At 67.7% G+C, this 218,847-nt stretch carries 222 protein-coding genes, 2 tRNA genes and 3 pseudogenes (1 of these 227 only partly in view); 106 read left to right on the top strand and 121 right to left on the bottom strand.

Features of this window, described 5'->3' with window-relative positions; all coding sequences use genetic code 11:
- The 3 genes in view from QRT08_RS07135 to QRT08_RS07125 are tightly spaced (at most 31 nt apart) and all read right to left on the bottom strand, a layout consistent with a single transcriptional unit that may run on beyond the window.
- Positions 1 to 662, bottom strand: the 5' portion of a protein-coding gene (locus QRT08_RS07135) for a carbonic anhydrase (protein ID WP_286045243.1). The gene continues 34 nt to the left of window position 1, outside the view; only the first 662 of its 696 coding nucleotides appear in the window; it begins with the start codon at positions 660 to 662; its stop codon lies off the left edge, out of view.
- A 31-nt stretch (positions 663 to 693) separates the two neighbouring features.
- The gene (locus QRT08_RS07130) at positions 694 to 1,377 is read right to left on the bottom strand and encodes a type I 3-dehydroquinate dehydratase (protein ID WP_286045242.1); all 684 of its coding nucleotides are present in this window, start codon (positions 1,375 to 1,377) and stop codon (positions 694 to 696) included.
- Positions 1,378 to 1,408: 31 nt separating this feature from the next.
- Positions 1,409 to 2,371 (bottom strand): transcription initiation factor IIB, encoded by a 963-nt coding sequence (locus QRT08_RS07125; RefSeq protein WP_286045241.1) that lies wholly within the window; start codon positions 2,369 to 2,371, stop codon positions 1,409 to 1,411.
- A 404-nt stretch (positions 2,372 to 2,775) separates the two neighbouring features.
- Between QRT08_RS07125 and QRT08_RS07120 the strand changes: the two genes are divergently transcribed.
- The gene (locus tag QRT08_RS07120; protein ID WP_286045240.1) at positions 2,776 to 3,012 is read left to right on the top strand and encodes a DUF7123 family protein; all 237 of its coding nucleotides are present in this window, start codon (positions 2,776 to 2,778) and stop codon (positions 3,010 to 3,012) included.
- A gap of 92 nt (positions 3,013 to 3,104) precedes the next feature.
- On the opposite strand, the gene QRT08_RS07115 is transcribed toward QRT08_RS07120, so the two are convergent.
- From QRT08_RS07115 to pyk, 5 genes are read right to left on the bottom strand one after another with little or no spacing between them, the layout of a single operon-like run.
- Positions 3,105 to 3,716, bottom strand: a complete 612-nt coding sequence (locus QRT08_RS07115) for a winged helix-turn-helix transcriptional regulator (protein ID WP_286045239.1) — start codon at positions 3,714 to 3,716, stop codon at positions 3,105 to 3,107.
- A gap of 50 nt (positions 3,717 to 3,766) precedes the next feature.
- Entirely contained in the window at positions 3,767 to 4,924 is a 1,158-nt protein-coding gene (locus QRT08_RS07110) for an SPFH domain-containing protein (protein ID WP_286045238.1), read from the bottom strand.
- Between the two features lie 58 nt (positions 4,925 to 4,982).
- Positions 4,983 to 5,549 carry an NfeD family protein gene (locus QRT08_RS07105; RefSeq protein ID WP_286045237.1) on the bottom strand — a complete coding sequence of 189 codons (567 nt, stop codon included), beginning with the start codon at positions 5,547 to 5,549 and terminating at the stop codon, positions 4,983 to 4,985.
- 38 nt (positions 5,550 to 5,587) lie between these two features.
- Positions 5,588 to 5,782, bottom strand: coding sequence for a DUF7312 domain-containing protein (locus QRT08_RS07100; protein ID WP_286045236.1), 195 nt, complete (start codon positions 5,780 to 5,782; stop codon positions 5,588 to 5,590).
- Between the two features lies 1 nt (position 5,783).
- Positions 5,784 to 7,568 carry a pyruvate kinase gene (pyk, locus tag QRT08_RS07095; RefSeq protein WP_286045235.1) on the bottom strand — a complete coding sequence of 595 codons (1,785 nt, stop codon included), beginning with the start codon at positions 7,566 to 7,568 and terminating at the stop codon, positions 5,784 to 5,786.
- Between the two features lie 102 nt (positions 7,569 to 7,670).
- Between pyk and QRT08_RS07090 the strand changes: the two genes are divergently transcribed.
- A complete protein-coding gene (locus QRT08_RS07090) occupies positions 7,671 to 7,958 on the top strand; it encodes a GYD domain-containing protein (protein WP_286045234.1) in 288 nt (95 codons plus the stop codon).
- Here QRT08_RS07090 and metG read toward each other — a convergent pair.
- The 3 genes from metG to mfnA form a co-directional block, all read right to left on the bottom strand.
- A complete protein-coding gene (gene metG, locus QRT08_RS07085; protein WP_286045233.1) occupies positions 7,955 to 10,030 on the bottom strand; it encodes a methionine--tRNA ligase in 2,076 nt (691 codons plus the stop codon). The genes QRT08_RS07090 and metG overlap by 4 nt on opposite strands.
- A gap of 222 nt (positions 10,031 to 10,252) precedes the next feature.
- Complete coding sequence (locus tag QRT08_RS07080) at positions 10,253 to 10,639, bottom strand: universal stress protein (protein WP_286045232.1); 387 nt, start codon at positions 10,637 to 10,639, stop codon at positions 10,253 to 10,255.
- 27 nt (positions 10,640 to 10,666) lie between these two features.
- Positions 10,667 to 11,740 (bottom strand): tyrosine decarboxylase MfnA, encoded by a 1,074-nt coding sequence (mfnA, locus tag QRT08_RS07075; protein ID WP_286045231.1) that lies wholly within the window; start codon positions 11,738 to 11,740, stop codon positions 10,667 to 10,669.
- 129 nt (positions 11,741 to 11,869) lie between these two features.
- Between mfnA and QRT08_RS07070 the strand changes: the two genes are divergently transcribed.
- Entirely contained in the window at positions 11,870 to 12,139 is a 270-nt protein-coding gene (locus tag QRT08_RS07070; RefSeq protein WP_286045230.1) for a hypothetical protein, read from the top strand.
- 30 nt (positions 12,140 to 12,169) lie between these two features.
- On the opposite strand, the gene ppsA is transcribed toward QRT08_RS07070, so the two are convergent.
- The 3 genes from ppsA to QRT08_RS07055 all read right to left on the bottom strand — a co-directional run bounded on the left by ppsA (position 12,170) and on the right by QRT08_RS07055 (position 16,528).
- Positions 12,170 to 14,485, bottom strand: a complete 2,316-nt coding sequence (gene ppsA, locus QRT08_RS07065) for a phosphoenolpyruvate synthase (protein WP_286045229.1) — start codon at positions 14,483 to 14,485, stop codon at positions 12,170 to 12,172.
- A gap of 95 nt (positions 14,486 to 14,580) precedes the next feature.
- Complete coding sequence (locus QRT08_RS07060; RefSeq protein ID WP_286045228.1) at positions 14,581 to 15,483, bottom strand: PhzF family phenazine biosynthesis protein; 903 nt, start codon at positions 15,481 to 15,483, stop codon at positions 14,581 to 14,583.
- A gap of 22 nt (positions 15,484 to 15,505) precedes the next feature.
- The gene (locus tag QRT08_RS07055; RefSeq protein WP_286045227.1) at positions 15,506 to 16,528 is read right to left on the bottom strand and encodes a DUF7544 domain-containing protein; all 1,023 of its coding nucleotides are present in this window, start codon (positions 16,526 to 16,528) and stop codon (positions 15,506 to 15,508) included.
- 110 nt (positions 16,529 to 16,638) lie between these two features.
- On the opposite strand from QRT08_RS07055, the gene QRT08_RS07050 reads away from it, so the two are divergent.
- Complete coding sequence (locus QRT08_RS07050) at positions 16,639 to 17,337, top strand: phosphoribosyltransferase (RefSeq protein WP_286045226.1); 699 nt, start codon at positions 16,639 to 16,641, stop codon at positions 17,335 to 17,337.
- Position 17,338: 1 nt separating this feature from the next.
- Here the strand turns inward: QRT08_RS07050 and QRT08_RS07045 are convergent, their stop codons facing one another.
- Both QRT08_RS07045 and QRT08_RS07040 read right to left on the bottom strand, forming a co-directional pair.
- On the bottom strand, positions 17,339 to 18,712 hold the full coding sequence (locus QRT08_RS07045; RefSeq protein ID WP_303650259.1) for an MATE family efflux transporter: 1,374 nt from the start codon (positions 18,710 to 18,712) through the stop codon (positions 17,339 to 17,341).
- Between the two features lie 107 nt (positions 18,713 to 18,819).
- Entirely contained in the window at positions 18,820 to 19,257 is a 438-nt protein-coding gene (locus tag QRT08_RS07040) for a nucleoside deaminase (RefSeq protein WP_286045224.1), read from the bottom strand.
- 81 nt (positions 19,258 to 19,338) lie between these two features.
- On the opposite strand from QRT08_RS07040, the gene mtnP reads away from it, so the two are divergent.
- On the top strand, positions 19,339 to 20,193 hold the full coding sequence (gene mtnP / locus QRT08_RS07035; protein WP_286045223.1) for an S-methyl-5'-thioadenosine phosphorylase: 855 nt from the start codon (positions 19,339 to 19,341) through the stop codon (positions 20,191 to 20,193).
- A gap of 42 nt (positions 20,194 to 20,235) precedes the next feature.
- On the opposite strand, the gene QRT08_RS07030 is transcribed toward mtnP, so the two are convergent.
- From QRT08_RS07030 to QRT08_RS07015, 4 genes are all read right to left on the bottom strand, one after another.
- The gene (locus QRT08_RS07030; RefSeq protein ID WP_286045222.1) at positions 20,236 to 20,724 is read right to left on the bottom strand and encodes a DoxX family protein; all 489 of its coding nucleotides are present in this window, start codon (positions 20,722 to 20,724) and stop codon (positions 20,236 to 20,238) included.
- A 259-nt stretch (positions 20,725 to 20,983) separates the two neighbouring features.
- Positions 20,984 to 21,802: a segregation and condensation protein A gene (locus QRT08_RS07025; RefSeq protein ID WP_286045221.1), complete on the bottom strand. Its 819-nt coding sequence runs from the start codon at positions 21,800 to 21,802 to the stop codon at positions 20,984 to 20,986.
- On the bottom strand, positions 21,795 to 25,376 hold the full coding sequence (gene smc / locus QRT08_RS07020; RefSeq protein ID WP_286045220.1) for a chromosome segregation protein SMC: 3,582 nt from the start codon (positions 25,374 to 25,376) through the stop codon (positions 21,795 to 21,797). The genes QRT08_RS07025 and smc overlap by 8 nt, the downstream gene beginning before the upstream one ends.
- 17 nt (positions 25,377 to 25,393) lie before the next feature.
- Entirely contained in the window at positions 25,394 to 25,618 is a 225-nt protein-coding gene (locus QRT08_RS07015) for a DUF7518 family protein (protein ID WP_286045219.1), read from the bottom strand.
- 119 nt (positions 25,619 to 25,737) lie between these two features.
- On the opposite strand from QRT08_RS07015, the gene gatB reads away from it, so the two are divergent.
- The 3 genes from gatB (at position 25,738) to QRT08_RS07000 (ending at position 28,429) form a co-directional block, all read left to right on the top strand.
- Entirely contained in the window at positions 25,738 to 27,225 is a 1,488-nt protein-coding gene (gatB, locus tag QRT08_RS07010; RefSeq protein WP_286045218.1) for an Asp-tRNA(Asn)/Glu-tRNA(Gln) amidotransferase subunit GatB, read from the top strand.
- Between the two features lie 277 nt (positions 27,226 to 27,502).
- A complete protein-coding gene (locus QRT08_RS07005; RefSeq protein WP_286045217.1) occupies positions 27,503 to 27,931 on the top strand; it encodes a DUF2267 domain-containing protein in 429 nt (142 codons plus the stop codon).
- 54 nt (positions 27,932 to 27,985) lie between these two features.
- A complete protein-coding gene (locus tag QRT08_RS07000; protein WP_286045216.1) occupies positions 27,986 to 28,429 on the top strand; it encodes a universal stress protein in 444 nt (147 codons plus the stop codon).
- A gap of 76 nt (positions 28,430 to 28,505) precedes the next feature.
- On the opposite strand, the gene QRT08_RS06995 is transcribed toward QRT08_RS07000, so the two are convergent.
- Positions 28,506 to 29,396, bottom strand: coding sequence for a universal stress protein (locus tag QRT08_RS06995; RefSeq protein ID WP_286045215.1), 891 nt, complete (start codon positions 29,394 to 29,396; stop codon positions 28,506 to 28,508).
- A 202-nt stretch (positions 29,397 to 29,598) separates the two neighbouring features.
- Here QRT08_RS06995 and QRT08_RS06990 point away from each other — a divergent pair, with 202 nt between their 5' ends.
- The gene (locus QRT08_RS06990; RefSeq protein ID WP_286045214.1) at positions 29,599 to 29,847 is read left to right on the top strand and encodes an amphi-Trp domain-containing protein; all 249 of its coding nucleotides are present in this window, start codon (positions 29,599 to 29,601) and stop codon (positions 29,845 to 29,847) included.
- Here the strand turns inward: QRT08_RS06990 and QRT08_RS06985 are convergent.
- A complete protein-coding gene (locus tag QRT08_RS06985; RefSeq protein ID WP_286045213.1) occupies positions 29,813 to 30,619 on the bottom strand; it encodes a YihY/virulence factor BrkB family protein in 807 nt (268 codons plus the stop codon). The genes QRT08_RS06990 and QRT08_RS06985 overlap by 35 nt on opposite strands.
- A gap of 128 nt (positions 30,620 to 30,747) precedes the next feature.
- Here QRT08_RS06985 and QRT08_RS06980 point away from each other — a divergent pair, with 128 nt between their 5' ends.
- Positions 30,748 to 33,237 (top strand): DNA topoisomerase I, encoded by a 2,490-nt coding sequence (locus QRT08_RS06980; protein ID WP_286045212.1) that lies wholly within the window; start codon positions 30,748 to 30,750, stop codon positions 33,235 to 33,237.
- Positions 33,238 to 33,242: 5 nt separating this feature from the next.
- Here the strand turns inward: QRT08_RS06980 and QRT08_RS06975 are convergent, their stop codons facing one another.
- Positions 33,243 to 33,650, bottom strand: coding sequence for a DUF2237 family protein (locus QRT08_RS06975; protein ID WP_286045211.1), 408 nt, complete (start codon positions 33,648 to 33,650; stop codon positions 33,243 to 33,245).
- 81 nt (positions 33,651 to 33,731) lie between these two features.
- On the opposite strand from QRT08_RS06975, the gene QRT08_RS06970 reads away from it, so the two are divergent.
- Entirely contained in the window at positions 33,732 to 34,208 is a 477-nt protein-coding gene (locus QRT08_RS06970; RefSeq protein ID WP_286045210.1) for a type II toxin-antitoxin system death-on-curing family toxin, read from the top strand.
- A gap of 41 nt (positions 34,209 to 34,249) precedes the next feature.
- The gene (locus tag QRT08_RS06965) at positions 34,250 to 34,393 is read left to right on the top strand and encodes a hypothetical protein (protein WP_286045209.1); all 144 of its coding nucleotides are present in this window, start codon (positions 34,250 to 34,252) and stop codon (positions 34,391 to 34,393) included.
- Here QRT08_RS06965 and QRT08_RS06960 read toward each other — a convergent pair.
- Positions 34,369 to 35,139, bottom strand: coding sequence for a hypothetical protein (locus QRT08_RS06960; protein WP_286045208.1), 771 nt, complete (start codon positions 35,137 to 35,139; stop codon positions 34,369 to 34,371). The two genes, QRT08_RS06965 and QRT08_RS06960, sit on opposite strands and share 25 nt — an antisense overlap.
- Before the next feature lie 211 nt (positions 35,140 to 35,350).
- Between QRT08_RS06960 and QRT08_RS06955 the strand changes: the two genes are divergently transcribed.
- From QRT08_RS06955 to QRT08_RS06920, 8 genes are all read left to right on the top strand, one after another.
- On the top strand, positions 35,351 to 36,073 hold the full coding sequence (locus QRT08_RS06955; protein ID WP_286045207.1) for a phosphoglycerol geranylgeranyltransferase: 723 nt from the start codon (positions 35,351 to 35,353) through the stop codon (positions 36,071 to 36,073).
- A gap of 147 nt (positions 36,074 to 36,220) precedes the next feature.
- Positions 36,221 to 37,645 (top strand): sulfatase, encoded by a 1,425-nt coding sequence (locus QRT08_RS06950; RefSeq protein ID WP_286045206.1) that lies wholly within the window; start codon positions 36,221 to 36,223, stop codon positions 37,643 to 37,645.
- Between the two features lie 4 nt (positions 37,646 to 37,649).
- Positions 37,650 to 38,075: a GtrA family protein gene (locus tag QRT08_RS06945; protein ID WP_286045205.1), complete on the top strand. Its 426-nt coding sequence runs from the start codon at positions 37,650 to 37,652 to the stop codon at positions 38,073 to 38,075.
- 171 nt (positions 38,076 to 38,246) lie between these two features.
- Positions 38,247 to 39,545 carry an aspartate--tRNA(Asn) ligase gene (gene aspS / locus QRT08_RS06940; protein ID WP_286045204.1) on the top strand — a complete coding sequence of 433 codons (1,299 nt, stop codon included), beginning with the start codon at positions 38,247 to 38,249 and terminating at the stop codon, positions 39,543 to 39,545.
- Between the two features lie 270 nt (positions 39,546 to 39,815).
- A complete protein-coding gene (locus tag QRT08_RS06935) occupies positions 39,816 to 40,415 on the top strand; it encodes a hypothetical protein (RefSeq protein WP_286045203.1) in 600 nt (199 codons plus the stop codon).
- 174 nt (positions 40,416 to 40,589) lie between these two features.
- Positions 40,590 to 41,396 (top strand): polysaccharide deacetylase family protein, encoded by an 807-nt coding sequence (locus QRT08_RS06930; RefSeq protein ID WP_286045202.1) that lies wholly within the window; start codon positions 40,590 to 40,592, stop codon positions 41,394 to 41,396.
- Positions 41,397 to 41,427: 31 nt separating this feature from the next.
- A complete protein-coding gene (locus tag QRT08_RS06925; protein WP_286045201.1) occupies positions 41,428 to 42,318 on the top strand; it encodes a pantoate kinase in 891 nt (296 codons plus the stop codon).
- A gap of 20 nt (positions 42,319 to 42,338) precedes the next feature.
- Positions 42,339 to 43,109: a 4-phosphopantoate--beta-alanine ligase gene (locus QRT08_RS06920; protein WP_286045200.1), complete on the top strand. Its 771-nt coding sequence runs from the start codon at positions 42,339 to 42,341 to the stop codon at positions 43,107 to 43,109.
- Here the strand turns inward: QRT08_RS06920 and QRT08_RS06915 are convergent.
- Entirely contained in the window at positions 43,066 to 44,577 is a 1,512-nt protein-coding gene (locus QRT08_RS06915) for a flippase (RefSeq protein ID WP_286045199.1), read from the bottom strand. The genes QRT08_RS06920 and QRT08_RS06915 overlap by 44 nt on opposite strands.
- Positions 44,577 to 45,008, bottom strand: coding sequence for an FxLYD domain-containing protein (locus QRT08_RS06910; protein WP_286045198.1), 432 nt, complete (start codon positions 45,006 to 45,008; stop codon positions 44,577 to 44,579). Before QRT08_RS06910 ends, QRT08_RS06915 begins: the two co-directional genes overlap by 1 nt.
- A gap of 66 nt (positions 45,009 to 45,074) precedes the next feature.
- Here QRT08_RS06910 and QRT08_RS06905 point away from each other — a divergent pair, with 66 nt between their 5' ends.
- From QRT08_RS06905 to QRT08_RS06885, 5 genes are all read left to right on the top strand, one after another.
- Positions 45,075 to 45,644, top strand: coding sequence for a DUF6517 family protein (locus QRT08_RS06905; RefSeq protein WP_286045197.1), 570 nt, complete (start codon positions 45,075 to 45,077; stop codon positions 45,642 to 45,644).
- Positions 45,645 to 45,726: 82 nt separating this feature from the next.
- Positions 45,727 to 46,662, top strand: a complete 936-nt coding sequence (locus QRT08_RS06900) for a sulfide-dependent adenosine diphosphate thiazole synthase (protein ID WP_286045196.1) — start codon at positions 45,727 to 45,729, stop codon at positions 46,660 to 46,662.
- A gap of 80 nt (positions 46,663 to 46,742) precedes the next feature.
- Complete coding sequence (locus QRT08_RS06895; RefSeq protein ID WP_286045195.1) at positions 46,743 to 47,240, top strand: methyltransferase family protein; 498 nt, start codon at positions 46,743 to 46,745, stop codon at positions 47,238 to 47,240.
- Positions 47,241 to 47,301: 61 nt separating this feature from the next.
- The gene (locus QRT08_RS06890) at positions 47,302 to 48,072 is read left to right on the top strand and encodes a DUF7001 family protein (protein WP_286045194.1); all 771 of its coding nucleotides are present in this window, start codon (positions 47,302 to 47,304) and stop codon (positions 48,070 to 48,072) included.
- A gap of 55 nt (positions 48,073 to 48,127) precedes the next feature.
- On the top strand, positions 48,128 to 48,523 hold the full coding sequence (locus tag QRT08_RS06885) for an acyl-CoA thioesterase (protein WP_286045193.1): 396 nt from the start codon (positions 48,128 to 48,130) through the stop codon (positions 48,521 to 48,523).
- Here the strand turns inward: QRT08_RS06885 and QRT08_RS06880 are convergent.
- The 3 genes from QRT08_RS06880 to dcd all read right to left on the bottom strand — a co-directional run bounded on the left by QRT08_RS06880 (position 48,518) and on the right by dcd (position 50,722).
- Positions 48,518 to 49,168, bottom strand: a complete 651-nt coding sequence (locus QRT08_RS06880) for a class I SAM-dependent methyltransferase (RefSeq protein ID WP_286045192.1) — start codon at positions 49,166 to 49,168, stop codon at positions 48,518 to 48,520. The two genes, QRT08_RS06885 and QRT08_RS06880, sit on opposite strands and share 6 nt — an antisense overlap.
- Positions 49,165 to 50,067: a thiamine-phosphate synthase family protein gene (locus QRT08_RS06875; protein WP_286045664.1), complete on the bottom strand. Its 903-nt coding sequence runs from the start codon at positions 50,065 to 50,067 to the stop codon at positions 49,165 to 49,167. Before QRT08_RS06875 ends, QRT08_RS06880 begins: the two co-directional genes overlap by 4 nt.
- A gap of 67 nt (positions 50,068 to 50,134) precedes the next feature.
- Entirely contained in the window at positions 50,135 to 50,722 is a 588-nt protein-coding gene (dcd, locus tag QRT08_RS06870; protein ID WP_286045191.1) for a dCTP deaminase, read from the bottom strand.
- A gap of 83 nt (positions 50,723 to 50,805) precedes the next feature.
- Here dcd and pth2 point away from each other — a divergent pair, with 83 nt between their 5' ends.
- Both pth2 and QRT08_RS06860 read left to right on the top strand, forming a co-directional pair.
- A complete protein-coding gene (pth2, locus tag QRT08_RS06865; RefSeq protein ID WP_286045190.1) occupies positions 50,806 to 51,144 on the top strand; it encodes a peptidyl-tRNA hydrolase Pth2 in 339 nt (112 codons plus the stop codon).
- Between the two features lie 66 nt (positions 51,145 to 51,210).
- The gene (locus QRT08_RS06860; protein ID WP_286045189.1) at positions 51,211 to 51,846 is read left to right on the top strand and encodes a DsbA family oxidoreductase; all 636 of its coding nucleotides are present in this window, start codon (positions 51,211 to 51,213) and stop codon (positions 51,844 to 51,846) included.
- Between the two features lie 54 nt (positions 51,847 to 51,900).
- Here the strand turns inward: QRT08_RS06860 and QRT08_RS06855 are convergent, their stop codons facing one another.
- On the bottom strand, positions 51,901 to 52,266 hold the full coding sequence (locus QRT08_RS06855) for a thioredoxin family protein (protein ID WP_286045188.1): 366 nt from the start codon (positions 52,264 to 52,266) through the stop codon (positions 51,901 to 51,903).
- A 94-nt stretch (positions 52,267 to 52,360) separates the two neighbouring features.
- On the opposite strand from QRT08_RS06855, the gene mutS reads away from it, so the two are divergent.
- Positions 52,361 to 54,979 (top strand): DNA mismatch repair protein MutS, encoded by a 2,619-nt coding sequence (gene mutS / locus QRT08_RS06850; protein WP_286045187.1) that lies wholly within the window; start codon positions 52,361 to 52,363, stop codon positions 54,977 to 54,979.
- Here the strand turns inward: mutS and nucS are convergent.
- The 3 genes and pseudogenes from nucS to QRT08_RS06840 all read right to left on the bottom strand — a co-directional run.
- Positions 54,976 to 55,710 carry an endonuclease NucS gene (nucS, locus tag QRT08_RS06845; protein ID WP_483299934.1) on the bottom strand — a complete coding sequence of 245 codons (735 nt, stop codon included), beginning with the start codon at positions 55,708 to 55,710 and terminating at the stop codon, positions 54,976 to 54,978. The genes mutS and nucS overlap by 4 nt on opposite strands.
- A 48-nt stretch (positions 55,711 to 55,758) precedes the next feature.
- Positions 55,759 to 56,187, bottom strand: coding sequence for a DUF6735 family protein (locus tag QRT08_RS18790; RefSeq protein WP_369684821.1), 429 nt, complete (start codon positions 56,185 to 56,187; stop codon positions 55,759 to 55,761).
- A 104-nt stretch (positions 56,188 to 56,291) separates the two neighbouring features.
- Positions 56,292 to 57,290: pseudogene (locus QRT08_RS06840) on the bottom strand (NAD(P)/FAD-dependent oxidoreductase); the annotation flags it as partial.
- Positions 57,291 to 57,361: 71 nt separating this feature from the next.
- On the opposite strand from QRT08_RS06840, the gene QRT08_RS06835 reads away from it, so the two are divergent.
- The 3 genes from QRT08_RS06835 to QRT08_RS06825 are packed head-to-tail and all read left to right on the top strand — an operon-like array spanning position 57,362 to position 60,553.
- Entirely contained in the window at positions 57,362 to 58,657 is a 1,296-nt protein-coding gene (locus QRT08_RS06835; protein WP_286045185.1) for a cobyrinic acid a,c-diamide synthase, read from the top strand.
- 34 nt (positions 58,658 to 58,691) lie between these two features.
- A complete protein-coding gene (gene truD, locus QRT08_RS06830) occupies positions 58,692 to 60,020 on the top strand; it encodes a tRNA pseudouridine(13) synthase TruD (RefSeq protein WP_286045184.1) in 1,329 nt (442 codons plus the stop codon).
- A 32-nt stretch (positions 60,021 to 60,052) separates the two neighbouring features.
- Positions 60,053 to 60,553, top strand: a complete 501-nt coding sequence (locus QRT08_RS06825) for a TspO/MBR family protein (RefSeq protein WP_286045183.1) — start codon at positions 60,053 to 60,055, stop codon at positions 60,551 to 60,553.
- Here QRT08_RS06825 and QRT08_RS06820 read toward each other — a convergent pair.
- Positions 60,550 to 61,860, bottom strand: a complete 1,311-nt coding sequence (locus QRT08_RS06820; RefSeq protein ID WP_303650258.1) for an MATE family efflux transporter — start codon at positions 61,858 to 61,860, stop codon at positions 60,550 to 60,552. The two genes, QRT08_RS06825 and QRT08_RS06820, sit on opposite strands and share 4 nt — an antisense overlap.
- 121 nt (positions 61,861 to 61,981) lie before the next feature.
- Positions 61,982 to 62,740: pseudogene (locus tag QRT08_RS06815) on the bottom strand (aldo/keto reductase).
- Positions 62,741 to 62,817: 77 nt separating this feature from the next.
- Here QRT08_RS06815 and QRT08_RS06810 point away from each other — a divergent pair.
- Complete coding sequence (locus QRT08_RS06810; protein WP_286045181.1) at positions 62,818 to 63,543, top strand: DUF2103 domain-containing protein; 726 nt, start codon at positions 62,818 to 62,820, stop codon at positions 63,541 to 63,543.
- Positions 63,544 to 63,815: 272 nt separating this feature from the next.
- Here the strand turns inward: QRT08_RS06810 and QRT08_RS06805 are convergent, their stop codons facing one another.
- Positions 63,816 to 64,106: an SHOCT domain-containing protein gene (locus QRT08_RS06805; protein WP_286045180.1), complete on the bottom strand. Its 291-nt coding sequence runs from the start codon at positions 64,104 to 64,106 to the stop codon at positions 63,816 to 63,818.
- Between the two features lie 456 nt (positions 64,107 to 64,562).
- Between QRT08_RS06805 and QRT08_RS06800 the strand changes: the two genes are divergently transcribed.
- The 5 genes from QRT08_RS06800 (at position 64,563) to QRT08_RS06780 (ending at position 67,761) form a co-directional block, all read left to right on the top strand.
- Positions 64,563 to 65,375: a helix-turn-helix transcriptional regulator gene (locus tag QRT08_RS06800; RefSeq protein WP_286045179.1), complete on the top strand. Its 813-nt coding sequence runs from the start codon at positions 64,563 to 64,565 to the stop codon at positions 65,373 to 65,375.
- 160 nt (positions 65,376 to 65,535) lie between these two features.
- Entirely contained in the window at positions 65,536 to 66,777 is a 1,242-nt protein-coding gene (locus tag QRT08_RS06795) for a flavin-containing monooxygenase (RefSeq protein WP_286045178.1), read from the top strand.
- Positions 66,778 to 67,091: 314 nt separating this feature from the next.
- A complete protein-coding gene (locus QRT08_RS06790) occupies positions 67,092 to 67,373 on the top strand; it encodes a 50S ribosomal protein L37ae (protein WP_286045177.1) in 282 nt (93 codons plus the stop codon).
- Complete coding sequence (locus QRT08_RS06785) at positions 67,370 to 67,504, top strand: DNA-directed RNA polymerase subunit P (RefSeq protein WP_066378269.1); 135 nt, start codon at positions 67,370 to 67,372, stop codon at positions 67,502 to 67,504. The genes QRT08_RS06790 and QRT08_RS06785 overlap by 4 nt, the downstream gene beginning before the upstream one ends.
- A complete protein-coding gene (locus QRT08_RS06780) occupies positions 67,501 to 67,761 on the top strand; it encodes a KEOPS complex subunit Pcc1 (RefSeq protein WP_286045176.1) in 261 nt (86 codons plus the stop codon). Before QRT08_RS06785 ends, QRT08_RS06780 begins: the two co-directional genes overlap by 4 nt.
- A gap of 12 nt (positions 67,762 to 67,773) precedes the next feature.
- On the opposite strand, the gene QRT08_RS06775 is transcribed toward QRT08_RS06780, so the two are convergent.
- Positions 67,774 to 68,964, bottom strand: a complete 1,191-nt coding sequence (locus QRT08_RS06775; RefSeq protein ID WP_286045175.1) for an iron-containing alcohol dehydrogenase — start codon at positions 68,962 to 68,964, stop codon at positions 67,774 to 67,776.
- A 306-nt stretch (positions 68,965 to 69,270) separates the two neighbouring features.
- On the opposite strand from QRT08_RS06775, the gene QRT08_RS06770 reads away from it, so the two are divergent.
- Positions 69,271 to 69,672, top strand: coding sequence for a prefoldin subunit beta (locus tag QRT08_RS06770; protein ID WP_286045174.1), 402 nt, complete (start codon positions 69,271 to 69,273; stop codon positions 69,670 to 69,672).
- A complete protein-coding gene (locus tag QRT08_RS06765) occupies positions 69,673 to 69,912 on the top strand; it encodes a DUF3194 domain-containing protein (RefSeq protein WP_286045173.1) in 240 nt (79 codons plus the stop codon).
- Position 69,913: 1 nt separating this feature from the next.
- Here QRT08_RS06765 and QRT08_RS06760 read toward each other — a convergent pair whose 3' ends face one another.
- Together QRT08_RS06760 and QRT08_RS06755 are read right to left on the bottom strand one after the other, a co-directional pair.
- Positions 69,914 to 70,459 (bottom strand): GMP synthase subunit A, encoded by a 546-nt coding sequence (locus QRT08_RS06760; RefSeq protein WP_286045172.1) that lies wholly within the window; start codon positions 70,457 to 70,459, stop codon positions 69,914 to 69,916.
- A 39-nt stretch (positions 70,460 to 70,498) separates the two neighbouring features.
- The gene (locus QRT08_RS06755; RefSeq protein WP_286045171.1) at positions 70,499 to 71,014 is read right to left on the bottom strand and encodes a DUF7097 family protein; all 516 of its coding nucleotides are present in this window, start codon (positions 71,012 to 71,014) and stop codon (positions 70,499 to 70,501) included.
- Between the two features lie 161 nt (positions 71,015 to 71,175).
- Between QRT08_RS06755 and QRT08_RS06750 the strand changes: the two genes are divergently transcribed.
- On the top strand, positions 71,176 to 71,523 hold the full coding sequence (locus QRT08_RS06750) for a DUF192 domain-containing protein (protein WP_286045170.1): 348 nt from the start codon (positions 71,176 to 71,178) through the stop codon (positions 71,521 to 71,523).
- A 174-nt stretch (positions 71,524 to 71,697) separates the two neighbouring features.
- On the top strand, positions 71,698 to 73,239 hold the full coding sequence (locus QRT08_RS06745; protein WP_286045662.1) for a (R)-citramalate synthase: 1,542 nt from the start codon (positions 71,698 to 71,700) through the stop codon (positions 73,237 to 73,239).
- Here QRT08_RS06745 and QRT08_RS06740 read toward each other — a convergent pair.
- The 10 genes from QRT08_RS06740 to QRT08_RS06695 form a co-directional block, all read right to left on the bottom strand.
- The gene (locus QRT08_RS06740) at positions 73,236 to 73,556 is read right to left on the bottom strand and encodes a HalOD1 output domain-containing protein (protein WP_286045169.1); all 321 of its coding nucleotides are present in this window, start codon (positions 73,554 to 73,556) and stop codon (positions 73,236 to 73,238) included. The genes QRT08_RS06745 and QRT08_RS06740 overlap by 4 nt on opposite strands.
- Before the next feature lie 379 nt (positions 73,557 to 73,935).
- Positions 73,936 to 74,020, bottom strand: a tRNA-Ser gene (locus tag QRT08_RS06735).
- A gap of 83 nt (positions 74,021 to 74,103) precedes the next feature.
- On the bottom strand, positions 74,104 to 75,645 hold the full coding sequence (locus QRT08_RS06730) for a cobyric acid synthase (protein WP_286045168.1): 1,542 nt from the start codon (positions 75,643 to 75,645) through the stop codon (positions 74,104 to 74,106).
- Positions 75,645 to 76,316 carry a cob(I)yrinic acid a,c-diamide adenosyltransferase gene (locus tag QRT08_RS06725; protein WP_286045167.1) on the bottom strand — a complete coding sequence of 224 codons (672 nt, stop codon included), beginning with the start codon at positions 76,314 to 76,316 and terminating at the stop codon, positions 75,645 to 75,647. Before QRT08_RS06725 ends, QRT08_RS06730 begins: the two co-directional genes overlap by 1 nt.
- 9 nt (positions 76,317 to 76,325) lie before the next feature.
- A complete protein-coding gene (locus QRT08_RS06720; protein ID WP_286045166.1) occupies positions 76,326 to 77,057 on the bottom strand; it encodes an adenosylcobinamide amidohydrolase in 732 nt (243 codons plus the stop codon).
- Complete coding sequence (locus tag QRT08_RS06715; RefSeq protein WP_286045165.1) at positions 77,050 to 78,060, bottom strand: threonine-phosphate decarboxylase; 1,011 nt, start codon at positions 78,058 to 78,060, stop codon at positions 77,050 to 77,052. The genes QRT08_RS06720 and QRT08_RS06715 overlap by 8 nt, the downstream gene beginning before the upstream one ends.
- A gap of 7 nt (positions 78,061 to 78,067) precedes the next feature.
- The gene (locus QRT08_RS06710) at positions 78,068 to 78,628 is read right to left on the bottom strand and encodes an NTP transferase domain-containing protein (RefSeq protein ID WP_286045164.1); all 561 of its coding nucleotides are present in this window, start codon (positions 78,626 to 78,628) and stop codon (positions 78,068 to 78,070) included.
- On the bottom strand, positions 78,628 to 79,359 hold the full coding sequence (cobS, locus tag QRT08_RS06705; RefSeq protein WP_286045163.1) for an adenosylcobinamide-GDP ribazoletransferase: 732 nt from the start codon (positions 79,357 to 79,359) through the stop codon (positions 78,628 to 78,630). The genes QRT08_RS06710 and cobS overlap by 1 nt, the downstream gene beginning before the upstream one ends.
- Positions 79,350 to 80,249, bottom strand: a complete 900-nt coding sequence (gene cbiB / locus QRT08_RS06700) for an adenosylcobinamide-phosphate synthase CbiB (RefSeq protein ID WP_286045162.1) — start codon at positions 80,247 to 80,249, stop codon at positions 79,350 to 79,352. Before cbiB ends, cobS begins: the two co-directional genes overlap by 10 nt.
- Entirely contained in the window at positions 80,246 to 80,860 is a 615-nt protein-coding gene (locus QRT08_RS06695) for an HAD family hydrolase (RefSeq protein ID WP_286045661.1), read from the bottom strand. The genes cbiB and QRT08_RS06695 overlap by 4 nt, the downstream gene beginning before the upstream one ends.
- Before the next feature lie 264 nt (positions 80,861 to 81,124).
- Here QRT08_RS06695 and QRT08_RS06690 point away from each other — a divergent pair, with 264 nt between their 5' ends.
- Both QRT08_RS06690 and QRT08_RS06685 read left to right on the top strand, forming a co-directional pair.
- Positions 81,125 to 82,702 (top strand): ABC transporter substrate-binding protein, encoded by a 1,578-nt coding sequence (locus QRT08_RS06690; RefSeq protein ID WP_286045161.1) that lies wholly within the window; start codon positions 81,125 to 81,127, stop codon positions 82,700 to 82,702.
- Positions 82,699 to 84,027: an APC family permease gene (locus QRT08_RS06685; protein WP_286045160.1), complete on the top strand. Its 1,329-nt coding sequence runs from the start codon at positions 82,699 to 82,701 to the stop codon at positions 84,025 to 84,027. Before QRT08_RS06690 ends, QRT08_RS06685 begins: the two co-directional genes overlap by 4 nt.
- A 49-nt stretch (positions 84,028 to 84,076) precedes the next feature.
- On the opposite strand, the gene QRT08_RS06680 is transcribed toward QRT08_RS06685, so the two are convergent.
- Positions 84,077 to 85,276 (bottom strand): M24 family metallopeptidase, encoded by a 1,200-nt coding sequence (locus tag QRT08_RS06680; protein WP_286045159.1) that lies wholly within the window; start codon positions 85,274 to 85,276, stop codon positions 84,077 to 84,079.
- Positions 85,277 to 85,374: 98 nt separating this feature from the next.
- On the opposite strand from QRT08_RS06680, the gene QRT08_RS06675 reads away from it, so the two are divergent.
- Positions 85,375 to 85,686, top strand: a complete 312-nt coding sequence (locus QRT08_RS06675) for a phage repressor protein (RefSeq protein WP_286045158.1) — start codon at positions 85,375 to 85,377, stop codon at positions 85,684 to 85,686.
- Positions 85,687 to 85,765: 79 nt separating this feature from the next.
- Here QRT08_RS06675 and QRT08_RS06670 read toward each other — a convergent pair whose 3' ends face one another.
- The 3 genes from QRT08_RS06670 to QRT08_RS06660 form a co-directional block, all read right to left on the bottom strand.
- Positions 85,766 to 86,584, bottom strand: a complete 819-nt coding sequence (locus QRT08_RS06670; RefSeq protein WP_286045157.1) for an ABC transporter permease — start codon at positions 86,582 to 86,584, stop codon at positions 85,766 to 85,768.
- Positions 86,584 to 87,255 carry an ABC transporter ATP-binding protein gene (locus QRT08_RS06665; protein ID WP_286045156.1) on the bottom strand — a complete coding sequence of 224 codons (672 nt, stop codon included), beginning with the start codon at positions 87,253 to 87,255 and terminating at the stop codon, positions 86,584 to 86,586. Before QRT08_RS06665 ends, QRT08_RS06670 begins: the two co-directional genes overlap by 1 nt.
- Before the next feature lie 77 nt (positions 87,256 to 87,332).
- Positions 87,333 to 87,406: transfer RNA gene (locus tag QRT08_RS06660), tRNA-Tyr, on the bottom strand.
- Positions 87,407 to 87,545: 139 nt separating this feature from the next.
- Here QRT08_RS06660 and QRT08_RS06655 point away from each other — a divergent pair.
- The 4 genes from QRT08_RS06655 (at position 87,546) to QRT08_RS06640 (ending at position 90,347) form a co-directional block, all read left to right on the top strand.
- The gene (locus QRT08_RS06655) at positions 87,546 to 88,040 is read left to right on the top strand and encodes a double zinc ribbon domain-containing protein (RefSeq protein ID WP_286045155.1); all 495 of its coding nucleotides are present in this window, start codon (positions 87,546 to 87,548) and stop codon (positions 88,038 to 88,040) included.
- A 168-nt stretch (positions 88,041 to 88,208) separates the two neighbouring features.
- Positions 88,209 to 88,388 carry a ribbon-helix-helix domain-containing protein gene (locus tag QRT08_RS06650; protein WP_286045154.1) on the top strand — a complete coding sequence of 60 codons (180 nt, stop codon included), beginning with the start codon at positions 88,209 to 88,211 and terminating at the stop codon, positions 88,386 to 88,388.
- Positions 88,389 to 88,390: 2 nt separating this feature from the next.
- A complete protein-coding gene (gene ftsZ / locus QRT08_RS06645) occupies positions 88,391 to 89,536 on the top strand; it encodes a cell division protein FtsZ (RefSeq protein WP_286045153.1) in 1,146 nt (381 codons plus the stop codon).
- 97 nt (positions 89,537 to 89,633) lie between these two features.
- Positions 89,634 to 90,347, top strand: a complete 714-nt coding sequence (locus tag QRT08_RS06640; protein ID WP_286045152.1) for a sugar phosphate nucleotidyltransferase — start codon at positions 89,634 to 89,636, stop codon at positions 90,345 to 90,347.
- Positions 90,348 to 90,375: 28 nt separating this feature from the next.
- Here the strand turns inward: QRT08_RS06640 and ncsA are convergent, their stop codons facing one another.
- Positions 90,376 to 91,338 (bottom strand): tRNA 2-thiolation protein NcsA, encoded by a 963-nt coding sequence (gene ncsA, locus QRT08_RS06635; protein WP_286045150.1) that lies wholly within the window; start codon positions 91,336 to 91,338, stop codon positions 90,376 to 90,378.
- Between the two features lie 78 nt (positions 91,339 to 91,416).
- On the opposite strand from ncsA, the gene QRT08_RS06630 reads away from it, so the two are divergent.
- A complete protein-coding gene (locus QRT08_RS06630; protein ID WP_286045149.1) occupies positions 91,417 to 92,061 on the top strand; it encodes a DUF7095 family protein in 645 nt (214 codons plus the stop codon).
- A gap of 7 nt (positions 92,062 to 92,068) precedes the next feature.
- Here QRT08_RS06630 and QRT08_RS06625 read toward each other — a convergent pair whose 3' ends face one another.
- Genes QRT08_RS06625 through QRT08_RS06615 form a run of 3 tightly spaced genes read right to left on the bottom strand, consistent with a single transcriptional unit; the run spans position 92,069 to position 93,878 of the window.
- Entirely contained in the window at positions 92,069 to 92,860 is a 792-nt protein-coding gene (locus QRT08_RS06625) for a class I SAM-dependent methyltransferase (protein ID WP_286045148.1), read from the bottom strand.
- Positions 92,861 to 93,688, bottom strand: a complete 828-nt coding sequence (locus tag QRT08_RS06620; RefSeq protein ID WP_286045147.1) for a deoxyribonuclease IV — start codon at positions 93,686 to 93,688, stop codon at positions 92,861 to 92,863.
- Between the two features lie 40 nt (positions 93,689 to 93,728).
- Positions 93,729 to 93,878, bottom strand: a complete 150-nt coding sequence (locus QRT08_RS06615; protein WP_286045146.1) for a hypothetical protein — start codon at positions 93,876 to 93,878, stop codon at positions 93,729 to 93,731.
- A gap of 294 nt (positions 93,879 to 94,172) precedes the next feature.
- On the opposite strand from QRT08_RS06615, the gene QRT08_RS06610 reads away from it, so the two are divergent.
- From QRT08_RS06610 to QRT08_RS06595, 4 genes are all read left to right on the top strand, one after another.
- The gene (locus QRT08_RS06610) at positions 94,173 to 95,054 is read left to right on the top strand and encodes a coiled-coil protein (protein ID WP_286045145.1); all 882 of its coding nucleotides are present in this window, start codon (positions 94,173 to 94,175) and stop codon (positions 95,052 to 95,054) included.
- Positions 95,055 to 95,187: 133 nt separating this feature from the next.
- Positions 95,188 to 96,177 carry a signal peptide peptidase SppA gene (gene sppA / locus QRT08_RS06605; protein ID WP_286045144.1) on the top strand — a complete coding sequence of 330 codons (990 nt, stop codon included), beginning with the start codon at positions 95,188 to 95,190 and terminating at the stop codon, positions 96,175 to 96,177.
- A 34-nt stretch (positions 96,178 to 96,211) separates the two neighbouring features.
- On the top strand, positions 96,212 to 97,351 hold the full coding sequence (locus QRT08_RS06600) for a DUF373 family protein (protein WP_286045143.1): 1,140 nt from the start codon (positions 96,212 to 96,214) through the stop codon (positions 97,349 to 97,351).
- A gap of 29 nt (positions 97,352 to 97,380) precedes the next feature.
- Complete coding sequence (locus tag QRT08_RS06595) at positions 97,381 to 98,091, top strand: diphthine--ammonia ligase (RefSeq protein WP_286045142.1); 711 nt, start codon at positions 97,381 to 97,383, stop codon at positions 98,089 to 98,091.
- A gap of 24 nt (positions 98,092 to 98,115) precedes the next feature.
- On the opposite strand, the gene QRT08_RS06590 is transcribed toward QRT08_RS06595, so the two are convergent.
- Positions 98,116 to 99,084, bottom strand: coding sequence for a nucleotidyltransferase family protein (locus QRT08_RS06590; RefSeq protein ID WP_286045141.1), 969 nt, complete (start codon positions 99,082 to 99,084; stop codon positions 98,116 to 98,118).
- Positions 99,085 to 99,175: 91 nt separating this feature from the next.
- Between QRT08_RS06590 and QRT08_RS06585 the strand changes: the two genes are divergently transcribed.
- Positions 99,176 to 99,469: a transcriptional regulator gene (locus QRT08_RS06585; protein ID WP_286045140.1), complete on the top strand. Its 294-nt coding sequence runs from the start codon at positions 99,176 to 99,178 to the stop codon at positions 99,467 to 99,469.
- 5 nt (positions 99,470 to 99,474) lie between these two features.
- Here the strand turns inward: QRT08_RS06585 and QRT08_RS06580 are convergent, their stop codons facing one another.
- Together QRT08_RS06580 and QRT08_RS06575 are read right to left on the bottom strand one after the other, a co-directional pair.
- Positions 99,475 to 100,164, bottom strand: a complete 690-nt coding sequence (locus QRT08_RS06580; RefSeq protein ID WP_286045139.1) for a helix-hairpin-helix domain-containing protein — start codon at positions 100,162 to 100,164, stop codon at positions 99,475 to 99,477.
- A gap of 21 nt (positions 100,165 to 100,185) precedes the next feature.
- Positions 100,186 to 101,007 carry a shikimate dehydrogenase gene (locus tag QRT08_RS06575; RefSeq protein ID WP_286045138.1) on the bottom strand — a complete coding sequence of 274 codons (822 nt, stop codon included), beginning with the start codon at positions 101,005 to 101,007 and terminating at the stop codon, positions 100,186 to 100,188.
- An 82-nt stretch (positions 101,008 to 101,089) separates the two neighbouring features.
- Here QRT08_RS06575 and QRT08_RS06570 point away from each other — a divergent pair, with 82 nt between their 5' ends.
- From QRT08_RS06570 to ftsZ (QRT08_RS06560), 3 genes are all read left to right on the top strand, one after another.
- A complete protein-coding gene (locus QRT08_RS06570; protein ID WP_286045137.1) occupies positions 101,090 to 102,478 on the top strand; it encodes a sodium:calcium antiporter in 1,389 nt (462 codons plus the stop codon).
- A gap of 174 nt (positions 102,479 to 102,652) precedes the next feature.
- Complete coding sequence (locus QRT08_RS06565; protein ID WP_286045136.1) at positions 102,653 to 103,969, top strand: D-aminoacyl-tRNA deacylase; 1,317 nt, start codon at positions 102,653 to 102,655, stop codon at positions 103,967 to 103,969.
- A 68-nt stretch (positions 103,970 to 104,037) separates the two neighbouring features.
- Entirely contained in the window at positions 104,038 to 105,177 is a 1,140-nt protein-coding gene (gene ftsZ, locus QRT08_RS06560; protein WP_286045135.1) for a cell division protein FtsZ, read from the top strand.
- Here ftsZ (QRT08_RS06560) and QRT08_RS06555 read toward each other — a convergent pair whose 3' ends face one another.
- The gene (locus QRT08_RS06555; RefSeq protein ID WP_286045134.1) at positions 105,178 to 106,263 is read right to left on the bottom strand and encodes a DUF7350 domain-containing protein; all 1,086 of its coding nucleotides are present in this window, start codon (positions 106,261 to 106,263) and stop codon (positions 105,178 to 105,180) included. It abuts the gene before it with no gap.
- A gap of 37 nt (positions 106,264 to 106,300) precedes the next feature.
- Positions 106,301 to 107,692 carry a hypothetical protein gene (locus QRT08_RS06550; RefSeq protein WP_286045133.1) on the bottom strand — a complete coding sequence of 464 codons (1,392 nt, stop codon included), beginning with the start codon at positions 107,690 to 107,692 and terminating at the stop codon, positions 106,301 to 106,303.
- Between the two features lie 91 nt (positions 107,693 to 107,783).
- On the opposite strand from QRT08_RS06550, the gene QRT08_RS06545 reads away from it, so the two are divergent.
- Positions 107,784 to 107,957: a protein translocase SEC61 complex subunit gamma gene (locus tag QRT08_RS06545; protein WP_286045132.1), complete on the top strand. Its 174-nt coding sequence runs from the start codon at positions 107,784 to 107,786 to the stop codon at positions 107,955 to 107,957.
- 1 nt (position 107,958) lies between these two features.
- Positions 107,959 to 108,396 (top strand): transcription elongation factor Spt5, encoded by a 438-nt coding sequence (locus QRT08_RS06540; protein WP_286045131.1) that lies wholly within the window; start codon positions 107,959 to 107,961, stop codon positions 108,394 to 108,396.
- A gap of 69 nt (positions 108,397 to 108,465) precedes the next feature.
- Here QRT08_RS06540 and QRT08_RS06535 read toward each other — a convergent pair whose 3' ends face one another.
- On the bottom strand, positions 108,466 to 108,753 hold the full coding sequence (locus tag QRT08_RS06535) for a DUF7565 family protein (protein WP_286045130.1): 288 nt from the start codon (positions 108,751 to 108,753) through the stop codon (positions 108,466 to 108,468).
- Positions 108,754 to 108,866: 113 nt separating this feature from the next.
- Between QRT08_RS06535 and QRT08_RS06530 the strand changes: the two genes are divergently transcribed.
- The gene (locus tag QRT08_RS06530) at positions 108,867 to 109,619 is read left to right on the top strand and encodes a PHP-associated domain-containing protein (RefSeq protein ID WP_286045129.1); all 753 of its coding nucleotides are present in this window, start codon (positions 108,867 to 108,869) and stop codon (positions 109,617 to 109,619) included.
- Between the two features lie 18 nt (positions 109,620 to 109,637).
- Here QRT08_RS06530 and QRT08_RS06525 read toward each other — a convergent pair whose 3' ends face one another.
- The 3 genes from QRT08_RS06525 to QRT08_RS06515 are packed head-to-tail and all read right to left on the bottom strand — an operon-like array spanning position 109,638 to position 111,005.
- Positions 109,638 to 110,126 (bottom strand): metal-dependent hydrolase, encoded by a 489-nt coding sequence (locus QRT08_RS06525; RefSeq protein ID WP_286045128.1) that lies wholly within the window; start codon positions 110,124 to 110,126, stop codon positions 109,638 to 109,640.
- Positions 110,127 to 110,157: 31 nt separating this feature from the next.
- Positions 110,158 to 110,655 (bottom strand): CinA family protein, encoded by a 498-nt coding sequence (locus QRT08_RS06520; protein WP_286045127.1) that lies wholly within the window; start codon positions 110,653 to 110,655, stop codon positions 110,158 to 110,160.
- Positions 110,652 to 111,005, bottom strand: coding sequence for a nuclear transport factor 2 family protein (locus QRT08_RS06515; RefSeq protein ID WP_286045126.1), 354 nt, complete (start codon positions 111,003 to 111,005; stop codon positions 110,652 to 110,654). The genes QRT08_RS06520 and QRT08_RS06515 overlap by 4 nt, the downstream gene beginning before the upstream one ends.
- Before the next feature lie 127 nt (positions 111,006 to 111,132).
- Here QRT08_RS06515 and fer point away from each other — a divergent pair, with 127 nt between their 5' ends.
- From fer to QRT08_RS06490, 5 genes are all read left to right on the top strand, one after another.
- Entirely contained in the window at positions 111,133 to 111,783 is a 651-nt protein-coding gene (gene fer, locus QRT08_RS06510) for a ferredoxin Fer (RefSeq protein WP_286045125.1), read from the top strand.
- Between the two features lie 162 nt (positions 111,784 to 111,945).
- A complete protein-coding gene (locus tag QRT08_RS06505; RefSeq protein WP_286045124.1) occupies positions 111,946 to 113,046 on the top strand; it encodes a pyridoxal phosphate-dependent aminotransferase in 1,101 nt (366 codons plus the stop codon).
- 54 nt (positions 113,047 to 113,100) lie between these two features.
- A complete protein-coding gene (locus tag QRT08_RS06500) occupies positions 113,101 to 114,162 on the top strand; it encodes an ArsA family ATPase (RefSeq protein WP_286045123.1) in 1,062 nt (353 codons plus the stop codon).
- 39 nt (positions 114,163 to 114,201) lie between these two features.
- A complete protein-coding gene (locus tag QRT08_RS06495) occupies positions 114,202 to 114,711 on the top strand; it encodes a GNAT family N-acetyltransferase (RefSeq protein ID WP_286045122.1) in 510 nt (169 codons plus the stop codon).
- A 35-nt stretch (positions 114,712 to 114,746) separates the two neighbouring features.
- Positions 114,747 to 115,847: a M24 family metallopeptidase gene (locus QRT08_RS06490; protein WP_286045121.1), complete on the top strand. Its 1,101-nt coding sequence runs from the start codon at positions 114,747 to 114,749 to the stop codon at positions 115,845 to 115,847.
- Here the strand turns inward: QRT08_RS06490 and QRT08_RS06485 are convergent.
- From QRT08_RS06485 to QRT08_RS06470, 4 genes are all read right to left on the bottom strand, one after another.
- On the bottom strand, positions 115,798 to 117,141 hold the full coding sequence (locus tag QRT08_RS06485) for a glycerate kinase type-2 family protein (RefSeq protein WP_286045120.1): 1,344 nt from the start codon (positions 117,139 to 117,141) through the stop codon (positions 115,798 to 115,800). The two genes, QRT08_RS06490 and QRT08_RS06485, sit on opposite strands and share 50 nt — an antisense overlap.
- Positions 117,138 to 117,962, bottom strand: a complete 825-nt coding sequence (locus tag QRT08_RS06480; RefSeq protein WP_286045119.1) for an SDR family oxidoreductase — start codon at positions 117,960 to 117,962, stop codon at positions 117,138 to 117,140. Before QRT08_RS06480 ends, QRT08_RS06485 begins: the two co-directional genes overlap by 4 nt.
- 123 nt (positions 117,963 to 118,085) lie before the next feature.
- Positions 118,086 to 118,811, bottom strand: coding sequence for an endonuclease V (locus QRT08_RS06475; protein ID WP_286045118.1), 726 nt, complete (start codon positions 118,809 to 118,811; stop codon positions 118,086 to 118,088).
- On the bottom strand, positions 118,811 to 119,749 hold the full coding sequence (locus QRT08_RS06470) for a rhomboid family intramembrane serine protease (RefSeq protein ID WP_286045117.1): 939 nt from the start codon (positions 119,747 to 119,749) through the stop codon (positions 118,811 to 118,813). Before QRT08_RS06470 ends, QRT08_RS06475 begins: the two co-directional genes overlap by 1 nt.
- Before the next feature lie 152 nt (positions 119,750 to 119,901).
- Between QRT08_RS06470 and QRT08_RS06465 the strand changes: the two genes are divergently transcribed.
- Positions 119,902 to 120,339 carry a DUF5788 family protein gene (locus QRT08_RS06465; RefSeq protein ID WP_286045116.1) on the top strand — a complete coding sequence of 146 codons (438 nt, stop codon included), beginning with the start codon at positions 119,902 to 119,904 and terminating at the stop codon, positions 120,337 to 120,339.
- Between the two features lie 14 nt (positions 120,340 to 120,353).
- Complete coding sequence (gene polX, locus QRT08_RS06460; RefSeq protein WP_286045114.1) at positions 120,354 to 122,102, top strand: DNA polymerase/3'-5' exonuclease PolX; 1,749 nt, start codon at positions 120,354 to 120,356, stop codon at positions 122,100 to 122,102.
- Positions 122,103 to 122,421: 319 nt separating this feature from the next.
- Here polX and QRT08_RS06455 read toward each other — a convergent pair whose 3' ends face one another.
- The gene (locus tag QRT08_RS06455) at positions 122,422 to 123,174 is read right to left on the bottom strand and encodes a cell division protein CdpA domain-containing protein (protein ID WP_286045113.1); all 753 of its coding nucleotides are present in this window, start codon (positions 123,172 to 123,174) and stop codon (positions 122,422 to 122,424) included.
- 96 nt (positions 123,175 to 123,270) lie between these two features.
- Between QRT08_RS06455 and QRT08_RS06450 the strand changes: the two genes are divergently transcribed.
- Positions 123,271 to 125,283, top strand: coding sequence for an AMP-binding protein (locus tag QRT08_RS06450; protein WP_286045112.1), 2,013 nt, complete (start codon positions 123,271 to 123,273; stop codon positions 125,281 to 125,283).
- A 12-nt stretch (positions 125,284 to 125,295) separates the two neighbouring features.
- Here QRT08_RS06450 and QRT08_RS06445 read toward each other — a convergent pair whose 3' ends face one another.
- From QRT08_RS06445 to dnaJ, 3 genes are all read right to left on the bottom strand, one after another.
- A complete protein-coding gene (locus QRT08_RS06445) occupies positions 125,296 to 126,606 on the bottom strand; it encodes a dicarboxylate/amino acid:cation symporter (RefSeq protein ID WP_286045111.1) in 1,311 nt (436 codons plus the stop codon).
- A gap of 61 nt (positions 126,607 to 126,667) precedes the next feature.
- Positions 126,668 to 127,372: an acyl-CoA synthetase family protein gene (locus tag QRT08_RS06440; protein ID WP_286045110.1), complete on the bottom strand. Its 705-nt coding sequence runs from the start codon at positions 127,370 to 127,372 to the stop codon at positions 126,668 to 126,670.
- Positions 127,373 to 127,420: 48 nt separating this feature from the next.
- Positions 127,421 to 128,557, bottom strand: coding sequence for a molecular chaperone DnaJ (gene dnaJ, locus QRT08_RS06435; RefSeq protein ID WP_286045660.1), 1,137 nt, complete (start codon positions 128,555 to 128,557; stop codon positions 127,421 to 127,423).
- An 87-nt stretch (positions 128,558 to 128,644) separates the two neighbouring features.
- Here dnaJ and QRT08_RS06430 point away from each other — a divergent pair, with 87 nt between their 5' ends.
- The 4 genes from QRT08_RS06430 (at position 128,645) to QRT08_RS06415 (ending at position 132,157) form a co-directional block, all read left to right on the top strand.
- Positions 128,645 to 129,439, top strand: coding sequence for a ZIP family metal transporter (locus QRT08_RS06430; RefSeq protein WP_286045109.1), 795 nt, complete (start codon positions 128,645 to 128,647; stop codon positions 129,437 to 129,439).
- A 56-nt stretch (positions 129,440 to 129,495) separates the two neighbouring features.
- Entirely contained in the window at positions 129,496 to 131,223 is a 1,728-nt protein-coding gene (locus tag QRT08_RS06425; protein WP_286045108.1) for a Rieske 2Fe-2S domain-containing protein, read from the top strand.
- A 60-nt stretch (positions 131,224 to 131,283) separates the two neighbouring features.
- Positions 131,284 to 131,907 carry an SDR family oxidoreductase gene (locus QRT08_RS06420; RefSeq protein WP_286045107.1) on the top strand — a complete coding sequence of 208 codons (624 nt, stop codon included), beginning with the start codon at positions 131,284 to 131,286 and terminating at the stop codon, positions 131,905 to 131,907.
- 79 nt (positions 131,908 to 131,986) lie between these two features.
- Positions 131,987 to 132,157: a DUF7987 family protein gene (locus QRT08_RS06415; protein ID WP_286045106.1), complete on the top strand. Its 171-nt coding sequence runs from the start codon at positions 131,987 to 131,989 to the stop codon at positions 132,155 to 132,157.
- Between the two features lie 77 nt (positions 132,158 to 132,234).
- Here QRT08_RS06415 and dnaK read toward each other — a convergent pair whose 3' ends face one another.
- From dnaK to QRT08_RS06400, 3 genes and pseudogenes are all read right to left on the bottom strand, one after another.
- Complete coding sequence (gene dnaK / locus QRT08_RS06410; RefSeq protein ID WP_286045105.1) at positions 132,235 to 134,151, bottom strand: molecular chaperone DnaK; 1,917 nt, start codon at positions 134,149 to 134,151, stop codon at positions 132,235 to 132,237.
- A gap of 145 nt (positions 134,152 to 134,296) precedes the next feature.
- Positions 134,297 to 134,773 (bottom strand): annotated as a pseudogene (locus QRT08_RS06405) (nucleotide exchange factor GrpE); the annotation flags it as partial.
- Between the two features lie 187 nt (positions 134,774 to 134,960).
- Complete coding sequence (locus QRT08_RS06400) at positions 134,961 to 135,560, bottom strand: HdeD family acid-resistance protein (protein ID WP_286045103.1); 600 nt, start codon at positions 135,558 to 135,560, stop codon at positions 134,961 to 134,963.
- A 246-nt stretch (positions 135,561 to 135,806) separates the two neighbouring features.
- Here QRT08_RS06400 and QRT08_RS06395 point away from each other — a divergent pair, with 246 nt between their 5' ends.
- The gene (locus tag QRT08_RS06395) at positions 135,807 to 137,168 is read left to right on the top strand and encodes a DEAD/DEAH box helicase (protein ID WP_286045102.1); all 1,362 of its coding nucleotides are present in this window, start codon (positions 135,807 to 135,809) and stop codon (positions 137,166 to 137,168) included.
- Positions 137,169 to 137,174: 6 nt separating this feature from the next.
- Here the strand turns inward: QRT08_RS06395 and QRT08_RS06390 are convergent, their stop codons facing one another.
- Positions 137,175 to 137,318, bottom strand: a complete 144-nt coding sequence (locus tag QRT08_RS06390; protein WP_286045101.1) for a hypothetical protein — start codon at positions 137,316 to 137,318, stop codon at positions 137,175 to 137,177.
- 155 nt (positions 137,319 to 137,473) lie between these two features.
- On the opposite strand from QRT08_RS06390, the gene QRT08_RS06385 reads away from it, so the two are divergent.
- Positions 137,474 to 138,973 carry a DUF790 family protein gene (locus tag QRT08_RS06385; RefSeq protein ID WP_286045100.1) on the top strand — a complete coding sequence of 500 codons (1,500 nt, stop codon included), beginning with the start codon at positions 137,474 to 137,476 and terminating at the stop codon, positions 138,971 to 138,973.
- Between the two features lie 115 nt (positions 138,974 to 139,088).
- On the opposite strand, the gene QRT08_RS06380 is transcribed toward QRT08_RS06385, so the two are convergent.
- Genes QRT08_RS06380 through QRT08_RS06365 form a run of 4 tightly spaced genes read right to left on the bottom strand, consistent with a single transcriptional unit; the run spans position 139,089 to position 142,114 of the window.
- On the bottom strand, positions 139,089 to 140,261 hold the full coding sequence (locus QRT08_RS06380; protein ID WP_286045099.1) for an MFS transporter: 1,173 nt from the start codon (positions 140,259 to 140,261) through the stop codon (positions 139,089 to 139,091).
- Between the two features lie 58 nt (positions 140,262 to 140,319).
- The gene (locus QRT08_RS06375) at positions 140,320 to 140,826 is read right to left on the bottom strand and encodes a DUF7122 family protein (RefSeq protein WP_286045098.1); all 507 of its coding nucleotides are present in this window, start codon (positions 140,824 to 140,826) and stop codon (positions 140,320 to 140,322) included.
- Positions 140,823 to 141,731, bottom strand: coding sequence for an RsmB/NOP family class I SAM-dependent RNA methyltransferase (locus QRT08_RS06370; protein ID WP_286045097.1), 909 nt, complete (start codon positions 141,729 to 141,731; stop codon positions 140,823 to 140,825). The genes QRT08_RS06375 and QRT08_RS06370 overlap by 4 nt, the downstream gene beginning before the upstream one ends.
- 38 nt (positions 141,732 to 141,769) lie before the next feature.
- The gene (locus tag QRT08_RS06365) at positions 141,770 to 142,114 is read right to left on the bottom strand and encodes a DUF7344 domain-containing protein (protein WP_286045096.1); all 345 of its coding nucleotides are present in this window, start codon (positions 142,112 to 142,114) and stop codon (positions 141,770 to 141,772) included.
- Positions 142,115 to 142,460: 346 nt separating this feature from the next.
- On the opposite strand from QRT08_RS06365, the gene QRT08_RS06360 reads away from it, so the two are divergent.
- The 3 genes from QRT08_RS06360 to QRT08_RS06350 all read left to right on the top strand — a co-directional run bounded on the left by QRT08_RS06360 (position 142,461) and on the right by QRT08_RS06350 (position 146,848).
- Entirely contained in the window at positions 142,461 to 143,201 is a 741-nt protein-coding gene (locus tag QRT08_RS06360; RefSeq protein WP_286045095.1) for a proteasome assembly chaperone family protein, read from the top strand.
- 101 nt (positions 143,202 to 143,302) lie between these two features.
- Positions 143,303 to 146,668 (top strand): MMPL family transporter, encoded by a 3,366-nt coding sequence (locus tag QRT08_RS06355; protein WP_286045094.1) that lies wholly within the window; start codon positions 143,303 to 143,305, stop codon positions 146,666 to 146,668.
- Positions 146,669 to 146,698: 30 nt separating this feature from the next.
- Positions 146,699 to 146,848 carry a hypothetical protein gene (locus QRT08_RS06350; RefSeq protein WP_286045093.1) on the top strand — a complete coding sequence of 50 codons (150 nt, stop codon included), beginning with the start codon at positions 146,699 to 146,701 and terminating at the stop codon, positions 146,846 to 146,848.
- On the opposite strand, the gene QRT08_RS06345 is transcribed toward QRT08_RS06350, so the two are convergent.
- From QRT08_RS06345 to QRT08_RS06335, 3 genes are read right to left on the bottom strand one after another with little or no spacing between them, the layout of a single operon-like run.
- Positions 146,845 to 147,600 carry an ABC transporter ATP-binding protein gene (locus QRT08_RS06345; RefSeq protein ID WP_286045092.1) on the bottom strand — a complete coding sequence of 252 codons (756 nt, stop codon included), beginning with the start codon at positions 147,598 to 147,600 and terminating at the stop codon, positions 146,845 to 146,847. The two genes, QRT08_RS06350 and QRT08_RS06345, sit on opposite strands and share 4 nt — an antisense overlap.
- Complete coding sequence (locus QRT08_RS06340) at positions 147,591 to 148,385, bottom strand: ABC transporter permease (RefSeq protein ID WP_286045091.1); 795 nt, start codon at positions 148,383 to 148,385, stop codon at positions 147,591 to 147,593. The genes QRT08_RS06345 and QRT08_RS06340 overlap by 10 nt, the downstream gene beginning before the upstream one ends.
- On the bottom strand, positions 148,382 to 149,425 hold the full coding sequence (locus QRT08_RS06335; RefSeq protein WP_286045090.1) for an ABC transporter substrate-binding protein: 1,044 nt from the start codon (positions 149,423 to 149,425) through the stop codon (positions 148,382 to 148,384). Before QRT08_RS06335 ends, QRT08_RS06340 begins: the two co-directional genes overlap by 4 nt.
- A 217-nt stretch (positions 149,426 to 149,642) precedes the next feature.
- Here QRT08_RS06335 and QRT08_RS06330 point away from each other — a divergent pair, with 217 nt between their 5' ends.
- Positions 149,643 to 150,764 (top strand): pyridoxal phosphate-dependent aminotransferase, encoded by a 1,122-nt coding sequence (locus QRT08_RS06330; protein WP_286045089.1) that lies wholly within the window; start codon positions 149,643 to 149,645, stop codon positions 150,762 to 150,764.
- A gap of 7 nt (positions 150,765 to 150,771) precedes the next feature.
- Here QRT08_RS06330 and QRT08_RS06325 read toward each other — a convergent pair whose 3' ends face one another.
- From QRT08_RS06325 to QRT08_RS06300, 6 genes are all read right to left on the bottom strand, one after another.
- Positions 150,772 to 152,457 carry a thiamine pyrophosphate-binding protein gene (locus QRT08_RS06325; RefSeq protein WP_286045088.1) on the bottom strand — a complete coding sequence of 562 codons (1,686 nt, stop codon included), beginning with the start codon at positions 152,455 to 152,457 and terminating at the stop codon, positions 150,772 to 150,774.
- Between the two features lie 53 nt (positions 152,458 to 152,510).
- Positions 152,511 to 153,665, bottom strand: a complete 1,155-nt coding sequence (locus QRT08_RS06320) for a CDP-glycerol glycerophosphotransferase family protein (RefSeq protein WP_286045087.1) — start codon at positions 153,663 to 153,665, stop codon at positions 152,511 to 152,513.
- Positions 153,666 to 154,394 (bottom strand): phosphocholine cytidylyltransferase family protein, encoded by a 729-nt coding sequence (locus QRT08_RS06315; RefSeq protein WP_286045086.1) that lies wholly within the window; start codon positions 154,392 to 154,394, stop codon positions 153,666 to 153,668.
- Positions 154,395 to 154,496: 102 nt separating this feature from the next.
- Positions 154,497 to 156,479, bottom strand: a complete 1,983-nt coding sequence (locus tag QRT08_RS06310; protein WP_286045085.1) for a TRAP transporter permease — start codon at positions 156,477 to 156,479, stop codon at positions 154,497 to 154,499.
- 3 nt (positions 156,480 to 156,482) lie between these two features.
- A complete protein-coding gene (locus QRT08_RS06305; RefSeq protein WP_286045084.1) occupies positions 156,483 to 157,538 on the bottom strand; it encodes a TAXI family TRAP transporter solute-binding subunit in 1,056 nt (351 codons plus the stop codon).
- A gap of 129 nt (positions 157,539 to 157,667) precedes the next feature.
- Entirely contained in the window at positions 157,668 to 158,732 is a 1,065-nt protein-coding gene (locus QRT08_RS06300; protein WP_286045083.1) for a phosphotransferase family protein, read from the bottom strand.
- Positions 158,733 to 158,834: 102 nt separating this feature from the next.
- On the opposite strand from QRT08_RS06300, the gene QRT08_RS06295 reads away from it, so the two are divergent.
- Complete coding sequence (locus tag QRT08_RS06295) at positions 158,835 to 160,049, top strand: acyl-CoA dehydrogenase family protein (RefSeq protein WP_286045082.1); 1,215 nt, start codon at positions 158,835 to 158,837, stop codon at positions 160,047 to 160,049.
- A gap of 94 nt (positions 160,050 to 160,143) precedes the next feature.
- Positions 160,144 to 160,911 carry an SDR family NAD(P)-dependent oxidoreductase gene (locus tag QRT08_RS06290; protein WP_286045081.1) on the top strand — a complete coding sequence of 256 codons (768 nt, stop codon included), beginning with the start codon at positions 160,144 to 160,146 and terminating at the stop codon, positions 160,909 to 160,911.
- A 114-nt stretch (positions 160,912 to 161,025) separates the two neighbouring features.
- Here QRT08_RS06290 and QRT08_RS06285 read toward each other — a convergent pair whose 3' ends face one another.
- From QRT08_RS06285 to QRT08_RS06275, 3 genes are all read right to left on the bottom strand, one after another.
- Complete coding sequence (locus tag QRT08_RS06285) at positions 161,026 to 161,481, bottom strand: response regulator (RefSeq protein ID WP_286045080.1); 456 nt, start codon at positions 161,479 to 161,481, stop codon at positions 161,026 to 161,028.
- A complete protein-coding gene (locus tag QRT08_RS06280; RefSeq protein ID WP_286045079.1) occupies positions 161,474 to 162,616 on the bottom strand; it encodes an ATP-binding protein in 1,143 nt (380 codons plus the stop codon). Before QRT08_RS06280 ends, QRT08_RS06285 begins: the two co-directional genes overlap by 8 nt.
- Positions 162,617 to 162,747: 131 nt before the next feature.
- The gene (locus QRT08_RS06275; protein ID WP_286045078.1) at positions 162,748 to 163,089 is read right to left on the bottom strand and encodes a winged helix-turn-helix transcriptional regulator; all 342 of its coding nucleotides are present in this window, start codon (positions 163,087 to 163,089) and stop codon (positions 162,748 to 162,750) included.
- Between the two features lie 74 nt (positions 163,090 to 163,163).
- Here QRT08_RS06275 and QRT08_RS06270 point away from each other — a divergent pair, with 74 nt between their 5' ends.
- Entirely contained in the window at positions 163,164 to 163,613 is a 450-nt protein-coding gene (locus QRT08_RS06270) for a putative iron-sulfur cluster-binding metallochaperone (RefSeq protein WP_286045077.1), read from the top strand.
- Positions 163,613 to 164,989: a dihydrolipoyl dehydrogenase gene (gene lpdA / locus QRT08_RS06265; RefSeq protein WP_286045076.1), complete on the top strand. Its 1,377-nt coding sequence runs from the start codon at positions 163,613 to 163,615 to the stop codon at positions 164,987 to 164,989. Before QRT08_RS06270 ends, lpdA begins: the two co-directional genes overlap by 1 nt.
- Positions 164,990 to 164,994: 5 nt before the next feature.
- Here lpdA and QRT08_RS06260 read toward each other — a convergent pair whose 3' ends face one another.
- Positions 164,995 to 165,756 (bottom strand): SDR family NAD(P)-dependent oxidoreductase, encoded by a 762-nt coding sequence (locus QRT08_RS06260; RefSeq protein ID WP_286045075.1) that lies wholly within the window; start codon positions 165,754 to 165,756, stop codon positions 164,995 to 164,997.
- Between the two features lie 120 nt (positions 165,757 to 165,876).
- Between QRT08_RS06260 and QRT08_RS06255 the strand changes: the two genes are divergently transcribed.
- From QRT08_RS06255 to QRT08_RS06245, 3 genes are read left to right on the top strand one after another with little or no spacing between them, the layout of a single operon-like run.
- A complete protein-coding gene (locus tag QRT08_RS06255) occupies positions 165,877 to 167,817 on the top strand; it encodes a 3-hydroxyacyl-CoA dehydrogenase/enoyl-CoA hydratase family protein (protein WP_286045074.1) in 1,941 nt (646 codons plus the stop codon).
- A complete protein-coding gene (locus tag QRT08_RS06250) occupies positions 167,817 to 168,239 on the top strand; it encodes a PaaI family thioesterase (RefSeq protein WP_286045073.1) in 423 nt (140 codons plus the stop codon). The genes QRT08_RS06255 and QRT08_RS06250 overlap by 1 nt, the downstream gene beginning before the upstream one ends.
- Positions 168,236 to 168,670 (top strand): MaoC/PaaZ C-terminal domain-containing protein, encoded by a 435-nt coding sequence (locus QRT08_RS06245; RefSeq protein WP_286045072.1) that lies wholly within the window; start codon positions 168,236 to 168,238, stop codon positions 168,668 to 168,670. The genes QRT08_RS06250 and QRT08_RS06245 overlap by 4 nt, the downstream gene beginning before the upstream one ends.
- Here the strand turns inward: QRT08_RS06245 and QRT08_RS06240 are convergent, their stop codons facing one another.
- Both QRT08_RS06240 and QRT08_RS06235 read right to left on the bottom strand, forming a co-directional pair.
- Positions 168,671 to 169,189, bottom strand: a complete 519-nt coding sequence (locus QRT08_RS06240) for a winged helix-turn-helix domain-containing protein (protein WP_286045071.1) — start codon at positions 169,187 to 169,189, stop codon at positions 168,671 to 168,673.
- A 38-nt stretch (positions 169,190 to 169,227) separates the two neighbouring features.
- Positions 169,228 to 170,367 carry an acyl-CoA dehydrogenase family protein gene (locus QRT08_RS06235; RefSeq protein WP_286045070.1) on the bottom strand — a complete coding sequence of 380 codons (1,140 nt, stop codon included), beginning with the start codon at positions 170,365 to 170,367 and terminating at the stop codon, positions 169,228 to 169,230.
- A 112-nt stretch (positions 170,368 to 170,479) separates the two neighbouring features.
- Between QRT08_RS06235 and QRT08_RS06230 the strand changes: the two genes are divergently transcribed.
- Positions 170,480 to 171,439 (top strand): MBL fold metallo-hydrolase, encoded by a 960-nt coding sequence (locus tag QRT08_RS06230; protein ID WP_286045069.1) that lies wholly within the window; start codon positions 170,480 to 170,482, stop codon positions 171,437 to 171,439.
- A gap of 6 nt (positions 171,440 to 171,445) precedes the next feature.
- Here the strand turns inward: QRT08_RS06230 and QRT08_RS06225 are convergent, their stop codons facing one another.
- Positions 171,446 to 172,216: a sulfite exporter TauE/SafE family protein gene (locus QRT08_RS06225; RefSeq protein WP_286045068.1), complete on the bottom strand. Its 771-nt coding sequence runs from the start codon at positions 172,214 to 172,216 to the stop codon at positions 171,446 to 171,448.
- Between the two features lie 48 nt (positions 172,217 to 172,264).
- Positions 172,265 to 173,842 (bottom strand): class I adenylate-forming enzyme family protein, encoded by a 1,578-nt coding sequence (locus tag QRT08_RS06220; RefSeq protein ID WP_286045067.1) that lies wholly within the window; start codon positions 173,840 to 173,842, stop codon positions 172,265 to 172,267.
- A 183-nt stretch (positions 173,843 to 174,025) separates the two neighbouring features.
- Between QRT08_RS06220 and QRT08_RS06215 the strand changes: the two genes are divergently transcribed.
- The 3 genes from QRT08_RS06215 to QRT08_RS06205 are packed head-to-tail and all read left to right on the top strand — an operon-like array spanning position 174,026 to position 176,614.
- Positions 174,026 to 175,309 carry a DUF389 domain-containing protein gene (locus QRT08_RS06215; RefSeq protein WP_286045066.1) on the top strand — a complete coding sequence of 428 codons (1,284 nt, stop codon included), beginning with the start codon at positions 174,026 to 174,028 and terminating at the stop codon, positions 175,307 to 175,309.
- Positions 175,310 to 175,345: 36 nt separating this feature from the next.
- On the top strand, positions 175,346 to 176,194 hold the full coding sequence (locus tag QRT08_RS06210; RefSeq protein ID WP_286045065.1) for a UbiA family prenyltransferase: 849 nt from the start codon (positions 175,346 to 175,348) through the stop codon (positions 176,192 to 176,194).
- A 42-nt stretch (positions 176,195 to 176,236) separates the two neighbouring features.
- The gene (locus QRT08_RS06205) at positions 176,237 to 176,614 is read left to right on the top strand and encodes a DUF8048 family protein (RefSeq protein ID WP_286045064.1); all 378 of its coding nucleotides are present in this window, start codon (positions 176,237 to 176,239) and stop codon (positions 176,612 to 176,614) included.
- 9 nt (positions 176,615 to 176,623) lie between these two features.
- On the opposite strand, the gene QRT08_RS06200 is transcribed toward QRT08_RS06205, so the two are convergent.
- The 9 genes from QRT08_RS06200 to QRT08_RS06160 all read right to left on the bottom strand — a co-directional run bounded on the left by QRT08_RS06200 (position 176,624) and on the right by QRT08_RS06160 (position 186,648).
- Positions 176,624 to 177,241: a GAP family protein gene (locus QRT08_RS06200; protein WP_286045063.1), complete on the bottom strand. Its 618-nt coding sequence runs from the start codon at positions 177,239 to 177,241 to the stop codon at positions 176,624 to 176,626.
- Between the two features lie 177 nt (positions 177,242 to 177,418).
- A complete protein-coding gene (locus tag QRT08_RS06195; protein ID WP_286045062.1) occupies positions 177,419 to 178,117 on the bottom strand; it encodes a maleate cis-trans isomerase family protein in 699 nt (232 codons plus the stop codon).
- Positions 178,114 to 179,697: a hydantoinase B/oxoprolinase family protein gene (locus QRT08_RS06190; protein ID WP_286045061.1), complete on the bottom strand. Its 1,584-nt coding sequence runs from the start codon at positions 179,695 to 179,697 to the stop codon at positions 178,114 to 178,116. Before QRT08_RS06190 ends, QRT08_RS06195 begins: the two co-directional genes overlap by 4 nt.
- Positions 179,697 to 181,679 carry a hydantoinase/oxoprolinase family protein gene (locus QRT08_RS06185; RefSeq protein ID WP_286045060.1) on the bottom strand — a complete coding sequence of 661 codons (1,983 nt, stop codon included), beginning with the start codon at positions 181,677 to 181,679 and terminating at the stop codon, positions 179,697 to 179,699. Before QRT08_RS06185 ends, QRT08_RS06190 begins: the two co-directional genes overlap by 1 nt.
- Positions 181,676 to 182,881, bottom strand: coding sequence for an Nramp family divalent metal transporter (locus QRT08_RS06180; RefSeq protein ID WP_286045059.1), 1,206 nt, complete (start codon positions 182,879 to 182,881; stop codon positions 181,676 to 181,678). The genes QRT08_RS06185 and QRT08_RS06180 overlap by 4 nt, the downstream gene beginning before the upstream one ends.
- 96 nt (positions 182,882 to 182,977) lie before the next feature.
- Complete coding sequence (locus tag QRT08_RS06175) at positions 182,978 to 183,526, bottom strand: ribbon-helix-helix protein, CopG family (RefSeq protein WP_286045058.1); 549 nt, start codon at positions 183,524 to 183,526, stop codon at positions 182,978 to 182,980.
- A gap of 32 nt (positions 183,527 to 183,558) precedes the next feature.
- Positions 183,559 to 183,774, bottom strand: coding sequence for a hypothetical protein (locus QRT08_RS06170; protein WP_286045057.1), 216 nt, complete (start codon positions 183,772 to 183,774; stop codon positions 183,559 to 183,561).
- 37 nt (positions 183,775 to 183,811) lie between these two features.
- Positions 183,812 to 185,005 (bottom strand): redox-regulated ATPase YchF, encoded by a 1,194-nt coding sequence (locus QRT08_RS06165; protein WP_286045056.1) that lies wholly within the window; start codon positions 185,003 to 185,005, stop codon positions 183,812 to 183,814.
- Positions 185,006 to 185,049: 44 nt separating this feature from the next.
- On the bottom strand, positions 185,050 to 186,648 hold the full coding sequence (locus tag QRT08_RS06160) for a Na+/H+ antiporter NhaC family protein (RefSeq protein ID WP_286045055.1): 1,599 nt from the start codon (positions 186,646 to 186,648) through the stop codon (positions 185,050 to 185,052).
- Positions 186,649 to 186,849: 201 nt separating this feature from the next.
- Here QRT08_RS06160 and QRT08_RS06155 point away from each other — a divergent pair, with 201 nt between their 5' ends.
- Positions 186,850 to 188,109, top strand: coding sequence for a carboxylate--amine ligase (locus QRT08_RS06155; RefSeq protein WP_286045054.1), 1,260 nt, complete (start codon positions 186,850 to 186,852; stop codon positions 188,107 to 188,109).
- Positions 188,110 to 188,430: 321 nt separating this feature from the next.
- Positions 188,431 to 189,807, top strand: coding sequence for an LLM class flavin-dependent oxidoreductase (locus QRT08_RS06150; RefSeq protein WP_286045053.1), 1,377 nt, complete (start codon positions 188,431 to 188,433; stop codon positions 189,805 to 189,807).
- Here the strand turns inward: QRT08_RS06150 and QRT08_RS06145 are convergent.
- From QRT08_RS06145 to QRT08_RS06110, 8 genes are all read right to left on the bottom strand, one after another.
- Positions 189,802 to 190,542, bottom strand: coding sequence for a GNAT family N-acetyltransferase (locus QRT08_RS06145; RefSeq protein ID WP_286045052.1), 741 nt, complete (start codon positions 190,540 to 190,542; stop codon positions 189,802 to 189,804). The genes QRT08_RS06150 and QRT08_RS06145 overlap by 6 nt on opposite strands.
- Positions 190,543 to 190,585: 43 nt before the next feature.
- Positions 190,586 to 190,951: a DUF8055 family protein gene (locus tag QRT08_RS06140; RefSeq protein ID WP_286045051.1), complete on the bottom strand. Its 366-nt coding sequence runs from the start codon at positions 190,949 to 190,951 to the stop codon at positions 190,586 to 190,588.
- Positions 190,948 to 192,696, bottom strand: coding sequence for an FAD-dependent oxidoreductase (locus QRT08_RS06135; RefSeq protein WP_286045659.1), 1,749 nt, complete (start codon positions 192,694 to 192,696; stop codon positions 190,948 to 190,950). The genes QRT08_RS06140 and QRT08_RS06135 overlap by 4 nt, the downstream gene beginning before the upstream one ends.
- Entirely contained in the window at positions 192,693 to 194,360 is a 1,668-nt protein-coding gene (locus QRT08_RS06130; protein ID WP_286045050.1) for an electron transfer flavoprotein subunit alpha/FixB family protein, read from the bottom strand. Before QRT08_RS06130 ends, QRT08_RS06135 begins: the two co-directional genes overlap by 4 nt.
- Before the next feature lie 2 nt (positions 194,361 to 194,362).
- On the bottom strand, positions 194,363 to 195,241 hold the full coding sequence (locus QRT08_RS06125) for an electron transfer flavoprotein subunit beta/FixA family protein (RefSeq protein ID WP_286045049.1): 879 nt from the start codon (positions 195,239 to 195,241) through the stop codon (positions 194,363 to 194,365).
- A gap of 24 nt (positions 195,242 to 195,265) precedes the next feature.
- Positions 195,266 to 195,595: a 4Fe-4S dicluster domain-containing protein gene (locus QRT08_RS06120; protein ID WP_286045048.1), complete on the bottom strand. Its 330-nt coding sequence runs from the start codon at positions 195,593 to 195,595 to the stop codon at positions 195,266 to 195,268.
- Positions 195,596 to 195,655: 60 nt separating this feature from the next.
- A complete protein-coding gene (locus QRT08_RS06115; protein WP_286045047.1) occupies positions 195,656 to 196,513 on the bottom strand; it encodes a polymer-forming cytoskeletal protein in 858 nt (285 codons plus the stop codon).
- Positions 196,514 to 196,610: 97 nt separating this feature from the next.
- Positions 196,611 to 198,293 carry a glycoside hydrolase family 13 protein gene (locus QRT08_RS06110; protein ID WP_286045046.1) on the bottom strand — a complete coding sequence of 561 codons (1,683 nt, stop codon included), beginning with the start codon at positions 198,291 to 198,293 and terminating at the stop codon, positions 196,611 to 196,613.
- A 279-nt stretch (positions 198,294 to 198,572) separates the two neighbouring features.
- On the opposite strand from QRT08_RS06110, the gene QRT08_RS06105 reads away from it, so the two are divergent.
- The 9 genes from QRT08_RS06105 to QRT08_RS06065 all read left to right on the top strand — a co-directional run bounded on the left by QRT08_RS06105 (position 198,573) and on the right by QRT08_RS06065 (position 206,344).
- Positions 198,573 to 200,423: an ABC transporter substrate-binding protein gene (locus QRT08_RS06105; protein ID WP_286045045.1), complete on the top strand. Its 1,851-nt coding sequence runs from the start codon at positions 198,573 to 198,575 to the stop codon at positions 200,421 to 200,423.
- Positions 200,424 to 200,441: 18 nt separating this feature from the next.
- Entirely contained in the window at positions 200,442 to 201,449 is a 1,008-nt protein-coding gene (locus QRT08_RS06100) for an ABC transporter permease (RefSeq protein ID WP_286045044.1), read from the top strand.
- Entirely contained in the window at positions 201,436 to 202,422 is a 987-nt protein-coding gene (locus tag QRT08_RS18785; RefSeq protein ID WP_286045043.1) for an ABC transporter permease, read from the top strand. The genes QRT08_RS06100 and QRT08_RS18785 overlap by 14 nt, the downstream gene beginning before the upstream one ends.
- Complete coding sequence (locus QRT08_RS06090) at positions 202,422 to 203,525, top strand: ABC transporter ATP-binding protein (protein WP_286045042.1); 1,104 nt, start codon at positions 202,422 to 202,424, stop codon at positions 203,523 to 203,525. The genes QRT08_RS18785 and QRT08_RS06090 overlap by 1 nt, the downstream gene beginning before the upstream one ends.
- Entirely contained in the window at positions 203,522 to 204,616 is a 1,095-nt protein-coding gene (locus QRT08_RS06085) for an ABC transporter ATP-binding protein (RefSeq protein ID WP_286045041.1), read from the top strand. The genes QRT08_RS06090 and QRT08_RS06085 overlap by 4 nt, the downstream gene beginning before the upstream one ends.
- A 28-nt stretch (positions 204,617 to 204,644) precedes the next feature.
- On the top strand, positions 204,645 to 205,712 hold the full coding sequence (locus QRT08_RS06080; protein WP_286045040.1) for a TrmB family transcriptional regulator: 1,068 nt from the start codon (positions 204,645 to 204,647) through the stop codon (positions 205,710 to 205,712).
- Positions 205,709 to 205,897, top strand: a complete 189-nt coding sequence (locus QRT08_RS06075; RefSeq protein WP_286045039.1) for a hypothetical protein — start codon at positions 205,709 to 205,711, stop codon at positions 205,895 to 205,897. Before QRT08_RS06080 ends, QRT08_RS06075 begins: the two co-directional genes overlap by 4 nt.
- 87 nt (positions 205,898 to 205,984) lie before the next feature.
- Positions 205,985 to 206,182, top strand: a complete 198-nt coding sequence (locus QRT08_RS06070) for a DUF5800 family protein (protein ID WP_286045038.1) — start codon at positions 205,985 to 205,987, stop codon at positions 206,180 to 206,182.
- Between the two features lie 30 nt (positions 206,183 to 206,212).
- A complete protein-coding gene (locus QRT08_RS06065) occupies positions 206,213 to 206,344 on the top strand; it encodes a hypothetical protein (RefSeq protein ID WP_286045037.1) in 132 nt (43 codons plus the stop codon).
- Here the strand turns inward: QRT08_RS06065 and cysE are convergent.
- Together cysE and pan1 are read right to left on the bottom strand one after the other, a co-directional pair.
- The gene (gene cysE / locus QRT08_RS06060; RefSeq protein ID WP_286045036.1) at positions 206,341 to 206,898 is read right to left on the bottom strand and encodes a serine O-acetyltransferase; all 558 of its coding nucleotides are present in this window, start codon (positions 206,896 to 206,898) and stop codon (positions 206,341 to 206,343) included. The two genes, QRT08_RS06065 and cysE, sit on opposite strands and share 4 nt — an antisense overlap.
- A gap of 50 nt (positions 206,899 to 206,948) precedes the next feature.
- On the bottom strand, positions 206,949 to 208,160 hold the full coding sequence (gene pan1, locus QRT08_RS06055) for a proteasome-activating nucleotidase Pan1 (RefSeq protein ID WP_286045035.1): 1,212 nt from the start codon (positions 208,158 to 208,160) through the stop codon (positions 206,949 to 206,951).
- A 126-nt stretch (positions 208,161 to 208,286) separates the two neighbouring features.
- Between pan1 and QRT08_RS06050 the strand changes: the two genes are divergently transcribed.
- Genes QRT08_RS06050 through rad50 form a run of 3 tightly spaced genes read left to right on the top strand, consistent with a single transcriptional unit; the run spans position 208,287 to position 212,546 of the window.
- The gene (locus tag QRT08_RS06050; RefSeq protein ID WP_286045034.1) at positions 208,287 to 208,559 is read left to right on the top strand and encodes a MarR family transcriptional regulator; all 273 of its coding nucleotides are present in this window, start codon (positions 208,287 to 208,289) and stop codon (positions 208,557 to 208,559) included.
- 40 nt (positions 208,560 to 208,599) lie between these two features.
- The gene (gene mre11 / locus QRT08_RS06045) at positions 208,600 to 209,886 is read left to right on the top strand and encodes a DNA double-strand break repair protein Mre11 (RefSeq protein WP_286045033.1); all 1,287 of its coding nucleotides are present in this window, start codon (positions 208,600 to 208,602) and stop codon (positions 209,884 to 209,886) included.
- Positions 209,883 to 212,546: a DNA double-strand break repair ATPase Rad50 gene (rad50, locus tag QRT08_RS06040; protein ID WP_286045032.1), complete on the top strand. Its 2,664-nt coding sequence runs from the start codon at positions 209,883 to 209,885 to the stop codon at positions 212,544 to 212,546. The genes mre11 and rad50 overlap by 4 nt, the downstream gene beginning before the upstream one ends.
- Here rad50 and QRT08_RS06035 read toward each other — a convergent pair.
- Genes QRT08_RS06035 through QRT08_RS06025 form a run of 3 tightly spaced genes read right to left on the bottom strand, consistent with a single transcriptional unit; the run spans position 212,529 to position 213,577 of the window.
- Positions 212,529 to 212,954, bottom strand: a complete 426-nt coding sequence (locus QRT08_RS06035) for a DUF7346 family protein (protein ID WP_286045031.1) — start codon at positions 212,952 to 212,954, stop codon at positions 212,529 to 212,531. The two genes, rad50 and QRT08_RS06035, sit on opposite strands and share 18 nt — an antisense overlap.
- A gap of 23 nt (positions 212,955 to 212,977) precedes the next feature.
- Positions 212,978 to 213,343, bottom strand: a complete 366-nt coding sequence (locus QRT08_RS06030) for a DUF7322 domain-containing protein (RefSeq protein ID WP_286045030.1) — start codon at positions 213,341 to 213,343, stop codon at positions 212,978 to 212,980.
- Positions 213,344 to 213,403: 60 nt separating this feature from the next.
- Positions 213,404 to 213,577, bottom strand: a complete 174-nt coding sequence (locus QRT08_RS06025) for a DUF7331 family protein (RefSeq protein ID WP_483299942.1) — start codon at positions 213,575 to 213,577, stop codon at positions 213,404 to 213,406.
- Between the two features lie 448 nt (positions 213,578 to 214,025).
- On the opposite strand from QRT08_RS06025, the gene QRT08_RS06020 reads away from it, so the two are divergent.
- From QRT08_RS06020 to sufB, 3 genes are all read left to right on the top strand, one after another.
- Complete coding sequence (locus tag QRT08_RS06020) at positions 214,026 to 216,713, top strand: DNA-directed DNA polymerase (RefSeq protein WP_286045029.1); 2,688 nt, start codon at positions 214,026 to 214,028, stop codon at positions 216,711 to 216,713.
- Between the two features lie 112 nt (positions 216,714 to 216,825).
- Positions 216,826 to 217,749, top strand: a complete 924-nt coding sequence (locus QRT08_RS06015; RefSeq protein WP_286045028.1) for an ABC transporter ATP-binding protein — start codon at positions 216,826 to 216,828, stop codon at positions 217,747 to 217,749.
- Between the two features lie 31 nt (positions 217,750 to 217,780).
- Positions 217,781 to 218,847: Fe-S cluster assembly protein SufB (sufB, locus tag QRT08_RS06010; protein WP_286045027.1), on the top strand; the 1,067-nt coding region annotated here is incomplete at its 3' end.

The following is a 218,847-nucleotide window of genomic DNA, read 5'->3' as shown; positions in this document are numbered from 1 at the left end:
TTCTCGGGAACGGCCTCCCGAAGCCGATCGGTATCGGTCTCGCCGTCGGCGCTCACGAGGTAGGCCCTCCCGGGGACCGACCCGTAGACGCTCTGAAAGTCGTAGACGAACCCGTAGATCCGCTCGTCGTCCGGGACCTCCTCCGCCCCGACGAGGAACTCGACCTGTCGGCGGACGTTGTACTCGACCAGGCGGTTGATCGTCGTCGCCTCGTCCGTGTCGGGGTCGACGACGCCCTCCTCGAGGGCCTCCTCGACGACCGGAACGAGGAGTTCGATCCCGTTTCGGATCCCCGGGGGTTCCTCGCCCGTCTCGCCGCGGACGGCGTGATACGCGGCCGTGACCGCCCCACAGCCGGTGTGGCCGACGACGGCCGTCGTCCCCGTTTCGGTGTGGACGATCGGGTAGAGCACCGACCCGTCGACGACGAGGTCGCCGTCGTGGCGCTCCCAGACCTGGTTGCCGATGTTGCTCGGGGTGAAGATCCAGCCCGGTTCGTCGGCGCTCCACATCCCCTCCTGGGACACCCTGGAGTCCGAACAGCAGACCGAGACGAGCGCGGGCCGCTGGCCGTCCTGGACGGCGTCGAAGTGACCCTCGGAGAGCGATTCGACGTGCGTGTCGTTCCGTTCGAGCAGCGATTCGATCGAGACTCCCGGCATGTGGTCGACTTCGTCGACGGTCGTGAAATGGCTACCGCAACCGGTCGACCAGTTCTCGTAGCGTCGCCAGGTCGTACTGCCCCGGCGCGGTCGCCTCATCGGGATCGACCGGCGCGTAGCCGATCTTCGAGCCGTAGATCGGTGCGACCGCCCGCGAGTGGCGGCCCGCCTCGCCCATCGCCATCGTCGCGACTCGGTTCCCCTTCCTCGCCAGATCGTAGGTGATCGACAACAGGACGAGGACGTCGCCCGGTTCCTCGGCGCGAACCGCGAGCTTGCCGATATCGCCGTACTCGATCGCCCGTTCGAGCGTCTCGCGCATCTCGTCGGTCCCCGGCGTCCCCTCGAAGTCGTGAGCCGAGGCGATCACGTTCGCCCCGTGATCGCGTGCGTGGGCCGCGGTCTCCTCGGCCGCGCCGGAGTCGAACGCGGCGAGTTCGACGTCGACGGCCTCAACGCTGTCGAACTCGGCGGCGCGAGCCAGGTCGTCGAGGCGGCGTTCCTCCGAGGGTTCGTCCGCTCCGCCACCCTCCCAGTCGGCGCGGTTGGTCGCGATGATCGGGAGGTCGCCGGTGTAGGAGGCGAGTGCGGTCAGCGAATCCGCCGCGAGATCCATGCGGAACTCGACGCAGTCGGCGCGTTCGCGTGCGCGTGGCTCCTCGCCCAGATCGGCCGTCGACGCGGCGAGCGTAAAGGAATCGAAATCGAGGCCCATATTCCGATCGATGAACCGGGCGGCTATTACTCTATGCGATGCCGACGCTCTCCTCGGCTTCGAGGAGTTCGTGATACCGATTGCGGATCGTGACCTCGCTGATGTCGGCGACCTCGCTGACGGCGGCCTGGGTGGTCTTCTCGTTGGTGAGCAACGCGGCGGCGTACACCGCCGCGGCGGCCAGCCCGACGGGCGACTTGCCCGAGTGGACGCCCTTCTCCTTGGCGTTCCGCAGGAGCTGGCGCGCGCGGTGTTCGGCCTCGTCCGAGAGTTCGAGCCCCGATGCGAACCGCGGGACGTAGCTCTCGGGGTCCGCGGGCTGGACCTCCAGCCCGAGTTCCCGGACGACGTAGCGGTAGGTGCGTGCGACCTCGCTCTTCTCGACGCGCGAGACCTCGCTGATCTCGTCGAGGCTGCGGGGAACGCCGGCCTGCCGGGCGGCGGCGTAGACGCTCGCGGTGGCGACGCCCTCGATCGAGCGCCCCGGCAGGAGGTCCTCGTTGAGCGCCCGGCGGTAGATCACGCTCGCGGTCTCCCGGACGTTGTCCGGCAGGCCGAGCGCGCTGGCCATGCGGTCGATCTCGCCGAGCGCCTGCTTGAGGTTGCGTTCCTTCGAATCGCGTGTCCGGAATCGCTCGTTCCACTTTCGGAGGCGCTGCATCTTCTGGCGCTGGCGGCTCCCAAGCGAGTTGCCGTAGGCGTCCTTGTTGCGCCAGTCGATGTTGGTCGAGAGGCCCTTGTCGTGCATGGTGTTGGTCGTCGGGGCCCCCACGCGCGATTTCTGGTCCTTCTCGCGCGAGTCGAACGCGCGCCACTCCGGCCCGCGATCGACCGAATCCTCGGCGACGACGAGTCCGCAGTCCGCACAGACGGTCTCGCCGTGTTCGTCGTCGCTGATCAGCTGGCCGCCGCACTCGGGACAGCTGTACTCCTCGCGTTCTCGCTCCTGTTCGTCCTCGGTCTCGCGCGTTCGTTCTCGGATGTTCTCGCTCATTGGTGGTGAGAGGGCGGACGCTGGCCGGGCAGGGAAACCTGAAAAATCCCGGATCTTCTGATTGAGATGTGGTAAGTCCGAAACTTACTTAAGTATTCCGGTATCGAAATCGCGATCGGCATGACACCCGGTTGTACCGCCCTCCTGGGTGTTTGTAACGAATGATTTAATTAGTGACACACGTCCACGCGGCGGCCCCTCGCAGGCCCCCCTGCCGCCCACCGGCGGGGTGGGTCGGTGTCGGCCACGGGGACGAAGCGCAACCCATCGGGGTTAACCAGCCGTACCAACCCCCCGCACCAGCGGGGGAGTGTCCCCCCGACGATGCAGAAAAACCGCATGGCTGCGGCGGGTTAACCAGTCGTACCAAATCCGCTAAAGGTGATACGTGCATACGTGCTGGCATGAGCACGACCGCGACCGTGAGTAGCCTGAACGAGACCCAACAGCGCATCCTCCAGTACCTGCGCGAGCACGTCGACACCAAGACGTACTTCAAGTCCCGACTCATCGCCGAGGACCTCGGTCTCACGGCGAAGGAGGTTGGCACGAACATGGGGACGCTCCAGACGGGCGACTTCGGCCTCACGGTCGAGAAGTGGGGCTACTCCTCGTCGACGACGTGGATGGTCAGCCAGTAGGTCCCCCCGCACGGGACCGAACGCGAGTCGCTTCGATCGGGCTACTCGCCCCGGTCCATACTCGGCCCGCCGAACTGCCGAATCGGGTCGGACTACGGGTCGTAGCGGATCACCTCGTCGGCCCGATCCGCGAACGTCACCGTCCGGTCGTCGAACGAGTCCGCGTACCGGACCAGAAGCGAGATGAGCGTCTCGGGGCGCTCGACCGCGTACCCGTCCGTTCGAGTGAGAAGCCCCGCCTCCTCGAGATCGGCCGCCGTGTTGCTCACCGTCGCCGTCGAGACGTCGAGGCGCTCGGCGATCGCGCTCCCGGTCGTCGCCGGGTTCGCGAGCAGCGCGAGCACCATCCCGCGGGGCGTCTCCCGGCGGAGGTAGCCGAGCGCCCGCCGCTCGAACGCGGAGAACTTGCCTGTGGGGAAGTACCGGCGGTACTCCCCGTCCATGTGGCTCTCGATCGCGCCCGCGTCGACCAGCCGCCGGAGGTGGTGTTGGGTCTCGCCCGTGCCCAGCGAGAGGTCATCGCGGATCTTCGAGAAGTGCGCACCGGGCGTCGAGGAGACGTAGCCCGCGATCGCAGAGCGGGCGTCGCTGTCGGAACTCGACCCGACGAACGCCGCGAGCGGGCTCGCGGCTCCCAGCGCGGCGAATCGCCGCAGCGTCGTCCGCTTGTCCCGATCGACGGGCTCTCGCCCCGGCTCTGCCATACTACCGGTACATAGCGGAGCCGAGATAAAACAGCTTCGGCCCGTTTCAATCAGTTCGTCTCGGTCTCGGTTTCGAGGTCCTCTCGCTCCTCCTCGCTCTCGAACTCGTCGCTCATCCCGGTGATCACCTCGTCGGGGTCCTGGATGGTGCCCACGTCCTCGCCCTCCTTGATCGCCTGAGCCTCCTGTTCCATCTCCTCGACGTCCAGGTCGGCCTCCTCGTCGATCTGGCCGATCAGCTCGTCGATGTTGTCGAGGCCGAGCATCTGTCGGGTCTCGTCGTCGAACTCGAGGCTGTCGAGCTGTCCCTCGTCGAGCTTCACGTCGCTGCCGGTGAGGTGCTTGCCGTACCGACCCATCAGCGAGGTCAGCTCCTGGGGCAGGACGAACGTGGTCGACTCGCCCTGACCGATCGATTCGAGGGTCTCCATCCCGCGTTCGATGACCGCACGCTCGCCCATCGATTCCGCGGACTTCGCTCTCAGTACCGTGGAGACCGCATCACCCTGCGCCTCGAGGATCTGGCTCTGTTTCTCACCCTGGGCGCGGATGATGTTCGACTGTTTGTCCCCTTCCGCCTTCTCGACGGCCGAGCGGCGTTCGCCCTGCGCCTCGAGGATCATCGCGCGGCGCTTTCGCTCGGCGGAGGTCTGCTGTTCCATCGCGCGCTGGACGTCCTGGCTCGGGTTCACTTCTCGAACTTCGACGCTTTCCACTCGAATGCCCCACTCGTCGGTGGGCTCGTCGAGTTCCTTTCGGATCTTGTTGTTGATCTGCTCGCGCCGACTCAGGGTGTCGTCGAGTTCCATGTCGCCGAGCACGGCTCGAAGGGTCGTCTGGGCGAGGTTCGAGACGGCCCGCTTGTAGTCGTCGACCTCGAGGAAGGCCTTCTTCGCGTCCATCACCTTGATGTAGACGACGGCGTCGGCGGTGACGGGCGAGTTGTCCCGCGTGATGGCCTCCTGTCGGGGCACGTCGAGCGTCTGGGTCCGCATGTCGAATCGGTGTGTCGCGCTGACGAACGGGGGGATGAAGTGGATCCCCGGTTCGAGCAGTTTCCTGTACTCGCCGAAGACCGTCAGGGCGCGTTTCTCCGTCGCGTCGACGATCTCGACCATCTGCCAGACGGTGACGATGGCGAGAAACAGGAGCAACAACGCGACGAACGTGAGCGTGAGCGTCGCCTGCAGCGGTACGGCGGGGATCATATGGAACTGTTGGGATTTATATACCAAAAGGGTTCCCCTAGTCACCGATTCCCTTCCACTACTTCTCGAGGTCGTACTCGGGTTCGCGTTCGGCGTCCTCGTCGTCCGTCACCCGCCCCAGATCGAGTTCGCGGTCGATCTCGTCCTCGACGACGCCCAGCGACTCGACCGTGAGGACGTTGCCGCCGCCGGGGTCGATGACGAACACCTCCTCGCCCTCCTCGATGGTGCCGTCGATCGACCGGGCGGTGTAGTAGGGGTTGAAGCCGCCGGTGAGTTTGACCTGTCCGCCGCTGGGCGTGACCCGTTCGGTGACCCGCCCCGTGCGCCCCCTGAGCGAGTCGGAATCGCTCGTCCGCCCCGCGCCCTTCCCGCCGTAGATGTCGAGTTCGCGGTAGGCGAACAGCGCGACGCCACCCACCAGGAGGACCGTCGCCGCCAGCGCGACCGCGAGCGCCCCGCCGCCGATGAAGGGGCCGAGCGCCAGCCCGACCAGCCCGGCGACGACCAGCGCGACCCCGAGGACGATCAGGTGAGCACCCGGCGCGATCGCCTCCGCGATCGTGAGGATCACCCCGACGACCAGGAGGACGAGCGGCAACGACTCCCCGAGGATCTCTACCATACCACGTGTTGGGACGGGACCCGATTAATGTTTCCGGATCAGATAATTCCCAGCCCGTAGGCGATCGTCCCGATCGCGATGAGCACCCCGAGGACGACGAACGCGACGTTCTCGGGGTTCATCGACTCGGGTTCGATCCGTCGGCGTTCGTCCCCTTCGTCCCCGTCCCCGGCGTCCTCGCCGACCTCCTCGATCGAGTACGTCCACTCCCCGTCGTCACCGTCGCTCGCCATCTCACCGCCCCCTCGCCCAGTCGGGGGCGTCGATTTCGCGGCGTTCGGTCGGGCTCGCGAGTTCGCCCTCGTAGATCACGCCGCGCTCGGCGTCGACGGTCACCGTCGTCCCGTCGGGGACGTCGCTCAGGTCCGCGCCGCTGACCATCGGGATCCCGAGTTCGCGCGCGACCATCGCGGGGTAGCCCGTCATCCCCGAGCGGGCGTCGACGATCGCCGCGATCCCCGAGAGATCGCCCGAGAACTCGCCGTCGAACCCCGGCGGGAGGCTGAGGACCGATCCCTGCTCGACCCCCGCGAGGTCGCCGTCCGGCGTGTGGACGACCGGCCCGCTCGTCCGCCCGGAGACGACGCCGGTCCCCGTCTCGAGCGTCTCGGCGGCGACGTGGACCTTGAGCATGTTCGTCGTGCCCGCGCCCTCGATCTCGCTCATCATCCCCGAGAGCACCACCACGGTGTCGCCGCTCTCGGCGACGCCCGAGTCGAGCGCCGCGTTCACGGCGTTCTCGATGACGGCGTTGGGCCCCTCGTCGGTGAAGGGCGCGTACTGGGCGGCGACGCCCCACGACAGCGCGAGTTGCCGTCGTACGCGCTCGGTGGGCGTCGAGGCGATGACGGGCACGCCCGGCCGGTATTTCGCCATCTTCCGGGCGGTGTACCCCGACTCGCTGGCCGCGACGACCGCGCTCGCGTCGAGGTCGCGCGCGAGGTAGCGCGCCGCGCGGGCCAGCGCCTCGGTCCGCGAGTCGCTCGGCGCGGGCACGCGACTCTCGCGCACCTCGTCGTACTCGTCGCTTCGTTCGACCTGCCGGACGATGCTGCCCATCGTCTCCACGACACGAACGGGGTGGTCGCCGATCGCCGTCTCGCCCGAGAGCATCACCGCGTCGGTGCCGTCGAGGACGGCGTTCGCGACGTCGGAGGCCTCCGCGCGGGTCGGTCTCCGCGAGTGGACCATCGAGTCGAGCATCTCCGTCGCGGTGATGACGGGCGCGCCCGCATCCCGACACGCCCGGATGATGCGTTTCTGGATCATCGGGACGTCCTCCATCGGGCACTCCACTCCGAGGTCGCCCCGGGCGACCATCACGCCGTAGGAGGCCTCGACGATCTCTTGCAAGTTCTCGACGGCCCCGGCGCGCTCGATCTTCGAGACGATCGGGATCGGGTCGCCGAACTCCTCGACCGTCGCGCCGACCTCGTAGATGTCCTCGGCGTCGCGGACGAACGAGGCCGCGACGAAGTCGACCCCCTTCTCGGCGGCGAGTTCGAGGTCCCGGCGGTCCTTCTCGGTGACGACGTCGAGGTCGAGTTCCACGCCCGGGACGTTGACCCCCTTCCGACCCGGCAGGGGGCCACCGCTCTCGACGCGGGCGATCACGACCTCGCCCTCGACCGCCTCGACGGTCGTCTCGATCCGGCCGTCGTCGAGCAGGACCCGGTCGCCGGGTTCGACCCCGGTGATGGGGATCGAGAGACCGACCTCCTCGGGGGTGGCGTCCTCGCCCTCGACGAAGCGCACGCGGGAACCGGCCTCGAGTTCGATCGGCTCCTCTAAGGGGGCGGTGCGGATCTCCGGGCCCTGCGTGTCGAGCATGACCGCCAGCGGCTCCTCCGAGCCCTCGTCGACCTCCTTGACGCGGTCGATCAGTTCGGCGCGGTCCTCGCGGCTGCCGTGGCTCGCGTTGAGCCGTGCGACCGACATCCCCGCGTCGGCCAACTCGCGGATCGTGCGCCGGTCGTCCGATGCCGGCCCGAGCGTACAGACGATCTTCGCGTTTCTCATGGGGGATGTAGACGGCAACCCGGCAAAAAGCCCAACGGTTAGTTCGATCCCGAGTCAACGCTCGGCCGAACGTCTTTCCGTCCGCGCGGCGAACCGACGACCATGCCCACCTACGCCTCGCTGGTCGACGTGGAGGACAGGGAGTTCCAGAACGTCCAGGATCTGGCCTCGCTGTGGGGCGAGGTTCGAACCGAACTCGAACGCTTCGACGTGCGGATCGAGGAGTCCTACGCCGTGCTGGGCGAGTACGACTTCGTCCTGATCCTCGAGGCGCCCGACCGCGACACCGCCTTCCAGGCCGCGCTCACCATCCAGGGCTACGGGCTGGACATGCAGACGATGGAGGTCGCCCCGACCGAGCACTTCGCCGACCTCGTCGAGGACCGCTAGCGGACCTTCGTCCCCGGTTCGCTGTCGCCGAGCGTCGTCAGCAGGTCGGCGTCCTCGCCCGCCGCGAGCAACATTCCGTTACTCTCGACGCCGAACAGCTCCGCGGGTTCGAGGTTGGCGAGGATCACGACCCGGGTGCCGGGCAGCTCCTCCAGATCGTGCAGGCGCTTGATCCCGGCGACGATCTGGCGGGTCTCGACGCCGATATCCACTTCGAGGCGCGCCAGGTCGTCCGCGCCCTCGATCCCCTCCGCGACCTGCACCTCGCCGACGCGGACGTCGAGGTCCTGGAACTCCTCGAACCCGATGCGCTCCTCGGCGAGCGGTTCGAGGTCCACGGACCCGTCCGTTTCGTCCCCGCTTTCTTCGCCTTCGTCCTCGGCCTCCGTGCTCGCGGCGGCGACGCGCTCCGCGAGTTTCCCGTTGAGTTCCTCGACCCGGTCGTCCTCGACCTTCTCGAACAACGCCTCGGGCTCGCCGAACTCCTCGGTCGGGGCTTCGAGACACGCCGCCAGTCGGACGTCGTGGACCGAACCTCCCTCCTCTAGCTGCGCCCAGAGGCGCTCTGCGGCGTTCGGGAGGACGGGTTCGAGGAGGATCGCCGCCGCCTTCGCCAGTTGGACGCAGTCGCGGATGACCCGTGCGGCCTCCTCGCGGTCCTCGTCGACGAGCTTCCACGGCTCGTTGCGCTGGATGTACTCGTTGCCGAAGCGCGAGAGGCGGATCCCCGCCTGGCTGGCCTCGCGCAGCGAGTACTCGTTGATCCCCTCGCGGAACCCCTCGATCGCCCCGTCGATCTCCGCGAGGACCTCCTCGCTGACCTCCGCCTCGGGCGTGCCCTCGAAGTTCCGGTGGGCAAAGAGCAGCGACCGGTAGACGAAGTTGCCGAAGTTGCCCACCAACTCGCCGTTGACCCGCTCCTGGAAGCGCTCCCAGGAGAAGTCGACGTCCTGCTGGAACCCGCCGGTGGTGACGAGGTAGTACCGCAGCAGGTCGGGGTCGAACCCCTCGTCGAGGTAGTCGTCGGCCCATATCGCGCGATTACGCGAGGTCGAGAAGGCCTTCCCGTCGAGGTTGACGAACCCGCTCGCCATCACCGCCCGGGGCTCGTTGTACTCCGCACCTCGGAGCATCGCGGGCCAGAAGACGGTGTGGTGCTGGATGATGTCCCGGCCGATGACGTGGATCAACTCGCCCTCGCCGTCGCGCCACGGTTCGGCCCAGTCGAAGACCTCCTCGCCGGCCCGCTCCGAGTACTGTTTCGTGCTCGCGACGTACTCGATGGGGGCGTCGACCCAGACGTAGAGCACGAGGTCCTCCTTTCCCTCCCCGGGGTAGTCGATCCCCCAGTCCATGTCGCGGGTGATACAGAGGTCCTGGAGGTCGCCCTCGACCCACTCCTTTGGCTGGTTGCGGGCGTTGTCGGTCCCCTCGAGCCGCCCGAGAAAGCCCTTGAGGTACTCCTGGAAGTCAGAGAGCCGGAGGAACTCGTGTTCGCGGGTCCGGTACTCCGCGGGGTTTCCCGTCAGCGTGCTCGTGGGGTTCTCGATCTCGCCGGGCTCTAAATGACGCTGACAGCCCTCGTCGCACTCGTCGCCGCGGGCCTTCGCCCCGCAGTACGGACAGGTCCCCTCGACGTAGCGGTCGGGGAGCGGTTGGTCGACCTCGGGGTCCCACGCCACCTGGATCTCCTTCTCGTAGACGTGGTCGTTCTCGATCCACGTCCGGACGAACTCCCGGGTGAGTTCGGTGTTGGTCGCGTCGTGGGTGTGGCCGTAGTTGTCGAACTCGACGCCGAACTCCGGGAAGGTGGCCTCGTACTTCTCGTGGTACTCGAGGGCGAACTCCTCGGGGGAGATCCCCTGTTTCTCGGCGTTGACCGCGACGGGGGTCCCGTGCATGTCCGAGCCGCTGACGAACGCGGTCTGCTGGCCCAGTCGCCGCAGCGAGCGCGCGAGGGTGTCGCCGCTGACGTACGTGCGCAGGTGACCGATGTGCAGGTCGCCGTTGGCGTAGGGCAGCCCGCAGGTGACCACCGCGGGATGATCCGTCGGATACTCGTCGTGGCTCATGGTTCTCTTTGACTCGTCGCGGGTCCTAAACCCGCCGGTTTCGGCCGTTGATGGTTCCGAACGATCCACAGAACCGCCGGGTTTCGTCCCCCGCGAGAAGCCGTATGACCGGCACGATCGAGGCGTCCACCGGGCGCTATCGGCGCGTTCGTAGGCGCATCGACGGCGACCGTCGGTGAACGATCACGTCCTCCCTACCGGATCGAGGGAGATACGGATTGCTCACTCATCGGTGCTACAGACCAGCGTGGGGCGGTCGGCCCCCATGATCACGTCCTGCGTGACGCTGCCGAAGATCGCCTTGCCGGCCGGGCTTCGCTTGCGACCGGCGACGCAGACGCAGTCGGCGTCGTGGCGCGCCGCGGCGTCCAGGAGCGCGATCGCCGGCTCGCCGCCGATCCCCTCGGTCGTGATCTCGACGCCCGCCCCCTCGAGGATCGAGCGCGCCTCGTCGACGGCGTCGACCGACTCGATGTCGCCGCCCTCGCCCCCGAAGACGTGGACGAGGATCGCGTTGATCTCCTCGCTCCCCGGCAGATCCGCGATCGCCGCCCCCTGCGTGCGCGCGCGTTCGACGTCCGTGTCCACGCCGACGATGATGTCGTACATACGGGACCCTCTACTGGCTACAGCGGCTTACCGGTACCTGTCGAGATCGACGAGGAAGCGTTCGAGGATCGCGCGCGTGACGTGGGGCATACAGACCACGCGGAGCTCCCCGCGGCCGGTCCGCGAGATCCGCCAGCCCGCCCCCCGGAGCGCCTCGAAGAGTTCCTCGGAGATATCGGCGGCGACGACCGGGAGTTCGGGGTCGACCACCGGGAAGCCCCGTCGCGACAGCTCCCCGGCGAGCCACTCGGCGTCGGCCCGCGCGCGCTCGTAGGTCTCGCGATAGCCGTCGGGCCACAGCGCCTCGCAGGCCGCGACCGTGCTCGCGACGCCCGCCCCGCTTCGCGTGCCCGTCAGGCTCGCCTGACTCGCCGATTCGAGGTACGGCGTCTCGACGGCCAGCGCGTCGAGGGTCTCCCGGTCGCGGACGAGAAAGCCCCCCGCGGGGATCGCCGCCCGCCCGACCTTGTGGGGGTCGATCGTCATCGAGTCGATGTCGGCATCGGAGAAATCCCAGTCGTGGTCGGTAAAGGGGAGTAGAAACCCGCCCCACGCCGCGTCGACGTGGGTCCGGGCCCCGACCGAGCGGGCGATCCCCGCGAGTTCGGGGATCGGGTCGACCCGGCCGTACTCGGTGGTGCCGGCGATTCCGACAACGAGCGCCGTCCGTTCGTCGACCGCGGCCTCGACCGCCGCGAGGTCCGCCCGCCCGTCCTCCGTGGGGACGAGTCGCAACTCGACGTCGAGCAGTCCGGCGGCCTTCCGGAGGCTGAAGTGGGCGCTCTCGGAGGCGACGACGTTCACGCCGTCACTCCCGGCGCTCCCCTCGGCGAGGTTCCTCGCGGCGCGAACGGCTTGAATGTTGGCCTCGGTGCCGCCGCTCGCGACGTAGCCCGTGGGATCGTCGAGTCCGGTGATCTCGCCGAGATAGCCGATCGCTTCGGCTTCGAGATCCGCGACGGCGGGGTAGCTCGCGGGATCGCCGGGGTTCGTCGCGAGGAACCGCTCTGCGGCCCGGCGAGCCGCGGGGTGGGGCTCCGTACACATCGAGGAGAGCACCCGGTCGAACGACTGCGGCGTCCTGCCCCCTGCCCGTTGCATACCCTCCCTGTCCGAGCGAGGCGCTTATCCGTTCCGTTCCGTTTTCGGCGCCGATTCCCGCTGGGTTCTATACTCCTTGCTCCATACGGCAGCGCGACTAACGACGTTTCGGCGGTACTGGAAGATGCAATGACACTATTCGACGACGGCGAGACCGACTCGGATGAGATGGAAGCGGAAACGGAGATGCCCACCGGAGGGTTCGACCCGATGTCGGACCCGGTCGCGCTGGGAGCGGCCGCGTCGGTCGCGCTCTCGTGGCTCCTGTTCTACGGCAAGGGGGACAAAGAACAGGGGCTGTTCGTCGGCCTGTGGGCGCCGACGCTGCTCGGTGCCGCGAGCTACATGAAGCAGATGCGCCTCGCCGAGAAACTCGAGAAGGGCCTTCGATTCCAGTAGATCGAGCGACGATAGGTCGCGACCGTTTTCCTACCGGATCGAGTCCAACAGCAGCTTCTGCTCGACGCGTTTTGCCTCGTGTTGGACGTCCCGCACCGCGTCGATGTTCGCGCTGATCGAACTCACGCCCGTGTTGACCAGGTGCTGGACCATCCGCGGTTTCGAGCCGGCCTGCCCGCAGATGCTCGTCTTCACGCCGTGGTCCCGGCAGGTCTCGATGGTACTCTCGATCAGCTCCAGCACGGCGGGATGGAGTTCGTCGAACCGGCCGGCGACGTTCTCGTTGTTGCGATCGACGGCGAGGGTGTACTGGGTGAGGTCGTTGGTTCCGAAGGATGCGAAGTCGATGCCGGCCTCCGCCATCCCCTCGACCGAGAGCGCGCTCGCGGGCGTCTCGATCATCACGCCCCACGACCGCCGGTCGGTGTCGATCCCCGCCTCCTCCATCAGCCGGCGGGCGGCGTGGACGTCGGTCGCGTCATTTACTAACGGAAACATGACCTCGACGTTGTCGTAGCCCATCTCGTAGAGGCGCTTGAACGCCCGAAGCTCGTACGCGAAGACGTCCGGCCGGTCGAGGCTGCGGCGGATTCCCCGGTAGCCGAGCATCGGGTTGTGTTCGTGGGGCTCGTCTTCCCCGCCCTCCAGTTGGCGGAACTCGTCGGTCGGGGCGTCGAGGGTTCGGACCCTGACGGGCCGCGGGTAGAACTCGTCGGCCACCGTTCGAACGCCGCTCACGATCTCGTCGACGTAGGCCTTCTCGCCGTTCTCGGCGACGAACTTCTGGGGCGTCTTCCCCAGCGAGAGGATCATGTGCTCGATCCGCAGGAGGCCCACGCCGTCCGCGCCGGTCGCCGCGGCCCGTTCCGCGGCCTCGGGAATCGAGACGTTGACCTTCACCTCGGTGGCGGTCATCGGCTTGACCGGCGTTTCGGGCCTGACCGACTCGACGGGTTCGTGTTCGGGCTCGTCGCTCGCCTTACCGGCCTCGACGCTGCCGCGCTCGCCGTCGATGGTGATCTGCTGGCCGTCCTCGATGACCGTGGTGGCGTTGCTCGTCCCGACGACGGCGGGGACGCCGAGTTCTCTAGAAACGATCGCGGCGTGCGAGGTCATCCCGCCCTCGTCGGTGACGATCCCCGAGGCACGCTTCATCGCGGGCACCATGTCGGGGGTCGTCATCTGGGTGACGATGATGTCGCCCTTCTCGACCTTGTCGAGCTGGTCGAGCTTGGTGACGATCCGCGCGGCGCCGCTCGCCCGGCCGGGGCTCGATCCCAGCCCGTGGACGAGTTCCTCGCCGTCGTTTTCGTCGCTCCCCTCTCGCTCGTCGTACTCCATCGACCCCCCGTTGCCGTCGGCGATCCCCTTCATCAGCTCGGATTCCGCCTCCTCGTTCGCGCTGTCGCTGATCGTCGTGATCGGGCGGGACTGGAGCATGAACACCTCCCCCTCGACGATCGCCCACTCGACATCCTGTGGCGTGCCGTAGTGGTCCTCGACGCGCTCGCCGAGTTCGATCAGTTCGGCGATCTCGGCGTCTTCGAGCACGCGCGCCTCGCGCTTCCCCTCGGGGACCTCCTCTTCCACCGTTTCGCCCGTCTCCTCGTCGCGGACGCACTGGAGCTTCTTCGTGGCGATCGTCTCCTCCTCGATCTCGCCGCTCTCGCGGTCGACGACGTAGTTATCCGGAGACACGGAGCCCGAAACGACCGCCTCGCCGAGCCCCCACGCGGCCTCGAGGATGATGCGCGGGTCGCCCGTCGAGGGGTGGCTCGTGAACATCACGCCGCTTTTCTCGGCGTCGACCATCCGCTGGACGACGACCGCGATATTGACCTCCTCGCTGTCGAAGCCCTGCTGTTTGCGGTAGTAGATCGCCCGCTGGGTGAACAGCGAGGCCCAACACTCCTTGACGCGCTCTAAGAGGTCCTCGCCGGTGACGTTGAGGAAGGTCTCCTGCTGGCCGGCAAAGGAGGCGTCGGGGAGGTCCTCGGCGGTCGCGGACGACCGGACGGCGACGAACGGGTCGTCCTCGAACTCGGCGTAGGCCGCGAGGATCTCCTCGCGCAACTCGTCGGGAAACGGGGTCTCGAGGATGAGTTCGTTCGCACGCTCCTGTGCGCCCGCGAGCGCCTTCGAGTCCTCGACGTCGACGTCGACGGCCTCGTGGATCTCGTCTGCGATCCCGGCGTTCTCGATGAACTCGCGGTAGGTCCCCGCGGTGACGATGAACGCGGGCGGAACGGGCAGTCCCGCGCCCGTCAACTCGCCGAGCGAGGCGCCCTTCCCGCCGACGGTCTCGATGTCGTCCGCGCCGATCTCCGCGAGCCAGCGTACTGCCATTTACGTCCGGATCGACACCGAGGCGAGTAAAGAAGGTTGCGACCGAACCGGACGTTCGGGGAATCAACTATCCATATTCGAGTAAACGGTCGGTTCTACGGCTCGACGATCCCGTCGTCCTCGCGTTCGGGCACCGAGAGGGTCCCCGAGAGCGCCTCGACCGCACGGCCGCCGACGCGCACCGTCTCCTCGACCCGGACCCGGACCTCGCCCGGACGGTCGAGGAAGTGGCCCTGCTCGAAGCGCATCTCCTCGGGGAACTCGCTTTCGCCGAACGCGTCGACCTCGCGGAGGTACGCCCCGACCGCGCCGCTCGCCGTGCCGGTCACGGGGTCCTCCGAGATGCCCGCGGGCGGCGCGAACATCCGTCCGTGGAGGGTCGCTTCCGCCGTGAGCGTGTCGAACGTGAACGCGTACAGGCCCATCGCGCCGACGTCCTCGCAGAGGTCGGCAATCTCTCGGTCGTCGGGGGCGGCGTTCCCGAGGCCTTCGAGGAAGTTCACCGGGACCACGAGGACGGGAAAGCCGGTCGAGGATACCGCGAGCGGGAGGTCAGCACCGACGTCCGTTAGAGCTGCGCGGTCGATTCCGAGCGCGCCGGCCACCTCGTCGTAGTCGAGATCGACCCGTTCGACGCGCGGGTCGTCCTGGGTCATCCAGACCGCTCCATCCGAGCGGACCTCGATCTCGAGGACGCCGACGTTCGTTTCGAGGGTGTGTGTTCCCGCCTCGAGTTCCCCCGCCTCGAACAGGTGGGCGTGGCTCGCGATCGTCGCGTGGCCACAGAGGTCCACCTCGGTCGTGGGGGTGAAATACCGGATCCGGCGGTCCGCCCGGTCCGAATCGGTCAGAAAGGCCGTCTCGCTGACCGCGAGTTCGCGAGCGATCGCCTGCTGTTGGCGCTCGTCGAGGCCGGCGGCGTCGGGCACCACGCCGGCGGCGTTGCCCGTCAGTGGCTCCCCGGTGAAGGCGTCGACGAGGTGGATGCGTCTCTCCATGAGCGCCGTCGGGACGGCGACCCTATAGGGGTTCGGGGGCGTCGTCGCGTTCGTTCGGCTCGCGCACGGTCCGCCTCACCTCGGGGATCGGATCGAGTCCCCCGTCGGTGTCCCCGAGGACGAACAGCGCATAGTACCGGAGGTAGGTCAGGACCGGCACCTGTACGAGCAGCACCACGATCCCGAGAAAGAGGACGAACAGCGAGCCGAGGACGACCGCAACGGCCGCGACGATCGGCTCCGAGACGATCAGCGTGGTGCTCGCGGCGATGATCGCGAACGGGACGAGGAAGAACAGCGCCACGATCCCGAGCAGGAGGGCGAACAGGAACCCGACGGCGACGTTGAGCAGCAGCGCCACGAGACCGTACGCGAGGTACTGGGGCCACTGGCCGGCGAGCGTCGGCCAGAACGCCCGCCACGCGCCGAGGACGCCGGTCTCGCGCACGAGCATGACCGGCACGACGAACGCGGTGGTGGCGGCGTCGACGAGCGCGAGCAGGACGAACGCCGGGACCGAGAGCAGCGCGAGGGCGACGAGCGCGACCCCGCCGAGTTCGGTGAGGGCGCCCGTCCCGGCGGTCGCGAGGCCGAACCCGACGAGCGCGAGGGCCGGAATCAGCCCGACGGCGGTGATGGCGATGCGAAACCCGAACAGGCGGAGTCCCTCGCCCAGAAACGCCCGCGAGTAGTCCCGCAAACGGACCTCGTCGGTGCGAAGCGACTCGACGAGGACGAACTCCATGAGCGCGCCGACGAACGCGAACGCCAGCACCACGAGGAGGGCCGCCGCGCCCACCAGCCCGATCACGAGCGCGTTCTCGGCGACGACCGTCCAGAGGGCGTCGAGCGACGGCGTCACCCCCGCGTCGGTCTCCGCCGGTACGCCGGTCCCGCTCGCGCTCCCCGGGAAGCCGCTTCCCGAGCCGCCGACGAAGAAGACGATGACGGCGAGCGCGAGCAGCCGTCTCGCCGACAGCGGCGTGAGGAACTCCCGGGTCGCGACCCACGCGTCGTCGAGGTCGTCGATCGCGTACAGCGCCATGACGGGTTTTCACCGGACCCGATTAAATCCCTACCGGCGGGCGCCGGTCTCCCCCGCCCGTGGGAAGCCAGACGACTTAAACCGGGAGCGGTCCTGCAGACAGCCATAGCATGTCCGATCTCCCCGAGGAGTTCAACTGCACCATCACCAACTGGGAGTACATCTACGGACTCTGTCGGACGGTGAGCACCGAGGTCAAACGCTCGGAGTTCGAACCGGACGTGATCGTCGCGCTCGCGCGTGGGGGCTGGTTCGCCGGGCGCTGTATCTGCGACTTCCTGGGGCTCGACGACCTGACGAGCCTGAAGATGGAACATTATGTGGGTACGGCCCAGAAGAGCGGCGAGCCCCAGATCCGGTATCCGATGCCCGAGGGGTCGGTTCGGGGGAAGAACGTCCTCGTCATCGACGACATCGCCGACACGGGTGGCTCGATCGAGCGCGCCCAGGAGTACGTCACCGAGCGCGAGGCGGGCGCGGTGCGCACCGCGACCCTGCAACTGCTCCAGACCAGCGAGTTCGAGCCGGACTTCGTCGGCGAACGACTCGAGGAGTGGGCGTGGGTCGTCTACCCGTGGAACTTCATCGAGGACATGATCGACCTGATCTCGGGCGTGATGGCGAAGGCCGACGAGGAGGCGTTCTCCTCCGACGACGTCCGTCACTACCTCGCCGAGTTCCACGACGTCGAGCGCATCGAGATGGAGATCGCCCAGCCCAACAGGCTCAACGAGGTGCTCGTCGAGATGGAACGCCGCGAGGCCATCGAGCGCAGCGGCGCGAACGAGTGGCGACTCCTCGAGGAGTGAGTCAGTCCTCGCTCGCGGTGGCCGGGACGGGGCCCCGTTCGACCTCGACGTACCGCTCCTTCCAGGTTCCCCGCGCCCACCACGCGAGCGCCGCCAGACAGCCGACCACGTCGCCCATCACGACCGCGACCCAGATTCCCGTCTCGGCCCACCCCGCGAGAAACACCAGATAATACGTCAGCGGCACCCGGACGGCCCAGAGCGTGATCAGCGAGAAGACCATCGCGGTCTTGGTGCTGCCCGCGCCCCGGAAGGTGCCCAGCAGGACCTGCAGGACGCCGAGGAAGACGAACATGAACGCCGCGATTCGCAGGTACTCGACGCCGTAGGCGATGGTCGTCGACGCGCCGGGGGTGTCGGCGGTGAGGAAGACCCCGACGATGGGTTCGGGAAACAGGTAGGCGACGAGGGTGAGGGCGGCCATCACCACCGACACCAGCCCCATCGCGAGTTTCGAGGCCCGTGCGGCCCGGTCGGGCTTCTCGGCCCCGAGGTTCTGTCCGACGACGGTATCGATCGCCTGCGAGAGCCCCATCGCGGGCAGGAAGACCAGCGAGATCAGCCGGTTTCCGAGCCCGTATGCGGCGACGATCTCCGGGGGGAAGGCGACGACCATCCCCGTCAGGACGACGAACGCGAGCGACGAGGACGACTGCTCGACCGCGCTCGGGGTACCCAGTTTGACGATGTCGTTCACGTGTTCGAAGCGGGGGGCGAGATCAGCGGGCTGGATGTCCGGGCCGGCGTCGGTGTAAAAGAGGACGTAGAGTCCCAGTCCCGTGGCGACCGCGCGCGCGGTGATGGTGGCGACCGCCGCGCCCTCGATCTCCAGACGGGGGAGGGGTCCGACCCCGAAGATCAACAGGGGGTCGAGCGCGACGTTGATCGCGACGCTGACGACCATCACGCGCATGGGAGTGCGGGTGTTGCCGTAGCCACGCATGATCGATACGAAGATGAAGAAGCCGAAGAGGAAGGGCAAGCCCAGGAAGTAGATGCGCATGTAATCCGCGGCGAGCGGGACGATCCGCTGTTCCGTACCTGCGCCCGCCGGGAACAGCGAGAGCAGCCAGTCGGTCGAGAGATACCCCAAAACAGCGAGGGCACACGCCAACAGGGTGACGAACGCGAGGGTTTGGCCCGCGATCACGTCGGCGCTCCGGCCGCTTTCTGCCCCCGTATACTGGGCGACGAGGATCGCGCCGGCGGCGGTGAAGCCCCCGCCGACCGAGATCAGGAAGAAAATGAGAGGGAAGGCGAGGCTCAGCGCGCCGACGGCGTCGGCCGAGACCGCGCCCAGGAACGCCGTGTCGGCGACGTTGTACGCGACCTGCAGCAGCTGGATGACGACCATCGGCCACGCGAGGCGGACCATCGGGCGGACCAATCCGCCCTCGGTGAGCGAGCGTTCGCGGGCCGTGGACACTACTACGAACCGAAACCATCGGGACTATATCTGTCTTGTGGACCGCCTCCGGCGGACTACCAGACCGACTCGTGGAGCGCGAGGGCCTCCTCGCGATGGAGCGGGCCCTCGACCTCGGTCACTCCATCGAGGATCTCGCTTGCACGGACGCCCGGTTCGTGGCCGGTGAACGCGGCGATGTCGCGCCCGGAGGTCGCGTAGACCACGCGCTCGAAGGCCGCATAGCGCATCCCGCCGGCGCACATCGGACACGGCTCGGTGCTGGTGTACATCGTCATCTCCTCCCGTACTTCGGGATCGTACTCGCGCACGGCGAGGTGTGCGAGGTTCAACTCGGGATGGCGGCGGACGTCGTCCTCGGTGGCGACTCGATTCGAGTCCTCCATCACGATCTCGCCGTCGTGGACGAGGACGGAACCGAACGGGTTGTCGCCGCGTTCTGCGGCCTCGCGGGCGAGTTCGATGGCTCGGCGCATGAATCGTTTCTCGGACATACGGTGAGATGGCGCTACCGGGAGGTGGCCCTTCCGGTCGGATCCAGCACGGTTTTGTAGCGCCTCCCGAGAAAACAGGGTATGATCGGCTTCATCGGCGGCAGCGGCATCTACGAGGCACTCCCACTCGAGAACACCCGCGAAGAGTACGTCGAAACGCCCTACGGCGAACCGAGCGCCCCCGTCACTATTGGCGAGTTTTCCGATACCGGTCGGGAGGTCGCCTTCCTGCCCCGACACGGCCCGGACCACGGGCGCTCGCCGACGAACCTCCCGTACCGGGCGAACATTTACGCGCTCAAAACGGTCGGCGTGACCCACATTTTCGCCTCGAACGCGGTCGGATCGCTCAAAGAGGGCCTCGAACCGGGGACGCTCGTGATCCCCGACCAGATCGTCGATCGCACCCGCCACCGCGAGATGACCTTCTACGGCGAGGGTATCGTCGTCCACCAGCCCTTTACCCACCCCTACAGCCCCGAACTCGTCGATCACCTGACCGGGGCCGCAACGAAGGCGACCGACGCCGAGGTCTCGAAGGGCGGGACCTACGTCTGCATCGAGGGTCCGCAGTACTCCACCCGGGCCGAAAGCGAGTTCTATCGGAGCCAGGGCTGGGATTTAGTTGGTATGACCGCGATCTCGGAGGCGAAACTCGCCCGCGAGGCCGAGATCGCCTACGCCACCGTCGCCGGCGTCACCGACTACGACGTCTGGAAGGAGGGGGGCGAGGTCACCCTTCAGGAAGTGCTCGAAAACGCCGAGAGGAACCAGGAGGCGATCGAGGTGGTCGTTGAGGAGGCGATCCGAACCCTCCCCGAGGACCACACCTGCGAGGCACACACCTCCCTCGAAGGCACTGTCAACACGCCCACGGAAGCGATCCCCGAGGAGACCAGAGAACGGGTCGATCCGCTGGTCGGCGAGTATCTCTGAGGGCCCTCGGTGCGGGTGGCGGGCAAAAGCGGGGGGTCGTTTTCAGGCCTTCACCTCGTCGGCGGGTTCGGACCGACCGCGGTTGCCGGGCAGGAGTTCGTGGTCGAAGATCGCGTACTCCAGCGCGAGGCGGCCGGGACCGCTGAAGACGAGGGCGATCGAGACGAGCATCAACACCAGGGTGTACTCGTAGCCGCCGTTGCCGACGGCGAAGCCGCTGGGAGTGTGGACGAGCCAGGTCGCCACGAGCATGTCGATCGCCAGCAACACCGCCGCGTACCGCGTGAACAGGCCGACGAGCAACAGCAGGCCGACGACCAACTCGACCAGACCGACGATCCACGCGAACAGCGTGGGCGATGGGACGCCGAGGCTCGCGAGAAAGCCCGCAAAGCCCCCGATTCCCGTCGCCTCCGGCCCGACCGCGAACACCTTCCCGGCCCCCGAAACCAGGAAGACGAACCCGAGCGCGAACCGCAGGAACAGCGGGCTCCAGCCCCGTACCGCACCGTCCTGAACTCGTGTCCCCATGTGAATTACCTACGGCTAGTCGTGTTCTCCTTAGAAGATAAACATTTTTGAGAACGTTCTGACCGGACGGTTGCCTGACCCTTCGGTCACCGCCGTTCGTTCAGTTGCCGCGGACGTAGTCGAGCGCCGAAACGAACTCCTCGGGATCGACGCGCCCCTCGGTTTCGGTCAGCCGCTCGCGGAGTCTAGTGGGTGACATACTCTGTCATACTACGTGATCCACAATAAATGTATTGCTACTTGCTACCACGACGCAGGCTCAGTCGGCGATCGCTTCCGTTCCCTCGGCGGCCGCGGCGGGGTTCTGCACCCAGAGGTCGCCGAAGAGGTCGTCCTGCTGGAGGCGGACCTGTCCGCGGTGAGCCAGAAAGAGCAGCGCGAGGAACGTCTCGACGCGCGACCCGCCGGCCTCGCTGATCTCGGCGAAGAGGATCTCCTCGCGCCCGGCGCCGTACTGCTCGTCGAGCGCGCCGTAGACGGTCGAGATCGTCTCCTCGATGTCCTCGCCGTGGGCCGTTCCCGTCACGTCCTCGGCGGTGGGTTCGTCCTCGGCGCGGAACTCGTCGGCGGCGTGGTAATCGAGCGTCTGGACCCCCCGCTGGAAGCCCTTCGGCGACCCCGAGGTGTCGTACTCCCTCGACTCCTTCCACCACGAGTCGCGTTCGGCCTCCCGGAGCTCCCTGACTAGCTCGTCGAGCGTCTCGGGCGACCCGCGGGCGTGCTTGCGGTCGAGTCGGCGCTCCATCTCGCGTTCGAGGTCCGCGATGGGGTCCTCCGGAAACGGTTCCTCGAACTCCCCGCCCATCCGCATCTCGGCCTCCCAGTCGTCGAACTCCCCTTCCTCCTCGTCCTCGGCGAGCAGTTCGTCGCTCTTCATCCGCAACAGGACGCTCGCGTAAAAGAGCGCTCGGCCCGACGTTCGGAGGTCCGCCGCGTCGAGTTTCGCGAGGAAGGCGTCGGTCACCTCGACGATGTCGATGTCCCACGGTTCGATCTCGCCCTCCTCTGCGAGCTGGACCAACAGCTCGACGGGTTCGCTCTCCTCCGCGGACGCCGGCGGCTGGACGATCTCAGTCATCGGCGCTCGCGGCCTCCTCGGCGGTTCCTGCGAGGTCGATCCCTGTGACGCTGCTGACGTTGTTCCCCTGCATGGTGACGCCGATGGCGCGTTCGGAGCGTTCGAGCATCGCCGACCGGTGCGAGACGACGATGAACTGGGCGTCGCTCGCGAGTTCGTCGACCAACTCCCCCACCCGCTCGGCGTTCGCCGCGTCGAGGAACGCGTCGATCTCGTCGAGCGCGTAGAACGGCGCGGGGTTGTAGCGTTGGATGGCGAAGATGAACGCCAGCGCCGTCAGCGACTTCTCGCCGCCCGACATGGCGTCGAGTCGTTGAATGGGCTTATCGCCCGGCTGGGCCTTCATCGTCAGCCCGCCCTCGAAGGGCTCTGCCTCGTCCTCGAGGTGTAGTTCGCCCGTTCCCGCCGAGAGTCGGGAGAAGATGTCCCGGAACTGCTCGTCGATCGCCCGGTAGGCGTCCATGAACGTCTCGCGTTTCTGGCGTTCGTAGGAGTCGATCCGATCGGTGATCCCCTCGCGTTCCTCAACGAGCACGTCCTTTCGATCCGTGAGCGTCTCCAACTCGCCTTCGACCCGGTCATATTCGTCGATCGCGAGCATGTTCACCGGCTCTAAGGCCTCCATCTCGTCTTCGAGTTCCGCGATCCGGCCCTCGACCGTCTCGTGATCGGGAATCTCCTCGGGGTCGTACTCGCCGACCTCGCTCTTGAGGTCCGCGATGTCGGTTTCGAGCCCGCGGGCGCTCGCCTGCAGGCCTTCGAGTCGGCTCTCGACCGACCCGACGCGCTCCTTGCTCTCGTCGCGCTCGTCGATCGCCTCTCCCAGAGTGCCCCGAAGCTCGCGGCGCTCTGCTTTCTTCTCGGTGAGCTCCGCTTCGAGCTCCTCGACCGCCTCGCGTTTCTCCTCGAGAAGCCCCTCCTGCTCCTCGATCTCCGCCTCGAACCCCTCGATCCGCGCCTCCTGTTTCTCGATGCGCTCCTCGGCGCTCGACGCCTGCTCGTCGAGGTCCGAGATGGCGTTCTCCGCGTACTGTCTCTCGAGTTGGAGTTCGTTGAGTCGGGCGTCGTGCTCGTCGAGGTCGTCCTCCAGGTCGTCGATCTCGTCGTCGATCTCCTCGAGCTGGGCGGTCAGCTCGGGGATCTCCGAGTCGGCGAGTTCGCCCTCGAGCTCCGCGATCTCGCCTTCGAGCCGTTCGATCTCCTCGGTCGCCTCGGCGATCTTCGACTCGATCTCGCCCATCCGCTCGTCGACGTCGCCGCGAGCCTCGGTTAGCTCCTCGATCTCATCCGCGAGCCGCTCGGCTTTCGTCTCGCGTTCCTCGATGGCCTCGCGTTTCCTCTCGATCGCGCCCTCGATCTCTCGGACCTGGTCGGCCGCCTCCGTCTTCCGGTCGCGCGCGCTTTCGAGTCGTTCCTCTGCGTCCCGGAGCTCCGAACGCACCGACTCGCGGCGGTCCTGCAGGCCGGTGATCGCCTCGGCGACCCGCTCTAGCTGGCCCTTGCCCGACTTCGAGAAGGAGTACCGGGAACCGGAGCGACTCCCGCCGGTCATCGCGCCGCTCTTCTCGACGAGTTCGCCTTCGAGCGTCACCAGTCGGTACTGCCCCATCAGGTCGCGGGCGGTGTCGATGTCCTCGACGACGAGCGTGTCCCCGAGCACGTACGAGAAGACGCCCGAGTAGGCGTCGTCGAAGTCGACGAGGTCGTACGCGAAGTCGATCACGCCCTCCGCGCGCGGCGGCGAGGACAGCGAGCGCGTTCGCATCTCCGTCAGCGGGAGGAACGTCGCCCGGCCCGCGTTGCGCGACTTGAGGTGCTCGATACAGCGTTTGCCGACGCCGTCGTCGTCGACCACGACGTTGGCGAGCCGGCCGCCCGCCGCGGTCTCACACGCGGTGGCGTACCGCGAGTCGACACCGCCCAGCTGGCCGACGGTGCCGTGGACGCCCTCGAAGTCCGCGTTGAGGATCGTCGAGACCGCCCGCCCGTAGGAGCTATCCCCGCTCTCGCCGGCTCTGGCTTCGAGTTCGGCGTACTCCTGCTGTTTTCCCTGCAGGTCGTCCTCGATCGAGTCGAGCTTCCCCTGGAGGTCGCGTTTCTCCCCTCTGAGGTCCTCGACCACCGCGTCGATCTGCTCGCGGTTCTTCGCCGCGCGCTCGCGTTCGTTCTCCAGGTCGCCGATCTCGGCTTCGATCTCCGGGATCCCGTCGAGGGCCTCCTCGCGTTCGGCTTCCTTCTCGCTTATCGCGTTCGACCGGCGGCGCGCCTCGTCGAGCAGGCGGTCCTGCTCGCGCTGGTGTTCGTTTCGCTCGTCGCGCGCCTCCTCGAGGACGGCCTTCTTCTCCTGCAGATCGGCCTTCAACTCGTCGAACTCCGTGTCGACGTTATCGATCTCCTCCTCGATCCCCTCGCGTTCGGCCTCCCTCTCCTGGATGTCGGCCTTCACCGAGGCCTTCTCCAACTTCGTCTCGCGGATCTCCCGGTCGAGGTCAGCGATCGTCTCCTCCTTCCGGTCGATCCCGACGAACGCCTCCCTACGGTCGTTTTCGGCCTCGCTGATGGCCTCCTCGCTGTTCTCGATTCTCCCCTCCAGCCGGCTGATCTCGCCTTTGACCTCCTCGATCTCGCGTTTGATCGCCAACTGCTCGTCCTCGCCCTTGCGCTCGATCTCGGCGTTTAAGTCCTCTAGGTCCTCTTCGAGGCGGGTGACGGCCCCCTGCTTCTCGTCGAGTTCCCGCCGGAGGGCGTCCAACTCGGCGCGCTTCTCCTCGATCCGACTCTCCTTGGCGTCGAGTTCCGCGCGCTTTTCCTCGAGTTCGGCGGCCTTCAGGTACCCCTCGAACTCCTCTTTCTCCTCGCGCAGGCTCTTGTACTGCAGGGCCGTCTCGCGTTCGTCCTCGAGTTGGTCGAGGCGGTCCTGTTTCTCCTCGATGCGGAGTTCGGCCTCCTCGATGCGCTCCTTGACGGTTTCGAGCTCCTCGAAGGCCGAGTCCTTCTTCGCGTCGAACTCCGCGACGCCCGCGATCTCGTCGATGATTTCTCGACGCTGCCCGGCGGTCATGTTGATGATGCCGGTCACGTCGCCCTGCATGACGACGTTGTAGCCCTCGGGGGTGACGCCGGCCTGCGCCAGCAGGTCCTGGATGTCCGAGAGATTTACTGACCGATCGTTGAGGTAGTAGTAGGAGTAGTAGTTGTCCTCGGTCCGTTTGACCCGCCGCCGAACGGAGATGGTCTCGACGTCGCCGATGTCGTCGCTGCCGGCGGCACTGACGACCTGCTCGCGCGCGAGGGTGCCGTCGGCGTTGTCCAGCACGACCTCGACGCTGGCCTCGCGGGGGCCTTCTTGCGAGCCCTCGCCGTCGTGGCCGGGGTTGTAGATGAGGTCGGTGAGCTTCTCGGCGCGGATCCCGCGCGCTCGGGCGAGTCCCAGCGCGAACAGGACGCTGTCGATGATGTTGGACTTGCCCGAGCCGTTCGGGCCGCTGACGGTGGTGAAGTCCTCGTAGAAGGGGATTCGGGTCTTCCTGCCGAAGCTCTTGAAGTTCTCGAGGACGAGCTCTCGAATGTGCATGGTGGGGACGGACGCGGCTACGCGACGATGATGTCGTCCGCTGCGTCGTCTTTCGGTTCGTCCTCCTCGCTCCTATCGGTTTCGACTCCGATCTCGCGTCCCTCGACGGTCGTCTCCTCCTCGTGCTGGGATTCGAGGACCCGGATCCGTTCGTTCGCCTCGACGAGCTCCTCGGTGAGCCCGCGGACGGTGGCTTCGAGCTCCTGAACCCGGGACTCGAGATCCTCGACTCTGTTCGACATACCCTCATTACCTCGCTCGCCGGACATAAACCTGTGTCAGACACGTGTCCGCCGTCCAACCAGTCGGGTCCGCACGCGCTCCCGGTAGCCTTTATGCGATCCGGGCCGAAGCCCGCCCAATGAGTGCGCAGGCGACCCAGGAGCGCGATCTCGCGGTCGTGATCGGGCTCGAGGTCCACGTCCAACTCGAGACCGACACGAAGGTGTTCTGTGGCTGTTCGACCGACCTGGCCGACGCCGATCCCAACACCCACACCTGTCCGACCTGTCTCGGCCTTCCGGGGGCGCTGCCCGTGCTGAACGAGGCCGCCGTCGAGTCGGCGGTGAAGCTGGGAAAGGCCATCGACGCCGAGATCCCCGCCGAGACGCGCTTCCACCGGAAGAACTACTACTACCCCGACCTGCCGAAGAACTTCCAGATCACGCAGTACGACGCCCCGCTCTGTCGGGACGGCGAACTGGAGATCACGGTCGAGGGCGAGCGCCGAGCGATCGGGATCGAGCGCGCCCACCTGGAGGAGGACCCCGGCAGCCTCCAGCACGAGGGCGGGAACATCGAGACCGCCGATCACACCCTCGTGAACTACAACCGCGCCGGGATCCCGCTGATGGAGATCGTCACCCGGCCCGACTTCCGGAGTCCGCAGGAGACCCGCGCGTTCCTCGCGAAACTGGAGGAGGTCCTCGAGTACCTGGGGATCTTCGACAGCCAGCGCGACGGCTCCCTGCGAGTCGACGCCAACATCTCGCTGGTCCCCGAGAGCGAGGTCGAGGCCGACGGCTCGATCGGCGAGGAGGCCCTCGCCGAGGCCAACCGGACCGAGGTGAAGAACATCTCGAGCCACAAGGGCGCGGAGAAGGCGCTGGCCTACGAGGTCACTCGCCAGCGAAACGCCGTCCGACGCGGGCGCGAGGTCGAACAGGAGACGCGCCACTGGGACGAATCGAGGGGGATCACCGTCTCGATGCGCTCGAAGGAGGAGGAGAAGGACTACCGCTACTTCCGGGAGGCCGACCTCCCTGTCCTGCGGGTGGCCGACTGGAAGGAGGCGATCGCGATCCCCGAACTGCCCGACGCCCGACGCGAGCGCTTCCGCGAGGAGTACGGCCTCGGCGAGGAGGCCGCCGCGAAGCTCACCTCGACGAAACAGGTCGCGGACTTCTACGAGGACCTCGCGGGCGACTTCGACCCCGACCTGGCGGCGACGTGGGTCGCCGACGACCTGCTGGGGGAACTCAACTACCGCGACATGGCAGTGGCCGACGTCGAGGACCGACTGGCCGAGGTCCGACGGCTCGTCGAACTGGTCTCCGAGGAGGAGATCACCGCGAAGAACGCCCGCGAGGTCGTCCTCCGGGAGATGCTCGATTCGGGGGCCGACCCCGACGCCGTCGTCGAGGCGGAGGGGTTGGGCAAGACCGACGACGAGGCGGTCGCCGCCGCCGTCACGGAAGCCATCGAGGAGAACCCCGAGGCGGTCGCCGACGTCGAGTCGGGCGACGACGGCGCGATCAACTTCCTCGTCGGGCAGGTGATGGGCAAGACGGGCGGCAGCGCCGACCCCGGACAGGTCAACCGACTGCTACGCGAGCGCCTCGAAGGATAGGATCTAGAACAGCGCGGTCGCGACGTCGAAGGCGAACTGGACGCCCATCATGCAGGCTTCGCTCGTCGGTTCTACGATCTCGAGTTCCGTCGTCGTGGTGGATGCGTCGGTCGTCATCGATTCGTTCACCCGCCCGAGAACGCTAATACGTTTCGGTCGAGTCGGCCCATCGACGCCGCCGAGCGCACGGCTGGCGTCGGCCTCGGAGCCGTCGCCCGTTTTCACCGGATGAAACCCGCCGCCGCGATTGATGCCGCCTCCCGGCCAACGAGGCATCATGGATTTCGACGAGTTCACCGGACAGGTCCAGCACCGCCTCGAGTTCCCCAACACCGGCAGGACCCTTCGGGCGATCCGAGCGACGCTCATGACCCTCGGTCAGCGGATCCCCGAGGAGGCCGCCGAGGACCTCGCCGCCTCGCTTCCCATGGAGATCCGTTGGTACATGACCGGTGCCGTCCACGACCACGGCCAGCGCTTCGATTGGAGGGAGTTCGTCTCGCGGGTGGGCGAGATCGAACGCGCCGACCCGCCGGACGCGGCCTACCACGCACGGGTCATCGTCGACCTCGTGAGCACGCTGGTTCCGCCGTCCGACTTCCAGCAGCTCCGTGACCAACTCCCGGAGGGCGAGGACGACGAGAACTGGCAGAAGCTCTTCGAGGTCGTCGATTCCGGGGGGTGGAAGGACGCACGAGAGGCCTGAACGGCGGTCCGCAGTCAAGGGTGAATTCTTCACCTTCCCTCGCGTACCCTCGGTATGTACGAGCGAATCCTCCTCGCGACGGACGGGAGCGACGGCGCTACCGCGGCGGGAGCGCACGCGGTCAGCCTCGCCCGACGGTACGGGGCCGAACTCCACGCGGTCTACGTCGTGGAGACCAGAACGGGCTACGACAACGCCATCGTCGATCCCGAGGTCGTCCGTCGGAACCTCCGGGAGGAGGGCGAGGCGGCGCTGGCCGCGGTCGAAACCAGGGCCGGGTCGGACTCGGTCGTCACCTCGATCCGGGAGGGGGTTCCACACGAGGAACTCCTCGCGTACGTCGACGAGATGGACATCGACCTCGTGGTCGTGGGCTCGAAGGGCCGGTCCGCGTTCAGGACGATCCTGCTCGGGAGCACCACCGAGGCGGTCCTGCGGGCGGACGCCGTGCCCGTCCTGGTCGTCAACGACGACACGGGCGGGTCGACGCGACCGTGACGGGGTTCGTACCGTCGGGACGCCACGGGTGGCGCGCCACGAACCGGACGGTCCCACCGACGGGGCCACGGAGCCGTTACGACGCCCGTTTCACGACCAGTACCGGCACGTCGACCGTTCGAAGGACGGTCGAGGCGACGCTGCCGAGGAGCCCTCGCCCGAGGTTCGACCGGCCGCGCGATCCCATGACGACGAGGTCGACGTCGTTCTCCGCGACGTACTCGCGGACGCCGGCGGCGGCCCCCTCGAACGACGTCGTCCGTTCGACGGCCGTGTGTACCGCCAGGTCCGGGTCGGCGTCCGCTACTTCGTCCGCGACCCTCTCGACGGCCTCCCGACCCTCCGCCTCGAGGCGCTCGACGAACTCCCGCTCGAGGCCGCCCGCGCTGAACGCCCCGCCCGCCGCCTGGAGGTCCACGACGTTCAGGACGTGGACCTCGGACCCGTAGTTCCGTGCGACCGCGGCCCCGTACGGGGTGGCCGCCTCGGCGTTCTCGCTCCCGTCGGTCGGGACGAGGATCCGGGCGTAGTCGAGTTCGACCGTCGGCTCCCCGTCCGGGACGACGAACACGGGGACGTCGCTGCTGTAGAGGACCCCCTCGGTGACGCCGCCGAGTAGCCGCTTCCCGAGTCCCGTCGTCCCCTGCCTCCCGATGACGACGAGGTCGGCGTTTCGCTCGGCGGCGTACTCGCCGATCCGGACGGCGGGCTTCCCCTCGGTCAGTTCCGTCGTGACTGGATGTCCGAGTTCCGACGCGAGTTCCTCGATCCCCGCGAGCGCCTCCTCGCCGCGTTCTCGAAGTCGCTCCCGCTCGGCGGCCGTCTCCGTGAGGCGGAGCGTCCTCCGCTCGACGACGTAGAGGACGTCGACGGTCGCGTCGAACGCCCGCGCGAGTTCGAGGCCGCACCTCGCCGCGTGCGTGGCCTCGTCGCTTCCATCGACCGGGATCAAGAAGTGGTCGTACATCGTTCTAGACGGGGGTTGGGCGCACACGCCCTTTACCGTTTACCGGTGGGACGCCGCCCTCGCCGGTGTGAACCGTTCCCTGTACACCCCCCTCGACGGGTCGGTCGCCGCCCCGTCGATCGGCCGATCCGGCGACTCCGACTTCGAACACATCCCCTGCCGGGTAAACCACTATGTCGGTCGACGCCGAACGTCGAGCAGCATGTCAGACAAGACGTCCTACGAACAGGATCTCTCGCGCAACGAGGCCGCGGACAACCTGCAGGCGCTCGCCCGCGAGATCCGCGGGGAGGGGGCGGCAGACGTCACCGTCGGCAACAAGAGCGTCGCGCTCGACCCGGCCTCCGTCATCGAGTACGACATCACGGTCGAGGAGCGCTCCCCGATGCTCGGCGGCGAGCGCGAGACGATCACCGTCACCCTCGATTGGGAGGTCGAGGAGACCGACTAGTCCGCCCCGCCAACACGACGTTGACGACGACGCCGACGAGCAGGATCAGCGCGCCGAAGTAGAGCCACAGCAGGAACAACAGCGCCCCGCTTATCACGCCGAAGACGGCCGTGATCGTCGTCACCGAGGCGTAGAGCCGGAACAGCCACTGGAGGAGCGCCCAGCCGACGGCCGCGACGAGCGCGCCCGGCAGCACCTCCCGCGGGGTCACGTCGACGTTCGGGAAGACGTAGTACAGCGGGAAGAAGGCGACCAGCAGCCCGCAGACGAGCAACAGCGAGTCGACGACGCCCGAGTAGCTGAAATCCGGCAGGAGCGTGAACGCCCCCGCGGTGAGGACGGCCGCGAGAAGCGCGAGGACGATCGCGGCCAGCGCGAGCAGGCCGTCTCGCAGGCGCTGGCCCAGCGAGGTCTCCTCGCGGGGGGTGCCGTAGAGCTGTGAGAAGGCGATGTCGATCCCGAGGAACATCCGGAAGGCGGCCCACACCAGGACGAGCGACCCGACGAGCGAACTCCCGACCCAGCCCACCGCGCCCGTGATCGCCTCGGTGAGCAGGTTCTGGCCGGCCGGGCTGAGGTACAGGCGGGTCAGCGCGAGCAGGTAGCGCGCGACGGTCTCGCCGGCGAACAACGAGGCCGCGACGAGGACGAGCAACAACAGCGGCACCAGCGAGACGAACGCGTAAAACGCGAGGCTGCCGGCGAGAAACGGGAGGTCCTGTCGGCGCACCTCCCGTCCGATCTCCACGACCACCTCGTACGCCTCTCGCATTCGCTCGCCCTACTCGCCTGCCGGGGAAGGACGTTCCGATGCCGCGATTTCCCGCCGCTCGCGCCGCGATCCCGTAATCGACGCGAAACGTTTAGGCCCCGTCTCGGCGTAGCGCCGCCAACCCGCGCATGGAACTGATCATCACCGAGAAGGACAACGCCGCCCGCCGGATCGCCGACATCCTGAGCGGCGACTCGGCCGAGGTCGAACGAACCAACGGGGTGAACGTCTACCGATGGGGCGGGAGGCGCTGTATCGGCCTGTCGGGCCACGTCGTCGCGGTCGACTTCCCCGCCGAGTACAGCGACTGGCGCGACGTCGAACCCGTCGAACTGATCGACGCCGAGGTGGAGAAGACCTCCACCCAGGAGAACATCGTCCGCACCGTCCGCCTGCTCTCGCGGAACGCCGACCGCGTGACGATCGCCACCGACTACGACCGCGAGGGGGAGTTGATCGGCAAGGAGGCCTACGAGATCGTCCGCGACGTCAACGAGAGCGTCGATATCGACCGGGTGCGCTTCTCCTCGATCACCGAGGGCGAAGTCAAGAACGCCTTCGAGAACCCCGACGAGATCGACTTCGATCTGGCGGCCGCGGGCGAGGCCCGCCAGATCATCGACCTCGTGTGGGGCGCGGCGCTGACCCGGTTTCTCTCGCTTTCTGCCCGCCAACTCGGCGACGACTTCATTTCAGTCGGCAGGGTCCAGACCCCCACGCTCAAACTGATCGTGGACCGCGAGCGCGAGATCGAGGCGTTCGACCCCGAGGCCTACTGGGAGATCTTCGCCGACCTCGCGAAGGGATCGGAGAGCTTCGACGCCCAGTACTACTACCTCGACGACGAGGACAACGAGGCCGAGCGCGTCTGGGACGAGGAGCGCGCGAGGGCGGTCTACGACGCTCTGCGGGAAGCCAGCGAGGCCAGCGTCGAATCGGTCTCGCGCCGAACGCGAACCGACGCGCCGCCCGCGCCGTTCAACACGACCCAGTTCATCCGCGCGGCGAGTTCTATCGGCTACTCCGCGAAGCGCGCGATGAGCATCGCCGAGGACCTCTATACGGCGGGCTACATCACCTATCCCCGGACCGACAACACGGTGTACCCCGAGGACCTCGACCCCCGGGAACTGCTCGCGGCCCTCTCGAACGACCGCGCCTTCGGCGAGGACGCCGAGACGTTGCTGGAGCGCGATGACCTCTCGCCGACCGAGGGCGACGAGGAGACGACCGACCACCCGCCGATCCACCCGACCGAGGAGCTTCCCACCCGAAGGGAGCTTTCGGACGCCGAGTGGGAGGTCTACGAACTCGTCGTGCGGCGCTTCTTCGCGACCGTCGCCGACCCCGCGCGCTGGGAGCACCTCAGGGTCGTCCTCGAAGTGGGCGAGCACCGCCTGAAGGCCAACGGCAAGCGCCTCGTCGAGCCGGGCTATCACGCCGTCTATCCCTACTTCAGCACGAACGAGAACTTCGTCCCCGCCGTCGAGGAGGGCGAGACCCTCGCCGTCGAGGAGGTTCGCATCGAGGACAAGGAGACCCAACCCCCACGGCGCTACGGCCAGTCGCGGCTGATCGAGACGATGGAGTCGATGGGGATCGGGACGAAAAGCACGAGACACAACACCGTCGAGAAGCTCTACGACCGGGGGTACATCGAGAACGACCCGCCGCGGCCGACGAAACTGGCGATGGCCGTCGTCGAGGCCGGCGAGGAGTACGCGGATCGGGTGGTGAGCGAGGCGATGACCGCCCAGCTCGAAGAGGACATGGCCGCCATCGCCGCCGGCGAGAAGAGCCTCGACGAGGTGGCCGACGAGTCCCGGGAGATGCTCGAACGGGTGTTCGACGACCTGATGGAATCGCGCGAGGAGATCGGCGACCACCTCCAGGAGTCGCTCAAGGCGGACAAGACCCTCGGGCCGTGTCCCGAATCCGGCCACGACCTGCTCGTGCGCCGCTCGCGCCGGGGGTCGTACTTCGTGGGCTGTGACGGCTATCCCGACTGCGAGTACACGCTGCCGCTTCCGAACACCGGCAAGCCGCTCATCCTCGACGAGACCTGCGACGAGCACGGCCTGCGCCACGTGAAGATGCTCGCGGGCCGGGGCACGTTCGTCCACGGCTGTCCCCAGTGCAAGGCCGACGAGGCCGACGAGGAGGACGACCGGGTCATCGGGACCTGTCCCGAATGCCACGACGAACACGGCGGCGAACTCGCGATCAAACAGCTCAGGAACGGCTCGCGGCTGGTGGGCTGTACGCGCTATCCCGACTGCGAGTACTCGTTGCCCCTCCCGAGACGCGGCGAGATCGAGATCACCGACGAGCGCTGTGAGGAACACGCATTGCCCGAACTGCTCGTCCACTCGGGCGACGAACCCTGGGAGCTGGGCTGTCCGATCTGCAACTACCGGGAGTACCAGGCCAGAGAGAGCGGGTCGGGGACCGACCTCGAATCCATCGAGGGCGTCGGCGCGAAGACCGCGGAGAAGCTCGCGGCGGCGGGCGTCGAGAGCGTCAGCGACCTCAAGGACGCGGAGGCCGAGACGGTCGCCGCCGAGGTCGAGGGCGTCAGCGAAGAGCGCGTCCGCAAGTGGCAGGCGAAAGCGGGCTGACGCCGCTACTCACCGTTCTCGCCGCCCCCGTCTTTGGCCTGTGGATCGAACTCGTACTCGCGGAGGGTGTCGGGGTCGATCTCGTCGAGCACCCGTTCGTGGGTCGCCTCGAGCACCAGTGGTGGTGCCGTATCGGCCTCGCGGGCCTCGATCCAGCGCGGCAGACAGAGACACCAGCGGTCGCCCGGTTCGAGGCCCGGAAAGTTCAACTCGGGCTGGGGCGTCACCAGGTCGTTGCCCTGCTCCTTGCTGAACGCCAGAAACCCCTCGGTCAGCACCGCACAGACCTCGTGACGACCCGGATCGCGCCGGAGGTGCCGACAGTGGCCGTCCCGCAGGAAGCCGGTTTCTGGATCCTCGCTGCAGGGGCGGAGTTCGACGCCGTAGACGTTGCGGTCTGGCTCGTCGGTCATGCGTGTGGGTTCGGCTGCGGGGGGAAAACGGTGGCTACTCCGGTCGATAGCGTTTAGTTCGTCGCGGGACAGCGCCGGGCAATGAGGGATTCGCTGTGGACGCCGACGGTAACCGACGTGCTCGCGATCCACGAGGACATCGTCAGCGAGTATGACGCGACTGAACCAGGCGTTCGCGACGAGGGCGCGATCTCCTTTGCGATCGACCGCGTCGTAGCCGGATCCCCGACGAACGACCGCGAGACGATCGACGAGAAGGCGTTCGAACTGCTCAGACTGTTGGTCGCCAACCACCCGTTCGTGGATGCGAACAAGCGAACCGCGCTGGACACGGTCGCGACGTTCTACCTTCTCAATGGGTATCGACTCGAGTACGATTCTGAAATCCGGCGGATCCTCTCGGACCTCGCGATCGACGAATCGGCCGTCGATCGAAACGAGGTCATCGAGTATCTGCGGACCCATACGAGGTCGATCGACACGGACGAAACGCTTCGGGGGATCCGTTCCGATCTCGTCGAGTATGGGCTGACTCGCTATCGAGACGAGGAGAAATGACCACCACAACCGTTATTCAGGTTCGACCGGAACTGGTTCGTATGAGCACGGGATCGGACGAACGGGAGCCGTCGACTGCGGTCGATCGCGTCATGGCGGACGTTCGGGAGGAACTGGTGCGCCGTGTCGCACGGATGGACCGCGATCGAAACCGGGAGATCTACGACGCGCTCGAAGAAGAGTAGTACCGCCGAGGTTGGAGTTCATCCGAAAGCGCATTGGGGAGGTTCTCGGCACCGAAGTACGGGACGAATTCCGTTTCGAGATCTCGTCGTATCCTCGCACTACTCATCGAAATCGTGCTCTCGATGACGCTCAACCGATCGCTGATCGTTTGGATGGACGGCGAAAAATCATAGGTTTGAATCAATTCGGCTCCGTCGCCTCCGATGACGTCTTTTCCCCACAGTTTCCATCGAAACCCATCGGTCGCGATCGCAGCGAGGTACTGCTGATCTACCGTGTGTCGATATTTGGAGAACACGTTCTCGTCGGTGTACATTCCGACCTGTTCAGTGGCATCCCGCGGGGAACCGTCGACTCGCTCCCGATTCGCCGCTTTCGCCTCCAGCAGACAGATCGTCGTCCCTTCACCGGTGTCGAGGAGGTAGTCCGGACGTTTCGACTCGATCACGTGTTTTGCGCTCGGATCGCGGACGAAGTGCGGACCGTCTCCACCGTAGGCCTCCGAAGAGGGACTCGGATAGCCCAGCCCGTCAAGTATCGGTTCGATGAGATACTGCTGCGTGAACGACTCCGGCTTTTGATGCACCATCGGACCGCGAAGTACCGATTTCTCCGTGAGCAGACTGCGAAGTTCGCTGACAGCGTCGAGTTGCTCGAACCTCCTCGGAAACGTCCGGAGTCGCTGGCGCACGTCCTCGGCGATGTACTGATCTGGTGAATCGACGGGAGGCACGCCGTCAGTCATCCGCCCCGAGGTCGTCAACGCGCTCGTCGAGATAGTAGCCCGAAAAGAGGTTCGAGTTGCGGTAGGGAGCACTACCGGTCGTCGTCGTACTCATGCTGATATCCTGATTGCACAGCCGCTAGTTAAGAAACTATGGGGATTCGTCCGCGTCCTCCCCCGCGAGTCTCACCTCACCGAAGGGGTTTTAGCGCGTCCTTAGAATTGAGTCCGTATGAGCGCGCCGTGGACCGACTGGGATCACATCGTGAAGGTCGATCCCGACAAGGACCTCGCCCCGGGCGACAGCTTCGAGGACGTCTGTCGGACCGGGACCGACGCCCTCGAGATCGGGGGGACGCTGGACATGACCGAGGAGAAGATGCAGCGGGTGATCGACGCCTGCGCGAAGTACGACGTGCCGCTGTATCAGGAGCCGTCGAACCCCGCCGTCGTCGTCGACGACGAGGCGCTGGACGGCTATCTCGTCCCGACGGTGTTCAACGCGGGCGACGTCTCGTGGGTCGTCGGCGCGCACAAGGAGTGGGTCCGCCTCGACGACATCGACTGGGACCGCACCTTCACCGAGGCGTACATCGTCCTCAACCCCGAGGCGAGCGTCGCCGAACTCACGGGGGCGGACTGCGATCAGAGCCCGGAGGACGTCGCCGCCTACGCCGAACTCGCCGAACACATGTTCGGCCAGCCCATCGTCTACGTCGAGTACTCGGGCACGTTCGGCGACCCCGAGAAGGTCCGGGCCGCGAGCGAGGCGCTCGACGAGGCGACCCTGTTTTACGGCGGCGGCATCCACGACTACGAGTCGGCGAAGGCGATGGCCCGGCACGCCGACGTGATCGTCGTCGGCGACCTGCTGCACGAGGCGGGCTGTGGGGCCGTCGAGGAGACGGTCGAGGGCGCGCGGGACGCCCGGGCCAAAGCGACGAACCGCCGATAGGAGATCGGTATCGCAACGTTGAGTAGGTCTCCCCGTATATCCCGCGCCATCGGGTCGGTGCGTTCGACGTCTCCGGACGACGCCTCGCGTCTCGCTCGGACCGGGGAAGGGGCCGCAGCCGAGCGTCGATACCGGCCGTCATCTGGTATGACCACTGACACCAACTGCACCAACGTCGTCCTCGTCACGGTCGATTCGCTGCGTGTGGACGCCGTGGGGCCGTACAGCGACGAGTACCGGACGCCGGTGATACAGCGCCTCGCCGACCGTGGAGCCGTCTTCGAACACGCGTTCGCGACCGGCAACTGGACGCCGTTTTCGTTTCCGGGGCTGTTGGCCTCCCGCCCCGTCTTCGCCGACTCGGGGTCCATCGGCGTCACCGAAAGCGAGACGCTCGCCGAGACGCTCTCGGCCGCCGGGTTGGCCACGGGGGGGTTCAACGCCGCGAACGGCTTTCTCACCGACCATTGGGGCTACGACGCCGGCTTCGAGGAGTTCGAGTCGTTCGTCGCCGACGCCGGCTCGCTCTACGGCCGGTATCTCGCGGCCCATCCCACCGTCGAGGCGTGGCTCCAACTGGCGAGTTCGCCGGTTCGACGCCTCCTCTCGCGGGCGCGCGGCGGGGACGACGACCGCCCGTTCATGGACGCCTCGCGGATGCTCGACGTCGAGCGCCACGCGCGGGCGTTCATCGAGGACCGCGAGGAGCCCTTCTTCCTCTGGATCCACTACATGGACCCGCACACGCCCTACGCGCCCGCACCCCGGCACTTCCGCGAGGTCTCCTCTGCGACGCTCGGCACCCACCGGATGGTGCTCGCCCACGCACGGGCGGGCCTCGGAAAGGACGTCGGCGAGCGAGCCCTCGCGGACCTGCGGACGCTCTATCAGGCGACGGTGCGGCAGGTCGACGCGAGCATCGGGCGCGTCCTCGACGCCCTCTCGGCGAACGACGCGCGCGAGGAGACCGCGGTCGTCGTCGCGGGCGACCACGGCGAGGAGTTCCAGGATCACGGCCACCTCGCGCACTACCCGAAGCTCTACGACGAGCTCGTCCGCGTGCCGCTGATCGTCGACGTCCCCGGGACCGACCCGCACCGGGTCGAGGGGGCCGTCGGGCTCGACGACGTCCCGCCGACGGTCTGTGGGCTGCTCGGCGTCTCGTCCCCGCAGTCGTGGGCGGGCGACTCGCTCGCGGAGTCGGTCCGCAGCGGCGAGCGCCCCGTCGACGAGCCGGTGGTCTCGGTGACCGTCCGCGGCGAGGAGGTCACCCAACAGCCGATCCCGCGGGAGCTCGGCGACGGCGACCTCCTCGTGAGCGCCCGCACCGCCGAGTGGACCTACATCGAGAACACGGACACGGAGACCGCGGAACTGTATCACCGGCCCTCGGACCCGACCCAGCAGCGCGATCTGGCGGCCGACCCCGATCCCGAGGGGGCGACGGCGATCGAGCGGCTCCGACCGCTGGTCCGGGAGCACGCACGGTCGATCGAGGGCACGAGCGGGGCGGAACCGGCCTCGGCGGGCGACGCGGTCCAGACGCGACTCGAGGCGCTCGGCTACCGATAAACCGATGGTTCGGGCACTGCTCAGACAGGCGGTCGACGGACGCCTCGCGACCCGGGTCCGGCGCTTCGCCATCGTCGGGGCGGTCGCGGCGGGAGTCCAGACGCTGCTTCTGGGCGGGTTCGTCGAGTACGCCGGCCTGCACTACCTGCTGGCGGCGACGATCGCCATCGAGATCACGATCGTCTTCCAGTACGCCCTCAACAACGTCTGGACGTTCCAGGCCGTGAAGAACACGGGCTGGGGCGAGTATCTCTACGGGCTGTTCAAGACCAACGTCGTCCGTGGCTCGGCGATCCCGATCCAACTCGGGGTGCTCTACGGGCTCGTCACGTGGTCGGGGATCGCGTACCTGATCGCGAACGTCGTCGCCATCCTCGTAAGCGGGGTCTACCGGTACGTGCTGGACGCCCGCTGGACGTGGAACGTCTGATGGGGAGTATCGTAGCCAGCCGGAGCCACGGCGAATCCCGACTGGATACGGCGTTCGCTTCTCACCGTGGGACTCTCTGCACGTCTACGATGCTCCCTATGAGTACCCGCGAACGGAGCCGTACCGACGCGAACCGACCGCCTTTAATGCCCGCGAGCGAAACGGTCGGGCATGCAGAACCGAACCTACACCGCGGACGCCGAACCCGGCGACCACGCCACGGTCGCGGGCTGGGTTCACGAGATCCGCGACCTCGGGGGGATCGCGTTTCTCATCCTCCGCGATAAAAGTGGAAAGATCCAGATCAAGTTCGAGAAAGACGAGATGCCCGAGGACCTCGTCGAGACGGGACTCGATCTCTCCCGCGAGAGCGTAATCTCGGCGACCGGCACGATCGAGGAGGAGCCGCGTGCGCCCACGGGCGTCGAGATCGCGCCCGAGGAACTCGACGTGATCGCCGAGGCCGAACCCGAACTCCCGCTCGACCCGTCGGGAAAGGTCGACGCCGAACTCTCGACGCGGCTGGACAACCGCACGCTGGACCTGCGAAAGGACGAGACCAAGGCGATTTTCGAGATCCGCGCCGAAATCCTCCGGGCCGTGCGCGAGAGCTTCCGGGAGATCGGCTGTACGGAGATCAACACGCCGAAGATCGTCGCAACAGGAACGGAAGGCGGCACCGAACTGTTCCCCATCACCTACTTCGGCAAGGAGGCGTTCATGAACCAGTCCCCCCAGCTGTTCAAGCAGCTGATGGTCGGCAGCGGCCTCGAACGCGTCTTCGAGATCGGCCCCATCTTCCGGGCCGAGGAGCACAACACGCCACGGCACCTCAACGAGGCGACGATGATCGACTTCGAGAGCGCCTTCATCGACCACGAGGAGGCGATGGACGCCTGCGAGCGCACCCTGCTCGCGGCCCACGAGGGCGTCGCCGAGAACTGCCGTGAGCAGTTGGAGACGCTGGGCTACGACGACTTTTCCGTACCTGAGGCGGGCTTTCCCCGCCTGACCTACGAGGAGGCCATCGAACGCATCAACGCCACGGGCGAACTCGATGAGCAGTTGGTCTGGGGCGACGACCTGCCCACCGAGGCCGAGAAAGCGCTGGGACAGGACGTCGGCGGCCACTACTTCGTGACCGACTGGCCCAGCGAGATCAAGCCCTTCTACATCCAGGACCACGAGGGCGGCGAGCTCTCGAAGGGCTTCGACCTGATGCACCCGCGGATGGAACTGGTCTCGGGCGGCCAGCGCGAACACCGCTACGACTACCTCGTCGAGGGGTTTGAACAGCAGGGGCTGGATCCCTCGCAGTTCGAGTACTACACGAAGATGTTCAAGTACGGGATGCCACCGCACGCGGGCTGGGCCTACGGCGTCGAACGGCTCGTGATGACGATGCTCGATCTGGGCAACATCCGCGAGGCCGTGCTGTTTCCGAGGGACCGCCAGCGTTTGTCGCCGTAGGACGAAAACCTGGGAGCCAGCGAGACGAGTGAAGCGAGTCTCGCGCCGTTCCCACGTGGTCGCCATGGCGAAAGCGCTGCCGACCACGTGGGGGTTCGCGAGACCTTCGGTCCCACCCTGTTCCCGCGAGACCGCCAGCACCTCTCCCCATAGGGGAGGCACTCTCGCGGTTGAGCGGGGGTCAGCAAGCCCTGCAGGGGTCGTCAACGGTTCTCACTCCGAGCGTTGCTGGCAGTGGTTTTATTCGCCGTTCGCCCCCATGTGTGAGCGATGGCCGACCCGAACCAGCAAGCGCTCGAGGAGGCGCGACAGTACGGCGAGACCCTCACGGCGCGGGAGCTTCTGCGCACCGTCGAGCGGTACCACCGTCCGGAAGGGCCCGGTATCGACCGCGAGACGCTCGACGCCTACGACCGGGCGGTCGCGGCCGACGACATCCTCCCCTTCGCCGAGGGCGAGTTCCGTTCGACCGTCGATGACGGCCTCTCGACCGGCGAGGGGTGGCACGACGCCGAGGCGTACTACGCGCTCGACGACGACCGGGTGAGCCTCTTTCCCCGACGCTGGCACGAACGGCTCGGCGACAGCGGCGACGTCCGCGAGTACGTCGCCGTCATCGAGGACGACACCGCATCCGAGGCGACCGAACCCGACGCCCCGAAGGGCGGTATCGGGACCGGCGTCCCCGAATCGCTGCTCCTCGATGCGATGATCGTCATCGACGGCGTCGAGCGCGAGGAGGCCAAAGAGCGTCTCGAACGCGACCGCCGCGACGGCGAACTAGTCCAGGACGCCGACCAGCACCCCGACGCGCGGGTCTACCTCACCGAGGAGGCCGAGGCGATGCGCGACGACTGGCTCGACTACTGAACCCGACGGTCGGATCGTTAGTGATCGATTTCGGATATATAAGTATCCTCTAACTAAACGCAACGAGAGGCGGTAGAACGCCGTCTAGCTCCCCGTACCGGTAGCCGACGCCTACAGTCAGTTAGTGGACACATATATATATCCGGAGCTATGAAATTGAGATATAGAACTCGAATGAATGTCCGTGATTTCACCTTCGATCACTACGGGCGCCTGCTCGACGCGGCGCTCGACAACGGGTACACGTTCTACACCCTCCACGACTACGTTACGCGGTCGGACCACGACTCTCCCTACATAATCGTTCGCCACGACGTCGACCGGAAGGTCGGGACCGCGCGCTCGATGGCGCGCGTCGAGGCCGAACGCGACGTTTCGACCTCCTACTACTTCCGGACGTCGACGTTCAGCCCCGAAACCGTCGCCGAGGTCTCGGAACTGGGCCACGAGGTCGGCTATCACTACGAGGACCTCGCGAAGACCCGCGGGGACTTCGAGGCGGCCCACGAACGGTTCGGGCGCAACCTCGCGCGCTTCCGCGAACACGTCGACGTCACGACGATCTGTCCCCACGGCAGTCCGCTCTCGCCCCACCACAACCTCGACATGTGGCGCGGCGAGTACACCATCGAGGACTACGACCTGCTCGCCGAGGCGTACCTCTCGGTCGACACCGGCAACGACGACGACGCCATCCCCTCGTACGTATCGGATACGGGCCGGGACTGGGGCACGGATGTCGCCGGTTTCGGCCGGATCTCGACGACCGACGACCTGATCGCCGGACTCGGCTCCGGGGGCTGTGAACGGCTCTACCTGCTCGTCCACCCGGGTCGGTGGTCGCGCAACCCCGCCGAACACCTCCAGCGCGTGGCGTGGGATCTGGCCGCCGAGGCCGGCAAATCGACCGCACGGACCGTCCACTCGATCGGCCGTACGTCGAGCGACCGGATCGCTCGCGCCATGCGCGAGAGAGTATAAGGCTTAACCACGGGGCTCGCGAACCCCCGCCATGGACGACGATGGGATGACGGCGTTCGTCCCCGGACACGTCACCGGCTTCTTCAGCAGCCATCCCGACGACGACCCGGCGAAGGCGGGGTCGCGGGGCGCGGGGCTGACGCTCACCGACGGCGTGACCGTCCGCGTCGCGCCCGCCACCCATACGCGGACGACCCTCGACGGGACCGAACTGACCGTCGAACCGGTCGATCGGGTGCTCGATTCGCTCTCGGCTTCCGCGCGCGTCGAGGCGACCACGGAGCTCCCGCTCGGGGCGGGCTTTGGCGTCTCCGGGGCGCTGGCGCTCGGCACCGCGATCGCGGCCAATCAGGCGTTCGACCGACGGCTCTCGGAGAACGAACTCGTCACCGTCGCTCACGCCGCTGAGGTCCGCTCGGGGACCGGCCTCGGCGACGTCGTCGCACAGGCCCGCGGCGGCGTTCCGGTCCGTCTCGATCCCGGCGACCCCGAGCACAACCGACTCGACGGAATTCCCGCGAGCACCCGGATCGAGTACTGCACCTTCGGCGAGCTCTCGACGGAGTCGGTGCTCTCGGGCGACACCGAACGGCTGACCGACGCGGGTCTCGAATCGCTCTCGATCCTCGGCGAGGAGCCGACGCTTTCGACGCTCATGTACGCCTCGCGGCGCTTCGCCCGCGAGGCGGGCCTGCTCACCGACCGGGTTCGCGAGGCCGTCGAGGACGTCTCCGCGGCGGGCGGCGAGGCCTCGATGGCGATGCTCGGGGAGACCGTCTTCGCGCTCGATACGGGGCTCTCGGATGCGGGCTACGACCCGTCGGTCTGTCACACCCACGCCGCGGGGGCGACGATCCTCGACGACCCGGCCCCGCCGACCGCCTCAGGGCCACCACGGGCGAACAACGCAGGCGATTTGTAACCCCCTCGTCGAGAACGGGTATGACCGACATCCCGGCGGACCACCCGCGTCACGACTCGCTGGTGACCCGCCACCGAATCGAGGAGGGCGTCGAGAAAGGGATCACGAGCCGACAGGGGCTGATCGCGCAGGGTCGCGGCGAGGCGTTCGACTACCTGCTGGGCGAACGTACCATCGAGAGCGCCGACGCCGCCGCCCGCGCCGCCGCGGCGCACCTGCTGTCGGCGCGTCACCCAGTCCTCTCGGTCAACGGCAACGTCGCCGCGCTCTGTCCCGGGGAGGTGGTCGATCTCGCCGAGGCGGTCGGGGCTGACCTCGAAGTCAACCTCTTCGGCCGCACCGACGAGCGCGTGCGGGCGATCGCCGACCACCTGCGCGCCCACGGCGCGAGCGAGGTCAAGGGCCTGACCGCCGACGCGCGGATCCCGGACCTCTCGCACGAGCGCGCGAAGGTCGACGCCGACGGGATCTACGACGCCGACGTGGTGGTCGTGCCCTTAGAGGACGGCGACCGCGCGGAGGCGCTCGGGGCGATGGGAACGGTCGAGATCGTGATCGACCTCAACCCGCTGTCGCGCTCGGCGCAGGTGGCGACGGTGCCGATCATCGACAACGTCGTTCGCGCGATTCCCAACATCGCGCGCCACGCCCGCGACCTGCGCGAGTCGGGCGCGAATCTCGAGGCGATCAAACGGGGGTTCGACCCCGAGGCCGCGCTCGCGGACGCCGAGCGCGCGATCCGCTCGCCTACCGACGGCTCAGGGCGATCGCCCGACGGAGCGCGGGACTGATCTGGGCGGCGATCTCGCCGTCCTCGGCGGTGAAGGCGTTCGTCAGGTGGAGTGTCCCCACGTAGAGCGTGAAGACCACCGCCGGCAGCGCGAACGCGACGACGTACGGCGAGTCCACGGCGAGGACGACGGCGCTCGCGCCGATGGCCGCGGGAACCGCGGCGAGGAGAATCTTCCCGAGATCCCGGGTGAGCGGGTGGACGTCGTGAAACCGGTGGCCCTCGGCGACGGCCAGCAGGCCGTTCACCGTGAGCGCGCTCGCGGTCCCGATCGCCGCGCCCGTGATTCCGATACGGGGGACGAGCAGGACGCTCACGCCGACGTTGATGACGAGCAGGACCGCCGTGTTGAGGAAGACGAGCCGCGAGTAGCCAAGCCCCTGGAGCAGGCCGCCGTCGGGGCCGCCACACGCGGCGCTGATCGTGATCCCGACGGCGAGGATCACGACCGCGGCGGTCGCGACCGTGTACTGGGGGGTGAAGACGACCGAGAGGTACGCGCTCGCGCCGAAGGCCACCACGAGCGCGACCGGGAGGGTCAGCCCGGCGATCCACCGGGTGGCCGTCCGGTAGCGCGTCCTGACCGCCGCGCGATCGGCCTTGGTCTCGGCGATCAGCGGCTTGAAGATCGGGCCGAGCGAACTCGAGAAGATCATCAGGTTCGCCGCGAGCGCGTAGCCCACGCGGTAGATTCCCACCTCCTCGGAGCCGTAGAAGTAGCCGACGACGAAGTAGTCGATCTGGCCGAGGAAGATGTAGATGATGCTGGCGAACGCGAGCGGCACCGAGTACCACAGCAGGGGCCGTGACGGGACACGCGTGGTCTCTGCCCCGACGATCCGGGGGGCGTTCTCCCGAAGGAAGTAGACGCCGGCGACGATGGCGACGACCAGCCCGATCAGGTAGCCACCGACCACCCCGAGCAGGCCGTAGCCCGCGAGCAACAGCGCGGCGGTGGCGATCAGTCGGACGGTCGGGCGAATGACGTCGCGCATGTAGACGCGGAACTTCAGGCGCTTGATCGCGCTGAAACTCGCCAGCAGGGCGTTGTAGACCGCGAGGAACGGGACGGTGACGCTCAACACGAGCAGCGCCACCCCGAGAGCGGGTTCGTCGAAGGCGGCGGCGATCGTTCCGGCCCCGAGGACGATCAGCCCGGCGACGACCGCGGAGGTGGCGAGCACGAGCGCGAACACGACGAGGATGACCCCGCGGGCCTTGTCGTGTTCGCCGTCGCTGAGGTACTGGGGGACGAAGTAGTCGATCGCCTTCGGGAGCCCGAGGGTGGCGAACGCCTGGACGAACAGGATGATCGAGGTCGCGAGGATGAACAGCCCGTACACCGACGGACTCACCAGCCGGGTGATGACGGCGATGATGAGGAAGCCGAACCCCTTCTTGATGAGGTTGCCGACGAACGTGATCGAGCCCTCGCGGGCCATCGTCGCCGTCGAGTCGTTCCCGCTCATCAGAGTTCGGTGCCGACCTCGAGTTCGTAGTCCTCGACCTCGGTGGCGCGTTCCCCCACCTGCGGATAGACGACCTCGAAGTTCCAGCGGTCGCCCTCGTCGATCTCGACCTGCTCGATCGTCGTATCCAGCAGTTCTCCCTCCGCGTCGTAGAAGCTCGCGCGGATCTCGACGTAGCTGACCTCGACGCCCTCCTGCGGGACGACGACCCCCCTGACCGAGACGGTCTCCTCGTCGGTGCCGACGTGCTGGTGGACCAGCACGCTCTCGACGATCTCGACGCGCTCGCCCTCCTCGGGCCGGTCGGGTTCCTCCGAATCGTCGGGACCGTTCGGCTCCTCGGGCCGGTCGGGGACCCGTTCGTCGTCCCCGACGCAGACGGCGAGCGCACACGCGACGCCCGTCGAGACGAGTAGCTCCCGGCGGCGCATTGGCCGGGTTACGGCTTCGGGACGCATATACACACCGACTAATGGGGTCGAACCCGAACGACTACTATGGCCGGCGACCCCTTCCCGACGGTGGCCTCGGAGCGCCTCGACGCCTGGACGCTCGACGAGCGCACGAGCGAGACGGTGTTCTCGCTTTCGGCCGTCCGCGTCGAGGGCCACACCGCGCTCTACGAGCAGTCCGAGATACGCGAGGCGGTTCGGGAAGCGACCGGCGGCGCGGTCGACCAGCCGTGGCGCTTCTTCTTCGCGACGAGACTGACGTTCGACCCGTCGCTGGGAGGAATCGGTCCGACGGGCGTGTTCCCGATGGTCCTCGCCGAGTCCCGCCGGGCGTTCGTCGCCGACCTCGAGAAACGGGGGTTCGAGGCCGTCGATCGGGGTCGAACCCAGCGAATGCGGACCGACTCGGGCGATCGGGTTCGACTCACGAAGTACGCCGCCCGGTTCCGAGCGGGCGACCTCGCGGCCGGAGTCGAGGCGTGGTTCGGCGCCTGGATTCGTTCGAACGAGTTCCGGATCGCGGGCGGGGCCTACCCCACGAACGGGCTTCCGGTCGCCCTCGATCCGTCGGGCTACCGCGAGGAACTGCTCGGCCTGCTGCGAAGCGTGGAGTAGCGGGTCCCGAGGCACGCTCGTCTCAGCCGTTCGGAGAGGTACCACAACGCCTTTCAACTACTCGGTAATACGACCTAGTGGTATGAGCCAGTACGAGCGGTTCAGCGAGGTGGGCGAGGCGGACGTAACGCGCGCGATCGGTCAGGAGTGGACCGAGGAGTTCATGGACTTCTCCGATTCGGACGTCATCGTCATCGGGGGCGGCCCCTCGGGGCTGATGGCCGCGAAGGAACTCGCCGAACGCGGCGTGAAGACGATGGTCGTCGAGAAGAACAACTACCTCGGTGGGGGCTTCTGGCTCGGCGGGTTCCTGATGAACAAGGTCACGGTGCGCCAGCCCGCACAGGACGTGCTCGACGACCTCGACGTGGATTACAAGCCCGCGAAGGACGCCGCCGGCCTCTTCGTGGCGAACGGTCCCGAGGCGTGTTCGGGGCTGATCAAGGCCGCCTGCGACGCGGGCGCGAAGATGCAGAACATGACGGAGTTCACCGACATCGTGATCCGCGAGGATCATCGTGTGGGCGGGATCGTCATGAACTGGACGCCGGTCCACGCCCTGCCCCGGGAGATCACCTGTGTCGACCCCATCGCCGTGGAGGCCGACCTGGTGATCGACGCGACGGGCCACGACGCGATGGCGATCAAGAAGCTCCACGAGCGAGGCGTCCTCGACGCGCCCGGCATCGGCGACGCCGCGGCGAGCGCGACGGGCATGGACCAGACCGGCGACGATTCGTATGGCGCGCCGGGCCACGACTCGCCGGGCCACGACTCGATGTGGGTCGGGAAAAGCGAGGACGCGGTCGTCGAGCATACTGGAGTAGCGCACGAGGGTCTGATCGTGACGGGGATGGCGACCGCGACGACCTACGGCCTGCCGCGGATGGGGCCGACCTTCGGCGCGATGCTGCTCTCGGGCAAGCGCGCCGCACAGGCCGCCCTCGACGAACTCGAGGTCGACGCCGACCCCGTCGAACTGACCGACCGGCAGGCCGCGGCGTCGGGCGACGACTGAGCGTTCTATCGCCCTCGGTGGCGGGTGATACGTACCGTGCTGTCGAATCACATATGGTGGGACGATGCGAACGGACTGTCATGGCTTCGATCCGGGTCGCACTCGAAACGGCGTTGTTCACGCTGGTCGTCCCCGGGACGGTCGCCGTGGCCGTTCCCCAGTTGCTCGCCCGGCGACAGCCCCGTCCGCGGCTCCCGATTCGACCGGGGGTTGCACGCGTCCTCGGGGCCACGTCGCTGGCCTCGGGAGCGGCCCTGTACCTGCACACGACCGGCCGATTCGCGGCGGGCGGCGGGACGCCGTCGCCGACGGACGAACCGAACGAACTCGTCACGAGCGGGCTCTACGCTCAGACGCGAAACCCGATGTATCTCGCGGTGCTTCTGGTCGTCGTCGGACAGGCGCTCGTCCATCGCTCGGTCGCCGTCCTCTGGTGGGCCGCCGGCTGCTGGATCGGCTTTCACAACCGGGTGATCGGCTACGAGGAGCCTCACTTGGCCCGGAAACACGGTGTGGCGTACGAGCGGTACTGCGAGCGCGTCCCCCGGTGGCTCCCGCCGCTCGGGCGGATGGGCTGAACGGGCCGTCGAACCTCCGTGACCGCAACCGTTTCACGATGTGGTACCACTACCTACTGATATGACCGTAGATAGCCTCACGCTGTATCGCGCGCCGACGACCGCCTGCGACGTCGAGGGGATTGCCGAGTGGCTCGACAGGCGGATCGACTGCGAGGTCGGGGTCCGCGACCGGTTTCTCGACGTCTTCTCGAATCCGACCCTCCCCGAGCGGTTCGCCGAGGCGCGGGTGCTCGATCCCTACGACCGGGAGACGGGAAACTCGATGCTCGGGATCGTCCGCTACGAGGAGCGCGCCCTCGAAAACCCCGAGCGCGCGGGCGGCGTGCTCTACGACGGCCTGGCGGTCCAGCGGGCGTTGAACGACGCGCTCCCCGCCGAGGAGCGTGGGCTCTCGCATCTTCACGTCCCCGTTCTCGACCGCGCGCTCGCCACGTGGGGCGACCACGACAAACGGTGGCACAAGCGGGTGAACGTACTGGGTCAACCCGCGCCGATCTCGGTCCCGGGGCTGTACGAGGCGCCCGCCAAACCCGAGGCCTACTACGAGGAACAGCAGCGCCACGCTTTGCTCGGCGGCGACACCCCGCCGCGCGAGGTGCTCGAAAGCGAGGTCGAGGGCGAGTTCCTCGTCGCCGAGGACCCCCGGACGACCGAGGCGCTTGCGGGCTACGTCCTGAGCGCGTACCACTACCTCGAGACGGGCGAGGCGTTCTGCGAGCGTTCGGTCTGTCGGCTCTACAACGCCCATCGCCAACCCGAACTGATCGAGGCGCAGTTACGAGGGCCCGAGTTTTGCGAGCGTCACACTGCGGTTTACGCGCCGGACTGAGCGCAGGGCCAACGGATCGCGGGAGTTATCTCGCCCATCCGTTTTGAACTACGCAATGGGCGAGTTCTCCTCCGATATCCAGGTCCGCTTTCGGGACATCGACGCGATGGGCCACGTGAACAACGCGGTGTACGCGACCTACGTCGAACAGGCTCGCACCGAGTACTTCGCGGAGGTCCTCGACGAGGGACTGGACGCCGTCCCGAGCGTGCTCGCCTCGCTCGAACTCTCCTACGAACGGCCGATCCTGCTCGATCAGTCCGTGACCGTGGGGATCGACGTCCCCGAGATGGGTCGATCGAGCCTCCCCATGACCTACGAGGTCCTCGCGGACGGCGAGCGGGCAGCAACGGCGAAATCGGTACAGGTCTTTCTCGACCCCGAGACCGAGAAACCCCACCCGATCCCCGAGCGCTTCCGCGAGCGGATCGCGGCGTTCGAGGGGCTATAGGACGCGGCCGGCCGTCAACCGCACGAGCCCCAGTGCGCCCTCGTCGTGGACGGTTCGCTCGCAGCGCCGTTCGACCGCCGCGTGGGCGGCCTCGACCCGCCGGTCGAGCAGCGCCGTCGGATCGTCGAGCCGTCGCTTTCCGGGGGTCGAGACGTAGACGAACGCCCTGAACGGGCCGTTGAGAAGCGGGCCGTACGCCCGGCGACTGCGGGCGGCGTTGAGCAGCGCAACCGTCCCCCCGGAGCCCACGAGATCGCACCAGCCGTCGACCGCCCGGTCGGGTTCGGCGAACATCCCGACGACGAACGTGGCGACGACGGCGTCTGCCCCTCGAAGGGGCGGTCCGGTCGCGTCGCCCCGGACGAGGTGGACGTTCTCCCAGCCCTCCCGTTCGACGTGCTCGCGTGCGCGTCGGAGGACGCCCGTCGAGAAGTCCACGCCGACGACGGTCCCCTCGGGGCCGACCGCCTCCCGCAGATGGGCGAGGTTCGCGCCGGTTCCACAGCCCATCTCCACGACCACGTCCCCGAGGTCGAGATCGAGCGCGCGAGCGGTTCGTGCCCGGAGCGCGTCGATTCCCGGAACAGTTCGGGAGACGTGATCGTAGAGGCCGGCCCACCGGGTGTAGAACGCGGCGGCGCTCATCGCAGCAGCGGTTCGATCGCCTCGACGACTTCGGCAGCGTCCGCGCCGAGGACGTAGATCACGGGCTCGATTCCGAACCCGCCGGTCTGGGCGAGGACGGTCGCCTCCGGTTCCGAGTCGAGCGCCGCGGCGATCGCCTCTTCGAGGTCGCCCTCGCCCTCGAACTCGACGACGGTGTGGCCCGACTCCGAGAGCAGCGCGACCAGCGAGGGGTCGTAGCGGACGTTCAGCGCCGCGTTCGCCCCGCTGCCGTGTTCGCGCGCGGTCAGCAGGACGGTCGCGACGTGTTCGCTCACCCCGAACTCGGGCTCGCCGGGGATGGTCGCTCGCCCCTTCACGTCGAAGATCCGTCCCGGGACCCCCGCGACGTCGTCGATGGTCACGGCCTCCGGAACGCACTCGACGAGGTTCGACCCCACGTTGGGGATCAGCCCCGCGAAGCCGCTCGTGTTCTCGAGGGTGCGCAGCCCCCGGCGGACCGACGAGAGGACGCGCTCGGTCGTTCGCAGGTCGCTCTCGGGGTCGTGGATGCGGAACTCGCCGTCGTACTCGGCGAGTTCGGGCATCGCCCCCTCGTGGAGGGTCGCGACGAGGTCGCCGCGCGTCTCGAGTCGCCGGATCACCACCTCCGCCTCGACGAGCGCCTGGAGCCGGCTCATGTCGCCGGTCGCGAGTCCCTCGCCGATGCGGTCGACTAGCGACCGCACGCGGTCGTCCTCCAGAAACACCTCGCGGCGGGCGATCTCGCCGTGGGCGTACTTCGAGACGGCGCTCTGGCTGATCCCGAGCGCCTCGGCGACCTCGCTCTGGGTCAGCCCCCGCTCGCGGAGGTCCTCCGCGAGCATCGACCGGAAGGTGGGGAGGAACTCCTCGACGACGACCTCCTCGACGAACTTCATCGCTCGCCCCCGAACCGCTCCGAGTCCCTCGGCGAGACCCCCGCACCCTCGTGGCGCTCGGGCGCGCTCATTGGTCGCCTCCGAACTCGTGGTCACCCTGGATTCTCGACGCCTGGGGACCGCGCTGGTCCTGGTACTTCGAGCCCCGATCGCTCCCGTAGGGCCGCTCGGCAGGAGTCTTCAGCTCGGTGAAGACCAGTTGGCTGATGCGCATCCCCGGCGTGAGCGCCACCGGCGCGTTGCCGAGGTTCGAGAGTTCGAGGGTGATCTGGCCGCGATAGCCCGGATCGCACAGCCCGGCCGTGCTGTGGACCACGATCGCCAGCCGGCCCAGCGACGAGCGTCCCTCGACGTTCGCGAGCAGGTCGGGCGGGATCTCGACGCGCTCTTTCGTCGTGCCGAGCACGAAGTCGCCGGGATGGAGGACGAACTCCTCGCCCTCGTCGATGACGGTCTCGGAGACGTACTCGGAGACCTCGCGCTCGCTGGCGGGATGGATACAGGGGATGTTCGCGCGCTGGAACTCCAGAAACTCGCGTCCCAGACGGAGGTCGACGCTCGCGGGCTGGATCTGGAGGTCGGGATCGTCTATGGGTTCGATCACGAGGTCGCCCGCCTCCAGTCGACGGAGGATGTCGGCGTCCGAGAGGATCATACCCGAAGAATCGGGCGGGGCGGTGTAAACCTTCCCGATAGCGAGTAGCCACCGCTATAACCCCCGCGCCACCCACTGGGGGTATGAAACAGGCGATCGTCGCCCGCACGGACATCGGCATGGGCCAGGGAAAACTCGCCGCGCAGGTCGCCCACGCCTCGCTGTCGGCCTACGAGGACACGGACCCAGGGGCGCGAAAGGACTGGAAGGGGAGCGGCCAGAAGAAGGTGGTGCTGAAGGCCTCGGGCGAGGCGGAGATCTTCGAACTCGCGGATCGCGCCGAACGCGAGGGGATCCCCCACGCGGTGATCCGCGACGCCGGCCACACCCAACTCGAATCAGGTACAGTAACGGCGCTCGCGGTCGGGCCCGCCGCCGACGACCGGGTGGATCGCGTGACGGGCCACCTCTCGCTGTTCTGATCGCCGCCGCCATCCGTCGCTCGCCGCGACCCGCCCGCTTTACCGGCTCGACGCCGAAAGGGTGCCATGAGCGAAACCGCGGTCCAGGACGAACAACTCACGATCTACGCCGACTACGTCTGCCCGTTCTGTTATCTCGGCCGCCAGTCACTCGCACAGTACCAAGCGACCCGGGAGGACCCCATCGAACTCGACTGGCACCCCTTCGACCTGCGAAGCGACAAACGGGGGCCGGACGGCGAGATCGATCACTCGGTAGACGACGGGAAGGACGAGGAGTACTTCGAGCAGGCGAGGGAGAACGTCCGGCGTCTGCAGGAGGAGTACGGCGTCGAGATGGCCCAGGAGATCGCCCGCGAGGTCGACTCGCTTCCCGCCCAGGCCGCCTCGCTATACGTCAAGGAGGCCCGTCCCGAGCGCTGGCGCGAGTTCGACGAGGCGATCTACGACGCGCTCTGGCGGGACGGGCGGGACATCGGCGATCGGGACGTGCTCGCCGACGTCGTCGAGGGCGTGGGTCTCGATCCCGAGGGGGTCCTCGGAGCGAGCGAGGACGAGGGCCTCCGGGAGCGACTCGCCGAGGAGTTCTCGGCGGCGCGCGAGCGCGGCGTGACGGGCGTCCCGACCTTCGTCTACGACGGCTACGCCGCCCGCGGCGCGGTGCCGCCCGCACAGTTGGAGCGGCTCGTCGAGGGGACGTGAGTCAGCCACGACAGCCGCCATCGGTTCGGGTCCGGAGCGCCGCCCCTCGGGCGATCAGGTCTCGTCCGTCGGCGAGCGTATCGAACCGCCCGCGTTCTCCTCGACGAACGCGATGATCTCCTCGGCCCCCTGAAACCCCTTCGCGAGCCGTCCGACCCGCTCGCCGTCCTCGAACAGGACCAGCGTCGGAACGCTCCTGATGTCGTACTCGTCGACCAGCGAGAGGTCCGTCTCGGGGTTGATCATGACGACCGTCACGTCGGTCGAACGGGCTACGTTCCCCAGGACGGGCTCGATCGACTGACAGAGCGTGCAGCCCTTCGTGTAGAACTCCGCGAGGACGCGGTCGTGTTCCTCGACGATCCCGTCGAGGTCCTGGCAGGTCCCCGCGCGAATCGGCTTGTCGATGTTCGCGTTCATGGTCCCTGTAGGGACTCGACCCGGTTAGGCCGCTCGGCCTCCCCGCGGGGTGCGATTCCGAGGGGTATTTCCACGCTGAGAGCCACCCACAGCTATGGAACGGGCGCTCGGCGCACCCGAGAAGATGCGCGAACGCTACGAGGACCTGACGCCGATGATGCGCCAGTACTGCGACCTCTGTGGACGGTACGACGGGTCGCTCGTGCTCTTTCAGGTGGGGGACTTCTACGAGACGTTCTGTGAGGCCGCCGAGGTCTCTGCCCGGCTGCTCGAGATCACGCTGACGAAACGCGAGGATTCTACAGGTAGCTACCCGATGGCGGGCATCCCGATCGACAGCGCCGAGTCCTACATCGAGACGCTGCTCGACGCCGGGTTTCGGGTCGCGGTCGCGGATCAGGTCCAGGACCCCGAGGAGGCGAGCGGCGTCGTCGAACGTGCCGTAACGCGGATCGTCACGCCCGGCACCCTGACCGAGGACGAACTGCTCAGAAGCGAGGACAACAACTACGTCGCGGCGCTGGCCCGCGAGGAGGAGTACGGACTGGCCTTCCTCGACGTCTCGACCGGCGATTTCGTCGCCACCGGGTCGAGTTCGGAAGAAACGATCCGCGACGAGATCAGCCGCTTCGCCCCTGCGGAGGCGATCGTCGGGCCCGGGATCGAGGGGTTCGACGGATTCGACAGCGCCGAGCGAAGCTCGGCTGGCAGCCAGACGTGGTCCGGCGATTCGGACTGCATGGTCACGCCGTACGATCCCGCGAAGTTCGAGGTCGAGTCGGCACGCGCGTTGCTCGATTCGTACTTCGGCGCGCCCGAGAAACGGCTGGCGAGCGACGCCGAGATCGCCGCCTGTGGCGCGCTGCTCGCGTACGCCGAGTACACCCGCGGCGGCCAGGAGGGCCACCTCGATTACCTCAACCACCTCACTCGCTACGAACCCCGCGAGTACATGCTGCTGGATCGGGTGGCGCTCCGGAGTCTGGAGCTGTTCGAGCCCCGCGCGGTCGGCGGCGACGCCGGGAACACGCTCCTGGGCGTGCTCGACGAGACGGCCTGTGCGCTCGGGCGACGGAAGCTCACCGACTGGCTGCGCCGACCCCTGCTCGATCCCGTGCGGATCGACGCCCGACTCGACGCGGTAGAGGAGTGGACGACGCTCGTGAGCGCGCGAGAGGAGGTCCACGACCTCCTGATCGACGTCTACGACGTCGAGCGCCTGATCGCGCGCGTCTCGCGCGGTCGGGCGAACGCCCGCGACCTGCGCGCGCTGAAGGACACTCTCGACAGGGTTCCGGAGATCCGCGAGGCGATGGCGGACGTCGAGAGCGACACCCTCTGCAGCCTTCGGGAGGATCTGGACGAACTGGGGGAGGTCCGGGACCTCATCGACCGCGCGATCGCGGAGAGCCCGCCGATCGAGGTCACCGAGGGCGACGTGATCGCGCCGGGCTACGACGCCGACCTCGATTCGCTTCGCGAGACCGAGCGCGAGGGAAAGGCGTGGATCGACTCGCTCGAACGGCGTGAACGCGAGCGGACGGGGATCGACTCGCTGAAGGTGGGGTTCAACCAGGTCCACGGCTACTACATCGAGGTCACGAACCCCAACCTCGATCAGGTACCCGAGAACTACACCCGCAGACAGACGCTGAAGAACTCCGAGCGCTTCTACACGCCGGAACTCAAGGAGCGAGAGGACGAGATCATCACGGCCGAGGAACGGGCCGACGACCTCGAATACGAGATCTTCACCGACGTTCGAAGCGAGGTCGCGGGCGAATCCGAGCGGGTGCAGGCGGTCGCGGAGACGCTCGCGACCCTGGACGTCCTCGTCTCGCTCGCGACGGTCGCCGCGAAGTACGGCTACGCCCGCCCCGAAATCGCCGACGAGCCGGGAATCGAGATCGAGGGCGGTCGCCACCCGGTCGTCGAGCGCACTCAGGAGTCGTTCGTCCCCAACGGGGCCCGACTCGCGCCCGAGGAACGCCTCGCGGTGCTGACGGGCCCGAACATGAGCGGGAAATCCACCTATATGCGCCAGATCGCGCTGATCACGATCCTCGCGCAGATCGGGAGTTTCGTGCCCGCGAGCGGCGCACGCGTGGGGATCGTCGACCGCGTGTTCACCCGCGTGGGCGCGAGCGACGACATCGCGGGCGGCCGTTCCACCTTCATGGTCGAGATGGGCGAACTCGCGACCATTCTTCGAGGTGCCTCCGAGCGCTCGCTCGTCCTGCTCGACGAGGTGGGACGGGGAACGAGCACCGCCGACGGGCTGGCGATCGCGCGCGCCATCACCGAGTACGTCCACGACGAGGTGGGCGCGCTGACGCTCTTTGCGACCCACCACCACGAACTCACCGCGCTGGCCGCCGATCTCGAGAGCGCGTTCAACCTCCACTTCGCGGCCACCCAGGCCGAGGAGGGGGTCACGTTCCGACACGACGTCTCGCGCGGCGCGGCGACCGCCTCCTACGGGATCGAGGTCGCCCGCGCCGCGGGCGTACCGGAGCGCGTCGTCGAGCGCTCACGCGCGCTCGTCGCGGCCGAGGAGGCCGATACAGAGAGTGCGACGGACGGCGGCGAGCCCGCCACCGCCTCCGGAGGTGACGGGCCGCTCGCCGAACGACTCCGTTCGCTCGACGTGGCGAACATGACGCCGATCGAGGCGCTGACCACGCTGGATCGGCTGAAACGCGACCTCGATTAGGGCGACAGCGCGACGAACTCGAACCCCTTCTTCGCGAGCAGCCGACGGGCGCGGTCCGTGACCGAGGGCGCGACGAGGATCCCGCGGATCGCGACGCCGGCGTGGAGGTCGCGTTCGAGCGCCTCGACGTAGCGGCTCAACTGGCCCACGGCGTCGGGGCCGACGCGCCGGCGCTTGAGTTCGAGGATCACGACCGCCCCCTCCCGGTCCTCGCCGTAGACGTCGACCGCGCCGGCCGGCGTCTCGCGTTCGGTCGCGAGCGGCCGGAACCCGGGTTCGATCAGGTCGGGCTCCTCCAGAATGCGCCGTTTCATGTCCTCCTCGGTGCCCGTGACCGAGAGGGTCGTCCCCTCGGCGCCGTCCGTCTCGAAGATCGCGAGGTGGGCCACTCGGGTGAATCGGACCACGAGTTCCTCGTCGGGGTTCGAGCGCCGACTGTGGAGGACGAGGATTCCGTCCTCGATCCGCGCCTCCTGCGTACAACCGGGGGGCTGCCAGTTGACCGGCTTCTGTCCCTCCGCGGTATGAACGAGTACCGTCCCGTCGGGTTTGCACATGACGTGGCGCTCGCCGGGGCCCAGTTCGCTCGCCGCGCGGCCGTCGTACTCGACGGTGCACTCGCCGAAGAGCGTGGCCAGCGCGCCCCGCTCGATCCCCTCCGCCAGCCGGTTGCGGGCCTCCTCGGCGCTCGGCTCCGAGAGCACGATCGGCCCCTCCTCGCTCGCTGTCACTGCTTTCCCCTACCGGCTCCGGGAGGTAAAAACCACGCTATGGGATCGCTACGGGACGACCACCTCGGTCGTCTCGGCGAACGTTCGCACCCGACTCTCGAGGTAGACGAACGCCGCCCGCTCGTCGAGCAGTCCCGCCTCGATCGCGTCCCCGAGGGCCTCCTTCATCGCGTGGGTCCATCCCCTGAGGTACGCCTCGCTCAGGCCCGCCTCGGGCCTGAGCGCGATGCAGGCCCCGCCCGCGGGAGAGCGGGAGTCGGCGGTCGGGATCGAAAAGGGCAGGACGAAGTAGGTCGTCTCCGATTCCTCGCGGACGACGACCGCCTCGTGAGCGCCGAAGTCGACGAACTCGAAGATCGCGCGCCACGAGAGGGCGGTTGCCACCGGCGTGGGCTCCCGTCCCGACGGCTCGCGACGCTCGGCGAGCGTGTAGGCACCGTTGTCCTGCCGTTCGGCGACGAGGGTTCTGCGGGCCACGGATGGCCCCCTCTGCCCCCCTCACTACGTATAAACCCTACGCGAAGCGCGGGCGAGAGCGCTTCGAGGAGGTCCCGCTCCGCGCCGAGCAGTCGGTCGGCGAGCAGGTCCGCGACGGCGGGCGCGAGCGTGACTCCCGTCCCGCTCATGCCGGTCGCGATGAAGTAGCCCTCGACCGCCGTCTCGCCCACGAGCGGGCGGCCGTCCGGCGTGACGGTCCTGAGCCCGACCCACTCGTCGATCACCTCTCCTTTCGCGAGCGCGGGGATCGCGCCGGCGAACTCCCGTGCTTCCTCGCGGAACGACTCGGGGACCGATCGGGGCTCGTCGGGATCGAGTCGCTCGCCCGCCGCGAAGTCGGTGACCAACCGGCCGACGTACGCCCCCTCGACGTGGCTCCGACAGTACAACCCGCGCTCGAACAGCGTGAACGGCTCCGGCGGGTTCGGACTCGACACCGAGAGGATCGGCCCGCGGGTGTGGCGAAGCGGGAACTCCAGCCCGACGAGCCGGTCGATCTCGGGCGCCCACGGACCGGCGGCGTTGACGACCGCGTCGGCCGTAACCGGTCCGTCGGTGGTCTCGACGTCGACCCGCTCGCCGGGGTCGATGCCCTCGACTTCGACGCCCGTCTCGATCCGCGCGCCGCCCTCGCGTGCGCGGGCCGAGAAGCGCTCGACGAGTTCGTCGGGCTCGAAGTACCCCTCCTCGGGCGTGTACAGCCCTCCGATCCCCACTTCGACCCCGAACTCCCCGAGTTCGTCCGGGTCGACGTACTCGGTCTCGATCCCGAACCCGGTCAGCGTGCGTGCCGCCCCGGGCAACCGCTCGGCGGCCGCCTCGGTCTCGGCGACGTAGAGCGATCCGATCCGCGTGTGCGTGAGGTCGTCGAGGTGGGGCTCGTAGCGTGCCCACGACAGGTCGCGCAGGCGCCGGTCGTACTCCCGTGGAGCGGGCTGCTGGCGGTGGATCATCGCCATCGAGGCCGCGGTCGTGCCCTCTCCCAGCGTGCCCCGTTCGAGCAGCGTCACCTCCGCCCGGTCCGAAAGCGCCGCTGCCAGCGCGGTTCCGACGACGCCCCCGCCGACGATCGCGACGTGCATACGTCCCCTCGCGCCGGTCGGACGATAAGGGTTCCCGTGGCGTTGATACTCCCGGGTCGCACACGTCGGGTATGAAGGGATTCGTGCTCGCGGGAACAGCCTCGGGCGTCGGCAAGACCGTCGCCACGCTCGCGGCCGTCCGCGCGCTATCGAACGCCGGCCACGCCGTCCAACCGGCGAAGGCCGGCCCCGACTTCATCGACCCGAGCCACCACGCCGCGGTCGCGGGCCGGGCCTCGCGCACGCTCGACCCGTGGCTCTGTGGCGAGGAGGGCACGAGACGGAACTACTACCGCGGCGAGGGCGACCTGTGCGTCGTCGAGGGGATGATGGGGCTGTACGACGGCGATACGAGCACCGCCCGGATCGCCGACCTGCTCGACCTGCCCGTCGTGCTCGTCTGTGACGCCAGCGCGGGCATGGAGAGCGTCGCCGCGACCGCGCTCGGCTTTCGCGAGTACGCCGCCCACGCCGGCCACGATATCGACGTGGCCGGGATCGTCGCCCAGCGCGCCCACGGCGGCCGCCACGAGCGGGGGATCCGCGAGGCGCTCCCCGACTCGCTTTCGTATCTCGGCCGGGTTCCGCCGCTGGATGGGTTGGAGATCCCCGAGCGCCACCTCGGACTCCACATGGGCGGGGAGTCGCCGATCGACCTCGCGGCGCTCGACGAGGCCGCAGACCACCTCGACGCGGAGGGCCTCGCCGCCCTCGCGCGCGCCCCGCCGCGACCCGATCCCGAAGAACCCCTCCCTGCTATCGGCAAACGGATCGCGGTCGCGCGCGATGCGGCCTTCTGTTTCCGGTATCCCGCGACGGTCGAACGCTTGCAGGAACGCGGCGAGGTCGCCACGTTCTCGCCCGTGCGCGGCGACCCGCTCCCCGACTGCGACGGCGTCTACCTCCCCGGCGGGTATCCCGAACTGCACGCCGCCGCGCTCGCCGACAGCCCCGCACTCGACACGCTCGCAACGCGGGCCAGCGAGGGACTGCCGGTCTTCGGCGAGTGTGGCGGGATGATGGCGCTTTCGGAGTCCCTCCGGACCGTCGACGGGGACACCTACGAGATGGCCGGCGTCCTGCCCGCCCGGATCGAGATGCACGAGCGGTATCGGGCGCTCGATCACGTCACGCTCCGGGCGCGCGAGGACACCCTCTCGGCGCGCGCGGGCGAGTCGATTCGGGGCCACGAGTTTCACTACTCGAGTGCCGACGTGGGCCCGGACGCCCGGTTCGCCTTCGACGTCGAGCGCGGGGACGGCATCGACGGCGAGCACGACGGGCTGAGCGAGTACGACGTGCTCGGCACCTACGCGCACGTCCACGCCGAGAGCGGCGCGTTCGATCGCCTTCTCGAGGCGCTCTGAGAGGGTTTATCCGCACGCCGGGACGAGGACGGGTATGGACGAGCGCCTCCCTGCCCACCCGGTCGAGCGCGAGGTCGGCATGGAGTTCTACGCCAGCAGTTCGGACGGGATCGACGGGCGGATCCGCGAGCGGGACGAGGACTTCCGGGTCCGCGAGATCGAGGACTTCGATACCCAACCGGTCGACGCCGACCCCGACGACTACCCGCACCTCGTGCTCCGGGCCACCCTCCGGGGCTGGGACACCAACGACTTCGCCCGTCGGCTCTCGGACGCGATGGGGGCCAGCCGCGAGCGCGTCTCGTGGGCCGGGACGAAGGACAAGCGGGCCGTGACCACGCAACTGTTCAGCGTGATGAAGGCCGACCCCGACGCGCTTCCCGAGATCCGCGACGCGGAGATCGAGGTCGTCGGGCGGGCCGGACGGTCGATCGAGTTCGGCGATCTGGCGGGCAACGCCTTCGAGATCCGGGTTCGGGACGCCGACCCCGGCGGAGTCGAGGCGATCACGGGGGAACTTCGTGAGTTCGGCGGCGCTTCCATCGGGGTTCCGAACTACTTCGGCCAGCAGCGCTTCGGCAGTCGGCGCCCGGTCACCCATCGGGTGGGGATCGCCGTCGCCCGCGGTGACTGGCGCGGGGCCGTCGTGGAGTACCTCGGGAACCCCCGCGACGCGGAACCCGATGACACGCGGGCGGCCCGGGGCTACGTGGACGATACCGGGGACTGGCAGGGCGCGCTCGAACGCTTCCCCCGGAAACTGGGTTTCGAGCGCTCGATGCTCCATCGGCTCGTCGAGGACGGGGCGCAGGACGAGGAGGACTTCCGGGCCGCGCTCGAAGCCGTTCCAACGAACCTCCAGCGGCTGTTCGTCAACGCCGCCCAATCGTACCTGTTCAACCGGATCGTGAGCGAGCGCCTCGACCGCGGCCTGCCGTTCGACCGCGCGGTCGCGGGCGACGTGGTCTGTTTCGCCGACGCCGACGCCCCCGAGGGTTTCACTCGACCCGACATGGGTCGAACCCAGCGCGTGACCGAAAAGCGCGTCGAGACGGTGAATCGCCACGGCGAGCGCGGGCGGGCGTTCGTCACCGCGCCGCTCGTCGGGACCGCCACCGAACTGGGCGAGGGCGAACCCGGCGAGATCGAGCGCGACGTGCTCTCTCGAGAGGGGATCGAGCCGGCGGATTTCGACCTGCCCGGCGAGTTCGGCTCGACCGGCACCCGGCGTGCGATCCTCGTGACGACCGACCTCGCGATCGGACGCGACCCGCTCACGTTCGACTTCTCCCTGCCCAGCGGCTCGTACGCCACCGTGCTGCTGCGGGAGTACCTGAAGTGCGATCCGCGCGACCTCGGCTGATCTTTATCGTCGGTGCGTGCCTACCGACGCGCATGGCAGTCTCAGTCGCCGGGCGGCGAATCGGCCGCCGCGAACTCCTCGGCGCGCTCGTCGCCGCCGTCCTGATCAACCTGATCGGGGCGCTCGGCGTGCCCTTCACGACCCCCGACAGCGCGTGGTTCCAGGCGCTCGAGAAACCGTGGTTCTACCCACCGGGCGCGGCGTTCGGGATCGTCTGGCCGGTCCTCTTCTCGCTGATGGGGATCGCCGCCTACCTCGTCTACCGGCGAGGACTCGGCGAGCGGGCGGTGACGGTCGCCCTCGGCCTGTTCGCCCTCCAGATGGCCCTCAACGTCGCGTGGTCGCCGGCCTTCTTCGCCGCCCGGGAACTCCTGCTCGCGCTCGGGATCATCGTCGTGCTCTGGGTCCTGATCGTCGCGACCATCGCCGCCTTCGCGCGGGTCGACCGTCGCGCGGCCGCCCTGCTCGTGCCCTATCTCGCGTGGGTCACCTTCGCCGCCGTCCTCAACTACTCGATCTGGGCGCTCAACTAGTCGTCCTTGATGCTGCCCCGGTCCGCCATCATCCGGGTGCCCCGCTCGATCCAGTTGCGCCGGTAGTAGACCGTTCCGACGAGCAGGTTCCGCCAGACGTAGTCGGCGACGATGGCGACGTAGGCGGCGACGACGCCGTATCCCAGCCTGAGGCCGACGACGTAGGAGACCCCGAGCAGGAAGATCAGCGTCCCCGAGAGCTTCGCCAGAAAGGGCGAGACCGTCTCGCTGCCGCCGCGAAGCGAGCCCGCGATGGTCACGTACAGCGCGATGAAGACGGCCGCGACCCCGTAGGCCCGCGCGAAGCCGACGGCGTACTCGAGCGTCGCGGGATCGCGCGTGAACGCGAGGACGAACCACTCCGCGCCGGCGACCAGGACGAGTCCGAGGCCGCCGACGGTCAGCGCCGCGAGCCCCGTCGCGGCCCAGCCGTCGAAGTAGGCCCTCTCGGGTTCGCCCTCGCCCAGCGACTGGCCGGCGAGGATGTTCGCGGCGGTGGCATATCCTCGAGAAAGCGGCGAGGCGACCTGCTGTTCCATCCGCCGGCCGATGTGGTAGGCGGCGTTGACCTCGGTACCGAAGGCCAGGAGGACGGCGTTGAACGGGAACTGGGCGACCACCTCGGTGAGCCCCTCGGCGACCCGCGGGGCGCTGATGACGACGAGCTGTCTGGCGATCGTGAGGTCAACGGGTCGAACGAGCGAGAGCTCCGCCCGCGGGCGGGCGATGACCACGACGAGCGCGAGCGCGGCGAGCGTATCCGAGACGGCGGTCGAGGCGGCGATTCCTATTACCGTGAGTTCGGGAAGCGGCCCGAGGCCGAACGCCAGACCCACCGTCCCGGCGATGTTGAGGACGTTCGCCGCGCCGTTGACGTACATCGGGGTGCGCGTGTCGCCGGTGCCCTGGATCGAGCGCGAGGCGATCAGCGTGACGTGGTAGGCGGGCGCACTCAGGAGGACGATCGCGAGGTACTGCCCGCCGATCCGGACGACCTCGCGGTCGGCCCCCAGCACCTCGATCGCTGCGTAGCTAAAGAGCAGGCCGAAGGCGAGGAACGGGAGGCCGGCGAGGACCCCGATGGTGAGCGCCCACGTGACCGCCTGGTCCCTGTTGGCGTCGGCGCCGCTTCCCGTGTCCTGGCTCGACAGCGCGATCGCGCCGTCGCCGACGCCCAGCCCGAGCCACAGCGGCAGTCGGGCGTAGACGTCCGCGAGGCCGACCGCGGCCACCGCCGCCGGCGAGAAGAAGCCCGCGACCACGACGTCGGTTGTGCGCATCAGCGTGCGCAGGGTCTGTTCGGCCATCATCGGCCACGACAGGCCGAGAACGCGCCGCCAGACCGACCACACACGCTCCCGGAGTCCGCCGTCCGGATACGCCTCGTCCACTCCCCAGGCCTACTCGGGGGTCCCGTTTGAATCTTCGTTACTCGAACAGTCTCTCCTCGCGGTCGATCCCGTCGATCCGCTCGCGCTCCTCGGGGGTGAGGTCGAGGGCCGCCGCTTCGAGGTTCGATTCGAGGTGCCCGCGGCTGCTGGCTTTCGGAATCGGGACGACGCCCTCGCTCGCGAGCCACGCGAGGCTCACCTGCGCCGGGGTCGCGTCGTGGATCTCGGCGACCTCCCCGACGACGGGGTCGTCGAACACCACCCCCTGTGCGAGCGGCGAGTACGCGACGAGCGCGTGGCCGTCGTCACGGGCGTACTCGAGGAGTTCCGGGCGGCGGTAGAAGGGGTGCATCTCGACCTGGTGGGCGGCGACCGGCGCGTCGAGGACCGCGCGGGCCTCGTCGAGTTGGGGAGGGGTGAAGTTGCTCAGGCCGACGTGGTCGATCAGTCCATCCTCTCTGAGCGAATCGAACGCCGGCAGCGTCGTCTCGGGGTCGTAGGCCTCGATCGGGCGGTGGACGTAGAGCAGGTCCACGGAACCGAGGCCCAGTCAGTCGAGGCTCTCCTCCGTACTCGTCCGAACGTCCGCGGGTGCGAGGCTGTCGGCCCAGACCTTCGTCGCCACCGTGAGTTCCTCGCGGGGGACGTCCGCACGGGCGATCCCCTCGCCGACCACGCCCTCGTTCTCGTAGATCTGTGCGGTGTCGATGTGTCTGTAGGCCATCTCGATCGCGCTGGCGATGGCGTCGGGGTCGTCGATCCCCATCGTTCCGAGGCCGATCGTCGGGAGGTCCATGCTCGGCTCTCGGGACTCCGCACCGAATGGCTGTCGGAAGCGGTCGGGTTTTATTCCGCCGCGGGGTAGGGGGGACGATGCGGTGTCGTCAGTGTCACTCGGAGATCGACAAGCCGGGCGATTACTGCCTGGTCTGTCGATCCGCGAACGCCGACGGCGTGGTCTGTGAGATCGCGCGCGACCGGGTCACGCTGACGATGCTTCTTGAGGACGAAATCCTCGGCGAGACGACGATCACGACCGTGCCCGAATCGGGCGACCCCGCGGAGGTGGTCGAGCGGCGGAACTTCGCGGGTCGGGTCGCCGACGAGATCCAGCGAAAGCGCCCCGAGGCGGTCTACGCCGCCGGGAATCGCGACGTCCTCCGGGAGATCCGCGGCCAACTCCACTACGACTTCTACCGGGTGACCGACGACGATCCCGTCGCGGCGGTGATCGAGCGTCGGAACGAACCCGCGCTCGCGACCGTCGAGACGCCCCCGGAGGAGAAGATCGGCGGCAGTCATTCCACCCTCATCGGGGGGCGAACCGGCGTGAAGGTGGTCCACCTCGTCGCGGGCCATCCCCACGTCAAGAAGGTGATCCCGGGGCCGATCGACGCCGGCGGGAGCGGGTCGCGCTCGGGCCTGCGCGCGAAGGCGACCCGCGCGGGCGAGAACGGCAACGTCCGACTCCTCCTGCGGGACGGATCGAGCGTGCAGGAAAACAGGGTAGTGACGACCGCCCCCGACCGCGAGACCGGCGAGCGGGTCCGGGCGGACCTCAACGCGCTGTTGGACGAGGGAGGCTACGGGGTGGGTTGAATGGGTTGGACGGTTCCGTTGGCGTTCTGCCGCAGCGATATTCGTGGGAAAGTCCGCGGAGCAAGATACGAATTTCCTATGGGTGTTCCTATCGGGTACAAGCAATGATCATCGAGGCGTACTGAATGGAGGGCGCGTATCTCGCATGGCTAGAGAGTTGTAGTCCCGTTTCCTGTGAGATCGATTCGGCTCCTACATGTTGGACAAGTGACAATTGATCGCCAGCATAGCGCACTGGAGCACGACATTGGATACAGTGCTGGGTCCCTCGTCTAGCGTTCGCGATTTCGGAGGAACGACTCTCGACGTTCAAACTCTTCTTCGTCGATTTCGCCACGGGCATACAGTTCTCGCAGAATCTCGATAGCGTCTTGCTCATCACCAGACGCTATCCAGTCCGCCCGTTCGAGCATCGGAATGAAGAAGACGATCACGAACGCGGCTATGACGAACGCAAAGAGGAGTGCACCAAGGACCGGTCCGATGAGATCAATCCACTCCAGCCACCAGTCGCTGTCCGTTTGTATCGCCACCTTTTGTAGCGCAACTGTAAGGTGTTTCATACTTGTGCCATACCGACTAATTGATAATAAGTGTGAATCCTGATTAAGTATCAGGAAGTGGACGACCGACGTTCTGTTCGTCTTATATTGACCGATCCGCGCTCACCGAGTTGAAGGAAATTCCGTGCAACATTCGCAGGTCTCCTGAACGGCTGATTCAGTAGCTACTGAAACGGGAAACAACCGAAACTGCCGTGCTGAACCCATCCGCTGCATGCAGCACTCCGATTATAACTAGAAAAATACACATTCTCGACTCATACTGAATACAGGGACAATTGGAGCAAGTGGTGACTGCCACGTTAGCACCACAATCGAGGTACGTCGCCACCATCAGGGTGAGCTGGGGTGCGGGCGGAGGACACGCCACTCGATCCTCCCGAGGATCTCAACTGTAGAGACGCCTGTCTCCCCCCACGGTAGAAACGCTAAGCTCCTCGCCCTCCTACATAGCCTATGACTGCGGGAATCGACAACATCAAGTTCCTGGCCACGTCGGCCCACCGCGTCGGCGTTCTCGAAACGTTGCGCGACGGACCGACCGACCGTCGAGAGCTGTGCGAGGCCACCGGCGCCTCCTCACCGACCGTCGGACGGGTGCTCACCGACTTCGAGGAGCGTAAGTGGCTCGTCAGAGACGGCCCCGCGTACGGGTTGACCCCCCTCGGCGAGTACGTCGCCGACCGGTTCCTGGCTCTCCGGGACGCGATGGAGGTCGAGGAGAAGCTTCGCGACGTTTGGCAGTGGTTGCCGGTCGAGATGCCGGGGTTCTCCGTCGACCTCTTCGCTGACGCGGTGGTCTCCTATCCCGGGCCAGGGTACCCCTACGAGCCCGTCGAGCGTCTCGGCCAGCTCATCGGGTCGACCTCGTCGTTGCGCGGGTTCGACAACATCGTCTACAAGTCGAGCAACCTCGAGACGGCCTGCGGCGCAGTCCTCGAGGGAATGAGGTTCGAATACGTGTTCACGCCCGAGGCTCTGGAGGGGATGTTCGCCTGGAACCCGGACCGGATCATGGAGGTCACCGCCTGCGAGAACGCGACCGTCCTCGTCCACGATCACCTCCCCGACGGCGACCGCTGCGGCCTCGGAATCGTGGACGACCGGGCCGGCATCTGCTGCCACGACGCCGAGACCGGGGCGCTCGTGGCGGTCATCGACACGGACGCCCCGGAGGCCCTCGACTGGGCCATCTCGGTCTTCGAGCAGGTTCGCGCAGAGGCGGCCCCGGTAGACCCCACCGCCTTCGAGTCCCGCGTGCCGTCGTAACGCCACTGGCGACGACCGCCGCCATCAGGACTGGCAACCCGGTCAGTCGAGAGCGTCTGACGTAGCAGACACCCGGCCTATCCGGGATTTCAGGGCGTGAAATCCTGCACGCGCCATCATCACGTCCCTCCGGCGCGTACACTTACTGAGGAACAAATACATGATCGAACGACACGACACCGTCATTATCGGTGGCGGCCAGGCCGGACTGGCGACCGGGTACTACCTGCAGCAGCACGACCAGGACTTCGTCATCCTCGACGCGAGCGACCGCGTCGGCGACGCATGGCGGGCCCGCTGGGACTCCCTCCGGGTGTTCACACCCGCCCGTTACTCGAGCCTGCCGGGGATGGACTTTCCGGGCACACCGTACGCCTTCCCCACGAAGGACGAGGTGGCCGACTACCTGGAGACCTACGCCCAGCGGTTCGACCTGCCCGTCGAACTCGGCGTCCGCGTGGACGGGCTGGAACGGAGCGGCGACGGCTTCCTCGTCACCGCGGGCGACCGGCGGATCGAGGCGGACAACGTCGTGGTGGCGATGGCGAGCTACCAGGTCCCGAAGGTCCCGGATTTCGCGGCGGAGCTCTCCGACGACGTCGTCCAGCTGCACGCGAGCGACTACCGCAACCCCGATCAACTCCAGAACGGGGGCGTGCTCGTCGTCGGGGCGGGTAACTCGGGAGCAGAGATCGCCCTCGACGTCGCCGGCGCGAAGCGCCGGCTGCAAGCGAGACGCGGAGCGTCCCGCCCTGTTCACGGCGCCGAAGGTGCCGTGAGCCAGAGGTCCCGGAGGGACCTCGCTGTCGCCGACGGACACGAAACGTGGCTGTCGGGCCGGGACGTCGGCCACGTGCCGTTCCACATCGACTCGTGGATCGGCCGTCACCTCGGGGTCCCGTTCGTGATGCGCGTGCTCTTCCACCGGATCTTCACGACGGAGACGCCAATCGGGCGCCGTATCCGCCCGAAGGTGCTCTCACAGGGCGGCCCGCTGGTGCGCACGAAGCCGAGTGACCTGGCCGCGGCCGGCGTCGAGCGGGTGCCTCGCACGACCGGCGTCCGCGACGGTCGCCCCGTCGTCGGGAACGACGACGTTCTCGATGTCGAGAACGTCATCTGGTGCACTGGCTTCCGCCCCGACTTCTCGTGGATAGACCTCCCGATCTTCGACGGGAAGGAACAGCCCAAGGAACCCGTCCACGTGCGCGGCGTCGTCCCGGACGAGCCGGGGCTGTACTTTGTCGGCCTGTTCTTCCTGTACGCGATGACGTCGGGGCTGTTCACCGGCGTTGGCAGGGATGCAGAGTACGTCGTCGACCACCTGACGTCGACGGCGCGCCAGCAGCAGCCTCGTCCGAACTATACCGGATCAGTGGACGGACTCCCACAGCAATCGTAGTCGAGTTCGGCGTCGGCCCCGAGTCTGAGAACGGCTAGTCTCGCAAACGTCGCCATCTCACACGGTCTAACTCATCCTAACTTGGAGCCGGATCATCCGCGGTGAGCGATACACCCTCTATAATCGGTATGCCACTCTTCACAAACCCTGAATAGCTCGCAACTTGACCTCGATAGGGTACTTGTATCCGCTCACCGCGAGCGATCGAAGGGCGCGAACCGAGTTTTGGTGGCTCGCAGGGCGCTTTGCGTCCTCGCTGGTAAAAGCTCCGGTTCAACAGGCTTATGTGGGCCCTGCGGGTAGCTACTGGCACTATGGCTAAGAGAAAATCGGGACGCGTCGGCAGCGCGGGGCGCTTCGGCGCGCGCTACGGCCGCGTCGCGCGCCGACGGGTCGCGGACATCGAACACGACATGCACGATTCGCACGCCTGCCCCGAGTGCGGTGCGGACAACGTCTCCCGGGCCGGCACCGGGATCTGGCAGTGTGGGACGTGTGACTACGAGTTCGCGGGCGGCACCTACCGCCCCGCGACGCCCGCCGGACGCACCGTCTCGCGCTCGATCCGCGCCGCCCTCTCCGACAGCGACGAATGAGCTACAAGTGTTCGCGGTGCAAACGCGACGTCGAACTCGACGAGTACGGCGGCGTCCGCTGTCCGTACTGCGGCCATCGCGTGCTCCTCAAGGAGCGCAGCCGCGACGTCAAAGAAGTCGACGTCGAGTGACCGTTCACGACGCTTATATCCGCTTCGAGTACCCCGACCAGCGCCGTGCCCGCCTCGTCGAGCGCTCGATCCGGCCCGAACTCGACGACCTCGCGGACGAGCGCTCGTCCGCGGCGGTCTCGCGCGACGGGGCGACCCTCTCGGTTCGGATCGGAGCCGAGGACCTCGTCGCCCTGCGTGCGGCGACGAACACGTGGCTGACGCTCCTTGAGGTCGCAGAACGGGCCGCGGACGCCGGCGACCGGGTCGATTCGTAGGGACTATTGGGATCACCCGTGTAGCTCGCCGTCCAGCAGGAACTCCCGGAGGTCGTCGGTGACCGTCCGCGGGTTGGTCGCCAACCGGCGCTCCTGAACGAGGGTGTTCTCGACGATGGTATCGATGTCCGATCGCGACACGCCGACCTCCGCGAAGGACCCCGGCAGTCCGATCGAGTCCCGGAGGCGCTCACACTCCGCGACGAGCGCCCCGGAGGGTGTGTTCGAAGCGCCGTCGCCGCCGCCGCCGAGTTCGTGGGCGACGACGCTGTACTCGTCGTGGCGCACCGGCAGGTTGTAGGTCAGCCCCGCGCGGATGGCGGCGGCGAGACACTCGCCGTGGGGTCGGCCGGTCATGCCGCCGAGCGTGCTCGCCAACGCGTGGACCGCGCCCAGACCGGAGGCGGAGAAGGCCGTTCCGGCGAGATGCGAGCCGAGGCTCATCGCCCGCCGGGCGTCGCGGTCGTCGCCGTCGAAGACGGCCCGTTCGAGCGAGCCGTGGACGAGCACGAGCGCCCGCCGGGCGAGACACCGGGAGACGGGGTTGGCACCCTGGTAAGTGATGGGTCGCTCTTCGACCCAGCGATACTCGCGTGCGAGCAGCGACTCCATCGCGTGAACGAAGGCGTCGAACCCCGACCGGGCGGTCACGTTCCTGGGTAATCCGAAGGTGAGTTCCGGGTCGACGAGGGCCACGTCGGGGCGGAGGTGTTCGTCGCTGGCGCCGCGCTTGACGCCGTCGTGGCTGACGACCGCCGTCTGCGTCGCCTGCGATCCGGTGCCGCTCGTCGTCGGCACGGCGACGAGCGGGGCGATCGGGCCGGGAACGCGGTCGACGCCGACGTACTCCGAGGGGTGACCGCCGTGGGCGAGCAGGACCGCCGCGAGTTTCGCGGTGTCGAGACACGAGCCGCCGCCGATTGCGACGACGCCGTCGACCTCCTCGGTCGGCAGATCGTCGACGTCGTCGGTCGAGGGCTCCCTCGACGCGTAGTAGGTCGCCGGCGTCACGTCGACGGCGTCTACCGCGATGTCGAGGAGGCCGGCCTCCTCGACGCCCCGATCGGTCACGAACAGCGGATCGGAAACGCCGTATCGATCGAGGACGGCCCCCAGCTCGGTTACGACGCCGTCGCCGAAGCGAGTATCCGGCGTCGCGAACCGGAGCGGGGTCGCTCCTGGCGCGTCGCGTAGTTCGTGCATGGACGCGAATGAGTCGGGCGATCGAAAAGCGTACCGCCGTGAACCCCGCGATGGGATTCGGTACCGTCGCCATTCGGGAGACGTGCTGGAGGTGACGCGAGTCGTTTCAGGTCGGAAATCGCCGAGATCACGGCCGGGAAATCGGCGTGATCGACGGGAGCGATGGTCGTGATCGCGGAGGTAGCGGTCCGTGTAGTGAGCGCGAGAACGGAACGCGGCGTGCGGGCCCGTCCCCTCTATGGGAGTTTCTAGCACGTCCGCGGGTCAAAGCGGGGGTTTTTCAGTCCGGATCGCCTCGATCGGGGTATGCAGGGCAACCTACCGCCGGAAGCTCAGGAGAAACTCGAACAGCTACAGGACCTTCAGGAGACCGCCCAGCAGGTCGCCGTCCAGAAGAACCAGGCCGAGTCCACCCTTAACGAGACCCGAAGCGCCCTCGAAACCCTCGAAGACGTCGACGAGGACACCACGATGTACCGCGAGGCCGGCGAGCTCCTGATCGAGACCGACCACGCGACCGCCGAGGACGAACTCGGCGAGAAGGTCGACAGCCTCGAAGTCCGCCTCGAGACGCTGAAGAAACAGGAAGAACGCGTTCAGACGCAGTTCGAGGAGCTCCAAGGGGAGCTCCAGCAGATGCTCGGCGGCGCGGGCGGCGGCCCGGCCGGCCCGGGTGCGGGTCCGAGCCCCGGTCCCGGCGGCGCGTAGATGGAGCCCACGGACGAGGAGGTCGTCCAAACCGCCGCGGAAGCCGCCGAGGGACTCGTCTTCTCGCGGTACCGTCGCTCAGAAGTCGACGACCTGGACGTAACCGTCAGCTTCGAGGACGGCGTCCTGGAGGTCGACATCTACCTCAACGTCGATGACTCCGAGGCCGAGCGGGTCGCCGAGGACGCCGTCCGAGCGGCCGAGTCGGCCGTCGACGACCTGTTCGCCGAAACAGGGTGAGTCACTCGCAGATCGACCGGAAGTTCTCGAAGACCTCCTCGCCCTCCTCGGTGTGTGCGACCTCGGGGTGCCACTGGACGCCGTAGAGGTCCCTCCCCTGGTGGCTCATCGCCTCGATCCCGCAGATGTCGCTTCTCCCGGTCAGCGAAAACCCCTCGGGGAGCTCCTTCACCTCGTCGCCGTGGCTCGCCCAGACGCGGGTCTCGGGCGCGAGCGAGCCGACGAGGGGGTCCGACTCGTCGACGATCTCGACGGTGACGTCGGCGTATCCTCCATAGTCGCCGCTTCCAACGGAGCCCCCGAACTCGTCGGCGATCACCTGCATTCCCAGGCAGATCCCCAGAACGGGGATCCCCAGGTCGAGGTACTCGTCGCACCGGCCCGCGCGGTCGATGTCGGGACCGCCCGAGAGGACCAGCCCGTCGGCGTCGATCTCCCCGGGAGGCGTCTCGTTGTCGATCGTCTCGGTGTCGATGCCCATGTCGCGCAGCGCGCGCCCCTCGAGGTGGGTGAACTGGCCGTGGTTGTCGACCACGTCGATTCTCATTACCGTCCCTACCGGATCGGGGGGCAAAAGGGGCGCGGATCACCGCTCGTAGCGCTCGCTCGCGGGTTCGAATCCCAGTTCGTCGAGTTCGCGGCTCCGCCGTCCTTCCGATTCGGCGAGCGCCTCGGCGCTCGGGGACACGTCGTCGTCGATTCGCGCCCACGACTCGTGGATCTTCGCGTGACACCACCGACAGAGGACGACGGTGATCTCGTGGGACGGCTCCTCGCCGTCGCCCGGGTACGAGAGGTGGTGTTCCTCGAGCAGCGGGCGCTCGCCCGTGTGGGCCATCCGCAGCTCTTCGAGCCCGCACCGGCGACACTCCCGGTCGGTCGCCCGCGAGCGAAAGTGCGGGCAGTCGCTCCAGTCGTTACCCTCCTCGCTCACGAGACACTCGTACCCGGCGAGACGGCGCTCGCGGGCGAACGCGGGATCGCGCTCGCCGTGTTCGATGGCGTAGCGACACCGCCCGTCGTCGGTGAGGTGGTCGCAGCGCTCGACGTGCTCGTAGGGGTCGTCGACGCCGACCGGGGTGCCTCGGGGGGTGCGCTCCATCTACGTGCGGGCGATCCGGTCGTGGGTTCGTCCGCTGGCGCCGATCCACACGAACCCGGAACCCATCGGATGCCGTTCCATGTACCCGTCTTGGAACGACCGTGTCAAAAGCGTTCCGCGCGGGCCACAAGGCTCATGCCGATGGTTTTCCGATTCCAGGTGTGCGACTCGTTCATCGGGACCTCGACATCGTCATCGCGGGCGACGTCAAGGTCGCAGACTCGTTTCTCGCCCGCGCACGCGGGCTGATGTTCCGCCGGTCGGTCCCGGAGGACTACGCGCTGGTCTTCGAGTTCGGAAAGCCGGTCACCCGGTCGTTGCACATGCTGTTCGTCCCGTTCCCGATCGACGCGGTCTGGCTCGTCGGCGGCGAGGTCACCCACACCGCGCGCCTCGACGCCTGGACGGGCTTCGGACGGGGGTGGGCCGACACGATCCTCGAACTCCCGGCGGGCGCGGCCGAGGGGATCCGGGTCGGCGACCGGATCGCCCTCGATCCGGTCGGGTGAGGCGGCCCGCGGTATCTGTCGGGACCAGCAGGTTGATATACCGTCTCGCCCTCGGTGGGGACACAATGGAGAGCAACCCTCACCATTCGGTTACGGAGGATAGAGGAAGTCGGGGCGACCCGGCTGGATGCGAAATTCTCCCCCGAAACTAACCCCTTTCACTCCCTCGGATCGATCGACTCGGTCGACCTTCTCGATACGACGCTTCGCGACGGCGAGCAAGCGCCGGGTATCTCGCTCTCACCCGAAGAAAAGGCCGAGATCGCCCGCGCGCTCGACGCCGCTTCGGTCCCCTATATCGAGGCCGGCAGCGCCTGCACCGGCGAGGGCGAACGCCGGACCATTTCGCGGGTGACCGACCTCGGACTCGACGCCACGGTGACCAGCTTCGCCCGCGGCGTGCGCGGCGACGTCGACCTCGCGCTGGACTGTGGCGTCGACGGCGTCAACCTCGTCGTCCCGTCGAGCGACCGCCACATCGAGGGCAAGATCGGCACCACCCGCGAGGGGGTCCTCGAGCGAACGCTCGAGCTGGTCGACTATGCGAAAGACCACGGCCTCTGGGTCGAGGTGATCGGCGAGGACGGCTCGCGGGCCGATCTCGAGTACCTGGTCGAACTGCTCGGGAGCGCGCTCGATGCCGGTGCCGACAGGGTCTGTTACGCCGACACCGTCGGCCACGCGGGGCCGGGAGAGGCCTTCGAGGCCGCCTCGAAACTCACCCAGTTAGGCCCGACGAGCACGCACACCCACGACGACCTTGGACTGGGGATGGCGAACGCGCTGGCGAGCGTCGCGGCCGGCGCGGATCTGGTCCACGCCACCGTCAACGGCGTCGGCGAGCGCGCGGGCAACGTCGCCCTCGAGGAGGTGGCGATCGCGCTCGATCACTCCTACGGGGTCGAGACGGTCGACACCACCCGGCTGTACGATCTGGCGGGGCTCGTCTCGCGCTACACGGGCGTCCCGCTCCCCCCGAACAAGGCCGTGGTCGGCGAGAACGCCTTCGCCCACGAGAGCGGCATCCATACGGATGGGACCCTGAAGGACGAGCGGATGTACGAGTCCTACTCCCCGGAGAAGGTGGGCCGCGAGCGCAGACTCGTCCTCGGGAAGCACACGGGGCGGGCGGGTGCGCGCGCGGCGCTCGAGGAACACGACGTCGAGGTGAGCGAAGACCTCCTCCAAGAGGTCGTCTCGCGGGTCAAACGACTCGCGGATCGGGGCAAGCGCGTCACCGACGCCGACCTGCTGGCGATCGCCGAGGACGTCCGCGGGGACGAACGCGACCGGCGGGTCGAACTGCTCGACCTCACCGCGGCGAGCGGCGGCGCGACGCCGACCGCGAGCGTCCGCCTCCGGGTCGACAGTGCGGTGTTCAGCACCGCAGACGGTTCGAGCGGTCGAAGGCCGCGAGAATACGAGGAGCGCGTCGCGAGCGGGCTGGGTAGCGGCCCCGTCGACGCGGCGGTCTCGGCGGTCAGACAGGCGCTCGGGTCGGCGGCGGACGCCCAACTCGACTCCTATCACGTCGACGCGATCACCGGCGGAACCGATGCCGTGGTGACCGTCGAGGTCACGATGTCCCGCGGGGATCGCACCGTGACGGTCGCACGCAGCGACGCCGACATCACGCGCGCGAGCGTGGTCGCGATGGTCGACGCGCTGGATCGCCTGCTCGTCGGCCGGACGCCGACGCCGCCCGCGGACGACTAGTCGTCGATCCGCCGGAGTTCGATCTCGCCCGTCGCGTAGACGGTGATCCGGTGGGCGTCCAGCGGGAACTGGACGACCCCGTCGTCGCGGTCGGTGCGGTGGCGGACGGGCCTGAACAGGCCGTCGAGACAGTCCGGATCGATCACGTCCGCGAGTACCCGCGAGGAGGGGCCATCGACGTCGCCGACCTCCTCGATGGCCTCGATGACGGTCGTGCTGAGTGCGCGTCGACCGTCGAAGTCGTGCGTCGTCCGGTAGACTCGCGGCTCGTCCGCGGTCGCTACGGCGCCGTCCTCCGAACCGTCGTCGTCCGTCATACCCGCTCGGACCTCGCCGACCTGCGCATGATCTATCCGCTCATTGTCGCCCATATATAAATATATTATCTCTTTGTATCTAGGCGGGCGGGACCGTTCACGCGCGATAGACGGCCCGTACGTTGGTTTCAGGAACTATTCGGATGGATCTCATATCGTATCGTGCATATCACCGGTGAGACGTCCGGCGAGGATCCGCCGAACAGGGTGTCACGCTCGTCCCGAGCGAGTTGATCGACGACCGGGGTCGGTCCTCGGAACTGAGGGTCGGCGAATCGCCGTCCCGAATCGGGCGCGGGTTCGATCGGGTTCGCGTTCGACGCCGTCCCCGCCGCGAGCGCGATGGCGGCGGCTTCTCGGGGGTGGTTCGCGGGAGAAACGCCGAGGGAGAGATTTGAACTCTCGAGTCCGTGAGGACAGCAGATTTCGAATCTGCCGCCTTGGCCGGGCTAGGCTACCTCGGCTCGCTTCGGAATACTCCCGACAGTATTTTAGTTGTTTCGCTTTCATTAGTGCTACAGAGTGACACACCCGACGCGTGCGGAACTCATCCGACGGCCGAGACGTCCTCGACGATCCCGAGCGCGTCCAGCGCCAGGTGATCCGTCACCAGCGTCGCGGCCCGGTCGTAGGGCGAGGCCCGCTCGGCGGTGTCGGGTCGCTCGCGCCGCGCGCCCTCGAAGACCCGATCGAGGAACGCCTCCCGCGCCGTTCGGTTCTCGAAGAGTCCGTGGAGGTAGGTCCCCAGCACCCCGTCGGTCGCGGCCCCCTCGCCCTCGAACGGTCGCTCCGTGGGGCCGGTGAGTCGGCTCTCGCCCATGTGGATCTCGTAGCCCGAGACCCGACCGCGTGCGCCCGCGAGCGGGCCGACCCCGCGAAGGTCGCGCTCGACGCGCTCGACGCGTTTCTCGGGCGAGAAGCGCGTCTCGACCGGCAGGAGTCCGAACCCCTCGATCACCCCTTCGTCGCCGGTCCCCTCGATCGCGGCGTTCGTGATCCGCTCGCCGAGCATCTGATACCCCCCGCAGAGGCCGACGATCGGCCCCGAGAAGTCGTCGAGACGGTCGCCGAAATCCGCCCCGTGGAGTTCGAGCAGGTCGTCGACGGTGTTCTTCGTCCCCGGCAACACGACCGCGTCCGCGCCGTCGAGCACCGACTCGGGCGGGCCGTAGACGACGCCGACGCCGGGTTCGCGCGCCAGCGGTTCGAGGTCGGTGAAGTTCGAGATCCGCGAGAGGCGGGGGACCGCGATCCGCACTCCCTCCGAGTCGCCGTAGACGGCCGTCTCGCCCACCGCCGGGAGGGAGACGCTGTCCTCGGTGGGGAGGCCGGGGTCGTCGTAGGGGAGCACCCCGAGGACGGGAACGTCCGTTCGTTCCTCGATCTCCGCGATCCCCGGCTTCAGGAGCGATCGGTCCCCACGAAACTTCGTGATGGCGGCCCCGACCACCCGTTCGCGGCAGTCCTCGGGCATGAGTTCGAGGGTGCCGTAGAGGCTCGCGAACGCCCCGCCGCGCTCGATGTCACAGAGCAGGAGGATCTCCGCGTCTCGCGGGCCGGCCGCTCGGCCGTCCGGTCGCCCCCCCGGCGCGACCCGATCGGCGAAGCGGACGGTCTCGACGTTCGCGAGGTCGCGGTCCGCGAGGTTGATCTCCGCGATCGAGCCCGCCCCCTCGGCGACGATCACGTCGTATTCGGCGGCGAGGCGCGCGTGGGCCTCGCGGGCGGCCTCGCGGGCGCGCTCCCACCCGTCCTCGTAGTACTCGCCCGCGGCGACGTTTCCCACCGCCTCGCCGTCGATCACCAGTTGGCTCTCGCCGTCGCCGCGCGGTTTCAGGAGCACGGGGTTCACGTCCGTGGTCGCCTCGATCCGGGCGGCCCGCGCCTGGACGTACTGGGAGACGCCGATCTCGCCGGCCTCGGTGGGCTCGGTCGCCCGCGGGACCGCGCGCGCGTTGTTCGACATGTTCTGGGCCTTGAAGGGGGCGACCCGGATCCCGCGGTCGGAAAGCGCACGACACAGCCCCGCCGCGACCGTGCTCTTGCCGACGTGGCTCGCGGTGCCGGCCACGAGCAGGGTGCGGGCCATCAGTACTCGGTGCCCTTGCGGGCGCGCTGGCCCGCCTCGAACTGGTGTTTCTCCTTTCTCACGTTGGTGATCAGATCCGCGCCGTCGTAGAGGTACTCCGGTCGCTCGTGACCCCCCGTCAGGACGAGTTCGAGGGCCGCGGGCTTGTCCTCGATCAACTCCACGAGCGCCTCGCGCTCGACCAGTCCCCTGTTGGCGGCGTAGACGACCTCGTCGAGGAGCAGCATGTGCATCCCCTCCTCGGGCGGAGCGTCGAGGTCGAGCGGTTTCGAGAGGTCCGCCGCGCGCGCCGCCTCGACCAGTTCCCCGGCGCGCTCGAACCCGGCCTCGGCCTCCGCGGCGTGATCGGTATCCTCGCTGCCGTCGCGCATGCCGTGCCAGCCGTAGTGGCCCGCGTTCTCGTAGGTGAATCCGGGCATCGCGGCGATCGCGTTGTACTCGCCGCGGACGTCCTCGACGCTGGAGGCGCCGCCCTTCATGAACTGGAGCATGTGGACGCGGAATCCGTGACCCGCGGCGCGGAATCCCATCCCCATCGCCGCCGTCGTCTTCCCCTTGCCGTCGCCCCACCAGAGTTGGACGCGCCCGAACTCGTCGGGCGCGCTCGGTTCGATCTCGCGGGCGTCGGGCGTCCGTCCCTTTCCGGGCGTGTTCTCGAGGGGATCGCTCATACCCGCCCGTTATCGCGGACCCACTTCGCCGGTTCGGTCCGTGCGCTCGGGTTCGATCGCGGAGACCGATGCGCGCTCGGTCGTCTTGATCCCGTACTCGGCCTCCGAAAGGGAAGGCATCTCCCGCTCGGCGTACCGCGAGTCGAGGCTCGCACGCACCGCCTCACGGACGCAGGCGCGGGTCGCGGCCCCGACGGGGGTGGCGCTCCCGGTGAACTCGACCGGCTCGCCGTCGGGATCGCAGGCGGCGATGATCGCGTCGGTTGTCGTTCCCGGGACGCCCGCTTTCGCGAGCAGCGTCGCGGCCTTCGCCTCCGCGGCCACGGCAAGCAGGTTCGCGAGCGCGCCGTCCCCACAGGCACGGGTCGTTCCGACGACGAGGTTGACCGTGCCGACACCCCCCTCGGCGGGGACGCTCGACTCCCCCGAGGGCGCCATCGGCAGCGCCGCCGGGTTCGAGACGCCCGCGGTGGCGATCGCCTCCACGGGACCGTAGCGCGCGGCGCGTGCGTGATCGAGGTCGACGCCGGTCAGGAGCGCCGGCCCCGAGCGGTCGAACCCCGCCCGTTCGCGCCGGGCGGCGACGTAGCCCGCGAGGTCGGTCTCGTTCCAGCTCTCGGGCACCGAGACGTTGTACGCCACGGCCCCCTCGGAGGGGCCGCCGTCCCAGCCGGTGCTGAGCCAGCGAGTCCCTCCGCGTTCGACCCGCAGGACGCCCTCGCGTCGCCGCGTCTCAAACATCCAGAAGCGCGTCGAGCAGCCGGTCGTTCTCCTCGGGTCGCCGTATCGCGACCCTGACGTGCGAGTCGAGCCCCCGGAACGTCCGGGCGTCCCTGACGGTCAGGTCGTCGAGTTCGACGCGGTCGATCACCCGATCGACCGGACGCTCGCCCACGTCGAGCAGGAGGAACGGGGCCTCCGACGGGGCGATCCCGTACTCGCCTTCGAGGGCCGCGACCATCCGCTCGCGTTCGGTACGCACCCGCCGGCGGGTCTCCTCGACGAACTCGCGTTGACCCATGCAGTGGGCGCCGACCGCCGCCGCCGGCGTCCCGAGACACCACGGGATCCGGCCGCCTTCGAGGCGGTCCCTGGATTCGTCGGACGCGACCAGAAAGCCCGCCCGGAGGCCCGGAAGACCGAAGAGCTTGGTGAGCGAGCGGGCGACGATCGTCCCGCGCTGGCCCGTCATCGAGGGTCGGTCGGTGAACCCGAGAAACGCCTCGTCGACGAGCAGCACGGTCCCCGTCTCCCGACAGCGCGCGAGGAAGTCGAGCAGGTCGCCCGAGTCGTAGACCGTCCCGGTGGGGTTGTTCGGGTTGCAGACGATCGCCATCGCGTGGCCGGTCGGGTCGCTCCCGCAGATCTCGTCGTGGGGGACGAACTCGACGGTCCCGCCCTGGAGCTCGACCTCGCGGGCGTACTCGCCGAAACTCGGGGCCGGGACGAGCACCGAGTCCCCGCAGGAAACGGTCGTCTCGATCGCCAGCCGGATCCCCGCGAGGCCGCCGGGCGTGGGGACGATCTCCTCGGGCGGACAGCCGACGTAATTGCCCGCGGCGGCCCGGTACTCCGGGTAGTCGTCGTCCGGGTAGCGTTTCGACTGGGCGAGCGCCCCCTCGTAGACACCGGCGACCCCCGGCGGCGTCCGCGGGTTGACGTTCGCGCTGAAGTCCGTGATTCCCGGATCGGTACACCCCCCGTGTGGTACTCGATCGATTCCCTCTGCGGATTTCGGGTTCATGTACCCCTCATGGCCACGAGGGGTTACAATCGTTCGGAAATAACACCTCGGCTACCTGTAGGTCGCGCGAGCGATTGACGTTGACCGCGAGTCCGATCCGGTCGAGGGTGCGGATCGACTCTGGCCCCTCGCCGACCACGTTCACGCCCGTCGGCGCGACCCGCTGTCCCTCGTGCTCGAAGCTCCTATCGACGCTCACGCCCAGTTCGCGTTTGCGCTCGACCGGCACGCAGACGGTCAACGACCCCGGTCCGTGGGCGTCGAGCGCGAGTCGCACGTCCGCCGGGGTGAGCAGCGGGAGGTCGGCCGTGACCGTCAGCACCGGCCGTCCCACCCGCGCGAGCGCGTGCGAGAGGTCATCGACGTAGCCCTCGCCGGGCGTCTCGACGACCGGAACCCGCCCGTCGAGGTGGGCCCGTGTCTCGGGGGTGTGCGGTGAGGGCGCGGCGTGGACGGCGTCGGCGACCGGCGAGACGGCCGCGATCACCCGGTCGACCATCGGTTCCCCTCCCACTTCGACGAGCGGCTTCTCGCCCATCCCGAGGCGGGTGCCTCGCCCGCCACACATCACCAGAGCGTCCACGCGACCACCCCCGCGTGGAGCGCGACGACCCGCCCGGCCTCGTTCGCCGCGCCCAGCACGTCGCCGCTGATCCCGCCCAGCCGTCTGGTCGCCCACTTGCCGACGAGAACGGCCGACAGCGTCGCACCCGCGACGGCCGCGAACGTCGGAACCGAGACGGCCGCCGGAAGCGCCACGGCGAGCGGACCGGCGAGCGCACCCGGCCCCTGTCCGACGAACTGCGAGCCCATTCCCTCGTGGGCGGGGTCGCCGAGACAGCACAGCAGGGCGACCGAGAACTTCGCGCCGACCTCGGCGGCGATCACGATTCCGGCGGCCGCCGCGAGGGGCAGGGCCGCGAGCGCCAGCCCCGCGAGCGCCAGTCCCGCGAGGACGACGCCGAGCGCGAGGATCGCGCCGACGCCGGTAGTGGTATCGCGCATGACCTCACGGCGTTTCTCGCTCCCGCCGTGGACGACCGCCGCGTCGCCCAGGTCCGCGACGCCGTCGGCGTGGTTGATCCCCGTGAGGAGGTAGATCGAGAGAAGGAAGGCGAGCGCGACGGTCGGGGCCGGAATCGGGAGGAGCAGGGGCACGGCGAGTAGCGCTCCCACGAGGTAGCCCGCGAGCGGAAACGCGGCCGGCGTCCGCCGAAACGCCTCCCAGGCGCGTTCGTCGTGACCGACCGGGAGCCGGGTGAGGAAGCCGAGCGCCCCACGCAGCGCGTTCAGAACCACGCGAGCACCCCCGAGAGCAGGTACGCGAGTGCTCCGGCGAGGGCGACGATCCGAACCCCTCGTCGGGCCTCCGCGACCGTCGGCAGCTCTCTAGAGCGATTCAGGATGTAGACGTCGGGTTTCTCGAGGCGAACCCCCAGAAGGACCGCGAGCGTCGCCATCGGCCAGCCGGAGTTCGGCGAGGGCGGGGCGCGCGCCCACCGGCGCGCGCGGAGGGGTGCCATCGGTTTCCGGGCGGCCAGCGCGAGCAGGACGGCGCTCGCGCGTGCGGACAGGTACATGACGCCGTCGTCGAGGCGGGCGCTCGCGGTGCCGTGGGGCTTTTCGGGGTAGCCGAGCATGGAATCGAGCGTGTTGACCGCCTTGACCCACGCCGCGCCCCCGGCCGCGAGCGCGAGCGAGAGCGGCGCGAGCGACGCGAACGCGCCGAGGGGTGCTACCAGCCCGTCGGCGAGGTTCTCGGCGCTACTCTCGACGGTGGCGCTCCGTATCTCCCCCGCTGAGAGTTCCTCAGGGCTGCGCCCGGCGAGCGCACGGACCGACTCGCGCGCCCGCGGGAGGTCGCGCTCGCTCTCGGCGATCACCTCCCTCGCGACGTCCAGTAACATCCGCAGGCTCGTCGAGACGAACAGGACGGTTCCGGCGACGAGGATCCCGACGAACGGGTGGACGAGGGCGGCGAGCGCGACCGTTCCGGCGGCCACCCCCGCGGCCAGCGCGGGGAGCAGGAGGGCCACGCAAGCGCCGACGACCCGCGGGCGGCCCCACTCCCGATCCACCCGTTCGACGGCCCGTCCGAACCACGCGACCGGGTGAGCCCTCGCGGGTGGTTCTCCCAGCGCGAGTTCGAGGCCGACCGCGAGCGCGAGCGCCGCGAGCGCGCTGCTCATCGCCCTCCGAGGAGCGCGGGCACCTCCGAGAGCGCGACCCCGTCGAGGAGTATCGCCCGGCCGCCACACGCCTCGATCCCGCCGTCCTCCGGCGAGTCCCCGACGTGGGTGAGGTCCGCGACGGGGCGGTCGAGACCGGTGGCGACCGCCTCGAACGCCTCCGGGTGGGGTTTGCGCCAGCCACAGCCCACGCTCGTGACGACCGCGTCGAACTCCCCGCGCAGGCCCGCGCGGATCAGCGTTCGGGCGACCAGTTCGGGTACGCTGCAGTTCGAGAGCAGACCGACGGGACCGTGTTCGCGCGCCGCCGCGAGCGCTTCCGTGGCCCCCTCGCGGGTCTCGACGGTAGGGTCGAACGCCGCGATCACGGCCCGCCGGGCGACGTTCCCCGGGGCCTCGACGCCGCAGGCCGAAAGCGCGCGGGCGACGTGGGCGGGCAGGGGCACCTCCGCGCCCTCGGGCGCGTCGATCTGGGGGGTGCGATAGGCCTCCTCCCACCCGTCGGGGACCGTCACGCCCCGCGATTCGAGTTCGGCCGCGATCGCCCGCGCCGAATCGTCCGGTTTGGGCGCGCGCACGAGCGTGCCGAAGAGGTCGAACGAGACTGCCACGACGGTGTGATCGACGAACACGGACTTGAATCGCTCGGTCACCTCCGGCGGGCGACCCCAACCCGGAGGCGTGTTCGGATCGCCGATCCGCGATGCGAACGCAAGCAGAAACGTGAGGTGGCTCGCCGTTCGACCACACGCGATTATCGATGGAGAGGAGACGATCATGAGCATCGTCGCCAGTATCGCGTCCTCGAACGGATCGCGGCGGCGTCACCGAACACGTCCTCTCGCCGGACGGACTCCGGGAGGAGCCGACGACACATGACGGGAATCGGACGACCGCTGGGCCGGCGCGACCTGCTCGCGGGGATCGGGGCGGCGGCCGCCGCGTCGCTCGGGGGCTGTTCGGCGCTCGCGAAGACCCCGCCGGGGCCCCGACTTCGGCTCGCCACGCTGTACCCGCCGGTCACCCTCGACCCGATCGAGGCGAAGTACGTCGGCTCGAAGCAGGTCATCAACCGGGTCTTCGACGGACTGTACGCCTACGGCGAGGGCGGAGACGTCGTCCCGCGGATCGCGAGCGGCCAACCGACCGTCTCGGCGGACGGCCTGGAAGTCGAGGTCGCGATCGACGAGCGGGCGCGCTTCCAGAACGACAGCCCGATCACGCCCGAGGACGTCGCGTACTCTTTCGAGGCGCCCGTCGAGGAGGACGCCGCTACCGAGTGGACGGTCGACATGATCGAGTCGGTCGAGACCGTCGACGACCGGACGGTCCGGTTCCGGCTCGGAGACCCGTACCCGGCGTTTTCCCACGCGCTCACCCGGCCGATCGTCCCCAAGGAGGACCGCGAGGCCGATCCCGAACGGTTCGCCACGGCGCCGGTCGGGAGCGGCCCCTTCGAGGTCCGGAAGTTCACCGAGGAACGGAAGGCCCAACTCGCCCGCTGGGACGACTACTGGGGCGAGTCCCCGCCCGCGATCGCACAGCTCACCGTCGTGTACGTCGAATCGCCGCTCACTCAGATGATGGGTCTGCGGACCGGCCGCAGCGACGCCATCGAGCCGATCGGGCCGCAGGTGGCGAACGACATCCGGGACGTGACGAACGCGACGGTCGCGCGCCGAGACGGCTACCGGAGCCTCTATCTCGGCGTCAACCTGAACACCGGCCCGACGACGAAACCCGAGGTCCGGGAGGCGATCGACTACTGTCTCGACGTCGACGAGGCCGTCCGGGAGTTCGTCGAACCGATGGGCGAACGGGTCTACAGCCCGCTCCCGCGTCGGGTCGCCGAGGAGTGGGACCTGCCCGTCGAGCGGTGGGCCGAGATCCCGAACCCGAAGAACGTCGAGCGTGCGCGGGACCTGTTCCGGCAGGCCGACGAGACGACCGGCCAACTCAAGATCCTGACGTCGAAGGACCCCATCCACAAGGAGTTCGGCGAGGCGCTCGCCGGCGGGCTTCGCAACGCCGGCCACGGCGCGCTCGTGGCGTCGAAACCGTGGAAGAGCTACCTCGAGACGTACGTCACGGGGTCGAAGCGCGACTATTCGGTGTTCGTCGGCGAGATCACGGGCACCTCGGATCCGGACTCGTTTCTGTACCCGACGTTCCACGAGAACATGGCCGGGACGACCAACGGGGTCTTCGAGCGCGACGACGAGGTGATGGAACCCCTCTCGGAGGCCCGGGCGACGACCGACCGAGACCGCCGACGGGACCTCTACGAAACGGCGATCACGAGACTCCTCTCGGATCGGGCGGTCGTGCCGCTGTGTTCGCTCGACAACAGCTTCGCGACGACCGACCGGGTCCGGAACTTCCGGGTTCATCCGATCCCCGAGGTCAATCCGCGACTCGCGGGCACCGACCCCGTCGTGGAGGTCAGGTCGTGAGCGAGAACTTCGGCGTGGGGACGGCAGTCGCCCTCGGCGTCGGCGGGGTCGTCGGCGGGGGGATCTACGCGGCGATCGGCATCGTCGTGGCCGCCGCCGGCGTGTTGACGTGGTTCGCCTACTCGCTCGCGACCGTCGTCGTGCTCTGTTGTGCCTACTCGTACGTCAAGCTCAACGACGTCACCGACAGCAGCGGCGGCTCTGTCTCCTTCCTCGAGGAGCTGACCGACCGAACGACCGTCGCGGGCGTCATCGGCTGGACGCTCGTCGTCGGCTACATCGGCACGATGGCGATGTACGCCTACGCCTTCGGCGCCTACGGCCAGATGATGCTCGGCATCGAGTACGTCTGGGGGCTGCCGATCCGCCAGTTCCTCTCCGTGCTCGTCGTCGCCGTCTTCGTCGGCCTGAACCTCTTGGGTGCCGGCTCGACCGCGGCCGTCGAGCGGTATCTCGTGTTCGTCCAGGCGGGCATCATCGCCGTCTTCGGCCTCGTCGCGCTCTGGTTCGGCTTCTCGAACCAGATGCTTCAAGTAGGGTTCTCCGAACTCGCCCGGTCGGTCTCGAGTTTCGATTTCAACCCGATCATCGCCGCCTCGGTCGGGTTCGTCTCCTTCGAGGGGTGGCAGCTCCTCTTCTACGACCAGGAGCAGTTCGAGGACCCCGACGAGACGCTCGCGAAGGGGATCTTCATCTCGATCCCGGTCGCCGCGTTCATCTACATCCTCGTCGGGTTCGTCATCACGAGCCTCCTCCCAGAGGAGGTCGTCGCCGCCCAGCCCGAGGCGGCGCTGCTCTACGGGGGGCTCGTCATCTCGAAGTGGCTCGCGTTCGCGGTGGGGATCGCGGGGCTCATCTCGACGGCCAGCGCGATCAACTCGACGTTGTTCAGCGAGGCGATCTTCGCGAAGAACCTGATCGCCGACGGGATCCTCCCCGACCGCATGGGCGATGCCGACGAGCAGGCCGCCCCGACCCGGACGGTCCTCGTCATCGGCCTCTTCACGGCGGCGTTTACCGTCCTCGGGAGTCTCGAGGCCGTCGTGGAGTTCGCCTCGCTCGCGTTCATCGCGGTCTTCGGGGCGATGAGCGCGCTCGCGCTCGCGAACCGCGATCGGGGCGACATCAACGTGCTTCCGCCGCTCGTCGGCACCGTCGGGTCGGCCGCCTTCTTCGTCATGCTCACGTGGTATCTCTACGCACAGCTCCCGTCGGTCTTCTGGCTCGTCGTCCTCATCGCGGCCGCGGTCTTCACCGTCGAGGCGGTCTACTTCGAACGCGAGTCGATCGAGCAGGGGCTCCGCGAGGCCGAACGACAGCTCTGACCTGGCGGAGGACCCTCGGAGGGCGTCGTTCCAGGGGAAACCGACCGCCTCAGCGAACGACGTTCGCCTCCAGATCGCGCGGGAAGTAGGTGAGTGGCTCGATCCCCTCTTCGGTGATGGCGATCGTATCCGAGTGTCTGTAGCCCGCCTCCTCGGTGTAGATCCCCGGCTCGATCGTGTAGACGTGACCCGGTCGCATGGTCGCGTCCGACTCGTCGTAGCTCGTCGTTTCGCTCCCACAGTGGGCGGCCCATCCACGGTCGATGTACGGCGGTTCGTGGGCCCCGAGCCCGATGTTGTGCCCGACGTGGTGGCGCGCGAGGTCGGTGATCCCCTGCTCCTCGAAGTAGCTCCACACCGCCTCGTCCACGTCCGCGAGGGGGACGCCCGGCCCGAGCGCCTCGATGGCGATGTCCTGCGCTTCGAGCATGAGTTCGAAGTAGTGGGCCTGCTCGTCGGTGGGCTCGCCGACGAACATGGTGCGCTCCAACTCGGAGCGGTAGCCGTCGACGTTCGCGGTCGCACCTGTAATGAGAACGTCGCCCTCCCGGAGGCGCTGGTTGGGCGTGTGGCCGTGGGGCAGGGCGGTCTCGTGGGCGCTGATGTAGCCCGCCTGCACCGGGCCGCTCGCGCGCACCCGTTCGACGAACCGGTCCCCGAGGGCGTCGAGCATCGCTCTCGACGCTTCCATCGAGGCGCGCTGGCTCACGGTCGCGGGGTGGGCGCCGGGCTCGGTGAAGTCGGCGAGATAGCGGTGGCCGAGGTTCGCCCACGTCGCGGATTCTCGAATGAGATCGATCTCGGCCGCCGACTTCCGCCAGCGCATCCGCGGGACCCACGACTGGGTCTCGACCTCCACGACCTCCGAGAGCGGGGGTCCCTCGTAGCCCATGACGCCCGGCGCGCCGTCGGCGTCCGCCAGGACCGACCCGGCACCCATCCCCCGGAGCATCTCTGCCACCGTTTCGATCGGCTTCCCGCCGGGATAGTCGAAGTAGTCGTGGACGCGGTCGACCCTGGGGTTCCCCTCGCATCGCTCGACCTCCAGTCGCGGGACGGTGATCGCACACGCCTCGGGAGCGACCCCGAGGACGACGGGGCGTTCGGTCTGGACGTGGGCGAAGCCGGTCAGGTACTCGATGCTGGTCGCGTCGAACCAGACGCCGGCGTCGGCGTCGCTCGCCGCGATCCGCTCGCGGACGCTCGCGAGGCGCGCGTCGAACTCCTCGTCGAGGAGGCGTGTCGGCATACCCGCAGGGTTCGGGGAATCCTCGCTTAAGCCTCCCGACCCGCGTCCGGAGCGTCTCCGAACGGCGGGATTAAGGCCAGCCCAGCCCACTCCCCCATATGAGCGACGGGTTCCTCTCGCGGCTCCTGCGTGGTGGGTTTCGCGAACAGGCGACGCGCCTGCGGATCGACTGGATGACCCACACCGACGAGCGGGTCATGGAACTGCTCGAGGACGGACCGGCGACGCCCCCCGAACTCGCGGCGACCCTCGAGAAGAGCGAGGAGTACGTCGCCGACCGGTGTCGCCAGTTGGCGATCCGCGACCTGCTCTCCCGCGAGGACGACACGTATCGACTGACGGACCGCGGCGCGGCCTACCTCGCTGGCGAGATCGGGGCGGAGGAACTCGCCGAGGACGGCGAGGGCTGAGCGCCACCAACGCCACCCGGTGCAACGAGAACGCCGAGGTCGCGGGGCCGGTATCGTCCCGGAGGCCCGTTCGAGGCGGTCACTCGTCCTCGTCCGTCTCGATCTCCTTCAGCTGCTCGGCCTCGGTGAAGACGTAGTTCCCGATCAGCAGGCTGCTGGTCATGCTCGTCAGCCCGCCGGCACCGAAGATCATCGCCATGATGACGAACTGGTAGAGCGCGGCGTAGATCGGGTTCTCGCCGGCGAGGATCATCCCGGCCATGATCCCCGGGATCCACACCCAGCCGAGGCTCTTCAGCGAGTCGATGACGGGGATGAGCGACGCCTGCACGCCCGTCTCGACGTGCCGCGAGATCACCGCACTGGGCGGCGCGCCGAGCGAGAGGCCGACCTCGATCTCCGCGCGGTTCGACTCGATCTCGCTTTTGAACCGGTCGAGCGCGAGCGAGTTGATCTGCATCGCGTTGGCGATGATCATGCTGCCCACTGGAACGAGGTTCCTGACCGTGGCCTCGATCGCCCCCGCGAGCGTCATCGTGACGATCACCAGCCCGGAGCCGGTGACGATGGCGAAAAACGAGACGCGGGTGACCCCCGGGAGTCCCTCGCCCCGGTTCTTCGAGATCCACGTCGCGCCGACCATCATCCCGAGGAGGATGAGCGCGCTCCAGGCGAACTCGACCGTGAGCAGGAGCCCGACGATCGACCCCATCGCGACGATCTGTACCAGCCCGCGAACGAGCGCGACGCCGAGTTCGCGTTCGAGCGTCAGCCCCCGGAGGTGCGAGATCCCGACGACGAGCGCGGCGAGGACCGACGCGACGGCGACCTGTACCAGCCCTCGGACCAGTACCGGGTCGGTGAGCTGAGCGGCGAACTCGCTCGCCAGGGACGCCATCACGCGAACACCTCCTCGATCGGGCCGATCCGATCGGCGCGGCCCTCGCGCATCGAAAGCGCCCTGTTGCCGATCCGTTTCGCCTGCTCCTCGTCGTGGGTGACGAGGACGACCGTCAGATCGAGGTCGCGGATGAGGTCGGACAGCAGCGATTCGACGCGGCGTTCCGATGCGGAATCGAGGTGGGACGTCGGCTCGTCGAGGAGCAGCACGTCCGGCTCGGTCAGCAGGGTTCGAGCGATTGCGACGCGCTGTTTCTCGCCGCCCGAGAGCTCCTCGACGTCGCGGTCCCCGTAGCCACCGAGGCCGAGGCGATCGAGGAGGCCGCCGACCGCCTCCTCGTCGACCGAATCCCCACGGAGTCGCGGCCCCCGGGCCACGTTCTCGAAGACGGTGCCGGGAACGAGGGCGGGGTCCTGCGGGACGAACCCGACGCGTCGTCGAAGCTCACGCGGCGGGATCGACCGGTAGTCCTCGCCGTCCACCAGCACCGTTCCGCCGGTCGGCTCGTCGAGCCGGTTGAGCAGGCGGAGCAACGACGACTTCCCGGCCCCCGACGGGCCGACCACGACCAACACCTCGCCCTCGGCGACCGAGACGGAGAGGCCGTCGACGATGGCCTCGCCGTCGACGACCCGCGTGAGGTCCCGCGTCTCGATTTTCGGCGTCATGTCGGCGTCTCGACCGCGAGCGTGAAAATCGATTCGAACGGGAGGGCCGCTTCGCTCGCCGAGCGAGTCTACAGAAGTCCGCTCTCCCCGATTCGAACGGGGGACAAGCCGATCTACAGTCGGCTGCTCTACCAGGCTGAGCTAAGAGCGGCGACACCTACAGGTCGTGCGTTTTCGGACTTAAACGTTGTTATTCACGGGACTCCTCGCCGGACGCCCCAGCGGGAGACGAGCGTCAGACACGATCCTAAACGTTCATATATCCCGGCTCGCTATGAACACCTAGTTCGATGAGCAAGATCACCTTCCGCGCGGACGACGACCTCGTCGCACGCATCGAGGCGATGGACGCCTCGAAGAGCGAGGTCATGCGCGAGGCGCTCCGCGCGTACCTCGGGTCCGCCCCCGCGGACTCCCCCGGGGAGGACTCGCTCGATACGCTCATCACCGACCGGATCGACCGCCGGATCGCCGACCGCCTCGACGATCGCCTCGCAACCGACGTAAACGTCACCGTGACGGTCGAGGACGACCGTATACGACACGACGACGGACCGGCGCAAACGCCGCAAACGGTCGAGCAGGCCCCTTCGGATCCGCCGCCCGAGCACCACTGCGTCCAGTGTGGCGAGACCGTCGACGACGACCACGTCTACTGTCCGAACTGCGGCGAGAAGGCCGATACCCCCGCGCTCTGTGAGTGTGGCGTCGAACTGCGAACCGACTGGGCGTTCTGCCCGAGCTGTGGGCGTCGGACGCCAGCCGCCGACGTCCTCGACCGTTGAGTTGTAGCTCGGCCGGTAGTTTTAATAGTTCGCGGCAGTACGCTATGGTTATGTAAGACACGTCTTACACGCTAGCCACCCAACTCGCCACGGATGGGGCGGGTTTGGCTATCCTGTAAGACAGAATGGCCGCGATACGGTCCTCGTCTTACGCCAGGGGAAGACATCATGGAACGTGTGACACTGCGAATTCCCGAACAACAGATAGAAGAGGTCGAACGGATGGTCGAAACGGGGCAGTTCCCCAACCGCAGCGAGGCGATTCGCGCCGCGGTACGGGAGATGCTCAACGAACGGGGCGTGAGCCAGGACGCTCAAGGCACCGAACGCACGTGGGCGAAGGTGTGACGATGCAGGACATCGTCCGCGACGCGCTCGACAACGCCGAAGCAGAACAGGAACGGAAACGCGAACTCGGCGAGGCCGACGAGTTCGGCGACCCCCGTATAGTGATCGTCGGCTGTGGCGGTGCCGGCAACAACACCGTCAACCGGCTGTACAACATCGGCGTCGATGGCGCCGACACGGTCGCGATCAACACCGACAAACAGCACCTCCAGATGATCGAGGCCGACACGAAGATCCTCGTGGGCAAGTCGCTCACGCAGGGGCTCGGCGCGGGCGGCGACCCCGAGATGGGCGAGCGCGCCACCGAGATGGCCACGGGCACGATCGAGGAGGTGCTTGGCGACGCCGACCTCGTGTTCGTCACCGCGGGCATGGGCGGCGGCACCGGCACCGGCGCGGCACCCGTCGTCTCGAAGATCGCAAAGAGCCAGGGGGCGATCGTCGTCGGCATGGTCTCGACGCCCTTCAACGTCGAGCGCGCCCGAACGGTGAAGGCCGAGGAGGGCCTCGAGAAGCTGCGCAACGAGGCTGACTCGATCATCGTCCTCGACAACAACCGCCTGCTGGATTACGTCCCGAACCTCCCCATCGGCAAGGCCTTCTCGGTGATGGACCAGATCATCGCCGAAACGGTGAAAGGAATCAGCGAGACGATCACCCAGCCCTCGCTGATCAACCTCGACTACGCCGACATGACCGCGATCATGAACCAGGGCGGCGTCGCCGTCATGCTCGTCGGCGAGACCCAGGACAAGAACAAGACCGACGAGGTCGTGCGCGACGCGATGAACCACCCGCTTCTGGACGTCGACTACCGGGGTGCGTCGGGTGGCCTCGTCCACATCACCGGCGGCCCCGATCTCACGCTCAAGGAGGCCGAGGGCATCGCCGACAACATCACCGAGCGCCTCGAGGCGAGCGCGAACGTGATCTGGGGCGCGCGCATTCAGGAGGAGTACAAGGGCAAGGTGCGGGTGATGGCGATCATGACGGGCGTCCAGAGCGCCCAGATCCTCGGGCCCTCCACCCAGAAACAGGCCGACCGCTCGCGGGCGTCGATCAACGGCGAACGGGTCAGCACCGGCGCACAGAGCGACGGCGGCCAGGACGAACTCGAACGGAACAACGGGCTGGACGTCATCCGCTGACGCGACGGCCTTTCCTTTCCGCCCTCCGCTTTTCGACCCGGTAGCCGACGGCTTCTCCGATCACCAACGCTATGGGCCGTCGGACGCCTCTCCCGCCATGGACGCGCTCGTCTTCGCCGCGGGCGAGGGAACGCGGCTCCGACCGCTCACGGCTACGAAGCCGAAACCGATGCTCGAAGTCGGTGGCGAACCGATCCTTACCCGCTGCCTCCGGACGCTGACCGATCTTGGCGCCCGGCGGTTGATTGTTGTCGTCGGTTACTGCAGCGACCTCGTAACTGACTACTACGGCGACTCGTTTTCAGGGATCCCGATTGAGTATGTCCACCAGCACAAACGCGAAGGGATGGCCCATGCGCTGCTGACCGCCGCTGACCGGGTTTCCGGCGACGTGATGCTGATGGACGGCGACAGTGTCTTTGATTGTGATCTCTCGTCACTTGTCGAGTGTCACCGCAAACGTGATGTCGACGGCACCGTCCTGCTCGAACGCGTCCCCCGTGAGGCCGCGCGCTCGAAGGCGATCTGTAGCTGTGACAACGAGAGCACGATCCATCGGATCGTCAACCGTCCCGACGATCCCCCGGACCCGTCGTACGTCGCAGCCGGGTTTCAGACGGCGACGCCCGCGTTGATCGACGCCTGTCGTCGTGTCGAACGTTCGCCCCGTGGGGAGTACGAGATGGCGGCGGCGATCCAGTACGCGATAGACAACGGCGAGCGACTCCTCGGCATTGAACCGAAGGGATGGCATCTAAATGTTAATACGCCCGCTGATCTCGAACGAGCACGGGAGTATTTCGAAAACTGACGAACAGCGTTTACGGCACGCAACCCGCCTACACCGCCTCGATCGCCTCCAACAACGAGCACTTCCGGCAGACCTCCCGGGTCGTCGTCGAGCCACACCGCTCGCACTCCCCGAGGTCGGCGCTCCGGTCGTCGTACTCCTCCGAAACAATCCCCCCTAACTCCTCGTAACCGGCCATGATCGAGTGGCGCGTTCCGGGGTGATTTTCCTCCAACTCGTAGAGCAGGCGCTGGATCTCCCCCCGGTAGGCCTCGCTCGAGTGGGGACACTCGGTGATGTGGGCCGGCAGATCGAGGAGGTGGGCGTACAGCGCGACCTCCTTCTCGGGGACGTCCCGCAGGGGTTTGGCCCGGGGGACGAACTCGTCGCCTTCTTTTCGTTCACTGAATCCTCCGAGCGAGGCGTCGAAGTGTTTCGCGATCTGGGCGACGTCCCCCTCCAGAAAGTTCATCAGCGCGGTCTGGGCCTCGTCGTCGAGGTTGTGTCCCGTCAGCAGTTTGTCCGCGCCGAGTTCCTCGGCGTACGTCGAGAGGAGATCACGCCGGAAGACGCCACAGTACGCGCAGGCGGCCATGTCCTCGGGGTCGTCTTCCACTACTTCGTCCATCCGAACCCCAAATTCGTCCTCGTAGCTGACGACCTCGTGGCGGACCCCCAACCCCTCGGCGAGTTCGACGCAGGCCTCCAGGCTCCTATCGCGATAGCCCTCGATCCCCTCGTGGATCGTCAGGCCGACGAGTTCGACGCGGGGGTCCTCCTCGAACGTCTCGTGGAGGACGTGGGTGAGTACGACGCTGTCCTTGCCCCCCGAGAGGCCGATCACCCACGTTTCCGGATCCTCGGGGGTCGCGTCGCCCGAGAGCAGCGAGTCCTCGCGGACCCGCTTTCTGACCCGGCGCTCGACCGACTCGCGGAAGTGGGTCTCACAGAGATGTGCCCCGGAGTACGCCGCGTGCATGACCGCCTCGCGGTCGCACTTCGTACACTCCATCGCCCGATCCTTGCCGATCCCCGTGCATGACGGTTTCGCTCCGAGGGGGTTTTGCCCTCCCGCGCGCAAGGGCTGCCAATGGATCGCAGCGCGGCAGTCGATCGGGTCGAGCGTCTCGTCGATCGGATCGAGTCCGAGACCATGCCCGTCCCCGTCCGTGAGGTCTGGGTCTACGGCGAGGTCTCGCTGGGACTCGACCCCATCGAGCGCCTCGACGTCTACCTGACGAAGGACGTCCTGCTGGGTGGCGATAGCGATCGGAGCGACGAGTTCGAGGCGACACACGGCGTAAAGGGGGTCGGACGGACGGTGCGAGGCGAGTGGGCGACGGAGTTCCCCGAGTACATTCGCGTGAACGACAACGGCTACGCCGCCCCCGAGAAGTGCCTCGCGGCCCACCTCACGGAGCGTGACGAACCGATCCACCTCGAGGTCTGTAACGCGAGCTTCGAGGACAACGTCACCCAGCGCCTGCAGGGTGCGATCTCCTCGAACGACTACGAGCAGATCCTCGACCCGCGCGGGGTCTGTCTCTGGGTCGACGGCAGGCGTAGCGAGGAGGCGTTCGAGAAACTCCGGTCGGGCGAACTCGTCCTCCCGACGCTTCCGGAGGCACTCTCCATGCTCGGGATGGACGACGGGGAGGCCCGCGAGGCCGCAGAGACCCTGCGGGCCTACCGCGAGCGCCAGGAGGGGATGACCGTCCGGGGCGACGTGGTCTGACGGCGGTTCACGCTATTCGGCCGACGGTTACGTAGAAGGGCACCCGCTCGACGCGCTCGTACTCGCCGGCCTGCATCTGCTCGATGGCCTCCCGGCCCATCTCGCGCCATTCGGCCCTGAGCGAGTCGAACCCCTCCGAAGAGAGGGTTTCTACCAGCGTTTCGCGGTCGCTCTCGATTCCCTCCCCGGTGGCCTTTCGCTTCGCGCTCTCGAGCGCCGCCTCGTCGTAGGGCGCTTTCACCACCTTCTCGTGGTCGTACCGACGGGTCCGTACGTCCGACAATCCCGCCTCCTCGAACAGCACCTCGCTATCGGCCCCGAGGGTGACGTCCGTCCCGACGCCCTCGATGTAGTGCCGGCGGGCGCGGCGCGCGAGCGCCGCTTCGCGCTCGACCGTTGAGTCCACCTCGACCTCGCCGTTGTCGGGTTCGATCGCACAGACGAGATCCGAGGAGACCCGCGCGAACTCCTCGACCGCCCGGCGGGGATCGGGGAGGTTGATCAGCAGGGCCTGGCAGGTCACGAGGTCGGCCGCGTCCTCGCGCAGGGAGAGGCGGGTCGCGTCACCCGCGAGGACGTGGCCGTGTTCGCGGGCGGCCTCCAGGAGGTCGCGGTCGGCGTCGATCCCGATCACCTCGGCGGAACTCTCACGAGCGAGCACCCGCGTGAGTTCGCCCGTCCCACAGCCCACGTCGGCGATTCGCTCTCTACTTTCTAACTCCAGGCCCGCGAGCGTTCCGACCTCTTCCCACATCCCGCGGCGCGTCTCTTCGAGGTACGCCGCGTCGAACCGGCGCATCTACTCCCTGAGCTCCCTCACTCGGTCGATGTTCCACTCGTAGCTCTTGCCGTCCTCGGTGGGCGTCTCGAGCACCAGCGGCACGTCGGCGAGGTCGGGGTGGTTGATGACGGTCTCCATCCCCTCGATCCCGATGAGACCCTCGCCGACGTGGGCGTGTTCGTCCTTGTTGGTGCCACGGGCGTGTTTCGAGTCGTTGAGGTGGATACACCGCAGGTGTTCCAGCCCCACCACGTCGTCGAACTCCTCGATCGTCTCTCGGACTCCGTCGGGGGTAGAAAGGTCGTAGCCCGCGGCGAAGACGTGGGCGGTGTCGACACAGACGTCGAGGTCCTGTTCGCTCGCTTCGAGCACGCGCGCGAGGTGCTCGAACTCGCCGCCGAGTTTCGTCCCGCTTCCCGCGTCGCTCTCGATGAGGACCGTCACGTCCTCCGGCACGTCGAGCGCGTCGAGGGCGGCCGCGGCGTTTTCGAGTCCCCCCTCGACGCCCGCGCCGGTGTGGGCTCCCAGATGCACGTTGACGAACTCGATGTCGAGAAGTGTGGCGGCGTCGAGTTCGGCCTGCATGCTCGCGACTGACTTCTCGCGCAGGTCGTCCTTGGGGGTACAGAGGTTCACGAGGTACGACGAGTGGATCACCCACGGACCGTCGAGTTTCTCGCGTGTCCCCTCGCGAAAGCGCCGTGCCTCCTCCTCGTCGATCTCCGGCTGGGCCCAGACCTGCGGGGAGGTCGTGAAGATCTGTCCGCAGTTACCGCCGACCTCGACCTGCCTGGGGACGGCGTTGTCGATCCCGCCGGCGATCGAGACGTGTGCTCCGACGCGCATTGGGGAGAAGGTGCCGTCGAGGGGGGATAGGGGCTTCGAATCACCCGCGGGCGACCGTGATCGTCACCGCACCGCAGGGACACTCGTAGGCGCGGCGGACACAGCCGTCGCGGCGGAAGCTGAGCCCCCACTCGCCCTCGTTCAGGCGCTGATCGCAGCCCTCGCAGGTACAGGTGAGCCGTTCGAGCATACTATCAGCGACGTGTCGAGTCCACATCACCCTGCGCCATGGGCGGACCGAAAGTGAAACTGATCGTCTTCGACCGCCGGAACCACCGATATCGGGGTCCTTGGTACCGTTTTACAGGGTTTCACGACCGCAACAGTTAAATCCATAGTGGCGGTACTAGGGGATACCAGAACGCCACCGACGTGGCGGCAGTATCGCTCGAAAAATGAGAGGGTATCCTTGTACACGGTCGGTTTCGACGACGAGTGTACACTGCCGGGTTTCGGTGGAGGGATGGCAACGGATCAACTACGCATGGTAGACGAAAGCAAGAACATCGAGGTCAGCGACTCCGACCTCGAAAGCGACTCGAAAGGACAGCTCATCAAACTCGCCGGCAAGCTTCGCGACCGCCGGAACGAACTCAACCAGATGGCCTCGAAGCGTGCCTCCAAACGCGACGACCTGAACGCGGCCACCCGCGAGAAGGTCGACGAGGCCCAGGAACACCGCGAGAAGCGCGACGAGTTGAACGAGCAGGTCCAAGAACACAAAGGGAAGCGAAACGAACTCAACGCGAAGGCCAACGAACTGTTCGACGAGGTCGAGGGCCGCAAGTCGGACCTCGAACTCGACGACGGAAAGGGCCTCGAGGAGCTCGAAGAGGAGATCGAACAGCTCGAGTTCAAACAGCAGACCGAGGTGCTCTCGACCGAGGACGAGCGCGAACTCATCGAGAAGATCGAGGACAAGCGCGAGGAGTACCGAGAGCGCCAGGAGAAACTCGAGGGCAACGACGACCTCGAGGAGCTCGTCGAGGAGGCCGAAGAGGTCCGCTCGGAGGCCTCGAAGCACCACCAGAAGGTCACGGAACTCGCGGATCAGGCCCAGGAACACCACAACAAGATGATCGAGGCCTACCGCGAGGCCGACGACATCCGCGACGACGCCGACGAGATGCACGAGGCGTTCGTCGAGGTCCAGGAGGCCGCCGACCAGCACCACGAGGACTTCGTGCGCGTCCAGAAGCGCCTGCGCGAACTCGACAAGAAGGAGGAGGAAGCGCGCAAGTCCAGCCGCGAGCAGGAGCGCGAGGAGGCCAAAGAGGAGGCCGAGGAGATCTATCAGAAGTTCAAGGAGGGCGAGACCCTCGACACCGAGGACCTGATGAAGCTCCAGAAGACCGGCCTGCTTTAGGGCGGCTCTCTCAATTCTCTGCCGTTCGACTCCCGGTTAGCGACGGCGCTGTCGACGAACTTCACGTTCGGTTCTCAACCTTTAATCGCTTCCCGGCCCGAGCGACGGGTATGACTTCGATTCGGAGGCACCCATGAGGACGGCGACGGTCGGGCGACTGGCGGTTTCGCTGCTGGGCGCGCTGGTCGCCGCGGCCGCCGGCTACGTGCTGTTCTTCGAACTGCCGACGACCGGGGTCGAACTCCTCGGGATCCTGCTCGTGATCGCCACGGCCCTACTGGGATTGCGAATCGCGGGGCGACTCGCCGGGAACGCCTTCGCCACCTACAACGTCGCGGAAGTCGCCGTCGAGGGCCCCATCTCGCGGGACGGCGGCAAGCGCTTTCCGAGCGGACCGAACACCACGCCGGCCGACGACATCGTCGAACAGATCGAGGCCGCCGACGCCGACGACAACGTCGAGGGCCTGTTGATGAAGCTCAACACGCCGGGCGGCGAGGTCGTCCCCAGCGACGACATCAGGCGGGCGATCGTCGAGTTCGACGGACCGGCGATCGCCTACACGACCGACGTCTGTGGCAGCGGGGGATACTGGATCGCCAGCGGCTGTGACGAACTGTTCGCACGGGAGGCGAGTTTGGTCGGGAGTATCGGCGTGATCGGCTCGCGGGTCAACGCCTCGGACCTCGCCGAGCGGATGGGCCTCTCGTACGAACGCTTCGCCGCCGGGCGATACAAGGACGCGGGCGTGCCCCTTCGTGAGATGGAGGAGTACGAACGCGCCTACCTCCAGGGACTGATCGACGACTTCTACGGCCAGTTCGTCGAGCGGGTCGCCGAGGGCCGGGAGCTAAGCGAGGAGGAGGTCCGCGCGACGGAGGCCCGCGTCTACGTCGGCGAGGAGGCGCTCGACCTGGGGCTGGTCGACGCTCTGGGCACCCGCGAGGACGCCGAGGACCGCCTCGCCGAGGTGCTCGAAATCGAACCCGACGTCCGGGAGTTCGAGCCCGAACGGGGGATGATGGCCCGGCTCTCGATCGGGAGCGCGCAGGTCGCCTACGCGTTCGGCGCGGGGATCGCGAGCGTGCTCGATACGGACGAGGAGATCGACGTGCGCCTGTAGGTTTTTATCCGGTCGGCGTTTGTGTGCGCACACCGTGAGTACGTTGGTGGTGTGTCTCGACCGGTCGGACGAGATCGCGCGGGCCGGTGACGTCTCCCCGCCGGTCGTCGGCTGGGAGGCGCTCCGCTCGCTGGTGATCGACGTCGGTCTCGCTGATCCCGAGGACTCGAGCGTCAACTGCCTGCTCGAGACGCTCCGGGTGGCCCGCGAACTCCGCGAGAGCGACGAGGAGGCGACGGTCGCGCTCGTCACCGGCGGGGCCGACGCGGTCGGCGCGGGCCGGTCGATCGCCGCCCAGATCGAGGCGATCCGCGCCGACTACCCGATCGAGTCGGCGATAATCGTCACCGACAGCGCCGAGGACGAGCGGTTGATCCCCGTCATCGAGAGCCGTCTGGCGGTCGACTCGGTCGACCGCGTGGTCGTCAGGCAGGCCCGGGACATCGAGTCGACGTACTACCTGCTCAAGCAGTTCCTCGGCGACGAGGAGTTGCGACAGACGACGCTGGTCCCGCTCGGCCTGGCGCTGCTCGTCTTTCCCGTCCTGTTGACGTTCATGGGGCCGGTCGTCGCCGTCGCCTCGCTGACCGGGGTGTTCGGGTTCTTCCTGCTGTACAAGGGCCTCGGCGTCGACACCTACCTCTCGACGGTGCCCGCCGGCGTGCGCGACGCCCTCTACTCGGGGCAGGTCTCGGTCGTGACCTACGCCATCGGCGCCGGCCTCGCGCTGATCGGCGTCTTCGCCGGCCTGCTTGGCGTCTCGGGGCTCGATTCCCAGCAGGGCGTGTTCGTCCCCGCGATGCAGTTCGCCTTCGACAGCGTTCCGTGGCTCGCGATGGCCGCGCTGGCGGCGAGCACCGGCCGACTGCTCGACGAGACGATCCACGACGAACCCGTCCCCACCTCGTATCTCAACCTGCCGTTCGGCGTCGTCGCGCTGGGAATCGTCATCCGGGGCTTCTCGGCGTACTTCCTCCAGCGAAGCGACGTCATCGACCGCACCGCCGTCCCGCCGATCGACGTGGGGGTGGTCTCCGTCGAGGGGTTCGCCCTCTCGCCGCTCCAGCGCCTCGCCGCGTTCGTCGTCGTCGGCGTCGTCGTGAGCCTCGTCGGCGTGCGCACGGCGACTCACTTCGCCGGACGGCCGGAGGCCGACGCGGAGGCGACCGACTGATCTTTGTCGCTCACGGCGCAACCGCTCGCATGGCGAACTGGATCGCGCTGTTCTCGGGCGGGAAGGACTCCTCGTGGGCGCTGTATCGCGCGCTCGAAGAGGGCCTTTCCGTCTCGCGACTGCTCACCGTCCACGCCGCTCCGGACTCGTATCTGTATCACGTCCCCGCGACCGACCTCGCGCGCCTCGCAGCCGAGAGCATCGGCATCGAACTCATGGAGGTCGAATCCGCCGTCGAAGCCCAGGACGTCACTGACGCCGGGGCGCAGGGCGACGACGAACTCGAACCGCTCGAACGCGCCCTCGCGGACCTCGACCGGGAGGTCGGGGTCGACGGCCTGATCGCCGGCGCGGTCGAAAGCGAGTACCAGACCAGTCGGATCGCGGCGATGGCCGACCGACTCGGCGCGGAGACGTACACCCCGCTCTGGGAGCGCGATCCCGTCGCGCTCGCCGAGGCGATGCTCGATGCGGGCTTCGAGATCCGGATCGTCCAGGTCGCCGCCGCCGGCCTCGACGAGTCGTGGCTCGGACGCCGTCTCGACCGGGCGGCACTCGACGAACTCGTCGCCCTCAACGAGCGCTACGGCGTCCACGTCCTCGGGGAGGGCGGCGAGTTCGAGACGCTCGTCACGGACGGGCCGCACATGGATCGTCCCATCGAGATCGAGTACGAGACCGAGTGGGACGGGGCCCGTGGAACGCTCCGGATCACCGACGCGTGGCTGAGCGACGGCTGACCGAGCGATTCCCCACGGACCGTCCTACTCGTCGCCGTTGATCAGGGTGTGGGCGCCGATGAGCGCGCCCGCGAGGTTGATCTCCTCGACGCGCGTTCCCTCGTCAATGATCGTCCCCCGGAGTTCGCAGTTCTTGGCGGTCACGTCGGGGAAGATCACCGAGCGCTCGGCGGTCACGCCCTCGAGGTGAGCGCCGGCCATGACGTGGACGTTCTCGCCGATCTCGCAGTTCTCGACGGTCGCGTCGGGGTGGACGAGCGCGTCACCGTCGAGGAACCACGAGACGGCGTCGAGGTAGCTCCCGGGGGTGCCGATGTCGTACCACGCGTCGTCGAAGACGAAGCCGTAGACCTCCTCGCGCTCGACGAGCCACTGGATGAACCAGCCCGGTTCGTCGGGGTTGTTGCCGTCCGAGAGGTACTCGCCCAACTGCGAGAGGGTGCGGGCCGGGAAGCCGTAACAGGCGATCGAGACGAGCGTGCTCTTGGGCTCGTCTGGCTTCTCCTGGAAGTCGATCACCCGGTCGCCGTCGAGTTCGACCAACCCGTACTGGCTCGCGCGCTCGTACGAGCCGACGTCGTAGGCCGCGAGGACGGGAGCGCCCCGCTCCTCGAAGAAGTCGACGAACTCGCCGACGTCGAAGCTGATCAGGTTGTCGCCCGCGATCACCAGCGTGTCGTCGTCGAGCCCCTCGCGCTCGACCAACTGGGCGAGCGCGCCGACGACGCCGAACTTCTCGTCCTCCTCGCTGGTGTCCTCGACGGAGATCCGCGGCTTCTCGAATCGGCTCGCCGCGACGTGTTCCTCGAACTCCGCGGCGAAGCGCTCGTTGGTGCTGACGTAGACGTTCTCGATCCGGTCGTCGGCCTCGAGCCCACCGAATATGTGGTCGATGACGGTGTCCTCGCCGATCGGGAGGAACATCTTCGGTCTGTGTCTCGTGATCGGCCACAGCCGTGTCGCGTACCCACCGGCCAGCACGATAGCGTCCATGCTCGCACATCACGGTCCTGTGCTAAGTCGTTTTCCCGTGACACCTGTTACCGACACCAACCGTTTTGTGGGTCGGTGGCCACGTCCCACCATGCCCGAGTCGAGCGGTACCACCCGCGAGCGGATCGCCGCCCGCCTCCGCGAGGCGCCCGCGACGCCGAGCGCGCTCGCACGCGAGTTCGCGATCACGACCGAGAGCGCGCTCTCGCACGTCGAACACGTCTCGCGCACCGCGGAGAGCGCCGCCGACGAACGACTGCTCGTCGCCCCACCCGAGTGTCGCGAGTGCGGCTTCTCGGGGTTCGACGACCCGCTGAACGTCCCCTCGCGGTGTCCCTCCTGTAAGGCCGAGTCGATCGAGGAACCCGCGTTCGTCATCGAGTAGCGCGCTTATCGCTTCTGTGCGCGGTCGATCCAGCCCTGGATGCGCTTCTCCGAGAGGCCCGTCGCCTCCGAGAGTTCGCCCGCGTCGGCCGCGGCGAGGTCCGCGGCGGATTCGACGCCCGCCTCAGAGAGCTTCGTCGCGTAGGAGGGGCCGATCCCCTTGATCTCCCGGAGCGGCTCGTCGTCGCCCGCCGACTCGGCGGACGCGGGTTCTCCCTCGGCTCCGCCCTCGGGTTCCGTCCCCTCGGCGGCCTCGTCCTCCGCGGCCGGTTCGGGCTCGACCCGCTCGATCGGCTCGGACTCCGATTCGACGAGCGCCCCCTCGTCCTCGTCCTCGGCCGTTTCGACCGGTTCGGGGCCCGACGTCGATTCCGGCTCCGGTTCCGGCGTCGATCCTCGGCCGTCGAGGTCCTCGGGCGACTCGTCGAGCGTGTCCTCCGCGGGCGGTGATTCGACCTCCGGTTCGACGGCCGGTTCGGGCTCGGAGTCGGTCGCCTCGGGCTCGCTCTCCGCGGCCGGTTCGGGTTCGGCGGCCTCGGTTCCGGGGGCGGGCGTCGCCGGCGGGGCCTCCTCTTCGGCCGGTTCGCCGGGCTCGCGTTCGACCGTGACGCCGACGTCGTCGGTGCCCTGCCGATCGCTGCCCGACCGTCCGTCGCCGAGTCCGAGCAACGATTTCAGCTTGTTCAGCAGTGCCATTGGGGGAATATACGCGCCGACCTACTTAAAAGCGCCCGACTCACCCGACAGTTCCCCTCGCAGAGTTTCGTTCATCACCTCGACGGGGGCCTCCTGCCCCGTCCAGCGTTCGAACGCCTCGACCCCCTGAAAGAGCAGCATCCACGCCCCGTCGATCGTCCCGGCCCCCGCCTCGCGCGCGTCCCGGAGGAGTCGCGTCTCGAGGGGCCGGTAGACGATGTCCATGACCGTCAGGTGTCTGGTCAGCGCCTCCGTCGGAACGGGCGAGCGGTCCTCCTCCATCCCCACGCTGGTGGCGTTGACGAGCACGTCGGCGTTCGCGAGCAGGTCGTTCAGGTCGTCGAGGCCGTGGCCCGTCGCCCGGGGGACCGCCGTCGCCAACTCGACGGCGCGCTCCTCGGTCCGGTTCGCGATCGTCACCGTCGCGCCGGCGTCCGCGAGCGCGAAGGCGATCGCCCGCCCCGCCCCGCCCGCCCCGATCAGCACCGCCCGCGCGCCGTCGACGTCCACGTCGTGGTGTTCGAGCGCGCGCCGAGCGCCGGCGGCGTCGGTGTTGTGGCCGGTGGGCCGACCGTCGAAGTCGATCGTGTTGACCGCCCCGATCCGGTCGGCCAACTCGTCGAGTTCCACGAGGGGGAGGACCTCCCGCTTGAACGGGATCGTCATGTTCAGCCCCCGGATCCCGAGCGCGTCGGCCCCGGTGATCGCCGCTTCGAGCGCCTCGGGTTCGGGTTCGAAGGTGACGTATCGAGCGTCGATCCCGAGTTCCCGGTAGGCCGCCTCGTGCATCGGCGGCGACAGCGAGTGGGTGACGGGGTTGCCGAGCAGTCCGTAGACGTCCATGGGTGGGCGTCGTCACCCCGGCCGATAAACGGTGCGGAACGGAACACAAGAGATAGGTGCGTGTCTCCCCCCTCTACGGACGATGCTGCAGCGTCTCCGCCACCCGCTCGTCGCGGTCGTCTTGACCCTCTTGCTCACCCTGCCGTGGGTCTACACCTGGAGTTCGCACGGCGGACACGTCGCGCCCGGCGCCCCCTATTCGGCCACGCTGACCGTCGCCATCGCCGGATTCGCGGTCCTGGGATCGGCGTTCCTGCTGGCGTGGGGCGCCGAGACCGCCGAGAAGGACGTCCCGCGTGCGTTCGCCATCGCCGTCCTCGCCGTGCTCGCGGTTGCCCCCGAGTACGCCGTCGACGCGCTGTACGCCTGGCAGGCCGGTTCCCTGGAGGGAACCCAGCGCGGGGCCGACGCCGCGAACCTCGCGGTCGCCAACATGACCGGCGCGAACCGCATCCTCATCGGGATCGGCTGGTCGGCCATCGCGCTGTTCACCGTCTACCGGGCGGGCGCCTCGCGCGACCCCGCCGTTGAGCACCGCGAGGGGTTCCTGCGAAACGCCGTCTCGATCGACCGCGACCTCAGCGTCGAGATCACCTTCCTCTTCGCGGCCACGCTGTTCGCGTTCGTCGTTCCCTTCAGCATGGCCTCGGTCAACGGCGGCGGGGCCGCAGGCGGGATCGGCCTCCTCGACACCGCCGTCCTCGTGGGGATGTACGTCCTGTACATCGCGATCATCGTCCGCGGCGACGTCGAGGAACCCGACCACCAGGTCGGCGTCCCCGCGTACTTCCAGTCGTTCCCGAAACCCGCCCGGATCGCGGTCGTGCTCGTACTGTTCGCCTACTCGGGCACGATGATCTACACCGCCGTCCACCCCTTCGCGATGGGCCTCGAGACCATCGGCATCGAGAACGGCATCCCCGAGTTCTTCATGATCCAGTGGATCGCGCCGCTGGCCTCCGAGTCGCCGGAACTCATCGTCGTCGCCTACCTCGTCAACAAGGCGCGCTCGACGGCGGGGTTCAACGCGCTGATCTCCTCGAAGCTCAACCAGTGGACGCTGCTCATCGGGACGCTCGCGGTCGTCTACTCCATCGCCGCGGGCCACCTGGGTGCGCTGCCCTTCGACGAGAAGCAGGTCGCCGAGATCTGGATCACCGCCGCCCAGAGCCTCTTCGCGCTCGCCATCCTCTCGAACTTCGAGATCACCATGCGCGAGGCGGTCGCCCTGCTCGTCCTGTTCGTCTCGCAGGTCGCGATCGAGTTCGCCGTCATCCGGCTCTACCCGGAGGCGCTCGCCGAGGCGATCAGCATCGACATCCTCTACGCGTACACCGCCGTCTACCTCGTGCTCGGGGGCTACCTGCTGATCACCCGCCGTCACGAACTCGTCGGCCTGTTCGCCCGGACGGGCACGACCGCCCGCGAGGCCATCCGGCCGCACGAGGCCCGCCCCGAGGGGGCCGACTGATACCGTCGGTCATGGATGGACCAACGTCGGTAGCACGATTCGACCGACAATAGCCCGATTCTTCCCCGTCCTGACCGTCTCAGATTCACGTCAGTATGACCGACGGTATGATCCCGACGGGTGCAGTCACGAGCGTTCGACCGGTTTTTACTCCCGGCCCGCCTACCGCCGGCCGTGATCGGAATCGTCGTCAGCCGCGCCGACGCGGCCTCCGAACTGATCGGCGAGCACCTGCTCGCGCTCGCCGACTGGCGCGAACGCGAGGACCCGGACCGTCCCGATAGCGAGGGCGGGGGCACCTACTACGCGCTCGAAGCCGACGAGACGCGCTTCGAACTTCGTACCTTCGAGGAGTGGCACCTCGAACTGGAGGGGGTCGCGAACGCCTTCTCCGACCCCTCGATGGTCGTCTTCGCCTCCCGACACTCGGGCGAGACCGGCCCGCTCCTGACCGCCCACTTCACCGGCAACTTCGGACCCGCGGAGTTCGGCGGACGCGAGGGTGAACTCGCGGCGGCCTGTCCGGCCGCCCACAAGCGCCTGTTGGAGAACTTCCACGAGCACGCCCCCGAGGGCTACGAGGTCGGCATGGAGTGTACGCACCACGGGCCGACCTCGGTGGGGGTGCCCTCGCTCTTTGCGGAACTGGGAAGCGACGAGGCCCAGTGGCACGACGACGCGGGTGCCCGAGCGGTGGCCCGGTCGATCCTCGGACTCGACGGGACCGTCCGTCAGGAAAAACAGGTCGTCGCCTTCGGCGGGGGCCACTACGTTCCCCGCCCTGAGCGGATCGTGCGGGAGACGCCGTGGGCGGTCGGGCACATCGGCGCAGACTGGTGTTTAGAGGAGCTGGGACCGCTCAACCCCGACGTGATCGAGCAGGCCTTCGAGGAGAGCGGGGCCGACCTCGCGGTCATCGACGGCGACCGGCCGGAACTCGAATCGGTCATCGAGGAACTGGGCTACCGCGTCGTGAGCGAGACGTGGCTCCGCGAGGTCGGCGACCGGGACCTCGCCCTCGTGGAACGGCTCGAATCCGAACTCGGGAGCGTCGACGAGGGTGTTCGATTCGGCGAGCGCGAGGGGGTCTTCGTGGTCGGGCCGCTGCCGGTCGAACTCATCGAGGCGGCCCGGTCGGTCGACCCCGACGGCGTTCGCGGGGCGGTCGAGCGCCACGCGCTCGCGTTCGAGACCACGGAGGGGGGGACCGAGGTCGACGAGCGGGCGGCGTTCGCGGGCGGGGAACGCGATGCGCTGATCGACGACCTCGTGGCGATCCTCGAACGGGAGTACGAGGTCGAACGGGGATCGGGCGAGGTCGTCGTCCGCGAGCGGGCGTTCGATCCCGAGAAAGCGCAGCGGTTGGGCGTGCCCGAGGGGCCGGCGTTCGGCAGGCTCGCGTCGGGGCAGGCGGTCGAGGTAGAGGGCCGAACGATCGAACCCGAGGCGGTGTTCAGCGAGCGGGTCAGGGAGCTGTCGTATTCGGCCTGAGGGTCCGACGCGTGTCGGACGTCAAAGGGAACAATCATTACGATGGGTACATTACGAGCGCGCAAGACATGGACTCGATCATTCAGGACGCCGTCGAGAGCGCCGACGAGGAGCAGGCGGCGGAGCAGGACGGCGACGGCGTCACCCCCGAGGTCAGCCAGTCGGGGCAGATGACCGACGAGGAACTGCGCGACGTACTCGAGGACCTCCAGACCAACATCACCGTCGTCGGCTGTGGCGGGGCCGGCGGCAACACCGTCAACCGGATGCAGGAGGAGGGAATCCACGGCGCGAAACTCGTCGCCGCTAACACCGACGTCCAGCACCTCGTGGAGATCGAGGCCGACACGAAGATCCTCTTGGGAGAACAGAAGACCCGTGGCCGGGGCGCGGGATCGCTCCCGCAGGTCGGCGAGGAAGCCGCCCTCGAGAGCCAGGACGAGGTCAACGACGCGATCCAGGGCTCGGACATGGTGTTCGTCACCGCCGGGCTGGGCGGCGGCACCGGCACCGGTTCCGCGCCGGTCGTCGCGAAGGCCGCCCGCGAGTCGGGCGCGCTCACCATCGCCATCGTCACCACGCCCTTCACCGCCGAGGGCGAGGTCAGGAGAACGAACGCCGAGGCCGGCCTCGAACGGCTGCGCGACGTCGCCGACACCGTGATCGTCGTCCCCAACGACCGCCTGCTCGACGCCGTCGGCAAACTGCCGGTGCGACAGGCGTTCAAGGTCGCCGACGAGGTGCTCATGCGCTCGGTCAAGGGCATCACCGAACTCATCACCAAACCCGGACTCGTGAACCTCGACTTCGCGGACGTTCGAACGGTGATGGAGAAGGGCGGTGTCGCCATGATCGGGCTCGGCGAGAGCGACTCCGAATCGAAGGCGAAGGACTCGGTCAAATCGGCGCTTCGCTCGCCGCTTCTCGACGTCGACATCTCGGGGGCGAACTCCGCGCTCGTGAACGTCACCGGCGGCTCGGACATGAGCATCGAGGAGGCCGAGGGCGTCGTCGAGGAGATTTATGAAAGAATTGACCCCGACGCCCGGATCATCTGGGGAACCTCCGTCGACGAGGAACTCGACGGCGCGATGCGCACCATGATCGTCGTCACCGGCGTCGACTCCCCGCAGATCTACGGCCGGCAGGAGGATGAACAGCGCGAGAAGACGGCGGGGCAGCTTCAGGACATCGACTACGTCGAGTAATCAGTACTCGAGTTCTATCGACGCCATCTCGAAGAAGGCGGTCTCGTAGCCGTCGTGTCGCGCGACCTGCGGGGGCGACTCCGTTTCGACCCGCACCGTGTCGCCCGGCTCCATCGGGTCGACGGCCGCCCCGTAGTGAACCCCGAGGTCCGCATCGAGCCGGCTCTCGAGGGCGCCCTCGAAGACCGTCTCCCCGTCCCGATCGATCGTCGCCGACAGCGCCATCAGCGGGAGCACCACGCGGTTCTGCGGCGTTCGCGGCGAGGCCACGAGCGTGGGACCGCCGAACCGATCGTCGAGGGCGACGACGAACTCCGCACCGCCGCTCTCGCCCGTCCCGATCACCTCGCCGGGGAACTCGTCGGTCGGCGGGACCGTCGGGTGGGGCATACGGGCGTGGTCGCCGTGGCCGTCGCCGCCCCCGTGACCCATCTCCGCGTGATCCATCAGGGGCAGTTCCCCGCGTTGGCCCCGTCGGCTCTCCTCGACGAGTTCGAACTCCAGGTCGTAGACGTCGTCCGTGTCGTACTCGAAGCCGATCTCGACCGTTCGGGCCTCCTCGAACGAGCCCTCGAGGCCGCCCACCCCCCGGACGTCGGCGGGGTTGATCCGGAGCGTGGCGGTGTACGCGCCCTCGTTCGCGACCGCGAGGTTGTCGCCGTAGTGAAACCCCATGCGCTGGGAGAGCATCGGCCAGAGCTGACCCGCGTAGGGCCGCTCCCCTCGGCCCTCGACGGTCATTCGGACGTCCGCCGGGACGACCGTCTCCGACTCCGTCTCCCAGACGCTCGCCATCAGGTGGAGCGCGTCGTCGTCGCCGATGTCGACCATGTTGGTCTCGGTGCCGGTGACCGTCCAGAAGCGGTGGGGGAAGGTGTACAGCAGGGCGACGGTGTACTCGCCGGCCTCACCGACCCCGTAGGTGCCCATCTCCTCGGTCGAGGCGGGGATGTAGGGTGCGTCGGGCCGGTCCTCGACGATCGGCGGGTCGCGCCACGCCGACCGGGTCTCGAAGACGCCGAGACAGCCAGCCAGTCCGGCCGCTCCGAGGAGGGCACCGGCTCGTAGCACGCCGCGGCGGTCCATGCCGACCCTCGGGTCCTCGCCGCCTTACGGGTTGCGTTCACCCGACGAAGGCGGGTTCGGCGGTCGGCGACGAGATCAGCCAGAGGCTGACCATCGTATAGCAGATCATCACGATCACGAACGGGTACTGGCTGCGGATCGCCTGCAGACGGCTCGGGAACACCGAGAACGAGGCGGCGTGGGCCGCCCAGATCGCGAGCAGGTGGCCGACGAGAACGAACGCGATGTCGAGCAGGCCGAACCAGCCCGGCAACACCAGCGTCAGCGGCGGCAACGGCGGCGAGAGCGGAGACCGGAGGACGAGCGCGAGCGACGGGGAAAGCGAGACGAAGAAGGCGAAGTAGTGGGCGAGGTGATACCCCGCGGCGATCCCCAAAAGCGGCGGCGCGAAGCGGATCGCGAGCGACTCCGCCGTGACGTAGGTCTCCGCGAGGCGTCTTGCATATCGGGTCGCGAGCCAGTAGCTCCCGAGGAAGAGACCGTAGCCCGCGAGGAGGTACAGCGCGTAGGTGACCAGCGGCGGCACGCCGAGGCCGACGAGGAACTCGACGCTCGCGATCCCCGACGGGACGACGACGAAGGCGCTGTAGGTGAGTTCCCAGACGAGCAGGATGACGAACGCCACGCCGCTGAGACCGTCGACGACGCCGGATTCGCGGAGCTTCGCGCCCGGCAGGACGAGTCTCACCCCGTCGGGCGTGCGCTGGATCGGCGCGACCGCGCCGTAGTATCGAAAGAGCACGCCGAGGGGATCGCCGTAGCGAAACCACCCCGCAGGACCGAAGACGACCGCGCCCGCGAGCGCGTAGGCGCTGTACGCAAGCACCGCGAGCGCGAGCGTTTCGGGAACGGTGTTGATCGGGACGACGACCTCGATCCAGAGGATACAGAGCAGGCCGGCGACGGCGGGCCAGACGCCCCACCGCTCGGGATAGTCGAGAAAGCCGCTCGGGAGCGCCCGCGAGAGCGCTCGCCACGGGTTCAGCGCGGGCCACGGGTTCGCGACCAGGTAGGCGACCATCACCAGCCCCGCCCGGCCGCCGACGAACACCGTGAGGACGGCGAGGTTGGCGTTGGCCACGCCCGGCCCCGTCAGTCCGACGTAGACGACGAGCGCGAGGCCGGCGACCGCGACCGCGCCGAGGAGGTATCGCAGCGGCCGCAGGACCGCCTCGTCCGCGCGCACGGGCCGCGCCCACGTGTGGAGGCTCTCGATCAGCCGGCGGTCGGTGACGAACATCGCGAGCAGGCCGGAGGCGCCGACGGCGGCCCCGCCGGTGAAGAGGTAGAGCCACGTCGGCACCTGCAGGTCGCGGCCCTCGCCCTGCAGGCCGGTCGCGACGTTGCTCGCGGCGGCGGTGTCTGACGCGAGCAGCACGACCCCGAGTACGAGGGCTCCGATCGTCAGCCTGCGCCTCGTTGGACCCATCGTCGGCTCTCGGCCCCCGAGGGTTCTCTACCTGTCGCTGGCGACCCCCATCAATAGATAGAAAACCCCCGCTCTCCTATCGCCGGCCAGTATGAACGTCCCGACAGACATCAACTCCTACGTCCGCGTCCTGAAGTTCGCCACCACGCCCGCGTGGGAGGAGTTCTCCCGCGTGGCCCTGATCGCCGGCGCGGGCATCGCCCTCGTCGGCACGATCGGCTTTCTCATGTTCGTCCTCATGAGCTACCTGCCCGGGGGCGTCTGAGATGCCCATCTACGCCGTGAAGACGACGGCGAGCCAGGAGCGAACCGTCGCGGACATGATCATGAACCGCGAGGAACCGGAGATCCACGCGGCGCTGGCTCCCGATTCGCTGACGAGTTACGTGATGGTCGAATCCGACGACCACGCGATCATCGAGCGCGTCCTCGAGGAGATCCCCCACGCGCGCTCGATCGTCCCCGGCCAGAGTTCGATCACCGAGGTCGAACACTTCCTCTCGCCGAAACCGGACGTCGAGGGGATCGCGGAGGGCGACATCGTCGAACTGATCGCCGGACCGTTCAAGGGCGAGAAGGCACAGGTCCAGCGCATCGACGAGGGCAAGGACCAGGTCACGGTCGAACTCTACGAGGCGACCGTCCCGATTCCGGTGACGGTGCGGGGCGACCAGATCCGCGTGCTCGATTCCGAAGAGCGCTGAACGGGTCGGTTTCGGTACGGCCTGCGGTCCGACCGCGACGAAGGAGTCCGTGTTTCCCGCATTCTCCCTTCACTCGGAGTCGACGGCCGAAACCGGCCCGTCGAGCGCCGATTCGACCGTTCTGAGCACTTCTTCCCGGATGCGGATCGCCCGCGCGTCGGCGTCGTAGGCCCGGACGTACTCCGCGCGGGTGTGCTCCCCGAAGGCGTGCCTGATCGCGGGGTAGCCGTCGGGGACCGTCGTCCCGCAGACGCGGCACTCGTGGCCCGCGTGCTCGCCTTCCTGATGGGCGATCAACTCCTCGGCGGAGCCGAAGGCCGCACCACAGCCGTCGATCGCACACTCCCAGCCGGTCATCGATGTCCGACAGGCACGACTGGTATAAAATCCTTTAGGTTTATACGTGGGATTTTAAGGAGCGAGGACCCGGAACCGCAAGGCGCAAACCGTCCACGGGAGAACCCCTCGACATGCCGACCAGAGTCGATCCGCACGTGAAGGTCCTCGACGAGCGGGTCGCCCGGCGGGCGAAGCGCCGCGGGATCGACGTCCTCGTCTACGCGCCGCACTTCACCCGTCTCCCGGAGGTCCGCGAGCGCGCCGCGCGCTTCAGCGACGACGACTTGCTCGTGGTGCCCGCCCGCGAGGTGTTCACGGGGAGCTTCCGGGACCGAAAACACGTCCTCGCGCTCGACCTCGAGGCGCCCGTCCCGGACTTCCTCACCCTCGACGCCACCCTCCGCGAACTCGAGCGACAGGACGCCGTGGTGCTCGTCCCCCACCCCGAGTTCGCGACAGTCAGTTTGGACGTCGTCGATCTGAACCGCCACCCCGGCCTGTTCGACGCGGTCGAGGTCTACAACCCGAAACATTTCGAGAGACACAACCGCCGCGCCCGGGAGGTCGCCCGCGAGACCGGTCTCCCGGCGTTCGGGTCGTCGTACGCCCACCTCGTCCCGACCGTCGGCGAGGTCTGGACGGAGTTCGACGCCGCCATCGAGGCTCCCCGGGACCTCTCGGATCTCCTTCGCTCGGGCGCCCCCCGACGTGTGTTCCACCGCTCGGGCGGGGGGCACGAACTCCGGTGCCGGGCGGAGTTCGCGCACCTGTTCTGGGAGAACTCCTGGGAGAAGGTCGATCGACTGGTCCTCTCGGGGATGGAACCGACCCACCCGCGCCACCCCGCCTACGAGGGACGGTTCGACGCGAGCGCGGTGTACTGAGGTCGGAACCCCATCGACCTATCGCACCCCGAGCAGGGTGAGCGCGCTCTCGGCCATCGTCGCGGGGAGCCAGTGGATCACGGCCGCGGCGAGCGCCAGTTCGAAGGCGGTCACGACGAGGGTCACGGCCGAGGCCCACCGGCTTCGGACGGGCACCCCGAACGGAAGGCCGAACTCGCGGCTCCAGACCGGGTAGAACGGCGCGATCCCGCGCTTGCTGCCCAGCACGTCGAGGAGGTAGTGACTCAGGACGCCGACCCAGACCCACTGTAGGTTCCCGAAGTAGATCGGGTAGGCGAGAAAAACCCCCAGCACGGGGAGGTTGTGGAGCGTCTTTCGGTGCCGCCCGAAGGCCGTGTCCACGTCGGGAAAGAGCGCCCCCAGAACGATCGGGACGAACAGTTCCGCGACGGTCACGAACGTCTCGACGTCGCCCGAGGGCCGCACCAGATACCCCAACCCGACCGCGAGCAGGACCGCGTTCAGCACGTGCCCACGTTTGTTCATATATTTGATATGTCTGCCGGGAGGATAACCGTTACGTCAGACGCTCAACCTCTCGAAGGAGGTCCTCGAGGGCCTGTCGGGCGATCCGCTCTTTGATCTCCTCGCGATCCCCGTCGAACTCGTATCGGGAGACGGTCGCGTAGGAGTCGCCCGACCCCCACGGGGCGGCGTGGGCGACGCCGATGAAGACCGTGCCCACGGGTTTCCCCTCGCTTCCGCCCGTGGGGCCTGCGATCCCGGTGGTCGAAACGGCCCACGTCGCGTCGGCCACGTCGCGTGCGCCGCGCGCCATCTCGCGGGCGACGGGGTCGCTCACCGCGCCGTGGTCGTCGAGGGCTTCCCGGGAGACCCCTAGCATCTCGCGTTTCGCGTCGTAGGCGTAGGTGACGAACCCGCGGTCCACGTAGTCGCTCGACCCCGGGACGTCGGTCAGAAGCGAGCAGATCAGCCCGCCGGTACAGGACTCGGCGGTCGCGACCGTCGACCCGTCCTCGCGAAGCGCCTCGCCGACGCGTTCCTCGACGTTCATACCCGGCCGGTGTCGGTGTAAGTGAACCGCTCCTCGATCAGGCCCTCCTCGTCGAACTCGTGTACGTCGGCGAAGCCGAACTCGACCTGCTGGCCCTCGAGGACGCCCGAGAAGTACCCCCGGACCGCGACCGTCGACCCGTCCACCACGAGGTCGGCGACGGTGTGGGTGCCCCGTTCGATCGCGCGGACCTCGCGGTAGAAGGTCTCGAACTCCTCGATCCCCTCGATGGGTTCCTGTCCGGGGCGGTGGTAGACGACGTCCTCGGAGAACAGCGAGAACAGGTCGTCGTAGGCCTCGTCGTCGACGTACTCGTAGTAGTCGTGGATCGCCTGCTCGTCGGCGCTCATGGCGGGCGCTACGGGGACCCGCGACAATAGACTGTCGGCTACGGCGCACGTCGACGGCGACCCGACGCGGTCCGAGCGAGGACTCGCGTCGGCAGGGATTTATCTGCCCGAGTCGGCTAGAGCGGGCATGGTGTCCCCGTTCGAGGTCCTGCGGATCGATCCGGGTGCGGACGAGGAGGAGGTAGACAGGGCCTTCAGACGGCGCGTGATGGAGGCCCATCCGGACCAGGGCGGGTCCGCGCGGGAGTTCCGGTCGGTCGTGGCGGCCTACGAGGCGCTCAAATCCGGTTCCTGGAGTGACGGCCTCGAGATCGATCCCGAGGTCGGGGACGAAGGGGAGCAGGAGTCCCGGGACGAGGCCCGCGTCGAGTACCTCAACTACGAGGTACTCGACGATCACGGGTGGGACCTCGACGACGACGACCTCTTCGAGAAGGCGTCCGCCGCGGGACTCGACGACGACGACTACGGCCGGATCCTGGTCAAGCAGAACGAGTCGCTGCTCGAAGCCGCCGAGAACCGCGGGTTCGCGTGGCCCTACGCCTGCCGCGGCGGGGCGTGTGCCAACTGTGCGGTCGCGGTCGCCGACGGCGAGCTAGCGATGCCGATCAACCACATCCTCCCGCCGGAGATGCTCGATCGGGGGTTTCGCCTGTCGTGTAACGGCACGCCGGCCACCGACGGGATGCGGGTCGTCTACAACGTCAAACACCTGCCGGGTCTCGACGACCTCCGGTTGCCGCCCCGGCCGTTCGAGCAGGCGCACGTCGACGACTGAGAGGGATTATCGTAGACGTCCATCGAGTTCCTGCCCGGGAATCGGGACACGGCGTCGGCTCCCGGGAGTCGACGGATCCGGTTGGCGACGATACTCCCTATGAGCCCCGGATCGCTCGCGTGAGTCCGAAAGAGGAAGGGTGGGGCGCTCCCGAGATGGCGTATGGACTACGAGAAGCCGCTGTTCTTCCGGGTGATGCAGTACGCCGCGGAGGCCGATCGGGACGTCATCGACATGGTCAGCGGCAACCCCGACTGGGAGCCGCCCGAGGCGCTCCGGGAGGGCCTGCGTGAGTACGCCGATCTCCCGGTCGAGCGGTTCCAGTACCCGCCGAGCGACGGCCTGCGCGAACTCCGTGAGGAGATCGCTTCTCGCAGGAGCGTTCCGGTCGAGTCGGTGATCGTCACGAACGGCGCGGGCGAGGCGAACTACCTGGCGATGGCCGAAGCCCTCGACAGGAACGCGGGAAGCGAGGTGATCCTCACCGATCCCGTGTATCCGTACTACCCCGGCAAGACGCGGATGCTCGGTGGCGAGCCGGTCTACGTCCCCGTCGAGGGGGACGGCCGCCTCGATCCCGCGGCCGTCCGCGAGCGTGCGGACGACGGGACCGCCGCGATCGTCGTCAACTCGCCGAACAACCCGACGGGGGCGGTCTACGGCGAGCGAACGGTGGAGGAACTCGTCGCGATCGCGGAGGAGTACGACGCGATCCTCGTGAGCGACGAGGTCTACGACCACTTCGACCAGTCGGGTCGCTTTACGAGCGCGCTGTCGGTCGACTCCGAGCACCGGGCCGTGACGACCGGGTTCTCGAAGTCGATGGCGATCACGGGCTTTCGGGTGGGATACACCGTCCTGCCGCCCGCGCTGGCCGACCCCGCCCGGACCCGCCACATGCTCGTCAACGTCACCGGCTCGCGGCCCGCCCAGTACGCGGTTCTGCGGGCGCTCCGGGAGACGGGTCCCGACTACTACGAGGCGACCCGCGAGATGCTCGCCGAGCGGATCGGGGCCTTCACCGACGCGCTCGATTCGGCGGGAGCCGAGTACACCCGCCCGGACGGGGCGTTCTACGTGCTGGCGCGCTTCGAAGGGTTCCCGGGGACGATGGCCAACGTCGAGCGCCTCATCGACGAGGCCGGCGTTGCCGGAATGCCCGGTGAGGCGTTCGGTTCCTCGAGAGTCCAGTGGCTCCGGTTCGCGCTGGTGACGCCCCGGGCCGAGGAGGCCGCGGACCGGCTAGCGAAATTTTTCGCCTGACCCGCCCTCACCCGGGACCGACGGGTACACGGAGCCTCGCGGGAAAGGCCGGGTATGGTCGAACTTGACGTCGAACCCGTCGAGGAGATCGAGGACGTCGAGGTGTCCGTCCCCTCGGGCGTCGACGCCCCCGAGTACGTGCTCTACGGGGGGAAAGGCGGCGTCGGCAAGACGACGATGGCCGCCGCGACCGCGCTGGCGAGCGCACGGGACGGCACTGCCACCCTAGTCGTCTCGACCGATCCCGCCCACTCGCTGTCGGACACCCTCGAAACGCCGATCCCCGGCGAGCCGACCCGAATCAGGGACGAGATCCCGCTGTTCGCCGCCGAGATCGACCCGGACGAGGCCGTCGAGGAGGGGCTGCTCGGCGGCGAGAACCCATTGGGAGGGTTCGACGGGCTGTTAGGCGACGCGGGCGGCGCAGACGAGGACGGCGAGGGCGGACTGGGCGACCTGCTGTCGGGCGGGTCGATGCCCGGCGCGGACGAGGCGGCGGCGATGCGCCAACTGCTGCAGTATCTCGACGACGACCGCTTCGACCGGGTGGTGATCGACACCGCGCCGACGGGCCACACCCTCAGGCTGCTCGAACTGCCCGAGGTGATGGACTCGATGCTCGGACGAGTGATGCAGTTCCGCCAGCGCATGCAGGGGATGGTCGAGGGGATGAAGGGGATGTTCGGCGGAGAGCCCCCTGAAGGGGGGAGAGCGGACCTCGACGACCTCCGAGAGCGAATCGAGCGCCTGCGGGCGACGCTCCGGGACCCCGCGAAGACGGACTTCCGGATCGTGATGGTCCCCGAGGAGATGAGCGTCGTCGAGTCCAAACGGCTGCTCGCCCGACTCGAGGAGTTCGAGATCCCCGTTTCGACGGTGGTCGTCAACCGCGTGATGGAGGACTTCGCAGACGTGGCCGGCGGCGATCCCGAGGACTTCGTCTCGCCCGACCTCGAGGACTGCGAGTTCTGCAAGCGCCGCTGGCAGGTCCAGCAGGGCGCGCTGACCCGCTCGCAGGAGCTGTTTCGCGGCCACGACGTCAAACGGGTGCCGCTGTTCGCCGACGAGGTCCGAGGGGAACGGATGCTCGAACTCGTCGCCGCGTGTCTCGACTAGCGTCCGGATTTATTTCTCTCGGAACGATCATACCGCTTTATGGAGATTCGCGAGGCGACGCCAGGCGACGCGGAGATCATCCAGGAGGTCCACGTCGCCTCGATCACCGAACTCGGCCCCGAAGCGTATTCCGAGTCCCAGGTCGAAGCGTGGGCGATGGGCTGTAAGTCGGCGGACTACGCGGGTGCGATCGAGTCGGACGACGCGTACTTCGTGGTCGCGGAGGATCGCGAGGGTGTTCGAGGGTTCGGGAGCCTATCACTCGATCCGTCCGAGGGATACGAGGCGAGTGTGGACGCCGAGGTGACGGGCGTCTACGTCGACCCGTCGGTCGCTCGGCGGGGCGTCGGCTCCGCGATCTTGGCCGATCTGGAGCGCCACGCACGCGAGCACGGCGTCCGAACGCTCGGTCTCTCGGCGTCGCTCAACGCGTTACCGTTCTACGAGGCTCACGGCTACGAACGGGTTCGGGAGTACCGCCACGAGTTCTCCGCTCACGAATCGACGGCTGTAGAGGGGACCGTCGTCGAGATGACGATGCAGCTGTAACCTACGCTTATTTTCGTTCCGCTCGAGATCCGACCATGAACGCCGACTACGAGGGCCGAACCCGCGCCTGCCAACACGCGCTCTCCCCACAGGAATGTCTCGTGCTCTTCCCGGGGCCGAACTGCCAGTATCTCACCGGATTTCGAGACGACCCCATGGAGCGCCACCTCCTGTTGTTCGTCCCCCGCGAGGGCGAACCGACCTTCCTCGCGCCGGCGATGTACGCCGAGCAACTGGCCGAGACGTGGGTCTCGGATATCCGGCTCTGGGACGACGGCGAGGATCCCCGCGAGCACATCGAGGCGATCTTCTCGACCCTCGATCCCGACCGCCTGCTCGTCGACGACCGCCTGTGGGCGCGCTTCACACAGGACCTCCGCGCCGCCACGGACGCCGAGTTCGGGCTGGCGAGCGAGGCGCTGGCCGACCTGCGGATCCGAAAGGACGAGGCGGAGATCGACGCGATCCGCCGGGCCAGCCGACTGGCCGACCGGGTGAGCGAGGAGGTCAGGACCCTCGATTTTACCGGCGTGACCGAACGCGACCTCGCCCGCGAGATCGACTCGCGACTGGCCGACGTCGGCGGCGAAGGACCCTCCTTCGAGACGATCGTCGCCTCGGGAGCCAACGGCGCGCGCCCACACCACCGCCACGGCGACCGGGAGATCGAGGCGGGCGACCCCGTCGTGCTCGACTTCGGAACCCGTCTCGATGGCTACCCGAGCGACCAGACCCGGACCGTCGTCCGGGGCGGTCCGCCCGAGGGGTTCGAGGACGTCCACGACGCCGTCCGTGAGGCCCAGCAAGCGGCCGTCGAGGCGGTCGAACCCGGCGTCCCTGCGGAGGCGGTCGACCGCGCCGCGAGGGAGGTGATCGAACGAGCGGGCTATGGTGAGGAATTCACCCACCGGACGGGCCACGGGGTCGGAATCGAGGTCCACGAGCCGCCGTACATCGTCGAGGGGAATACCAGAGAGCTCGAATCGGAAATGGTCTTCAGCGTCGAACCGGGGATCTATCTCGAAGGGAGATTCGGCGTGCGGATCGAGGACCTGGTGGTCGTCACCGCCGAGGGCGGCGAGCGCCTCAACGACTCGCCTCGGGGGTGGCGACCACGAGCACCCGCAGGTCGTTGACGTTCGTTCCTGTAGCCCCCGTCTCGATCAGCGCGTCGCGCTCGGCGAGGCAGGGGTAGGCGTCGTTCTCGGCCAGCGCGGCCCGTGCGGTCTCGGGATCCGAGACCGTCGTGCCGTCGACGAGCGCGCCCGCGGCGTCGCTGGCGCCGTCGATCCCGTCGGTGTCGACGCTCGCCAGCGCGATCCCCTCTCTTTCCCGGAGTTCGAGCGCCGCGGAAAGCGCGAACTCCTGGTTGGGGCCGCCCGTTCCCTCCCCGCGGATCGTCACCGTGGTCTCGCCGCCCGAGCAGACCACCGCGGGAGGCTCGATGGGGTTGCCCGTTCGCCGCACCTCCTCCGCGATGGCGACGTGGGTCTTCGCGGCCTCGCGGGCCTCGCCGCGAACGCTCGTCGAGAGGATCAGCGGCTCGTAGCCCCGCTCGCGCGCGAGGTCGCGGGCCGCCTCGAGGGCGCTGAACCCGTCGGCGATGACGTGGTTGTCCACCCGGTCGAAGACGGGGTCCTCGGCGTCGGGCGTCTCCTCGTACTCCCCGTTCGCCCCGCGTTCGAGGCGCTCGGCGATCGCTTCGGGCGGATCGATCCCGTAGCGGTCGAGGATCTCCCGAGCGTCGGCGAACGTCGTCGCGTCGGGCGCGGTCGGGCCGCTCGCGATCGTGCTCAGGTCGTTGCCGATCACGTCGCTGACGATCAGCGAGACCACAGTGCTAGGAGCGGCCCGGCGGGCCAGCCCCCCGCCCTTGAACGCGGAACAGTGCTTGCGGACGGCGTTGATCTCCCCGATTTCGGCCCCGCTCGCGAGCAGCGCCTCGGTCACCTCCTGGAGCGCTTCGAGCGAGACGCCCTCGGCGGGCGCGGGCATGAGCGCGCTGCCGCCGCCGGAGATCAGCACGACCGCGAGCGTCTCCTCCCCGGCCTCGTCCGCGAGTTCGAGCATTCGGCGCGTGGAGTCGACCCCGCGCTCGGAGGGCACGGGGTGATCGCCCGGCAGCACCTCGATCCGCTCGGTCTCCTCGGGCGCGTCGGTGACGACCACCCCCCTACTGATCCGCTCGCCGAGCACTCCCTCGATCGCGCTCGCCATCCGGCCCCCGGCGTTGCCCCCGCCGAGGACGACCACCTCCTCGTACTCGTCGAGGTCGTAGCTGGCGTCCTCAACGCTCAGTCGGTCGCCCTCGAGGGAGACGACCTCGCCGATCGCCCGCTCGGGGTCGGCGGCCCGGATCCCGGCCTCGACGCAGTCGAGCGCGAGGTCGCGTTCGGGCGTCCCTTCCAGTCGTTCGCGCTCGCGAATCATCCCATCACTTTCAACGCGAGTTTGAACGCCGCGTCCCGAAGCGAGTCCGGCAGTACGCGGGCGACCGAGCCGAACTTCGCCACCCGGCCGACCGGGTAGCGCGCGCTCGGACGGGTCGCGCTCGCGGCGTGGACGATCCAGTCGGCGACCTCTCCCGGGGGGATCGCGCCCGGCCCGTCGCCGCCGATGGCCTGCGTGTCGTCGATCACGCCGTAGATGTCGCTGTAGGTCTCGGATCGGGGGATGTCGTCCGTCTCGCTCTCGGCGCGATCCGAGAAGCCCGTCTCCACGGGACCGGGTTCGACCAGCACGACGTCGACGCCGAAGCGGTCGGCCTCCACCCGAAGGGCGTCGGTCATCGATTCGAGGGCGGCCTTCGACCCGCAGTAGACGCCGCCGCCGGGGAAGGCGACCCGGCCGGCGATGCTGGAGACGTTGACGATGGTGCCGTCCTCGCGCTCGCGCATGTGGGGCAGGACCTCCCTCGTGAGGCGGTGTGGGCCGTAGACGTTGGTGTCGAACTGCTTTTCGACGTCCCGTACCGGGACGTCCTCGACCGGGCCCAGTTGGCCGTAGCCCGCGTTGTTGACCAGACAGTCGATCCGGCCCGTCTCCTCGACGATCCGCTCGACGACCGCCTGTACCCGTACGTCGTTCGTCACGTCGAGTTCGGCCGTCTCGCACCCGAGTTCCGCGAGATCGGCGATGTCGCCCACGTTCCGGGCGGTCGCGTACACCGTCCACTCCTCCTCTCGGAACTGTCTGGCCGTCTCGCGACCGATCCCCGACGAACAACCCGTGATACAAACGGTCTTCTCCATGGGCCACCCGTCGGCCGCCGGGGAGTTAATTGTTGTACTATCGGACGTTACCGTCCGTCGGCGCCAGCGCCGACTCGACGGCGGTTCGACCACCGTCTTTCGAGCGCGCACGAACGCGGGCGGCTACCCGTCGAGTTCGCGCGCGAGTTCGTCGGCGTACGAGTCCGCCAGCCGGATCGGTTCGGGGAGCTTGTAGCCCGCACAGTGGCGCTGTGCGAGCGAGGCGGCCGTCTCCGCGCCGACCCGGTGGCCCGGACTCACGTACAGCGGGTTGATGTACCGACGTCCCTCGTACTGGCGGGTCTGGACCGCGTACCCGAGGACGGTCCCCTGCTCGACCTCGACTCGCCCGTCGGCGAGGATCGGCACCCGCGTCCCCTCCGCGAAGGGTTCCTCGGGCGGGTTGCTCAACCGGCCACAGAGCAGGCTCTTCGCGACCCCCACGCTCGGGAGGTCGAGCGCCACGCCCATGTGGGTCGCCAGCCCGGCCTGCCGGAAGTGGATCCGGCCGCTGCCGTCGAACAGCGCGAGGTCCGGGTCGCACTCCAGGGTCTCGAACGCCGCGAGGATCGACTCGCCCTCGCGAAAGGAGAGCAGCCCCGGAATATATGGTATAGAAAGGTCGGTTACGGCGGAGGCGCGCTCGATCACCTCGCCGTCGCGCATGGCGACGATCGCGCTGACGGCCCGCTCGTCGGGAAACGCCTGGTCGACGCCGACGACGACGGGCGACTCCGGGAGCGGTTCGTCCTCGAAGGTCGCCTCGCGTGCGATCTCGCGCTGGAGTTCCTCCATCTCTGCCCGGGCGAGGTCGGGATCGGGCCGGAACTCGGGGAGGGCGACGTCCATCAGAACCGCCCTCGGCCGGGACCGCCCGGCCCGCCGGGACCACCGGGGCCACCGGGACCGCCGCCGCCGAACCGGAGCTGATCGGGCGCGCGTTCGCCCTCACGCCGGAGTTTCTCGCCGTACGCGAGGCCGACGAACAGGCCCGCGAGGTGGGCGAGGTGGGCGATCCCGCCCGCGCCGAGGCCGCCGAGGCCGACGACGCCGACCGAGACCGCGGCGAACCCCAGCGTGAGGAGCCACAGCGGCATCGGGATGAAGAAAAAGAGCAGCACCCGGAGCTGGGGGTTCAGCACGGTGAGCACGCCCATGATCGCCATGATCGCGCCGCTGGCGCCGACGACGGCGCTGAACTCGCCGAGCGCGAGCGAGGTGCCGACCTGCGAGAGGCCGGCGATCACGCCGCTGGCGAGGAAGAGCACCGTGAAGTTGCGGCTGCCGACCTTCCGCTCGACGATCGGCCCGAAGAAGTACAGCACGATGCTGTTCATGACTATGTGGCCGACGCTGCCGTGTGCGAAGATCGAGGTGAACCACGTCCAGACGTGGGTGATGTCGTTCGACTGGAGGACGAACAGGTAGACCGAGAGGTCGCTGTTTACCGGAAACCCCAGCAGCGGCAGGAGGAGGAACTGCAGCGAGAACGTCACCCACATCAACAGCAGGAAGACGTAGGTCATGTTGTTGCGGAAGTAGCCCAGCGGCCCGCCGGTGCCGGTGTTGATCGGCACCCGGTCGCGCACGCCCTTCTCGCGGCCGCCGGGGTGGTTCACGCTGTCGTCGAAGCCGCTGTCGAAGATCCCGTCGGGGTCGCGCCACTCCTGTAAGCCGGGACAGTCGTGGTTCTCCGGCAGTCGGTGTCGCGCACAGAAGACCCCGCCACAGCGCCCGCACCGGTAGGGGAGGTTCTCGTGTGCGCCACACCGATCACACTGCGCCATTGCCGGAGGTTCGCGTCGGGGTGACAAAAGGAGTGGGGATCGGTGACGCCGTCGCGGTCGCGGCACGTGGCGCGCTCACGCCACTACCGGGTGTGCGGCCGTACCTATCCGCGGGGCGCAACGTTTTCACGCGTACCGTCCAACCTCCGCCCGTGCAGGAGTACGAGCGAAAACAGCTGCTCGAACGGATCGGCAAGGAGGGCGCGACCATCGGCGCGCAGATCCCCGAGGAGATCGACGTGCAGGGCGAGCGCGTCGAGCTTCGCGAGTTCGTCTTCGAGATAAAACGCCGGGAGACGATCCCCGAGGGCGAGCGCGAGCGCGTCGAGCGGGCCAAACGCACCCTCAGAAAGGCGCGCCTCGAACGCCTCGACGCGATCGAGGCGGGCGAGATCAGCAGGCAGGAGGGCGAACGCCTCGCCGAGTCGGTCATCGGGATCGACCGCGCGCTCGAAGGCCTCCAGCAACTCGGCCCGGCGAACGTCGAAGCCGAGGCCGAGGCCCAGCGACTCGCCGACCGGAAACGCTGGTCGCGGTTCATGCGACAGGCGCTCGGGATGGACGACGACAGTACACCTAACAGGCGCTAAGCCGAAGGGGGGCCATGAGCCGCAACGCCGAGATAGCCGCCCTCCTCGAGGAGTACGCCGCCCTCCTCGAAGCACGGGACATCGAGTACAAGCCCAACACCTACCGACGGGCCGCCGAGAGCATTCGCGAGCACCCGACCGCGATCGAGGACCTCGTGAGCGAGGGTCGAGACGCCGTCGAGGGGATCGACGGGGTGGGCGAGGCCATCTCCGCGAAGGTCATCGAGTACGTCGAGACGGGCGCGATCGAGGAACTCGAGGAGGAACGGGCGAACCTCCCGGTGGCGATGGACGAACTCACGAGCGTCGAGGGCGTCGGTCCCAAAACGGTGGGAACGCTCTACGAGGAGCTCGGGGTGACGAACCTCGCCGAACTCGAGGAGGCCGCGAGCGCCGGCGAAATCCAGGAACTCAAGGGGTTCGGGCCGAAGACGGAGGAGAACATCCTCGACGGGCTGGAGTTCGCCCGGCAGGCCCGCGAGCGCGAACTGCTGGGCGACACCCGTCCGCTCGCTGACGACCTCCTCGAGTACCTCCGCTCCCGAGAGGGGGTCGAGCGCGCGGAAGTCGCGGGGTCGATCCGCCGGTGGCGCGAGACGAGCGGCGACGTGGACGTGCTCGCGTCGAGCGACGACCTCGAAGGCGTCGTCGGGGCGTTCACCGACTGGGAGCGCGCCGAGCGCGTCATCGAATCCGGCGAGAACAAGGCGAGCGTCGTCGCGAACGGGATCCGGGTCGACCTCCGCGCCGTCGTCCCCGAGGAGTTCGGCAGCGCGCTCCAGTACTTCACGGGCAGCAAGGCCCACAACATCCGGTTTCGCAACCGGGCGCTGGATCGCGACCTGAAGGTCAACGAGTACGGCGTGTTCGACATCAGCGATGTTGAGGATACGAGCGACCAGCGGGCGGGCGAGCGGGTCGCCGGCGAGACCGAGGAGAGCATGTACGCGGCGCTCGACCTCGAGTGGATCCCGCCCGAACTCCGCGAGGACACCGGCGAGATCGACGCCGCCGCCGCGGGCGACCTGCCCGAGTTGATCGAGGAGGGCGACCTCCGCGGGGACTTACACACCCACACCGACTGGTCCGACGGGACGGAATCGATCGGGGAGTGGATCGCATCCGCCACCGAGTTCGGCCACGAGTACATCTGTATCTCGGATCACGCGACCGGCCCCGGAATGGTCGGCGGGGTCGGCGTCCCCGACGAGGAGTTGCTCGAACAGGCCGACGAGATCCGCGAGGCCGCCGAGGACGCCGAGATCGAGGTGTTCTCCGGCGTCGAGGCGAACGTCGACGAGACGGGCGGGCTGAGCGTCGCCGAGGACGTCCTAGGGAAACTCGACATCGTAATCGCCTCGCCCCACAGCGCCCTCGACATGGATCCGGAGGCGGCGACCGACCGCCTCGTCGCGGCGATCTCCCACCCCGAGACCGACGTGCTGGGCCATCCCACCGGGCGGCTCCTGACCCGCCGGCCCGGCCTCGATCCCGACCTCCAGCGGGTCGCGGAGGCCGCCGCCGACCACGGCGTCGCCCTCGAGGTGAACGCCAACCCCGCCCGTCTCGACCTCTGGGGGCGGGCAGTGAAGGTCGCGATCGAGGCGGGCGCGAAAATCGTCGTCAACACCGATGCGCACAGCGCGAGCGAGTTCGAGAACAGTAGGTACGGCGTCCACACCGCTCGACGGGGGTGGGCCGAACCCAAAGACGTGCTGAACGCGTGGGACGCGACGGAGGTTCGAGAGTTCGTCGGGCGCTGACATCCGATGCCGCATCGGCCCGACGAGTTCGGGATCGATTCGATCGGCGTCGGACGGGATATCTAGTAGTGGATCTCTATTTCCCGACGCCGAAGAGCGCAGCCCCCGCCTCGCCCGGTAGGGAAACCGGGGGCGGGGCGTCCGTGTGGATCGGACACGCGGCGACTCCTATCGAGCCGTCCGTGTGTACGACGGGTGACCAGTCCCGTCGATCACACCCATCCGTCGGACACCCAAAGCTGTTTTCCGAAATCGGACCGGAGTCCGTCCCGATTTCGGCCCCGATCTCCCGGCCGAAGGCGGTGGATCCCGGGACTACTCACGACCGCCTTCGTTCGGTCCACGACTCGCAGGCGTCCATCGACGCCAGCTCCTCCCCGTGATACGTACAGTAGGGGACGAGCCGCCCCTCCTCGGTGGCGTACTCGAGGTGCCGACAGGTCCCACAGTAGGCGTCGGCCGCGCTCCGCTCCGTGGTTTCGGTGGCGGTCTCGGTCCCGCCGTCGCCGCGGGTCGGCCCCAACGCGGAACCGAACAGCCCGACGCTGCCCCGGCCCCGCCGCTCGACCTCGACGATCCGGGTCTCGCCCTTGCGCAGCACCGACAGCGAGACGGTCCCGCCGGGGTCGTTTCGCGTCTTGAACCGGGCGACGCCGACGAACAGGGCCACGGTCGTGACCGTGAGGCCGACGAGGTAGAGCGCGCTCACGGGGAGGGTCCGATCCAGCCCGTAGCCCGCCCAGTGGGCGGGGTAGACGAGCCAAAACCAGCCCACTGCTACCGCGGCGAGTCCCGCGCCGACCGCCGCCACGAGGCGGACGCGCCGCTTTCCGGGCAGCACGGTGACGACGCCCAGCAGGAGCGCGGGAACGCCGAGACCCGCGAGCACGCCCGCGACTCGACGCGACTCGTAGAGCCCGTAACCGACACCCGAGAGGAGGTCGGTCGTCCCGACGACCACGCCGAGAACCGCGCCCACGACGCCCGCGAGAAACAGCCCGCCGCCGGCGACGCGGCGACGAACGCTCGCGTCCGCGCCGCCGCCCGTGTACGCCTCGGTGAGCCCGTCCATACCGGATAGTGCCGCTCGTAGTATAAAATTGTAGTGGTGAATAGCAAGAAAGAATTTGTGCAAAACCTCTTTGTCGTTCCTGTGGGATGGGCGGATATGGATTCGCCGGACACGGGGGAGATCGTTCACAGGCCCACGGAGGAGTTCGCCGCGAACACGAACGTCGCGGCGTTCATGGACCGCTACGACATCGCCGACTACGAGGAACTGATCGAGCGGACCACGGGCGAGATCGAGTGGTTCTGGGACGAACTCGTCGACTACCTCGGGATCGACTTTTACGAGGCCTACGACCGCGTTCGAGACGACAGCGGGGCGCGCAGCGCCCCGGAACGGGCGAGCGGTGACGCCGCGAGCCGCGGGGGCCCGCAGTTCACCGACTGGTATCCCGGCGGGGAGTTGAACGTCGCGCACAACACGCTGGATCGCCACGCCGCCCCCGGAAACGAGACCCGGAACAAGGTCGCGTGCATCTGGGAGGGCGAACCCGGCGAGGTCCGCCAAGTGACCTACCACGACCTCCACCGGCAGGCCAATCAGGTCGCGAACGCGCTCGAAGCGCGGGGGGTCGGGACGGGCGACACGGTCGGGTTGTACATGCCGATGGTCCCCGAGGTGGCCGCGATCCTCTACGGCTGTTTCAAGGTCGGCGCGATCGCGGTGCCGATCTTCTCGGGGTTCGGCACCGACGCCACGGCCACGCGGATCGCCGACTCGGAACCATCGGTGCTCTTTACCGGCGACGGCTTCTACCGGCGGGGCAGCGAGATCCACCTCAAGGGCTCGGCGGACGCGGCCATCGAGGAGGCGGGCCACGTCGAGCACACGATCGTTTACGAGCGCCTCGGGACCGACTACGACCGACAGGAGCGCGACGAGACGTGGGCGGAGGCGGTCGAGAGCGAGTCCGACGAGTACGAGACCACGTCCCTCCCGTCGGATCAGGAGTCGATGCTGCTCTACTCGTCGGGGACGACCGGCAAGCCGAAGGGTATCGTCCACACGCACGCGGGCGTCGGGGTGCAGTGTCCCAAGGAGGTCCACTTCGGGATGGACCTCAAGCCCGCCGACCGCTTTTTCTGGGTGAGCGACATCGGCTGGATGATGGGTCCGTGGACGCTGATCGGGGTCCACACCTTCGGCGGGACGCTGTTCATGTACGAGGGCGCGCCCGATCATCCTCAGCCTGATCGATTCTGGGAGATGATCGACCGCCACTCGATCACCCAGTTCGGGATCAGCCCGACGGCGATCCGCGCGCTCCGGAAACACGGCGACGGACCCCTCGAGGCCCACGACCTCTCCAGCCTCCGGATCCTGGGTTCGACCGGCGAGCCGTGGGACCCCGAGTCGTGGCTGTGGTTCTACGAGAAGGTCGGCGGGAGCGAGGCCCCGATCATCAACATCTCCGGGGGCACGGAGATCTGTGGCTGTTTCCTGATGCCGATGCCGAACCAGCCGCTGAAACCCTGTACGCTCGGCGGACCAGGGTTAGGAATGGACGTCGACATCGTGAACTCCCAGGGCGAGTCGGTCGCCGACTCACACGAACGGGGCTTTCTGGTCGCGCGGGATTCGTGTCCCTCGATGACCAAATCGCTGTGGGAGGGCGACGAGCGCTACCTCGAGGAGTACTGGAGTTCGTTCGAGGACCCACCGCTGTGGGACCACGGCGACTGGGCCCAGAAGGACGGCGATGGCTTCTGGTTCCTCCACGGGCGCGCCGACGACGCGCTGAACGTCGCCGGGCGCAAGGTCGGGCCGGCGGAGGTCGAGGGCGCGCTGATGGACCACGAGGCGGTGAACCAGGCCGCCGCCGTCGGGGTGCCCGACGACACCACCGGGACGGCGGTCGTCACCTACGTCATCCTTGAGGAGGGCGTCGAGGAGAGCGACGAGTTGCGCGAGGAACTTCGCGCGCAGGTCGGCGAGGAGTTGGGGAAACCGTTCCGCCCCCGCGAAGTGCTGTTCGTCTCGGAGTTCCCCAAGACCCAGAGCGGGAAGATCATCCGCCGGGCGGTCCAGGCGAGCTACACGGGCGAGGACCTGGGCGACATGAGCAGCATCGAGAACCCCGACGCGCTGGCGCAACTCGAAGACGCGCGGTAGTCGGAGCGCCGTTCAGTCGTCGCCGGGGACGCCGGCGGGGCCGGACTCGCCGCTGGCCCAGACGCCGCCGTCGAAGTCGACCGCGCCGTTCCAGTGGGCGACCAGCGTCGTCACCGCGAGGTCGCCGGTGACGTTCGTCATCGTGCGAAGCCGGTCGAGCAGCGGGTCGATGCCCGCGATGAAGCCGACGACCTCCAGCGGCAGGCCCAACTGCGTGAGCACCAATGTAAGGAGGATCAGCCCGGCGCTGGGCACGCCCGCGGTGCCGATGCTCGCGAGCACCGCGATGGTGACGACCGTGATCTGTTCGGTCAGCGTGAGCGAGACGCCCACGAGGTTCGCCGCGAAGATGGCGACGATCCCCTGGTACATCCCGGTGCCGTCCATGTTGATGGTCGCGCCCAGCGGGAGCGAAAACCCATAAATTCCCTCGTTGACCCGGAGGTTGTCCTCGGCGTTCGACATCGAGATCGGGAGCGTCGCGCTGGAGGAGGCGATCGAGAGCGCCGTCACCATCGCCTCCTTGATCCCCGCGAGGAAGGCGATCGGCGACTGCTGGGTCAGCAGGGCGATGATCGTCCCGAGGTAGACGATGGAGATGTGAAGCGCCACCCCGAGGACGAGGGTGGCCGCCAGCAGCGCGAACGTCGAGAGCACGCCGATACCCGTCTGTGCGAAGATGGAGGCCATCAGCGCGAACACGCCCAGCACGCCGTACTCCATGATCCCCCAGACCATCTTGAACAGCGCCTCCGAACCCGCCTCCGCGAGGTCGAAGAAGGTCTCGACGCCGTTCTGGACGCGGGGGTTCTCGCTGGACTCCTGGAGCATCGCGAGCGCGAGGCCGAAGACGAGGACGAAGAACAACACGGCGAGGATGTCGCCGCTGGCCATCGCGTTGATCGGGTTCTCGGGGACGATCCCGAGGAGCACCTCGGTGAAACTCGGCGCTTCCTGCGTGTCGATCTCGCCTTCGACCAGCGTCAGCCCCTGTCCCGGATCGATGGCGTTCGCCACCGCCAGCCCGATGGCGACGGCGATCGTCGAGGTGATCGCGTACAGCGCGACCACCTGTCCGCCGACCCGTCCCAGCGAGGAGGGCGTGAGGTGGCGCACGCCCATCAGCAGCGTGAAGATCACGATCGGGACGACGATCATGCTCAGGAGTCGGACGAACAGGTCGCCGATCGGCTGGAGCGCGGTCGCCGGTTCCCCGACCACGAGGCCGACGATCGACCCGAGGACGAACGCCGCCCCGATCCGGTAGATGATCGGCACGGACCGATAGCGTCGCCAGCCCCGCAGTATGCCATTGCCTGCCATAGCCTACGAATGTGCCCTCTCCGATAAAACGGTTTCCCAAAACCGGCAGGAAGCGGAGAGGTTACGGGACCGATTCGTGAGGGATCGTGCTCGGTTCGGGCCCCGCGCCGACCGCGAGGTCCGCCACCTCGTCGGGGCCGGGGAAGACGATCACGCCGCCCGCGAGAAGCGGCGCGAGAACGCCCGCGACGACCGTTCCCGGTTCCGAGAGCGGCGCGCGGATCGCGACCTCGTCGCCGGGTTCGATCCCCCACCGCTCGACGACCCGTTCGGCCGCCGCGAGCAGGTCGCCGTGGGTGTAGGTCCCGCTCCCGGTTTCGAGTAACGGCGTCTCGGAACGGATCTCCGAGGGAACGGGACACGCGGGGTTCTCGCTCCAGATGCTCTCGCCGAAGGACTCGATTCCAGCCCTCGGTTCGCCGGTGTACGCGATCCGACTCGCTCCCGCCGGGAGGTCGTACTCCTCGACCTCCTTGCCCGGCGCGACCAGCAGGCGCGCGTCGAGTTCGCGGGGCGGGTCGAAACGCACCCGCGCGCCGAGCAGCGCCGCGCCGAACAGCGAGAGGATCGGCGCGCCGCTTTCCTCCGAGCGGATCCCGACGAGCGCCCCCGTCCGGACCCCGCGGTGGCTGAAGAAGTTGCCCGTCTTCTGGGCGGTCGTACAGAACTGGTAGTAGTCGTAGCGCAGCGCCACGCCGGTTCGCGCGCGAAGCGCCGGTTCGCGGGTCCGGCGCTCGCGCCCGACCAGTTCCCCGATGGTCTCCATACCGGTCCTTCTCGACGCCGGTAGAAAGCCGCTGTGTGATCGACCCGCCTACAGCGAACTCTTGATCCGCTCGAAAAACCCTTGTTCGACCTCGATCTCCTCGCCGCCGGCTTCTGCGAACGCCTCGAGCGCCTCGCGCTGCTCCTCGTTGAGTTCCTCGGGGGTCACGACCTGGATCGAGACGTAGAGGTCGCCCTGGCCTCGGCGTCGAAGCCGGGGCATGCCCTTGCCCTCGAGGCGGAAGCGCTCGCCGCTCTGGGTGCCACCCGGCACGTCCATCTCTACCGTGCCCTCCATCGTCGGGACCTCGACGGTGTCACCGAAGACGGCTTGGGGAAACGAGATCGCTTTTCTGTACCGCAGGTCGTCGCCGTCGCGCTCGAAGTCGGGGTGGTCCTCGACTCGGATCTCGATCAGGAGGTCGCCGTTGGGGCCACCCCGCTCGCCGGGCGCGCCCTCGCGTTCCATCCGCAGGGTCTGGCCGTCGCGAATGCCCTCCGGGATCTCCACGGAGAGGGTGGTCTCGCGGGTGACCTGCCCCTCGCCGCGACAGTCCTTACAACTCTCCTCGTAGACCTGCCCGTCGCCGCGGCAGTTGGGACAGGCCTGGGTCTGTTGCATCCGGCCGAACGGGGTCTGTTGGACCTGCGTGACCTGCCCCCGACCGTTGCACTCCGGGCAGGTCTGGGGGTTCGTCCCGCCCGCGCCGTCGCAGGCCTCACAGCGCTCGGGGCGGTTGATCGTCATCTGTTTCTCGACGCCGTCGTAGACCTCCTCGAGCGTGACCGACAGGCGCGTCTGGAGGTCCGCGCCCTGGCGGCGACCGCCGCCACCGCCCCCGCCGAAGAACTGCTCGAAGATGTCGCCGAGGCCGCCACCGCCGCCCGCGCCGCCGAACGGGTCGCCGCCGCCGAAGCCGCCCGCGCCGCCCGCACCGCCGTCGAACCCGCCGCGTTTCTCGGCCTGTTCGAAGCGGTCGTGACCCATGCGGTCGTAGGCCGCCCGTTGCTGTTCGTCCGTCAGGACCTCCTTCGCCTTCTTCGCCTTCTTGAACTTCTCCTCCGCATCCGGCTCGTCGCTGACGTCCGGGTGGTACTTCGCGGCCTTCTTCCGGAAGGCCTTGTTTATCTCGTCCTCGCTGGCGTCCCGACTCACGCCGAGGACGTCGTAGAAATCCTCGCTCATCAGTTGTCGTCTCATACTGGATTGTCGTACTTGAACGGACCGCTCTCGGGCCCCGTCGCTCATGGTGTCGGGCCGCCAACACCGTCCATGGTACACGCGGAGCTGGCGCTGGTCACCCTCGCGGGGCTGCTGACGGCGCTCGCGACCGGCCTCGGGGCGCTTCCCTTCTTCTTCCTCGACGACGTGAACGACCGGCTCAACGTCGCGCTCTGGGGGTTCGCCTCGGGGATCATGCTCGCCGCCTCGATCTTCGGGCTGGCAACCGAGGGGCTGGCCGCGGGCGGACCGCTCGCTCTCGGAGTCGGCCTGGCGGTCGGCGTCGCGCTCGTGGTCGCGAGCGACCGCGCCCTCTCGGGGACGGAGATCCACCCCCGCAAGTACGAGGAGGCGGGCTTCAAGAAGCTCGTGCTCATCCTCGGCGTACTGACCGTCCACAGCTTCCCCGAGGGCGTCGCAATCGGCGTCTCCTTCGCCGACCTTCCTCTGGGAGAGGGCGTTTCGGTCCTCGGCCTCACGGTTCCGGTGCTCGCGGTGTTCATCACCGGTGCGATCGCGATCCAGAACGTGCCCGAAGGCATCGCCGTCGCCATCCCGCTTCAGGGACTGGGCGTCCCGCGCTGGCGGATGGTCTGGTGGGCGGTCTTCTCGAGCCTTCCCCAGCCGATCGGCGCGGCACTCGCCTACGCCTTCGTTCGGACCGCCCGCGATTTCCTCGCGGTCGGCTTCGGCTTCGCCGCGGGCGCGATGATCTACCTCGTCTTCTCGGAACTCGTTCCCGAGGCGCGTTCGATCGGGCGGGATCTCCCGAGAAATGGGACCCCGGAGCTCGCCATCGGCCTCTTCTGTGGCGTTCTCCTGATGCTCCCCGTATCGTTCGTCTGAGATACAGAAGACCGTTTCAGCGAACCGTTTAGTCACCGTCCGACGTACCGTGGGGTATGGCAACCACCGACGACTTCGTCGAGGTCGCGAGCGTCGACGACTTAGAGGAGAACGACAGGACGCTCGTCACCACCCGCGGACAGGCCATCGCCCTGTTTCGCCACGAGGGCGAGATCCACGCCGTCGACAACCGCTGTCCGCACATGGGCTTCCCGCTCGCACAGGGCACCGTCGAGGACGGCGTCCTGACCTGCCACTGGCACCACGCGCGGTTCGAACTGTCCTGCGGGAGCACGTTCGACCCCTTCGCCGACGACGTTCCCACCTACCCGGTCGAGATCAGAGATGGAGAAATCTGGGTCGATCCGCATCCGAAACGCGACGAACCCCCCGAGGAACGGTGGCTCGCGAGATTGGAAGACGGCCTGGAGAACGACCTCCGGCTGGTGCTCGCGAAGTCAGTCATCGGCCTCGACGACGCCGGCGTCGACTACGAGACCTCCTTGGAGCGCGTCGCGACCTTCGGCGCGCGCTACCGCGACGACGGCTGGGGGCCCGGGCTGACGACGATGGGCGCGATGGCGAACCTCCTTTCCCATCTCGCTCGCGAGGACCGCCGACGGGCGCTCTATACGGGTGCGGTGAGCGTCGCCGACGACGCGGCGGGCCATCCCCCCAGATTCGTCCAGGACCCCTTGAGCGGGGAGCACGACCCCGAGCGCCTCGATCGGTGGTTTCGCGACTGTATCGAGGTCCGCGACCGACAGGGCGCGGAGCGAGTCCTCAGGAGCGCGATCGCCGAGGGCTCCCGAAAACGGGTCGTTTCCATGCTGGTGGGTGCGGCCACCGACCACCGGTACCTCGACGTCGGCCACACGGTCGACTTCCTCAACAAGGCCTGTGAGACGCTGGACCACGTCGGCTGGGAGCGCGCCGACGACCTGCTTCCGGCGCTCGTCCCCGGCCTCGCGAGCGCCGAACGGAGCGAGGAGCGCTCCTCGTGGCGCCAGCCCGTGGATCTGGCCGCGCTTCTCGACGAATCGTTCGAGCGCCTCCCCGCACGAATCGAGGCGGGCGAGGGCGACGAGTGGACGCCTCCTGAGGGGTTCGGCGAGACGCTGCTCTCCGAGGATCCCCGAGGGATCGTCGCGACACTCGACGAGGCGATCGAGGACGGTGCGAGCGCGGCACGACTGGCCGACCGGGTGGCCGAGGCCGCCGCCGTTCGGATCGCACAGTTCGGGACGGGCAACGAGTTCCGCGACTGGAACACGGTCCATCACACCTACACCTACGCGAACGCGGTCTGCGGGCTGGCCCGCCGGACGGAGGGGGAGGGGATCTACAGGGCGGTCTACGACGGCGCGGTCAACGTCTACCTCGATCGGTTCCTCAACACGCCGCCGACCGCGGTTCCGGAGCCACGCGAGGTCGGTTCCGATCCCGAAACCCTGCTCTCCGACCTCTCCGAGGCCTTCGACGAGGAAGGCGAGGTGAATCGGGCGGGTCGGATCGTCGCGGACTACCTCGATTCGGGCGGCGATCCCGAGGCGCTGAAACGCACCCTCGGCGGGGCACTGCTCCGGGAGGATTCGAACTTCCACACGCTCCAGAACGTCGAAGCCGCCTTCGAACAGGCGGGGCGCACCGGCGAGGAACGGCTCCACCTGATCGCCACCGCCCGGTATCTCGCCGCCCATACCCCCACTCGCCGGGAGCGCGAACAGACGTTCACCATCGCGACCCGGCTTCACCGCGGCGAGAAGCTCCACGAGACGCCCTGAGACGACGCCTTTCGTGCGCCGACGGCACGCTTTTGGGCCTCTCGCCCCTCCTTTCGAACGATGGACGTACTGGTCGCTGGCTCGCACGGCGGGGTCGGACAGCACGTCACCGAACTCCTGAGCGAAAGCGAGCACACCGCACACGCGATGGTCCGCGAGGAGTCCCAAGTATCGGAGATGGAGGAGAAATTCGGCGTCGACGTGGTCGTCGCGGACCTCACCGAGGAGGTCTCCCACGCCGTCGAGGGGTGTGATGCGGTGATCTTCGCGGCGGGATCGAGCGGCGAGGACGTCGAGGGGGTCGACCGCGACGGCGCCATCCGGCTGATCGACGCGGCCGAGCAGGAAGGGACGGACCGGTTCGTCATGCTCAGTTCGATCAACGCCGACCGGCCCGCAGAGAGTCCCGAAGAACTGCGGCCGTACCTCGAAGCCAAACTCGCCGCGGACGAGCACCTTCAGGAGAGCGATCTGACCTACACGATCGCCCGGCCGGGCGCGCTGACCGACGAGCCCGCAACGGGGAAGATCGAGGCGGCCCGCCGCGTCGAACGCGGTGAGATCACCCGCGCCGACGTCGCCCGGACGCTCGTGACCGCCCTCGACGCCGAGACCACCCACGGAAAGACCTTCGAACTGATCGAGGGCGACGAACCGATCGAGAGCGCCCTCGACCGGCTCTAACCGTCCGCGACCGCTCCGTCCCGTAAAATACGGTAGCGATTAACAGAAAACATTTACCTCCGTTGGACCGCGGTCCGCCATGGTGTCGACGGATACGTGGATCACCGCCGTCTGCGTCGTGCTGGCGGTCGTGCTCTGGTACGGGACGAGGCTGACGATCGACAGCCGGACCGCGGCGATCGCCGTCCTGATCGGCGTGGGACTGGTCGTGCCGCTGGGGATCAACGGATTGCGGGCGCGAACGGCCTGAAAACGAGGGTTCTGTATTCGCCTTCCGGTTCGCCGTCGACCCGAGTACCGATAACGAGGTGTGGCCCGTCGTCGCTACTACGCGTCGTTCTCGTCGTCGCCTACATCTTCGAAGTCGGCGTCGACGTACTCGCCCTCCTGGCCGCCCGCACCGCCAGCGCCGGCCGCACCCGCGCCGCCCATGTCGCCCATGCCGCCGGGGCCCGCGCCACCGGCCGCTCCGGCGCCTGCGCCCGCGGCGCCCTCCTGGGCGCCCTGGTAGATCTGCTTGCCGATCTCCTGAAGCGCCTTACTCAGGTCCTCGGTCGCGGACTTGATCTCCTCGGTCTCGGCGTTCTCGTCCTCCAGTACGGCCTCGACCTCGTCGATCTCGGCCTCGATCTCCTCGATCAGTTCGTCGTCGACGTTCTCCTCGTTCTCCTCGAGGAGGCTGCGGGCGCGCTGGACGGCGCTCTCGGCGTCGTTGCGCGCCTCGATGCGCTCGCGGCGTTCCTTGTCCTCCTCTGCGTGCTGTTCGGCCTCGCTCTGCATGCGGTCGATCTCCTCGTCCGAGAGGCCCGCGCCGCCCTCGATCGTGATGTCCTCCTTGTTGCCCGAGCCCTGGTCCTCGGCCTCGACGTTGACGATGCCGTTCTCGTCGATGTTGAACGAGACCTCGATCTGGGGCGTGCCCGCGGGCGCGGGCGGGATCCCCGAGAGCATGAACTCGCCGAGCAGTTCGTTGTCCTCTGCCATCTCGCGTTCGCCCTGGAACACCCGGACCTGCACGGAGGTCTGGTTGTCGGCGGCGGTGGTGAAGATCTTCGACTCCTCGGTCGGGATCGTCGTGTTCTTCTCGATGAGGCGCTCGAAGAGGCCGCCCTTGACCTCGATACCGAGCGAGAGGGGCGTGACGTCCAGCAGGACGATGTCGTCGACCTCGCCGCCGAGGACGCCGCCCTGGATCGCCGCGCCCAGCGCGACGGCCTCGTCGGGGTTGACGTTCTTTTTGGGCTCCTGGCCCACGACCTCCTCGACTTTCTCCTGCACCTGTGGCATCCGGGTCGATCCCCCCACGAGGATCACCTCGTCGATGTCGCCCTCGTCGTAGCCCGCGTCACTGAGTGCCTGCTCGGTCGGCGAGACGGTGCGCTCGATCAGGTCCGAGGTCAGCGACTCGAACTTCGCGCGGGTCAGCGAGGTCTCGAGGTGGACCGGCCCCGAATCCGTCGCCGTGATGAAGGGCAGGTTGATGTCGGTCTCCTTTCGACTGCTGAGCTCGATCTTCGCCTCCTCGGCGGCGTCCTTCAGCCGCTGGAGCGCCTGGCGATCCTCCCGGAGGTCGATGCCGTGGTCGTTCTGGAACTCCTCGGCGAGGTGGTCGATGATCGCCTCGTCCCAGTCGTCGCCACCGAGGTCGTTGTCCCCGTTCGTGGCGACGACCTCGTAGACGCCGCCACCGAGGTCGAGAATGGAGACGTCGAAGGTGCCGCCGCCGAGGTCGTAGACCAGTACCGTCTGATCCGAGTCGTCGTCCAGCCCGTAGGCCATCGACGCGGCGGTGGGCTCGTTGACGATGCGCTCGACGTCGAAGCCGGCGATCTCGCCGGCGTCCTTCGTCGCCTGGCGCTGCTTGTCGTTGAAGTACGCCGGGACGGTGATGACGGCCTTCTCGACGTCGTCGCCGAGGTACTCCTCGGCGTCGCGCTTGATCTTCTGGAGGATCATCGCCGAGATCTGCTCGGGCGTGTACTCCTCGCCCTCGACGTCGACGGTGTAGTCCTCCTCGCCCATGTGGCGCTTGATCGAGGCGATCGTCCGGTCGGGATTCTGGATCGCCTGGTTCTTCGCCGGTTTTCCTACTAATCGCTCGCCGTCGTCGGTGAAGGCCACCACAGAGGCCGTCGTCCGGTCGCCCTCGCCGTTGACGATGATCTCGGGGTCGCCACCCTCCATGACCGCAAAGGCGCTGTTCGTGGTACCGAGATCGATACCGAGAATCTTGTTACTCGCCATTGTTGGCCTATCCTTGCGCACTCGGTCTTTTAAGCCTTGCGAGCTCGACCCTCCACGGGAAACCCTGTCAACGGGCCGCTAGCGGGTAAATTCCGCCGATCAGCGCGTTGCGCGTGGCACGAAAACCGGAACCGCAATACTACTCTTCCGTTCCGTCGCTGACCGTCACCTGCGCCGGCCGCAACACCTTCTCGGCCATCTCGTAGCCCGACGTGTAGACCTCGTCGACGGTCCCCTCGGGCCGGTCGCTCTCGACGCGCATCATCACCTCGTGGCGCTGTGGGTCGACCTCGCTTCCCGGCTCCGGGGCGACCTCGCTCACGTCCTCGTCCTCGAGGACGCGATCGAACTCCGCGAGCGTCATCTCGACGCCCTCTCGGAGGCTCTCGACGTCCTCGGAGTCCTCCTCGACGGCGCGCTTGAGGTTGTCCCGAACGTCGAGCAGCCGGGTGACGAGGTCCTCGGTCGCGCGCTCCTCGACCTGTTGCTGGCGCTTTTTCGCGCGCTTCTTGTAGTTCTGGAAGTCCGCCTGCGTGCGCTTCAGACGCGATTCGAGCTCCTCGATCCGCTCCTCGCGTTCGGCGAGTTCGGCCTTGAGTTCCTCGCGCTTCTCGCGTTCGTCGGGGGCGTCCTCCTCGGGCCCGTCCCCCTCGTCCACGGTCGTTTCGTCGGTTTCGTCCGGCGTCTCGTCCGCCGCTGGCTCCGTCGGTTCTCGGTCCTCGTCGGGTGCCGCGGGCTCGTCGTTGCTCATGCGTCGAGGGTGCGCCCGCGCGGATTTAAGGGTTACAGAACCGACCCGAACTGGGGTGCTATTCGGGACGGGGGGTTCCCGCTCCCGCCCCGGCCCGCTCCATCCGTCTGCCACCCATCGCGACCGCGGCCATCGCGAGGCCGGTCGTGAGCAGGTTGATCCCGAACAGGAGGCCGACCGCCCAGACGGCGGTGCTCGGCCAGCCGGCGAGGATCAGCCCCGCGAGCACCAGCGAGAGGACGCCGCTCACCGCCAGCCCCGCCCAGTTCGTCCCGGGACGGACCCGAAAGCCCATGTAGAGTTCGACGACCCCGTCGACGAGGAAGAACGCTCCCACCAGGAGCGTGAGCGTCGCCAGCCCGACGACGGGGTTCGCGAGCAGTACCAGCCCGGCGATCACGTAGAGGACGCCGAGGGCAACGCCGCCGAAAAAGCCGGCCCACCTTCGTGCGCTGAGCGCGTGCCAGCCGTGGACGACCCCGCCGACGACGAGCAACCCCCCGAGCAGCAGTTCGATACCGATCCCCGTCGCGAACGGGAAGGCGATCGCGAGCACGCCCAGCACCGCCAACACCCCCCCGACGATCATGAGCGATCGCCACGTCTCGCTGGCGCTGTTCGCCATCGACTCCTCCATCTCGGTCGTCTGTGTTACCATCGTATTCACCCGATTAGAGTTGGATGGGCGACAGTATGAACGTGTCTGCGTATCCTCCGAGAGGACGGGCTGTAACTTACAGGGAGACGGCCGAACGGCCGATAGCAGGATTACGGGCGGAACCCGGACGCTCGAACGACCGAGGCGTGGTGTAACGGCCCGATGACCTGTCCGCGGCCCGCCGAACGGCGCGGCCGACGGGACGACGCGTTCGGTATATATGGCGCGGCCGCCAACCCGCCCCCAGTGGCGGTACGGATCACCTACGAGGACGGGACGATCCGCGTTAGCGGCGACGAGCGCGAACTCGAGGCCGTTCGGGAGACCGATCCCTCGGACCCGATCCTCGAATACGACCCCCGAAGCGAGGTCTACAGGGCGCCCGCGTTTCGCTACGGCGACCTCCGGACCCGTCTCGCGGAGAGGGTCGACACCGAGGATCTCGTCTTCGATACCCCGACGCTTCGAGGGCTCACCTCCGAGTACGAACTGCGGTCCTATCAGCGGGACGCCCTCGACGCGTGGCGCGAGAACGGGGATCGGGGAGTGCTCGAACTCCCGACGGGAAGCGGCAAGACGGTGATCGCGCTAAAGGTCATCGAGGAACTCGCCGTCCCTACATTGGTCGTCGTCCCCACGATCGATCTACTGAACCAGTGGCGTGAGGAACTCCGCGAGGAGTTCGATATTCCAGTAGGACAGTTCGGCGGCGGCGTCCAGTCGCGCGAGGCGATCACCGTTTCTACCTATGACTCGGCCTATCTCAAGGCCGACTCCGTCGGGGACGTCTTCCCGTTCGTCGTCTTCGACGAGGTCCACCACCTCGGCGGGGAGGGGTATCGCGAGATCGCCCGCCTGCTCGCCGCACCCGCTCGGTTGGGTCTGACCGCGACGTTCGAGCGTCCCGACGGCGCTCACGAGGTCGTCGAGGAACTGGTCGGGCCGGTCGTCTACCGGACGAACGCCGAGGAACTCGCCGGGAAACACCTCGCGCCCTACGACGTCAAGCGGATCGAGGTGTCGCTCACGGCCGAGGAACGCGAGGCGTACGAACGAAATCAGGAGACGTTCGTCTCCTATCTCCGGGAGTCGGGGATCGACATGCGCCGCGGGAGCGACTACCAGGAACTCGTCAAGCGCTCCGGATCGGATCCGCGTGCGAGAGAGGCGCTGCTCGCGAAACAGCGCGCCCGCGAGATCGTCTCGAACGCCCAGCGGAAGGTCGAGGCGCTGGGCGGGATCCTCGACCGCCACCGCGGCGAGCGAATCATCGTCTTCACCGCGCACAACGACCTGGTCTACCGGCTCTCCGAGCGCTTTCTCATTCCGGCGATCACCCACCGAACGAGTACGACGGAACGCCGCGAGATCCTCGAGCGCTTTCGCGAGGGGACCTACTCCAGAGTCGTCGCCTCGAACGTGCTCGACGAGGGGGTCGACGTCCCCGACGCGAGCGTCGCCGTGGTCATCTCGGGCAGCGGCTCCGAGCGGGAGTTCACCCAACGATTGGGTCGGATCCTCCGGCCCGGCGAGGGCAAACGGGCGCTGCTCTACGAACTCGTGAGCGAGGACACCGCCGAGGAGAACGTCGCGGCCCGGCGTCGCTGATCGGGATCAGGTGTCGGACCGGTGGTTCTGGCGGCCGGGGTCGACCATGCCGTGTTCGCTTCGCTCGTGGGCCTGGATGACGCGGTGGTGATCGGCCGGGCTCTCGACGACGACGTAGAACTCACACAGCTTGCATTTGTCTACGATCATGGTGTGACGGAGCGACCGCCACGGATCGGTCCCGTAGCGCCCTCCCCGTGCCGTTTGTCGTTGGTGCCACGGCCGGATAACCCGCGGGCTTGCCCGAGCGCGCACTCATCACCGTTCGAGCGCCTTTTTCACCCCCGATCCCCTACGGGGGGACGGTGCTGACCAAGGACCTGCTTCGCGTCTCGCGTGCCGGCGGGGGCTATCACCTCCAGTTCGCCGGGCGCGAGCACCGTCCGCTTGCCGCGAAGGTGCTCGGCGTGTTCGATGCCCATGTCGGGGAGCCACGCGAAGCGCTCGATGGCGCGCTTGCCGACCTCGAAGCCGAACACGACTTCAAACTCGTCCGCGGGCTGGCGAAACTCGTCGAACGGGAGGCGACCTTCGAGACGCGGGCCGCCGTTCCGCCCGAGCGCGCCCGCCGGGCGGCCTTCGAGGCCGGCGAGGCCGTGCTGGTCGCAAACGGCGAGGATCGAACCCGAGCGCTCGCGCGGGCGGCCGACTCGCTCGGCGTCTCGCCCGCGGACCTCGACGACGCGCTGTACGCCGACCGCGAGGAGCGTGGGGTGCTTGCCTCGCTCTCCGATCGCTACGATCCCGAGAGCCTGCTCGCCCAGTACGACCTCTCGCTCGCCCAGACGGCGCTGTTCGACGCCCGCGAGGTCCGGATCAGGAGCGACGACCCGCGACGGCTCGTCTCGGCGACCAAGCGACTGGGGCTGCTCTACGAGGTCAGGAAGACCGATAGGGGTCGGGAACTCGTCGTCACCGGTCCCGACGCGCTGTTCCGCGCGACCCGCCGGTACGGCACCCGCTTCGCCCGCCTGCTCCGGGCGGTCGTCGGCGCGACCGAGTGGGACCTGCGCGCGACCATCGACGACCGGGGCACCGAGCGGACCCTCGAACTCTCCGATAGTGACCTCCGGCCGCCCGATACGGAGCCCATCGAGGTGAGCTACGACAGCGGCGTCGAGCGCGAGTTCGCGACCCGCTTTGCGGCGCTGGATCTCGACTGGGAACTGCTTCGCGAACCCGAACCCTTAGAGGTCGGCGCGAGCGTGATGATCCCCGATTTCGCGTTCAATTACGCCCACTCGGAGTTTCGGGTCTACTTCGAGATCATGGGGTTTTGGACCCCCGAGTACGTCGAGAAGAAACTCGATCAACTCGACCGCGTCGAGGAGGTCGAACTGCTCGTCGCCGTCGACGACTCGTTGGGCGTCGGCGAGGAGATCGAGGCGCGCGACCACCGCGTCCTGCCCTACTCCGGGAGCGTGCGGATCAAGGACGTCCGCGACGCGCTGCGCCGGTACGAGGAGCGCCTCGTCGCCGCGAGCGCCGCCTCGCTCCCCGAGACGCTGTCGCCGGAGGAGGACGTCCTCTCGCTCTCGACGCTCGCGGCCCGCTACGGCGTGAGCGAGGCGGCCGTCGAGGACCGCGCTTTCCCCGACCACGAGCGGGTCGGGCGCACGCTCGTCCGCCCAGCCGTTCTCACGACCGTCTCCGACCGTCTCTCGGCGGGCCAGTCGCTCTCGGAGGCGGAAAGCGTCCTCGAGGAGGCGGGAATCACCGAGACGAGCGCCGCCCTCTCGCGGCTGGGCTACCGCGTCGAGTGGGACGGCCTCTCGGGCGGTCGGCTCCGATCGGTCGGCGGCTGACCTGTTTCTCCACCGAAAGGCTTTTTATTTAGAGGAATAGAGTCTTCATTACTTCCCGGTCCCGCTGATCCCCTCCCCACCCCAGTGGATTCGGGAAGTTTTTCCTTTCCCACCCTCAGAGCGCGAGCCCTCTGAGTCGGACGATCGCGAGGCTTCCGACCGCGAGCGTCAACAGCACCCCCAGCGCGCCGTAGGCGACGCCCCAGCCCGCCAGATCCGCGAGCGTCCCGGTGACGACGCTCCCGAGCGCGCCCAGCAGCATGTAGACCGTTCGCACGAGGCCGAACCCCCTATTCTCCTCGCCCTCCGAGAGCCGGACGATGTAGCGGTCCTGTAAGGGAGCGCTCCAGCTCATCGCCACCCCCGCGAGGACGACCCCGAGGACGACGACGGGAAGCGAGGGGCCGAGTACGAGCACCGGATAGGCGACGATCCCGACCGCGAGCGTCGCCCCGAGCGTCGGGTCCCGGCCGAACCGATCCGAGAACGAGCCGATCGCCGGGGCGAAGACGCCGTGGGCGACGAAGTACAGCGAGAAGAGAAGTCCAGCTACTGCCGTCGAGTAGCCGTGGCGGGCGATCAGAAACGACGGGAGGAAGGAGGCGGTCGCCTGCCACGTGAACGCCGAGATCACCGCGAGAACAGTAGTATAGGCGATCGCCGGCCGCGAGAGGAGCCCGACGAGGATCCGGGGCTCGAACCCCTCGCGAAGCGATCGCTCGGGGTGCTGGGGGTCGGTTTCCCTCACTCTCCAGGCGAACACCAGCCCGACCGGGACCGCCGCGACGGTCCCGAGCAGGAGGGCGACTCGCCAGCCGTAGCGCGCGCCGATGGCGGCCGCAAGCACCGGCGCGGAGAGACCAGCGATCGGGCTGCCGGTGACGTGGAGGCCGATCGCCCGGCCCGTGTTCGAGAACAGCCGCGTGAGAAGCGTCGTCGCGACCACGTAGTGAAGCCCCGCGCCCGCACCGAGGAGCACGGCGAAGAGGCCGAACGTGGCCATACTGGGCGAGAGCGCGAGCGCGGCGCTCGCGAGCGCGGTCGTCGAGACGGCGGTGAGGATGACCCGGCGCTCGCCGAACCGGTCGGCCAGAAGCCCCGACGGGAACTGCGAGAGGGCGTAGGCCGCCCACATCCCCGAGAGGGCGAGTCCGATCGCGCCCGAGGAGGTCCCGAACTCGTCGACGATCGCGGGGACGACGGGGCTGATGACGAGGCGGGCGACCATCGTCGCGAAAAAGGCGAGCGTACAGAGGACGAGGACCGTGTTCCGATACTCCCAGCGCACTATCGGCGATTGATCCGACCCCGGCTAAAACGTGTGGATAGCGGCCAGCGGGACCGGGTCAGTCCTCGCGCCGCCGCCCCTTCGGCACCGTCGAGCGCAGTTCGCCGTGGAGGTAGAGGCCGACTCCGAGGGGTTCGCGCTCGCCCGCGAGTTCGTGGGCGGCGATCAGGTAGCCCCAGTCGCCGTCCCACTCGATGTCCTGATCCTCGCCGCGGACGAACCGATCCGCTTCCGCCGGATCGAGGTCGATCACGTTGCGTGTCGCCGCGTGCCCGAACCGCTGGACGGCGTTCGTCGTCGGCTTCCAGTGTTCCTGGCGGGTCCTGAGGAACTTCATTCCCAGCCCCTCGATCTCGGTGGGTGAGGGGACCTCGCCGTGAAGAATCCAGATCTTGCCCGCGCCCTTCTCCCAGAAGGTGTGCTCCTCGAACTCCTCGGGACCGATCCCGAAGCGCTCGTCCCACCACTCCAGAACCTCCTCGCGGGTGGCTCGCTTTTCGAGTTCGCGCTCGGTGTCGGTGGCGGGCAGGCGGTCGAAACGCTGACCCGAATTGGATTCACTCATCCCGCCACCTCCAGTTTCGCACAGAAGAAGCCGCCCGTGTCGTTGTGGTGCGGGTAGTAGCGTCTCGCCTTCTCGACCGACCCGTCGTATTCTTCTCCGTTCCACTCGGTGACGCCCGACCGCGACTCCAGCGGCGTGTCGAACCCGACGACCCGACAGTTCTCGTTCTCCAGGACGTGATCGAGTACGGCCTCGTTCTCCTCGGGGGCGAACGTACACGTCGAGTAGACGACGGTGCCTCCGGAACGGGTGGACTGGATCGCCCGTTTGAGGATGCCCTTCTGCACCCCTGAAACGCCCTCGACGTGCGAGAGGCTCCACTCCTCGAGGGTGTCAGGCCGTTTCCGGATGATGCCCTCACACGAACAGGGGGCGTCGACGAGCACGCGGTCGAAGGCGTCGAACCCGAAGGGTTTCAGCGAGAAGTTCCGGGCGTCCTGGCGGGTGACGGCGACGTTCGTTAATCCGAGGCGTTCGGCGTTGAATCGGAGCGCCGAGAGCCGCCCGAGGTTGTTGTCGTTGGCGACTACGAGGCCGGTGTCGTCCATCAGCGCGGCGATCTGGGCGGTTTTCCCCCCTGGAGCGGCACACGCATCGAGGACGCGTTCGCCGGGTTCGGGCGCGAGCACCGTCGCGGGCAGCGAGGAGATCTCCTCCTGGCCGTGGATCCAGCCGTGGAAGTACGGCCACGTGTTGCCCGGTTTGTCCGTATCGAGTTCCAATACGCCGGGGTTCCACTCGCGGCCCTCGTAGCCCACTCCCTCCTCGTCGAGGGCGCGTTTCGTCCGTTCGACGCCGGCCTTGACCGTGTTCACGCGGACGACCGAGGGCAGCGGGCGCTCGCAGGCGGCGAGAAAGGCCTCGAAGTCCTCGACGATCGGTTCGTACCGCGAGAGCACCTCCATCGCTTCCCGATAGCCGCGTGGGTCGCTTGTAGGTTTCGCTACGGCTCGGGGCGCTTGCCTTCCTTGAACTCGGCGTGTTCGATCCACTCCTCGAGCGACGGCTGGCCGCGATACCGGATCGTATCGGTTCGGTCGTCGTAGTCGACGACGTGTGCCTCGACCAGTTTCGGGACGTGTCGGTCGCGAAGTTCCTCCCGGATCCCGTCGCGGGCACTGTCGCGGTCCTCGGCCTCTAGCTGACGGACCCGGGAGGTCAACCCGTCGAGGCCCATCCCGTTCTCCCCGTTCCGGTAGAGCGCGTACAGCGCGTATCGCCGACGCCGCCGGCACAGCAGTTCGAATATCGCGTCCAGCGAGAGCGCCCACGGGCCGGCCGTACTCATTCGCGTTTCCTACTGGCTCGGTCCCCACCTGCTCCGATTCGTCCGTTTTTAAACATCGTTCTCCGACACGTAGGTCAGGCGCCGGTGGTACATCAACTGTGCGCCTCGCTGGCTCGGGCCTCAACGCTCCGTGATCGGGCCCCCCTCTCGTTTCGTTAATTGAGCGTTCAACCCGGATACTCGGACGGGACCATTGTCGTTTTAACGCCGTACTGATGGGCACCGATGTGCGTGACGCGGGCGCTTGGCATACCACCACCGAGTCCGTACCCGAGCCGATGGGTCCCCTACTAGGTCCATCCGGTCCGGCAGTCGGTTTATGGGTGTGGCTCGCGTCCCTCCAACCATGGCACGGATTAACATTCACGACGAATCGGTCCCGCTCGACCGGCCGTTCCTCGTCGAGGGGCTTCCCGGCGTGGGGCTCGTGGGCAAGATCGCCACCGACCACCTGATCGAGGAGTTCTCGATGACCCACTACGCGAGCGTCCACTGCGACGGCCTTCCCCAGATCGGCGTCTACCACGAGGACGACGACGAACTCAAGGCGCCGGTCAGGCTCTACGCCGACCCCGACCGGGACCTGCTCGCACTCCAGAGCGAGGTGCCGATCTCGGGGGCGGGCGCGCCCGAGTTCGCCGCCTGCGTCTCGGGGTGGTTGGCAGAACACGAGGTGACGCCGGTCTACCTGAGCGGGCGACCCGCCGAGAAGGAGGGGACCCCCGAGGTCTACGGCGTCGCCACCGGCGACGCGATCAACCACCTCGACCGAGCGGGGATCGTCCCGCCGCGGGAGACGGGCGTCATCAGCGGGCCGACGGGCGCGCTGCTCAACCAGGCCACGGAGTCGGGGCTGGCGAGCGTCGGCCTGATCGTCGAGAGCGACCCCAACTTCCCGGACCCGGAGGCCGCCCGCGCGTTGTTGCAGAACGGTATCGCCCCCATCGTCGACGTCGAGGTCGACGTCGACCGACTCGTCGAACAGGCCGAACGAATCAGGGACCAGCGCGAGCAACTCGCCCAGCGGATGCAACAGGCCGGCGACGAGGAGAGCACGCAGGCGCGGCCCGTCGGGATGTACCAGTGACGCCCGTGTGACGCGGCGACAGTCGTCTCGAAACGATTATGTGTTTTGTGTTTGTAGGATAGTATAGACAATTCGATGATCGAGCAGTTCGGGGTGAGTGCGTGCGTGCGACGGATCGACTGATCGGGTTCGTCACCCGGCGGAGTCGGGCCGTCGTCGCCGTCTTTCTGGTCGTGACGCTGCTTCTCGGGAGCGGCGTCGGGGCGATCGAACAGTCCTCGTCGCTGGATCAGTTCCGGACCGACAGCGACGAGGCCGACGCACAGGCGTACATCGACGAGCGCTTCGGCGGCGACGAGAACACCACGACGGCCCAGTTGATCGTCCGCGAGGAAAACGCCCTCTCGAAGGGGTCGTTGATCTCGACGCTCGAACTCCAGGGGGAGTTCCGCGGGAACGAGACGATCAACGCGACGCTCGCCGAGGAGCCGTTCGGCGACCTCTCGAACGTCGTCGCGACGGCCGCGATCCGACAGGAGCGCGCCGACGAACTGGAGACGAGATCCGAGGACCTCGAAACGCGGGGCGAGACGCTCGAAGAGCGGAGCGAACGGCTCGAAGCCGAGGGCGAGGCCATCGAGTCGGAGGGCGAGGAACTCGCCGAACGCGGCGACGCCCTCGAGGACGACGCCGCCGACCTCGAAGCGGACGCCGCCGAACTGGAGGAGCGACGGGGAGAACTCGCGGAGGAGCGGGCCGACCTCGAGGCCCGCGGGGAGTTCATGGCCGAGACGCTGAACGAGACCCGCGATCTGCGGGTCGCCTACGACCGCGGGGAGATCACCGAAGCGGAGTACGGGGCGGGCATGGGGGACCTCGACGCCGAGTCCAGAGAGCGCCTTCCGGCGGCGGAGTACGCCGCCTTCTCGCCGCTGATCGACGACGTGGCCGACGCACAGGCCGAACTGAACGCGCTCGAAGCGCAGTACCGGGCGGGCGGGATCACCGAGGAGGAGTACGATGCCCGAAGCGCCGAACCCGCCGCCGAGATCGAGAGCGCCTACGACGCCATCGAGGGCGAGGTGCTCGCCCCGGCGAGCGCCGATCTGGCCGACCGCGGGGAGGCCCTGGAGGTCGACGCCGCGGCGCTAGAGGAGCGCCAGGAGCGCCTCGAAGAGCGCGGCGACGCCCTCGAAGCGGACCGCGCGGCCCTCGAGGAGCGATCCGAGGACCTCGAAGCCGAGGGCGAGGCGGTGGAGCGGGAGGCCGACGCCCTCGAAGAGGACGGCGAGGCGCTCGAAGAGGAGTTCGCGGCGATCTCCGAGATCGACCCGAGCAGGGAGGAGCAGATCGCACAGTTGGAGTCGATGAGCCAGTCGGAGATCGACGACGTGCTCGAGACGGTGCTCGACGAGGACGCCCCGCGCGAGGTCTTCGTCTTCCTGCCGACCGACTACGAGCCGGGTTCGACGACCGCCGACGCCCGGGCGATCTACGTCACCCAGGTCACCGAGGAGGAGGCGAGCGTCGAGGGCGAGGCGCCGGACTCGCTGGTCGACTCACAGCTCGCGATGGCGGCGATCGTCGAGGAGCGCTTCGACTCGGCGTTCGTCTTCGGGTCCGGTATCATCACCGACGAGATCGACCGCTCGCTCGCGGACAGCCTGGGGATCGTCCTGCCGCTGGCGCTGGCGTTCGTGGTGTGCGTGCTGGCGATCGCCTACCGTGATCCGCTGGACATCGCCCTCGGCGGCGTCGGCATTCTCGCCGTCCTCCTGTGGACGTTTGGGTTCATGGGCTGGGCAGGGATTGCGTTCAATCAGATCATGATCGCGGTTCCCGTCCTCCTGGTGGGGCTGTCGATCGACTACGCGATCCACGTGTTCATGCGCCACCGCGAGCAGCGCGAGACGCAACGCGTCTCGGATAGCGAGCGGGGCGCGACGACCCGCGAGCAGCGCGCCGAGACCGGCGAGGGCACCCGGCGGGCGATGGCGGTCGTCCTCTCGGGACTCGGCATGGCGCTCGTCTGGGTCACGGCGACCGCGGTGATCGGCTTCCTCTCGAACCTCGTCAGCCCCGTGGGTCCGATCCGCGAGTTCGGGGTCGCGAGCGCGTTCGGCATCGTCTCCGCGCTGTTGATCTTCGGCCTGCTGATCCCCGCGGCGAAGGTCGAACTCGACGCCGCGCTCGAATCGCGCGGCTACGACAGGAGACGACGGGCGTTCGGGACCGGCGGCGGTCCCGCGGGCGACTTCCTCTCGCTGGGCGGGCGGGCCGCACGACGCGCCCCGTGGGCCGTGATCGCCGTCGCGCTCCTGCTCACGGCGGGCAGCGCCTACGGCGCGGCGGGGATCGACACCACCTTCGAGCAGGAGGACTTCATCGCGGACGATCCCCCCGAGTGGATGAAGAGCCTGCCGGGACCGCTGGCCGCCGGGGAGTACGACTCGAAGGCGAACCTCGAGTACGTCAACGGGAACTTCCTGCGCGAGGACACGCGAACGGAGGTGCTCGTCGAGGGCGACGTCACCCGCGACGACGCGCTCGAACGACTCGCCGAGGCCGAGGGGCTAGCGGGGGAGAGCGACTCGGCGGTCGTCCTCTCGAGCGGCGAGGCCGACGTCCGAAGCCCGCTGTCGGTCATGGAGGCCGTCGCCGAGGAGGACGAGGCGTTCGAGGAGACGTTTTCGAGCGCCGACACCACCGGCGACGGCGTCCCCGACGAGAACGTCGAGGGCGTCTACGACGCGCTGTTCGTGGCCGACGCCGAGGCTGCCGAGGACGTGATCTACCGGACGGAGACGGCCGAGTACGAGTCGTTCCGCCTCGTGATCTCGATTCGGGGCTCCGCCGGGACCGACCTGGCGACCGAGGAGACGCGCGCCGTGGCGGCCGTCCTCGACGGCGACGGGTTGGAGGCGACCGCGACGGGCCAGTTGATCGTCTTCGGGATCGTCGAGGAGGAACTCCTTCGGACCGTCATCGAGAGCATGCTCGTCACGCTCGTGGCGGTGTTCGCCTTCCTCATGCTCGCCTACCGGTGGGCCCACGGCAGCGCGGTCATCGGGGCCGTGACGCTCCTCCCCATCGTCCTCTCGGTGGCGTGGATCCTCGGGACGATGTACCTGCTTGGGATCCCCTTCAACGTGATGACCGGGACGATCACCAGCCTCACCATCGGGCTGGGGGTGGCGTACAACGTCCACATGACCGAGCGGTTCCTGCTCGAACGCGAGCGCGGCTACGGCCTCTTCGAAGCCCTCGATCGCAGCGTTCGCGGAACGGGCGGCGCGCTCCTGGGCAGCGCCGCGACCACCGTCGGCGGCTTCGGCGTGCTCGTCTTCGCCATCCTCCCGCCGCTCCAGCAGTTCGGCCTCATCACGGGGCTGACCATCGTCTACGCCTTCCTCGCGAGCGTGTTCGTCCTGCCGAGCCTGCTCGTTGTCTGGACGCGGTATCTCGGCCCGGATCGCGGGCACACCGCGGAGACCGAGACGGCCACACCCGCAGGCGGATCGGATTAGGTTCATCTCCCTCGAGGACGTAGGAAGGGTATGGCAGAACTCGAAGAGAGCGTCGAGGAGTTCCTCGACGACGCGGGCTACGTGCTCTCGGAGTACGAACAGGGCTACATGGACGCCGACGCGGCGCTCTCGGTTCTGGAGGGCCACGTCGACGACCTGCGCGAGGAGTTCCGGGGTTAGGCGATCAGCCCGCGGATCCGCTTCTCGTACTCGACGAACCCGGAATCGGTCCGTTCGCGCGGGCGCGGGAGGTCGATCCCGACGATCTCGCGGACGTGGCCCGGTTCGGTCCCCATCACCACGACGCGGTCGGCGAGCGTGACCGCCTCGCTCACGTCGTGGGTCACGAACAGCACCGTCTTCTCCGTCTCGCGCCAGATCTCCAGTAGCTCCTCCTGCAGGCGGGCGCGCGTCTGGGCGTCGACCGCCCCGAACGGTTCGTCCATCAGCAGAATGGCCGGATCGACCGCGAGCGCACGAGCGATGGCGACGCGCTGTTTCATCCCGCCCGAGAGGTCGCTCGGATACGCCTCCTCGAAGCCCGACAGACCCACCAGATCGATCAGTTCCCCGACTCGACGCTCGCGCTCGGGGTCCGAAACGCCCTGCTGTTCGAGTCCGAAGGCGACGTTCTTTTCGACCGTGCGCCACGGGAACAGGTGATACTCCTGAAAGACGATTCCCATATCGGTCGTCGGTTCCCTCACCCGTTCGCCGTCGAGGGTGACGATCCCCGCGCTCGCCTCCTCGAGGCCGGCGACGATCCGAAACAGGGTCGATTTCCCACAGCCCGAGGGGCCGACGATGCAGACGAACTCCCCCGACTCGACCGCGAAGCTCACGTCGTCGAGCGCCTGTATCGGACCCTGAGCGCCCGAATAACGCTTGCTCACGCCCTCGATGCCGACCTTCGTCTCGCCGTCTACTCCCATGCGATCACCCGACGTTGGGCGACGCGAAACGCCACGTCGACGAGCAGGAACATCAGGCTCAACACGAGGATATATGCGATCACCACGTCGACCGCGAGGTTGTTCCCCGCGCTCATGATCTCCCGGCCGATGCCGGGCACGCCGAAGATCTCCGCGGCGACGACGAGCATCCAGCACCGACCGATCCCCGTCCGAATCCCGGTCGTGATCTCGGGCAGCGCGCTCGGGAGCACGACGGACCTCACGAGTCCGAGGTCGCTCCGGACTCCGAGGCTGCGCGCGACGTCGAGCAGGTCGTCGGAGACGCCCTCGACCCCGCCGTATGCGGCATAAAAATTGATCCAGAACGCGCCGACGGCGATGATGAACGCCGCCCCGGCGTGGTTGATGCCGAACCACGCGATGGCGAAGCCGATGAGAGCGAGCGGCGGTACCGGCCGTAGCGTCCGCACGACCGGCGCGAGCGCGTCGTCGGCAACGCGGCTCCAGCCCAGCGCGATCCCGGCGGCGATCCCGAGGAACGTCCCGGCGATCGTCCCGGGGATCCAGTGGAGCACGCTGTTGTACAGCGCGGTCGTCATCGTTCCCGACGCGAGTTCGGCGAAAAAGGTCTCGCCGACGACCAGCGGCGAGGGGAGGACGTAGGACGCCTGGAACAGCGAAGCGACCCACCAGACGGCGAGAAAGCCCGCGACGCCCGCCGTTCCGCGGAGCAGGCGGCTCGGGTCCCAACCGGTCGGCAGCGCCGAATCCTCGCGCATCCCGACGGCGGTGTCGTGGCTCATCGGGCCGCCTCGTAGAGGTCGTAATCGAAGACGTCCTCGAGCGCGAGGCGCTCGTCGGTCCGCCCGAGTTCGGCGGCGTATTCGGCGAAGATCTCGGTTCCGGATTCGATCTCGCGGGGATCGCTCACGAAGTTCGACAGCGGCGAGTCGAGGGCGGCCCGCGCCCGCTCGACCGGCAGCGACGAGGCCCCGATGACGGTGCTCGCGTGTTCGGCGGTCGTCTCGGGATCATCGTTGATGAACTTCGTCGCCCGGACGTGGGCCGCGAGGAACTCCTCGCCGACCGCGTGGTCCCGGACGGCGTCGCTCATCAGCGCGACGGCGGCGGGCTGGCCGGGCATGAACTCCGAGGCAACCGCGAGGGTGTCGATCGGCGCCCCCTCCTCGGTGGCGATCGTCGGAACCGGCTCCATGATGCTCGTCCCGTCGATCTCGTCGTTGGCAATCGCCTGCCAGACGGCGTTCGCGCCGCCGATCTCGGTGATATCGACGGCCTCCGTCGGGTCGAGCCCGTGGACGTCGGAGAGCCAGTAGCGAAGCAGGATGTCGGGAACGCTCCCCTCGGGGAACGTGCCGAAACGGAACTTCCGGCCCTCCTGCTGTTCGTAGCGGGCGAACGATTCGGCGCCGTGTTCGTCCCAGAGCTCTCTTAGAACTTCGTCGGCCATGATCGCCATCGGTTCTTTTATATTGGCCGCGACGACCTTCGCGGGGATCCCGCGGTCGATGACGATCATCGAGGGGACGATCCCGAACAGCCCGACGTCGATCTCGCCGCTGGCGTACGCCTGGACGATGCTCGGTCCGTCGGAGAACTCCCGGGCGTCGACGGGGATCGAGAGTTCCTCGAGATATCCCTCCTCCTGCATCACGAAGTACTGCATGTCGGGGTAGATCGGCATGTACGCGACCGTCAGCTCCTCCAACTCGTCGCTCCCGAGACAGCCGGCCAGCCCGGCGGTCCCGAGCGCGAGACCCGCCCCGGTCGTCCTCAGAACGGCCCGTCGGGAGATCCCCCCACGGCTATCGAATGTACTCACGGATGCCCGCACTACACGCCGAAGGGCCATGCGGCGCTCGGATGCGGTAAGTTCGCCGTTCATCGGGGTCCCGTGGTTCGCGTCGCGTTCGCCCTCGATCCCGCCTTCGGGGGTTCTCTCCCCCGATTGCCGCCTACCGTGCCGTCATAGCTCCCGGCAATACCTGCGACGCTCGACGGTAGCAAGCGTTATGCGGGAACGGGCCGCGCTCCAACCCATGACGGAGTTCTCACAGCGAGTCGAAGGGGTATCGATCAGCGGCATCCGCGAGGTGTTCGAGGCCGCCGGCGCCGAGGCGATCAACCTCGGGATCGGCCAGCCGGACTTCCCGACGCCGACCCACGCCCGCGAGGCCGCGATCGAGGCCATCCGGTCGGGGGCCGTCGACGCCTACACCTCCAACAAGGGGACCCGAGAGCTACGCGAGGCCATCGCCGCGAAGTACGACCGGGACTACTCGCTCCCCGTCGATCCCGAGGACGTCATCGCCACCGCCGGCGGGAGCGAGGCGCTGCACCTGGCGATCGAGGCCCACGTGGACCCCGGCCAAGAGGTGTTGTTTCCGGACCCGGGGTTCGTCTCGTACGACGCCCTGACCCGGATCGCAGACGGGACCCCGAAACCCCTCGGACTCCGCGAGGACCTCACGCTCGACCCCGCGACGGTCGAGGAGGCGATCACCGACGACACCGCCGCCTTCGTCGTCAACAGTCCCGCCAACCCGACGGGGGCGGTCCAGAGCGAGGACGACATGCGTGAGTTCGCCCGGATCGCCGACGAACACGACGTCCTCTGTATCAGCGACGAGGTCTACGAACACATCGTCTTCGAGGGCGAGCACCGCTCGCCCCTCGAGTTCGCCGAGACGGACAACGTCGTCGTCGTGAGCGCCTGCTCGAAGACGTATTCGATGACCGGCTGGCGGCTCGGCTGGATCACCGGGAGCAACCGGCGGATCGAGCGCATGCTCCGGGTACACCAGTACGCACAGGCGTGTGCGAGCGCGCCGGCCCAGTTCGCCTCCGAGGCCGCGCTTTCGGGCTCTCAGGAACCGGTCGAGGAGATGGTCGCCGCTTTCGAGAAACGGCGAGACCTCGTTCTGGAGGGGCTGACCGACATGGGTCTCGAAACGCCGACCCCGCAGGGGGCGTTCTACGCCATGCCGAAGGTGCCCGAGGGCTGGGTCGACGAAGTGATCGACCGGGGCGTGGTCGTCGTCCCCGGCGCGGCCTTCGGCGAGCGCGGCGCGGGCTACGCCCGGCTCTCGTACGCGACCGGCACCGAGGAGCTAGAGGACGCCCTCGAAATCATGCGCGAGGCGACGCGGGCGGTGCGCTGAAGTCCGTTCAGTCGTGAACGAGCACGTCCAACACGGTCGGCCCCTCGTTCTCGACCGCGCGTTCGACCGCTGGAGCGATTTCGTCGGGCGTCTCGACCAACGCGGCCTCGGCACCGTGGCTCTCCGCGTTCGCCACCAGATCCACGGGCGGGTCGAAGTCCATGCCGACGTAGTCGTAGTCGTCGTCGCTCCCGCCGAAGAGCTTGATCGTGTTGTCCTTCAGGATGCGGTAGTTGCGGTTGTCGGCGATTACGACCGTTAGGTCGACGCCGTGGCGCGCCGCCGAGTAGAGCGTGTGCGGATAGTACAGGTACGAGCCGTCGCCGACGAACCCGAGGACGTTCCTCGAATTCTCGCGCTCGCCCTCGGCGATGGCCGCGCCGACCGCCGCCGGCAGACCGTAGCCCAGCCCGCCACCCTTGTTCGAGATCATTCCTTCGCTCTCCAAGGGCCACCGCGTCAACAGCGCGTACTTCGCGGTGACGCCCTCGTCGACGAGATAGGCGTTGGGGGCGGCCTCCCGAAGCCGGTCGACCAGTTCGGCCTTCGACGCCCGTGGATCGTCCTCCGCGCTCCCCCGTCCGATCGAATCGAGGGTATCGGCGAGTCCCGCCTTCGTCTCCCGAACCCGTTCGAGTCGCTTCTTCCGTGTTCTCTCTTCGAGATCGACCCGCTCCGCGAGCGCGCCCATGACCTTGCCGGGATCGCCCAGTACGGCGGCGTCGGCGGGCTGGTGTTTCCCGAGTTCCCACGCGTCGGGCCCGAGGTGGATGCAGGTCGTCTCGGGATCGACGAGGGGGTTCTCGTGGCGCGTCAGCGTCGTGTTGGTCGAACAGCCCGCGAACACCAGTGTATCGGCGTCCATCGACCGCGCCGCGAGCTCCTCGTCGGGTGGGACGTACGATACCCACTGGTCGTGGGTCGTCGGGAAGTTCACCTCACACGAGAGGATCTCGCCGTGGACTCGAAGGCCGGCGGTTTCGGCGAGCTTGACGGCGGCGTCGACCGCGTCTCGACCGGCGCGAGCGACGTGGTCGCCGACGACCATCGTGGGGGCCTCCGCGTCGGCCAGCAGTTCGGCGGCCCGCCGGATCTGTGCGGGGTCGCCTCCGCCTGCGGTCGGGATTTCGCCCAAGCGTTCGGGCTCCGCGTCCGTTGCCGCCATCATGGTGTCGAGCGGGAGGCCCAGAAAGACGGGACCCGTGGGTGGAGTCAGCGCCGTCCGAAAGGCCCGGCGGACCATCGCGGGCAGCGCCGCCACGTCCAGCACCTCGGCGCTCCACTTGGTGAACTCCTCGGCGATACCCACCAGGTCGCCCGACAGAATGGGTTCCTCGTGGCGGAAGTCGGTGCTGTGGTTGCCCGCGGTCACGACCACCGGCGCGCCCGCGACCCTCGCGGCGTAGAGGTTGCCGAGTCCGTGGGCGAGCCCCGGCGCGAGATGCAGGTTCGCCACGCCGACCGGGAGGACGTCGGGATCGCTATGGGAATGATACCGGCGGGTGCTTGCGTAGCCGCCGGCCATCCCGACCGCGATGTCCTCGTGCAGGCCGAGGACGTACTCGATGTCGCTGTCGGCGAGCGATTCGAGTACGGGTAGTTCGGTCGTCCCGGGGTTGCCAAAGACGCGGGAAACGCCGTACCGTTCCAATGCGTCGACGAAGCAGTCCGCACCGGTGTAGCCCTCGCTCATGTGCGGTGTGCCACGCGAGGGGTCATCAATCCGTATGCCATCGCGGCCGAGCCCTACGCCCCGAAACGCACCCGAACGTACTCCCGGACCCGTTGTGCGGCCCGATCGTCGGGGTGGTCGAACGCCAGTCGGCGGACCCGCTCGCGCTCGTCGGCGTACGCGTCCGGCGACTCCAGCGCGAGTTCGATCGCGGCGAGCAGTTCGTCGAACGTCTCGGCGACGGGTCCGGGCGTGACCTTCTCGTACTCGACGTAGAATCCGGGACTCTCCTCGTAGCGCTCGCGGTCGTAAGCGTAGAAGACGACCGGTCGATCGAGCAGGAGGTAATCGAAGTACACGGACGAATAGTCGGTCACGAGCGCGTCGGTCCCCCGGAGGAGGGGGTAGACGTCGAACCCTGCCGGGAGGACCTGAAGGCGCTCGAAGCGCTCGGGATCGAACCCGGGATCGCTGAAGGGGTGGAACTTCACGACCATCGCGGCGTCCCGCTCGGCGAGGAACCGATCCAGCCGTTCGAAATCGATGTGAGCGGCGGGGTCCGAGCCGTCCTCGCGGTAGGTCGGCAGGTAGGCGACCACCCGGTCGGCGTCGATGTCCTCGCGTATCTCGCGGGCGGTCTCGCCCTGGCCGACCCCCTCGCCGGGGAGCTCGCGAAACAGGGCGTCGTTTCGCGGGTAGCCCGTGACCGGGAGGTCGGGGTCGATCCGGAACGCGGAACGAAACGAATCGCCGAGTCCCGACGCCGTGAGCGTGAGCGCGTCGAACTGCCGGTAGGTGTACAGCAGGCGGAGGCGTTCCCGGAGCGTGAACCCCTCGAAGCTCGGCGCGTCGGCGGCGATCCGTTTCAGCGGGACGCCGTGCCAGAGCTGGACGACGTTCGCCCCCCCGGTCGGCCACAGCGGCATGTCCGTCATCGTGCCGGTGACGAAGACCACGCCCGCACGCAACGTCGCCAGTCGTCCCCGAAGCGAGTCCGCGCGATGGGCATCGAACCCGTTTTCGCGCAGTTCGCGGACGGTCGAATCGCTCTCCGAGATCCACACCGGCCGGAGTCCGCCCTCGCGCTGTAGGTCCAAAAAGAGGTACTTCGTGTTGCCTTCGAAGGCCTCGCCGCCACGCGTGCCGAAGACCCACAGGGAGTCCTCGCGGGGCAGGAGGTGTGCGAGGCGGTGGGCGAGAACCGCGAGGACGTCCTTCGGGAGGCCCACTCAGACTTCTCCCCAGAGCTGCTGGCCCGTCCTGAGGTCCTCCCGGTCGTCGATCTCGATCCACCCCTCGTGGACCTCGACGACGCCGAGCGACCGGTCGGCGGCCAGCCGATCGAACGCGGTTTCGTACCACTCGTTCGTGTGGTCGTGTTCGACGAGATCGTCCAGACAGCGAACCAGTGCCGCGGCGTCCGGCGGCGCGAACTTACAGAGGCCGATGTACTCGCCCTCGGCGCGATCGAGGCCCTTCCCAATCGCGAGGACCCGTCCGTCCTCGACGCGGACCTTCATGCTCTCGTCGGTCAGCTCTGCGACCCGGTCGACGACCAGCGCCGACCCCTCGCGCTCGCGAAGCCGGTCGAGACAGGCCGTCGGAAACAGCGTATCGGAGTTGACGAGCGTAAACCCGTCCCGGAGGTGCTCGCGTGCCAACCACAGCGAGTAGCTGTTGTTCGTCTCCTCGAAGACGTCGCTGTGGACGAACTCGAAGGCGAGACGGTCGTATCGAGAGCAGAACGACCGGACCTGCTCGGCCTCGTAGCCCGTGACGACCGTCACCCGTTCGTAGCCCGTCGCGATCAGCGCATCGAGGATGTGTCCGAGAATGGGCTGTCCACTCACGGACAGCAACGTCTTGGGCCGTTCGTCGGTGAGCGGTCGCAATCGTCGCCCGATCCCAGCCGCGAGAACGACCGCGTGAACCTCCCCCTGAGCCCTTGTGGAACTCATTACCGTGTTTCCTTTTCCTGGTAGAACGAAAAATCCACGGGGCGGTTTTCGCCGGGTGAATATGTGTACTCGCCCTCGCGAAACGCGGTGGTCCGTCGGATCTCAGTTCTTCGTCGGTGTTCGAAGGCGTGAGCTGACCGCCGTGTTCGAGACGGCGAGCATCGAGACGACCGCGAGCGCGCTCGCGATCTGGATCGCCGGATGGCCGACGGTGCCGAACATCGCGCCGACCGCGAGCGCGGTGTAGAGAACTCGACGAACCGCTCCGAGGGTCCGGTTCCCGTCATACCCTACGGTAGCGACGATCAGCCCGACCGTCCCGGCGAGCACGAGCGGGAATGAAACGAGCGTCTCGGGGAACGACCAGTAGATCAGGCTGTCGTTGGTGACGAACGCGAAGGGGATGACGAAGCCGGGCGCGCCGATTCGCAGCGCCTGCAGACACGAGCGGAGGAAGCTCGTGCCCGCGATCCGCGAGCCGACGGCCACGGAGATCGCTACTGGTGGGGTTATCGCCGACAGCATCGCGAAGTAGAAGACGAACATGTGGGTGGTGATCTCGGCGACGCCCATCTGGATCACGCCGGGGGCGACCAGGATCACGACGAGGATGTACGCGGCGGGCGTGGGCATTCCCAGCCCGAAGAGGATGCTCGCGAGCATCGCCAGCAGGAGGACGACTACCAGACTACTCCCCCCGAGGCCGACGATGAGCGTGCTCACGCGCTGGGCGAGCCCCGTCTGGGTCAGCAGTTCGATGATGACTCCCATCGCCGCGAGCACGCCCACCAGCGGAGCCATCTCGACGCCGCCGCGATACAGCCCGGTCACGGTCTGGCGGACGGTCACGACGGCGGTGTCGGCCGAGGCGCCGTCGACGTAGGCGTTCCTGAGCGCGACGACCCCGACGATCGTGAAGATGGTGTACATCCCGGCCGATAGCGGCGAGTACCGCAGGATCACGAGCGTGTAGAGCAGTACACCCAACGGGATCGCGAAGTGTGCTCCTTCGAGGAGGATCCGCGGGTCGAACGCCTCGGTTCGTTCGGTGGTCCACCCGAACTTCAGTACTGCGAAGTGAACGCCGATCCCAACGCTCAGGTAGAACAGCGCGGCGGGGATCAGCCCCGCCCGGATGACGTCGACGTACGGGACGCCGATGATGTCGGCCATGAGAAAGGCGGCGACGCCCATTACGGGCGGAAGCATCTGTCCGCCCGCCGAGGCGACCGCCTCGATCGCGGCGGCGAAGTCGTCGCGCACGCCCTGGTCCTTGAGCATCGGGATGGTGAAACTCCCCGTCGTGGCGGTGTTTGCGGCCGCACTCCCGGTAATGGAGCCCATGATCATGCTCGCGATCACGGCGACCTGGACGACGCCGGTGTGGAGGCTCGACCCGAGTTCGCGGCCCGCGTCGAGGACGAAGTCCATCAGGCCGTAGGCCTTCGCGATCCCCGCGAACATGATGAAGATCGCGACCCACGTCCCACCGATCCCCATCAGCGTGTCGTGGTACACCCCCGTCAGCCCGATCGCGCCGTCGCGGGCGATCTGCTCCCACGTCATCCCCGTGTGCCGGAGGACGCCGGGCATGTTCGGGCCGACGAGTGAATGAGCGTAGACGATCGCGGCGATCGTGACGCCGGCGATGGCGTTGCCGAACGCCCTGCGGGTGGCGTCGACCGCGAGCGCGATCAGCGCCACGCCGATCAGGAGGTCGTTCGTGGTGTAGCCCACGACGGGCGCGTCGTAGAACAGCCGCTCGAACTCGAGTTCGACGTAGGCGGTCGACCAGAGCGCGAGGCCCGCCAACGCGAGCGCGAAGGGCGGGTCGATTCGACGGACGAGCGAACGGAGTTCGCCCTCCGGTTCGTCGGTTCGACCCCGATACCGTTCGAGGGCGGTGTGGAGATAGAAGAGCGCGATCCCCATACCGACGAAGAGGTTCGAGTACCGGATCCGGATGAAGAACAGCGAGTAGGCGTAGTAGATCGTATAGAGGGTAAAGGTCACCCCGAGCAGGTAGACGCTCGCCCTGAGCGCGGAAAGCGGCGTCAGCCATCGGGGCGCGCTCCGGGTCGACACGGGCTACCCCTCTCCGCGCTGTAGCTCCTCGTTCCAGACGCCGATCTCCTCGTAGAAGTCCGCGGCCGCGGGGTGGAAGGGGACGCCCTCGTAGGCGTTCTGGATCCAGAACGACTCGTCTTCGAGCCGGCTCAACAGGGCGTGGTACTCCGCCAACCCGTCGCGCTCGTCGTACATCGTCTCGAGGAAGCCGTAGACCGCGTCGTAATCGAGGTCGTTCCGACAGACGAAGTTGTACGCGAAGGTGATGCTCCGGACCTCCTCGGGGGCGAAGGCGGCGTCCGCGAGTTCCTCGCCGGGGAACGACTCGACCAGCAGGCGCTCGTCGCCCTCCCACTCGCCGGCGACCCCCTCGGGAACCTCCAGAACTCGGAGGTCGACCGTGCCCATCATCTCCTGGAGCCACCCGGGGACGATCTCGAAGTTCAGGTAGGTGCCGACGCCGACGTCGAGGCGACCCTCGTTCATCGCGCCCGCCTGCTCTCCGTAGTCCTCGCTGACCCGCTCGTACTCCTCGGTGGCGTAGCTCAGCGCGTGTTCGAGCGCCGCGGCCGTTCCGGACCCGCGGGGCGTCGGCGAAACGGTCGTCCCCGCCCCGATGTCGGCGAGCGAACTCAGGTCCTCGTTGCCCGAACAGAAGAACCACGGCAGGTCGTAGTAGTGAAACACCTGATTGAGCGTGAAATCGAGGTCGCCGAACGGCTCGACGCCCTCCCGGATGTCGGCGGTCGTCCAGTTCTGGATGTAGACCATCTCGGCCTCGCCACTTTGAAGCGCGCCGATGTTGGCCTCGGTCCCGGGGCTGGTCTGGGCCTCGACGAACAGGTCGTCGGTGTTCTCGTTTATCGCCGCCGCGATCCCCTGGTTCGCGGCGTAGGCCGCCGTCGTCGAGGTCGACGTCCGCATCCGCAGGGTCGTCTCCCCCTCCGAACCGCCGTTCCCGCCCTCGTCGACCGGTTGTGGGTCGTCGCCGCCGATACAGCCCGCGAGCGCCATCGCCCCCGCTCCGGTCGCCGCGAGAAACGTCCGCCGGTCGATTCGTCCGTGATCGTTCACCATTCGCCCCACGCCCCGTGTGCGCTGTTTCCCGAACCGCTCGGATCGATTACCATTGTTAACACGTACCGCGTAGTCCGTTCCCACTCATCCGTAATAACTATTGAGGATCGTTCGACGGCCGGCGGCCGCTCAGAGCGGTTCGTCGCCCTCGACGATGCGCTCCGCGCGCTGTGCGAGCGCCGGGACGCGCTCGCGCATCTTCGGATACATCGGATCGTCGGAGTTCCCTTCGAGGTACCGCCGGAAGAACATCTCGCCGAGGGCGGCGAGTTTGTAGACCGCGAGCGCGCGGTAAAAGCGCTCGTCCTCGAACTCGATTCCTGACCGTTCCTCGTAGCGTTCGACCAGTTCCCGACGGGTCGGATAGCCCTCTTGCTCCATGAACCGCGCGGTGAGTTCGGGGATCGCGGGTTCGGGGTCCTTCGAGTCGCGCCAGTACGAAAGCATCCAGCCCAAGTCGGCGAGCGGGTCGCCCAGCGTGCTCATCTCCCAGTCGAAGACCGCGACGAGTTCGGGCGGCGTACCGGGCGCGAACATCACGTTGTCGAGTTTGTAGTCGCCGTGAACCAGCGTGTGGGGGTGCGAGTCGGGGCGGTTGGCCTCGAGCCAGTCGCCGACTTCCTCGAGGGTGGGGACCTCGCGTTCCTCGCTCGTGACCTCGGTGGCCCACTCGATCTGGTCGCCCCAGCGCTCGACCTGCCGGTCGGTGTAGCCGGCGGGTCGGCCGAACTCCCCTAACCCTACCCCTTCGAGATCCACCTCGTGGATGGCGACGAGGGAATCGACGAGTTCGTGGCCAACCGCCTCCCTGTGGTCGGCGAACCGTTCGGGTTCGCTCTCGCGCAGGACGTCGCCTTCGACCCGTTCCATGACGTAGAAGTCGCTGCCCATGACGTCGTGGTCCTCGCAGGCGAGCAGCGTGTCCGGAAGCGGAACCTCGGTCCCCTGTAAGGCGTCCATCACCCGGTACTCCCGGAGCACGTCGTGGGCGGTTTCTGCGACCTCGCCCGGCGGCGGGCGGCGGATCACCAGTTCCTGCTCGCCCCACGTCACGAACAGCGTCTCGTTCGAGTGCCCCTCCTGGTGGTGGGACACGGAGTAGCGCTCTACGGAACCGAGTTCGCCCTCGAGGTAGTCGGCGAGCGCCCCCTCGTCGACGAGGCGCTCGAAGTAGGTCTCGCTCGCGTCGGTCATGCGCCCCGATACCGCGTCGCCGTATGAATAGCTATGGGACGGCGTTACCGATCTGTGCTCACCCGGGGGAATGCTTTTACAGTGTATTCTCCATGCCCCCGTATGGAGTACGACGACACGGAGCGTGCGCGCGAGTTCGCCGCCCGGACCCGCGAGTTCCTCGATGAGGAGGTGATTCCCGTCGAACGGGAGGTTCTGGGGAGCGGTCCGGTCTCGGAGGGGCAGGTCGAGGGGCTTCGAGAGGCCGCCCGCGAGCGCGGGCTGTACGCGCCGCACCTCCCCGAAAAATACGGCGGACAGGGCCTGAGCTACCGGGATATGTTACCCGTTTTCGAGGCCGCAGGGAGAAGCCTGCTGGGGCCGGCCGCCCTGAGAGTCGACGCCCCCGACGAGGGCAACATGCACACGCTGGAACTGTTCGGGACCGACGAGCAGAAAGAAGAATGGTTAAAACCGCTCGCCGCCGGGGAGGTTCGTTCAGGATTCTCGATGACCGAACCGATCCAGGGAGGCGGGTCGGACCCGAAGATGCTCAAGACCGAGGCGAGAAAGGAGGGCGACGAGTGGGTGATCGACGGGCACAAGTGGTGGACCACGCAGGGCGCGGAGGCCGACGTGCTGATCGTGATGGCCCGCACGGACCCGGAGGCCCATCCCTACGCCGGTTGTTCGCTGTTTCTCGTCCCGAGCGATACCGATGGTGTGGAGGTCGTCCGAAACATCCCCCACGTCGGCGGCGAGGTCTCGGGCATGAGCCACGCCGAGATCCGCTACAACGGGGTTCGGATCCCCGAGGGGAACCTCCTCGGAGGACTGAACGAGGGCTTTTCCCACGCCCAGCAGCGCCTCGGGCCCGCCCGACTGACCCACTGTATGCGGTATTCGGGGATGGCGGAACGTGCGCTCGACGTCGCCAAGGCCTACGTCAGCGAGCGCGAGGCCTTCGACGGCCCGCTGGCCGAGAAACAGGCGATCCGATTTACGATCGCCGAGGCGGAGACGAACCTCCACGCCGCGCGGACGATGGTGCGCCACGCCGCCCGCGAGATCGATTCGGGCGGCGAGGCCCGCATCCCCGTCTCGATGGCGAAGGTGTTCGCCGCGAACACGGTGCAGGAGGTGATCGACGACTGCCTCCAACTCTGTGGCGCGAACGGCATCGGCAAGGACCTCCCCCTCGCCGATTTCTACGAGAACGCCCGCCAGTTCCGGCTGGTCGACGGGGCCGACGAGGTCCACAAGCGCGTGATCGCCCGGGAGGCGCTCTCCGAGGTCCGCCCGGAGGAAATCGAGTCGATCACCCGATACGGAGGGTAGGCGTACTCGATTGGGACGAACGCTTATTAACGATGGACGAAAAATCGATCATCGTACTACCAATGGTAACGACAATTCACGGCGGATCGGGGCGATGAGCGGACGGTTCGGCGTCGACGGGCAGGTGGCGATCGTCACGGGGGCCTCGAGCGGGATCGGCCGGTCCATCGCGGAGCGATTCGCCGACGAGGGCGCGCGGGTCGTCGTCTGCTCGCGCGAGCAGGACAACGTCGATCCGGTCGCCGAGGACGTTCGAGAGTCGGGCGGCGATGCGCTGGCCGTCGAGTGCGACGTGACGGATCGGGGGGCCGTCGAGGCGCTGGTCGAGGCGACGGTCGAGGAGTACGGGGGCGTGGACTGTCTCGTCAACAACGCGGGCGCGAGCTTCATGGCCGGTTTCGACGACATCTCGGAGAACGGGTGGCGAACCATCGTGGACATCAACCTGCACGGGACCTACCACTGCACGCAGGCCGCCGGCGAGCACCTGAAAGACGGCGGCGGTACGGTGATCAATCTCGCGTCGGTCGCCGGCCAGCGCGGGTCGCCGTACATGAGCCACTACGGCGCGGCGAAGGCGGGGATCATCAACCTCACGACGACGCTTTCGGCGGAGTGGGCCGGCGAGGGCGTCAGGGTCAACTGCATCGCGCCGGGGTTCGTCGCCACGCCCGGCGTCGAGAGCCAGATGGGGGTCTCCGCGGAGCGAATCGAGCGCGGAGAGGTCGAACGCCGGATCGGCCTCCCCGAGGAGATCGCCGACGTCGCGCAGTTCCTCGCCAGCCCCGCCTCCTCGTACGTCGTCGGCGAGACGATTACCGCCGGCGGGGTGCCCCGCGTCGAGGAGACGCCGGAGGTCTGACAGGGTCGTTCGTACCTGTAGCCGGCCGCAGCAGAGATGCGTTTCGCGGGGCGACGCGGACGACGGAGTCTCGATGCCGGTAGCGAAGTACGAACGACTCTCTGACGTTCGCTCTCAGTCGAGATCCGCGTCGGTCGGCAACCGGACGACCGACAGCCAGTACCGTTCCGTCGAGAGGATCGTCTGGATGAACTCGCCCGGATCGACCGGCTTCGTCAGATAGGCGTTCGCGGCGAGTTCGTACGAGCGAATCACGTCCTCCTGTGCGCTCGATCCCGTGAGGATTATCACCGGAACGTCCTTGCACTCGGGGTCTGCGCGCAGTTCCTCGAGCACCTCGTCGCCGTTCTTGCGCGGGAGATTGAGGTCGAGCAGGACGAAATCGGGCCGCGGCGCGTCGGCGTACTCGCCCCGCTGGAAGAGGAAATCCAGCGCCTCGACCCCGTCGGTGACGACGTGAAGCGTGTTCGCGATCTGGCCCTCCTTGAACGCCTCCTGGGTGAGTTTGACGTCGCCGGGGTTGTCCTCGACGAGCAGGATGTCCACCGGATCGAACGCGTAGTCACTCATCCCCGTCGCCTCCCTCGACGGCGGGCAGCGTGAACGAAAACGCCGACCCCTCGCCGGGTTCGGACTCCACCCAGATCTCGCCGCCGTGGCGTTCGACGATCTGCTCACAGAGCGCGAGGCCGATCCCCGACCCGTCGTGGCCCCCGTCCGTGGGGACCCGCTGGAACAGGTCGAAGATCGAGTCGGCGTCCAGCGGGTCGATCCCGATCCCCTCGTCGCGGACGGTGACGGTCCACATCTCGTCTTTGTCGGTCCGTTCGGCCGAGACGTCGATGCGTGGGGGCCCCTCGCCGCTGTAGTGGATTGCGTTCGACAGCAGGTTCTGGACCACCTGGTGGAGCTGGTCCGCCTGGCCCATGACCTCGGGGAGCGGGTGGGCCGTGATCTCGGCGTCGGTTTCTTGGATCTGCATGCGGAGGTCGCTTCGAACGTCCGCGAGGACGGCGTCGAGGTCGACCGGTTCGAGGGGGTCGTCGTTCGAGGCGACGCGGGAGTACCTGAGGAGACCGTCGACCATCGCGCTCATGCGGTCGGCGCTGTCGACGGCGATCTCGAGGTACTCCTTTCCCTCGTCGTCGAGGTCGTTCTCGCAGCGGCGTTCGAGGAGGCGGAGGTAGCTCGAGACCATCCGGAGGGGTTCTTGGAGGTCGTGGGAGGCGGCGTAGGCGAACTGTTCGAGGCGCTGGTTCGACGTGCGGAGTCGCTCGACCGTGGTGTCGAGGCGCTCCCGCGTGCGCTTGAGTTCCTTGGCCCGTGCGTTGTGGATGCCCGCCCCGTAGCCCGCGACGCTGCTGAGCGCCGTGAGCATGGGGACGGCCCGGCCCGGGTTGGAGATGCTGGTGGCGGGCTGGACGTGATAGAGCGCGAGGATGACGACCATCAGCCCGAATCCGCTCAGACACCAGATAGCGATGGTCGGGTAGAACTCGGGAGCGATGTCCGACCCCCTCAGTCGATACCCGCCGTAGAGGAGTATGAACCCCGGAACGGCCACCAACGCGAGCTCTACCGGGGTAGTCCCGAACGGCGTGCCCGTATCGGCCAGTACGTATGGCGCTACGGCGACGAGGAGGTATATCTGACCGAGAAGAATGATGACACCCCTCCCCAGCACGACGGATGCGGCGCGAACCATTCGGTTTTAATTTCTATAGCACTATAATAAATATTATTATATTTATCATCCGTTTCGCATGACGGCTCGTAGCGATCCCGCCTCGGTGGTTCCGAGACCCGTCGGGCGCTCGGGGGCGGTCCCACGCGTGGTTAGCGTTCCGTTTCCGTCACCCAGTCCAACAGCGGGTCGAGTCGCCCTCGAACGTCCTTCCCGTCGTCGGTCAGTTCGTACTCGACCCGTGGCGGGATCTCGTCGTACTGGGTTCGGACGAGCAGGCCGGTCTCCCGCAACTCCTTCAGTCGTGTGGAGACCGTCGACGCGCTCGCGCTCGGGAGCCGCCGTTCGATCTCGGCGAACCGAACCGGTCCGTGGGCGTCGACGATGCTGAGGACGCCCATCGCGTACTTCCCACTGAGGGTGTCGAGCACGCTCGCGAGCGGACAGTAGCAGGTCCCGTCGGCGTCACACGTCGTGGGGGTCGAATCGGCCATAACTTTATCGTCTCCAAGTTACTCTACTCCCTTCGACTCGCCGGCTTAAGTCCCTTCTCGCCGAACGGGAGGACATGCCGGAATCGACCGCACCGTGTCCGGAGTGTGGCCACGACGCCCGACGGATCCCGACCGAAACGGTCCGCAACATGGTCGAACCGTTCGAGAATCAGACGATCGAGGACGACGCCCAGTACCGGATCTGTAAAACGCAGGACTGCCCGGTCGTCTACTTCGCCGACGAACTCGACCAGCGTTTCGAAACCGACGCCATCCGCGAGCGTCCGAACTTCAAGCTGGAATCCGACGCCGATCCGTACCCGTTGTGTTACTGTTTCGGCTACGACAAGTCCCACGTCCGCGAGGACGTCGCCGAGAACGGCGAGACGAACATCGCGGAGTGGATCACCGAGCGCGTGCAGAGCGAGGAGTGTGCCTGTCGCTGGAAGAGCCCGCTCGGCGGGTGCTGTCTGGCGAACGTTCGGGAGGCGATCGACGAGGCGAAGACGGAGGCCGCCGACTGATGAGCGACGGATACGATCTGCTCGTTCTCGGCGGCGGCATGGCCGGCCTCCCGGTCGCGATGAAGTGCGCCTACTCGGGGATGGAGGTCGCGCTCGTCGAGGAGGACCTGCTGGGCGGGACGTGCCTCAACCGCGGCTGCATTCCGACGAAGACGATGCTCCGCAGCGCCGAGGTCGCGAACCTCGCCCGTCGAAGCGAGGAGTTCGGGATCGACGTCGACGGGCCCATCGAAGCCGACCTGGAGGCCATCGTCCGGCGCAAGGACGCCATCGTCGAGAGCATCCGAGAGGGTGCCTACGAGAACGTCGAGGACAACGAGAACCTCACGCTCGTCGAGGGCCGCGGCGTCTTCGAGTCGGCCCACGAACTCCGGATCGGCGACCGGACGCTCGCCGTCGACCGGGTCGTCATCAACACGGGCGCCTGCCCCGCGAGACCGCCGATCGACGGCCTCGACGAGATCGAGGTGCTCGACAGCACCGACATGCTGGAACTCGACGTGGTGCCCGACTCGCTGGTCGTGATCGGCGGCGGCTACGTCGGCTGTGAGTACGCCCAGATGTACGGCCGGTTCGGCGCTGACGTGACCGTCTTCCAGCGCGGCGAGCGACTCCTCCCGCGGGAGGAGCCGGCCGTGAGCGAGGTGATCGAGGACGTCTTCGCCGACGAGGGGATCGACGTTCGCACCGAAACGCCCGTCACGAGCCTCGCGTCCGACGGCGACGTCGTCATCCGGGCCGACGGGCCCGACGGGACCGTCGAGACGACGGCCGCCGAGGTCCTGTTGGCCGCGGGACGCACGCCCAACACCGACGGGATCGGCCTCGAGGAGGCGGGCGTCGCCCTCGACGAGCGCGGATTCGTCGAGACCGCCGACGGGTTCGAGACGACCGCCGACGGCGTCTACGCGATCGGGGACGTGAGCGGCCCGCCGATGTTCACCCATTCGGCCCGCGACGACGCCGACCTGCTGTATCGCCACCTCGCGAAGGGCGAGGAGGTCAGCACCGAGGGCCGGGTCGTCCCGTGGGCGGTGTTCACCGACCCGCAGGTGGGTCACGTCGGCCTGACCGAGCGGGAGGCCCGCGAGGCGGGCCACGAGGTCGGGATCGGTCGACAGGACCTCGCCGAACAGGGCAAACCGAAGGCGCTCGGCGAGACCGAGGGGTTCGTGAAGCTGGTGACGGACGCCGAGACCGACGAACTGCTCGGCGCGCACGTCGTCGGCGAGCAGGGCGCGGAGATCGTCCACGAACTCGTACTCGCGATCGAACTCGGCGCGACGGCCGCCGACGTCGCGAACACGATGCACGTCCATCCGACCCTGCCCGAGAGCATCAACTCGGCGGCGGGCGGCGTCCACCGGCCGTCGTAACCCGCCTACGCGATCGAGTAACCGCCGTCGAGGACGAGGCCGTGACCGGTGACGTAACTCGCCTCGTCGCTGGCGAGATACGCGATGGCGTCGGCGACCTCCTCCGGGCGACCGAGGCGTTTCAGTGGGTACTGGGCCTCCATTCGCGCTCTGGCCTTCTCGGGATCGTCCCGCCCCTCGAAGAACGCCTCGCCCAACGCGGTCTCGATGAAGCCCGGACAGACCGCGTTCGCGCGCACCCCGTAGGGGCCCGCTTCGACGGCCACGGTCCGCGTGAAGTTCACCACCGCGCCCTTCGTAAGCGAGTAGGCGGCCTGTTTGGGGAGGCCGATCAGTCCGGCGAGCGAAGCCACATTGACGATCACACCCGATTCCTGCGCTTTCATGATTGGAAGCGCCGCCCGACAGCCGTTCCAGACGCCCTTGCAGTTGACGTCGATCACCCGGTCCAGCGTCGAGCGGTCGGTCTCCTCGACGGCCGCCGTCTCGTGGCCGATCCCGGCGTTGTTCACGAGGGCGTCGAGGCCTCGTTCGGCCGCGACCTCCTCTACACACTCCTCGAACCCGCCGGCGTCGGTCACGTCCAGTTCCCGGAACTCGCTGTTCCCGCCCTCGTTTTCGAGCAGGGCGAGCGTCTCCTCGCCGCCCTCGCCGTCGACGTCGGTGACGACGCCGTCGCTCGCCAGTCGCTTCGCGGTCGCCCGACCGATTCCCGCGGCCGCCCCCGTCACCAGTGCCGTCCGGCCTTCGAACCGTCTTCCAGCCATGATTACCAACCCCCACGGAACTCGAACGGATAAATACCGTCGTTGTCGAAAACCGAACGTATAGAAACAGTGCTAATTCCCGTCGGTGGAGTTAAGGCGGTCGTGCCCGGACCCGAACCCATGACCGTCGAGGAGATAGAGCGCGTCGCGGTGCTCGGCGCGGGCAACATGGGCCACGGGATCGCGGAGGTCGTCGCGCTTTCGGGCTACGACGTGACGATGCGCGACGTCGAACGGGAGTTCGTCGAGGACGGGTACAGTTCGATCGAGTGGAGCCTCGAGAAGCTCGCCGAGAAGGACCTCATCGACGAGGATCCAGAAGGAGTGCTCTCACGGATCGAGATCGAAGTGGACCTCGAAGCCGCCGTCGCCGGGGCCGACCTCGTCATCGAGGCCGCTCCCGAACGGATGGACCTCAAAAAGGAGATCTTCGCGGAGCTCGACGAGTACACCGACGACGCGATCCTCGCGACGAACACCTCCTCGCTGTCGATCACCGAGATCGCGGGCGCGACCGACCGGCCCGAGCGGGTCTGTGGGACGCACTTCTTCAACCCGCCGGTGAAGATGGACCTCGTCGAGGTCGTTTACGGGGCCGAGACGAGCGACGAGACCGCGGAAACCGCCTCCGCGTTCGTCGAGTCGCTCGGCAAGACGCCGATCCACGTCGAAAAGGACGTCAACGGCTTCGTCGTCAACAGCGTGTTGGGGCCGTTCGGCGACGAGGCCGGCTGGATGGTCTCGGAGGGGCTCTACGGGATTCGGGAGGTCGACGCCGCGATGGTCTTTCGGAGGAACTACCCGATGGGACCGTTCGAACTCGGCGATCTGACCGGGATCGACGTCGGCTATCACGTCCGCACGGAGGCGGGCAAGGAGGTCCCGCCCATCGTGGAGGAGAAGGTCGAGGCCGAGGAACTCGGTCGGAAGACCGGCAAGGGATACTACGACTACGAATCGGGCGAGGGAGCCGACTACGAACGCGATCAGGGCGAGGGCGTCGACACCGTGCGGATCGAGGCGAGGATGATCAACGAGGCCGCGAAACTGATCGGCGACGAGGTCGCGACCCCCGAGGCGATCGACACCGGGCTCAGACTCGGGGCAGGCTTTCCCGAGGGGCCCTGCCGTCGGGCCGACGAACTCGGGCTGGATCGGGTGCTCGAAAAGCTCGAAACCCTGTACGAGGAGTCAGGGGCCGCCCGCTACGAACCCGTCGACTACCTCCGCGAGTTGGTCGCATCGGGCAGGACCGGGAAGGACGCGGGCGCGGGCTTCTACGAGTACGGCGACGAGCACGACTACGTCACCATCAGCACCACGCTGGAGGGGGGACTGCTCGAAATCACCCTCGACCGGCCCGAGCGGCTCAACGCGCTGAGCCGGGAGATGGCCGACGAGATCGTCCACGCGCTCGAAGACGCGGATCTAGACGCGGTTCGAGCCGTGACCTTCGAGGGGGCGGGCGACCGGGCGTTCTGTGCCGGGGCGGACATCACCGGCTTTTCGGGGATCGAACCCCACGAGAAGGAGGTCACGCCCGTCCACCGCGTGGTCGCGGAGTTCCCCCGGCCCACGCTCGCGAAGATCGAGGGCTACTGTTTAGGCGGTGGGTTCGAACTCGCGCTGGCCTGCGATCTCCGGATCGCCACGGACGGCTCGACGTTCGGCTTCCCTGAGATCGACCTCGGGCTGATTCCGGGCGGCGGCGGAACCCAGCGCGCGATCCGAATGCTCCCCGATGCCCGGGCGAAGGAACTGGTCTTCCGCGGGAACCACATCGACGCCGAGCGTGCGGCCGAGTGGGGGCTGATCAACCGCGCCGTTTCGGAGGGCGAGTTCGAGACGACAGTCGAGGAGTTCGTCTCGGATCTCGTCGAGGGCCCGCCGATCGCCCTGCGGAAGGCCAAACGGGTGATGAACCGGGGGCGCGATGGGGACATGGAGGCAGGTCTGGAGATGGAGTCCCAGGCGTTCGGGATCCTGCTCGGTACCGAGGACGTCGCCGAGGGCACCGCGGCCTTCTCGGAGAACCGCGAACCCGAGTTCCGGGGGGAGTGATGACGAGCGAACTCGATACCGACGGGCTCCAGTCGTTCATCACCGAGCATGGGTATCTCTCGTGGCTCGGAGTGGAACTCGACGCCGTCGAGCGGGGACGCGTCCGCATGAGCGTTCCCGGAAGCGAGGACCTTCGCAACCCCGGGTCCGGCGGGTCGATCCACGGCGGGATCGCGGCCACGCTGATCGACACCGCGAGCGGCTTCGCCCTCCGGACCACCTTCGAGGACCCCGCGAACGCCCGCCTCGCGACGACCGACCTCGACGTGTCCTACCTGCGTCCGGCGACCGGCGATCTGGTCGTCGAGGCCGAGGTGCTCCGGGCGGGCGGTCGGACGGGTGTCACAGACGTGGCGGTCGAGAGCGATACCGAGACCGTCGCCGTCGGGCGAATCACCTACCGGCTGTTTCGAGAGTCGTGACCCGCTTCGCCGAGATCGAGGTCGGCGACGTCCTCGAAACGGCGAGTCGGACGATCACAGAGGCCGACCTCGTGAACTTCGCCGGCGTGAGTGGCGACTTCAACGGCCTGCACACCGACGCCGAGCGGATGGGCGAGTTGGAATTCGGCGAGCGGATCGCACACGGCGCGCTGGTCTTCTCCGTCGCTACCGGCCTCCTCTGGCAGGCCCGCGATCGCCCCTCGCACGTCGTCGCCTTCTACGGGGTCGACCACCTCCGGTTCGTCGCGCCCGTGTTCGTCGGCGATACGATCGCCGTCCGGAGCGAGGTCGTGGGGAAGGAGCCACGGGAGCACCCGACAGCGAACGGGACCGTTCGCTACGACACGACCGTCTCGAACCAGCACGGCGAGATGGTGCTGTCGTGCGAGGTCCTGTCGCTCGTCACCTGATCACTCGCCGTGTTTCGAGAGGTCGTTCAGCAGTTCGGGGTCGGTGCGGAACTTCAGCACGTTGTGGATCACGGAGTTGCGGATGTTCTCGATCACCGCGCCGTGTTCCTTGTAGAACTCGTGTATCCAGCGCGATTCCGACCGGCGATCGGGGAACATCATCACGGACTTCCACTGATACTCGCCGTCCGAGAGGAAATAGAAGAGGGTGTGCTGGTCGTCGCGGATGTACTCCATCGCGTCGCGCCACCCCTCCTCGAAGTTCTCGGGGTTGAACTTGAACTCGAAGAGGCCGAAGATGAAGTACTCCTCGTTGGGGACGATCGCCTCGCGGAAGACGCCCTCCTCGCGCATCTTGCGGATCGACTCGCTGACGGTCACGTGCGAGACGTCGATCCCGTACTCTTCATCGAGGATTTCGGTGAGTTTGCGCGAGGAGATCTGCGGGTTCGCCGAGAGTTCTCTGAGAATGACGATGTCGCGCTCCTTGAACTCCCAATCCGGGGGGCTCTCTGACATGAATGCGGCTTTCTCGCCTCGAATACTGGTCCTTTCGATCAGCGCAACTGGTCGGCGATGATGTTCTTCTGGATCTCGCTGGTCCCCTCGTAGATCTTGGTGATCCGGGCGTCGCGGTAGTAGCGCTCCGCGGGGTGGTCGGTGACGTAACCCGCCCCGCCGTGGACCTGGATCGACTCGTCGGCCACATCGACGGCGTGCTCGCTCGCGAACAGTTTGGCCATGCTCGCGAACTTCATCGCCGCCCGCCGGTCGTCCTTCTCGACCTCGCTCGCCGCCCGGTAGGTCAGCGAGCGGGCCGCCTCCACGTCGGTCGCCATCTCCGCGAGCTTGTGCTGTATCGCCTGGAACTCCCCGATCTTCTGGCCGAACTGCTCGCGCTCGCCCGCGTACTCGAGCGCGGCGTCCAGCGCGCCCTGTGCCGCGCCCACCGCCTGGGCGGCGACGCTCACGCGACCGGAGCTGAAGAAGTTCATCAGCTGGTAAAAGCCCTCGTCGACCTCCCCGATGACGTTCCCCTCGGGGACGCGCACGTCGTCGAGGATCAGTTCGGCCAGATCCGAGGCGCGGATGCCGAGCTTGTTGTCGATCTTCTCGGCGCTGAACCCATCGGAATCGGTGGGCACGAGGAAGGCGGTGATGCCGCGTTTGCCGGCGTCGGGATCGGTCTTCGCCATCACGACCGCGACGTCCGCGACCGTGCCGTTGGTGATCCACATCTTGTTGCCGTTGAGAACCCACTCGTCGCCGTCGCGTTCCGCTCGCGTCTCCATGCCCGCGACGTTGCTCCCGTGGGCCGGTTCGCTGATCGCGCTCGCACACGCCGACTCGCCGCTCGCGATCGCGGTGAGCCACTCGTCTTTCATCCACTCGTCGCCGAACTCGAGGATCATGTTCGAGCCAAATCCTCTGGAACCGATCGCGCTCCCGATGCCCGGGTCCGCCCGCCAGAGTTCCTCGGTGACGATCACGCTCGACAGCGTGTCCATCCCCGGCCCGCCGTATTTTTCGGGGATATTGGGCGCGACCAGGTCGTAGCGAGCGGCCTCCTCGATCAGGTCGTGGGGGTATTTTCCCTCCTCATCGTGCTCGCGCGCGACCGGCGCGATCTCCTCCTCTCCGAACTCCCGGACCGCGTCGCGGATCGCCCGGTGTTCGGCGGACAGCGTGAATGCCATACGGCCGAATCGGATTCTACTGTAAAATATCTTTGCCACTATCTCGAAATTCGTTAACCGACACGCCGGCCGGAACGCCCGTGTTTAATACCGACGCGTTCCAGGGTCGGTCATGCACGCCATCGCGCTCGGCAACGAGGAGTTCGAGGGACGCAACACCGCCTATCTCCTGGAGGGCGAACCCCTGACGCTTCTCGACACCGGGATCGCGACCGAGCGCACCCGCGAACAGCTCCGCGAGGGCCTCGCCGAGTACGGATACGACTTTTCGGACACCGAGCAGGTCGTCCTCACGCACTTCCACCCCGACCACGCCGGCCTCGCCGGCGAGATACAGCGCGAAAGCGGCGCGACCGTCTACGCCCACGCGGCCGACGCCCCGCTGATCGAACAGCGTGCCGGGGCGCTCGCCGAACTCGACGAGCGACGGCGCGAACTGTTCGCCGAGTGGGGGATGCCCGACGCCGAGCGCGAGGAACTGCTCGCCTTCCTCGATTCGCACATGGCGATCATGGGCGAACCCGCCGACGTCACCGAAATCGAGGACGGCCGGCGGATCGGGACCGGCGAGTTCGACCTCGAAACGCTCCACACGCCTGGCCACGCCGCCGGACTCTGCTGTTTCGCCTTCGAGGCGAGCGAAGCGTTCGTCGGCGACACGATTTTACCCGTCTACACCCCGAACGTCGGCGGCGCGGACGTCCGGGTCGAGGCGCCCCTCGAAAGATACCTCGACTCGCTTCGGACCCTGATCGAGCGCGACTTCGAGCGGGTCTGGCCCGGCCACCGCGACGCCATCGAGGAGCCGACCGGGCGCGCGCGCTACATCGTCGATCACCACCGCGAGCGGACCGAACGCGTCCTCGACGTGCTCGAGGGCGGTCCCGCGAACGCCTGGGAGGTCAGCGCGGAACTGTTCGGCGACCTCGAGGGGATCCACGTCATGCACGGCCCCGGCGAGGCCTACGCCCATTTGGATCACCTCGAACGGGCTGGTGTGGTCGAACGCGATGGGAAAGAGTACGTCCTCGTCTCCGATCCCGACCTCGAGGGGCTGATCCCGCCCGCGTAGTCGTCCCTACAGGGCGATCGCCGGCGCGATCGCAACCAGCGTCGCGCCGAGGGCGATCCGGAGCCGTCGCGGCTCGATCAGGTGGGCGATCCGCCACCCGAGGACGACACCCAGAAGCTGTGGCACCCCCACGAGCAGCGCCAGCGGGACCGACACCGCGTCCGCGGCGAGATAGCTCGCCGCGGCGATCCCGGAGACGAACACCGCCTGGGTCTGGGCGATCGCGACCGCCGCGAGGACCGGCACGCCCAGCACCACGAGCACCGGCACGGCGAGGATCGGGCCGCCGACGCCCAACAGCCCCGCGAGGACGCCGATTCCGATACCGACGAGCCCGACGAGCGCCCGGCGCATCCGGGGGGACGCGCGGTCGATCCATCCGGTGGGATCGAGCCCGGCCAGCTCCCGGTAGACGATCAGGACCCCCAGCCCGGCGACGAACGCCGCGAGGAGGCCGCCGAACGCCCGATCCGGGAGCACCCGGAGGTTCGTCGCCGAGCCGGCGAGCGCGCCGGCGACCCCGGTCGCGCTCAACAGGGCGGCGGTCTCGCGGGCGTTGGCGTATTCGAACTCGCCGGAGCGGCGGTAGACGGCGGCCGACAGCAGGCCGGCGGCGGCGAACGTCGCGCTGGCGGTGCCGGCGACCGCCGCCACCGACAGCGGCGTGAACGCGAACAGCGCGACCGTCACCAGGACGCCCCCGGAGCCGAGCGCGCTGATGCCGACCCCGGCGACCAGCGCGAGCACGCCCAGCGCGAGCGCGAACTCGACCGTCATCCGTTCCCCGTCCGCCCGCCCGACACGTATCGGTTACGCCGGCTCGAGCTACTCGGCCTCGGCTTCGACCCCCTCGCGCTCGCGGAGCCTGAACTTCTGGACCTTCCCGGTGGTCGTGCGCGGCAGTTCGTCGACGAACTCGACCTCGCGGGGGTGTTTGTACTCCGCGAGGTTCGACAGGCAGTACTCCCTGATCTCGTCGGGCGTGACGTTGGCGTCGGGGGTCGGTACGATAAAGGCCTTGACGGTCTCGCCCCGGCGCTCGTCGGGAACCCCGACGACCGCGGCGTCGGCGACCGCCTCGTGTTCGAACAGCAGTTCCTCGACCTCCCGGGGATAGACGTTGTAGCCGCCGGTGACGATCACGTGCTTCTCGCGGTCGACGACGTAGTAGAAGCCATCGGCGTCGTGGTAGCCGATGTCGCCGGTGTGGAACCAGCGCCTCCCACCCTCCTCGGTGAAGGCCTCCTCGTTGGCCTCGGGCAGGCCGTAGTAGCCCTTCATCACGTTCGGCCCGGCGATGACGAGTTCGCCGGTGATCTCGTCGAGGTCGACCTCCTCCTCGTCGACGGGGCCGCGCTCGACCGGCGGGACGTCCTCGAAGTCCTCGGTGACGACCCGGCAGTCGATCCCCGGGAGGGTCTTGCCGATCGAGCCGACCCGGCGGTCCTCGGGGCTGTTGAAGTGCGTGACGGGCGCGGTTTCGGTCAGCCCGTAGCCCTCACAGACGGTCACGTCGTAGAGCTCCTCGAACCTCCGGAGGACCTCGATGGGGATGGCGGCCCCGCCGACGCCAGCGAGACGGAGCGACGAGAGGTCGAACTCCTCGGCGTCGGGCTGGTTGATGACGTCGTTGTACATCGCCGGCACGCCGTGCATCATCGTTATGCCCTCCTCGGCGATCAGCGAGGTGGCCTCCCCTGCGTCCCACGACGGGCGCGGGTAGTACGCCCCGCCGTCGAACAGCGTCGCGTTCATCGTCACCGTCATCCCGTAGATGTGGAACAACGGGAGGACGCCAAGCATCTTGTCGTCGGCGCCGATCCCGCCGGGGACGACCGCCACGCTCGCCTCGGCGTTCGTTGCGAGGTTCTCGTGTGTCAACTGGACGCCCTTGGGCCGGCCGGTCGTCCCCGAGGTGTACGGCTGGACCGCGTCGTCGTCGTCGGCCCGATCCACGACGTCGAGTTCCCCCTCGGCGAGGAACTCCTCGAACGGCGTCGCACCTTCCGCGCTCCCTCCCACCGAGACGACCTCCCGTACGTCGGTCTCCTCGCGCACCTCCTCGACGAAGGGAACGAGGTCCCCGAGGGTGACGACCGCCTTCGCCCCGCTGTCCGACAGCAGGTGACCGATCTCGCGGGCCTTGTACTGGGGGTTCATCGGGACGACCACGCCGCCCGCCCTGAGCGTCCCGTGGAAGGCGACGGGGAACTGCGGGAGGTTCGGCAGATACACCCCCACCCGGTCGTCCGACCCGATCCCCCGCTCGTCGAGGGCGGCCGCGAACCGCCCGACCCGCGCCCAGAACTCGCCGTAGGAGACCTCCCGACCCTCGTACCCGATCGCCGTCCGTTCGGGCGACTTCTCGGCGATCTCCCCGACCTGACTGACAAGGTTTGTCATATTCGTCCCGCACAATGACCCTGACCGGCAAAAAGATTCCCTCCGCCCGCTACCAGTCCTGGCGTCGGTTTCGATCCCGTCTAACGGCAGTCATCGACGGGCTGTGAGCGCCTTACGCTCGAAACGCCCGCTCCGGAGGGCGGTCCCGGCGGGTATTATGTAGCTGCTGTCTGCACGGGTCGTATGCGAGTGGTTCGGGTCCTCGTCTCCGAGGCCCACCGCGAGGAGTGGCTTGATGCGCTGGACGAGCGCGAGATCGACTACGTCGTGACGGCCGAAGACAGCAACGGCGACGGGGCCGTCCTCGTCGAGTTCCCGTTGCCGACGCCCGCCGTCGAGGTGGTCATGGACGACCTGCGCGATGCCGGTCTCGACGAGGACTACACCGTCGTCACCAGCGCCGAGACCGCGACGACGAGGAACTTCGCCGAACTCGAGGAGCGCTTCGCCGACGCGGGCGACAACATCGACCGCGCCGAGATCCGCGCGCGCGCCGACGGCATGACGCCCGACCCGCGGACCTACTACGGACTGACGCTGATCAGCGCGGTCGTCGCGACCGCCGGTCTGCTGCTCGATTCCCCGGCGATCGTCGTCGGGGCGATGGTGATCGCCCCGCAGGTGGGCGCGGCGCTGACCGCGAGCACCGGGACCGTCCTCAACGACCGGGAGATGATCACGACGGGCTTTCGGGCGCTTCTGGTGGGGCTGGTCGTCGCGATCCTCGGGGCGGCGGCGTTCGGCTGGCTCATCCGCGTCACCTCGGTCGTCCCCGCCTCGCTCGACGTCGACACCGTGACCCAGGTCACCCACCGGATCTCGCCCGGCATGCTTACGGTCGTCGTCGGGGCCGGGGCGGGCGGGGCCGCGGCGTTCGGGCTGGCGACGGCGTTTCCGATCTCGATCGTCGGCGTCATGATCGCCGCCGCGTTGATCCCCGCCGCGGCCGCCGTCGGCGTCGGGATCGCGTGGGGGATCCCCTCGGTCGCGCTCGGGGCGTTCGTCCTCCTGACGGTCAACGCCGCGCTCGTCACGCTCGCGGCAATCGCCGTCCTCTGGGGCTTCGGCTACCGCCCCGCCGACTGGACCGACCGGCCGCTCCGCGAGCGTTTTTCGCCCGAGTTCGGCCCCCCGATCGTCCTGCTGGCCGTCCTCCTCTGCCTTCTGGCCGGGTCGGGGGTCGTCATCGCAGGCGAGGTCGCCTTCGAGAACGAGGTCAACCGCGGGGTCGAGGAGGTCCTCGCCGAGGACGCCTACGACCGGGTCGAACTCGTCGACGTCCAGACGCGCTTCGCCGACGGCGACCTCTCGGCGGGCGACCGGCGGGTCTCGGTCGTGGTGAGCCGACCCGCCGACGAGGCGTACCCCGACCTCCCGGCGGCCCTCGCCGCGCGGATCGAGGAGCGAACGGGGACGGCCGTCGCCGTCGAGGTCGAGTACCGCGAGAAGGTCTCGACGAGGGCGTGACCCTACAACTATGTGACACCCGGCCGAACTCCCTCCATGGCTTTCGCACGCCACGGGCGGGGGGTTCGACGCGATTTCACGGCCCTTCTCTCGCAGATCCACCCCGTGTTCATGCTGCCGCCGATCGCCGCCTCGTGGTTCGGGAGCGCCCTCGCCGGGGAGTTCTCGCTTTCATTGGGTGCGCTCCACGCGACGGCGATCTTCGCCGCCGTTTACACCGCCCACGTCAAGGACGGCTACGTCGACTTCTACCTTCGGGGCGAGGACGACGACCACCCGCTCTCGGAGGCCGGCTGCAAGCGCGCGCTCGCGGGCGCGACGGCCCTGTTTTTCGCCTGTCTCGTCGCGCTCTGGTTACTCGTCGGTCCCCCCGCCGCGCTGCTCACGCTGCCGACGTGGCTCATCGCGTATCACCACGCCCCGCAACTCGACACCAACCCGATCACCACGACCACGGGCTACCCGGCGGGGATCGCGCTGGCCATCCTCGGGGGCTTTTACGTCCAGACGCGTTCTCTAGAGCCGATCGCGCTCGCCTTCTCGCTGGTCTTTCTCGCCTTGCTGTCGGGCGTGAAGGTCATCGACGACCAGCAGGACTACGCCTACGACGTCTCGATCGAGAAGCGGACCGTGGCGGTCGCCCTCGGTCCCGCACGTGCCCGGAGCGCCGCCTACGGCCTGATGGTCCTCGCGCTGGCGCTGGTGGTCGGGTTCGCTCTCCTCGGAATATTTCCGCCGGGGACGACCCTCGCGGCGCTCGCGTTCGGCGCCGTGGCGGCGGTCTCCCGACGAGCAGACCCGGAGGTCGCGACCATGCTGCTCGTGCGGGGTGCGTACGTCTTTCTCGCCCTCCTGCTCGCGGCGGTCTACTTCCGGCCGCTGTAGCCGGCCCCCACCTTTACTCCGGCCGCGTTCGAACCCGGGGACATGGCAGACGACACCGTCCGCACGACGGCGATCGAGACCGACATCGTTTCGCGGACCGCCGAGGACGCGGGAGTCGAGGAGGAGAAACTGGCCGACGCGCTCAAACTGCTCGACGCCGACCTGAAGGGGCGCCACTCCGGGTTCGAGGATGGCACGTACGTCACCGTCGAGGACCGGCGCGCCTACGCCGTCGACCCCGGCGAGTGGGCGTCGCTGTTCGAGCCCTACGATCTCGATGCGTCGGTCGAGAACGCCGCACGCCGCGCCCACGAACGACAAGCGGAGGCCCTGTTCGTCGCGAGCGAGGGCGACAGCACGCCGCTCGAGGGTGCCTCGGGCGTCGTCGCCGGCGTCGACACCGCGGAGCAGTTCGACTGACGGCTCTCGTCACCCGACGAGATCGCTGAGCGTCATGGCGACGAAAAGCAGCAGGACGGCCTCATTGACGATCCACGAGTTCGCGTTCATCCAGTCGCGGGCGGCGGGGAGCCACCGCTCGGCGCGCCGGCCGAGCGCGAGCACGGCCAGCGACGGGAGCGCGAGAAACAGGAGCGTGAGCGCGAGGAACCCAGCGGCGTGACTCAGCGGGGATCCCTCGCCCGCGAGGTGCGAACCGACGGCGACCGAGGTGAGCAGATCGCTCGGGAAAAAGCCCATGAGGAGAAAGCCAAGCCGGAACGAGAACCGCGGACTCGCCGCCCCCAGCTTTCCCATCCACGCCGGGGGTTCCGACTCCGCGCGCTCCCGGTAGACCTGCACCATGGCGACGAGCAGGACGACGAGAACGACGGCGTGGAGCGTCCCGCGCGACGCCCCTTGCCTGCTCGCGCCGACGCCCGAGAAGTACGTGACGGTGACGACGAGGCTGATCGAGATCGTCGCCCCGAGGACGAACGCGGCGGAGTTGCGCCGCCAGTCCTCGCTCGTGGCGAGGAAGATCGCGCTGAGTATCTGCGGGCCCGCGACCATCACGAACGCCAGCGGGAGCACTCTCAGATAGTCCATGGCCCCGCTCTGCCGTCGGAACCGTCGGGGTTCCCCCGATCGTTTCGGGCCGCCCCCTGACCGCGACTCGCGTCCTCCATTGGTGAATACTGGTCGTGACACACCATCAAGGTGTTCTGCGATACCAGTCCGCGACACGTCCCCGCTGTCGGCGCTACCGGCGGGCCATCCGCCGGCCTATCGAAAGAGTCGTCCCGGCCCCTCGCACTCGACGCCCGCGACCCGACAGAGGTCCCACAGCGTCGCTCCGTTGCTCGTCACCACCGGCACCCCCAGATCGCTCTCCAGTGGTTCGACGGCCGACAGCGTCCGGTAGTTCGTACACGAGACGAAGACGGCGTCCGCGTCGGGATCGACCGTCTCGCGGACCTGCCGGGCGGCGTCCGCGGGGGTGAGCGCCCCGATCCGCGTGTTGTCCTCGATTCCTCGCCCCTCGATCGAGGTGACCTCGTAGCCCGCGGCCTCCAGATACTCGCGTTCGCGGGCGTTCAACTCCTCGTTGTAGGGCGTGCGGACGGCGACCCGATCCACGCCGAGCGTTTCGAGCGCGCGGTCGACCGACAGTGCCGTGGCGACCGCCGGCCCGTCGATCGCCGCCGAGAGCGCCTCCTCGAGTTCGCGGTCGAACCCGGGGCCGTGAAGCAGGCTCCCGGTCGTACACGCGTAGGCGACCGCGTCCACGTCGGCGTGGGCGAGCAGCGCCGCGCATTCGACGGCCCGGTCGCTCATCGCGTCGAGCGCCTCGCTCGTCACGGACTCCAGCGGCATCCTGCTGGCGTGGACCGAGACGTCCTCGGGAACGTATCTCGGAAATTCGCGTTCGACCGCGGTGTTCGAGGAGGGGACGACGACGCCGAGGCGACGCCACCCCGTCATTCGACCACCCCGTTCTCGCGGTCGCGTTCAGCTAGTGTAGAATCGCGCTCTGCGGGGTCGCCGTGGCCGCCGCCGCCGGGCGTTCTCACGGTGATCAGCGTCCCGGCGGGCACGTCTCGCGTCGTCTTCGCGGGGACCGCTTTCCCTGCGATCAGGTTCTCGCCCGGCGTCCCGTCCTCGCCGCCGGCCACTCCCCGAGGTCCGTACCGCCGGCGTTCCGTGAGCAGCGAGACGGTCGCGTTTTCCTCGACGCGAACGGAGCGCACGAGGCCGAGGCCGCCGCGATACCGCCCGCGCCCGCCGCTGTTGGCTCTCAGGGAATACTCCTCGACGCGCAGCGGGTACTCGGTCTCGAGGGATTCGATGGGCGTGTTGAGCGTGTTGGTCATGCCCACTTGAACGCCGTCCATGCCGTCCTTTCCGGCGCGCGCGCCGAAGCCGCCGCCGATCGTCTCGTAGTAGGCGAACTCGCCGCTCCGCCCGCCGACCGTGAGGTTGTTCATCGTCCCCTGGCCCTGTGCGGGCACCCGCTCCGGCGCGGCCTTTGCGAGCGCGAGGAAGACGGTGTCGGTGACGCGCTGGCTCGTCTCGACGTTTCCACCCACTACCGCCGCGGGCGACCGCGGGTTCAGCAGCGAGCCCTCGGGCGCGCGAACCGAGACGGGCGCGTAACAGCCGTGGTTCGGCGGGATCTCGGGGTCCGTGACACAGCGCACGACGAAGTAGACGGCGCTCTTGGCCACCGCCAGCGGGGCGTTGACGTTGCCCGGGACCTGCGCTGCGGTCCCCGAGAAGTCCACCCCGATCGACTCGCCCTCGATCGTGACCGCCGCCTCGATCGGGATGTCCTCCTCGCTGATCCCGTCGCCCTCCATCACGTCGGTCGCCTCGTACGTGCCGTCCGGAAGGTCGCGGATCTCGCTCTCGATCCGCTCGCGCGAGTAGTCGATCACGGCGTCGAACCCCTCGCGGACCACGCCCTCGCCGTGTTCGGCGAAGAGATCCCCCAATCGTTCTTCGGCGCGGTCGTTCGCCGCGAGTTGGGCGCGCAGGTCCGCACGGCGCTCCCCGGCGTTGCGGACGTTCGCGAGCAGGAGGTCCATCACGTCGTCGTTCGTCTCGCCCTCGCTGACGAGCCGAACCGCCGGCAGGCGAAGCCCCTCCTCGTAGATCTCGCGGGCCCCGGCGGGCATGCTCCCCGGGGTCGAGCCGCCGACGTCGGCGTGGTGCGCTCTGGAGACGGCGTAGCCGACGATCTCCTCTCGCACCGTGAGCGGCGAGACCATCGTGATGTCGGGCAGGTGCGTTCCGCCCGCGAAGGGGTCGTTCAGCACGTAGACGTCGCCCGGGTGCGGGTCGCGCTCGCGGACCGTCTCGACGGCCTCGGGCATCGCGCCCAGATGGACCGGGATGTGTTCGGCCTGTGCGACCATCCGCCCCGCAGAATCGAACAGCGCGGTCGAACAGTCCCGCCGTTCCTTGATGTTCGGGGAGTACGCCCCCGTGATCAGCACCTGTCCCATCTCCTCGGCGATGCTTTCGAGCTGGTTTCTGAGTATCTCCAGTGTTATCGCGTCCATCAGTCCTCCCTCCTCGCGGTGAGCGTCCCCGCCGAATCGACCTCCCCGACCCACTCTGGAGGCAGGACGGTCGTGCTTTCCGCCTGTTCGAGCACCGCGGGTCCCGCGACCCGCTCGCCGGGCGCGATCCGGTCGCGGTCGTAGATCGTCGCCTCGCGCCGGCCGGTATCGGGGAAGTACGCCTCGCGATCGCCGAGGACGGAGTCGCCCCCGCCCCCGTAGACGACCCGCGGAGCCTCCCGCGGGACCGTCGCCGTCGCCCGGAGGTTGACGAGTTCGACCGCCTCGTCCATCCGATAGCCGTAGGCCTGATCGTGGGCCGCGTGAAAGCGCTCCTCGAGCGCGTCGGCGTCGAACCCCTCGACCTCCACCGTGAGTTCGAAGCTCTGGCCGACGTACCGGCAGTCGGCCGCCCGCTCGATCACTGGATCGCCGGTGGCGGTCTCCTCGCGGACCCGCCGTTCGAGATCCGAATACACCGCCTCGACCTCGGCGGGATCGGCGTCCGCCAGCGGGGTTCGGTGGGTGCGGACGGCGTCGTGTTTCTCGTCGGCCGCGAGCAGGCCGAAGGCGGAAAGCACGCCCGCGGGTCGGGGGACGACCACCCGTTCGATGTCGAGCGAGTCGGCGAGCGAAACGGCGTGCATCGGGCCGGCCCCGCCGAAGGCGACCAGCCCGAACCCGCGGGGGTCGTAGCCCCGCTCGACCGTCACCGACCGCACCGCGCGAGCCATGTTCGCGTTCGCGACCCGGTAGACCCCGCGAGCGGCTTCGAGGGCGTCCGCCAGGCCGGCCTCGTCGGCGAGGCTCTCGAGGGCTTCGTGAGCAGCCTCGACGTCGAGGGTGAGTTCGCCGCCCAGTGCCGTCCCCGGGCCGATATACCCGAGAACGACGTTCGCGTCGGTCACGGTCGCGCGCTGGCCGCCCTTGCCGTAGCAGGCCGGACCCGGCTGTGCGCCTGCGGAACGGGGACCGACCCGGAGCGCCCCGCCCGAGTCGACCCACGCGATCGACCCGCCGCCCGCGCCCACCGTGTTGACGTCGACCATCGGGACCCCGATGGGAAGTCCGTCGATCTCCGCGCTGGTCGTGCGCTCGATCTCGCCCTCACGGACGAGGCTTACGTCGCTGGAGGTCCCGCCCATGTCGAAGGTCACGAGCCCCCCTTTTCGGGAGACTGTGGCCCCCGCGCCGACGACGCCCGCCGCCGGCCCCGAGAGGGTGGTCGTAACGGCGTGTTCCCTCACGGTTTCGGCCTCGGCGGTCCCGCCGTTCGACTGCATGATCCGTGGCGTCGGGACGCCCGCCTCCGCGGCGCGTTCTGCGAGCCGTCCGACGTACGAGTCGATCGCGGGCGTGACGTAGGCGTCGACCGCCGTCGTCGAACACCGCTCGAACTCCCTGAATTCGGCGAGCACCCCGCTGGAGGTCGAGACGGGGACATCGAGTTCCTCGCGCAGTACCTCAGCGACCCGTCGCTCGTTGCCGTCGTGGGCGTAGGCGTGTAGCAGGCAGACCGCGACGCTCTCGACGCTGGTGTCGATCCCGCGGACGAGTTCGCGGACCTCGTCCTCGTCGACCTCCTGCTCGATCCCCTCGGGGGTGGTGCGCTCGTCGATCTCGAACCGGCGCTTCCGGGGCACCAGCGGCGCGGGCTTCTCCGCGTCGAGGTCGTAGAGGTCGGGTCGGGCCTGCCGGCCGATCTCCAGCACGTCACGAAAGCCCTCGGTGGTCACGAGCGCCGTCTTCGCCCCCTTGCGTTCGAGCAACGCGTTGACCGAGACGGTCATCGCGTGGCTGAAAGCGTCGATTTCAGGAGGACTGACCCCCGCCTCCTCGCAGGCCTTCTCGATCCCCTCCATCACGCCGACGCTCTGATCCGCCGTACTCGGTACCTTCGCCGTCGTGAGGTCGCCGTCGTCGTAGAGCGCCACGTCGGTGAACGTGCCGCCGACGTCGATCCCGATGTGTGTTCCCGTCATAGTACGAGCGTGTCGTACAGCGTCTGCAGTCCGATGCCGATCACGACGAGCGTGACGATCGCCCCCAGCGCGTTCTGCACGGTGGTGTTGGTGTGCTTGCCGAGCAGGCCGTCGTTGTTCATCGCGTAGATGAGGAACACGGCCAGTATGGGAAGCAGGATCCCGTTGGCGACCTGCGCGAAGACGATCACCTGAACGGGGTCGTAGCCCAGTCCCGAGAAGACCGTTCCAGTGCCGAGGATCGCGAGCCAGATCGCCCTGAACCGCGTGGATTTCAGGTCCACGTCCCAGCCCAGCGCCCCGGCGGTGGCGTACGCCCCGGCGAGCGGCGCGCTCATCGCGCTCGTGAAGCCCGCGGCGAAGAGGCCGACCGCGAAGAAGGTCAGCGCCAGCCCGCCGAACAGCGGTTCGAGCTGGTTGGCCATCTCGCCGACGTCGCCGATCTCGGTGCCCGCGGGGAAGACCGCGGCGGCGGTGATAACGATGGAAAGGGTGATCGCGCCGCCGAACAGGACCGAGGCGACGGTGTCGGTCCGACATTCCGCGAGGTCCGCGGGCCCGTCCCAGCGCTCCTGGACCGTGCTCGCGTGCAGGAAGAGGTTGTAGCCCACGACCGTCGTCCCGATCAATCCCGCAATGAGGTAGGCCGACCCCTCCGGAACGGCGGGGACGAACCCCCGACCCAGCGAGCCGAGGTCGGGCCGCACGAGGACCGCGTTCGCGACGAACGCAAGGCCCATGACGATCACCAGCGCGACGAAGGTCCGCTCGATCAGTTTATAATTTCCCGTCCAGAGCAGCCCCGCCGCGACCAGGCCGATCAGCGGCCCCCAGACGCTCGCCTCGATCCCGGTGATGGTCGCGAGTCCGGCCGCGCCGCCGACGATGTTCCCCGTCTGGAAGGCCGCGGTGCCGATCCCGATCGCGCTCACGACGAGGACGACGCTCGCGGTCTTCGCGGCGGGGTGGTCGAACTCGTCCCTGAGCGCCTCGCCCAGCCCTTCCCGGGAGACGAGCCCCAGACGGGCGCTCATCTCCTGGAGGACGATCGTCGCGACGATCGAGAAGGCGATCGTCCAGACCAGCACGTAGGCGTACCCCGCGCCGATGACGCTCGCGGTCGTTACCGTGCCGGGCCCGACGAACGCCGCCGCGACGATCGCCCCCGGCCCGATCGCTCTCAGCCGATCCCTCAGTGCCATGCGTTCTCTCCCATGCTATGACCTCACGAACCCGGTCACGGGGTATGAACCTTATTGAGACGCGTTCATACGCGTGCTGTCACGTGTATGAACTCGTTATCCGCTCCGCTCTCGACGAGTGAGCAGCGCCTTGGCGACCCCCTCCTCAACGTCGACCTCGAAGGGTAGGTCGGCCGTCGAGCGCTCGACGAAACGGAGCATGAACCGCTTGGTGGGTTCGGAGGGGAAGACGACGTGGTAGGTCCCGTCTTCGACCCCGCGGACGCTGAGGAAACCACACAGTGAGAGCCACTCGAGGACGTCGCTCAGATCCGAGAACCGCTCCGCGTACTCGGCGGCGTGGAAGTCCGCGACGCGGTCGGCGGCGGACTGGAACTCGGGGTCGGGCTCGCCCTCGCGGTAGACGTACTCGAGGAAACAGTGGAGGAAATCGACGTCGAGCAGGACGTGTTCGCCCGTCGAGAGCAGGCGGTGGTATTGCTGGAGGTCGGCGCTCACGTCCGTCTCGGCGGCCTCGAGATTCGCGGCGTAGAAGGTCAGCGCCCGGCGGACCGCGGCGCTTTGCCCGTCGCCGGTTTCGGAAACCAGCGTGTCGAGGGCCGCACGCGACTCGGCGTCGAGCGAGACGGTCACACGGTCGGTCATGGTGGATACTCGGCGTCGGCGGGGATATACCCTCAGAAGGAGCCACGCCGGTAGAGCCACACGTCGATCCCCGTGAGCAGGAGTGCGAGCGCGAGGATCCCCGTTCCGACCGTCGGATCGCTGAGCGAGAACGCGTAGAGCGCGACCCCGAGCAACAGCACGTCGAGAAAGCCGATCATCAGGAGCATCCCTCCGAGACCGTCGCCTTCATCCCCGTCGCCCGCCGTCCGGCCCTCCTCGTCGCTCATGGTTCCCCGTTCGACCGAGCGCTACTAACGGTTCTGCTCACTTCGCCGTGCTCACGATCTTGATCACGTCGCCCTCCGATAGCTCGTGGTCCTCTCCGATCCGGCGCTTCGAGCGCGCATCGACGGCGTGGAGGTAGCCCTCGCCGATGTCCGAGTGGACCGCGTAGGCGAGGTCCTTCGGCGTCGAGCCCCGAGGAAGCAGGAAGGCGTCGGGAAGCACGTTTCCCTGCCCGTCGGTCCACTTCGTCTCGTTCTGGACGGGATAGGCCGTGAAGCGATCGAGAAGGTCGTAGACCGCGCCGTCGAGCGCCTTCTGTACGCCCGTGCCTTCGTACTCGCTCATCGTCTCTCCCAGTTCCGTCAGTTTCTCCCGTTGAACCCCGCTGAGTTCGCCGAGGATCTCGAAGTCGGGGTCGCCCGGATCGTACTCGATCAGGCCCGCTTCCGCCCCCTTCCGCAGGGCGAGTTCGCCCTCCGCCGTGGTGGGGACGACGTGCCGGCCCGCCTGCTCACCCACTTCGCGCAACCGTTCGAGGTTCTCGGCGGGCGCGATGTCGGCCTTGTTCGCGGCGACGAGGATGGGTTTCGTCCGGGCGCGCACCCGCCGGGCGAGTTCCTCCCTGTCCTCGTCGGTCCACTCCCGTGGGTTCTCGGGGTACTCGAGCTCCCGGAGGACGACGGCGACGTCCGCCTCGCTCGTGCCGAAGCCGGTGAGGACGTCGGAAATCGCCTCGTCGACGTCGAACCCCGGCGAGCGCGACTGGCGCTCGACGCCCTCCCAGTTCCGGGCGACGATCCCCGCGAGCCAGCGGTCCATCTCCTCCTCGACGAAGTCGATCTCCTCGACGGGGTCGTAGGTGCCGACATCGACGGGTTCGCCCTCTGCGTTCGTCCCGCCGGAGGCGTCCACCACCGTTATGATCGCGTCGGCGTCGGTCAGCGCGTCGAGGAACTGGTTCCCCAACCCCCTCCCCTCGTGGGCACCCGGCACCAACCCGGCGACGTCGATCAGTTCGACGGGGACGTAGCGTTTCCCGTCGCGGCAGTTCTCGTTGCCACAGCGTTCCTCGCGGGCGAGACACGGACACTCGGTACGGACGTAGCTCACTCCCCTGTTGGGGTCGATCGTCGTGAATGGGTAGTTCGCCATGTCGACCTCGGCGCGGGTCGCGGCGCTGTAGAAGGTGGATTTCCCGGCGTTCGGTTTGCCGGCGAGCGCGAGCGTGAGCATGGTTCAGGTATCGTCGACCGGGGCAACTGCCTTTCGGTGGGCGCTCAGTCGTCGGCGGGCGAGTCGCGCTCGTGCCGGACGAACGGCGTCGCCGAGAGCCCCTTCCGGCGCGCGTCGAGTTCCGAAAGCGCGTAGACGACCGCGACGAGCAGCGCGATCCCGACGGGGATGAGGACGATCTGGGGCAGGCCGGTCAGCCCGTAGAGCAGGTAGCCGACCGTGGCGACCGCGGCGGTGGTCAGCGCGTAGTAGATCTGGGTGCGGACGTGATCGATGTGGTCCGCCCCGGCGAACGTCGACGAGAGGACGGTGGTATCGGAGATCGGCGAGCAGTGGTCGCCGAAGATCGCCCCCGAGAACACCGCGCCGGTCGCGACCGCGAGCATCTCCGAGGAGCCCCCCGAGACCTCCCACGCCAGCGGGATCGCCACGGGGGTCACGAGCGCCATCGTCCCCCACGAGGTGCCGATCGAAAACGAGATGAACCCCGCGGCAAAGAGGATCACGATCGGCAGCAGCGTCGGCGTGATCAGCCCCTCGGCGACGCCCGTCACGTACGCGCCGGTCCCCAGCGCTTCTGCGACCGCCCCGATCGACCACGCCAGCACGAGGATGGCGATCGCGTGGAGCATGATGCCGAAGCCGTCGAGGACGGTCTCCATGCCCTCGCTCAGCGAGAGGATATCGTAGGCCATCGCGAGCACGAGCGCGGTCGCGGCCATCGCGAACGAGCCCCAGACGAGCGCGCCGATGAAGTCCGCGCTCTCGGCCATCTCCAGCGCCGACGCGCCCGGCGAGTAGCCGCTCCAGACCGATCCGACGGCGACGACGGCGACCAGCGCGAGGATGGGAAGGATGAACGTCCGGAGTTTCGGGTCCTCGACCATCACATCGCCCAGGTCGTCCTTCATGCTCTGGAGCGGTTGGGCGCCGTCGCGGTTGACCTTTCCCGTGCGCTGGGCGCGGTGTTCGGCGTCGAGCATCTCGCCGAAGTCCCGGCGCATGATGACGATGATGCCGACCATGAGCACCGCGAACAGGCAGTAGAGGTTGTACGGGATGCTTCGAATGAAGGTCAGAAACGCCGAGGGCGCGACGTCGCTGATCCCCGCCGCGTCGTAGCCCGTCTGGACCATGCTGATCTGGAAGGCGACCCAGCTCGATATCCCGAACGTCGCGACCGGCGCGGCCGTCGAATCGAGCAGGTAGGCGAGTTTCTCGCGGGACATGTTCATCTCGTCGGCGATGTCCTTCATCGAGGAGCCGACGATCGCGGTGTTCGCGTAGTCGTCGAAGAACCAGACCATGCCCAGCAGCCACGTCGCGATTCCGACCTTTCGGTGGGAGTCGAGCCGACTCGTCGCGTAGTTGGCGACCGCGAGCGACCCGCCCATCCGCCAGATCAGCGCGATCCCCGCGCCGAGCAACGAGACGAAGACGATGATCTGTGCGTGAAAGACGTCGTTCCCGATCGCCTCGACGATCCACGTGAACGTCTGGACGACGCCCAGGCTCCCCGAGTAGATGACGCCCCCCGACCATACCCCGATGAACAGCGACAGCAGCGCCCGCCGGGTGACGATCGCCAGCACGATCGCGACCAGCGGCGGCGCGAGCGACAGCGCCCCGAACTCCGTTGGCATACCCACCAGTTGACAAGCTAGGTGTTAACGCTTTCGACACTCGGAAACGCAATCTATTCCGTATTTGAGGAATAAAACCGAACGAATAGCGATTAATTATCTATATCTCTCCATTATTTCGTGATATAAAATCCGCGGGGTCGGATCCGATCCGGTTGCAGGTATCGGTCGGCTTTTGCTCCGAAGGGCACATCCTCGGGTATGGCCACCCAGTTCCTCGATCGACTGAACGAACAGGAGTTCGAACGCCCGCCCGCGATCGTCTGCAACGCCCACATAACGGGATTAGGAGTCGCCCGTGCGCTCGCCGCCCACGACGTGCCCGTGATCGCGCTCGACCGCAACGGCGACGGGGTCGCACCCTCCTCCGAGGCCGTCGCGTTCGCCGGTGAAGTGACGTATCCGCTGGACGACCTCGACGGCTTTCGCGAGGACGTCGAAGCCATCGCGGGGGCCGTCGAGGGCGAACCGGTCGCGTTCGGCTGTATGGACGAGTGGGTCCACGCCTTCGCCGACGCCGACCCCGAGGGCGTGCGTCTGCCCTTCGCCGAGAAGGACGTCATCGATCGGGTCCTCGACAAGGAATCCCTGTACGGTCTCGCCCAGCGCCTCGGCGTACCGTACCCCGAGACCTACCGGATCGCGGGGATCGGGGAGGGCTCGCCCGACGCCGCCGAGGCGCTGGGCGACCCGATCGATCCCGAAGAGGTCCTTGACGAACTGGAGCTCCCGTTCGTGATCAAGCCCGCCCGGAAACGCGAGTTCGAGGAGGCGGTGGGGACGAACGTCATCGAGGTCGGTAGTGAAAACGAGTACGCCGAGGTGATCGCGACCGCCCGCGAGGCCGATATTCGAGTTATGGCCCAGGAGCGCGTGCCGATCGCACGGGGCGAGGACTGCTCGCTGGCCTCCTACGTTCCCCCGAGCGGCGACCCACTGACCTTCGTCGGCAACCCGTTGGTCAGGTATCCACTGGCCTTCGGCACCTCGTGTGTCGTCGAGCGCGTGGATCGCCCCGAGATCGAGGAGCGCGCCCTCTCGGTGCTCTCGGAGACGGGTTACTACGGGATCAGCGAATCCGAGTTCGTCTACGACCGCGAACGCAAGGAGTACGTCCTGCTCGACATCAACACCCGCCCGTGGAAGTGGATCGGCCTGCCGGTCTTCGCGGGCGTGAACCTCCCGATGGCCGCCTACGCCGACGCGACCGACGCGGCGTACGAACCCGCCGAGATCACCGATTCTCGATGGGTCTACCTCCCCGACTACCTCGAACTGCTCGCGACCGACGAGTCCTTTGGTGACGTCCTCACCGAAGGGCAGTGGACCGCGCTCGTCTCCGGGGCGTTCGAGGACGGCGACGACCTGGCGACCGGCGTCTATTCCCCGAGCGATCCCGCGCCGGCCTACGACGTGATCCGGACGAAGTTCGGCGGGATCGAGTACTACTGTTCCTGCTAGCGGGCCTTTTTACGGCTCGGGTTTCCTCGCACGCCGGAGGCGTGCTGCGGGAACCACTCGCCGCAAAAATCTCCTCCATTGCCGGATTACATCCGGCAAGCAGCTGGATTCCGGCGGAATCCAGCCACATCACCAGAACGCGAAGCGTTCTGGTTAGCAGCCGGAAATCTATGATTTCCGGCGACAAAAAGGCCGCGAGCGCGAAGCGCTCGCGGTCCGCCCCGCATCCCCCGTCGGATACCTCTAAATCGACCTACTCCACTCTCATCCCCCTTCGACGCTATCAAGCGGCTTTTGATAGCGGCGACCGACCCCACGCATATGACCGCCGAGCGAATGGGGCTCAACCTCTTTACGATGAACTCGGTCGAACATGTCAGCGCCGGGTCGTGGCGCTATCCGGGCGACCAATCCCATCGCTATACGGACAGAGAGTACTGGACCGAGGTCGCACGCACCGCGGAACGCGGCGGGTTCGACGCGATCTTCTTCGCCGACGTGCGGGGGATCTACGACGTCTACAGCGACGACCGGGAGATGGCCATCGAGCGAGCGGTCCAGACCCCCTCGAACCACCCACAGGCGCTGGTCCCCGCGATGGCCGAAGTGACCGACCATCTGGGCTTTGCGATCACGCGCTCGACGACTTACGCCCACCCCTACCAGTTGGCCCGCGAGTTCTCGACGCTCGATCACCTCACCGACGGCCGCGTGGCGTTCAACGTCGTCACCTCGTACCTCGAAAGTGCCGCCCGGAACTTAGGCCTCGAAAAGCGGATGGACCACGACGAGCGCTACGACCGCGCCGAGGAGTTCATGCAGGTCTGCTATCGTCTCTGGGAGGGGAGTTGGGACGCCGATTCCGTAATACGGGACCGTGAGCGGGGCATCTACACCGACCCCGAAAAAGTCAGGGAGATCGGCTTCGAGGGCGAGTATTTCGACGTTCAGGGTCCGCATGGTTGTGAGCCCTCGCCCCAGCGGACACCGGTGATCTATCAGGCCGGCTCCTCCGAACGGGGCCGCGCGTTCGCCGCGAAGAACGCAGAGGCGGTCTTCACGAGCCAGCCCACCGAGGAAGGAGTCAGGGAGTACATGGCCGATATGCGCGAACGCGCCGCCGAGTGCGGTCGGAGCCCCGATTCGCTCGACTTCTTCGCCGGGATCGTCCCGATCGTCGGCGAAACTCGGGAAATCGCCGAGGCCAAACACGAGAGCTACAAGGAGACGATCGACGTGGAGGCCACCCTCGCGCTGCTCAGCGGCTTCATGGACATGGATCTTTCAGAACTCGACCCCGACCAGAGAGTAGAGTACATCGAGACCGAGGCGATCCAGGGTGCCGTGAACGCCTTCACGAGGAGCGACCCTGACCGCGAGTGGACGGTGCGGGAGATGGCGCGCTTCGCCGGGCTCGGGACGACCTCGCCCGTGGTCGTCGGCACACCAGTAGAGATCGCCGACGCCTTCGAGCACTGGTTTCGCGAGGTCGGCGTCGACGGCTTCAACGTCAAGGAGGTGGTTCGACCGGCGAGCCTGCGCAACTTCGTCGACCTCGTGGTGCCCGAACTCAGGGACCGTGGGCTGGTTCGCGAGGAGTACGCGGGCGACACCCTGCGCGAGACCATGACCGGGCGCTCGGGACTTCCGGAGGATCACCCCGGCAAGCGCGAGGCGCTCTCGGCGATGGGACTATAACGAGACCGCCATCATCACCTCGTCGACGTACTCGTCGTCGATCTTGTAGTGGCCCTCCCGGACGGCCTCGACCTCCCAGCCGTGGTCCTCGAGGAACTCGACGGCCCCCTCGTTCGTCGAGGGGATGCTCTGATAGACCCGCTCGTAGCCCTGCGAACCGGCCCACTCCAGCCCGCGTTCGAGCAGGTGGCCGCCGAGGCCGTGGCCGCGATACTCCTCGAGGACGCCCATCGTCAGCTCCGAGGTGTGCGAGAGCTTCTCGATCTCGGGCGACTGGAGGTGGACCCAGCCGACGACCTCCTCGTTGACGGTCGCGACGAAGAAGACACGCGACTCGACGTCGTCCTGACGCAGGAGTTCGCGCTCGTGGTCGAGTTCCTGGGCGACCGTCTCGGCGACGATGTAGGTGCGCTTCTCGGCGACCTGCCGGAGCACGCCGAGAATGCCGGAGAGATCGGCCTGCCGGGCGGGCCGGACGTGGAACTCGACCCCGTCGCGGGTGAACTCCTCCTCCTCGCCTTCGAGTTCGGGGACGACCTGGAGTCCGCCGCCGAGCGCCTCCTCGACGAGCCCGTTTCGCTTCAGGATCGCGACGTGGTGGCGGAATCCGCCGGGATCCTGCGGGAAGGTCGCCTCCTGAACGCTCTCGTAATCGGTCGGGCCGTGGTCTTTCAGGTACGCATAGATGCGCTCGCGGTCGCCGTGGTCGAGGTCGGGCTCGGTCTGGGCGTTCATGATCTGTGATACCACACCACGGATCAAGAACCTTGCGTCCGGCCTAACGGCGGGCCGGGACGTGCGTGAGAAGCTGTGCCGTGTCCCGGACGTTGTGCGTCTCGACGAACAGTTCGGCCGTCTCACGGGCCGAGAACTCCGCGTCGATCACGACGCCGTAACACAGCGCGTACAACTCGAGCCACTCGTTGAGCGCCTTTTCGAGCGCCGCGTGGTCCGCACGCGAGAGCCCCTCGCCCGATGAGCGCGCCTCGATGTAGATCTCTAGCACGGGCCACAGTCCCTCCCGGAGGTACGAAAGCGCCCGTTCGTCCGGGTCCGCAGGCGGGTCGAACCGCTCGCGCTCCTCGCGGGCGCGCTCTGCGAGCGCCCCGATCCGGGCGTCGCGACGCTCGCTTTCCGCGCTCATCCCTCGCGGAACTCGACGCCCTTCCCGCCCCGTGGGTGTTCCCAGCGGGTGTCGGCGACGACCGCGCAGGTGCCACACTCGACGCAGGGCTGGGTGTCGAGGCTGACCACCCGTTTCTCGTCCCCGTTGGTCTTGACGACCTCCTCGCGGTAGCAGCCCCCGCCGAAGTCCCGGGCGCTGACCGGGCAGGCCGTCACCGCCGCGCCGCTGGCCTCTACCGATGAATCGAGCAGTTCGATGTGGGGGTTGCCCACGTCGGTGTCGTAGGTCAGATCGCCGATCCGATCCGCGAGGCTCGGCGGCTCGACGTCGTTCTCTCCCTCGACCGGTTCGCCCAACTCCTCGGCGATAGTGGCGGGAAGCGTCACGTAGGGCGTCGCGGTGTCGGGGACCATCATCGAGAGATAGGGCGAACTGTAGAGCCGTTCGAGTTGTCCGGAGAGCGCGCGGATCCCCGTCCGTCCCACGCGGGAGTCGACCAGCCGGTCGGTGAGGTTCGCGACCGGGGCGCGCTCGCCCAGCACGCTCGCGGCCTCGTAGCGCCGCGGGCGGAGCTTCGCCATCACGCCCTCGTCGCGGAGGCGCTTGGCGTAGCGCTCGCCCGCGAGCGAGGCGTCGCCCCGCGAGCGCGCCTCGACGAACGCCTCGGCGGCCAGCGCGCCCGCCGTCACCGCGTGGTTCATCCCCTTGATGATCGGGCCCTGGGCCTGCATCTGCCCGCCCGCGTCGCCCACGAGCACGAGCCGTCCCTCGTGGGGCTCGGGGTTGGCGACCTTCTTCGAATCGGGCACGAGCTTCGCGCTGTACTCGCGCTCGTGGTACTCGCCGTCGAGCCATTCCCCGAGGAGCGGGTGGGTCAGCAACGCGTCGAGCAGTTCGTGGGGTTCAGCCTCCTCGGCCACCAGCGAGTCGAGGTGGAAGACCGTCCCGATCGAGAGCGACTCGGCGTTGGTGTAGAGGAAGCCCCCGCCCCGAACGTCCTCGAAGAGGTCGCCCGAAAAGAGGTGTGCCTCGCCTTCCTCCTCGCCGATATCGAACCGGTCGTCCACATCGGGGAGGTCGACCACGGCTTTGACGCCCTGGAACCACTCCTCGGGCTCCTCCCAGTCCATCAACCCGGCGTCCCGCGCGAGTTCGCTGTTCACGCCGTCGGCGGCGACGATCAGGTCGGCGCGGATGGGATCGAGTTCGTCGCAGGTGACGCCGACGATCTCGCCACCGTCCCTGAGAAGGCCGTTCACCCGCACCTCGGTCAGCAGGCCGCCGCCGGTCTCCCTCGTCATCTCGTGGACCCGTTCCGCGAGCCACGAGTCCATCCTCCGCCGGAGAACCGCGTCGCTCCACTCGGTGTCGTGTTCGTGCAGGTTGGTGATGTCGAACGTTTTCACCTTGTTGCCGGCGACGTTGTGGAGGTAGTAGTCGGTGATCGGGCGTTCTGCCGCTTGCTGGCGGAAGTCGGGAAAGAGGTCGTCGATCGTGTAGGGCGCGGACTCCTCGGCGTAGAGCAGTCCCCCCGAGACGTTCTTCGAACCGGCGTCGACGCCGCGTTCGAGGACGAGCGTTTCGACGCCGTTCCGTGCGAGCGTCGCCGCCGCCGCCGCCCCGCCCGGGCCGCAGCCGACGACGACCGCCTCGTAGTGCTCGTACTCCTCTGTGCTTCCGCCGGCGTCGGCGACCTCGCCGCGCTCGATCGCCTCCGCGGGCGCGTCGGCGGTCTTCTCGGCGGGATCGGTGTCCGTCATCAGTCGTCCCCCCTCCCGTCCGCGACGGCCGGAACCGGCTCGCCGCGCTCGACCGCCTCGGTCAGCTTCGGAAGCACCTCGAAGAGGTCGCCCTCGATGAAGTAGTCCGAGAAGTCCTTGATGTCCGCCTCGGGATCGGTGTTGATCGAGACGATCGTGTCGGACTCGTCCATACCCACTTTATGCTGGATCGCGCCGCTGATCCCGGCGGCGATGTAGAGGTCGGGCGCGACGACCTGGCCGGTCTCGCCGATCTGGCGTTCCTCCTTCGAGTACTGCTCGACGTGGCCCTCGAACTGGTACGAGGAGGTCACGATCCCCCGCGTGATCCCGAGGTCGGCGTCCTCGAAGGCGTCGACCAGATCGAGACCGAGTTCGATTCCTTTGGTCGGGTCGTCGCCGATCCCGCGCCCGAGCGCGACGATGACTTCTCGACCCGTGAGGTCCACGCCGCCCTCGAGGCGGTCGTGGTCCTCGATTGTGACGCGGAACCACTCCTCGTCGAGGGTCGCCTCGAACTCGACCACCTCGCCCTCGCGCTCGGGGTCGGGGTCGGGCAGGTCGAAACTCCCCGGAATGACCGACGCGCCCTGCGGGTGGAACTCTCTCCCAGGAGCGTCGAGACAGAGGATGGTCGAGTACTCGAACCCCGAGAAGTCGGGGCGCTTCATGTGGAGCACGCGCTCGAACTCCTTCTTGTCGCCCGCTTCACCAGTTTTAGCGGGGTTCGAGATGACGGTCTCCTCGATGTAGAGGCCCGAACAGTCGCTCGCCAGCCCGCTGTCGAGTTCGGCCTGTACCTGCGCCGAGAGGTCCCGGCCGTTGTTCGTCGCCGGAAAGAGGACGTACCGGGGCTCGTCGTAGACCTCCCCGTCGATCGTCTTCCAATTCGCGTCGCCCTCCGAGCGATCCCACTCGCTTCCCGATCCGGCACGCGCCATCTCGCAGAAGACCTCGGTGTAGGGTTTGTGGTAGAACCGCTCCAACCGCTCGTCCTCGGTGTAGATCGCGACGTCGGCCCCATAAGCGATCGTCTCCTCCGCGAGGCCTTCGACCGAATCGCCGATCACGACCGCGACGACCCTCTCTTCCGCGTCGTAGGAGTCGTTGTAGCCGTCCATCAGCTCGCGGGCCTTCCCGAGCATCTCCTTGGAGACGTCGATCAACTCGCCTCCCTGGGTCTCGCAGTAGACCCACATGTCCCGGTAGACGCCGCCCGAAAGCGCCTTCACGTACTGTTTGTCGGCCGTGGGGTGGTCGAGTTCGGGGTACTTCTCCTCGGGCGGGAGCCGTTCCGTAGTTTCGCCCTCCTCGCTGCCCTGGACCGACTCGAGTTGGCTCTCGATCAGCCGTTTGGCGGTCTTTCGGTCCTGTCCCTTCTTCTCCTCCTCGAGGAGGACTTCGAGTTCGTCGACCTCCTCGATCTTCCGCACGACGTTGCCGAGTTCGGCGACGGTGAGTTCGCTCGGGTCGATGTCCTGAGGGCTCTCCTCGTCCTCGGCTTCGAGCCTCTCGATCCGGCTGACCAGAAGCGTCTTTACGTCCTCGCGGTTCGGTCCGCCCTCCTCGAGTTCGAGCATCTCCTCCAACTCCTCGAGGTCCTCTACCTCCCGTACCTTGGGGCCGAGTTCTGCGATCTCGTAGTCGCGGGGGTCGAGTTCGACCATCGCTACTCACCCCCCGCGGCGGCGCGGCCGCTGTATGGAAGCAGTTCGTCGAGAACCGACTCCATCCCGGCCTCGTCGCCGGGTTCGACCACCGTCGCCTCGCGCTCTGCGGGCGCTTTCGGGATCGGATCCACCGACGAAACGATCGTCGGCGAGCCGTCGAGTCCGATGTAGTCGGGGTCGAGGTTCAGGTCCTCGTGGTCCCACGTCGTGAAGTGGTCCTCGTACTCGGCGGCCCGTTCCCGGGTCTCCTCGCGCAGGTCCTTGAACGTGAGTCGATGCTCTGCCTTCCGGTAGGTGGGTTCGAACTCGGGGTCGGTGACGATCATCGCGGGCAGGGGCGCCTCGACGGTTTCGATCTCCTCGACGTCGCCCTCGACGAGCCGTTTCGCTCTGACCGTTCGCTCCTCCTCGTCCACCTCGAGCGCGATGACGTGGGTCAGGATCGGCCAGTCGAGACACCAGCAGGCCTGCGGGCCGGTGTGGCCCGTCTCGCCGTCGGCGGTCTTGAACCCCGCGAACACGAGGTCCGGTTGCTCCCTCGTCTCCGCGACCTTCCCGATCCCCGTCGCGAGCGTGATCGCCGTCGCCCACGTGTCGGCGGCGGCCATCTCCCGATCCGAGAGCAGGAACAGTTCGTCGGCGTACACCGAGGACATCGCTTCTTGAAGGACTTCACCGTAGCCCGGCGGGCCCATGCTCATCACCGCGGTGGTGCCGCCGTGTCTGACCTTCGTCTGGAGGGCGGCCTCCAGCGCGAACCTGTCGTTGGGGTTCATCACCGTCGGGGTCTTCCCCCGTTCGAGGTGCCCCTCGTCGTCGAACGAGACCGCGCCCTCGCTGAAATCCGGTACACCCTTCGTTAGCGTGACTGTATACATACTGAGCACTCCTCCTGTAATTTACTACGTCCGACCCGCCCGTCCGGCGTCGACGTCGATGGCGTCGACCGGACAGACGTCGACACAGAGCATGCAGTCGATGCACTGGGCCTCGTTCGCGGGGTCGGCCTTGATCTCGCTCTCGGGGTGGCCCGGCGTGTCGACCCACTCGAAGACGTCTACGGGACAGTCCTCCAGACACGCGCCGTCCGCCAGGCAGATGTCGAAGTCGACGGCGACGTGGGTGCCGTGGATCCCCAACTGCTCGGGTTCGTCGACCGGACCCCACACGTCGTGACCCCGGTGGGTGTCCACTACTTCGCGGTTCTCCTCGAACGTCGAATCGATGGGCATTGGTATCTACACCCAAGACAACTGCTCACTTAAATCGCTCGGCGGCCTGGGTGGCGATGCTCACTGCGGCGAGCCGTCGGGTTCGGTCGACAGGCCCGTGTTCACCTCGCCGCGGGCGCGGATCGTCCCGTCGACGACCCCGTCGCGCGCGAGGTCGAGGTGTTCACACGAGATGTCACCCCAGACGCGGGCGTCCTCGGCGACGGTGACGGTCCCGTTCCGGGTCGTGACGTCGCCGTGGACGATCGTGCCGGCGGCGATCCCGATGTCCCCGCGCGCCCGCAGGCTGCCGAAGATCTCGGTGTCCTCGCCCACCGTGATCGACTCCGCCCGGACGTTGCCGTGGAGCCGGCAGTCCCGCCCGATCCGTGCGGGCGTCGAGACGCGCCAGGCGTCGTCCGAGACGGTCGCGCCCTTCGGGATCGTGAGCGGTTCGCGTTCCTCGTCCTCGTCGAACAGTTCGTCGACGAGTTCCTCGGCGGCGTCGTCCTCGCCCATCCGCAGGAGGTGGGTGAGATACATGAAGAGGAAGACGACCGTCGGCATCGGGTTGCGGATGACGATCCAGCCGCTGGCCTCGAACCCCTCGGCGATCTGGACGTCGTCGCCGATGTCGAGGTCGCCCCCGACGACGAGTTTGCCGTCGATCTCGATGCGTTCGCCGAGGTAGGCGTCCCCGCCGACCAGCACGTTATCGGCGATTGAACACCACGTATCGAGCCGACAGTCGCCCTCGGCCTCGATGTGGCCGCCGAAACGGACGCGCTCGCCGGCGACGACGTTCCTGCCCCGGATCCCGAACTCCACTGTACTTTGAGCGCCGACGAGCACGTCGCCGTCGGTGACGAGGTCGTGTTCTTCGACGACGGTGCCGTCGGGGATCGAGAGCACGGCGAGGGGGTCGCTGCTGAAGGCCACGTTCGCAACCAATGTGAGTGTCGGTTAATAAACCTCGCGCGACGCCGGAGCGGCGGCGCCGTCGGCCCGCGCCCGTCCGCCGTCTGTGGGGCCGGAGCTACAGTTCGTAGACGCGGGCCTCGTACGGACGCAGTTCGACGGTTTCGTCCGACTGAGTCTCGGTCCGGTAGTTGCCGGTTACGAGTTCGGGCGACGCCGCGTCGGCCAGTGCCGGCAGATCGACGGCCGGTTCGCCGTCGAAGAAGTTACAGACGACCAGCAGTGTCCGTCCCGCGAGCGTGCGCGCGTAGGCGAACACCTCCGGGTGGTCCGGCAGGAGCAGATCGTACTCGCCGTAGACGAAGAGGTCGTCCTCCCTGCGCAGGTCGATCAGTTCGCGGTAGTAGTGCCAGACCGAGCCGCGATCCGCTCTCGCCTCCTCGACGTTTACCGCTTCGTAGTCGTCCGCGACGTCGATCCAGGGCTCGCCGTCGGTGAACCCGGCGTGCTCGTCGGCCGACCACTGTATCGGCGTCCGCGCGTTGTCACGGCTCCGGGACTCGACGATCGGGCGCACCTCCTCGTAGGAGTCGTACACGTCCGACTCGAGGCTCGATTCGACGAAGTTCTCGGCCTCGACGTCACGGATGTCGGCCGGCTCCTCGAACGTCGTGTTCGTCATTCCGATCTCCTGGCCCTGGTAGATAAAGGGCGTTCCCCGGAGCGTGAAGAGAAACGTCGCGAGCATCTTGGCCGACTCCTCGCGGTACTCGCCGTCGTCGCCGAAGCGCGAGACTGCGCGCGGCTGATCGTGGTTGCTCAGGTAGAGGCAGTTCCACCCCTCGCCGGCCAGCGTCTCCTGCCAGTCGGTGACGATCTCCTTGAGTTCGAGCAGGTCGAGGTCGACGACGTCCCACTTGCCGCCGTCGCCGGTGTCGACGCTCATGTGCTCGAAGTGGATCAGCATCGACAGGCCGCAGCCGTCCTCGCCGACGTACTCGAGGGCTGTGTCGGCGTCGGCGCCGATCATCTCGCCGACGGTCATCACGTCCGCCCCCTCGAACGCGCGGTCGCACATCTCGCCGATGTACTCGGTCGATCGGGGACCGTCGACGACGTGCTCGGTTCCCGTCACCGTTTCGTCGGGATCGCCGTCCGGGAGTCCCTCCGTCTTCGAGACGAGGTTGATGACGTCCATCCGGAAGCCGTCGATCCCTTTCTCGAGCCACCAGCGCATCATCTCGTAGACCTCCTCGCGGACGGTCTCGTTGCGCCAGTTCAGATCCGGCTGTTTCTCGTCGAACAGGTGGAGGTAGTACTCGCCGCGCTCCTCGTCGTAACTCCAGGCGGAGCCGCCGAAAAAGGAGTCCCAGTTGTTCGGCGGGCCGTCGTCGCCCTCCCGCCAGTAGTAGTAGTCCTCGTACTCGGCATCACCCCCGCGCGAGCGCCGGAACCATTCGTGTTCGTCGGAGGTGTGGTTCACCACCAGGTCCATGATCAGCCGGATTCCCCGGTCGTGCAGCTCCGATAACAGGTTCTCCCAGTCGTCCATCGCTCCGAATTCCGGGTGGATCGAGCGGTAGTCGGCGATGTCGTAGCCGTTGTCGGCCATCGGCGACTCGTAGACCGGACAGAGCCAGACGACGTCGACCCCCAGCTCGTCGAGGTACTCGACCTTCTCGACGATGCCGGGGATGTCGCCGACGCCGTCGCCCGTCGAGTCGTTGAAGCTCCGCGGGTAGATCTGATAGACCACCGCCTCCTTCCACCATCGATAGTCACCGTGTTTCGTGCTAGTCATCGTCACGACGGTCGCGCCGGTGCGACAAAAGCACGTTGAATTATTTCCACGATAGAACGCCGATTCGATCGAGCCGATAGAACCGACTGTTTGGTCCGTTTTGGGGTCGTCTCGCTACCTCGAGCGAGCGGCCGAAAGATCCGTGCAAGTGAATCAACCATGATAATTAGATAAATACCAATAACCAAAATATAATACAATATAAATAATCTCGAAACAAACTCTAGAGGTAATATTTCGACCTAATTTTTATTATAGAGTGTTGTGTTGCCGTCGCTCATGCGCAAGGAGGACATTCAGGAGGCAACGAATCTAGGGATCGCGCGTCGTCGGTTCATCAAGGGGATCGGCGCCGCGGGCGGCGCAGCGGTCCTAGCCGGCTGCGGCGGTCAGGAGGCCGGCGACGACGACGAGGAGGCCGGTAACGGACACGAGGCGGGATCGGGAATCGAAACCGACGAGGACGAACTCGCCCAGATCCAGGAACTGGCCTGGATTACCAATCAGGACCTCCCCGTGTTGCCGCTGATGGAGAAGCTGGCGCAGTCGTTCCAGACGACCGACAACTGGGAGGTTCCGGGGTCCGACAGCACCGACCTCATGTACTACTGGCCCACGGAGTGGCTCCCCCGGTTCGGCCAGTGGAAGGCCACCGGCGACGACGACACGCTGACGCTCACCCAGTGGGCGGTTCCCGAGGACTCCCAGTACAACCCGTGGAACGGCGTGGAGTACGCCGAACCCCGCCGGATGCTGTTCGACCGGTTCATGGCGTACAACATCGTCGACGCCGAGTACGAGGGGTACGCGATCTCGGACTGGGAGATCGACGGCGAGTCGATCACGCTGACGGTCAGGGAGGGGCTCACCTGGCACGACGGCGAGGACGTCGTCGCGCAGGACGTCGTCAACCAGCTGAAACTCGATATGTACAGCGGCGGAACGCTGCGGGACTTCGTCGACGATGCGGCGAGCAGCGTCGAAGCCGTCGACGATCGAACGGTCGAACTCACGCTCTCGGCGCCGATCAACAGCGAGATCGTCCTCGGCCTGCTCCAGCCGACTCGACTCGTCGCGAAGGACAGCGAGTACGGGGAGTACGTCGAGCGACTGGACGTCGCCGACGGCGACGACGACGAGGTCGAAATTTACGGCGAACTCACGGACTGGGCCGTCGACGAGCCGATCGGCTGCGGTCCGTTCCAGTACGAGGATGCCGACTCCCAGCGGACGCTGCTCACGAAGTTCGAGGACCATCCTGACGCGGACAACATCGACTTCGAACGGGTCGAGAACCGCCACATGCCGTCGAACGACGCGCGCTGGAGCGCGCTCCAGAACGACGAGATCGACGGCGACGCGACGCTGTTCATGCCCCAGAACCAGGTCGATCAGCTCCCCGACCACGTCCAGATCGCGGAGATTCCGCGCCACTGGGGGATGGGACTGGTCTTCAACCACGAGGACGATCACCTCGGCCAGCGCGAGGTGCGCCAGGCGATCGCCCACGTCCTCCAGCGCGACCTGATCGCCCAGAACTCCGGCGCCGGAACCGGGTCGAAACTCGGCGTGAAGTACCCCAGCGGGCTCACCGGTGACTTCACGAACCGCGTCGAAGAAGAGTGGCTCGACGGCGTCGTCGACGAGTTCGAACCGTACGATCCCGACGAGGGACGCGCCGAGGAGCTCCTGGGGGAAGCGGGCTACGCCCGGGAGAACGATACCTGGGTCGACGGGAACGGCGATCCGATCGAGATCCCGATCAAGGTCCCGAGCGGGTTCTCCGACTGGGTATCGGCGGTCGAGACCGTCGTCGACCAGCTCGACCAGTTCGGCTTCGAGTCGGAGATGCTCACCCGTGACGTCGGCACCTACTTCGGCCAGGACTTCCCTGACGGCGACTTCGTCGCCGGCGTCGAGGGCTGGGCGAACTACGACCAGGCCTACCCCTACTACCACTTCGATCACCTCTACACGGGCGGGGAGGGGAGCATCCAGGACGCCGCGAACTTCCCGGACGAGTTCGAGGTTCCGCCCCTCCACGACGAGGTGCGCGACGGCGACGCGATCGACCCGACCGAGATCATCGACGAACTCGCACGGACCGGCACCGACGAGTCGGACGAGTAACCGGACGCACTACCAGCAATGAGTTACGTACTCAAACGGACCGCGCAGGCGATATTCACCGTCTTCGCGACGATTTCGCTGACGTTCGGCCTCGTCCGGCTGCTCCCGGGGGGACCGGTCGACTACCTCCGGGCGCAGATGCTTCAACAGGGCGGCGACCTCACCACCGAACAGATCAATCGGCAGATCGAGGCCCAGACGAACATCGCCGTCGACGAGCCGCTGTACGTCCAGTACGTCGACTACATGGCGAGCATTCTGACGGGCGACCTCGGGCAGTCGACCTGGCACGGCGATCCGGTGGTCGACATTCTCGGTGGCGCGATCCCGTGGACGATCTTCATCATGTCCGTCTCGCTGTTCCTCGCGTTCGTCATCGGGATCAGCCTGGGCTCGTTCATGGCCTACCGGGAGGGAAGTCGCTTCGATGTCTCCTCGACGGTCGTGGCGCTGCTGTTGAACTCGACGCCGAGCTACGTCGTCGGGCTCCTCGCGCTGACGTTTCTCGCCTACCGCGGCGGGCTGTTCCCGACGGGCGGGCACTACGCCTCCGGGCTCGAACCGGGGCTGAGCCCCGAGTTCCTGCTCAGCGCGGCCCACCACGGCGCCCTGCCGATCCTCTCGATGACGGTCGTCGCGTTCGGCGGCTGGGCTCTCGACATGCGGGGCAACAGCATCCGGGTGCTCGGCGCGGACTACCTGCACGTCGCCCGGCTCCGCGGGCTGTCCGAGCGGCGAATCGCGCTCCGGTACGTCGCCCGCAACGCCATCCTGCCGATGTACACCGGGCTCATGATCGCCATCGGGACGATGATCGGCGGCGCGGTCATCATCGAGGAGATCTTCTCGTACCCGGGCGTGGGCTACTACCTCGTCAGCGCGATCGACCAGCGGGACTACCCGGTGATGATGGGCGCGTTCATCCTGATCACCGTCGCCGTCGTCATCGGCATCTACGTCGCCGACCTGACCTACGGCAAACTCGACCCCCGCGCCAAACGAGGTGAGTCCCGTGAGTCGTACTGAGACCTCCGACTTCGAGACGCTCTCGGAGACGCAGCTCACGCGATCCGAGCGGTACCGCCAACTGGTCGACGAACTCGTGCTCGCACCGGCGCGGATCGTCTGGCACGACTGGCGGGCCCGCATCGCCGTCGTCATCATCTCGGGGTTCCTCTTTTTGGGCACCGTCGGCGTCCGCCTCGTCGAGGAACCCCGGACGAACCAGGGCGGTCGGCTCGTCGGTGCCTTCCGGACGCTCGAGCACCCGCTCGGGACCACCGCTTCCGGCGTCGACATCCTCTCGCAGATCACGTACGCCACGGTCCCGATGCTTCAGATGATCACCGCGGGGGCCATCTTTTCGGTGATCATGGCGACGGTCATCGGCACCACGTCCGGCTATAAGGGCGGGCTCGTCGACAGCGTCCTGATGACGCTGACCGACGTGTTGCTGACGATCCCCGGACTGCCGCTGGTGATCGTCCTCGCGGGCGTCCTCCCGATCGCGGGTAACCCGTACGCCATCGGCGTCCTGCTGTCGATCAACGCCTGGGCCGGGCTCGCCCGCGCGCTGCGCTCGCAGGTGTTGACGCTGCGCGACGCCGAGTACGTCGAGGCCTCGCGGATCATGGGGATCTCGACGCCAAAGATCCTCTCGGCGGACATCGTCCCCAACCTGATGCCCTACATCACGATGAACTTCGTCCAGCAGGCCCGGGCCGTCATCTTCGGCTCCGTCGGTCTGTACTTCCTGGGGATCCTGCCGTACAACCGCACAAACTGGGGGGTCATGATGAACGACGCCGTCAGACAGGCCGGCGCGACGTCGTCGGCCACGGCGTTTCACTGGCTGTTGATGCCGATGCTCGCCGTAATCCTCCTCTCGATGGGGCTAACGCTGTTCGCACAGTCGGCCGACCGGCTGTTCAATCCGCGGGTTCGCGCCCGCCACGCGAAGACGGTCGGCGGAGACGACACTGACGAGGTGAGTTCCTAATGGCAGACGCGACACGACGATCCGCAGCGGCACAGCACGACCGGAACGACGAGCGAGCGGACGACGTCGTCTTCTCGCTCGAGAACGTCAGCGTCGAGTTCGACATGGACCGGGGCACCTCCCGCGTCGTCGACGACGTGGACTTCGAGGTTCACCGTGAGGAGATCATCGGCATCGTCGGCGAGAGCGGCTCCGGCAAGTCGATGCTCGCGAACGCGATGCTCGACGCCGTCGACGAGCCGGGACGGCTCACGGGCGACGTGACCTACCACCCCGCGGAGGGCGACCCGATCGACGTTCTCGAACTCTCCGACCACGAACTCAAGGCGTTTCGCTGGGAGGAGGTCTCGATGGTCTTCCAGGGGGCCTCGCGGTCGTTCAACCCGACGATGACGATTCGGGGCCACTTCGAGGAGACGCTCGACGCCCACGGCGCCGACCCCGAAACGGGGATGGAGCGCGCCCGCGAACTGCTCTCGGATCTGTACCTCGACGCCGAACGCGTGCTCGACTCGTACCCGCACGAACTCTCCGGCGGGATGTCCCAGCGCGCGCTGATCGCGCTGAGTCTGCTCCTCGAACCCGAGGTGCTGGTGATGGACGAGCCGACCGCCGCGCTCGACCTGCTGATGCAGCGGTCGATCCTCAGCCTGCTGTCGGACCTTCAGGAGAAGTACGACCTGACGGTCGTGTTCATCACCCACGACCTCCCGCTCGTGGCTGGGCTGGCCGACCGGCTCGCGGTGATGTACGCGTTCGACCTCCGCGAGGTCGGACCGACCGAGGCTGTCGTCCGGAACCCCTCCCACCCCTACACGCGGGCGCTCCTCAAGGCGGTCCCCAACCTCGACGCGCCGCTCGAGACGATGCAGCCGATTGAGGGCTCGGCGCCCGATCCGGTGAACATCCCACGGGGGTGTACGTACGCGCCGCGGTGTCCGATCGCGACCGAGGAGTGCCGGGCGACGACGCCCCATTTCCACGCGGTCGACGACGAGGCCGACCACGAGGTGACCTGCTTCCACTGGGAGGACGCAGACGAGGCCGTCGACCTCGATCCCGAGGTCCGGACGGCCGACGAGGGGACGGAGGCGAGCCGATGAGCGACGATCACGTCGTTTCCCTCGAGAACGTCGAGGTCCACTTCGAAAAGGACCAGGGACTCGTCAAGGGGCTGTTCAACGATCCCGACCGCGTCAAGGCCGTCGACGACGTTTCCCTCGAGATCCCCGAAAACGACGTCGTCGCGCTCGTCGGCGAATCCGGCTGCGGCAAGACCACGCTCGGAAAGACCGCTATCGGCGTCCAGCGCCCGACGGGCGGCAGCGTCCGGTACCGCGGCCAGGATATCTGGGAGGCCAAGGACGGCGCGGGCGAGATCCCCTACGAACGGATCCGCAAGTCCCTACAGATCATCCACCAGGATCCCGGCGGCTCGCTCAACCCGAATCGGACGGTGATGAAGAGCCTCACGACGCCGCTGTCGCGGTGGCAACCCGACATGGACAGCGAGGACCGCCGGGCCCGCGTCCTGCGGATGCTCGAACGGGTCGGGATGAAGCCGCCGGGCGACTACGCGAGTCGCTACCCTCACCAGCTCTCGGGCGGCGAACAGCAACGCGTCGCGCTCGTCCGGGCGCTGTTGATGAACCCTGACCTCATCCTGGCCGACGAAGCCGTCAGCGCGCTCGACGTCTCCCTGCGCGTGGAGACGATGGACCTGCTGCTCGAACTCCAGGAGGAGTTCGGCACCTCGTTTCTGTTCATCAGCCACGACCTCTCGAACGCCCGCTACCTCGCGGAGAACGCGGACGGCCGCCTCGGGGTGATGTACCTCGGCGAAATCGTCGAGATCGGCCCCGCCGACGAGGTACTCCAGAACCCGAAACACCCTTACACGAAAGTGCTGCGGTGGGCGACCGCAGACGTCGACCCCGACGGCTGGGAGGCCCAGGAGCCGCCGGTCCGGGGGATCGACATCCCCGATCCGGTGAATCCACCGTCGGGCTGTCGGTTCCACCCCCGCTGTCCGGCGGCCAGGGAGGTCTGCACCGGCGAGACACCCGCGCTTTCGGAGGAGTCGGCGGCAAACCGCGACCACTGCGCGAAATGCTTCCGGGACGAGCCGAACCACGAGTACTGGTCCAGCGAGCCCCTCGAGGGAACCGACCCCACACACATTGAAACCCACTGAGATCCTCCGTCCCGGTACGGGAAACGAGATGAAAGAGGCGACACTCAGATCACAGCTGGCCGCGTTCGGCCTCTCGGAGAAGGAGATCGACACCTACCTGACGCTGCTCGAGCTCGGCGAGGCGAAGACGAGCGCGATCGCCGACGACTCCGGCGTCTCCCAGCGCTACGTCTACCAGATCGCCGAGGACTTGGAGGAACGCGGGCTGGCGATCGTGAAAGACCACGCGACGCCGACGACGATCGCGGCCGTGCCGCCGGAACGGGCCGTCGAGGGGCTCGTCAGCCGACTCCGGTCGCTCCAGCCGGGACTGAAGAGCCGGTTCACCGAGGCCGCGACGCAGACGGCCTCGTTCAACGTCATCAAGAGCCGCCAGACCGTGCTCAAGGAGATCCGGCGGATCGTCGACTCGGCCAACGAGGAGGCGTTCCTCGCGCTCCCACACTACGCCGTCGAGAAGCTCGAGGAGGACCTCGAGGCCGCGTTCGATCGCGACGCGATGATCGTGTTGCACGAGGGCGCTATCGATCCCCAGTCGCCGGAGGTCGCCGAGCGGCGGTTCGATGGCCTCGCGCACGTCGTGCGCCAGTGGCACCACGATATGCCGTTCGTCGTAACCGCGGAGGGTTCGTCGTCGGGGATCGTCGGCGAACGGCGCCTCCTCCGGAGCGACGACAACGACAGGGAGGCCGTCGCCGTCTCGGAGTCCCAGGTCGTCGGTTCGATGTTCGGAGCCTTCCAGGGCGGCTTTTGGGCGGCCGGCGAGGAGGTCTACACCGGCGATCCCGCTTCGCTGCCTGCGACCTACACGATGACCCGTCCGGCAGTGCTCAACGCGGTGCTCGCACAGCTCGGCGGCCGCATGCTCCGGGCGGAGGTGTCGGGATACACGACGGATACGGAAGAACCCCGGACGGTGACGGGCCGAATCGTCGAAATCCGACAGGGCCTCGTCGAGCCGTTTACGAACTCGTTCCCCGTCGAGAACAGCCTCACGCTCGAGACGGACGACGGCGAGCGACTCACCGTCGGCGGCGCCGGGGCGTTCGTCGAGGACCTGCGGGCGAACGAGACGACGCTCCGTCCGGTCGAATGACGACGATCTGGCGGGTCATGTTCACGATGAACGCGATCCTGCTCGCCCTGCTGGCGCTCAGCTGGCCGTTCGTCGAACCCGGCTCGCCGGCGGCGACGATCGCGCTGGTCAGCCTCGGATTCATCGTCGCCTCGATGCTCGGCCTCGCGGCGGTCATTCGCCTGGAGTGGGATCCCTTTCGGTAGTCCCGCCCCGGGACGCGACGGACCCGCTCCTCCAGGCGCGCGTCCGCAGCCGTCCGGTTTTTATCACCCTGTCGCCTACTGGCGGCCATGACGACGATCTCCATCGACGACGAGGGCGTCGACGTCGTGTACGAGGGAACCGAGTTCCGCCTCGAACGCGAGTTGATCGAGGAGGCCACCGAGAAACGCTACTGGGACGTCACCGACCACGAGATCCTCCAGATCATTGAGCGGAACCCCGAACTCACCGGCGAGCCCCGGCGCGTCGGCGACATCGTCCGGTAGCTTTTAGCCCGCCGCGTTCGAGCGAGGCGTATGAATCGATCGCAGTTTTCCCACCCCGCCTTCCGTACCGCCGCCGGCACGCTCGCGGGCTACGGCCTCCTCCTGGTCGTGATGACCCTTCTCCTGTTTCTGATCCCGTACGCGATCTTCGCGGCCGTTTAGCGGTTGACGCCGCGGCCCAGCGTCACCGAGTCGTCGTCGGCACAGTCCCCGACGAGTTTCGCGGGGTTGCCCACGACCGTGCAGTTTCCCGGCACCGAATCCAGAACCACCGAACCGGCGCCGACGCTCGCGCCCTCGCCGAGGACGATCGGGCCTAACAGTGTGGACCCCGCCCCGACGGTGACGCCGTCCTCGAGGGTGGGATGGCGCTTCTCGTCGGCCAGGGAGTCGCCGCCGAGCGTCACCCCGTGATACAGCATCACGTCGTCGCCGATCTCGGCGGTCTCGCCGATTACCACGCCCATTCCGTGATCGATGAAGAAGCGCCGTCCGATCTCGGCACCGGGATGGATCTCGACGCCGGTCAGGTGTCGGGAGAGGTGCGAGAGCAGCCGTGCGACGAGGACGAACCCCCGCGACCACAGCCCGTGAGCGATCCGGTGGAGCCAGATCGCGTGCAGGCCCGGATACGCCAGGAGGACCTCGATCGTGCTCTTGGCCGCCGGGTCCTTCGCCTTCGCCGTCCGAACGTCCTCGCGGATTCGCGTGAACATGATCGCTATCAGCCATACCGCGTGCAGAATGGTAGCTGTTGTGGTGCCGGTTACGCGAACGTCTTCGAGACCTCGTCGTCCTCCTCTTCGGCCTGGATCTTCGCCCACGCCTCCTCGAAGTCGTCCATCCGGACCTCGGTGCGGTCGTCGCGGATGGCGAACATCCCCGCCTCCGTACAGATCGCCTTGATGTCCGCGCCGCTCGCGTCGACCGCCTCGTCGGCCAGTTCCTCGAAGTCGACGTCGTCGGCGACGTTCATGTCGCGGGTGTGGATCTCGAAGATGAGCTTCCGTCCCTCCTCGTCGGGCTTTGGTACCTCGATGAGGCGGTCGAACCGGCCCGGCCGGAGGATGGCGCGATCCAGCATGTCGAAGCGGTTCGTGGCGGCGATGATCCGCACCTCGCCACGGTCCTCGAAGCCGTCCATCTCCGAGAGGAGTTGCATCATCGTGCGCTGGACCTCCGCGTCGCCCGACGTTTTGGACTCCGTGCGCTTCGAGGCGATGGCGTCGATCTCGTCGATGAACAGCACGGCGGGCTCGTGGGCGCGCGCGACCTCGAAGAGGTCCCGAACCAGCTTCGCGCCCTCGCCGATGAACTTGTGGACGAGTTCGGAGCCGGCCATCTTGATGAACGTGGCGTCGGTCTCGTTCGCCACAGCCTTCGCCAGCATCGTCTTTCCAGTTCCGGGCGGCCCGTAGAGGAGGACGCCGCTCGGCGGCTCGATCCCGACCGCCTCGAACATCTCGGGTTTGAGCAGCGGCATCTCGACGGTCTCTCTCACCTCGTTCATCTGCTCGTCGAGGCCGCCGATGTCGGTGTAGGAGACCTCGGGGCTCTGTTCGACCTGCATCACGCGGGCGCGCACGTCAGTCTCGCCCTCGAGTCGCTTGACGATCGACAGCGAGTTGTTGACCGCTACCCTACTGTCGGGTTCGAGTTCGGCGCGCATCTCCTCGGTGACCTCGGTCAGCGCCTCCTGGTTGTTGCCGTGCTGTTTGATGATGACGCCCTCGTCGGTGAGTTCCTGGACGGTCGCGACGAACAGCGGGGACTGCTTGAGCTTCTTGTTCTCGTGGGTCAGGCGCTCGAGTTTCTGCTGGTACTTGTTGTTCTCGGCGTTCGCATCCAGCAGTTTGTCGCGCATTTCCTCGTTCTGATCCTCGAGGATGTCGAGCCGGTCACGCAGGGCCTCTATCTTCTCCTGTTGTGAGGTGCCCTCCTCGTACGGGAGGTCGACGTCCTCTACGGTATCGGTCATTGGAGTTATTTACGGCGCTGACTCATAAGAGGTTTCGGGTCGATTCACCCGTCCCCCTGTGATTCCTGATGGTAATATTTCAAAAGAGGAAATATTATTACGTTGTATCCGGTAGGGTGAGACGAGATGAGCACGTCAGAGGCAGTCGCGGCCGACGCGGGGGAGGAAACGGGGTGGGACGCGGTCCGGGAGCTACCGCCCAGCGCGAAGCTGGTCGCGAAGGTGCTGGAGTACAACGAGACGCTCACCCAGAGCCAGCTCGCGGAGGAGACGCTCCTGCCCCCGAGGACCGTTCGCTACGCGCTGAACCGGCTCGAAGAGGAGGGCTGTGTCGACTCGCGTTTCTCGTTCTCGGACGCTCGGAAACGCATCTACACCCTCGCGATCGAGTCGCGCTGACCCCACGTAGCTTATACCGCCCGCGCGCGAAACGCGTGACATGACACGGGTGATCCACACAGGCGACACCCACATCGGGTATCGCCAGTACCACTCGGCCGAACGCCGGGCCGATTTCCTCGCCGCCTTTGAACGGGTCGCCGTCGACGCCATAGAGGAAGACGTCGACGCCGTCGTCCACGCCGGCGACCTCTTTCACGATCGGCGTCCCGACCTCCAGGACCTGCTCGGGACCCTCGACGTGCTGCGCGATCTCGCCGACGCGGACGTGCCCTTCCTCGCGGTCGTCGGCAATCACGAGGGGACCCGCGAGGGCCAGTGGCTCGATCTCTTCTCCCGCATGGGGCTCGCGACCCGCCTCGACGGCGACGGGATCGAGATCGGCGAGACCACCTTCTACGGGCTGGATCACGTTCCCGTCTCCCGGCGCGAGGACGTGGAGTACGACTTCGCCCCGCCCGGGACCGAGCACGCGGCGCTGGTCGCCCACGGCCTGTTCGAGCCGTTCGCGTACGCCGACTGGGACACCGAGGAGGTGCTCGAATCCGCCTCCGTGGGGTTCGACGCGATGCTCCTGGGCGACAACCACCACCCCGACCGCGCCGAGGTCGAGGGGACGTGGGTGACCTACTGCGGGTCGACCGAGCGCGTGAGCGCGGCGGAACGCGACGACCGGGGCTACAACCTCGTCACGTTCGACGGCGACGTTCACATCACCCGCCGAGGGCTCGACACCCGGGAGTTCGTCTTCGTCGACGTCGACCTCGCCGCGGGCGAGGGCGTCGACCGGGTGCTCGAACGGGTCGGCCAGCACGACCTCGAGGGCCGTGTCGTGATCGTCACCGTCGACGGCGAGGGCGAACCGGTCACGCCCGCCGAGGTGGAGTCGTTCGCCCGCGAGCGGGGCGCGCTGATCGCCCGCGTCAGCGACAAACGCGAGATCGAGGAGAGCACGGCGTTCGACGTCTCGTTCTCCGATCCCGACGCCGCGGTGCGCGAGCGCCTGAGCGAGATGGGGCTCTCGGCCGCCGCGAGCGACATCGACGAGACGGTTCGCGCGAGCAAGATCGCCGACTCGAACGTCCGCGAGGCGGTCGAAGAGCGGGTCCGATCGCTGCTCGAGGAGGAACACGAGGCGCTCGTGGCGGCCACGGCCGACGAGGAGTCGGTGGCCGAGGGGGACGGGTCGGCCGCAGCTCCCCAGCCCGAAACTGACGGGTCAGAAACGGGCGAGCCGGAGGCGGTCGGGGCGAGCGAGGCGACCGACCGTCCAGAGGCCGCAGCCCCGGACGGGAAGGCCCAGTCCTCGATGGAGGAGTACCTATGAGGGTCGAGCGAGTTCGACTGGAGAACTTCAAGCCGTATCGGGACACCGACCTCCGCCTCGAACGGGGCGTCACGGTGATCCACGGGCTGAACGGCAGCGGGAAGTCCTCGCTGCTGGAGGCGTGTTTCTTCGCGCTCTACGGTTCGTCGGCCCTCGACGGGACCCTCGAGGACGTGATCACCAACGGCGAAGAGGAGTGCGAGATCGAGCTGTGGTTCACCCACGGCGAGGGGTCGTACCACGTCGAGCGGCGGATCCGACTCTCGGGCGAGCGCGCCCAGACCGCGACCTGCGTCCTCGAGACCCCCGAGGGGAGCGTCGAGGGCGCGCGCGACGTCGAGCGCTACGTCGAGAACCTGCTGCGGATGGACGCCGACGCCTTCGTCAACTGCGCGTACGTCCGCCAGGGCGAGGTCAACAAGCTGATCCACGCCACGCCGGGCGAGCGCCAGGACATGATCGACGACCTCCTCCAGCTCGGGAAACTCGAGGAGTACCGCGAGCGGGTCAGCGAGGCTCGATTGGGAGTCAACGACGTCCGCGCCGACGTCCAGGGGAGCCTCCGGGAGATCGACTCGCAGATCGACGAGAAGGAGGAGAAGGACCTGCCCGCGCTCCTGAACGACCTCGAAACCGAGCTCGCGAGGATCGAAGCCGAGATCGAACGCTTCGAGGAGAACGAACGAAACGCGGAGCGAACCCGCGAGGAGGCCCGCGAGGTCCTCGACGCACACGAGGAGACCCGCGAGGAGATCGACTCGCTCGACGCCGACATCGAGGGGCTCCGGAAGGCGATCTCCGCGACCGAGGACGACCGCGGGGCGCTCAAGGAACGGCTCGCGGAGACCCGCGAGGAGATCGACTCGCTGGAGCGCCGGCGGGACGACCTCGTCGCCGAGTCGGCCCTCGAGAGCGCCGACGACTCGGCAATCGAGGAGCGCCGCGAGGAACTCGAAACGGATCTGGAGGAGTGTCGCGAGGCGATCCGCGAGGCGAGCCTCGACGCCCAGCAGGCCAAAAGCGACGCGAAGTCGAACGCCGAGGCCGCCGAGGACCTCGAAACGCGGGCCGAGGAGGCCCGCGAGAAACGCGCGGAACTCGAAACCGAGATCGGGGAGGGCGAATCGGACCTCGAGGAACGCCGCGAGGCGCTCTCGGCCCTCGAATCGGGGATCGGGAGCCTGCGCGAGCGCTTCGCCGACGCCCCCGTCGACCCCGGCGAGGCCGACGGCTGGCTCGCCGCGTTGCGCGAGGAGCGCGAGGGCCTTCGCGAGCGCGAGACGGAGCGTCGTGCCTCGCTCGAGACCGCCCGCGAGGCCGTCGCGGAGGGCGAGCGCCTCCGGGAGGCGGGCAAGTGCCCCGAGTGTGGTCAGCCGGTCGAGGACTCGCCCCACGTCGACGCCCTCGAGGAGCGCCGCGAGCGCGTCTCGGAACTGGAGGCCGATCTGGAGGGGCTTCACGAGGAGATCGAGGCCGTCGAGGGGCGGATCGAACGCGCGGAAGAACTCTCGGAGGCCGAGTCAGAGATCGCCCGGAAGAACGAGCGCCACGGCACCCTCGAGGAACTGCTCTCGGATCGCGACCGGCAGTTGGCCGAGAAGCGCGAGCGGGCGTCGGATCTCGAAACGCGCGCGGACGAACTCGACGCGGAGGCGGCGGAGAAGCGGGAGGCGGCGGAGACGGCCCGCGAGCGCGCGAGCGAGGTTCGAGAGCGGATCTCGACCCTCGACGACGAGCGAACCGCCCTCGAGGACCGGCTCGACCGGCTCGACTCGCTTTCGGAGGTCCGCTCGGAGATCGGGGACGCCCGCGAGACGGTCTCGTCGCTCCGGGAGCGCCGCGAGGACCTCGCCGAGTTGAACGACGAGCGCCGCGAGCGCCTCGCGGAGAAACGCGGGCGCAAGGGCGAACTCGAGGACGAGTACGACCCCGGACGCATCGAGCGGGCGCGCGAGAACGAGCGCGAGGCCGAGGAGTACCTCGAACGGGTCGAACAGCGCCTCGCGGAGCTCGACGAGGAGGAGGCGCGGCTCCGCGACCGGATCGGCGGCGTCAAGGGCGAACTCGACGCGCTGGAGACGCTCCGCGATCGGCGCGAAACGGTGCAGGAGCGACTGGAGGCGCTCGACTCGCTCTACGGGGAGACCGAGGAGCTACAGGGGATGTACGGCCGGCTGCGCACCGAACTCCGCCAGCGCAACGTCGAACAGCTCGAACGCATGTTGAACGAGACGTTCGACCTCGTGTATCAGAACGACGCCTACGCGAAGCTCGAGTTGACGGGGGAGTACGAACTCACCGTCTACCAGAAGGACGGCTCGCCGCTCGCGCCCGAACAGCTCTCGGGCGGCGAGCGCGCCCTGTTCAACCTCTCGTTGCGCTGTGCGATCTACCGCCTGCTCGCGGAGGGGATCGAGGGAAGCGCGTCGATGCCGCCGCTGATCCTCGACGAGCCGACCGTCTTCCTCGATTCGGGACACGTCTCGAAGCTTGTCGACCTCGTCGAGTCGATGCGCCGGCTCGGCGTCGAGCAGATCGTGGTCGTCAGCCACGACGAGGAGCTCGTGGGGGCGGCCGACGACCTCGTCACCGTCAGAAAGGACCCGACGACGAATCGCTCGACGGTCGAGCGCGGCGAGGCGCTACTCGCCGCGGAGTGAGGACAGCGCCGCCTCTGCGAGCCGGGTCGTCCCGTAGCCCCGCTCGCCGGCGACCTCGCGCTCTTCTACTAACCCCGCCGCTCGAAGCTCCGCGACCGTCCCGTGGAAGTCGCTTTCACAGAGCGAATCGAACCCGAGGAGGTCGCGGACCGCCAGCGGCCCGCGGGCGTCGAGAACCAGCAGGAGCCCGAGCGTGCGGTCGTCGTGGACGGCCCCGAGGAGGCGCCTGATCGACTCGTCGACCTCGTTCGCGGCCGTTTCGAGCGCCGAAGTGCCCTCGACCGACGACAGGTCGCCGGTCTCGACGTACCGCTCCTCGCCGGTCTCGGGGTCGCGCACCAGGCTCGAGGACCCCGAGCGTTTGAGCAGGAGGTACCGCGCGCCGTCGCCGTCCTCGACGGTCTGCATACCCGCGCTACTCGCCTCGCGGGTTAGTCGTTGTCGGTGCCCATCCCGTCGAGGTCGAGCGTCCAGTAGTTGTAGAGGCCGCGCGCGAGCGCGAGCAGGCCGACCGTCAGCAGGCCCCCGCCGAGGGGGATTCGTCCCTCGAAGACCAGAAAGAGCGCACCGAGGCTCGCCGCGAGGATCCCGAAGTTGAAGAGGACGACGAGCTTCCAGAACGCGCTCAGGAGGTCCTTCGGAGCGTCCTCGGGGCCGAAAAAGCCGCCGTCGGGCGGCGAGACGTCGGGGATCTCCGGCCCGAGGTCCGGTTCGCTCTCCTCGGGTTCGACGTTCGGGATCTCTGGGCCGAGATCCGGCTCCTCGGGTTCGTGTTCCGAGCGCTCGTCGGGTAACACACTCGGGGGTCGGCCGGAGCGGGCAAAAGCGATTCGACACGCGGGTGGCGTCGAATCGAGTCAGACCTGGTCGGGGAGGGACACGCTGTGGGTCGTCTTGACCCACGCGAGCGGGTTCCGGACGTCGTAGAAGACGATGCCCCCGGCGGTCTCGTACGTCTCGACGGACTCGACCGCGTCGAGTTCCAGTTCGTCGTCGGTGCCGTTCTGCCGTTCGTGATCGGCGCTTGACATCGTCGTCACCGGTTACTGGTATGTGTTAACACGATATATGTCTTGTTGCTCCGTCACCGGTTGCCGGAGTGTTCGGCCGACCGGCGTTTCGACGGACGAATGGCGGTTTTCACGCCGTTCTAGCCGGCTCGCGGCCGCACCGGTCGAACGCCCGCCGTCTCGATCCGGTACCCGCCGTGACCGGTCCGGCCTCGTCGGCCCCTCCGTCCCGACACCGCCGTTCCGTGGTTCGCTTCGTCCCCTCGCCAAACCACGGAAGCACCTCGTCGCTCCCCGATTTGTCGAAGCACGCCTCGCCAAACCACGGTCGTTCCGCTTCGCTCCACTCTCCGGTCTACTTCGCTCATGCTCAGTAAACCACGGTCACAGCGGAGCCGTTTCTCGGTTTGGCTCACTTCGCTCACCAAACCACCGGTGTTTTAGCCTGCCGCGTCCAACGAGCGGGCATATGGAGCAATCGGGACTCTCCGCGTACGCCGGCGAGAGCGAGGGACGTCCGGCCGCGGAGGCGCACGCCGTCGCCGGCAACGGCGACGCGACGGGCGAGGTCGTCGACATCGACGAGCGGCGGTTCCCCTCGGTGGAGGGAACGATCGACCTCGGGGTCACGCAGGTCAACTACACCGTCGAGGAGGGGTCGGACGGCGAGCACCCCGTCATGCACGTCTTCGGCCGGGACGCCGAGGGCAACGCCGAACACGTCCGCGTCTACGACTTCCGCCCCTACTTCTACGCGCCGACCGCGACGCTGACGGACGAGGACCTGAGCGACAGCCGGATCACCGGTACCGAGGAGGGCTACGAGTCGATCCGCGGCGAGGAACTCACGAAGATCTTCGGGCAGACCCCTCGCGACGTCGGGAACATGCGCGATCGCTTCGACCACTACGAGGCCGACATCCTCTTTCCCAATCGGCTGTTGATCGACAAGGGGATCAAAAGCGGGATCCGCGTCCCCGACCGCCGCGACGACGACGGTTCCATTCGAGTGCATCACGAGGAGATCGAACCGGTCGAGGCCGAGGCCGACCTCCGGATCCACACCTTCGACATCGAGGTCGACGATCGATCGGGGTTCCCCGAGGAGGGCGAGGAGCCGATCGTCTGTCTGACCAGCCACGACTCCCGGCACGAGGAGTACGTCGGCTGGCTGTACGTCGCGCCCGCCGGGGATAGCACCTCCCCCGCCGAACTCCCCGACTACGCCCCGATCATCGAGGACGTCGACATCGAGATCCGGGCCTTCGAGAGCGAGGAGGCGATGCTCGACGCCTACCTCACCTATATCGAGGAGACCGATCCGGACGTGCTGACGGGGTGGAACGTCGACGACTTCGACGCGCCCTACCTGATCGACCGACTCGACCGGTTGGATCCGGCGACCGACTACGACCTCTCGATGGAGCGCCTCTCGCGGGTGAACGAGGTCTGGCGCTCCGACTGGCAGGGACCCAACGTCAAGGGCCGGGTCGTCTTCGACCTGCTCTACGCGTACAAGCGCACGCAGTTCTCCGAACTCGACTCCTACCGCCTCGATGCGGTCGCCGAGACCGAACTCGGGGTCGGAAAGGAGCGCTACGCGGGCGACATCGGCGACCTCTGGGAGCAAAACCCGGAACGACTGCTCGAGTACAACGTCAGGGACGTCGAACTCTGCGTGGAGATCGACCGCCGCCAGGGGATCGTCCCCTTCTGGGACGAGGTGCGCACGTTCGTCGGCTGTAAACTGGAGGACGCTCCCACTCCGGGGGACACCGTCGACATGTACGTCCTGCACAAGGTCCACGGCGAGTTCGCCCTCCCCTCGAAAGGGAGGGTCGAAAGCGAGGAGTACGAGGGCGGGGCGGTGTTCGACCCCATCACCGGCGTGAAGGAGAACGTCACCGTCCTCGACCTGAAGTCGCTGTATCCGATGTGCATGGTGACGATCAACGCCTCACCGGAGACGAAGGCCGGACCCGAGTACGAGGGCGAGACGTATCGCGCGCCCAACGGCATGGCGTTCAAGCGCGAACCGGACGGCATCATCCGGGAGATGGTCGACGAACTGCTCACGGAGCGCGACCGCAAGAAATCCCGGCGGGCCGAACACGCGCCGGGAAGCGGCGAGTACGAACGGTTCGACCGCCAGCAAGGGGCGGTGAAGGTCATCATGAACTCCCTCTATGGGGTGCTCGGCTGGGAGCGCTTCCGGCTCTACGACAAGGACGTCGCCGGGGCGGTCACGGCGACGGGCCGGGAGGTCATCGAGTTCACCGAACGGTCGGCGAACGACCTGGGGTATCAGGTCACCTACGGCGACACCGATTCGGTCATGTTGGAACTCGGGGGCGACGTCGACAAGGAGAGTGCCATCGAGCAGTCCTTCGAGATCGAGGACCACATCAACGCCTCCTACGACGAGTTCGCGCGCGAGGTCCTCGACGCAGAGGAGCACCGATTCCAGATCGAGTTCGAGAAACTGTACAGGCGCTTCTTCCAGGCCGGCCGGAAGAAGCGCTACGCGGGCCACATCGTCTGGAAGGAGGGCAAGGACGTCGACGACATCGACATCACGGGCTTCGAGTACAAGCGCTCGGACATCGCCCCGATCACCAAGGAGGTCCAGAAGGACGTCATCGAGATGATCGTCATGGGCGAGGACCTCGAGAACGTGAAATCCTACGTCCACGAGGTCATCACCGAGTTCCAGACGGGGGAGATCGATCTGGATCGGATCGCGATCCCCGGCGGGATCGGGAAGCGCCTCGACGCCTACGACACGGACACCGCACAGGTCCGGGGCGCGAAGTACGCGAACCTCCTGCTGGGAACGAACTTCACGCGCGGGAGCAAGCCCAAACGCCTCTACCTGAAGAAGGTCCACCCGAAGTTCTTCCGGCGGCTAGAGGAGGAGGGGTTCGACCCCAGCGGCACCTCGGCGGCGGACCGCCTCTATCGTGAGTTCAAGCGCAACCCCGACGTGATCTGTTTCGAGTACGAGGACCAGCTCCCCGAGGAGTTCGAGGTCGACTGGGAGAAGATGCTCGAGAAGACGCTCAAAGGTCCGATCTCGCGCGTACTCGAGGCGCTCGACGTCTCGTGGGACGAGGTGAAATCGGGCCAGCAGCAGACCGGCCTCAGTAGTTTTGGATAGTTTATACGTTACAGATCGGCGAAGGAAAGTTCCCGTTTCGGAAACCGATTCGGGGAAAGACGAAACCATTATGGACGCCACGACCCTCCGTCTAGTCGATTGAGGAGCCACTATGGCAACACTTGAACTGAGAAACCTACACGCGGAAGTCGCAACCGACGACGAGGCAGAGAAGATCCTCAACGGGGTGAACCTCGAGGTCAACTCCGGGGAGATCCACGCGCTGATGGGGCCAAACGGCAGCGGGAAGTCCACCACCGCGAAGGTCATCGCGGGCCACCCGGCCTACGAGGTCACCGACGGCGAGGTGCTGATCCACCTCGAGGAGGGTGACTTCGGCGAGGAGTTCGAGATTCCCGAGGACAAGCGCACGTGGAACCTGCTCGAACTCGAACCGAACGAGCGGGCGGCGCTGGGCGTCTTCCTCGGCTTCCAGTACCCCGCCGAGATCGAGGGGGTCACGATGTCGAACTTCCTCCGGACGGCGGTCAACGCCAAGTTCGAGGGGCGCGAGGAGCTGTTCGAGGACGAGGAGCGTGAAGAGCCCGAGCGCACCGAGTCGGAGGACACCGGCTACGACACCAGCCCGATGGAGGGCCCCGCCGACGAGGGCGAGATCGGCGTCGCGGAGTTCCAGCAGCTCCTCAGCGAGAAGATGGAGATGCTCGACATGGACGAGAAGTTCGCCCGGCGCTACCTCAACGCGGGCTTCTCCGGCGGCGAGAAGAAACAGAACGAGGTGCTGCAGGCCGCGTTGCTGGAACCCGCGATCGCGGTGCTCGACGAGATCGACTCCGGGCTGGACATCGACCGCCTGCAGGACGTCTCGAAGGGGATCAACGCGCTGCGCGACGAGCAGGGCACCGGAATCCTCCAGATCACGCACTACCAGCGGATCCTCGACTACGTCGAACCCGACCGCGTCCACATCATGCTCGACGGCGAGATCGCCATGAGCGGCGACGCCGAACTCGCGGAGAAACTCGAGGACAAGGGCTACGACTGGGTCCGCGAGGAAGTCTACCAGACGGCCTGAACCGCACGTAAACCACCACCAACACCAACCAATGAGCTCAGAAGAACTCACCAAGAACCAGGAGCGCTTCGATCATCGCAACGAGGAGCGATCCGCCCTCCGCTCGGAGAAAGGCCTCACCGAAGAAGTGGTACGCCTCATCAGCGAGGACAAAAACGAGCCCGAGTGGATGCTCGACCGCAGACTCAGAGCGCTCGACCACTACCAGAACATGCCCATGCCCACCGACTGGCCCGGGCAACCCGACCTCTCCGACCTCGACGTCGGCGAGATCGTCCCCTACATCCGCCCCGACGTCGAAACCCGCGGCGGCGTCGACTCCTGGGAAGACGTCCCCGACGACATCAAGGACACCTTCGAGAAACTCGGCATCCCCGAGGCCGAGCGCGAATCCCTCTCCGGGGTGGGCGCCCAGTACGAGTCGGAGATCGTCTACCAGAACATGAAAGAACAGTGGGAGGAGAAAGGGGTCGTCTTCATGAACATGGACCAAGCGGTTCAGGACCACCCCGAGATCGTCCGCGAGTACTTCATGACCCGGTGCGTGCCGCCATCTGATAACAAGTTCGCCGCACTCCACGGCGCGGTCTGGTCCGGCGGAAGCTTCGTCTACGTGCCCGAGGACGTCACGGTCGAGATGCCCGTCCAGGCCTACTTCCGCATGAACTCCGAGGGGATGGGCCAGTTCGAACACACCCTCATTGTGGCCGAGGAAGGGAGCGAGGTCCACTACATCGAGGGGTGTTCGGCACCCAAGTACAACGTCATCAACCTGCACTCGGGCGGCGTCGAAGTGTTCGTCGGCGAGGACGCCCACGTCCAGTACTCGACCGTCCAAAACTGGTCGAAGAACACGTTCAACCTGAACACGAAGCGCGCTATCGTCGAGAAGGGCGGCCGGATGGAGTGGGTCTCCGGGTCGATGGGGTCGAAGGCCACGATGCTGTATCCCTGTTCGATCCTGAAGGGCCGCGGTGCCTCGGCCAACCACATCAGCATCGCGTTCGCGGGCGAGGGTCAAGACATCGACACGGGCGCGAAGGTCTACCACAACGCGCCGAACACGAACTCGACGATCGAGTCGAAATCCATCTCGAA

This window comes from Halalkalicoccus sp. NIPERK01 (assembly GCF_030287405.1).
Classification (GTDB): domain Archaea; phylum Halobacteriota; class Halobacteria; order Halobacteriales; family Halalkalicoccaceae; genus Halalkalicoccus.
This window is presented reverse-complemented; position numbering and strand designations above follow the sequence as displayed.

What these genes read in the sequence shown, in the direction of transcription:
- QRT08_RS06240 (WP_286045071.1), bottom strand. Translation starts at nt 169,189, where the DNA reads ATGTCAGAGAGCCCCCCGGATTGGGAGTTCAAGGAGCGCGACATCGTC.
- mutS (WP_286045187.1), top strand. Translation starts at nt 52,361, where the DNA reads ATGGAACGGGCGCTCGGCGCACCCGAGAAGATGCGCGAACGCTACGAG.
- QRT08_RS06665 (WP_286045156.1), bottom strand. Translation starts at nt 87,255, where the DNA reads ATGACGCCGAAAATCGAGACGCGGGACCTCACGCGGGTCGTCGACGGC.
- QRT08_RS06370 (WP_286045097.1), bottom strand. Translation starts at nt 141,731, where the DNA reads ATGGAGGTGCTCTCGCGGTACGAACCGATCGTCGAGGACTTCGAGGCC.
- QRT08_RS06300 (WP_286045083.1), bottom strand. Translation starts at nt 158,732, where the DNA reads ATGACCGACGCGAGCGAGACCTACTTCGAGCGCCTCGTCGACGAGGGG.
- QRT08_RS06280 (WP_286045079.1), bottom strand. Translation starts at nt 162,616, where the DNA reads ATGGTTCGCGCCGCATCCGTCGTGCTGGGGAGGGGTGTCATCATTCTT.
- QRT08_RS06960 (WP_286045208.1), bottom strand. Translation starts at nt 35,139, where the DNA reads ATGACTGACGGCGTGCCTCCCGTCGATTCACCAGATCAGTACATCGCC.
- QRT08_RS06650 (WP_286045154.1), top strand. Translation starts at nt 88,209, where the DNA reads ATGGAACGTGTGACACTGCGAATTCCCGAACAACAGATAGAAGAGGTC.
- QRT08_RS06725 (WP_286045167.1), bottom strand. Translation starts at nt 76,316, where the DNA reads ATGAGCGATCCCCTCGAGAACACGCCCGGAAAGGGACGGACGCCCGAC.
- QRT08_RS06485 (WP_286045120.1), bottom strand. Translation starts at nt 117,141, where the DNA reads ATGATTCGCGAGCGCGAACGACTGGAAGGGACGCCCGAACGCGACCTC.
- QRT08_RS06620 (WP_286045147.1), bottom strand. Translation starts at nt 93,688, where the DNA reads ATGCGCGTCGGAGCACACGTCTCGATCGCCGGCGGGATCGACAACGCC.
- QRT08_RS06170 (WP_286045057.1), bottom strand. Translation starts at nt 183,774, where the DNA reads ATGAGCGACGAGGAGGGCCGGACGGCGGGCGACGGGGATGAAGGCGAC.
- QRT08_RS07125 (WP_286045241.1), bottom strand. Translation starts at nt 2,371, where the DNA reads ATGAGCGAGAACATCCGAGAACGAACGCGCGAGACCGAGGACGAACAG.
- QRT08_RS07080 (WP_286045232.1), bottom strand. Translation starts at nt 10,639, where the DNA reads ATGTACGACATCATCGTCGGCGTGGACACGGACGTCGAACGCGCGCGC.
- QRT08_RS07120 (WP_286045240.1), top strand. Translation starts at nt 2,776, where the DNA reads ATGAGCACGACCGCGACCGTGAGTAGCCTGAACGAGACCCAACAGCGC.
- QRT08_RS06375 (WP_286045098.1), bottom strand. Translation starts at nt 140,826, where the DNA reads ATGAGTGAATCCAATTCGGGTCAGCGTTTCGACCGCCTGCCCGCCACC.
- QRT08_RS06970 (WP_286045210.1), top strand. Translation starts at nt 33,732, where the DNA reads ATGAGGGATTCGCTGTGGACGCCGACGGTAACCGACGTGCTCGCGATC.
- QRT08_RS06400 (WP_286045103.1), bottom strand. Translation starts at nt 135,560, where the DNA reads ATGGTAACACAGACGACCGAGATGGAGGAGTCGATGGCGAACAGCGCC.
- QRT08_RS06800 (WP_286045179.1), top strand. Translation starts at nt 64,563, where the DNA reads ATGACTGCGGGAATCGACAACATCAAGTTCCTGGCCACGTCGGCCCAC.
- QRT08_RS06810 (WP_286045181.1), top strand. Translation starts at nt 62,818, where the DNA reads ATGCGGTGTCGTCAGTGTCACTCGGAGATCGACAAGCCGGGCGATTAC.
- QRT08_RS06880 (WP_286045192.1), bottom strand. Translation starts at nt 49,168, where the DNA reads ATGAGCGCCGCCGCGTTCTACACCCGGTGGGCCGGCCTCTACGATCAC.
- QRT08_RS06285 (WP_286045080.1), bottom strand. Translation starts at nt 161,481, where the DNA reads ATGAGTGACTACGCGTTCGATCCGGTGGACATCCTGCTCGTCGAGGAC.
- QRT08_RS06930 (WP_286045202.1), top strand. Translation starts at nt 40,590, where the DNA reads ATGAATGTCCGTGATTTCACCTTCGATCACTACGGGCGCCTGCTCGAC.
- QRT08_RS06415 (WP_286045106.1), top strand. Translation starts at nt 131,987, where the DNA reads ATGGTGTCGACGGATACGTGGATCACCGCCGTCTGCGTCGTGCTGGCG.
- QRT08_RS06625 (WP_286045148.1), bottom strand. Translation starts at nt 92,860, where the DNA reads ATGCGCCGGTTCGACGCGGCGTACCTCGAAGAGACGCGCCGCGGGATG.
- QRT08_RS06195 (WP_286045062.1), bottom strand. Translation starts at nt 178,117, where the DNA reads ATGACGGGGTGGCGTCGCCTCGGCGTCGTCGTCCCCTCCTCGAACACC.
- QRT08_RS06085 (WP_286045041.1), top strand. Translation starts at nt 203,522, where the DNA reads ATGAGCGACGATCACGTCGTTTCCCTCGAGAACGTCGAGGTCCACTTC.
- QRT08_RS06125 (WP_286045049.1), bottom strand. Translation starts at nt 195,241, where the DNA reads ATGTATACAGTCACGCTAACGAAGGGTGTACCGGATTTCAGCGAGGGC.
- truD (WP_286045184.1), top strand. Translation starts at nt 58,692, where the DNA reads ATGGACGAGCGCCTCCCTGCCCACCCGGTCGAGCGCGAGGTCGGCATG.
- QRT08_RS06855 (WP_286045188.1), bottom strand. Translation starts at nt 52,266, where the DNA reads ATGAACGCGAACATCGACAAGCCGATTCGCGCGGGGACCTGCCAGGAC.
- QRT08_RS06985 (WP_286045213.1), bottom strand. Translation starts at nt 30,619, where the DNA reads ATGCGAGAGGCGTACGAGGTGGTCGTGGAGATCGGACGGGAGGTGCGC.
- lpdA (WP_286045076.1), top strand. Translation starts at nt 163,613, where the DNA reads ATGAGCGACGGATACGATCTGCTCGTTCTCGGCGGCGGCATGGCCGGC.
- QRT08_RS06895 (WP_286045195.1), top strand. Translation starts at nt 46,743, where the DNA reads ATGGCTTCGATCCGGGTCGCACTCGAAACGGCGTTGTTCACGCTGGTC.
- dcd (WP_286045191.1), bottom strand. Translation starts at nt 50,722, where the DNA reads ATGATCCTCTCGGACGCCGACATCCTCCGTCGACTGGAGGCGGGCGAC.
- QRT08_RS06965 (WP_286045209.1), top strand. Translation starts at nt 34,250, where the DNA reads ATGAGCACGGGATCGGACGAACGGGAGCCGTCGACTGCGGTCGATCGC.
- QRT08_RS06305 (WP_286045084.1), bottom strand. Translation starts at nt 157,538, where the DNA reads ATGGTGAACGATCACGGACGAATCGACCGGCGGACGTTTCTCGCGGCG.
- QRT08_RS06190 (WP_286045061.1), bottom strand. Translation starts at nt 179,697, where the DNA reads ATGGACGCGATAACACTGGAGATACTCAGAAACCAGCTCGAAAGCATC.
- QRT08_RS06820 (WP_303650258.1), bottom strand. Translation starts at nt 61,860, where the DNA reads ATGGCCGAACAGACCCTGCGCACGCTGATGCGCACAACCGACGTCGTG.
- QRT08_RS07055 (WP_286045227.1), bottom strand. Translation starts at nt 16,528, where the DNA reads ATGGCGCTGTACGCGATCGACGACCTCGACGACGCGTGGGTCGCGACC.
- QRT08_RS06065 (WP_286045037.1), top strand. Translation starts at nt 206,213, where the DNA reads ATGAATCGATCGCAGTTTTCCCACCCCGCCTTCCGTACCGCCGCCGGC.
- mre11 (WP_286045033.1), top strand. Translation starts at nt 208,600, where the DNA reads ATGACACGGGTGATCCACACAGGCGACACCCACATCGGGTATCGCCAG.
- ftsZ (WP_286045153.1), top strand. Translation starts at nt 88,391, where the DNA reads ATGCAGGACATCGTCCGCGACGCGCTCGACAACGCCGAAGCAGAACAG.
- QRT08_RS06365 (WP_286045096.1), bottom strand. Translation starts at nt 142,114, where the DNA reads ATGAGTACGGCCGGCCCGTGGGCGCTCTCGCTGGACGCGATATTCGAA.
- pth2 (WP_286045190.1), top strand. Translation starts at nt 50,806, where the DNA reads ATGAAACAGGCGATCGTCGCCCGCACGGACATCGGCATGGGCCAGGGA.
- QRT08_RS06160 (WP_286045055.1), bottom strand. Translation starts at nt 186,648, where the DNA reads ATGCCAACGGAGTTCGGGGCGCTGTCGCTCGCGCCGCCGCTGGTCGCG.
- QRT08_RS06775 (WP_286045175.1), bottom strand. Translation starts at nt 68,964, where the DNA reads ATGCACGAACTACGCGACGCGCCAGGAGCGACCCCGCTCCGGTTCGCG.
- metG (WP_286045233.1), bottom strand. Translation starts at nt 10,030, where the DNA reads ATGAGCCACGACGAGTATCCGACGGATCATCCCGCGGTGGTCACCTGC.
- QRT08_RS06145 (WP_286045052.1), bottom strand. Translation starts at nt 190,542, where the DNA reads ATGAACGCCCAGACCGAGCCCGACCTCGACCACGGCGACCGCGAGCGC.
- QRT08_RS06720 (WP_286045166.1), bottom strand. Translation starts at nt 77,057, where the DNA reads ATGTTTGAGACGCGGCGACGCGAGGGCGTCCTGCGGGTCGAACGCGGA.
- QRT08_RS06690 (WP_286045161.1), top strand. Translation starts at nt 81,125, where the DNA reads ATGACGGGAATCGGACGACCGCTGGGCCGGCGCGACCTGCTCGCGGGG.
- QRT08_RS06225 (WP_286045068.1), bottom strand. Translation starts at nt 172,216, where the DNA reads ATGACGGTCGAGTTCGCGCTCGCGCTGGGCGTGCTCGCGCTGGTCGCC.
- QRT08_RS06765 (WP_286045173.1), top strand. Translation starts at nt 69,673, where the DNA reads ATGGAGCCCACGGACGAGGAGGTCGTCCAAACCGCCGCGGAAGCCGCC.
- QRT08_RS07090 (WP_286045234.1), top strand. Translation starts at nt 7,671, where the DNA reads ATGCCCACCTACGCCTCGCTGGTCGACGTGGAGGACAGGGAGTTCCAG.
- QRT08_RS06155 (WP_286045054.1), top strand. Translation starts at nt 186,850, where the DNA reads ATGGCCACCCAGTTCCTCGATCGACTGAACGAACAGGAGTTCGAACGC.
- QRT08_RS06975 (WP_286045211.1), bottom strand. Translation starts at nt 33,650, where the DNA reads ATGACCGACGAGCCAGACCGCAACGTCTACGGCGTCGAACTCCGCCCC.
- QRT08_RS06080 (WP_286045040.1), top strand. Translation starts at nt 204,645, where the DNA reads ATGAAAGAGGCGACACTCAGATCACAGCTGGCCGCGTTCGGCCTCTCG.
- cbiB (WP_286045162.1), bottom strand. Translation starts at nt 80,249, where the DNA reads ATGAGCAGCGCGCTCGCGGCGCTCGCGCTCGCGGTCGGCCTCGAACTC.
- QRT08_RS06715 (WP_286045165.1), bottom strand. Translation starts at nt 78,060, where the DNA reads ATGAACCCGAAATCCGCAGAGGGAATCGATCGAGTACCACACGGGGGG.
- QRT08_RS06545 (WP_286045132.1), top strand. Translation starts at nt 107,784, where the DNA reads ATGAACGTCCCGACAGACATCAACTCCTACGTCCGCGTCCTGAAGTTC.
- QRT08_RS07105 (WP_286045237.1), bottom strand. Translation starts at nt 5,549, where the DNA reads ATGGTAGAGATCCTCGGGGAGTCGTTGCCGCTCGTCCTCCTGGTCGTC.
- gatB (WP_286045218.1), top strand. Translation starts at nt 25,738, where the DNA reads ATGAGTGCGCAGGCGACCCAGGAGCGCGATCTCGCGGTCGTGATCGGG.
- QRT08_RS06835 (WP_286045185.1), top strand. Translation starts at nt 57,362, where the DNA reads ATGAAGGGATTCGTGCTCGCGGGAACAGCCTCGGGCGTCGGCAAGACC.
- QRT08_RS06165 (WP_286045056.1), bottom strand. Translation starts at nt 185,005, where the DNA reads ATGCTCACGCTCGCGCTCGCCGGCAAACCGAACGCCGGGAAATCCACC.
- QRT08_RS06425 (WP_286045108.1), top strand. Translation starts at nt 129,496, where the DNA reads ATGGCAACCACCGACGACTTCGTCGAGGTCGCGAGCGTCGACGACTTA.
- QRT08_RS06900 (WP_286045196.1), top strand. Translation starts at nt 45,727, where the DNA reads ATGAGCCAGTACGAGCGGTTCAGCGAGGTGGGCGAGGCGGACGTAACG.
- QRT08_RS06675 (WP_286045158.1), top strand. Translation starts at nt 85,375, where the DNA reads ATGAGCGACGGGTTCCTCTCGCGGCTCCTGCGTGGTGGGTTTCGCGAA.
- QRT08_RS06275 (WP_286045078.1), bottom strand. Translation starts at nt 163,089, where the DNA reads ATGGCCGATTCGACCCCCACGACGTGTGACGCCGACGGGACCTGCTAC.
- QRT08_RS06640 (WP_286045152.1), top strand. Translation starts at nt 89,634, where the DNA reads ATGGACGCGCTCGTCTTCGCCGCGGGCGAGGGAACGCGGCTCCGACCG.
- QRT08_RS06475 (WP_286045118.1), bottom strand. Translation starts at nt 118,811, where the DNA reads ATGGACGTCGCCCTCCCCGAGTTCCGGCCCGATCCCGACCTCGCCCGG.
- QRT08_RS06505 (WP_286045124.1), top strand. Translation starts at nt 111,946, where the DNA reads ATGGACTACGAGAAGCCGCTGTTCTTCCGGGTGATGCAGTACGCCGCG.
- QRT08_RS06325 (WP_286045088.1), bottom strand. Translation starts at nt 152,457, where the DNA reads ATGAGCGAGGGCTACACCGGTGCGGACTGCTTCGTCGACGCATTGGAA.
- QRT08_RS06920 (WP_286045200.1), top strand. Translation starts at nt 42,339, where the DNA reads ATGACCGACATCCCGGCGGACCACCCGCGTCACGACTCGCTGGTGACC.
- ncsA (WP_286045150.1), bottom strand. Translation starts at nt 91,338, where the DNA reads ATGGAGTGTACGAAGTGCGACCGCGAGGCGGTCATGCACGCGGCGTAC.
- QRT08_RS06235 (WP_286045070.1), bottom strand. Translation starts at nt 170,367, where the DNA reads ATGGCATTCACGCTGTCCGCCGAACACCGGGCGATCCGCGACGCGGTC.
- QRT08_RS06575 (WP_286045138.1), bottom strand. Translation starts at nt 101,007, where the DNA reads ATGGACGTCTACGGACTGCTCGGCAACCCCGTCACCCACTCGCTGTCG.
- QRT08_RS06785 (WP_066378269.1), top strand. Translation starts at nt 67,370, where the DNA reads ATGAGCTACAAGTGTTCGCGGTGCAAACGCGACGTCGAACTCGACGAG.
- QRT08_RS07005 (WP_286045217.1), top strand. Translation starts at nt 27,503, where the DNA reads ATGGATTTCGACGAGTTCACCGGACAGGTCCAGCACCGCCTCGAGTTC.
- QRT08_RS06655 (WP_286045155.1), top strand. Translation starts at nt 87,546, where the DNA reads ATGAGCAAGATCACCTTCCGCGCGGACGACGACCTCGTCGCACGCATC.
- QRT08_RS06480 (WP_286045119.1), bottom strand. Translation starts at nt 117,962, where the DNA reads ATGGAGAAGACCGTTTGTATCACGGGTTGTTCGTCGGGGATCGGTCGC.
- QRT08_RS06610 (WP_286045145.1), top strand. Translation starts at nt 94,173, where the DNA reads ATGGTAGACGAAAGCAAGAACATCGAGGTCAGCGACTCCGACCTCGAA.
- QRT08_RS06260 (WP_286045075.1), bottom strand. Translation starts at nt 165,756, where the DNA reads ATGGCTGGAAGACGGTTCGAAGGCCGGACGGCACTGGTGACGGGGGCG.
- QRT08_RS06950 (WP_286045206.1), top strand. Translation starts at nt 36,221, where the DNA reads ATGACCACTGACACCAACTGCACCAACGTCGTCCTCGTCACGGTCGAT.
- QRT08_RS06530 (WP_286045129.1), top strand. Translation starts at nt 108,867, where the DNA reads ATGCCGACCAGAGTCGATCCGCACGTGAAGGTCCTCGACGAGCGGGTC.
- QRT08_RS06490 (WP_286045121.1), top strand. Translation starts at nt 114,747, where the DNA reads ATGAACGCCGACTACGAGGGCCGAACCCGCGCCTGCCAACACGCGCTC.
- cysE (WP_286045036.1), bottom strand. Translation starts at nt 206,898, where the DNA reads ATGTTCACGCGAATCCGCGAGGACGTTCGGACGGCGAAGGCGAAGGAC.
- QRT08_RS06175 (WP_286045058.1), bottom strand. Translation starts at nt 183,526, where the DNA reads ATGACCGACCGTGTGACCGTCTCGCTCGACGCCGAGTCGCGTGCGGCC.
- ftsZ (WP_286045135.1), top strand. Translation starts at nt 104,038, where the DNA reads ATGGACTCGATCATTCAGGACGCCGTCGAGAGCGCCGACGAGGAGCAG.
- QRT08_RS06345 (WP_286045092.1), bottom strand. Translation starts at nt 147,600, where the DNA reads ATGGGAGTAGACGGCGAGACGAAGGTCGGCATCGAGGGCGTGAGCAAG.
- QRT08_RS06805 (WP_286045180.1), bottom strand. Translation starts at nt 64,106, where the DNA reads ATGAAACACCTTACAGTTGCGCTACAAAAGGTGGCGATACAAACGGAC.
- QRT08_RS06220 (WP_286045067.1), bottom strand. Translation starts at nt 173,842, where the DNA reads ATGACAAACCTTGTCAGTCAGGTCGGGGAGATCGCCGAGAAGTCGCCC.
- QRT08_RS06740 (WP_286045169.1), bottom strand. Translation starts at nt 73,556, where the DNA reads ATGACGGACGACGACGGTTCGGAGGACGGCGCCGTAGCGACCGCGGAC.
- QRT08_RS06910 (WP_286045198.1), bottom strand. Translation starts at nt 45,008, where the DNA reads ATGCGCCGCCGGGAGCTACTCGTCTCGACGGGCGTCGCGTGTGCGCTC.
- QRT08_RS06050 (WP_286045034.1), top strand. Translation starts at nt 208,287, where the DNA reads ATGAGCACGTCAGAGGCAGTCGCGGCCGACGCGGGGGAGGAAACGGGG.
- QRT08_RS06455 (WP_286045113.1), bottom strand. Translation starts at nt 123,174, where the DNA reads ATGGACGGGCTCACCGAGGCGTACACGGGCGGCGGCGCGGACGCGAGC.
- sppA (WP_286045144.1), top strand. Translation starts at nt 95,188, where the DNA reads ATGAGGACGGCGACGGTCGGGCGACTGGCGGTTTCGCTGCTGGGCGCG.
- QRT08_RS06710 (WP_286045164.1), bottom strand. Translation starts at nt 78,628, where the DNA reads ATGTGTGGCGGGCGAGGCACCCGCCTCGGGATGGGCGAGAAGCCGCTC.
- QRT08_RS06925 (WP_286045201.1), top strand. Translation starts at nt 41,428, where the DNA reads ATGGACGACGATGGGATGACGGCGTTCGTCCCCGGACACGTCACCGGC.
- QRT08_RS06525 (WP_286045128.1), bottom strand. Translation starts at nt 110,126, where the DNA reads ATGAACAAACGTGGGCACGTGCTGAACGCGGTCCTGCTCGCGGTCGGG.
- QRT08_RS06915 (WP_286045199.1), bottom strand. Translation starts at nt 44,577, where the DNA reads ATGAGCGGGAACGACTCGACGGCGACGATGGCCCGCGAGGGCTCGATC.
- QRT08_RS06760 (WP_286045172.1), bottom strand. Translation starts at nt 70,459, where the DNA reads ATGAGAATCGACGTGGTCGACAACCACGGCCAGTTCACCCACCTCGAG.
- QRT08_RS06515 (WP_286045126.1), bottom strand. Translation starts at nt 111,005, where the DNA reads ATGAGCGCCGACGAGCAGGCGATCCACGACTACTACGAGTACGTCGAC.
- QRT08_RS06075 (WP_286045039.1), top strand. Translation starts at nt 205,709, where the DNA reads ATGACGACGATCTGGCGGGTCATGTTCACGATGAACGCGATCCTGCTC.
- QRT08_RS07115 (WP_286045239.1), bottom strand. Translation starts at nt 3,716, where the DNA reads ATGGCAGAGCCGGGGCGAGAGCCCGTCGATCGGGACAAGCGGACGACG.
- QRT08_RS06110 (WP_286045046.1), bottom strand. Translation starts at nt 198,293, where the DNA reads ATGACTAGCACGAAACACGGTGACTATCGATGGTGGAAGGAGGCGGTG.
- QRT08_RS06185 (WP_286045060.1), bottom strand. Translation starts at nt 181,679, where the DNA reads ATGACGGGAACACACATCGGGATCGACGTCGGCGGCACGTTCACCGAC.
- QRT08_RS06340 (WP_286045091.1), bottom strand. Translation starts at nt 148,385, where the DNA reads ATGAGCCACGACACCGCCGTCGGGATGCGCGAGGATTCGGCGCTGCCG.
- QRT08_RS06255 (WP_286045074.1), top strand. Translation starts at nt 165,877, where the DNA reads ATGACCGTCGAGGAGATAGAGCGCGTCGCGGTGCTCGGCGCGGGCAAC.
- QRT08_RS06105 (WP_286045045.1), top strand. Translation starts at nt 198,573, where the DNA reads ATGCGCAAGGAGGACATTCAGGAGGCAACGAATCTAGGGATCGCGCGT.
- QRT08_RS06535 (WP_286045130.1), bottom strand. Translation starts at nt 108,753, where the DNA reads ATGACCGGCTGGGAGTGTGCGATCGACGGCTGTGGTGCGGCCTTCGGC.
- QRT08_RS06540 (WP_286045131.1), top strand. Translation starts at nt 107,959, where the DNA reads ATGCCCATCTACGCCGTGAAGACGACGGCGAGCCAGGAGCGAACCGTC.
- pyk (WP_286045235.1), bottom strand. Translation starts at nt 7,568, where the DNA reads ATGAGAAACGCGAAGATCGTCTGTACGCTCGGGCCGGCATCGGACGAC.
- QRT08_RS07060 (WP_286045228.1), bottom strand. Translation starts at nt 15,483, where the DNA reads ATGGAGAGACGCATCCACCTCGTCGACGCCTTCACCGGGGAGCCACTG.
- QRT08_RS06905 (WP_286045197.1), top strand. Translation starts at nt 45,075, where the DNA reads ATGGCCGGCGACCCCTTCCCGACGGTGGCCTCGGAGCGCCTCGACGCC.
- QRT08_RS06860 (WP_286045189.1), top strand. Translation starts at nt 51,211, where the DNA reads ATGAGCGAAACCGCGGTCCAGGACGAACAACTCACGATCTACGCCGAC.
- QRT08_RS07110 (WP_286045238.1), bottom strand. Translation starts at nt 4,924, where the DNA reads ATGATCCCCGCCGTACCGCTGCAGGCGACGCTCACGCTCACGTTCGTC.
- QRT08_RS06205 (WP_286045064.1), top strand. Translation starts at nt 176,237, where the DNA reads ATGGCAGACGACACCGTCCGCACGACGGCGATCGAGACCGACATCGTT.
- QRT08_RS06330 (WP_286045089.1), top strand. Translation starts at nt 149,643, where the DNA reads ATGACGGAGTTCTCACAGCGAGTCGAAGGGGTATCGATCAGCGGCATC.
- QRT08_RS06420 (WP_286045107.1), top strand. Translation starts at nt 131,284, where the DNA reads ATGGACGTACTGGTCGCTGGCTCGCACGGCGGGGTCGGACAGCACGTC.
- QRT08_RS06350 (WP_286045093.1), top strand. Translation starts at nt 146,699, where the DNA reads ATGGCAGAACTCGAAGAGAGCGTCGAGGAGTTCCTCGACGACGCGGGC.
- QRT08_RS06500 (WP_286045123.1), top strand. Translation starts at nt 113,101, where the DNA reads ATGGTCGAACTTGACGTCGAACCCGTCGAGGAGATCGAGGACGTCGAG.
- QRT08_RS06755 (WP_286045171.1), bottom strand. Translation starts at nt 71,014, where the DNA reads ATGGAGCGCACCCCCCGAGGCACCCCGGTCGGCGTCGACGACCCCTAC.
- QRT08_RS06995 (WP_286045215.1), bottom strand. Translation starts at nt 29,396, where the DNA reads ATGTACGACCACTTCTTGATCCCGGTCGATGGAAGCGACGAGGCCACG.
- dnaK (WP_286045105.1), bottom strand. Translation starts at nt 134,151, where the DNA reads ATGGCGAGTAACAAGATTCTCGGTATCGATCTCGGTACCACGAACAGC.
- mtnP (WP_286045223.1), top strand. Translation starts at nt 19,339, where the DNA reads ATGATCGGCTTCATCGGCGGCAGCGGCATCTACGAGGCACTCCCACTC.
- QRT08_RS06520 (WP_286045127.1), bottom strand. Translation starts at nt 110,655, where the DNA reads ATGAACGTCGAGGAACGCGTCGGCGAGGCGCTTCGCGAGGACGGGTCG.
- QRT08_RS07025 (WP_286045221.1), bottom strand. Translation starts at nt 21,802, where the DNA reads ATGACTGAGATCGTCCAGCCGCCGGCGTCCGCGGAGGAGAGCGAACCC.
- QRT08_RS06090 (WP_286045042.1), top strand. Translation starts at nt 202,422, where the DNA reads ATGGCAGACGCGACACGACGATCCGCAGCGGCACAGCACGACCGGAAC.
- QRT08_RS06825 (WP_286045183.1), top strand. Translation starts at nt 60,053, where the DNA reads ATGGCAGTCTCAGTCGCCGGGCGGCGAATCGGCCGCCGCGAACTCCTC.
- QRT08_RS06070 (WP_286045038.1), top strand. Translation starts at nt 205,985, where the DNA reads ATGACGACGATCTCCATCGACGACGAGGGCGTCGACGTCGTGTACGAG.
- QRT08_RS06580 (WP_286045139.1), bottom strand. Translation starts at nt 100,164, where the DNA reads ATGGCACTGCTGAACAAGCTGAAATCGTTGCTCGGACTCGGCGACGGA.
- QRT08_RS06790 (WP_286045177.1), top strand. Translation starts at nt 67,092, where the DNA reads ATGGCTAAGAGAAAATCGGGACGCGTCGGCAGCGCGGGGCGCTTCGGC.
- QRT08_RS06390 (WP_286045101.1), bottom strand. Translation starts at nt 137,318, where the DNA reads ATGATCGTAGACAAATGCAAGCTGTGTGAGTTCTACGTCGTCGTCGAG.
- QRT08_RS06290 (WP_286045081.1), top strand. Translation starts at nt 160,144, where the DNA reads ATGAGCGGACGGTTCGGCGTCGACGGGCAGGTGGCGATCGTCACGGGG.
- QRT08_RS06020 (WP_286045029.1), top strand. Translation starts at nt 214,026, where the DNA reads ATGGAGCAATCGGGACTCTCCGCGTACGCCGGCGAGAGCGAGGGACGT.
- QRT08_RS06210 (WP_286045065.1), top strand. Translation starts at nt 175,346, where the DNA reads ATGGCTTTCGCACGCCACGGGCGGGGGGTTCGACGCGATTTCACGGCC.
- QRT08_RS06730 (WP_286045168.1), bottom strand. Translation starts at nt 75,645, where the DNA reads ATGGCCCGCACCCTGCTCGTGGCCGGCACCGCGAGCCACGTCGGCAAG.
- QRT08_RS07070 (WP_286045230.1), top strand. Translation starts at nt 11,870, where the DNA reads ATGACACTATTCGACGACGGCGAGACCGACTCGGATGAGATGGAAGCG.
- QRT08_RS06470 (WP_286045117.1), bottom strand. Translation starts at nt 119,749, where the DNA reads ATGGCGCAGTGTGATCGGTGTGGCGCACACGAGAACCTCCCCTACCGG.
- QRT08_RS06360 (WP_286045095.1), top strand. Translation starts at nt 142,461, where the DNA reads ATGGCACGGATTAACATTCACGACGAATCGGTCCCGCTCGACCGGCCG.
- QRT08_RS06100 (WP_286045044.1), top strand. Translation starts at nt 200,442, where the DNA reads ATGAGTTACGTACTCAAACGGACCGCGCAGGCGATATTCACCGTCTTC.
- QRT08_RS06795 (WP_286045178.1), top strand. Translation starts at nt 65,536, where the DNA reads ATGATCGAACGACACGACACCGTCATTATCGGTGGCGGCCAGGCCGGA.
- QRT08_RS06130 (WP_286045050.1), bottom strand. Translation starts at nt 194,360, where the DNA reads ATGGTCGAACTCGACCCCCGCGACTACGAGATCGCAGAACTCGGCCCC.
- QRT08_RS06990 (WP_286045214.1), top strand. Translation starts at nt 29,599, where the DNA reads ATGTCAGACAAGACGTCCTACGAACAGGATCTCTCGCGCAACGAGGCC.
- QRT08_RS07040 (WP_286045224.1), bottom strand. Translation starts at nt 19,257, where the DNA reads ATGTCCGAGAAACGATTCATGCGCCGAGCCATCGAACTCGCCCGCGAG.
- QRT08_RS06590 (WP_286045141.1), bottom strand. Translation starts at nt 99,084, where the DNA reads ATGGACGCTATCGTGCTGGCCGGTGGGTACGCGACACGGCTGTGGCCG.
- QRT08_RS06680 (WP_286045159.1), bottom strand. Translation starts at nt 85,276, where the DNA reads ATGCCGACACGCCTCCTCGACGAGGAGTTCGACGCGCGCCTCGCGAGC.
- QRT08_RS07100 (WP_286045236.1), bottom strand. Translation starts at nt 5,782, where the DNA reads ATGGCGAGCGACGGTGACGACGGGGAGTGGACGTACTCGATCGAGGAG.
- QRT08_RS06585 (WP_286045140.1), top strand. Translation starts at nt 99,176, where the DNA reads ATGCCCGAGTCGAGCGGTACCACCCGCGAGCGGATCGCCGCCCGCCTC.
- QRT08_RS06550 (WP_286045133.1), bottom strand. Translation starts at nt 107,692, where the DNA reads ATGGGTCCAACGAGGCGCAGGCTGACGATCGGAGCCCTCGTACTCGGG.
- QRT08_RS06935 (WP_286045203.1), top strand. Translation starts at nt 39,816, where the DNA reads ATGGCCGACCCGAACCAGCAAGCGCTCGAGGAGGCGCGACAGTACGGC.
- QRT08_RS07045 (WP_303650259.1), bottom strand. Translation starts at nt 18,712, where the DNA reads ATGGTCCGCCTCGCGTGGCCGATGGTCGTCATCCAGCTGCTGCAGGTC.
- aspS (WP_286045204.1), top strand. Translation starts at nt 38,247, where the DNA reads ATGCAGAACCGAACCTACACCGCGGACGCCGAACCCGGCGACCACGCC.
- QRT08_RS06555 (WP_286045134.1), bottom strand. Translation starts at nt 106,263, where the DNA reads ATGGACCGCCGCGGCGTGCTACGAGCCGGTGCCCTCCTCGGAGCGGCC.
- QRT08_RS06450 (WP_286045112.1), top strand. Translation starts at nt 123,271, where the DNA reads ATGGATTCGCCGGACACGGGGGAGATCGTTCACAGGCCCACGGAGGAG.
- QRT08_RS06250 (WP_286045073.1), top strand. Translation starts at nt 167,817, where the DNA reads ATGACGAGCGAACTCGATACCGACGGGCTCCAGTCGTTCATCACCGAG.
- QRT08_RS06270 (WP_286045077.1), top strand. Translation starts at nt 163,164, where the DNA reads ATGCCGGAATCGACCGCACCGTGTCCGGAGTGTGGCCACGACGCCCGA.
- QRT08_RS06215 (WP_286045066.1), top strand. Translation starts at nt 174,026, where the DNA reads ATGCGAGTGGTTCGGGTCCTCGTCTCCGAGGCCCACCGCGAGGAGTGG.
- QRT08_RS06430 (WP_286045109.1), top strand. Translation starts at nt 128,645, where the DNA reads ATGGTACACGCGGAGCTGGCGCTGGTCACCCTCGCGGGGCTGCTGACG.
- mfnA (WP_286045231.1), bottom strand. Translation starts at nt 11,740, where the DNA reads ATGCAACGGGCAGGGGGCAGGACGCCGCAGTCGTTCGACCGGGTGCTC.
- QRT08_RS06295 (WP_286045082.1), top strand. Translation starts at nt 158,835, where the DNA reads ATGGAGTACGACGACACGGAGCGTGCGCGCGAGTTCGCCGCCCGGACC.
- ppsA (WP_286045229.1), bottom strand. Translation starts at nt 14,485, where the DNA reads ATGGCAGTACGCTGGCTCGCGGAGATCGGCGCGGACGACATCGAGACC.
- QRT08_RS07030 (WP_286045222.1), bottom strand. Translation starts at nt 20,724, where the DNA reads ATGGGGACACGAGTTCAGGACGGTGCGGTACGGGGCTGGAGCCCGCTG.
- dnaJ (WP_286045660.1), bottom strand. Translation starts at nt 128,557, where the DNA reads ATGAGCGAGGATTTCTACGACGTCCTCGGCGTGAGTCGGGACGCCAGC.
- QRT08_RS06230 (WP_286045069.1), top strand. Translation starts at nt 170,480, where the DNA reads ATGCACGCCATCGCGCTCGGCAACGAGGAGTTCGAGGGACGCAACACC.
- QRT08_RS06445 (WP_286045111.1), bottom strand. Translation starts at nt 126,606, where the DNA reads ATGGCAGGCAATGGCATACTGCGGGGCTGGCGACGCTATCGGTCCGTG.
- QRT08_RS06570 (WP_286045137.1), top strand. Translation starts at nt 101,090, where the DNA reads ATGCTGCAGCGTCTCCGCCACCCGCTCGTCGCGGTCGTCTTGACCCTC.
- QRT08_RS06670 (WP_286045157.1), bottom strand. Translation starts at nt 86,584, where the DNA reads ATGGCGTCCCTGGCGAGCGAGTTCGCCGCTCAGCTCACCGACCCGGTA.
- fer (WP_286045125.1), top strand. Translation starts at nt 111,133, where the DNA reads ATGGTGTCCCCGTTCGAGGTCCTGCGGATCGATCCGGGTGCGGACGAG.
- polX (WP_286045114.1), top strand. Translation starts at nt 120,354, where the DNA reads ATGAGCCGCAACGCCGAGATAGCCGCCCTCCTCGAGGAGTACGCCGCC.
- QRT08_RS06315 (WP_286045086.1), bottom strand. Translation starts at nt 154,394, where the DNA reads ATGAGTTCCACAAGGGCTCAGGGGGAGGTTCACGCGGTCGTTCTCGCG.
- QRT08_RS07050 (WP_286045226.1), top strand. Translation starts at nt 16,639, where the DNA reads ATGTCCGATCTCCCCGAGGAGTTCAACTGCACCATCACCAACTGGGAG.
- QRT08_RS07000 (WP_286045216.1), top strand. Translation starts at nt 27,986, where the DNA reads ATGTACGAGCGAATCCTCCTCGCGACGGACGGGAGCGACGGCGCTACC.
- QRT08_RS06615 (WP_286045146.1), bottom strand. Translation starts at nt 93,878, where the DNA reads ATGCTCGAACGGCTCACCTGTACCTGCGAGGGCTGCGATCAGCGCCTG.
- QRT08_RS06025 (WP_483299942.1), bottom strand. Translation starts at nt 213,577, where the DNA reads ATGTCAAGCGCCGATCACGAACGGCAGAACGGCACCGACGACGAACTG.
- QRT08_RS06945 (WP_286045205.1), top strand. Translation starts at nt 37,650, where the DNA reads ATGGTTCGGGCACTGCTCAGACAGGCGGTCGACGGACGCCTCGCGACC.
- QRT08_RS06955 (WP_286045207.1), top strand. Translation starts at nt 35,351, where the DNA reads ATGAGCGCGCCGTGGACCGACTGGGATCACATCGTGAAGGTCGATCCC.
- QRT08_RS06150 (WP_286045053.1), top strand. Translation starts at nt 188,431, where the DNA reads ATGACCGCCGAGCGAATGGGGCTCAACCTCTTTACGATGAACTCGGTC.
- smc (WP_286045220.1), bottom strand. Translation starts at nt 25,376, where the DNA reads ATGCACATTCGAGAGCTCGTCCTCGAGAACTTCAAGAGCTTCGGCAGG.
- pan1 (WP_286045035.1), bottom strand. Translation starts at nt 208,160, where the DNA reads ATGACCGATACCGTAGAGGACGTCGACCTCCCGTACGAGGAGGGCACC.
- QRT08_RS06595 (WP_286045142.1), top strand. Translation starts at nt 97,381, where the DNA reads ATGGCGAACTGGATCGCGCTGTTCTCGGGCGGGAAGGACTCCTCGTGG.
- QRT08_RS06980 (WP_286045212.1), top strand. Translation starts at nt 30,748, where the DNA reads ATGGAACTGATCATCACCGAGAAGGACAACGCCGCCCGCCGGATCGCC.
- QRT08_RS06495 (WP_286045122.1), top strand. Translation starts at nt 114,202, where the DNA reads ATGGAGATTCGCGAGGCGACGCCAGGCGACGCGGAGATCATCCAGGAG.
- QRT08_RS06120 (WP_286045048.1), bottom strand. Translation starts at nt 195,595, where the DNA reads ATGCCCATCGATTCGACGTTCGAGGAGAACCGCGAAGTAGTGGACACC.
- QRT08_RS06440 (WP_286045110.1), bottom strand. Translation starts at nt 127,372, where the DNA reads ATGGAGACCATCGGGGAACTGGTCGGGCGCGAGCGCCGGACCCGCGAA.
- QRT08_RS06140 (WP_286045051.1), bottom strand. Translation starts at nt 190,951, where the DNA reads ATGAGCGCGGAAAGCGAGCGTCGCGACGCCCGGATCGGGGCGCTCGCA.
- QRT08_RS06890 (WP_286045194.1), top strand. Translation starts at nt 47,302, where the DNA reads ATGACCGTAGATAGCCTCACGCTGTATCGCGCGCCGACGACCGCCTGC.
- QRT08_RS06200 (WP_286045063.1), bottom strand. Translation starts at nt 177,241, where the DNA reads ATGGACTATCTGAGAGTGCTCCCGCTGGCGTTCGTGATGGTCGCGGGC.
- QRT08_RS06770 (WP_286045174.1), top strand. Translation starts at nt 69,271, where the DNA reads ATGCAGGGCAACCTACCGCCGGAAGCTCAGGAGAAACTCGAACAGCTA.
- QRT08_RS06630 (WP_286045149.1), top strand. Translation starts at nt 91,417, where the DNA reads ATGGATCGCAGCGCGGCAGTCGATCGGGTCGAGCGTCTCGTCGATCGG.
- QRT08_RS06035 (WP_286045031.1), bottom strand. Translation starts at nt 212,954, where the DNA reads ATGCAGACCGTCGAGGACGGCGACGGCGCGCGGTACCTCCTGCTCAAA.
- QRT08_RS07015 (WP_286045219.1), bottom strand. Translation starts at nt 25,618, where the DNA reads ATGTCGAACAGAGTCGAGGATCTCGAGTCCCGGGTTCAGGAGCTCGAA.
- QRT08_RS06015 (WP_286045028.1), top strand. Translation starts at nt 216,826, where the DNA reads ATGGCAACACTTGAACTGAGAAACCTACACGCGGAAGTCGCAACCGAC.
- QRT08_RS06875 (WP_286045664.1), bottom strand. Translation starts at nt 50,067, where the DNA reads ATGAAGTTCGTCGAGGAGGTCGTCGTCGAGGAGTTCCTCCCCACCTTC.
- QRT08_RS06885 (WP_286045193.1), top strand. Translation starts at nt 48,128, where the DNA reads ATGGGCGAGTTCTCCTCCGATATCCAGGTCCGCTTTCGGGACATCGAC.
- QRT08_RS07130 (WP_286045242.1), bottom strand. Translation starts at nt 1,377, where the DNA reads ATGGGCCTCGATTTCGATTCCTTTACGCTCGCCGCGTCGACGGCCGAT.
- rad50 (WP_286045032.1), top strand. Translation starts at nt 209,883, where the DNA reads ATGAGGGTCGAGCGAGTTCGACTGGAGAACTTCAAGCCGTATCGGGAC.
- QRT08_RS06180 (WP_286045059.1), bottom strand. Translation starts at nt 182,881, where the DNA reads ATGGCACTGAGGGATCGGCTGAGAGCGATCGGGCCGGGGGCGATCGTC.